The 229921-nt window shown below is 72.5% G+C and carries 202 protein-coding genes, 2 tRNA genes and 5 pseudogenes (2 of these 209 cut by a window edge); 84 read left to right on the plus strand and 125 right to left on the minus strand.

Annotation, left to right across the window (positions count from 1 at the left end; translation table 11 throughout):
• From QCD66_RS30900 to QCD66_RS30930, 7 genes are all read right to left on the minus strand, one after another.
• Window positions 1–1397 carry the 5' portion of an FG-GAP repeat domain-containing protein gene (locus QCD66_RS30900; protein WP_375735231.1) on the minus strand. It extends 496 nt beyond the left edge of the window, so the window shows 1397 of its 1893 coding nt (coding positions 1–1397); it begins with the start codon at window positions 1395–1397; its stop codon lies off the left edge, out of view.
• A 33-nt stretch (window positions 1398–1430) separates the two neighbouring features.
• Complete coding sequence (locus QCD66_RS30905; RefSeq protein WP_407566892.1) at window positions 1431–2381, minus strand: DUF1702 family protein; 951 nt, start codon at window positions 2379–2381, stop codon at window positions 1431–1433.
• A 135-nt stretch (window positions 2382–2516) separates the two neighbouring features.
• Complete coding sequence (locus tag QCD66_RS30910) at window positions 2517–3839, minus strand: aminotransferase class V-fold PLP-dependent enzyme (protein WP_375735230.1); 1323 nt, start codon at window positions 3837–3839, stop codon at window positions 2517–2519.
• Between the two features lie 35 nt (window positions 3840–3874).
• Window positions 3875–5014: an aminotransferase class I/II-fold pyridoxal phosphate-dependent enzyme gene (locus QCD66_RS30915; protein WP_364218351.1), complete on the minus strand. Its 1140-nt coding sequence runs from the start codon at window positions 5012–5014 to the stop codon at window positions 3875–3877.
• A complete protein-coding gene (locus tag QCD66_RS30920; RefSeq protein WP_364218349.1) occupies window positions 5011–5877 on the minus strand; it encodes a class I SAM-dependent methyltransferase in 867 nt (288 codons plus the stop codon). Before QCD66_RS30920 ends, QCD66_RS30915 begins: the two co-directional genes overlap by 4 nt.
• Window positions 5878–5902: 25 nt before the next feature.
• Window positions 5903–7171, minus strand: a complete 1269-nt coding sequence (locus tag QCD66_RS30925; RefSeq protein ID WP_375735240.1) for an aminotransferase class V-fold PLP-dependent enzyme — start codon at window positions 7169–7171, stop codon at window positions 5903–5905.
• A 5-nt stretch (window positions 7172–7176) separates the two neighbouring features.
• Window positions 7177–8013, minus strand: coding sequence for a crotonobetainyl-CoA--carnitine CoA-transferase (locus tag QCD66_RS30930; RefSeq protein WP_357533074.1), 837 nt, complete (start codon window positions 8011–8013; stop codon window positions 7177–7179).
• A 322-nt stretch (window positions 8014–8335) separates the two neighbouring features.
• On the opposite strand from QCD66_RS30930, the gene QCD66_RS30935 reads away from it, so the two are divergent.
• The 3 genes and pseudogenes from QCD66_RS30935 to QCD66_RS30945 all read left to right on the plus strand — a co-directional run bounded on the left by QCD66_RS30935 (window position 8336) and on the right by QCD66_RS30945 (window position 10680).
• Entirely contained in the window at window positions 8336–9019 is a 684-nt protein-coding gene (locus QCD66_RS30935; RefSeq protein WP_364218344.1) for a hypothetical protein, read from the plus strand.
• Between the two features lie 221 nt (window positions 9020–9240).
• Window positions 9241–9453: pseudogene (locus QCD66_RS30940) on the plus strand (helix-turn-helix domain-containing protein); the annotation flags it as partial.
• Window positions 9454–9468: 15 nt separating this feature from the next.
• The gene (locus tag QCD66_RS30945) at window positions 9469–10680 is read left to right on the plus strand and encodes a tetratricopeptide repeat protein (protein WP_375735241.1); all 1212 of its coding nucleotides are present in this window, start codon (window positions 9469–9471) and stop codon (window positions 10678–10680) included.
• 43 nt (window positions 10681–10723) lie between these two features.
• On the opposite strand, the gene QCD66_RS30950 is transcribed toward QCD66_RS30945, so the two are convergent.
• The 3 genes from QCD66_RS30950 to QCD66_RS30960 all read right to left on the minus strand — a co-directional run bounded on the left by QCD66_RS30950 (window position 10724) and on the right by QCD66_RS30960 (window position 13228).
• Window positions 10724–11692: an ATP-binding cassette domain-containing protein gene (locus QCD66_RS30950; RefSeq protein ID WP_375735229.1), complete on the minus strand. Its 969-nt coding sequence runs from the start codon at window positions 11690–11692 to the stop codon at window positions 10724–10726.
• Between the two features lie 123 nt (window positions 11693–11815).
• Window positions 11816–12538 carry a DUF899 family protein gene (locus tag QCD66_RS30955; RefSeq protein WP_364218341.1) on the minus strand — a complete coding sequence of 241 codons (723 nt, stop codon included), beginning with the start codon at window positions 12536–12538 and terminating at the stop codon, window positions 11816–11818.
• 141 nt (window positions 12539–12679) lie between these two features.
• Complete coding sequence (locus QCD66_RS30960; RefSeq protein WP_357533080.1) at window positions 12680–13228, minus strand: DoxX family protein; 549 nt, start codon at window positions 13226–13228, stop codon at window positions 12680–12682.
• 249 nt (window positions 13229–13477) lie between these two features.
• Between QCD66_RS30960 and QCD66_RS30965 the strand changes: the two genes are divergently transcribed.
• The gene (locus QCD66_RS30965) at window positions 13478–14263 is read left to right on the plus strand and encodes an alpha/beta hydrolase (protein WP_364218338.1); all 786 of its coding nucleotides are present in this window, start codon (window positions 13478–13480) and stop codon (window positions 14261–14263) included.
• 42 nt (window positions 14264–14305) lie between these two features.
• On the plus strand, window positions 14306–15388 hold the full coding sequence (locus QCD66_RS30970) for a carboxymuconolactone decarboxylase family protein (RefSeq protein ID WP_407566893.1): 1083 nt from the start codon (window positions 14306–14308) through the stop codon (window positions 15386–15388).
• Window positions 15389–15446: 58 nt separating this feature from the next.
• Here the strand turns inward: QCD66_RS30970 and QCD66_RS30975 are convergent, their stop codons facing one another.
• From QCD66_RS30975 to QCD66_RS30990, 4 genes are all read right to left on the minus strand, one after another.
• A complete protein-coding gene (locus QCD66_RS30975; RefSeq protein ID WP_375736288.1) occupies window positions 15447–17477 on the minus strand; it encodes a glycerophosphodiester phosphodiesterase family protein in 2031 nt (676 codons plus the stop codon).
• 224 nt (window positions 17478–17701) lie between these two features.
• A complete protein-coding gene (locus QCD66_RS30980) occupies window positions 17702–18169 on the minus strand; it encodes an SRPBCC family protein (protein ID WP_364218332.1) in 468 nt (155 codons plus the stop codon).
• Window positions 18166–18498: a metalloregulator ArsR/SmtB family transcription factor gene (locus QCD66_RS30985; RefSeq protein ID WP_364218330.1), complete on the minus strand. Its 333-nt coding sequence runs from the start codon at window positions 18496–18498 to the stop codon at window positions 18166–18168. The genes QCD66_RS30980 and QCD66_RS30985 overlap by 4 nt, the downstream gene beginning before the upstream one ends.
• Before the next feature lie 345 nt (window positions 18499–18843).
• Window positions 18844–19131 carry a siderophore-interacting protein gene (locus tag QCD66_RS30990; RefSeq protein WP_375736289.1) on the minus strand — a complete coding sequence of 96 codons (288 nt, stop codon included), beginning with the start codon at window positions 19129–19131 and terminating at the stop codon, window positions 18844–18846.
• 147 nt (window positions 19132–19278) lie between these two features.
• Between QCD66_RS30990 and QCD66_RS30995 the strand changes: the two genes are divergently transcribed.
• The gene (locus QCD66_RS30995; RefSeq protein ID WP_375736290.1) at window positions 19279–20310 is read left to right on the plus strand and encodes a poly(3-hydroxybutyrate) depolymerase; all 1032 of its coding nucleotides are present in this window, start codon (window positions 19279–19281) and stop codon (window positions 20308–20310) included.
• A gap of 46 nt (window positions 20311–20356) precedes the next feature.
• Here the strand turns inward: QCD66_RS30995 and QCD66_RS31000 are convergent, their stop codons facing one another.
• Window positions 20357–21268 (minus strand): Wzz/FepE/Etk N-terminal domain-containing protein, encoded by a 912-nt coding sequence (locus QCD66_RS31000; RefSeq protein ID WP_375736298.1) that lies wholly within the window; start codon window positions 21266–21268, stop codon window positions 20357–20359.
• Window positions 21269–21709: 441 nt separating this feature from the next.
• Between QCD66_RS31000 and QCD66_RS31005 the strand changes: the two genes are divergently transcribed.
• On the plus strand, window positions 21710–22090 hold the full coding sequence (locus tag QCD66_RS31005) for a MerR family transcriptional regulator (RefSeq protein ID WP_364218429.1): 381 nt from the start codon (window positions 21710–21712) through the stop codon (window positions 22088–22090).
• A gap of 71 nt (window positions 22091–22161) precedes the next feature.
• On the plus strand, window positions 22162–22893 hold the full coding sequence (locus QCD66_RS31010) for a lysophospholipid acyltransferase family protein (protein ID WP_357533098.1): 732 nt from the start codon (window positions 22162–22164) through the stop codon (window positions 22891–22893).
• Window positions 22894–22938: 45 nt separating this feature from the next.
• Here QCD66_RS31010 and QCD66_RS31015 read toward each other — a convergent pair whose 3' ends face one another.
• Window positions 22939–23424: a VOC family protein gene (locus QCD66_RS31015; RefSeq protein ID WP_364218324.1), complete on the minus strand. Its 486-nt coding sequence runs from the start codon at window positions 23422–23424 to the stop codon at window positions 22939–22941.
• A gap of 90 nt (window positions 23425–23514) precedes the next feature.
• Between QCD66_RS31015 and QCD66_RS31020 the strand changes: the two genes are divergently transcribed.
• Window positions 23515–24300: a helix-turn-helix domain-containing protein gene (locus QCD66_RS31020; RefSeq protein WP_375736291.1), complete on the plus strand. Its 786-nt coding sequence runs from the start codon at window positions 23515–23517 to the stop codon at window positions 24298–24300.
• A gap of 81 nt (window positions 24301–24381) precedes the next feature.
• Window positions 24382–25242, plus strand: coding sequence for an enoyl-CoA hydratase/isomerase family protein (locus tag QCD66_RS31025; RefSeq protein WP_375736292.1), 861 nt, complete (start codon window positions 24382–24384; stop codon window positions 25240–25242).
• Here the strand turns inward: QCD66_RS31025 and QCD66_RS31030 are convergent.
• Window positions 25224–26528 (minus strand): erythromycin esterase family protein, encoded by a 1305-nt coding sequence (locus tag QCD66_RS31030; protein ID WP_364218318.1) that lies wholly within the window; start codon window positions 26526–26528, stop codon window positions 25224–25226. The genes QCD66_RS31025 and QCD66_RS31030 overlap by 19 nt on opposite strands.
• Before the next feature lie 229 nt (window positions 26529–26757).
• Between QCD66_RS31030 and QCD66_RS31035 the strand changes: the two genes are divergently transcribed.
• Window positions 26758–26949, plus strand: coding sequence for a DUF2795 domain-containing protein (locus QCD66_RS31035; protein ID WP_364218316.1), 192 nt, complete (start codon window positions 26758–26760; stop codon window positions 26947–26949).
• Between the two features lie 30 nt (window positions 26950–26979).
• Here the strand turns inward: QCD66_RS31035 and QCD66_RS31040 are convergent, their stop codons facing one another.
• Together QCD66_RS31040 and QCD66_RS31045 are read right to left on the minus strand one after the other, a co-directional pair.
• Window positions 26980–27624, minus strand: coding sequence for a response regulator transcription factor (locus QCD66_RS31040; RefSeq protein WP_364218314.1), 645 nt, complete (start codon window positions 27622–27624; stop codon window positions 26980–26982).
• Entirely contained in the window at window positions 27588–29525 is a 1938-nt protein-coding gene (locus QCD66_RS31045; protein ID WP_375736293.1) for a sensor domain-containing protein, read from the minus strand. Before QCD66_RS31045 ends, QCD66_RS31040 begins: the two co-directional genes overlap by 37 nt.
• A 525-nt stretch (window positions 29526–30050) precedes the next feature.
• Here QCD66_RS31045 and QCD66_RS31050 point away from each other — a divergent pair.
• Both QCD66_RS31050 and QCD66_RS31055 read left to right on the plus strand, forming a co-directional pair.
• A complete protein-coding gene (locus QCD66_RS31050; protein WP_375736294.1) occupies window positions 30051–32126 on the plus strand; it encodes an Hsp70 family protein in 2076 nt (691 codons plus the stop codon).
• Window positions 32110–33492 (plus strand): Hsp70 family protein, encoded by a 1383-nt coding sequence (locus QCD66_RS31055; RefSeq protein ID WP_364218308.1) that lies wholly within the window; start codon window positions 32110–32112, stop codon window positions 33490–33492. The genes QCD66_RS31050 and QCD66_RS31055 overlap by 17 nt, the downstream gene beginning before the upstream one ends.
• 107 nt (window positions 33493–33599) lie before the next feature.
• On the opposite strand, the gene QCD66_RS31060 is transcribed toward QCD66_RS31055, so the two are convergent.
• The 4 genes from QCD66_RS31060 to QCD66_RS31075 all read right to left on the minus strand — a co-directional run bounded on the left by QCD66_RS31060 (window position 33600) and on the right by QCD66_RS31075 (window position 36612).
• Entirely contained in the window at window positions 33600–34139 is a 540-nt protein-coding gene (locus tag QCD66_RS31060) for an STAS domain-containing protein (RefSeq protein ID WP_375736295.1), read from the minus strand.
• Window positions 34140–34289: 150 nt separating this feature from the next.
• The gene (locus QCD66_RS31065) at window positions 34290–35204 is read right to left on the minus strand and encodes a Gfo/Idh/MocA family oxidoreductase (RefSeq protein WP_364218304.1); all 915 of its coding nucleotides are present in this window, start codon (window positions 35202–35204) and stop codon (window positions 34290–34292) included.
• Window positions 35205–35233: 29 nt separating this feature from the next.
• Window positions 35234–35902, minus strand: coding sequence for a Pr6Pr family membrane protein (locus tag QCD66_RS31070; protein ID WP_364218302.1), 669 nt, complete (start codon window positions 35900–35902; stop codon window positions 35234–35236).
• A gap of 83 nt (window positions 35903–35985) precedes the next feature.
• On the minus strand, window positions 35986–36612 hold the full coding sequence (locus QCD66_RS31075) for a hypothetical protein (protein ID WP_407566894.1): 627 nt from the start codon (window positions 36610–36612) through the stop codon (window positions 35986–35988).
• Window positions 36613–36756: 144 nt separating this feature from the next.
• Here QCD66_RS31075 and QCD66_RS31080 point away from each other — a divergent pair, with 144 nt between their 5' ends.
• Window positions 36757–37128 (plus strand): hypothetical protein, encoded by a 372-nt coding sequence (locus tag QCD66_RS31080; protein WP_407566895.1) that lies wholly within the window; start codon window positions 36757–36759, stop codon window positions 37126–37128.
• Window positions 37129–37156: 28 nt separating this feature from the next.
• A pseudogene (locus tag QCD66_RS31085) lies at window positions 37157–37580 on the plus strand (hypothetical protein).
• A gap of 4 nt (window positions 37581–37584) precedes the next feature.
• Here QCD66_RS31085 and fabG read toward each other — a convergent pair.
• The 3 genes and pseudogenes from fabG to QCD66_RS31100 all read right to left on the minus strand — a co-directional run.
• Window positions 37585–38343 carry a 3-oxoacyl-ACP reductase FabG gene (gene fabG, locus QCD66_RS31090; protein WP_375736356.1) on the minus strand — a complete coding sequence of 253 codons (759 nt, stop codon included), beginning with the start codon at window positions 38341–38343 and terminating at the stop codon, window positions 37585–37587.
• A gap of 93 nt (window positions 38344–38436) precedes the next feature.
• Window positions 38437–39009: an ATP-dependent Clp protease proteolytic subunit gene (locus QCD66_RS31095; RefSeq protein WP_357523961.1), complete on the minus strand. Its 573-nt coding sequence runs from the start codon at window positions 39007–39009 to the stop codon at window positions 38437–38439.
• Between the two features lie 125 nt (window positions 39010–39134).
• Window positions 39135–39362, minus strand: a pseudogene (locus tag QCD66_RS31100) (helix-turn-helix domain-containing protein); the annotation flags it as partial.
• A 140-nt stretch (window positions 39363–39502) separates the two neighbouring features.
• Here QCD66_RS31100 and QCD66_RS31105 point away from each other — a divergent pair.
• Window positions 39503–40156, plus strand: a complete 654-nt coding sequence (locus QCD66_RS31105) for a DedA family protein (protein ID WP_375736355.1) — start codon at window positions 39503–39505, stop codon at window positions 40154–40156.
• A gap of 56 nt (window positions 40157–40212) precedes the next feature.
• Here the strand turns inward: QCD66_RS31105 and QCD66_RS31110 are convergent, their stop codons facing one another.
• From QCD66_RS31110 to QCD66_RS31125, 4 genes are all read right to left on the minus strand, one after another.
• The gene (locus QCD66_RS31110) at window positions 40213–41556 is read right to left on the minus strand and encodes a cellulose binding domain-containing protein (protein WP_375736354.1); all 1344 of its coding nucleotides are present in this window, start codon (window positions 41554–41556) and stop codon (window positions 40213–40215) included.
• An 11-nt stretch (window positions 41557–41567) separates the two neighbouring features.
• Window positions 41568–42977, minus strand: coding sequence for a chitinase (locus QCD66_RS31115; RefSeq protein ID WP_407566896.1), 1410 nt, complete (start codon window positions 42975–42977; stop codon window positions 41568–41570).
• A 225-nt stretch (window positions 42978–43202) separates the two neighbouring features.
• Complete coding sequence (locus QCD66_RS31120; protein WP_375736353.1) at window positions 43203–43994, minus strand: YidC/Oxa1 family membrane protein insertase; 792 nt, start codon at window positions 43992–43994, stop codon at window positions 43203–43205.
• 121 nt (window positions 43995–44115) lie between these two features.
• On the minus strand, window positions 44116–44421 hold the full coding sequence (locus tag QCD66_RS31125) for a DUF6412 domain-containing protein (RefSeq protein ID WP_375736360.1): 306 nt from the start codon (window positions 44419–44421) through the stop codon (window positions 44116–44118).
• Between the two features lie 264 nt (window positions 44422–44685).
• Between QCD66_RS31125 and QCD66_RS31130 the strand changes: the two genes are divergently transcribed.
• On the plus strand, window positions 44686–45825 hold the full coding sequence (locus QCD66_RS31130; protein ID WP_375736352.1) for a glutamate--cysteine ligase: 1140 nt from the start codon (window positions 44686–44688) through the stop codon (window positions 45823–45825).
• Window position 45826: 1 nt separating this feature from the next.
• The gene (locus QCD66_RS31135; protein WP_364218287.1) at window positions 45827–47197 is read left to right on the plus strand and encodes an FAD-dependent oxidoreductase; all 1371 of its coding nucleotides are present in this window, start codon (window positions 45827–45829) and stop codon (window positions 47195–47197) included.
• A 3-nt stretch (window positions 47198–47200) separates the two neighbouring features.
• Here QCD66_RS31135 and QCD66_RS31140 read toward each other — a convergent pair whose 3' ends face one another.
• Window positions 47201–48013 carry an Fpg/Nei family DNA glycosylase gene (locus QCD66_RS31140; RefSeq protein ID WP_375736350.1) on the minus strand — a complete coding sequence of 271 codons (813 nt, stop codon included), beginning with the start codon at window positions 48011–48013 and terminating at the stop codon, window positions 47201–47203.
• 116 nt (window positions 48014–48129) lie between these two features.
• Between QCD66_RS31140 and QCD66_RS31145 the strand changes: the two genes are divergently transcribed.
• The 3 genes from QCD66_RS31145 (at window position 48130) to rocD (ending at window position 51185) form a co-directional block, all read left to right on the plus strand.
• Window positions 48130–48861: a thrombospondin gene (locus QCD66_RS31145; protein ID WP_375736349.1), complete on the plus strand. Its 732-nt coding sequence runs from the start codon at window positions 48130–48132 to the stop codon at window positions 48859–48861.
• Window positions 48862–49167: 306 nt separating this feature from the next.
• Complete coding sequence (ddaH, locus tag QCD66_RS31150; protein ID WP_375736359.1) at window positions 49168–49977, plus strand: dimethylargininase; 810 nt, start codon at window positions 49168–49170, stop codon at window positions 49975–49977.
• 11 nt (window positions 49978–49988) lie between these two features.
• Window positions 49989–51185: an ornithine--oxo-acid transaminase gene (gene rocD / locus QCD66_RS31155; protein ID WP_375736358.1), complete on the plus strand. Its 1197-nt coding sequence runs from the start codon at window positions 49989–49991 to the stop codon at window positions 51183–51185.
• 116 nt (window positions 51186–51301) lie between these two features.
• Here rocD and QCD66_RS31160 read toward each other — a convergent pair whose 3' ends face one another.
• Both QCD66_RS31160 and QCD66_RS31165 read right to left on the minus strand, forming a co-directional pair.
• A complete protein-coding gene (locus QCD66_RS31160) occupies window positions 51302–52414 on the minus strand; it encodes an FHA domain-containing protein (RefSeq protein WP_364218279.1) in 1113 nt (370 codons plus the stop codon).
• Window positions 52411–52707 carry a 4a-hydroxytetrahydrobiopterin dehydratase gene (locus tag QCD66_RS31165; RefSeq protein WP_364218277.1) on the minus strand — a complete coding sequence of 99 codons (297 nt, stop codon included), beginning with the start codon at window positions 52705–52707 and terminating at the stop codon, window positions 52411–52413. The genes QCD66_RS31160 and QCD66_RS31165 overlap by 4 nt, the downstream gene beginning before the upstream one ends.
• Window positions 52708–52866: 159 nt before the next feature.
• On the opposite strand from QCD66_RS31165, the gene QCD66_RS31170 reads away from it, so the two are divergent.
• Complete coding sequence (locus tag QCD66_RS31170; RefSeq protein ID WP_375736348.1) at window positions 52867–53640, plus strand: hypothetical protein; 774 nt, start codon at window positions 52867–52869, stop codon at window positions 53638–53640.
• Window positions 53641–53696: 56 nt separating this feature from the next.
• Here the strand turns inward: QCD66_RS31170 and QCD66_RS31175 are convergent, their stop codons facing one another.
• From QCD66_RS31175 to QCD66_RS31195, 5 genes are all read right to left on the minus strand, one after another.
• On the minus strand, window positions 53697–54734 hold the full coding sequence (locus tag QCD66_RS31175) for an acyl-CoA desaturase (RefSeq protein WP_364218273.1): 1038 nt from the start codon (window positions 54732–54734) through the stop codon (window positions 53697–53699).
• A gap of 149 nt (window positions 54735–54883) precedes the next feature.
• Window positions 54884–58822 (minus strand): SCO7613 C-terminal domain-containing membrane protein, encoded by a 3939-nt coding sequence (locus QCD66_RS31180; RefSeq protein ID WP_407566897.1) that lies wholly within the window; start codon window positions 58820–58822, stop codon window positions 54884–54886.
• Window positions 58823–58889: 67 nt separating this feature from the next.
• A complete protein-coding gene (gene cutA / locus QCD66_RS31185; protein WP_357533152.1) occupies window positions 58890–59213 on the minus strand; it encodes a divalent-cation tolerance protein CutA in 324 nt (107 codons plus the stop codon).
• Between the two features lie 9 nt (window positions 59214–59222).
• Complete coding sequence (locus QCD66_RS31190) at window positions 59223–60245, minus strand: 1-acyl-sn-glycerol-3-phosphate acyltransferase (protein WP_364218269.1); 1023 nt, start codon at window positions 60243–60245, stop codon at window positions 59223–59225.
• 28 nt (window positions 60246–60273) lie between these two features.
• A complete protein-coding gene (locus QCD66_RS31195; RefSeq protein ID WP_375736252.1) occupies window positions 60274–61110 on the minus strand; it encodes a patatin-like phospholipase family protein in 837 nt (278 codons plus the stop codon).
• A gap of 174 nt (window positions 61111–61284) precedes the next feature.
• On the opposite strand from QCD66_RS31195, the gene QCD66_RS31200 reads away from it, so the two are divergent.
• On the plus strand, window positions 61285–62739 hold the full coding sequence (locus QCD66_RS31200; protein WP_364218265.1) for a serine/threonine-protein kinase: 1455 nt from the start codon (window positions 61285–61287) through the stop codon (window positions 62737–62739).
• Between the two features lie 57 nt (window positions 62740–62796).
• Here QCD66_RS31200 and QCD66_RS31205 read toward each other — a convergent pair whose 3' ends face one another.
• The 7 genes from QCD66_RS31205 to QCD66_RS31235 all read right to left on the minus strand — a co-directional run bounded on the left by QCD66_RS31205 (window position 62797) and on the right by QCD66_RS31235 (window position 72900).
• Window positions 62797–64326 (minus strand): chitinase, encoded by a 1530-nt coding sequence (locus QCD66_RS31205; protein WP_375736253.1) that lies wholly within the window; start codon window positions 64324–64326, stop codon window positions 62797–62799.
• Between the two features lie 197 nt (window positions 64327–64523).
• The gene (locus tag QCD66_RS31210) at window positions 64524–65846 is read right to left on the minus strand and encodes an ABC transporter ATP-binding protein (protein WP_407566898.1); all 1323 of its coding nucleotides are present in this window, start codon (window positions 65844–65846) and stop codon (window positions 64524–64526) included.
• 142 nt (window positions 65847–65988) lie between these two features.
• Window positions 65989–66507, minus strand: a complete 519-nt coding sequence (locus QCD66_RS31215; protein WP_357533161.1) for a hypothetical protein — start codon at window positions 66505–66507, stop codon at window positions 65989–65991.
• A gap of 203 nt (window positions 66508–66710) precedes the next feature.
• Window positions 66711–69401, minus strand: coding sequence for a sugar-binding protein (locus QCD66_RS31220; protein ID WP_375736250.1), 2691 nt, complete (start codon window positions 69399–69401; stop codon window positions 66711–66713).
• 905 nt (window positions 69402–70306) lie between these two features.
• Entirely contained in the window at window positions 70307–70780 is a 474-nt protein-coding gene (locus QCD66_RS31225) for a hypothetical protein (RefSeq protein ID WP_357533164.1), read from the minus strand.
• Window positions 70755–71522 (minus strand): RNA polymerase sigma factor, encoded by a 768-nt coding sequence (locus tag QCD66_RS31230; protein WP_375736249.1) that lies wholly within the window; start codon window positions 71520–71522, stop codon window positions 70755–70757. Before QCD66_RS31230 ends, QCD66_RS31225 begins: the two co-directional genes overlap by 26 nt.
• A gap of 31 nt (window positions 71523–71553) precedes the next feature.
• Complete coding sequence (locus QCD66_RS31235) at window positions 71554–72900, minus strand: S8/S53 family peptidase (protein WP_364218256.1); 1347 nt, start codon at window positions 72898–72900, stop codon at window positions 71554–71556.
• A gap of 183 nt (window positions 72901–73083) precedes the next feature.
• Between QCD66_RS31235 and QCD66_RS31240 the strand changes: the two genes are divergently transcribed.
• Window positions 73084–75690, plus strand: a complete 2607-nt coding sequence (locus tag QCD66_RS31240) for a CHAT domain-containing protein (protein ID WP_375736248.1) — start codon at window positions 73084–73086, stop codon at window positions 75688–75690.
• Between the two features lie 60 nt (window positions 75691–75750).
• Here the strand turns inward: QCD66_RS31240 and QCD66_RS31245 are convergent, their stop codons facing one another.
• The 6 genes from QCD66_RS31245 to QCD66_RS31270 form a co-directional block, all read right to left on the minus strand.
• Entirely contained in the window at window positions 75751–76806 is a 1056-nt protein-coding gene (locus QCD66_RS31245; protein ID WP_357533172.1) for a glycosyltransferase family 4 protein, read from the minus strand.
• Between the two features lie 182 nt (window positions 76807–76988).
• A complete protein-coding gene (locus tag QCD66_RS31250; protein ID WP_364218252.1) occupies window positions 76989–77438 on the minus strand; it encodes an SRPBCC family protein in 450 nt (149 codons plus the stop codon).
• A gap of 160 nt (window positions 77439–77598) precedes the next feature.
• Window positions 77599–78990, minus strand: coding sequence for a trypsin-like peptidase domain-containing protein (locus tag QCD66_RS31255; RefSeq protein WP_407566899.1), 1392 nt, complete (start codon window positions 78988–78990; stop codon window positions 77599–77601).
• A 311-nt stretch (window positions 78991–79301) separates the two neighbouring features.
• Window positions 79302–80861: an ATP-binding protein gene (locus QCD66_RS31260; protein ID WP_364218248.1), complete on the minus strand. Its 1560-nt coding sequence runs from the start codon at window positions 80859–80861 to the stop codon at window positions 79302–79304.
• 13 nt (window positions 80862–80874) lie between these two features.
• On the minus strand, window positions 80875–81579 hold the full coding sequence (locus QCD66_RS31265) for a response regulator transcription factor (RefSeq protein ID WP_357533179.1): 705 nt from the start codon (window positions 81577–81579) through the stop codon (window positions 80875–80877).
• Between the two features lie 541 nt (window positions 81580–82120).
• Window positions 82121–82252 carry a hypothetical protein gene (locus tag QCD66_RS31270; RefSeq protein ID WP_375735447.1) on the minus strand — a complete coding sequence of 44 codons (132 nt, stop codon included), beginning with the start codon at window positions 82250–82252 and terminating at the stop codon, window positions 82121–82123.
• 380 nt (window positions 82253–82632) lie between these two features.
• Here QCD66_RS31270 and QCD66_RS31275 point away from each other — a divergent pair, with 380 nt between their 5' ends.
• The 7 genes from QCD66_RS31275 (at window position 82633) to QCD66_RS31305 (ending at window position 92489) form a co-directional block, all read left to right on the plus strand.
• Window positions 82633–82998, plus strand: coding sequence for a hypothetical protein (locus tag QCD66_RS31275; protein ID WP_375735446.1), 366 nt, complete (start codon window positions 82633–82635; stop codon window positions 82996–82998).
• Between the two features lie 229 nt (window positions 82999–83227).
• A complete protein-coding gene (locus QCD66_RS31280; protein ID WP_375735445.1) occupies window positions 83228–84163 on the plus strand; it encodes an ABC transporter ATP-binding protein in 936 nt (311 codons plus the stop codon).
• Window positions 84160–84987, plus strand: coding sequence for an ABC transporter permease (locus QCD66_RS31285; RefSeq protein WP_357512643.1), 828 nt, complete (start codon window positions 84160–84162; stop codon window positions 84985–84987). Before QCD66_RS31280 ends, QCD66_RS31285 begins: the two co-directional genes overlap by 4 nt.
• Before the next feature lie 211 nt (window positions 84988–85198).
• A complete protein-coding gene (locus tag QCD66_RS31290; protein WP_375735444.1) occupies window positions 85199–89008 on the plus strand; it encodes a multifunctional oxoglutarate decarboxylase/oxoglutarate dehydrogenase thiamine pyrophosphate-binding subunit/dihydrolipoyllysine-residue succinyltransferase subunit in 3810 nt (1269 codons plus the stop codon).
• Window positions 89009–89105: 97 nt separating this feature from the next.
• Window positions 89106–89285: a DUF6104 family protein gene (locus tag QCD66_RS31295; protein ID WP_357533186.1), complete on the plus strand. Its 180-nt coding sequence runs from the start codon at window positions 89106–89108 to the stop codon at window positions 89283–89285.
• A 5-nt stretch (window positions 89286–89290) separates the two neighbouring features.
• Window positions 89291–91366, plus strand: coding sequence for a phosphate acetyltransferase (gene pta, locus QCD66_RS31300; protein ID WP_375735443.1), 2076 nt, complete (start codon window positions 89291–89293; stop codon window positions 91364–91366).
• A 4-nt stretch (window positions 91367–91370) separates the two neighbouring features.
• Window positions 91371–92489, plus strand: a complete 1119-nt coding sequence (locus tag QCD66_RS31305; RefSeq protein WP_375735442.1) for an acetate/propionate family kinase — start codon at window positions 91371–91373, stop codon at window positions 92487–92489.
• A gap of 23 nt (window positions 92490–92512) precedes the next feature.
• On the opposite strand, the gene QCD66_RS31310 is transcribed toward QCD66_RS31305, so the two are convergent.
• Window positions 92513–92677, minus strand: coding sequence for a hypothetical protein (locus tag QCD66_RS31310; protein WP_357533190.1), 165 nt, complete (start codon window positions 92675–92677; stop codon window positions 92513–92515).
• Between the two features lie 208 nt (window positions 92678–92885).
• Here QCD66_RS31310 and QCD66_RS31315 point away from each other — a divergent pair, with 208 nt between their 5' ends.
• Both QCD66_RS31315 and QCD66_RS31320 read left to right on the plus strand, forming a co-directional pair.
• Window positions 92886–93809, plus strand: coding sequence for an alpha/beta hydrolase family protein (locus QCD66_RS31315; protein ID WP_375735441.1), 924 nt, complete (start codon window positions 92886–92888; stop codon window positions 93807–93809).
• 177 nt (window positions 93810–93986) lie between these two features.
• Window positions 93987–94967 carry an alpha/beta hydrolase family protein gene (locus QCD66_RS31320; protein ID WP_375735440.1) on the plus strand — a complete coding sequence of 327 codons (981 nt, stop codon included), beginning with the start codon at window positions 93987–93989 and terminating at the stop codon, window positions 94965–94967.
• Between the two features lie 164 nt (window positions 94968–95131).
• Here QCD66_RS31320 and QCD66_RS31325 read toward each other — a convergent pair whose 3' ends face one another.
• The 4 genes from QCD66_RS31325 to QCD66_RS31340 all read right to left on the minus strand — a co-directional run bounded on the left by QCD66_RS31325 (window position 95132) and on the right by QCD66_RS31340 (window position 99617).
• Window positions 95132–96382: a hypothetical protein gene (locus tag QCD66_RS31325; protein ID WP_375735439.1), complete on the minus strand. Its 1251-nt coding sequence runs from the start codon at window positions 96380–96382 to the stop codon at window positions 95132–95134.
• Window positions 96383–96797: 415 nt separating this feature from the next.
• The gene (locus tag QCD66_RS31330) at window positions 96798–97751 is read right to left on the minus strand and encodes a zinc-binding dehydrogenase (RefSeq protein WP_364218226.1); all 954 of its coding nucleotides are present in this window, start codon (window positions 97749–97751) and stop codon (window positions 96798–96800) included.
• A 197-nt stretch (window positions 97752–97948) separates the two neighbouring features.
• Window positions 97949–99154, minus strand: coding sequence for an NADP-dependent malic enzyme (locus QCD66_RS31335; RefSeq protein WP_364218224.1), 1206 nt, complete (start codon window positions 99152–99154; stop codon window positions 97949–97951).
• 139 nt (window positions 99155–99293) lie between these two features.
• Complete coding sequence (locus tag QCD66_RS31340; RefSeq protein ID WP_364218222.1) at window positions 99294–99617, minus strand: S26 family signal peptidase; 324 nt, start codon at window positions 99615–99617, stop codon at window positions 99294–99296.
• 84 nt (window positions 99618–99701) lie between these two features.
• Between QCD66_RS31340 and sodN the strand changes: the two genes are divergently transcribed.
• The 3 genes from sodN to QCD66_RS31355 all read left to right on the plus strand — a co-directional run bounded on the left by sodN (window position 99702) and on the right by QCD66_RS31355 (window position 101105).
• The gene (gene sodN, locus QCD66_RS31345; protein ID WP_357533201.1) at window positions 99702–100106 is read left to right on the plus strand and encodes a superoxide dismutase, Ni; all 405 of its coding nucleotides are present in this window, start codon (window positions 99702–99704) and stop codon (window positions 100104–100106) included.
• Between the two features lie 65 nt (window positions 100107–100171).
• Window positions 100172–100615, plus strand: a complete 444-nt coding sequence (locus QCD66_RS31350) for a GNAT family N-acetyltransferase (RefSeq protein WP_375735452.1) — start codon at window positions 100172–100174, stop codon at window positions 100613–100615.
• Window positions 100616–100721: 106 nt separating this feature from the next.
• Window positions 100722–101105, plus strand: a complete 384-nt coding sequence (locus QCD66_RS31355; RefSeq protein ID WP_357533202.1) for an ATP-binding protein — start codon at window positions 100722–100724, stop codon at window positions 101103–101105.
• 12 nt (window positions 101106–101117) lie between these two features.
• Here QCD66_RS31355 and QCD66_RS31360 read toward each other — a convergent pair whose 3' ends face one another.
• Window positions 101118–101513: a hypothetical protein gene (locus QCD66_RS31360; protein WP_364218219.1), complete on the minus strand. Its 396-nt coding sequence runs from the start codon at window positions 101511–101513 to the stop codon at window positions 101118–101120.
• A gap of 42 nt (window positions 101514–101555) precedes the next feature.
• On the opposite strand from QCD66_RS31360, the gene QCD66_RS31365 reads away from it, so the two are divergent.
• On the plus strand, window positions 101556–102506 hold the full coding sequence (locus QCD66_RS31365; RefSeq protein ID WP_357533206.1) for a diacylglycerol kinase family protein: 951 nt from the start codon (window positions 101556–101558) through the stop codon (window positions 102504–102506).
• Window positions 102507–102932: 426 nt separating this feature from the next.
• A complete protein-coding gene (locus QCD66_RS31370) occupies window positions 102933–103190 on the plus strand; it encodes a WhiB family transcriptional regulator (protein WP_212826726.1) in 258 nt (85 codons plus the stop codon).
• A 174-nt stretch (window positions 103191–103364) separates the two neighbouring features.
• On the opposite strand, the gene QCD66_RS31375 is transcribed toward QCD66_RS31370, so the two are convergent.
• From QCD66_RS31375 to QCD66_RS31390, 4 genes are all read right to left on the minus strand, one after another.
• Window positions 103365–104159: a CbiX/SirB N-terminal domain-containing protein gene (locus QCD66_RS31375; RefSeq protein ID WP_364218216.1), complete on the minus strand. Its 795-nt coding sequence runs from the start codon at window positions 104157–104159 to the stop codon at window positions 103365–103367.
• Window positions 104143–104898 (minus strand): phosphoadenylyl-sulfate reductase, encoded by a 756-nt coding sequence (locus QCD66_RS31380; RefSeq protein WP_364218214.1) that lies wholly within the window; start codon window positions 104896–104898, stop codon window positions 104143–104145. Before QCD66_RS31380 ends, QCD66_RS31375 begins: the two co-directional genes overlap by 17 nt.
• Window positions 104895–105050, minus strand: coding sequence for a hypothetical protein (locus QCD66_RS31385; RefSeq protein ID WP_364218212.1), 156 nt, complete (start codon window positions 105048–105050; stop codon window positions 104895–104897). The genes QCD66_RS31380 and QCD66_RS31385 overlap by 4 nt, the downstream gene beginning before the upstream one ends.
• A 135-nt stretch (window positions 105051–105185) precedes the next feature.
• Window positions 105186–106913, minus strand: coding sequence for a nitrite/sulfite reductase (locus QCD66_RS31390; RefSeq protein WP_364218210.1), 1728 nt, complete (start codon window positions 106911–106913; stop codon window positions 105186–105188).
• A gap of 378 nt (window positions 106914–107291) precedes the next feature.
• On the opposite strand from QCD66_RS31390, the gene QCD66_RS31395 reads away from it, so the two are divergent.
• Window positions 107292–108854 (plus strand): glycosyltransferase family 39 protein, encoded by a 1563-nt coding sequence (locus tag QCD66_RS31395; RefSeq protein WP_407567263.1) that lies wholly within the window; start codon window positions 107292–107294, stop codon window positions 108852–108854.
• 138 nt (window positions 108855–108992) lie between these two features.
• On the opposite strand, the gene QCD66_RS31400 is transcribed toward QCD66_RS31395, so the two are convergent.
• Together QCD66_RS31400 and QCD66_RS31405 are read right to left on the minus strand one after the other, a co-directional pair.
• A complete protein-coding gene (locus QCD66_RS31400; RefSeq protein ID WP_364218208.1) occupies window positions 108993–110510 on the minus strand; it encodes a histidine kinase N-terminal domain-containing protein in 1518 nt (505 codons plus the stop codon).
• A 24-nt stretch (window positions 110511–110534) separates the two neighbouring features.
• Window positions 110535–111569 carry an SIS domain-containing protein gene (locus QCD66_RS31405; protein ID WP_364218416.1) on the minus strand — a complete coding sequence of 345 codons (1035 nt, stop codon included), beginning with the start codon at window positions 111567–111569 and terminating at the stop codon, window positions 110535–110537.
• A 218-nt stretch (window positions 111570–111787) separates the two neighbouring features.
• Between QCD66_RS31405 and QCD66_RS31410 the strand changes: the two genes are divergently transcribed.
• Window positions 111788–113608, plus strand: a complete 1821-nt coding sequence (locus tag QCD66_RS31410) for a tetratricopeptide repeat protein (RefSeq protein ID WP_375735451.1) — start codon at window positions 111788–111790, stop codon at window positions 113606–113608.
• 16 nt (window positions 113609–113624) lie between these two features.
• Here QCD66_RS31410 and QCD66_RS31415 read toward each other — a convergent pair whose 3' ends face one another.
• Window positions 113625–114137 carry a GNAT family N-acetyltransferase gene (locus QCD66_RS31415; protein ID WP_364218206.1) on the minus strand — a complete coding sequence of 171 codons (513 nt, stop codon included), beginning with the start codon at window positions 114135–114137 and terminating at the stop codon, window positions 113625–113627.
• The gene (locus QCD66_RS31420) at window positions 114134–114349 is read right to left on the minus strand and encodes a biotin/lipoyl-binding carrier protein (protein ID WP_407567264.1); all 216 of its coding nucleotides are present in this window, start codon (window positions 114347–114349) and stop codon (window positions 114134–114136) included. The genes QCD66_RS31415 and QCD66_RS31420 overlap by 4 nt, the downstream gene beginning before the upstream one ends.
• 157 nt (window positions 114350–114506) lie before the next feature.
• Here QCD66_RS31420 and QCD66_RS31425 point away from each other — a divergent pair, with 157 nt between their 5' ends.
• Window positions 114507–114581 (plus strand): 50S ribosomal protein bL37, encoded by a 75-nt coding sequence (locus QCD66_RS31425; protein WP_369814844.1) that lies wholly within the window; start codon window positions 114507–114509, stop codon window positions 114579–114581.
• Between the two features lie 97 nt (window positions 114582–114678).
• On the opposite strand, the gene rsrA is transcribed toward QCD66_RS31425, so the two are convergent.
• From rsrA to QCD66_RS31450, 5 genes are all read right to left on the minus strand, one after another.
• Complete coding sequence (gene rsrA, locus QCD66_RS31430) at window positions 114679–114963, minus strand: mycothiol system anti-sigma-R factor (RefSeq protein ID WP_357533220.1); 285 nt, start codon at window positions 114961–114963, stop codon at window positions 114679–114681.
• Between the two features lie 6 nt (window positions 114964–114969).
• The gene (locus QCD66_RS31435) at window positions 114970–115779 is read right to left on the minus strand and encodes a sigma-70 family RNA polymerase sigma factor (protein ID WP_375735437.1); all 810 of its coding nucleotides are present in this window, start codon (window positions 115777–115779) and stop codon (window positions 114970–114972) included.
• A 249-nt stretch (window positions 115780–116028) separates the two neighbouring features.
• A complete protein-coding gene (locus QCD66_RS31440; RefSeq protein WP_407566900.1) occupies window positions 116029–116649 on the minus strand; it encodes an alpha/beta family hydrolase in 621 nt (206 codons plus the stop codon).
• A gap of 108 nt (window positions 116650–116757) precedes the next feature.
• Complete coding sequence (locus QCD66_RS31445) at window positions 116758–117147, minus strand: WhiB family transcriptional regulator (protein ID WP_357533226.1); 390 nt, start codon at window positions 117145–117147, stop codon at window positions 116758–116760.
• 188 nt (window positions 117148–117335) lie between these two features.
• Window positions 117336–118064 carry an SOS response-associated peptidase gene (locus QCD66_RS31450; protein WP_364218201.1) on the minus strand — a complete coding sequence of 243 codons (729 nt, stop codon included), beginning with the start codon at window positions 118062–118064 and terminating at the stop codon, window positions 117336–117338.
• A gap of 98 nt (window positions 118065–118162) precedes the next feature.
• Between QCD66_RS31450 and aroA the strand changes: the two genes are divergently transcribed.
• From aroA to QCD66_RS31470, 4 genes are all read left to right on the plus strand, one after another.
• Window positions 118163–119461, plus strand: coding sequence for a 3-phosphoshikimate 1-carboxyvinyltransferase (aroA, locus tag QCD66_RS31455; RefSeq protein WP_375735296.1), 1299 nt, complete (start codon window positions 118163–118165; stop codon window positions 119459–119461).
• Window positions 119462–119590: 129 nt separating this feature from the next.
• Window positions 119591–120490 (plus strand): ribosome small subunit-dependent GTPase A, encoded by a 900-nt coding sequence (rsgA, locus tag QCD66_RS31460; RefSeq protein WP_375735316.1) that lies wholly within the window; start codon window positions 119591–119593, stop codon window positions 120488–120490.
• Window positions 120491–120536: 46 nt separating this feature from the next.
• Window positions 120537–121331, plus strand: a complete 795-nt coding sequence (hisN, locus tag QCD66_RS31465) for a histidinol-phosphatase (RefSeq protein ID WP_364218197.1) — start codon at window positions 120537–120539, stop codon at window positions 121329–121331.
• A gap of 110 nt (window positions 121332–121441) precedes the next feature.
• A complete protein-coding gene (locus QCD66_RS31470; protein WP_375735317.1) occupies window positions 121442–122305 on the plus strand; it encodes a hypothetical protein in 864 nt (287 codons plus the stop codon).
• An 8-nt stretch (window positions 122306–122313) separates the two neighbouring features.
• On the opposite strand, the gene QCD66_RS31475 is transcribed toward QCD66_RS31470, so the two are convergent.
• Together QCD66_RS31475 and QCD66_RS31480 are read right to left on the minus strand one after the other, a co-directional pair.
• Window positions 122314–123516 (minus strand): glycosyltransferase, encoded by a 1203-nt coding sequence (locus QCD66_RS31475; RefSeq protein ID WP_364218195.1) that lies wholly within the window; start codon window positions 123514–123516, stop codon window positions 122314–122316.
• 83 nt (window positions 123517–123599) lie between these two features.
• Window positions 123600–124931, minus strand: coding sequence for an ANTAR domain-containing protein (locus QCD66_RS31480; RefSeq protein WP_375735297.1), 1332 nt, complete (start codon window positions 124929–124931; stop codon window positions 123600–123602).
• A 214-nt stretch (window positions 124932–125145) separates the two neighbouring features.
• On the opposite strand from QCD66_RS31480, the gene QCD66_RS31485 reads away from it, so the two are divergent.
• Window positions 125146–125880, plus strand: coding sequence for an ATP-binding protein (locus tag QCD66_RS31485; protein WP_375735298.1), 735 nt, complete (start codon window positions 125146–125148; stop codon window positions 125878–125880).
• A gap of 34 nt (window positions 125881–125914) precedes the next feature.
• Here the strand turns inward: QCD66_RS31485 and QCD66_RS31490 are convergent, their stop codons facing one another.
• The gene (locus tag QCD66_RS31490; protein WP_375735299.1) at window positions 125915–127066 is read right to left on the minus strand and encodes a SigB/SigF/SigG family RNA polymerase sigma factor; all 1152 of its coding nucleotides are present in this window, start codon (window positions 127064–127066) and stop codon (window positions 125915–125917) included.
• Window positions 127067–127317: 251 nt separating this feature from the next.
• Between QCD66_RS31490 and QCD66_RS31495 the strand changes: the two genes are divergently transcribed.
• Window positions 127318–127887, plus strand: a complete 570-nt coding sequence (locus tag QCD66_RS31495) for a DUF5709 domain-containing protein (protein WP_375735300.1) — start codon at window positions 127318–127320, stop codon at window positions 127885–127887.
• Window positions 127888–127908: 21 nt separating this feature from the next.
• Here QCD66_RS31495 and QCD66_RS31500 read toward each other — a convergent pair whose 3' ends face one another.
• Both QCD66_RS31500 and macS read right to left on the minus strand, forming a co-directional pair.
• The gene (locus tag QCD66_RS31500) at window positions 127909–128541 is read right to left on the minus strand and encodes a response regulator transcription factor (RefSeq protein ID WP_357533452.1); all 633 of its coding nucleotides are present in this window, start codon (window positions 128539–128541) and stop codon (window positions 127909–127911) included.
• 201 nt (window positions 128542–128742) lie between these two features.
• The gene (macS, locus tag QCD66_RS31505; RefSeq protein WP_375735301.1) at window positions 128743–129924 is read right to left on the minus strand and encodes a MacS family sensor histidine kinase; all 1182 of its coding nucleotides are present in this window, start codon (window positions 129922–129924) and stop codon (window positions 128743–128745) included.
• Between the two features lie 155 nt (window positions 129925–130079).
• Here macS and QCD66_RS31510 point away from each other — a divergent pair, with 155 nt between their 5' ends.
• A complete protein-coding gene (locus QCD66_RS31510) occupies window positions 130080–130544 on the plus strand; it encodes an ATP-binding protein (protein WP_364218187.1) in 465 nt (154 codons plus the stop codon).
• Between the two features lie 61 nt (window positions 130545–130605).
• Here the strand turns inward: QCD66_RS31510 and QCD66_RS31515 are convergent, their stop codons facing one another.
• Entirely contained in the window at window positions 130606–131439 is an 834-nt protein-coding gene (locus tag QCD66_RS31515) for a TrmH family RNA methyltransferase (RefSeq protein WP_375735318.1), read from the minus strand.
• Window positions 131440–132066: 627 nt separating this feature from the next.
• On the opposite strand from QCD66_RS31515, the gene QCD66_RS31520 reads away from it, so the two are divergent.
• Complete coding sequence (locus QCD66_RS31520) at window positions 132067–133251, plus strand: family 16 glycosylhydrolase (protein ID WP_364218403.1); 1185 nt, start codon at window positions 132067–132069, stop codon at window positions 133249–133251.
• 91 nt (window positions 133252–133342) lie between these two features.
• Here the strand turns inward: QCD66_RS31520 and QCD66_RS31525 are convergent, their stop codons facing one another.
• Entirely contained in the window at window positions 133343–134317 is a 975-nt protein-coding gene (locus QCD66_RS31525) for an acetylxylan esterase (protein ID WP_375735302.1), read from the minus strand.
• Window positions 134318–134372: 55 nt separating this feature from the next.
• Here QCD66_RS31525 and glpK point away from each other — a divergent pair, with 55 nt between their 5' ends.
• Window positions 134373–135857 carry a glycerol kinase GlpK gene (gene glpK, locus QCD66_RS31530; protein ID WP_375735303.1) on the plus strand — a complete coding sequence of 495 codons (1485 nt, stop codon included), beginning with the start codon at window positions 134373–134375 and terminating at the stop codon, window positions 135855–135857.
• A 132-nt stretch (window positions 135858–135989) separates the two neighbouring features.
• Here glpK and QCD66_RS31535 read toward each other — a convergent pair whose 3' ends face one another.
• Window positions 135990–136820, minus strand: a complete 831-nt coding sequence (locus tag QCD66_RS31535; RefSeq protein WP_375735304.1) for a phosphoribosylaminoimidazolesuccinocarboxamide synthase — start codon at window positions 136818–136820, stop codon at window positions 135990–135992.
• 390 nt (window positions 136821–137210) lie between these two features.
• Here QCD66_RS31535 and QCD66_RS31540 point away from each other — a divergent pair, with 390 nt between their 5' ends.
• Entirely contained in the window at window positions 137211–138470 is a 1260-nt protein-coding gene (locus tag QCD66_RS31540) for an ABC transporter substrate-binding protein (protein ID WP_375735305.1), read from the plus strand.
• A gap of 53 nt (window positions 138471–138523) precedes the next feature.
• Here QCD66_RS31540 and QCD66_RS31545 read toward each other — a convergent pair whose 3' ends face one another.
• The 10 genes from QCD66_RS31545 to QCD66_RS31590 all read right to left on the minus strand — a co-directional run bounded on the left by QCD66_RS31545 (window position 138524) and on the right by QCD66_RS31590 (window position 147897).
• On the minus strand, window positions 138524–138772 hold the full coding sequence (locus QCD66_RS31545; protein WP_357533249.1) for a hypothetical protein: 249 nt from the start codon (window positions 138770–138772) through the stop codon (window positions 138524–138526).
• 49 nt (window positions 138773–138821) lie between these two features.
• Window positions 138822–139844 (minus strand): DUF695 domain-containing protein, encoded by a 1023-nt coding sequence (locus QCD66_RS31550; RefSeq protein ID WP_375735306.1) that lies wholly within the window; start codon window positions 139842–139844, stop codon window positions 138822–138824.
• Window positions 139845–140004: 160 nt separating this feature from the next.
• On the minus strand, window positions 140005–141192 hold the full coding sequence (locus QCD66_RS31555) for a thiolase family protein (RefSeq protein ID WP_375735307.1): 1188 nt from the start codon (window positions 141190–141192) through the stop codon (window positions 140005–140007).
• 85 nt (window positions 141193–141277) lie between these two features.
• A complete protein-coding gene (locus QCD66_RS31560; protein ID WP_375735308.1) occupies window positions 141278–141865 on the minus strand; it encodes an SAM-dependent methyltransferase in 588 nt (195 codons plus the stop codon).
• Window positions 141862–142497, minus strand: a complete 636-nt coding sequence (locus QCD66_RS31565; RefSeq protein WP_375735309.1) for a class I SAM-dependent methyltransferase — start codon at window positions 142495–142497, stop codon at window positions 141862–141864. Before QCD66_RS31565 ends, QCD66_RS31560 begins: the two co-directional genes overlap by 4 nt.
• Before the next feature lie 83 nt (window positions 142498–142580).
• A tRNA-Met gene (locus QCD66_RS31570) sits at window positions 142581–142654 on the minus strand.
• A gap of 399 nt (window positions 142655–143053) precedes the next feature.
• Window positions 143054–143380, minus strand: coding sequence for a hypothetical protein (locus QCD66_RS31575; RefSeq protein WP_375735310.1), 327 nt, complete (start codon window positions 143378–143380; stop codon window positions 143054–143056).
• Window positions 143381–143462: 82 nt separating this feature from the next.
• A tRNA-Met gene (locus tag QCD66_RS31580) sits at window positions 143463–143539 on the minus strand.
• 254 nt (window positions 143540–143793) lie between these two features.
• The gene (locus tag QCD66_RS31585) at window positions 143794–146775 is read right to left on the minus strand and encodes a UPF0182 family protein (protein ID WP_375735311.1); all 2982 of its coding nucleotides are present in this window, start codon (window positions 146773–146775) and stop codon (window positions 143794–143796) included.
• 105 nt (window positions 146776–146880) lie between these two features.
• A complete protein-coding gene (locus QCD66_RS31590) occupies window positions 146881–147897 on the minus strand; it encodes a PDZ domain-containing protein (protein ID WP_364218165.1) in 1017 nt (338 codons plus the stop codon).
• A gap of 103 nt (window positions 147898–148000) precedes the next feature.
• Between QCD66_RS31590 and QCD66_RS31595 the strand changes: the two genes are divergently transcribed.
• Entirely contained in the window at window positions 148001–149257 is a 1257-nt protein-coding gene (locus tag QCD66_RS31595) for a zinc-dependent metalloprotease (RefSeq protein ID WP_375735312.1), read from the plus strand.
• A 9-nt stretch (window positions 149258–149266) separates the two neighbouring features.
• Here QCD66_RS31595 and QCD66_RS31600 read toward each other — a convergent pair whose 3' ends face one another.
• Both QCD66_RS31600 and QCD66_RS31605 read right to left on the minus strand, forming a co-directional pair.
• Entirely contained in the window at window positions 149267–149863 is a 597-nt protein-coding gene (locus QCD66_RS31600) for a hypothetical protein (protein ID WP_375735313.1), read from the minus strand.
• 84 nt (window positions 149864–149947) lie between these two features.
• Window positions 149948–150478 (minus strand): M48 family metallopeptidase, encoded by a 531-nt coding sequence (locus QCD66_RS31605; protein WP_364218161.1) that lies wholly within the window; start codon window positions 150476–150478, stop codon window positions 149948–149950.
• Between the two features lie 504 nt (window positions 150479–150982).
• On the opposite strand from QCD66_RS31605, the gene QCD66_RS31610 reads away from it, so the two are divergent.
• The 3 genes from QCD66_RS31610 (at window position 150983) to QCD66_RS31620 (ending at window position 153823) form a co-directional block, all read left to right on the plus strand.
• A complete protein-coding gene (locus QCD66_RS31610; RefSeq protein ID WP_212826663.1) occupies window positions 150983–151150 on the plus strand; it encodes a DUF5679 domain-containing protein in 168 nt (55 codons plus the stop codon).
• A gap of 212 nt (window positions 151151–151362) precedes the next feature.
• On the plus strand, window positions 151363–152484 hold the full coding sequence (locus QCD66_RS31615) for a hypothetical protein (protein WP_364221962.1): 1122 nt from the start codon (window positions 151363–151365) through the stop codon (window positions 152482–152484).
• Window positions 152485–152494: 10 nt separating this feature from the next.
• Window positions 152495–153823: an ABC1 kinase family protein gene (locus QCD66_RS31620; protein ID WP_407566901.1), complete on the plus strand. Its 1329-nt coding sequence runs from the start codon at window positions 152495–152497 to the stop codon at window positions 153821–153823.
• A gap of 339 nt (window positions 153824–154162) precedes the next feature.
• On the opposite strand, the gene QCD66_RS31625 is transcribed toward QCD66_RS31620, so the two are convergent.
• From QCD66_RS31625 to QCD66_RS31635, 3 genes are all read right to left on the minus strand, one after another.
• Window positions 154163–154528, minus strand: coding sequence for a WhiB family transcriptional regulator (locus QCD66_RS31625; RefSeq protein ID WP_357533273.1), 366 nt, complete (start codon window positions 154526–154528; stop codon window positions 154163–154165).
• Window positions 154529–154650: 122 nt separating this feature from the next.
• Window positions 154651–154905, minus strand: a complete 255-nt coding sequence (locus QCD66_RS31630; protein WP_364221968.1) for a hypothetical protein — start codon at window positions 154903–154905, stop codon at window positions 154651–154653.
• A 128-nt stretch (window positions 154906–155033) separates the two neighbouring features.
• Window positions 155034–157184 (minus strand): ATP-dependent DNA helicase UvrD2, encoded by a 2151-nt coding sequence (locus tag QCD66_RS31635; RefSeq protein ID WP_375735315.1) that lies wholly within the window; start codon window positions 157182–157184, stop codon window positions 155034–155036.
• 196 nt (window positions 157185–157380) lie between these two features.
• On the opposite strand from QCD66_RS31635, the gene QCD66_RS31640 reads away from it, so the two are divergent.
• The 5 genes and pseudogenes from QCD66_RS31640 (at window position 157381) to QCD66_RS31660 (ending at window position 162077) form a co-directional block, all read left to right on the plus strand.
• Complete coding sequence (locus QCD66_RS31640) at window positions 157381–157641, plus strand: mycoredoxin (RefSeq protein ID WP_357533279.1); 261 nt, start codon at window positions 157381–157383, stop codon at window positions 157639–157641.
• Window positions 157642–158057: 416 nt separating this feature from the next.
• Window positions 158058–159758 carry an IS1634 family transposase gene (locus tag QCD66_RS31645; RefSeq protein ID WP_407566753.1) on the plus strand — a complete coding sequence of 567 codons (1701 nt, stop codon included), beginning with the start codon at window positions 158058–158060 and terminating at the stop codon, window positions 159756–159758.
• Window positions 159759–160199: 441 nt separating this feature from the next.
• A pseudogene (locus tag QCD66_RS31650) lies at window positions 160200–161143 on the plus strand (helix-turn-helix domain-containing protein); the annotation flags it as partial.
• Between the two features lie 168 nt (window positions 161144–161311).
• The gene (locus tag QCD66_RS31655; protein WP_364221980.1) at window positions 161312–161539 is read left to right on the plus strand and encodes a DUF397 domain-containing protein; all 228 of its coding nucleotides are present in this window, start codon (window positions 161312–161314) and stop codon (window positions 161537–161539) included.
• Window positions 161540–161810: 271 nt separating this feature from the next.
• The gene (locus tag QCD66_RS31660; protein ID WP_364221983.1) at window positions 161811–162077 is read left to right on the plus strand and encodes a hypothetical protein; all 267 of its coding nucleotides are present in this window, start codon (window positions 161811–161813) and stop codon (window positions 162075–162077) included.
• Between the two features lie 151 nt (window positions 162078–162228).
• Here QCD66_RS31660 and QCD66_RS31665 read toward each other — a convergent pair whose 3' ends face one another.
• The 14 genes from QCD66_RS31665 to QCD66_RS31730 form a co-directional block, all read right to left on the minus strand.
• Entirely contained in the window at window positions 162229–163260 is a 1032-nt protein-coding gene (locus QCD66_RS31665; RefSeq protein ID WP_375736565.1) for a hypothetical protein, read from the minus strand.
• A 4-nt stretch (window positions 163261–163264) separates the two neighbouring features.
• Window positions 163265–163792: a hypothetical protein gene (locus tag QCD66_RS31670; protein ID WP_375736566.1), complete on the minus strand. Its 528-nt coding sequence runs from the start codon at window positions 163790–163792 to the stop codon at window positions 163265–163267.
• 105 nt (window positions 163793–163897) lie between these two features.
• Window positions 163898–164848, minus strand: coding sequence for an NAD(+) diphosphatase (nudC, locus tag QCD66_RS31675; protein WP_375736567.1), 951 nt, complete (start codon window positions 164846–164848; stop codon window positions 163898–163900).
• Window positions 164845–166167, minus strand: a complete 1323-nt coding sequence (locus QCD66_RS31680) for a M16 family metallopeptidase (protein WP_375736568.1) — start codon at window positions 166165–166167, stop codon at window positions 164845–164847. The genes nudC and QCD66_RS31680 overlap by 4 nt, the downstream gene beginning before the upstream one ends.
• Complete coding sequence (locus QCD66_RS31685) at window positions 166164–167501, minus strand: M16 family metallopeptidase (RefSeq protein ID WP_375736569.1); 1338 nt, start codon at window positions 167499–167501, stop codon at window positions 166164–166166. Before QCD66_RS31685 ends, QCD66_RS31680 begins: the two co-directional genes overlap by 4 nt.
• 17 nt (window positions 167502–167518) lie before the next feature.
• Entirely contained in the window at window positions 167519–168625 is a 1107-nt protein-coding gene (locus QCD66_RS31690) for an LLM class flavin-dependent oxidoreductase (RefSeq protein WP_375736570.1), read from the minus strand.
• A gap of 89 nt (window positions 168626–168714) precedes the next feature.
• Window positions 168715–170109 (minus strand): FAD/NAD(P)-binding protein, encoded by a 1395-nt coding sequence (locus tag QCD66_RS31695; protein WP_375736571.1) that lies wholly within the window; start codon window positions 170107–170109, stop codon window positions 168715–168717.
• Between the two features lie 96 nt (window positions 170110–170205).
• The gene (locus tag QCD66_RS31700; RefSeq protein ID WP_375736572.1) at window positions 170206–171090 is read right to left on the minus strand and encodes a hypothetical protein; all 885 of its coding nucleotides are present in this window, start codon (window positions 171088–171090) and stop codon (window positions 170206–170208) included.
• Window positions 171091–171137: 47 nt separating this feature from the next.
• Window positions 171138–171344: a hypothetical protein gene (locus tag QCD66_RS31705; RefSeq protein ID WP_357533304.1), complete on the minus strand. Its 207-nt coding sequence runs from the start codon at window positions 171342–171344 to the stop codon at window positions 171138–171140.
• 229 nt (window positions 171345–171573) lie between these two features.
• The gene (locus QCD66_RS31710; RefSeq protein WP_091595283.1) at window positions 171574–171777 is read right to left on the minus strand and encodes a cold-shock protein; all 204 of its coding nucleotides are present in this window, start codon (window positions 171775–171777) and stop codon (window positions 171574–171576) included.
• Between the two features lie 262 nt (window positions 171778–172039).
• Entirely contained in the window at window positions 172040–175465 is a 3426-nt protein-coding gene (locus QCD66_RS31715; RefSeq protein ID WP_407566902.1) for a UvrD-helicase domain-containing protein, read from the minus strand.
• 142 nt (window positions 175466–175607) lie between these two features.
• Window positions 175608–179096, minus strand: a complete 3489-nt coding sequence (locus tag QCD66_RS31720; protein ID WP_407566903.1) for an ATP-dependent helicase — start codon at window positions 179094–179096, stop codon at window positions 175608–175610.
• 72 nt (window positions 179097–179168) lie between these two features.
• Window positions 179169–179714 (minus strand): TIGR00730 family Rossman fold protein, encoded by a 546-nt coding sequence (locus tag QCD66_RS31725; RefSeq protein ID WP_357533309.1) that lies wholly within the window; start codon window positions 179712–179714, stop codon window positions 179169–179171.
• A 2-nt stretch (window positions 179715–179716) separates the two neighbouring features.
• Window positions 179717–180604, minus strand: coding sequence for a TIGR00730 family Rossman fold protein (locus QCD66_RS31730; RefSeq protein ID WP_375732871.1), 888 nt, complete (start codon window positions 180602–180604; stop codon window positions 179717–179719).
• Window positions 180605–180905: 301 nt separating this feature from the next.
• Between QCD66_RS31730 and QCD66_RS31735 the strand changes: the two genes are divergently transcribed.
• Entirely contained in the window at window positions 180906–181052 is a 147-nt protein-coding gene (locus QCD66_RS31735; RefSeq protein WP_357533312.1) for a hypothetical protein, read from the plus strand.
• Between the two features lie 35 nt (window positions 181053–181087).
• On the opposite strand, the gene dapE is transcribed toward QCD66_RS31735, so the two are convergent.
• Window positions 181088–182155 (minus strand): succinyl-diaminopimelate desuccinylase, encoded by a 1068-nt coding sequence (dapE, locus tag QCD66_RS31740; protein WP_375732872.1) that lies wholly within the window; start codon window positions 182153–182155, stop codon window positions 181088–181090.
• Window positions 182156–182179: 24 nt separating this feature from the next.
• Here dapE and dapD point away from each other — a divergent pair, with 24 nt between their 5' ends.
• Complete coding sequence (gene dapD, locus QCD66_RS31745; protein WP_375732873.1) at window positions 182180–183121, plus strand: 2,3,4,5-tetrahydropyridine-2,6-dicarboxylate N-succinyltransferase; 942 nt, start codon at window positions 182180–182182, stop codon at window positions 183119–183121.
• A gap of 104 nt (window positions 183122–183225) precedes the next feature.
• Here dapD and QCD66_RS31750 read toward each other — a convergent pair whose 3' ends face one another.
• Window positions 183226–184032 (minus strand): hypothetical protein, encoded by an 807-nt coding sequence (locus tag QCD66_RS31750; RefSeq protein ID WP_364222029.1) that lies wholly within the window; start codon window positions 184030–184032, stop codon window positions 183226–183228.
• A gap of 220 nt (window positions 184033–184252) precedes the next feature.
• On the opposite strand from QCD66_RS31750, the gene QCD66_RS31755 reads away from it, so the two are divergent.
• From QCD66_RS31755 to QCD66_RS31765, 3 genes are all read left to right on the plus strand, one after another.
• On the plus strand, window positions 184253–184777 hold the full coding sequence (locus QCD66_RS31755) for a hypothetical protein (protein WP_375732874.1): 525 nt from the start codon (window positions 184253–184255) through the stop codon (window positions 184775–184777).
• Window positions 184778–184946: 169 nt separating this feature from the next.
• Window positions 184947–185414 (plus strand): hypothetical protein, encoded by a 468-nt coding sequence (locus QCD66_RS31760; protein WP_357533321.1) that lies wholly within the window; start codon window positions 184947–184949, stop codon window positions 185412–185414.
• Window positions 185411–186490, plus strand: coding sequence for a hypothetical protein (locus QCD66_RS31765; protein WP_375732875.1), 1080 nt, complete (start codon window positions 185411–185413; stop codon window positions 186488–186490). Before QCD66_RS31760 ends, QCD66_RS31765 begins: the two co-directional genes overlap by 4 nt.
• On the opposite strand, the gene QCD66_RS31770 is transcribed toward QCD66_RS31765, so the two are convergent.
• The 5 genes and pseudogenes from QCD66_RS31770 to fdxA all read right to left on the minus strand — a co-directional run.
• Window positions 186482–189598 carry an EAL domain-containing protein gene (locus tag QCD66_RS31770; RefSeq protein WP_375732876.1) on the minus strand — a complete coding sequence of 1039 codons (3117 nt, stop codon included), beginning with the start codon at window positions 189596–189598 and terminating at the stop codon, window positions 186482–186484. The two genes, QCD66_RS31765 and QCD66_RS31770, sit on opposite strands and share 9 nt — an antisense overlap.
• A gap of 132 nt (window positions 189599–189730) precedes the next feature.
• Complete coding sequence (locus QCD66_RS31775; RefSeq protein WP_375732877.1) at window positions 189731–190360, minus strand: nucleoside/nucleotide kinase family protein; 630 nt, start codon at window positions 190358–190360, stop codon at window positions 189731–189733.
• Window positions 190361–190412: 52 nt separating this feature from the next.
• Window positions 190413–191066, minus strand: a complete 654-nt coding sequence (locus QCD66_RS31780) for an SIMPL domain-containing protein (RefSeq protein WP_364222043.1) — start codon at window positions 191064–191066, stop codon at window positions 190413–190415.
• 41 nt (window positions 191067–191107) lie between these two features.
• Complete coding sequence (gene dapC / locus QCD66_RS31785) at window positions 191108–192379, minus strand: succinyldiaminopimelate transaminase (RefSeq protein ID WP_375732929.1); 1272 nt, start codon at window positions 192377–192379, stop codon at window positions 191108–191110.
• Window positions 192313–192570 (minus strand): annotated as a pseudogene (fdxA, locus tag QCD66_RS31790) (ferredoxin); the annotation flags it as partial. The gene dapC and the pseudogene fdxA, both read right to left, overlap by 67 nt.
• 79 nt (window positions 192571–192649) lie before the next feature.
• Between fdxA and QCD66_RS31795 the strand changes: the two are divergent.
• Complete coding sequence (locus QCD66_RS31795) at window positions 192650–193606, plus strand: GNAT family N-acetyltransferase (protein WP_375732878.1); 957 nt, start codon at window positions 192650–192652, stop codon at window positions 193604–193606.
• A 13-nt stretch (window positions 193607–193619) separates the two neighbouring features.
• Here QCD66_RS31795 and QCD66_RS31800 read toward each other — a convergent pair whose 3' ends face one another.
• The 3 genes from QCD66_RS31800 to mshB form a co-directional block, all read right to left on the minus strand.
• Window positions 193620–194084 carry a hypothetical protein gene (locus QCD66_RS31800; protein ID WP_364222054.1) on the minus strand — a complete coding sequence of 155 codons (465 nt, stop codon included), beginning with the start codon at window positions 194082–194084 and terminating at the stop codon, window positions 193620–193622.
• A gap of 123 nt (window positions 194085–194207) precedes the next feature.
• On the minus strand, window positions 194208–194642 hold the full coding sequence (locus QCD66_RS31805; RefSeq protein ID WP_364222057.1) for a hypothetical protein: 435 nt from the start codon (window positions 194640–194642) through the stop codon (window positions 194208–194210).
• A gap of 23 nt (window positions 194643–194665) precedes the next feature.
• Window positions 194666–195595, minus strand: coding sequence for an N-acetyl-1-D-myo-inositol-2-amino-2-deoxy-alpha-D-glucopyranoside deacetylase (gene mshB / locus QCD66_RS31810; RefSeq protein WP_375732930.1), 930 nt, complete (start codon window positions 195593–195595; stop codon window positions 194666–194668).
• Window positions 195596–195725: 130 nt separating this feature from the next.
• Between mshB and QCD66_RS31815 the strand changes: the two genes are divergently transcribed.
• Complete coding sequence (locus tag QCD66_RS31815) at window positions 195726–197795, plus strand: prolyl oligopeptidase family serine peptidase (RefSeq protein WP_375732879.1); 2070 nt, start codon at window positions 195726–195728, stop codon at window positions 197793–197795.
• Between the two features lie 42 nt (window positions 197796–197837).
• On the opposite strand, the gene QCD66_RS31820 is transcribed toward QCD66_RS31815, so the two are convergent.
• The 3 genes from QCD66_RS31820 to QCD66_RS31830 all read right to left on the minus strand — a co-directional run bounded on the left by QCD66_RS31820 (window position 197838) and on the right by QCD66_RS31830 (window position 201744).
• Window positions 197838–199589, minus strand: coding sequence for an ABC transporter substrate-binding protein (locus QCD66_RS31820; RefSeq protein ID WP_364222063.1), 1752 nt, complete (start codon window positions 199587–199589; stop codon window positions 197838–197840).
• Window positions 199590–199717: 128 nt separating this feature from the next.
• On the minus strand, window positions 199718–200713 hold the full coding sequence (locus QCD66_RS31825; protein WP_364222066.1) for an ABC transporter permease: 996 nt from the start codon (window positions 200711–200713) through the stop codon (window positions 199718–199720).
• Between the two features lie 8 nt (window positions 200714–200721).
• Window positions 200722–201744: an ABC transporter permease gene (locus tag QCD66_RS31830; RefSeq protein WP_407566904.1), complete on the minus strand. Its 1023-nt coding sequence runs from the start codon at window positions 201742–201744 to the stop codon at window positions 200722–200724.
• 256 nt (window positions 201745–202000) lie between these two features.
• Here QCD66_RS31830 and QCD66_RS31835 point away from each other — a divergent pair, with 256 nt between their 5' ends.
• The 7 genes from QCD66_RS31835 (at window position 202001) to QCD66_RS31865 (ending at window position 210398) form a co-directional block, all read left to right on the plus strand.
• Window positions 202001–202585 carry a Uma2 family endonuclease gene (locus QCD66_RS31835; protein ID WP_375732881.1) on the plus strand — a complete coding sequence of 195 codons (585 nt, stop codon included), beginning with the start codon at window positions 202001–202003 and terminating at the stop codon, window positions 202583–202585.
• 84 nt (window positions 202586–202669) lie between these two features.
• A complete protein-coding gene (locus QCD66_RS31840; protein ID WP_375732882.1) occupies window positions 202670–204106 on the plus strand; it encodes a TldD/PmbA family protein in 1437 nt (478 codons plus the stop codon).
• Entirely contained in the window at window positions 204103–205497 is a 1395-nt protein-coding gene (locus QCD66_RS31845) for a TldD/PmbA family protein (RefSeq protein WP_375732883.1), read from the plus strand. Before QCD66_RS31840 ends, QCD66_RS31845 begins: the two co-directional genes overlap by 4 nt.
• Window positions 205498–205656: 159 nt before the next feature.
• A complete protein-coding gene (locus QCD66_RS31850; RefSeq protein ID WP_375732884.1) occupies window positions 205657–206337 on the plus strand; it encodes a hypothetical protein in 681 nt (226 codons plus the stop codon).
• A 264-nt stretch (window positions 206338–206601) separates the two neighbouring features.
• Window positions 206602–207408: a hypothetical protein gene (locus QCD66_RS31855; protein ID WP_364222084.1), complete on the plus strand. Its 807-nt coding sequence runs from the start codon at window positions 206602–206604 to the stop codon at window positions 207406–207408.
• A gap of 15 nt (window positions 207409–207423) precedes the next feature.
• Window positions 207424–209370, plus strand: a complete 1947-nt coding sequence (locus QCD66_RS31860) for a fumarate reductase/succinate dehydrogenase flavoprotein subunit (protein ID WP_364222087.1) — start codon at window positions 207424–207426, stop codon at window positions 209368–209370.
• Window positions 209370–210398: a succinate dehydrogenase/fumarate reductase iron-sulfur subunit gene (locus QCD66_RS31865; RefSeq protein WP_364222090.1), complete on the plus strand. Its 1029-nt coding sequence runs from the start codon at window positions 209370–209372 to the stop codon at window positions 210396–210398. Before QCD66_RS31860 ends, QCD66_RS31865 begins: the two co-directional genes overlap by 1 nt.
• Before the next feature lie 126 nt (window positions 210399–210524).
• Here the strand turns inward: QCD66_RS31865 and QCD66_RS31870 are convergent, their stop codons facing one another.
• Window positions 210525–210941, minus strand: coding sequence for a (deoxy)nucleoside triphosphate pyrophosphohydrolase (locus tag QCD66_RS31870; protein WP_364222093.1), 417 nt, complete (start codon window positions 210939–210941; stop codon window positions 210525–210527).
• 183 nt (window positions 210942–211124) lie between these two features.
• Between QCD66_RS31870 and QCD66_RS31875 the strand changes: the two genes are divergently transcribed.
• Window positions 211125–211436: a 4a-hydroxytetrahydrobiopterin dehydratase gene (locus QCD66_RS31875; protein ID WP_364222096.1), complete on the plus strand. Its 312-nt coding sequence runs from the start codon at window positions 211125–211127 to the stop codon at window positions 211434–211436.
• Between the two features lie 168 nt (window positions 211437–211604).
• A complete protein-coding gene (locus QCD66_RS31880) occupies window positions 211605–213557 on the plus strand; it encodes a galactose oxidase-like domain-containing protein (RefSeq protein WP_375732885.1) in 1953 nt (650 codons plus the stop codon).
• A 40-nt stretch (window positions 213558–213597) separates the two neighbouring features.
• Here QCD66_RS31880 and QCD66_RS31885 read toward each other — a convergent pair whose 3' ends face one another.
• Window positions 213598–214665: a glycoside hydrolase family 6 protein gene (locus tag QCD66_RS31885; protein WP_375732886.1), complete on the minus strand. Its 1068-nt coding sequence runs from the start codon at window positions 214663–214665 to the stop codon at window positions 213598–213600.
• A gap of 181 nt (window positions 214666–214846) precedes the next feature.
• Between QCD66_RS31885 and QCD66_RS31890 the strand changes: the two genes are divergently transcribed.
• Together QCD66_RS31890 and QCD66_RS31895 are read left to right on the plus strand one after the other, a co-directional pair.
• Complete coding sequence (locus tag QCD66_RS31890; RefSeq protein ID WP_375732887.1) at window positions 214847–216913, plus strand: glycosyltransferase family 2 protein; 2067 nt, start codon at window positions 214847–214849, stop codon at window positions 216911–216913.
• Entirely contained in the window at window positions 216894–217256 is a 363-nt protein-coding gene (locus tag QCD66_RS31895; RefSeq protein ID WP_212826561.1) for a PH domain-containing protein, read from the plus strand. Before QCD66_RS31890 ends, QCD66_RS31895 begins: the two co-directional genes overlap by 20 nt.
• Before the next feature lie 16 nt (window positions 217257–217272).
• Here the strand turns inward: QCD66_RS31895 and QCD66_RS31900 are convergent, their stop codons facing one another.
• Window positions 217273–217818, minus strand: coding sequence for a hypothetical protein (locus QCD66_RS31900; protein ID WP_375732888.1), 546 nt, complete (start codon window positions 217816–217818; stop codon window positions 217273–217275).
• Window positions 217819–217945: 127 nt separating this feature from the next.
• On the opposite strand from QCD66_RS31900, the gene QCD66_RS31905 reads away from it, so the two are divergent.
• On the plus strand, window positions 217946–218347 hold the full coding sequence (locus QCD66_RS31905; RefSeq protein WP_375732889.1) for a hypothetical protein: 402 nt from the start codon (window positions 217946–217948) through the stop codon (window positions 218345–218347).
• 222 nt (window positions 218348–218569) lie between these two features.
• Here QCD66_RS31905 and ychF read toward each other — a convergent pair whose 3' ends face one another.
• Complete coding sequence (ychF, locus tag QCD66_RS31910; protein WP_375732890.1) at window positions 218570–219655, minus strand: redox-regulated ATPase YchF; 1086 nt, start codon at window positions 219653–219655, stop codon at window positions 218570–218572.
• A gap of 126 nt (window positions 219656–219781) precedes the next feature.
• On the opposite strand from ychF, the gene QCD66_RS31915 reads away from it, so the two are divergent.
• The 3 genes from QCD66_RS31915 to valS are packed head-to-tail and all read left to right on the plus strand — an operon-like array spanning window position 219782 to window position 224330.
• A complete protein-coding gene (locus tag QCD66_RS31915; protein WP_375732891.1) occupies window positions 219782–221239 on the plus strand; it encodes an AlkA N-terminal domain-containing protein in 1458 nt (485 codons plus the stop codon).
• Window positions 221236–221730 (plus strand): methylated-DNA--[protein]-cysteine S-methyltransferase, encoded by a 495-nt coding sequence (locus QCD66_RS31920; RefSeq protein WP_364222998.1) that lies wholly within the window; start codon window positions 221236–221238, stop codon window positions 221728–221730. Before QCD66_RS31915 ends, QCD66_RS31920 begins: the two co-directional genes overlap by 4 nt.
• A gap of 41 nt (window positions 221731–221771) precedes the next feature.
• Complete coding sequence (valS, locus tag QCD66_RS31925) at window positions 221772–224330, plus strand: valine--tRNA ligase (RefSeq protein ID WP_375732892.1); 2559 nt, start codon at window positions 221772–221774, stop codon at window positions 224328–224330.
• A gap of 63 nt (window positions 224331–224393) precedes the next feature.
• On the opposite strand, the gene QCD66_RS31930 is transcribed toward valS, so the two are convergent.
• On the minus strand, window positions 224394–225107 hold the full coding sequence (locus tag QCD66_RS31930) for a hypothetical protein (protein ID WP_364222995.1): 714 nt from the start codon (window positions 225105–225107) through the stop codon (window positions 224394–224396).
• A gap of 187 nt (window positions 225108–225294) precedes the next feature.
• Between QCD66_RS31930 and QCD66_RS31935 the strand changes: the two genes are divergently transcribed.
• Window positions 225295–226485, plus strand: coding sequence for a DNA recombination protein RmuC (locus QCD66_RS31935; protein WP_375732893.1), 1191 nt, complete (start codon window positions 225295–225297; stop codon window positions 226483–226485).
• Window positions 226486–226808: 323 nt separating this feature from the next.
• Window positions 226809–229921 carry the 5' portion of a S8 family serine peptidase gene (locus tag QCD66_RS31940; protein ID WP_375732894.1) on the plus strand. Its footprint extends 142 nt past the window's final position, so the window shows 3113 of its 3255 coding nt (coding positions 1–3113); its start codon is at window positions 226809–226811; its stop codon lies beyond the right edge, outside the window.

Raw genomic sequence — 229921 nt, forward strand, 5'->3', positions numbered from 1 at the left:
AGGTCGTCGCCGGGGCCGAACACCGGCCAGGACACCGGGAAACGGGTCAGGCCGTCGTTGCCCATCGCCAGTTCCTGCAGCAGCGGCCAGCGGTTGACCTCGCCCTTGATGAAGCCGGTCGCCTGGACCAGTTCGTCGACGCCGTCGTTGTCGAAGTCGCCGGACTTGACGTCCCAGCCCCAGCCGGACCGGGACAGGCCGAGCCGTTCGCTGTCGTTGCGGAACGGCACCTTGCCGCGCAGCAGGTCCTCACCCTTGCCGTCGGGCACGAAGGCGAAGTTGCTCTCGTGCAGTCCGAAGGGGTGGGTGATGTTGCTGACGACCATCATCGGCAGTTCGCTGCCCCGGTCGTAGGTGTAGGTGATGCCCATGCCCTTGAAGGAGTCCCGGCCGAGCACCAGCGACTTCGGGGTGACCATGTCCCGGTCGCCGATCACGGCCTCGAACCGGGCCTTGCCGGGCGTGGAGTGGTTGACCAGCAGGTGGTCGGGGCCGAAGTCGTTGGCGAGGTAGGCCTCCGGCAGGTGGTCGCCGGTGAGGTCCTGGAAGCCGATCGCAAGGGTCCACGAGGTGCCGGCCCGCTCCGGGATGGCGGTGGAGGCGTCGGTCAGCACGGGCAGGGTGTCCGGCTGGCCGGTCGGCCGGGCCAGGAAAAGACGGTTCATGCCGGCGTTCGCGGCCAGCGCCATCGAGTCCTGCATCGCGATGCGGGCCTCGTTGGTGATGGCGGGGTCGAGGACCTTGCCCTCGTCCGGGAAGTAGTTGGCCACCATCACGTCGAGGTGGCCGTCCCCGTCGACGTCGGCGACGTTGAGGCCGGTGGAGTTCCAGACCTGCATCGGTACGACCATCTCGACGGCCCGGAAGGTGGCCGCGGTCGGGGTCGTGGCGGGGCCGGCCGTGTTGACGAACAGCACCGGCGTGCGGCCCCAGTAGTAGACGATGATGTCCTGGTCGCCGTCCTCGTCGAGGTCCGCCGGCACGCAGCCCATCGGCGCCATCGTGGCGTCGTACGGCAGCCCGGTCGGGAGCAGTTCGACCGGGGCGTACGCCGGCCCGCCCGCGCCGGGCACCGGCCGCACCGTGACCGAGTCGTCGCGGGGGTCGACCAGGCAGGCGTCGGTGGCCCGGCCCTGCCCGGTCAGGTCGACCAGGCCGACGGCCGCGCCGACGGCCGAGATCCAGGCCCGCAGCCCCCACAACGCGGGCGCGACCGGCCGCATGTACCGCGCGTCGGGCGGGGTGGAGTTGAGGTTCTGTACGGCGAACCCGAAGCGCTCCACCGTCCGGGCGCGTTCGGCGTCACCGAGCGCTGGTCGGCTGACCAGCAACCCGAGCGCGACGCACAGCACCACCCCCAACACCGGGGCAAGCGCAAGCCGTAGGGCTTTCGGCATGTCTGTCTACCTCCTCGAGGGCAGCACCGGATGTCAGAAGCGCGCGTCGCAGCGGCGGCGCAGCCTGGCCCGCCACTCCATGTACGCGGGCAGTTCCGTCGACGTCAGCAGGTCTTCGGCGTCGGTGTCGGTCCAGCCGGCGGCGGTCTCCGCCGAGACGCCGACCAGGCGCTGGCAGGCCAGCGTGGTGTGCGCGGGAACGATGCCGGCGCGGACCCGGGCGCCGGCGGCGAAGGTGACGCCCTGGCGCAGGTGCGCGGCGTGCACGCCGGCGTGGACCGGCAGCCGGTCCATCTCCTCTTCACTGACCCCGCCGGCGTAGCCGCAGGCCAGCCCGACGCCGCTCCACAGCGGAGCGCGGGCGGCGAACGGCTGCCGTTCGATCGCGGCGGCGATGCCGTCGACGTCGGCGGACTCGAGGAACCACAGCGCCCGCCCGCAGCCGGCGACGACGGCCTCCCAGCGCTCGCCGCTGTGGCGCGCGCAGCGCCGGGTCAGCGCCGCCGGCCCGCCGAAGAACGTCTCGGCGAAGCCGGCGCCGTCGAGCGCCAGCCAGCGCAGCAGCGGGGCCACCGGCAGCCTGGGCAGCGGCAGCCGCATCGGCGCGAAGGTCCAGCCGGCGCCGACGTGGATCAGGTGGGTGTAGCCGTCGCCGGGGCCGGCGAGCAGCCGGCTCAGGGCCTGCCGGCGGGCCGGTACGACGTCGAGCATGGAGGCGAACATCGCGGCGCCCTCGTACGCGAACCCGCGTTCCTCGGCGGTGACCGCCGCGAGCGGGCCGTGCAGATCACCGCGGTTGCGGGCGGCGAGGTTGAAGCCGGTGAGGAAGCTGCGGGCGTGCCGTTCGAGCAGCGCGCGGGATTCCGGGCGGGTGCACCGGAAGCCGCGGTGCGCGAAGTCGGCCATGCGCATCGGCAATGGCCAGGACTGCACGGGAAACGCGCCGAGATCATTGGACGCAGGCTTGTTGGCTTTCTGCAACACGTGGTCCTCCAGTGTGAGCCAACCACTGCCAATTGATTATCATCGAATATTGGCAGCAGTCAAGTTTCATTGACAGCTTCTGTCAACTCGGTCCGCACGCCGCTCCACAACTCGGCTGTGAGCAGGCATTACAGGTCAGCTCACCCGGCTGGCCAGGGCCGCCATCGCAGCCACCGCCGAATCAATTTCGTCATAAGTGTTGTAAAGGTGCGGCGAAACGCGTATTGCGAATCGCATACCTGAATTGTTCGGCGTAGCGAAACCGGTCACCGAGGTCACGATCCGGTATTCGTCGCGCAGCCGGGCGGCGAACTCGCCGTACCGCGCCATTTCCGCGGGCCCGTCAGCGGCCTCGGGAAACGGTGTGAAGGCGATCATCCCGCAGCGCAGCCGGGCGTCCTCGACCGAGTTGTAGAGCGCCGCCGTACCGAAGTGCTCGGCGACACCGGACAGCAGCCGGTCGCCGAGCGCACGGACGTACCGGCCGATCTCGGCCCGCCCGATCCGGTCCCAGAGCTGACACGACAACCGCAGGGCGGCCGCCCGCGACAGGTCGACGGTGTCGGCGCGCTGCATCAGGTCGGCCAGGTCGTACGCGGGCTCGGTTGTGGTGGTGCGCGGCGGCAGGCCACCCTGTGCCGGGTACGCCAGCGACGGCGCCGGCCAGAAGGCCGGCAGCGGAAGCGGGTTGTGCCGGGGCAGCACCCGGTTGCGGGCGTAGACGAAGGCGGTGCCCTGCGGGCCGCACTGGAACTTCGCCCCCGACCCGGTCAGGAAGTCCACCCCGAGCGCGTGCAGGTCGAGTTCGAGCTGCCCGGCCAGTTGCGCACCGTCGACCACCGACACCAGGCCGTGCCGGTGGGCGAGTTCGGCCAGCAGCCGGCTGGGGAAGACGGTCCCGGTGGTCAGGCTCACCGCCGGCCACTGGAGGACCCGGGTACGTGGCCCGATGGCGGCCGCGAAGGCGGCGACGATGTCCTCGGCCCGCTGCTCCGGCCCGACCCGCAGCGCGGCCCGGCGGACCACCACGCCACGCCGGTTGACCAGCGCGTTGAGCGGGGTACGGATGGTGAAGCACTCGTGGTCGGTGCTGACTATCTCGTCGCCCTCGGCCAGCTCCAGTCCGTTGAGGACCCTCGTGTTGGCGTCGATGGCGCTGCCGGCGACACAGATCTCGTCCGGCGCGCAGCCGTAGCCGCCGGCCAGGACGGTCCGCACGTCGACCAGGGCGCTGTCGTCGTACGGGTCGCGCGGGACGCGGGCGAGTTCCCGGTCGGCGACCCCCAGCCGGTCCAGGGCCGCCCGGGGCGGTGAGCCCACGGTGGCCGTGTCGAGGTGGACGGTCGACGGGTCGAGCAGGAACAGCTCGCGAATCCGGCGCCAGACCGTGGGGTCGTCCAGCGATCCGCCGGTCCCCTCCGGCACCCGGTGCTCCGTACCGGCCGTGTCTGTGGTCACCTCGACGTCCTCCTTCGTCCCGCCGGGACGGCCGGTCAGCCGGCCCGGATCGCGCTGAGCAGGTCCTCCAGCAGGTCCGCCGGGTCCTCGATGCCGACGGAGAGGCGGATCAGGTCGTCGGTCACGCCGGACCGCAACCGGACCTCGCGGGGAATCGGCCGGTGGGTCATCAGCGCCGGGCACTCGATCAGCGACCGCACGCCGCCGAGGCTGACCGCGCAGGCGAACAGCCCGGTACGGGTCATCAGCTTCTCCGGGTCGGCGCGGTACTCGAAACTGATCATCGAGCCGGGGCCGGCCATCTGCCGGCGGGCGACGTCGTGACCGGGGTGGTCGGAGAGCCCCGGGTAGTGCACCCGGCCGACGAGCGGCTCCCGGGTGAGCGCCTCGGCGATCACCCGCGCGGTCCGGGCCTGCCGCTCGACCCGCAGCGAGAGCGTCTTCAGGCCGCGGTGGACCAGGTAGCAGTCCAGCCCGCCGGGCACGTTCCCGGCGGTGGTGCGGTGTTCGACGAAGGCCGCGTGCAGCGCCGGGTCGGCGCAGACCAGGGCGCCGCCGATCACGTCGAGGTGGCCGGCGATGGACTTGGTGGTGCTGTAGACGCTGACGTCGGCACCGAAGCGCAGCGGCTGCTGCCCCGCCGGGCTGCACACGGTGTTGTCGACCACGACGAGCGCGTCCCGCCGGTGGGCCCGGGCCGACACGTCGGCCAGGTCGGCGATCTTCAGCAGCGGGTTGGTCGGCGACTCGACCCACACCATCGCCAGGTCGGGAAACCGGTCGGGGTCGGACAGCGCCGCCACGACCGTCGGATCGGTCAGGTCGGCGTGCTCGACGTGTATGCCGTACCGGCGCAGGGTCTGCATGAGCGACCAGGTGCCGCCGTACACGTCGTCGGAGGCGACCAGGCGCTGGCCGGGCCGCAGCAGCGAGAGCACGGTCGCGGTGGCCGCCTGGCCGGAGGAGTAGACACTGGCGTGCTCGACGTCCTCCAGCGAGGCGAGCGCCGCCTCCAGGGCCTCCCGGGTCGGGTTCTCGCCCCGCCCGTAGAAGTAGCGGGGCGTGCCCTGCGCCGACCGCTCGTACGTCGTCGCCAGGTGCAGCGGCGGGACCACGTCCCCGGTTCCGGGGGTCGGGGTCTGGCCGACGTGCACCAGCCGGGTGTCGAACCTCATCCGCCCGCCCCCGGCGCGACGGCCCGCACGCAGTACGCCGTCGACGGCAACTCGACCCGGCCGTCCCCGTTCACGAACCGCCGCGCGGCCCGCCCGACCGCCGCCCACACCGCCGGGTCGTCGACCGATCCGCGGTGCTCCTGGATCACCTGGCGCATCCGGGGCGGCAGCACGTCGCGGGTGAACCGGACGAAGTCGTCGACCGAGTCGAGCACGAACGGCACGACCTGCTCGTGCACCGTGACGTCGCGCAGCCCGGCGGCGGTGAACTCCGCCACCACCTGCTCCGGGTCGGCCATCGTGAACGGGCCGGGTCCCGGTGGTGGCGGCGCCAGCGCGAGTTCGGCGGAGACGACCGCGAAACCCAGACTGATCATGGGTACGGCCGGCGGTGGTCCCCACACGGCGGCGGCCAGTACACCACCGGGCACCAGCAGTCGCCGCACCTTGGCGAGGTTGTCGACCCGGTCGGCGGCGAACATCAGCGACCAGCGGGCCAGTACGGTGTCGAACCGCTGGTCGGCGAGTTCCGGCGCGGCGACGTCGCCGACCACGAAGTCCACCCCGAGCCCGGCGCACCGCTCCCGGGCCGCCTCGATCATCACGGGCGAGGGGTCGACGCCGACCACCCGACCGTCCGGTGCGACGAGCCCGGCGGCGGTACGCGCCGGTTCGCCCGCCCCGGTGCCCAGGTCCAGCACCCGCCGGCCGGACGCCACCCCGCCGAGCGCGACCAGCCGGTCGGTCACCACGGCGGCGCCCCGCTCGAACGGCACCGTCCAGGTCCGCCAGCCGGCGGCGACCGCGTCCCAGTTGGCCCGCTGCTGGCGCAGTACGGCCGCCGTCTCCAGTGCCGAAACCATGGCCGCTAGCTCCTCTCGTCGCGGTTCACAGGAACCGGGTGGTGGGCTGCTCGGTGGTCCAGAAGCCGGGGCGTACGGTGCCGAGCGCCTCGATCACGCGCTCGACCTCCGACCAGGTGTTGTAGGCGGCGAACGACACCCGCACCGTGCCGACCAGGCCCAGGCTGTCCAGGAAGGTGCTGGCGCAGTGCACGCCGCAGCGCACCGCGATCTCGTGCTGGTCGAGGTGGCCGCCGACGTCGTACGGGTGCAGCCCGTCCACCGCGAAGGAGACGATGCCGCTCGGGTCGAGCCCGGGGTCGCCGATGATCCGTACCCGGTCCAGCCGGCCCAGTTCGCGGACCGCGCCGCGCACCAGGTCGGCGTCGTGGGCGCGCAGCGCGTCCCAGCCGATGCCGTCGACGTAGCGCAGCGCGGCGGCGAGCCCGATCGCGCCGGCGACGTCCGGCGTGCCGGCCTCCATCCGGCTGGGCAGTGGCTGGTAGGCGACCGGCTCCTCGAACGAGACGCCCTTCACCGTGCCGCCGCCGACCTGGTACGGCCCCATCGTGGCGAACAGTTCGCGCCGGCCGTAGAGGATGCCGATACCCATCGGGCCGTAGACCTTGTGGCCGGAGAAGCAGTAGAAGTCGGCGTCGAGGTCGCGTACGTCGACCGGGCGGTGCGGGACCGCCTGCGCCCCGTCGACGACGGTCACCACGTCGTGCCGGTGGGCGGCGGCGATCATCTCCCGGACCGGGTTGACGGTGCCGAGCACGTTGGACACGTGGGAGAAGGCCGCGATCCGCACCCGCGGGCCCAGCGCCGCGGCGAAGTCGGCCGTCTCCACCACGCCAGCCGCGTTCACCGGCACGACGACGAGTTCGGCGCCGGCCTGCTCGCACAGCCGCCGCCACGGCAGCAGGTTGCTGTTGTGCTCCATCGCGGTCACCACGATCTGGTCGCCCGCGCCGACGAGCCGCCGGCCGAGCGTCTCGGCCACCAGGTTGGTGGCGGCGGTGGTGCCGCTGGTGAAGACGATCTCGTCGGGGTGCTCCGCGCCGATCCAGGCGCGTACGGTCTCCCGGGCCTGCTCGAACAGTTCGGTGGCGGCCAGGCCCAGCCGGTGGTAGCCACGGCCGACGTTGCTGTTGGCGTGGCGGTAGTAGTCGACGATCGCGTCGAGCACGGCGGTGGGCTTCTGGGTCGTGGCGGCGTTGTCCAGGTAGGCGAGCGAGCCGCCCCCTGACTGCAACAGCGGGAAGTCCTGCCTGACCGCCGCGAGCCGCCGGTCGTCCAACCTGGAATCTTGCATCTGGGTCATGCTGGCTCCCGGTAGTGGAACATGCTGACAAACTGGTCGATGTAGCCCTGGGGGAACGGAAACACCTTCTGTTGCGCGTACGGCCGGCTGGCCGGCGACCGGTAGCCGGGTTCGGTGGGTGCGGGCAGCCGCCCCCGCGGGTCGCGCAGGTGCGGGCCGTAGAAGAACCAGCAGAGCTGCCCGACGTGCTCGACGAAGAGCACCGGGTGCAGTTCGGCCGGATACATGTGCAGGTGGCAGTACGTCGCCTTGAACTCGCCGACCGGCCCGAAGCTGTTGCCGAACATGACATGACCGAAGATGTCGTGGACCGCGCGGAAGACGTCGTTGTGGCTGAGCTCGACGCCGTCGATCACCACGCCGGACGGCTCGCGCAGCGGGTGGAACCCGGTCGGCGCGGCCGGCCCGTGCCCGGAGCTGGTGAGGTAGACGTAGAGCACGCCGGTCTCGCGGACGCCGGTGATCAGTTCCCGGGAGCCGTGGTACGGCTGGCCCGGCGCCGACCACGGCCGGACCTCGATGCCGGCGTCGACGATGGCCCGGAACTGGCGCCGGTTCTCGGCCTTCAGTCCTTCGTAGAGTTCGGTCAGCCGCGGATCGAGCCCGAGCATGGGGGCGCGGTCGAAATACTCGGCCACCGCGCGGCAGTAGTCGGCGTCGAGACGTACGGCGACGTCGGCGAGCCGGGCGAGGGCGGGGCCGCCCGGGGCGCCGGGGGGCGTACGGCTGTCCACGTAGGTCTGCGCCACGACGGCCAGGTCCACCTCGGCGGGCACGCCGGCGGCGCCGCCGGCCGTGGGCAAGCGGCGTCTGGAGACGGACCCAGCAGCCATGCCCGTAAGTTATGGGACGCCTGATCAGCCGGCCAGACATCCGTTAGCGGGGCGAAAGACGTACGGCGTGGGATGTGTCGCCGGCCCGGGGCCGTACGCCCGGCGACGGTGGCGGGTCGGGTTCCGGTGGCAGAAGAAGGCGGGCAGGTTAACAACCCCGCCATCTCCGGTAGTGAAAAGAACGCTATTGCATATGTTCTGCCGACATAACGGGCACACTGTCTCTTTACTTTGGCATAGCGAACCTCCGGAGACATCGATTAACCTTGACCATGTTCCACCTGGGCCAAGATCGAGTTTTGCATTACGGTGGGGGGCGGGCATGGAAGGCCAGCAGCCGGACGAGCACTCACGATGTCGATCCACCTCGCTCGATAGCGTCGACGGACCGCCCACCGACAGCCCTCCCGCCAGCGAACCGGGGCCCCTGCCGTGGCTGCGCCGCTGCCAGGACCTTCTCGTCACCAAGGCCCGCGGAAACCAGACCAATGCCACCGATCGGCATCGCGACCTGTGCTGGTCGCATGCCAGCGACCTCGGTTCGGCGATGCTGGAATACGCCCGCCACACCGGTGACGACAAGCGTCTCGACAATGCGATCGAACTACTCGAACACGCCTGGTCGCAGACCTCGGTGGGCAGCGCCCCGCGCCAGACGGTGGCCGCCAGGCTGGGTCTGGCCTTCTATACCCGATTCCAGCGCAGCGGTCGCATCGTGGATCTGGACACGATCATCGCCCGGCTCGACGGCGCGGCCGGCGAGCCGTGGAGCGCCGTGGCCGACGCGACCGACGAGCGTCCCGCCGAGCAACTGCTCCCCACGGCGGACCTCGACCCGGCGCTGGCCGGGCAGCCGGCGGCCGGTGTGACCGGCCCGGACCGGGGCGCCGACCACCGTCACTCGATCCGCCGGATCACGCCGGTGCCGCTGCCGCGCTGGTCCGAACTCAGCGCGCAGCTCGCGTTCCGTCAGGCCGCGCCCACCGCCGGATGGCCGATCAACTGAGCACACCCGGCCCGCGACCAACGGCTACCATGCGGTTCCGCAGTGATGACTTGCTGTGATCAACTTGTCAAGTCAGTGATCCTAAGTTGACTTTGCCTGTGATTGAGTATTGAAGGGGCACCTCTGTCCACCCATTGTTCGACTACTATGGGTGCACCATCGGTCCTCTCCACTACTCGTCTCCACCCGCTGTTAACGCATCTCACAGGCTGGCAGTCATGATGGATTCAGGTTCGACCCGGACACCCGACGCGTCCTCACAGCCGCAGTCATTCGGCACCCGGCTGCGGCTGCTACGCCTCGATCGCGGCCTACGTCAGCGCGACCTCGCCGGTGAACACCTATCCGCCAGCTATATCTCTTTTCTTGAGTCCGACCGTCGCGCGCCCACCGAGCGGGTCGTCCGCCAGCTCTCCGAGCGCCTGACCTGTCGCCCTGAGGATCTGTGGATGCCACCCCAAGCCGACCAGCCCACGCCGGGAACCGCCACCGTCGAACTCAAGCTGGCCAGGGTGTCACTTCTCGCCGGAGAGCTGGACCAGGCCCGGACGGCGTACGCCGAGCTGGCCGACGCCCACCCCACCGTCCCGGCGGTGTTCGGCGAGGCGACCCTCGGGCTCGCCCAGGTCGAGGAGGCGGCCGGCCGCTCCACCGAGGCGGCCCGGCACTACGAGACCTGCCTGGCCGCGGAGACCGACACCGGCTACAGCAACCGGCTGTCGGCCGGCCTCGGGCTGTCCCGGTGCCTGGCCCAGCTCGGCCGGGCGGAGCAGGCGCTCGCGGTGGCCCGGTCCACCGCCAACCACATCGAGCAGATCGGCCTCGACCGTTCCGACGTCGGGGTCGAGATCCGCGCGATCATCGCCAGTGTCCAGTGTGAACTCGGTGAGCCCGGGCTCGCCCGCAAGCCCATCGCCGAGGCGCTGGAGATCGTTCCGGAGATCACCGACCGGCACGACCTGATGGCGGTCTACCACCGGGCCAGCGCCACGGCCGCCGAGGCCGGACACCCGGGGCGGGCCATGGAGCTTCTCGGCCGGGCCATCGACGCCAGCCTCGGCCACGACCACCAGCGGATCATCGGGATGCTCCGGGCCCTCTACGGCGGCCTCTTGCTGCGCCAGCCCCCGGTCGACCCGGAGCTGGCCCACGAGATCCTCACCCAGGCCCTGGTCGACCTCGGGTCGACCGGCAGCGTGCTGGAGATCATCCGGTGCCGCAACGACCTGCTCTCGGCACTGATCCTGCTCGACCGCCCCGACGAGGCGGTCAGCGGTGCCCGCGAACTGCTGGACAGCACGGCGGGCCGGTCGACCCCGGAACGGATCGACACGCTGCTGCTGCTGGCCGCCGCCCAGTCCATCCTCGCCGACACCGACGGCGCCCGGACCACCTGCCGGACCGCCCGCGACGAGCTCGAGGAGCTGGCCGACTCGGCACAGACGTCCCGGCTCTGGTCCCAGCTGGGCGAGGCGATGACCCAGGTCGGCGAGACCGATGCGGCGATCGTCGCCTACCGCCGCGCCATCCAGAGCCTCGGTGTCGAGATGACCCCGGCACTGCGGCCGGCCCGCCCCGCCGACGACGACCGCCCCGCTCCCCCGCGCCGGGCGACCCGCACCCCCCGCCAGGACCGTCGGCCCCGCCGGCCGGACCGCTGACGTACCGCGCGCCAGCGGCGGCGTGGGTCGGCCGGTCGGCGGATCAGCCGCCCGCCCGGTCCGCGCCGGCCCCGGCGGCCCGCTCGGTCAACCGGAAGAAGACCGCGTCCAGGCTCGGCTGACGCAGCGCCACGTCCTCCACCACCAGCCCGGCGGCGTCGAGCTGGCGTACGACCACCGGCAGGGTGATCGCACCGGTCGGCACGGCGACCCGCACCGTACGCTGATCATGGTCAATCTCCGGCTCGGCGCTGGCGAAGCCGGCCAGGATGCCGGCGGCGGCGGCCAGTTCGGTGGTTTCCCGGAGCACCACGTCGACCCGGATGCCGATGGCCGACTTCAGCTCCGCCGGGGTGCCCGCGGCGAGTTCCCGGCCCTGGTCGACCACCACGATCTGGTCGGCGAGACTGTCGGCCTCGTCGAGGTACTGCGTGGTCAACAGCACCGACGTGCCGGCCGCGACCAGGTCGGCGATGTGCCGCCACATCTGCCGCCGGCTGCCGGGGTCGAGCCCGGTGGTCGGCTCGTCGAGGAAGAGCACCGGCGGCGCGGTGATCAGGCTGGCCATCAGGTCGAGGCGGCGGCGCATGCCGCCCGAGTAACCCTTCACCGGCCGGTCGGCCTCGCCAGCGAGGTCGAAGCGCGCGAGCAGCTCGGCGGCCCGCGCCTTCGCGGTCCGGTCGTCGAGGTGGTGCAGCCGCCCGAAGACCCACAGGTTCTCCCGGCCGGTCAGGTCGTCGTCCACCGCCGCGTACTGCCCGGCGAGGCCGATGTTGCGACGTACGGTCTCGGCCTCGCGCACCACGTCGTAGCCGGCCACCCGGACCTGGCCGGCGTCCGGCCTGGTCAGCGTGGTCATCACCCGTACGGCGGTGGTCTTGCCGGCGCCGTTGCGGCCGAGGAGCGCGCAGACCGTTCCGGCCGCCACCCGCAGATCCAGCCCGCGCAACGCGTGCGTACGCCGGAATCGCTTGTGCAGCCCCTCGACCTCGATCGCACAGTCGGAGATCAACCAGATCACCCATCCCGCAGCGGGCCGCCAGGGTCGTACACCGCCGGCCGGGGTGCCCGTCACTCCACTGTGCCGCAGCGGTGGCCGGGGACCGACAGACCTGTCAGCCGGCCGAAGGTTCGCTCAGGCGTGGCATCCGCCGCCGGTCGGCTCGGGGTGGCTGGCGTACCAGTCGCCGCGCCCCTGCGGCAGCAGGTCGAGCACCGGCCAGGTCGCGCAGATCGGGTCGAGGCCGCGGGAGTCGCCGCCGTCGCCGGCGTGGTAGGGCGTCGCCTCCGGGTCGGCGGGGTCGGTCAGGTCGGCCGTCCCGTGCCAGTGCACCCGCAGGTCGGCGCCGTCGCGGCGGTAGACGGTGGCCGCCGGCACCATGTCGCCGCCGGGCAGGCGCAGGCCGAGCTGGTCGCTCAGGTCGCCGGGGCGGGTCGAGTAGACCGGCACCCGGTGCCAGCCCCGGGCGTGGGCCAGGGCGGCGAGCCGGTCCGGGGCGGCCGGGGCGAGCACGGCGACGCCGGTGTTCTCGCGCAGGTGCGGCGCCAGCGGGTCGAGCCCGTCGATCCACATCGCACACATCGGGCACGGCTCGGGCCAGTCCTGGTCGAACATCAGGTTGTAGGTGAACAGCGTCGGGTGCCCGTCGAACAGTTCACCCAGCGAGGTCACGGTGCCGTCGAGGGCGGTGAGCGGGGTGTCGGCGGCGACCACCGGACCGGGCGGCAGTGCCCGGCGCAGGGCCGCCACCCGCTCGGTCGCGTCGCGCAGCTCGCGCTCCGCGGTGAGCAGCGCCGCCCGCGCCGTACGGTAGTCCCCGGACACTGCGCGGTTGAGCTGCCCGATGGTCTCGGTCACGGTGTCTCCCCCTCAGCCGTCGGCATGGCCGGTCACCGGCGACCGGCCGGCGCAACCATCGTATAGCGGACGAACCGGCGGGTAGCGCAGCGCGCCGGGGGTGCCACCGGTCCGTCCGTGGCACCCCCGACGTCGACACACTCACTGCACGTGCGGTGGCGGCGATCCCCAGGTGACCACGACCATGACCAGCGTCATGACGATGGTGATCCCGAGTGCGATCGTCCGGACCCGGGAGACCGTACGGGACGGGATCTTCCAGGCGTCGATGGACCACTTGCCGGCGCCGGCCAGCAGGACGGCGAGCCCGCAGGCGAGCACCGCCAGTTCCCACTCGAACCCGCCCGGCATGAAGAAGCCGACCCCGAGCTTGAGCGACGCCGAGGTGGCCATCATGATCACCACGAGCGAGGCGCCGAGCGCGGTGAACACCCCGAGCAGCAGGGCGAGACCGGCGAGCGTCTCGGTCACGGCGAGGATCCAGGCGAACACCGTCGAGGCGCCGCCGAATCCCTTCGGCTCCAGGTATCCGGCCATCTTGGCGGTGTCCCATCCGGTCCACACGCCGAAGAGGTTCTGGAGGCCGTGCAGAAGGTAGGTGCTGCCCACGGCCAGCCGCAGCACGAGCAACGCCGAGGCGACCCAGTTGTCCTGGGTGGTCGCGTCGGCGGGGCCTCGCCGCGCGGTCACGGTCGCGGTTGAACCGGCACTGTCACTGTCCACTTCGCCGCCCCAGTGCCCCGGACGGACCGCATCACTAGTCATGGATTGACGCTAACGACGCCGTACGGCCCTCGGTGCACATCTGTCGGTGCGGCGAAAGCCCCTCGCCCGCCGGCACCCCCGTCGGCCCGGCGGGCGCTGTCCGTACGGCGAAAGATTCCGGTCCCGGACAACGGTTTTTCGTTATAAAGAGGACCGACCAGGGGGGTGAGCCAGATGCAGTCGCTGCACCTCGCCGACGCGGGCGGTGCCCTTCGCTACCACGACCTGCCCGGCACCGGGCCCGCCGGCGTCTACATTCCGGGGCTGGCCTGCTCGGCGTCGGCCGACTTCCCGGAGACCGCGGCGCATCCGGCGATCCGCGACCGGCGGTGGATCCTGGTCGACCCGTTCGGTGTCGGGTTCAGCGACCGGCCGGCCGACTTCTCCTACACGATCGAGGCCCACGCCGCGACCGTCGCCGCCCTGCTCGACCACCTCGGCCTGACCGGCTGCGCGGTGGTCGGCAGCAGCATGGGTGGCGCCGTCGCGATCACCCTGGCCACCGCCCGGCCCGACCTCGTCGGATACCTGCTGCTCGCCGAACCGGCGCTGGACCGGGGGCGCGGCATGCTCAGCCCCTACCTGGCCGACCTCGACGAGGCGGAGTTCGTCGAGCGCGGCCACCGGGAACTGGTCGAGATGCTGGCGAAGGCCGCGGCCGACGGGCACACCGGGGCCGGCAACTTCGCCGCCGCGGTCCGGGCCGCCGCACCGCACGCCATGCACCGCAGCGGCCGCTCGCTGCGGCAACCCCGCGACCCCGGTTTCCGGGACCAGCTCTACCGGCTGCCGATGGGTCGGGCGGTGGTGGTGGGCGCCCGCTCCGGTGTCGACGTCGGCGCCTTCGCGGCGCACGGCATCCCGGCGTACGAGGTGCCCGACGCCGGTCACTCCATGATGGATGAAAACCCGGCCGGCTTCGCCACGGCGCTCGCGGCGGGCCTCGCCGGCTGGCGGTGACCGCGCCACCGACCGATGTGCCCCCGGCGGAAGGAGAGTGCGATGTCGAAGAAGCTCCTGGTTCCGGTGCTCGGCATGCTGGGGCTCACCCAGGTCCGGCACGTGGCCCCGGTCCGCCGAGGCGCGGCGCGCGGCCTGGTCGCCGAGGTCTACCGGCAACTGGAGCGCGACTTCGGGGTGCTGGCGCCGCCGGTCGCGCTGCACGCCCCGGCACCCGAGGTGCTCGCCGCCTGCTGGCTGCTGCTGCGCGAGACCGTGATCGTCGAAGGCGCCGTCGACCGGCTGACCAAGGAGACCATCGCGGCCGCGGTGTCGCGGGCCAACACCTGCCCGTACTGCATCACCGTGCACGACGAGATGTCGCAGAGCCTGGGCCGGCAGGCGATGCTGCCCGGCGCGCGGGCCGGCCGGCCCGACCCACGCCTCGACGCCATCGCGGACTGGGTGACGACGCCGTCCCCCGGGCGGGAGTTGCCCTTCCCGCCCGCACACACGCCGGAGATCGTGGGCAGCGCGGTGCTGATGCACTACCTGAACCGGGTCGTCAACGTGCTGCTGTACTCCATTCCGCTGCCGCCCGGGGTGCCGCGCCAGGCGTTGGGGCCGGTCATGAAGGTGCTCGGCCGGCTGATCGTCGGGCAGGCCCGTCGACCGCACCCCGCCGGCCACTCGCTCGGCCTGCTGCCGGCCGCCGAGCCACCCGCCGACCTGTGGTGGACCGCGCCGAACCCGAACGTCGCCGCGGCGTTCGGCGCCGCCGTCGCCGCCGTCGAGGCCGCCGCCACCCGGTCGGTTCCCGCCCCCGTACGCGAACTCGTGCGGCGTGAACTCGACGCCTGGGACGGCACCGCCCGGCCGCTCGACCCGTCCTGGCTGGCCGGACCGGTGGCCGGGCTGGCGGAGGCCGACCGCCCCGCCGGCCGGCTGGCGATGCTGGTCGCGTTCGCCGCCTACCGGGTGGACCAGCCGGCCGTCGACGCGTTCCGGCGAACCGGTGCCACCGACGCCGACCTGGTCGCGCTCTGCGCGTGGGCGGCGCTGGCCGCCAGCCGCCGGATCGGCGCCCGGCTGGCCGGCCCCCGCGACGGTGCCGGCTTCCCCGGCGAGCCGGCCCGCCACCCCTGAACCGCCCGCCGGGTGGCCCGGCCCGGGCGGCCCGGGCGGGCCGGGCCACCCGCGCCGATCAGCGCAGGCCGTTGCGGATGGCGACCCGGATCAGCGTTTCCGGGTCGTCGGTGATGATCCCGTCGACCCCGAGATCGATCACCCGCTGCATGATCACCGGGTCGTTCACCGTGTACGGCACCACCTTCAGCCCGTCGCGCCGCTGGAGCACCGGCACGTCCGGCCCGTGGTAGTAGGCCGGGTTCTCCCGCAGGTACCAGTCGGCCGAGGCGACCGTGCCCTGCCCCGGGTCGTGCACCTGCCAGTTCGCCGAGACCGTGCCGGCCCCGGCGGCGCGGACCAGCTTGCCCAGGTCACGGTGACGCCACCAGTCCAGGCCACCGGTCCAGGGGCTCCGCACCGACGGGTCGCCGTACACCGTTCGGAGCGAGCACTCGTCGGCGAGGCCGGCGCACTCGGTGGGGCCGTACTGCCAGACCAGGGCGACCGTCTCGATCCGCGGGTTGAGCTTCTTGGCGTGCCGGATGGTCCGCCAGTCGAAGGACTGGATGGTGACCCGGTCGACGAAGCCCGCCTTCTCGACGGCCCGGACCAGCTTCGCCGTGAGGTTGCGGTACGGGGCCGTGTCCGCCACCAGCGGGCTGATCTTGGTTTCGATGTTCAGCCGTACGTCGGGCCGGTCGCTCCCCTTCACCAGCGAGAAGACCTCGTCGAGGGTGGGGATGCGGGCGCCGGGCACCGGCACCTGGGTCGGCTCGGTCGTCTTCGAGCCGCAGTCGATCGTCTTGATCTGCTTCAGCGTCAGTTCCCGGACCGGCTTGCCGACGTACGGGAACTTCGGGTCGCGGGCGCGGACCGGTGCGGTGTCGACGCAGTGCGAGCCGTTGACGGTGCGGTCGTGCGACACCACCAGGTGGCCGTCGGAGGTCACGCCGGTGTCCAGTTCCAGAGTGGAGATGTCCTTGTCGGACAGTGCGTTCGCGAACGCCGGCAGGGTGTTCTCCGGCCGGGTCGCCTTGCCGCCCCGGTGCGCCTGGATGTCGAACGGTGCCGTGTACGCCTTCGGCAGCCGGTAGCCGCGACCGGCGATCAGCCCGCGCAGCCGGTCCGGGTAGTCGGTGATGATCCCGTCCACCCCGTCGTCGATCAGCTTGGCCATCGTCGGTACGTCGTTGACCGTCCACGGCACCACCTTGATGCCGTTGCGGTGGGCGTGGTCGACCATCTCCTTCGTCACGTACGGCCGGTAGCCGGGGTCGGCGACCGAGCCGTTCTGCGGGAACCCGTGCACCGGCGAGAAGGTCTTCACCCCGAAGCTCTTGATCGCCTTGATCGGGTCGCCGCCGAAGTCGTCGATGTCGAGGCCGCCCAGCCACGGCGACCGGCCCGGCTGGCCGGTCTGCAGGAAGTCGTGGTTGGTCAGCGCGACCAGCGGCAGCCGGGGCTCGACCTGGCGCATCCGCATCAGCGCGCCCCAGTCGAAGCTCTGGATGGTGACCTGCTTGAGCAGCCCGGCCGCCCGGATCTCGGCGGCGGTGACCTGGACGAACTGCTCGCGGGGTGCGGTCTCGTGCGGCGCGCCGGCCTCGACCTTGGTCTCGACGTTGAGCGTGACGTCGTCGGCGCCGTACCGCTTGACCAGCGCGAACACGTCGCGCAGCAACGGCATCGTGGAGCCCGGCACGGCGAGCTGGCCGGGATGCTCGGGCAGGGTCCGCGTGCCGCAGTCGAGGGTCCGGACCTGCGCCAGGGTCAGCGTGTTGACGTACTTGCCGACGTAGGGGAACTCGGGGTCGCCCGGGGTGACCGGGGCGGTGTCGACGCACTTGTTGGCCGCGACCCGGCGGTCGTGGGTGACCACGGCCTGGCCGTCCTCGGTGATCTGCACGTCGAGTTCGAGCGTGCTCACCCCGAGGCGGAGCGCGTTGCCGAACGAGGCGAGGCTGCTCTCCACCCGCAGGCCGAGCCCGCCCCGGTGGGCCTGCAGGTCGAACGTCTTGCCCTTGGCGGGGGCGGCGAGGGCCGGGGTGCCGGCCAGCACCGTGGCCGCCACCAGCACCGCCGTGGTGATGCGGCGTGTCTTGCGCACGCTGGTCTCCCTCCGCGGCGGGCGGGTCCCGCCGGTCGGCGGCCAGCATGGTGAGGCCGGGCGGCGCGCAGGCGATCGACTGTCGACATCGGCGTGAACCGATGCCGACCACCTCGCATCGATCGGGCTGGTCAGGCGCCGAACCTTGATGTCCGCAATTGCGGTTCCCGGCTTTCGGTGGACGCGGCGTGGTGCCGGCACGGGGCCGGCACCACGCCCGCCGGTCAGGCGAGGGTCTTGAGGTAGCTGTCGAGGACGGCGTACGACTCGGCGGCGCCGTCCTCCATACCGGAGGCGACCATGCCGTCCCGGTCCTCCTTGTTGGCGAAGCGCGACGTGCTCGTCACCACGGTCTGGCCGCCCCGCTCCTCGAACACCACCGTCTCCTCCAGGATGTGGCCGGCCATCGGCTCGTATTCGAAGGTCTGCACGATCCGCTCGTTCGGAACGATCTCCCGGAACTCGCCACGGAACGCGTGGCTCTCGCCGTCCGGGGTGTGCTCGACGTAGCGGTACCTGCCGCCGACCCGGAAGTCGATCTCGACGTCGAGCGGATTGCCCCGGCCCCACCAGTGCTTCAGGTGCTCTGCCTGGGTGTGTGCGGCGAACACCAGGTCACGCGGGGCGTCGACGGCCCGGCTGAGGGTGATCTCGAGGTCGGACGGGTGCTCGACGCTCAGGTCGTTGGTCATCGCGGTTTCTCCTTCAGTTCACGCAGGTAGTCGTCCAACACGTCGTACCGCCCTTCCCAGTGCCGGCGGTACTGGTCGATCCACTCGGCGACGGAGCGGAGCGGGGTGGGGTCGAGTCGGCAGCGCCGCCACTGTGCCTCTCGGGTCCGCACGATCAGCCCGGCCCGCTCCAGCACGTTCAGGTGCTTGGAGACGGCCTGGAGGCTGACCGGAAACGGCTCCGCCAACTCGTTGACCGTCGCGTCGCCCTCGGCCAGCCGGGCCAGGATCGCCCGGCGGGTCGGGTCGGCGAGCGCGGCGAACACGGTGCTCACCGGATCTGCCGTCATCTCTCCTCTCAACCAATTGGTTGATTAACCAATGAGTTGAATATACAGGTCACGGCAGTGCCGTCAAGCCGAACCTGGGGTTTTCCGCACCCACGCCGGTGTGGTCCGCCCATTCGCCCCGGGCGGTGGACCTCATGGTGGCGGGTCCGACCGGTTCACAGCTTCAGATCATGCTTCAGACCGCGGCGTCATCGCCCGCCAACGACGAATCCGGTGGCCTGGTCGAGGTGATCCTGCCGCTCGCCGGGTTCACCGCGAGCAGGGCGACATGAGCCTGGCCGGCGCGATCCTCCGGACGACGCTCGGCTCGGTGGCGGGTTCGCACGAGCCGGTGTCGATCCGGGCTCAGCCGGTGGCCCGGCCCCGGATCCAGTAGAACTGCGTGAAGCGTTGCCGCCGGTCGAGCCCGAGCCGCTCGGCGAAGACCGGACGCAGCGCCTTCACCAGGTTCTTCTCGCCGGCCGCCCGGGCGTAGACGCCGGCCGGTCCGGAGACGTCGTGGAGCACGAAGTCGAGGGTGAGGGTGGCGTCCGACCTGTCGATGCCGGCGAAGGTGTAGCCGCGCTGCACGAGCGTGCCGTTCCGGTTCGGGATCCACAGTCGGAGCCACAGCGTGGGGAACGGCTCGACCACCTGGAGCTAGATCGAACTCCACCTGTGGGGTGCACCACACTCCAGGCGGCCGAAACATGTCACCCACATCGATGTACGGCCGGCTCCCGCCGCCCCTAACCTCGGCGCATGCCGCGCCCACCGGCCCGGCCCGGAACAGGAGGACCTATGAAGTTCCTCGTCCGCGCCATCACCGCGGCCGCCACGGCGGCCCTGCTCACCGTCGTACCCGCGACCGCCGCCCAGGCCGCCGACCCACCGACCAGACCGCCGGTGCCCGGCTCGCTGAACACCTACAACGTGTCGGCGGTCTACGTCGCCGGGGTCTCGGCCGGCGGCTACATGGCCACCCAACTGCACCTGGCCTACTCGGCCCGGATCAGGGGTGCGGCGATCTTCGCCGCCGGCCCCTACTACTGCGCCCAGTTCAACGCCGCCCAGGCCACGTACGGCTGCATGGACGACCTGTGGCCGACCAACCTGGCGGCGCTGAAGACGTATCCACCGCTGTGGGCCGCGTACGGGTGGATCGATCCGGTCACGAACCTGTCCGGCCGGCCCGTCTACGCCTTCCGCGGCACCGGCGACACGGTGGTGAAGAAGCCGGTCAACGACGCGCTGGTCAACTTCTACCAGCACTTCGGCGCCAGCGTGCAGTACGACACCGGCTCGCCGGCCGGGCACGGATGGGTGACGCCGTACGGGACGGTCGGCTGTTCGGCCACCGCACAGCCGTACCTGAACGACTGCGGCACCGACCCGCAGAACGCCTTCCTGCGCAAACTGCTGGGCTCGGTCAGCCCGCGCAACACCGGCGCGCTCGGCGGGCAGCTCATCAGCTTCAACCAGAGCAGCTTCGCGGTGAACGGCTACGCGCCCGGGCTGAGCATGGGCTCGACCGGGTTCGCGTACGTGCCGGCGTCGTGCGCCGCCGGCCAGTCCTGCCGGCTGCTGGTCGCGCTGCACGGTTGCAAGCAGGGGCACGCCGAGGTGGGCACGGCCTTCGTCGACCGGGCCAACCTCAACCAGTACGCCGACACCAACCGCCTGGTCGTGCTGTACCCGCAGGCGGTCCCGTCGGCGGTCAACCCGAACGGCTGCTGGGACTGGTGGGGATACCTCGGCGCGACCAACTACGCGATCAAGGGCGGAGCCCAGTTGGAGACCATCATGAACATGGTCCGCCGGCTGGACGGCTGACCCGCTTCGCCCGCCGCCCGGCGCCGGGCCGGATCGCGTAACGGCCTCAGCCGCGCCCGCCGGGCGGCGCGGGCGGCCAGGTGGCCGGCGCGGGTGGCGGCGCGGATGCCGAGGGTGGTGCCGGTCCGACGACCTTCGCCACTCCGACGCTGCCGGCCCGGCCGACGGAGGCGGCGCCGGTGGCGCGGCCGTTTCCGGGCCGCGCCGGGCGGACGTCCCGGTCGACCCGGGCGGCTTCGGGGCTCGCCGGGTCGATCCGGGACGCCCCCACGCTGGCCACTCCGACGCTGCCCGTGCCGGACCGGCTGGCCGACGCGAGTTGCTCCCGGCGGCTCCGGGACGGGCGGCGGGCGATCGCGTGGAAGGAGACCACGAACACGGTGGCGAGCACCATCCCCACGGCACCGACGATCAACTGGGTCCGCAGGATGTGGAAGCGGGAGGTGACGACGCCGGCGCCGCTGTCGAGCAACTGGGTGCCGATCGCCTCGCCCGGGCCGGGATCGTAGTCACGCTGCCGCTCGACCACCTCCTCGGCGATGAGCGCGGTGACCGTGTCGACGGTCACCGCCACCTGCTCGGGCGTCGGTGCCGCGACGTCGATGGTGAGCAGGCCGCTGCGGACGGTGTGCCCGACCTCGTAGTCCGGGACGCCACCGGCGGCCTCCACCCGCTGGCGGGCCTGCGGGGCGGTGACGGAAACCTGGACCGCCTGCGCCATGCCGACCTCGCCGAGGCTGAGCCACGGGTTGCCTTCCACGGGGGTGGCGCTCGCCGGGGTCGGCCGGCGGTCGTTGGGGTTCACGGTCGGCGGGATCAGCAGGACGGTGGCGGACGCCTTGTATTCGGGCTGCATGACGAATCCGACCGCCACCGCGGTCAGGATCGCGACGAGGACCGCCGGCACGGAGACGTACCAGCGGCGTACGGCCACCAGCAGGATCTCGAAGAGGTCGATCGCTGGCCCCCAACAATCCGTGCGCCGCCCTGGATGACGACCATCCTAAGGTCGGGAACTCTACTCTCTCGTAAGAAGACAGATGCGCCGGTCCCGACAGGCGGGCGGTGACGATCAGCACGGCACGGATCGGGGAACTCTCCTCTAACCGGAGAGTAGGGTCTGCTCGGGCTCTTCGCGTCGTTCACGATGGCCGCCGCCATCGCGATCGTCCACCCGGTACGCGGCCCACGGCACCACCGTCGAGATCACCGGACTGACCGGGTCGAGCGCCCGGACGCACGCCAATCTGGGCGGTCAACCGAAGGTCGGACACTGATGGACACTAGGTGACATGAGCGAGCGGAGTGAGGGAACCAGCCAGCTCAGTCACCGTCATGCGAACACCGAACGAAGTGAGGGGGGCGCGTGACCGAGCGGAGTGAGGGAACCAGCCAGCTCATGCAGATCGGCGAGGCCGCCGAGCGGGTCGGGTTGAGCATCCGCACCATCCGCCACTACGAGGAGGCCGGGCTGATCGTCCCGTCGGCCCGCAGCGACGGCGGGTTCCGCCTCTACACCCAGCCGGACCTCGACCGCCTCGCCGTGGTCAAGCGGATGAAGCCCCTCGGGTTCACCCTGGAGGAGATGCGCGACCTGCTCGACCTGCTCGACGCGCTGTCCGGCACCGACCCGGGCGACGAGCGGACCGCCCTGCTCGAACGGCTGGCGATGTTCCACCGGGCGGCGATGGCACGCGTGCAGGCGCTACGGGACCAGCTCGCCACCGCCGAGGGCTTCGCCCGCCAGATGCAGGACCAGCTCGACATCCACCGGCGCTGACCGGGCGTAGGTCCGGCGCCCGCCGGGCGGGCTGCCGGGCGCCTCCCAGCGAAGCCGGCTAGGTTCATCCCATGGCGGAGTTGGTGTACCCGCCCGTCATCGCCACCGCAAAGGCGATGTTCCGGGTGTTGGACCTGCGGATCAGGGTAGAGGGCGAGCAGCACATCCCCCGGCAGGGCGGGGCGGTGATCGCGAGCAACCACGTCAGCTACCTGGACTTCATCTTCTGCGGTCTCGGCGCCCAACCGGCCCGCCGGCTGGTGCGGTTCATGGCCAAGAAGTCCGTGTTCGACCACCGGATATCCGGGCCGCTGATGCGTGGCATGCGGCACATCCCGGTCGACCGCAACGCGGGGATCGCCTCCTACCGTGAGGCGCTGGCCAAGTTGAAGGACGGCGAGGTGGTCGGCGTCTTCCCGGAGGCCACGATCAGCCGGTCGTTCACCGTCAAGGAGCTGAAGACCGGGGCCGCGCGGATGGCGCACAGTGCCAAGGTCCCGCTGATCCCGATGGCGATCTGGGGCACCCAGCGGCTGTGGACGAAGGGCCGGCCCCGTACCTTCACCCGCCACGTGCCGATCACGATCCTGATCGGCGAGCCGGTGCCCACGCAGCGTGATCAGGAGGCGGTCACCGCCGAACTGCACACCGCGCTCTCCACGCTGGTCGACCGCGCCCAGCGTGACTATCCGGACCTGCCGTCCGGGCCCGAGGACGGCTGGTGGCAGCCGGCGCATCTGGGTGGCAGCGCCCCGACGCCGCAGGAGGCGGCGGCACTCGACGACGCGGCACCGGCCCGTTGACAGCCGTGGTGCCGCCGGCCGTCCGGCGGCACCACGTCCGTGCGCTCAGTCGTCGCCCTCGGCGGTCCAGGCCAGCGCGGCGGCCCGGATCTCCTCGACCGGTATGTCGCGGTCGTGCCGGGCCACACACCACCGCAGCCCGAAGGGGCAGCGGAACACTCCCATCCGGTCGCCGGAGAACGCGTCGCCGACCGCCGACAGCGGGGTCGCCCCGGCGGACACCGCGCGGGCGAAGACGGTGTCCGGGTCCTCGACCCAGTACGTCAACGTGAAAGCGTTGCCCTGCTCCGGCGGTCCGACCAGGCCGAGGTCGGGCATCGGGGCACCCAACTGGAAGACCGAGTCGCCGAGCCGCACCTCCGCGTGGATGATCTCGCCGTCCGGTCCGTCGATCCTGGTCAGCACCTCCCCGCCGAGCACGTCGCGGTAGAAGTCGACGGCCCGGGCCGAGTCGTTGACGGTGACGTACGGCATCAGGCGTTGCGTGCCGGCCGGTGCCGGCCCACGAGCAGGGGTTTTGTTGTCGGTCATATGGTGCATGCTGCTCTGGTGGACCGGCCACCGCTTGGAAAAACGCGACACCTACCGGCGCCGACCGCGAGCCGCCACGGCCTGCTCGGCGTGCGCGCCCGGGACTTCGACCTCGACCGGGCGCCCGCCTCGGCCGACCTCGCGGGCCTCGTCGAGCGGCACTGGCTGGTCCGCTGGGACCTGCCCGAGGACCGGGAGGGCTCGGTCAGCCTGCTCCCCCACCCGTGCGTCAACCTGTTCGCCACCGGTGGACCGGTCGCCGTGGCCGGGGTCGGCGACACGGTGTTCACCTATCGCTACCGGGGGCGCGGCCACGTCTTCGGGGTGAAGTTCCGACCGGGCGGGTTCGCACCGTTCCTGGCCGGCCCGGTCGCCCGGCTCACCGGCCAGACCAGACCGCTCGCCGAGCTCTGGGGCGCGGCCGACGCCGCCCGGCTGGCCCACGAACTGGCGGCCGCCGGCCCGGATCTCGACACGCTGGCGACGATCGCCGAGCGCCACCTGCGGGCCCGCCGGCCCGCCCCGGATCCCGAGGTCGAGCGGGTCGGGCGGATCGTACGCACCCTGTTGCACGACCGGTCGGTGGTCCGGGTCGACGAGGTGGCGACCCGGTTCGGGCTGTCGTCCCGGTCGTTGCAGCGGCTCTTCCAGCGCCACGTCGGAGTCAGTCCGAAGTGGATACTCCGGCGCTACCGGCTGCACGAGGCGGCCGCCCGGCTGGCGGAGGACGGGCCGGCCAACTGGAGCGAGGTCGCCGCCGACCTGGGCTACTTCGACCAGTCGCACTTCATCCGCGACTTCAGCGCGGCGGTGGGGATGACCCCGGCCGCGTACGCCGACGCCTGCCGCCGCCACGTGCAGCCGGTGAGCGCCTGACCCGCGCCGTACCGGGGCGGGTGTGGCGCCAGCTCGCGTTACCGGCCGGTAGGGTCGGTGCACGCGTGGGAGGAGTGGTCGATGGCCGACGACAGGACGCTGGGCGGGGACCGGGCGGCGGGCCGTCCGGGGCTCGGGCTCGACGTGGCCGGCGGCACCGCGACGATCCGGATCGACAACCCGGCCAAGCGCAACGCGATGACCGTACGGATGTGGCGGGAGCTGCCGGTGCTGCTCGACCGGCTCGCCGCCGACCCCCGGGTACGGGTGCTCGTGCTGACCGGGGCCGGCGACACGTTCTGTGCCGGCGCGGACATCGGCTCGCTCGACGAACTGCTCGGCGTCGGCGGCGACGGCGGGGACGGCCAGATCGCCGCGGTGGTCGCCGAAACGGCGCTGGCGGCGTTCCCGAAACCGACGATCGCCGAGATCCGTGGCCACTGCGTCGGCGGCGGCTGCCAGCTCGCCGTCGCCTGCGACCTACGGATCGCCGCCGACGGCACCCGGTTCGGGATACCACCGGCCCGGCTGGGCGTGGTCTACCCGCTGCCCACCACCCGCCGGCTGGTCGAACTGGTCGGGCCGGCCGCGGCGAAATACCTGCTCTACTCCGCCGAACTCGTCGACACCGCGCACGCGGCCCGGATCGGGCTGGTCGACGAGGTGGTGCCCGCCGACGGGCTGGCCGACCGGGTACGCGCCCTCGCCGCGACGCTGGCCGAACGGTCCCTGCTCACCCAGTCCGCCGCGAAGGAGTACGTCGCCCTGGCGTCCGCGGCCCGGCACGGCGGCGCCGACCCGGGTGTCGGGCGGGCGGCGTACTGGGAGCGGGAGATGCGGACCGCCGGTGACCTGGCCGAGGGGGTCGCGGCGTTCCACGAGCGCCGCGCACCGAGGTTCACCTGGAACCCGCCCGGCGCCGGTCAGACGCCGGCCGGATAGGTCTCCAGTTCGCCGGGCACCATCCGGGCCGACAGCGGGTGCAACGGCGTGCTCTGGTCGCACCAGACGAAGGCGTCGTAGCGGTCGCCGAGCCGGGTCGGCACGTAGTTGCCCCAGCGTTCGACCTCCGGGTCGTAGACGACGCCGACCGCCCGGTGCTCGAACTCCGCGGCAAGCCAGGCCGGCCGATCCTCGCGCGGGAAGACCAGCAGGGCGCGTTCCGGAAGCACCGTGTGCAGCCGGTCCTCCAGCGAACCCGGGCGGGCCGGCGGCAACTCCATCACCTGTGCCGGCGCACCCCACTCACTGCCGGCGATCACCTCGCCCCGATAGCTTCCGAAGCCGACCAGGACCACGTCGTCGGGGCCGTACCGCTCCCGGGCCAGCTCGCCGATGTTGACCAGCCCGGACCGGGTCATGCTGGTCGCCCGGGCGTCCCCGACATGGGTGTTGTGCGCCCACACCACGGCCTTCGCACCGGTGCCGTAGAAGGTCAGCAGCCGGTCGAGGGTGTCGGCCATGTGGGTGTCGCGGACGTTCCACGAATCCGGGCCGCCCCGGACCATCGCCCGGTAGTAGCGCTCGGCCCCGGCGACCACCTCGCCGTTCTGCCAGGCCGAGAAGCGGTCGGCGCCGTCCCGGGCGGCGCGCGTCCGCAGTTGCGTGAGCATCCGGACGACCTCGCCCTGGCACTCGTCGTCGACCATCGCGTAGACCTGCGGATCGCCACCGAACGGCTCGAAGCAGCGGTACGCCTCCTCCGCCGCGCGGCGGGCCGGCGGGTCGTCCTGCCCCAGATGGTCGAGGATCGCGTGGATCGACTCCCAGAGGCTGTAGACGTCGAGACCGTGGAACCCGACCCGCTGCTCCGGCGACCGGTCGAGGTTCCACGCCCGCAGCCACCGGCAGAAGCGGGCCACCTCCGCGTTGGCCCACATCCAGGTCGGCCACCGCTCGAACCGCTGCAACGCGACCTGCGGGTCGGGGTCGGCGCCGGGTACGCCGGTGACCGAGCGGTGCACCCGGTCGCAGTCCGGCCAGTCTCCCTCGACGGCGACGAACGAGAACCCGTACTCGGTGACGAGCCGACGGGTGAGCTGCTCGCGCAGCCGGTAGTAGTCGTACGTGCCGTGGCTCGCCTCGCCGAGTTGCACGATCCGGGCGTCGCCGATCCGGGCGAGGAGGGGGTCGAAGTCGTCCGGGCCGGCCAGCCGGTGGGCGATCCGCCCCAACGTCCCACCCCAGCCGGCGTCGTTCTCGCCGAGGTTAGCGTCATACAAGGACATACCAACTCCTACCCACCCCTACCACCACCAAACCCCCACCCCCACCCCGCCCCGCCACCCCACCGCTCGCCGCCCCGCCGCCGCCCCGCCCGCCGCTCGCCCGCCCGCCGCGTTGATCAAGGAGAAGTTGAGCGGCAATCCCGTACAAGACGGGCACGCTTTCTCCTTGATCAACGCGAAGGGGGCGGGGCGGGAGTGTGGGCGGGGGTTTGCGGGTACGGGGGTGGTCATGACCAGTCAGCAGCTTCCGTGGGAGGAACAGCTCAGCGGCCTGGACTATCCGGTGTCGAAGGAGGATCTGATCAGGCGGGCGCAGGAGAGCGGCGCGGACACCAAGACGATGCAGGCACTGCGCTCGCTGCCGGTCGACCGGTTCGGCTCCGCCGCCGAGGTCACCGGCGCGCTCGGCCCGCTCCGCTGACCCTGGCCGGCCACGGCCGGGACCGGGCCGTCAGCCGTTGAGGTACGCCAGCACGGCCAGCACCCGCCGGTTGTCGTCGTCCGACTGCGCCAGGTCGAGTTTGCCGAAGATGCTCGCGGTGTGTTTGCCGACCGCACTCTCGCTCAGGAACAGCCGCTGGGCGATGGCGCTGTTCGAGCGCCCCTCCGCCATCAGCTCCAGCACCTCGCGCTCACGTGGGGTCAGCCGGGCGAGCGGTCCGGCCCGGCCGGTGCCGGTGAGCAGCCGGGCGATGACGTCGGGATCCATCGCGGTGCCGCCGGCCGCGACCCGCCGTACGGCGTCGACGAACTGGTCGGCGTTGAAGACCCGGTCCTTGAGCAGGTAGCCGACCCCGCCCGACCCGTCGGCGAGCAACTCGCGGGCGTACAACTGCTCGACGTGCTGCGACAGCACCAGCACCGGCAGGCCCGGGATCTCCCGGCGGGCGGCCAGCGCGGCCTGTAGCCCCTCGTCGGTCTGGGTCGGCGGCAGCCGTACGTCGACGACCGCGACGTCGGGTCGCAGCCCGATCAGCGCCCGGTGCAGTTCCGGGCCGGTTTCGACGGCCGCGACGATCTCGAACCCGTGCGCGGTGAGCAGCCGCGACAACCCCTCTCTCAGCAGGTAGAGGTCCTCGGCGAGGACAACACGCACGGCAGCTCCAATACGACGGTCGTCGGACCGCCCGGCGGGCTGTCGACGGTCACGACGCCGTCGAATGTACCGAGCCGCCGTTCGATGCCGCGTAGCCCGGTGCCGCGGGTCGGGTCGGCGCCGCCGTGGCCGTCGTCGGTGACGACGATCCGCAGGGCGTCGTCGCGGTGGCCGATGTCGACGGCGATCCGGCCCGCCCCGGCGTGCCGCACCGCGTTGGTGATCAGCTCGCTGACCGCGAAGTAGGCCGCCGACTCCACCGGGGCCTCCGCGCGGCCCGGCAGGTCCACGGTCGCCTCGACGGGTAGCGGACAGTCCAGGGCCAGCGCCCGTACGGCGTCGCCGAGGCCACGTTCGGCGAGCACCGGCGGGTGGATGCCGCGTACGAGGTCGCGCAGTTCGGTCAGGGCCCGGGCGGCGTTGTCGCGGGCTTCGGCGATCAGCTCGCGGGCGACGGCCGGGTCGCGTTCGACGAGTTGTTCGGCGGCGCCGAGGGTGAGGCCGAGGGCGACCAGCCGGGCCTGCGCGCCGTCGTGCAGGTCACGCTCGATGCGGCGCAGCTCGGCGGCCTGCACCTCGGTGGCGTCGGCCCGGGTCTCGGTGAGCCGCTGCACCCGCAGGGCGAGCTTGGCCCGTACGGTCGGTCCGAGCAGCAGCGCCGTCCAGCGGCCGTGCAGGCGCAGCAGCGACGGTGCGACGACCAGGCCGGCGACGGCCAGCGCCAGCCCGACCGGTACGGCGATCGCGCCGTTCCCGGCGACGTTGCCGTGCCAGGGTCCGAGGTCGTCGCCCCGCAGGCCGATGAGAACCGTGAACCGGGGCAGCGCCAGTCCCCAGATGCCGTAGCCGATCGCACCGAGCGGCACCGCCAGCAGTGCTCCCCCGACCAGCGGGTCCAGCAGTTGCCAGATGATGTCCCGCCAGCTTGCCGGGTCTCTGACCAGCCAGTCCATCCGCTGCGCGTAGGCCGCCATCCGGGGCGTCTCGTACAGGGACTTGCCGACCTGGTACAGCCCGTCGGGGCGACGCTGCAGGGGCGGCCGGGGCCGGTACGGCTCGGGCACCTCCACGCCGGACCAGCGGGCCATCCGGCGGCGGAGGTTGGTCAGCGGACGGGAGTGCTCGACGGCCGGCGGGAAGGCGACGATGAGGCCGAACCCGAAGGTGAGCACGACGGCCAGCGCACTCAGCACGGCGACCGGTACGACGAGCAGGGTCAGGCCGAGCAGGGCGAGCATCCGGACCAGCACCAGCAGCCGCAGGAGAATCCAGCGCTTGGCCGGGGTGAGGGTCGGCTCCACCGGGCGCAGCAGCAGCCGGGTCCAGCGGGCGTGCGCCGACAGCAGCGCCGGTGCGGCGGTGACGCCGGCTGTCACGGCGAGCAGGCCGAGCGGGACCGCCCACCAGCCGGTCCCGGCCGGACCGGTGACACCGGCGTACCCGAGCCACCCGCCGCCGGCGACCAGTGCGGCGGGCAGCAGGGCGAGAGGGCCGCCGACGACCGGTTCGAGGAACGTCCAGCGCAGGTCGCGCCAGGTGGCGGTGTCGCCGAGCACCCAGTCGATCCGGTCCATGTACGCCGGGAACCACGGGCTGCGGTAGAGCTGCCGGTCCCGCTCGTACAGCCCGTCCGGACCGGGCTGCGGCGGCTGCGGGCGCGGCCGGTACGGCGAGGAGATCTCGACGCCGGACCAGCGCCCGGCCAGCCGGCGGGCCAGGTTGGGCAGCCACCTGGCGACGACCAGCGGCCGGGGCAGCAGGAAGACCATGCCGAGGATGAACCCCGGCACGAAGAGCGCCATCTGCAGCGTGAACGAGGCGGCCGCGGCGACGGCGAGCCCGCCGAGGGCGAGCCCGCGTACGACGGCCCCCGTGTGCCGCCGGACCAGCTCGCCTGTCATGCCGCCCAGTCTGGCCGACCGGTGTTCGTGCCGGCATTGACCCTGCGCGCCACCCCGGGGTGTGGCTAGCCCCACCCCGGTGACAGTCACGGCGAGCTTGGCGACCCCCATACATCGACAAGCCGTGATATGCGCCCGATTGGGTAGGTAAGAGTCTTTCCGCCCTCCCTGCGGGTCCGGTCAGGTCAGGGCGATCCCGGCCGGCTGACCTCCGTCGCCCGTCCCGGTCCCCGGACCGTCGGGTACGACCGACAGGCGCCCGGCCCGACGGGATGCTGAACCGTCACGGAGCGTCATGCCTGGCAGCCTTCCGTCACTCGCGTTCGACCGCGCGTACGGCATTCGGCGGAGCACCTCGACCGGATGGCCGGTTCTGCTCGGTTACGGCCTCATTTCACGTAACCGCACTCCGTCTGGGGTGCGGACACAGTGCCGTATCAAGGCTGGACGGAACGTGTACCCCTCGCGGACACTATGCCCGCACTACTTCGGATAGTGATGACCGACGACGTGTGGGGGATTACGGTGAGCGAACCGATCCTGGTGGTCGACCTCGGCACGTCAGGCACCCGGGCCGCGCTCGTCGACGGCAATCAGGTCACCCTCGTCAAGGAACCCGGGGGCGGGTCGAGCTGGCCGTCCGCCATCTGCCTCGACGACGCCGGGCCGGTCGTCGGCACCGCCGCCGAGTTGTGCAAGCGCACCCTGCCCCGCCGCTACATCGAGGGGCCGCGCCGGGCGCTCGACGCCCAGGCCTCGATGCGGTTGGAGGACCGGGAGATCAGGGGGGTCGACGCGCTGACCCTGTTCGTGAGTGTCCTGCGCGCCGAGGCGGCGCGGCTGCTGGGTAGCCCGCCGTCCCGCCTCTCGCTCGCCGTCCCGGCCGACTACGAGCCGGGCGACCCCCGCCGCGACCTGATGATCGGGATCGGCGAGGCAGCCGGTTTCACCGACGTCGAACTGCTGCCCGACGCGGTCGCCGCCGCACTCGACCCCGACGTCAGCGACAACCTTCCGGCCGGCGCGCTGGTGCTGGTCTGCGATCTCGGTACGAACTGGACGGTCGGCCTGGTCCAGGTCTACGGGAGCCACACCACCCTGCTGTCGCAGCGCGGCAACGCCGCCGGCCACCACATCGACGCCCAACTGATCAACGATCTGCGGGAGCGGGCCCGGGACTGGCTCGAACCGCTGCTCGCCGCGCCCGGCGACCCCGGCCTGCGGGCCTACTACGAGATGATCGATTTCATCCGGCAGCTCAAGCACCAGCTCAGCGGCGGCGGCGAGGAGGTCGTCGACCACCTGACCGCGCTCAGCCCGCCGCACCGGCTCACCCGCGACCGGCTCACCGCGATCGCCACCCCGGCGCTGCACTGGCTGGTGGAGAGCTGCCACGCGCTCGTCAGCGAGCGCGGGCTCACCCTGGCCGACGTCGCCGCCGTCGTACTCGCCGGTGGTGGCGCCCGGCTGCAAATGGTCGTACCCGGGATGCTCGACGGGCTGGGGTTCCGCGACGGCGCCACCGCCCACCCGTTACGCCGCTCCGGCGAGCCCGAACTGGCGGTGCTGCGCGGCGCGGCCCGCTACGCGGCCGGCGCGGCCGCCCGGGTCGTTCCCGCCGAGCGACCCCGCTGGCAGGTCGAACCACTCACCTGGGACATCCCCGGCGGCGTGGGACGGCTGCAGCGCTGGCTGGTCGCCGAGGGCGCGCCGTTCGCGGCCGGCGAGCCGGTCGCCCGGGTCCGCACCGCCGACGAGCGGGTATTCGACCTCACCGTGGCCCGGTCCGGCACCCTGGTCTCGCACCGGTCCGCCGCGGGCGGACCCGTCGGCTTGGTCATGGTCGCCGGTGCCGCCCGCGACCGCGGGGGCATGCCGCTCGACGCGCCCAACCGCCGCCTGCACCTGGAGTCGCGAGGTCTCTGGCAACTGCACGCCGACCGGCAGTTGCTGGTGGAGTGCACCCGGGCCCCGTCGGTACGGCTGCGTTCGCTGCTCGACGGGGCGGTGCTCGGCGACTTCCGCCCCGAGGCCGGCGTGGACGCGACCACCAGGGGCCGGGTGTTCGTCGACCCGGACGGGCGGTTCTGCCTCGTGGGCTGGGACGCCGACGGGTGGTTCTCGGTGTGGGAGGTGGAGACCGGCAAGCTCAACACCCGGTTCCGCGATCCCGGCGGGCCGTTCAAGGTCCTGGTCGACGAGACCGCGTGGCGGCTGGCCACCGAGGGCGGCAGCCGTGGGGTCGGGCTGCGCCGCCGCGCCGCGACGACGCTGTGGGACCTGCGCACCGGCAGCCGGCTCGAACGGCTGAGCGACGAGCACTGGCGCCGGCAGCATCCGGGCTTCGCCGAGCTCAGCGGCCGGGACGGTTTCGGCACGACGACCACCAGCCCCGACGGTCAGCTGAGGGCCGACGCCAGCCCCGCGCCGAACGGCGATCCGGTCGTCGCCGTACACGACACGACCACCGACCACGAACTGTTCCGCCTGCGCGGCAGCGCCGGCCACCAGGGCCGGGTCGGGTTCAGCGCCGACAGCCGCTATCTACTGGTCAACTGGGAGTCCGAGGAACGGAGCCTGGTCGATGTCTACGACGTCTGACAAGCCGGTGCTGATCATCGACATCGGCACCACCTCGTCGTCGGCCGTGGTGGTCCGCGGCGACTCGGTGTCCCTGGTGCCCGAGCCGGTGACCGGCCTGCGCAGCTGGCCCTCGGCCGTCTACTGGGACGGCGCGCAGATGCTCGTCGGCAGCCCCGCCGAGCAGCGCAAACGGTCCGATCCGACGGCCTACGCCACGGAGTTCAAGCGCGGCCTGGCGGCCGACACCCCCACCGTGCTCGGGCACCGGCGGTTCCGGCCGATCGAGCAGGTGGCGGCCGTGCTCGTGGCCCTGCGTACGGAGGCCGAACGGCTGCACGGCGGGCGGATCGAGCGGGCGGTGATCACCGTACCGGCCACCTATGCGCCGACCCCGCTCGATCCCACGGCCGCCGCCCCGGCCGACACCCGCCGGGCGCAGATGGTCGCCGCCGGTGAGGCGGCCGGCTTCGAAACCGTCGAACTGCTGCCCGAGCCGGTCGCGGCCGCCTTCGCCCCGGTCGCCGGGCCACCGCTGGGCAACGGCGACCTGGTACTCGTCTACGACCTCGGCGGCGGCACCTTCGACACCGCGCTGGTGCGGATCGACGAACGCCGGCACGAGGTGCTCGGGCACGCGGCCATCGACGACGGGGGCCGCGACATCGACGCCCTGCTGGCCGCCCAGATCCACAGCGACGGGCAGCAGTGGCTCGCTCCACTGTTGCGGGCCGCGGCGGCCAGCCCGTCGGCGCCCGCGACGCTGCGGCTGGGCATGGCGGTGACCGACTTCGCGCAGCGGATCAAGCACCGGCTCAGCGACACCGCCACGGTCGAGGACTACCTGCTGCCGGACGTGCCCGCCTACCGGCTGTCGCGCACCGAGCTGGCCACCCTGGCGGCGCCGCTGCTGAGCCGTACGACGCAGTGCTGCGCGGCCATGCTCGACCATTTGAACGTCGCGGCCCACCAGGTCGACGCGGTGTTGCTGGTCGGTGGCGGGTCGCGGATGCCGGCGGTCACCGAGACGGTACGGCGTGCCTTCGGCCGCCCGATCCGCACCGCCGACGACCCCGAACTGGCGACCGTGCTCGGTGCCGCCCGCTGGCTGGCCCGCAGCGGGCCGCGGACACTGCCGGCGTGGTCGTCACCGGAACGGATCGCACCGCTGTCGTTCGGCATCCCCGGCGGCTCGACCCGGCTGCTGCGCTGGCTGGTCCGGCCCGGCGAGGTCTATTCGGCCGGCACCCGGCTGGCCCGTACCCGGCTGCCGAGCGGTGCCATCTGGGATCTGACCGCCGCCAACCCCGGCACCCTCGAACGCCTGCTCATCCAGCCGGGGACCGACGTGACCAGCCAGGACTGGCTGGCGCTGGCCCGGTACTGAGCCCCCTGGCCGGCCCGATGGCCCGGCACTGAGCCACCTGGCCGACACGGCCCGGGCACCGGCGGGGCGGACCCGGCCGGTGCTCGCCCGGTCGGCCGGAACCCTGGTCAGGCGGCCCGGCCGCAGCGGACCGGGTGGTGGGCGTCGCGGAGCGGGCCGGGCTGCCAGACCCGCTGGCCGGCCTTGTCCGACGTCACCTTCTCCGGTCCCGGCCGCTCGACGCCCGGCCGGCTGGCGGGCCGCTCGGTTCCTCGCGATTCGCCGCCCCACTGTCCGGCGGACGGCTGATCCGCCGCCGGTCGGGCCGAGCCGACGACCGGGATGACCCGGTTCACCCGGCTGACCCGCAGTACGCGCCGTACCAGCGGGGTCGGCCGGCACAGCACGAGTTGGGTGCCCCGGGCGCGCAGCCGCAGGTGCGCGGCGATCAGCGCACGGACCCCCGCCGCGGTGAGGAACTCGAGGCCGGACAGATCCAGCCGGGCGGTCGTCGCGCCGGCCGGTAGCGACCACAGCAGCACCCGGAACTCGTCGACATTGGCGATGTCGATCTCCCCGACGACCCGCACCTCCAGCGTGTCACCGGCGGCGTCCACGGTCACGTCCAGACGGGTCGTCGACAGTGCCTGCACCCTGATCAGCTCCACGTACCGAGCCTAGGCACCCCCTCTGACATCCGCGACCTGCTGACAGCGGAGTCGGGCCTGCCCCTTCGGCGCAGACCGGGCCGTACGGAGTAGGCCCCGGGTAGGAGACCGACCCTGAGTGGCGTACGGGGGATGTCCCCCAGCCGCCGGTCAGCGGGCCGGGGCGACCGCCACCGTGCCGGCGCCGGACCGGGCCAGTTCGGCGGCGGCGAGTACGGCAACCACGTCGCGGCCGAACCGGACGTCGAGCAGCCCGCCCCGGGCCCCGGTGGCGATCTCGTCGAGCAGCAGGTCGACGGCGGTGGTGAGCGCCTCGACCGCGGTGGTCTCGCCGGGCGGCACGGTCGCCAGCCCCGCCGTCCCGTAGAAGGTGACCTCGTTCGTCCGGGCGGCGGGCGGGGCGTCGACGGTCAGTGACATGGTGCTGGCCGCGCCCCCGGCGTGCCGCAGCAGCAGGTGCACGGTGTGGTCCGGGGCGTCCATCGCGGCGACGTGGGTGACCGGCCCGAGCACCGGTACGACCACCGAGAGCAGGTGCGGCCCGACGTCCCACAGCCCGCCGTGCCGGCGCCGCCAGGTCGAGCCGAGGTGCGGACTGCCCGGCTCGAAGATCGACGCGAAGAGGATCGCCCGGGCGCCGGTCCAGCCGCCGGTGGTCACCGCCCCGTCGAGGAAGTCGACGACGGTGCCGCGGAAACGGTTGGTGAAGAAGACGACCGAGGCGACCCCGGTGCGCCGTACGGCGTCGACCACCCGGTCGGCCTCGGCGAGGTCGAGCGCGAGCGGCTTGTCGAGGAGCAGGTGCCTGCCGGCCTGCGCGGCCCGTACGGCGATCGGGGCCTGCACGTCGGGCGGCAGCGCGACGGCGACCGCGTCGACGTCGGCGATGAGTTCGTCGGCGTCGTGGTAGGGGCGGGCGCCGTAGCGGTCGGCGAGGTCGGCGGCCTTGGCCGGGTCGCGGCCGAAGACGCCGACGAGTTCGGCCCCCGGGTGCCCGACGATCGCGGGGGCGTGCGCGTTCGCCGCCCAGTTGCCGGTGCCGAACAGCCCGAACCGCAGTCCCATCCCGCCCCCTCCGGTCGCCTCGTCGCCGGTCAGTCTGCCCGACCGGCGGCCGGGGCCGTTCCGCGCCCCCGGCGCGGTCCCGTCACCGCCCGGTTGGCGGCCACGACGGCCAGCCCGATGAGATAGAAGGCGCCGCCGAACACCAGGGTGTTGACGGCGATCCCGCCGTAGCCCAGCTCGGTCACGTCGACGAACGGGTACGGGTAGGTCCCGACGACCAGGCCGCGGACCAGCGCGAAGGCCAGGTAGGCCAGCGGGTACGCCAGCCAGAGCAGCGCGTACCGGAAGCGGGCCCGGGACCGGTCGAGCAGCAGCCAGTCGAGGACCGCGAGGATCGGGGTCAGGGTGTGGGTGAGCTGGTTGCCGAGCTGGAGCAGCGCCGACGCGGCGGCGGCCTCGTCGGCCATGGAGAACTCGCCGGAGCCGTTCATCAGCACGAGGTGGTAGACCAGCCCGGTGATGACCATGTAGGTGGTGACCGCGCCCTTGACCACCGCCGGCGGCTGCCCGTCGCCCCCGGCGAGCAGGGCGGCGTACGCGGCGAAGCAGCCGAGCAGCAGGTTGCTCTGGATGGTGAAGTAGGGCAGCAGTCCGGGCAGGGTGTCGGCGCCGACCGCGGTCACCCCGACCCCGACCAGCACCGCCAGCACGGTCACGATCCGCAGGGCGACGGCCACCCGGCGACCACCATCGATCATGAGCGGAAGCTATCAGTCCCGACCGCCGCCACCCCGGACGACACTTGCCACTTTTGTCGGAATTCTCCCGCCCGTACGTGACGTCAGCGCAACCGGGACCGGCTCGCCCGCCACTCGACCGCGAGCATCGCCTCGTGTGCCTCGGTCGCCGCCACCACGGCCTCGTCGAGCAGCGCCCGCGCCGCACACTCGGCGATCCCGGCCGCCTCGTCGGCCCGGCGCAGCGCCAGGTTGGCCCGGTCGTGGACCCGCCGCGCCCCCAGCTCCCGCATCCGCCACCGTTCGGCGGCCCGCTCGCGATCGGCCAGCACCGGGTCGGCCCCGTCCGCGCCGGACCACACCCGGCGCAGCTCGTCGATCGAGATGTCGCCCCGCCGGTACGCCGACAGCGCCGCCCGGGTCACCGTCCGGTCCCGGCCGCCGGTGACGTCGACCGCCCCCGCCGTCTCCCGCGCCGCCAGCACCTCCTGCCAGGCCAGGTGGTAGCCCTTCGCGGCCCGCTCCTGGGCGGTCCACGCCTCGTCGCGGGCCCGCCGCGCGGCCAGCGCCGCCGAGCGGGCCTCGACCGCGGCCGCACCGGCCCGGCCGGCCCGCTCCTGGGCGGCGACCGCGTGCGCGGCCAGCCCGGTGGCCTCGGCCCGGAGCTGCCCGAGGTCGGGGCGGGGCCCACGCGGACGGTCGAGGATCAACGCGAGGACGACCATGGCCAACAGGACACATCCGCCTACGACCGGCAAAGCCCACATGCCCGTCCCGCCCATGCCCGAGAACTATAGCCGCATATTGATCTGTTTCACATGATCGATTCCAGAAGCGCCATCCGCGGATCGCCTTACTACAGGCGTTAGTAGAGTGTGGCCGTGAACGGCGCTCTCGAAACCCTGACGATCGTGCTCGCCCTCGCGCTGGCGGCGTGGGGGCTGGTCGCGACCGTGCGCGACCGGGCCCCCGACCGGTCCCACCTGATCGGCCTCGCCGTGGTCGAGGTCGCGATCCTCGCCCTCGGCGTCGCGGCCCTGGTGGCGATCGCCGGCGGGGAAAGTCCCGCCGAGCCCGGCACCTTCTGGGGCTACCTCGCCACGATCGTCTGCCTGCCGCCGATCGCCGCCGTGCTCGCCCGGATGGAACCGACCCGGTGGGGCTCCATCATCGTCACCGTCGTCTGCCTGGTCATCCCGGTGCTGGTCGTACGGCTGCAGCAGACCTGGGAGGTGGCCGGTGCCTGAACCGCGTACGGACACCCGGGTGTCGCGGATGCTCAACGGCGGCCCCGGCCGGGTGCTGATCGCCGTCTACCTGCTCTTCGCGATCGCGGCGACCGCCCGCGCCGGCCTGCAGATCGCGACCCGCTTCGGCGAGGCGCCGCTGGCCTACCTGCTGTCGGCGTTCGCCGCGGTGGTCTACATCATCGCCACCTACGGCCTGGCCCGGGCCGGCGAACTCGGCCGGCGGATCGCGCTGGTGTGCTGCACGATCGAACTCGTCGGGGTGCTCGTCGTCGGCACCGCGAGCCTGCTCGTCCCGTCCGCGTTCCCCGACGACACGGTGTGGTCGGGCTTCGGCGAGGGGTACGGCTACATTCCGCTCCTGCTGCCCGTGCTCGGCCTGCTCTGGCTCTGGCGGACCCGGTCCGCCCGGGCCTGAGCCGGATCAGTCGCGCGGCCCGCCGGCAACCTAGATCATCAGTCGCGCGGCCCGCCGGCGACGTAGATCACCTGCCCCGACACGAACGAGGCACCTTCGCTGACCAGGAAGGCGATGGTGTGCGCGACGTCCTCGGGCCGCCCGACCCGACGTACCGGGGTCTCGGCCGCGGCCTGCTTCTGCAACTGCTCGAAGTCGACGCCGAGCCGGGCCGCGGTGGCCGCCGTCATGTCGGTCGCGATGAAGCCGGGGGCCACCGCGTTGGCGGTGATCCCGAACGGTCCCAGTTCGATGGCCAGCGTCTTGGTGAAGCCCTGCATGCCGGCCTTTGCCGCGGCGTAGTTGGCCTGCCCGCGGTTGCCCAGGGCCGAGGTGCTGGACAGGTTGACGATGCGGCCGTACCGCTGGTCGACCATGTGCTTCTGCACCGCCCGGGTGACCAGGAAGGCACCCTTGAGGTGCACGCCGAGCACGGTGTCCCAGTCCGCCCCGGTCATCTTGAAGAGCAGGTTGTCGCGCAGCACGCCGGCGTTGTTGACCAGGACGGTGGGCGGGCCCAGTTCGGCCGCCACCCGGTCGACGGCGGCCCCGACCTGGGTCTCGTCGGCCACGTCCGCCCCGACGGCCAGCGCCCGGCCGCCGTCGCGCGTGATCTGCGCGACCGTGTCGGCGCAGGCCGCCTCGTCGAGGTCGAGAACGGCCACCGTGAACCCGTCGACCGCGAGCCGCCGGGCGGTGGCGGCACCGATGCCACGGGCGGCACCGGTGACAAGGGCGACGCGGGACTCCTCGAACATGCTGCGACCTTTCGCCGGTGACGGGCCTGGGGCCGCAGCCTAACCCGGTGACCGTCCGAGCGCCCGCGCGCCGGACCGCCGGCCACCGGTCGGCTACCCGGGCACCTCGGTGGTCGCGCTGATGACGGCGTCGATGAGGCCGTACTCGCGGGCCTGCTCGGCGGTGAACCACCGGTCCCGGTCGGCGTCGCGTTCGATCTGCTCGACCGGCTGTCCGGTGTGGAACGCGATCCGCTCCTGCACGGTCCGTTTGACGAAGAGCATGTTCTCCGCCTGGATCCTGATGTCGGCGACCGTGCCGCCGAAGCCGCCCGACGGCTGGTGCATCATGATCCGCGTGTGCGGCAGGGCGAACCGCTTGCCGGCGGTGCCGGCACAGAGCAGGAACTGCCCCATCGAGCCGGCCAGGCCCATCGCGATCGTGGCCACGTCGTTGCCGATGAACCGCATCGTGTCGTAGATCGCGAGACCGGCGCTCACCGAGCCGCCGGGAGAGTTGATGTAGAGGTGGATGTCGCGCTTCGGGTCGGCCGCGGCCAGCAGGAGCAACTGGGCACAGACCGCGTTGGCCGTCTGGTCGGTCACCTCGCTGCCGAGCAGGACGATGCGTTCCTTCAGGAGCTGGTCGAAAAGCTGGGCGTCGTACGACGTCGGGGGCTGCTGCATGTGACCAGCGTGCGGGACCGCCGGACCCGGACGCCCGTGGTTCTGCCCGAGGCGGATCTGCCCACGGCAGATCCATGGCCGGCGGCCAGGAGCCGGACCCGCGGCCCGGCCGCCCCCCGGCCGCCCCGCAGCAACTCGGCGCGGACCTCCTCGAGCAGGTCGACCAGTGGCAGGTCCAGGGCCCGGCAGATGCCGGCGAGGATCTCGGACGAGGCCTCCTTACGACCGCGTTCGACCTCGGAGAGGTACTGCACGGAGACACCGGCCGCCGCCGCGACCTCGCGCAGGATCCGCCCCTGCGCGTGCCGGGTACGCCGCAACACCGTACCGATCGCCCACCGCAACAGCGCCATTCCGACCACCTCCGTGTCCATCACGCCATTCTGCCCGCCCGGTGACCGCGAGGTATGCCGGCGCCCCACCGGGTGTGATTCGGTGATCACCGGGGTAGAGAGCGGAATCAGGCAAGATTCCAGGTGAGGGAGCATGCCCCATGGCCGTTGCCGCCGAGCCGACCGAGATCGGCGGGTTGACCGGCTGGGTCGCCGGTGTCATCGAGTCGATGGGCGAGGTCGGCGTCGGCCTCCTGGTCGCGCTGGAGAACCTCATCCCGCCCATCCCGAGCGAGATCGTGCTGGCGATGGCCGGTTACCTGGCCGGCGAGGGCCGGGTCGACGTCGTCCTGGTGACGATCGCCGCGACCGCCGGCTCGGTGCTCGGCGCGCTGCTGCTCTACTGGCTCGGCGCGGCGGTCGGCGAGGACCGGCTGAAGCGCTGGCTCGACAAGGTGCCGCTGGTGGATCTCGAAGACCTGGAGAAGGCCGACCGCTGGTTCGAGCGGCACGGCCGGTGGGCGGTGCTGTTCGGCCGGATGGTGCCGGTCGTACGCAGCCTGGTGTCGATCCCGGCCGGCGCCGACCGGATGCCGCTGGTGCAGTTCACCGCGTTGACCACGCTGGGCAGCGGGATCTGGAACTCGATCTTCATCGGGCTGGGCTTCGCGCTGGGCTCACGCTGGCAGCAGGTCGACCGCTACTACAACTACTTCGACTACGCGATCATCGGGCTGTTCGTGGTGCTGATCGCCTGGTGGGTGGTGAAGAAGCTCCGCAAGCGGCGGGCGAAGGCCCGCGCCTCCGCCGGATGACGCGGAGCTGACCGCGACGGGTTGCCGCCCGCCGCGGTCAGCCTTCCACCATCCGATCAGAATCCCGCGGTGATCGCGGTGAACTCCCAGTTCTGCTGCGCGATGCTGCTGCACTCCGAACTCAGCCCGCCGCCCGGGCACGGCCGGTCCCGGTTGACCGACCAGAACGCCAGCCGGGCCAGGTTCTTCGACTTCGCCCAGTCGCGGATCTGCGTCCACTGCTGTGGTGTGGTGATCTCGTTCTGGTCGGACCGGCCGTTCATCCCGGAGATGCCCATCCGGCCGTACGCCGTCGCGTCGGACCAGCCGAACGCGGTCTTCAGCGTGTTCTTCAGCCCTTCGGCGGCGCTGACCGTCGAGGTGTACATGTCCGCCCCGCCGCCGAAGTTGAACGGCATGATCGTCCAGACGTCGACGTTGGCCTGCAACTCCGCCGCCCGGTTGATCATCCGGGTGCCCCAGTACGTCGGACCGGTGGTCGCCGTACCGATGGTCACGATGGTCTTCAGGTTCGGGTTGTTCTGCTTGAGGATCTTCAGCGCGTTCAGGATCCGGTCCTGCACGACCTCGCTCTCGAACTCGTCGGTGTTCTCCACGTCGAGGTCGATCGCCTTGAGGTTGTGCGCGGTCACGACCTGCTGGAGCGCGCCGGCCAGGGCCTGCGGCGTCGAGCAGTTCGGGCCGAGCTTGTTGCCGCTCCAGCCGCCGACCGACGGGATCACGTCGCCGCCGGCCGCCCGGATCTGGGCGATCTGCGCGGCGTCGGTGCCGCCGAGCAGCGGCCGGCTGCCGTCCCAGGCCGGGGTGCAGCCACCACCGGACAGGATGAACGCCTTGGTGAACCAGCGGATGCCGGTCGTCTGCATGATCGTGCTGATCGGCGGCACGCTGCCCCACGAGTAGATGTACGGCGCCGCCCGCATCGCCCCGTTCGGGGGCGGGTCGGTCGGCGGGGGCGTGGTCGGTGGCGGGGTGGTCACCGGGGGCGTGGTCGGGACCGGTCCGCCGCCGCACGAGGTGCCGTTGACGGTGCAGTTGGTCGGGTCGCCGGAGCCGGCGACGATGAACCCGAACGAGGCGGTGGCCCCCGCCCCGAGGGCGCCGTTCCACGACTTGTTCCGGGCCGTCACCCGCTGCCCTGCGGTGGTCAGGTCGGCGTCCCAGAAGGAACTGACCCGCGAGCCGGTCGGCAGGTCGAACGCGACCGTCCAGGAGCTGATCGCCGAGGACGTGTTGTTGGTGACGGTGAACTTGGCCTCGTACCCGCTGCCCCAGCTCGAGGTGCGGACGTAGGTGGCGGTGGCCGCGGCGGCCGAGGGGGCCAGGACCAGGGTGGTCGCCGCGACGGCGGCGGCCAGGCCGGCGGCGATCGCCGCCGTGCGTAGCGGTCTGATCTTCATGCGTACTCCCGTCATGGCAGCGTCGCCAGGTGCGGCTTGACGGTGCGGGCGAAGTTGTTGCCGTTGGAGACGTCCCAGTTGATCGACCAGGTCATCGCGCCCCGGATGCCGGGGTAGGTGCGCGGCGGGCGGAAGCTGCCGCAGTTGGTCGCCCGGGCCAGGCAGTTGAGCGCCTGGTTGACCATCGCGGGGGCGACGATCCCGCCGCCGGCCGCGCCCGGTCCGGCCGGCAGGCCGAGGGCCACCTGGTCGGGCCGCAGACCGGCCTCCAGCTGGATGCAGGCGAGCGCGGTCATGAAGTTCACCGATCCCTGCGAGTACGCCTGCATCTGGTCGCAGCCGAGCATCGAGCCCGAGTTGTAGAACTGCGTGTGCACGACGGTCAGGATGTCCTTGATGTCGAGCGCGAGCTTGAAGTACGACACCGTCGGGTTCTGCATGTCGATGGTCTGCGGCGCCATCGTGATGATCAGGCTGGCCCCGATCCGGCTACGCAGCGCACGCATCGCCTGCGCCATGTAGGTCGGGTTGAGGCCGTTCTCCAGGTCGATGTCGACGCCGTCGAAGCCGTACTCCTGCATGATCGAGTAGAGGCTGTTGGCCAGCGCGGTCGCCGAGGCGGAGTCGTTGACCTGGACCCGGCCGGTCTCGCCGCCGATCGAGATGATGACCTTCTTGCCGCGCTGGTGCAGGGTCGCGACGTCGGCCTTGAACTGGGCGTTGGTGTATCCGCCGAGCGACGCCGACAGGCCGGGGTCGATGCCGAAGGTGACCTGGCCGGGGGTGCTGGTCGCCTCGGCGAACGCGACGGCGATCAGGTCGTACTCGTTCGGTACGTCACGTAGCCGCAGCTCGACTGCGGGGTTGTCGAAGTTGTGCCAGTAGCCGGTGAGGAAGTGCTTGGGCAGGCCGTCGTTGGGGTTCGGCGGCGGGGTGGTCGGTGGCGGCGTCGTCGGCGGTGGGGTGGTGGGCGGTGGCGTGGTCGGCGGCGGGGTGGTGGGTGGCGGCGTGGTGGGCGGGGTGCCGCCGCCGCAGGCCGCGCCGTTCAGGGTGCAGTCCGTCGGCGAACCGGAGCCGGTGCCGATGAAGCCGAACGACACCGACGCGCCCGGCGCGAGGCTGCCGTTCCAGGATTTGTTGCGGAACGTGAACCGCTGGCCCGACCGGGTCATGTCGGCGTCCCAGAACGAACTGACCGACGAACCGGACGGCAGGGTGAAGGCCACCGCCCACGACGACAGGGCGGTCGCGCCACCGTTGGTGACCGTGTACTTCCCCTCCCAGCCGGAGCCCCAGTCCGACGTCTTGACGAACGTCGCGGTGGGCCCCGCCGCCAGCGCCGGGCCGGCGACCCAGACCGCACCCACACCTGCGGCGAGTGCGGACACCACCGCGAGCAACAAGGATCTCGAGCGTCTCATCACCAGTCCTCCCAACCCGGCACGGCATCGGCCGCCGTCGAACAGTTGGCCAATTATTAGGACTGTTAACTGTTAATGTCCAGAGCGCTCCCCGACCCCGTCCCTGAAATTTGCCTAAAGTCCCACCCCAAGATCCCCGTGATCAGGGACCAAATCGCGCGGGTCGTCGGCGCGTCGCCGACCACCGCCCCTGATCACGCGGATGTTGGCGGGCGGGCCGGCGACTCACCGGCCGGGCACCGGAACGGCCAGTGGAGCCGGTTGCGGCCGGCGCAGCACCGCGTGCTCCAGCGCCGTCCACGCCGTCGTCGCCACCAGGTAGAGCACCGCCGCCAGCGGGACGACCGCCGCGACGATCAGGGTCCCGTACGGCAGCAGCGGCATGATCCGGCCGAGCAGCGCCGCCACATCGGGCTGCGGCTCCCCCGCCCGGCCCACCGCCTTCGCGGGCGCGGCGGCCCCGGCGCCGGCCGCCGCGGCCAGGGCGGCCGTACGGCGCATCCGCCGCGACGACCACCAGGCCAGCGCCAGCAGGGCGGCGAAGAGTACGGCGAACAGCGGCCCCGCCGCCCCGCCGAGTCCGTCGGCGACGTGGTGCCCGAGCGGCACCCCGGCGAGCCGTTCGGCGAGCAGCCCGGAATCCGGGTCCGCGGTGGTGAAGAGGCGGTACATGACGAGGAAGAACGGTGCCTGGAGCAGTGCCGGCAGGCAGCCGGCGAGCGGCGAGGCACCCGCCGACCGGTAGAGGCCGACGACTTCGGCCTGCATCCTGGCCGGGTCGTCGGCGTACTTGCGCTGGATCTCCCGCAGTTGCGGGGCGAGCGCGGCACGGCTCCGCTCGCCGCGTACCTGCGCCCAGCTCAGCGGCGAGATCAGCAGTCGTACGGCGAAGGTGAACAGGACGATGGCGGCGGCGGTCGCGGCGCCGCCGGCGAGCGGGGCGACGAGGTCGGCCAGGGCGGTGACGGCGGTCGACGCGGCGGTGACCGCGGCGTCGAGGGGCGCGAAGGCGAGCATGGGTGATCCCTCTGGGTTCGATTCCGTGTCCGGGCGGCATGCGGCGGCCCGGCTTGACAGTCCGATGTGGACGGTTTAGGTGCGGTGGAATCGACCGCGCAGCGGCGGAGGAAAAGTGGTGCTACACGGCCGGGACGGGATGGACCCGGCCCGGTGCGGGTGCTCGCGGCCGTGGCCGGCCGGCGGCGTCGGGATCGAGCAGGCGGGGCAAAGATCGACGACGGGCCCGCTCACGCAGCGTCGCGCCGGTGCGGGTGCTCTCATCCGCGCCCCGCGGGCCGGCGACCACCAGGTGGACCGCGACGGCGACCGCGAGCAGCGCCGCGACGGCGACGGTCGCCCCGGCCAGCAACTCGGCGGGGTGTGCGGAGTGCGCGGCGAACTGGGCCAGGGCGAAGGCCCACAGGCCCATCAGGCTCATCAGCATCCCCGGCACGCAGCCCAGCTTACGGCTCCGCCGCCAGTTCCGACACCGCCCCGCGTCGACTGACGCGGCCGGACCGGACCGACGCGCGGCCGAACGGACGCAGCCGGGCCAGACCGACGCGCGGCCCTAACGGACGCGGCCGAAGCGGACCGACGCGCGGCCGGATGAGAAGGGATGCGTTTTCCCGACCGGCGACGGTGGGTAGTCAGGACGGCAGGCGCGGGCATCCGCCCGGGCACGGGGTGAAGAACGGCGGTGGCGGCGATGGCCGGTGGGGTGGCCGAGCAGGTGAGACCCGCGACGGCGGGCACGTCGGAGTTACTGACCGTGGGGGTCGAGGAGGAATTCCTTCTCGTCGACGCCGCGACCGGGATCGCCGCGTCGGCGGTCGACGCGGTCCTGGCGAACGTACCGCCCGAGCTGCGCGGTCAGGTGCAGTTCGAGTTCCAGACCAGCCAGATCGAGATCGGCAGTCCGCCGGGGCTCTGCCTCGACGCGCTGCGGCACTCGCTCGGGCTGCTGCGTACCGGCGTCTCCGACGCCGCCGAACAGGCCGGCGTACGGCTGCTCGCGGTCGGCACCGGCCCGGTCGACGGCCCGGTGCCGCCGCTGGTCGACAATCCGCGGTTCCACCGGATGATCGAGCGGTACGGGATGCTGGTGCCGGGGCCGGGCCTCAACGGGATGCACGTCCACGTCGGCGTACCCGACCCGGAAACCGGTGTCCGGGTGCTCGACCACCTGCGCCCGTGGCTGCCGGTCCTGCACGCCGCGACGGCCAACTCGCCGTTCTACGCCGGCCGCGACACCGGCTACGCGAGCTGGCGCTCGATGCTGTGGAACCGCTGGCCGTCGGTCGGCCCGATGCCCTGGCTCGACTCGCACGAACACTACGAGCGGCTGCTGCGGGAGCTGATCGAGTCCGGGGTGATCCTCGACGAGGGGATGCTCTACTGGTATTCGCGGCTGTCCGCCCGCTATCCGACCGTCGAGATCCGCATCGGCGACGTCTGCGCCAGCCTCGACGACACGATCCTGGTCGCCGCCCTCGTACGCGGTCTGGTCGGCGCCGCCCTCGACGACATCGCCGCCGGCCGGCCGGCGCCCCGGATCGACCACGACCTGCTGGTGTCGGCGCACTGGCGGGCGGCACACGACGGGCTGGAGGGGCTGGCCGTCGACCTGCTCGGCGGCGGCCTGCGGCCGGCCTGGGAACTGCTGCTCCGGCTCGTCGACCGGGTCGGCCCGCAACTGGCCCGGCACGGCGACCTCGACACCGTCACCCCGCTGCTGGAGAAGCTGCGCCGTCAGGGCTCCGGGGCGGCCCGCCAGCGCGCCGTGCACGACCGTACGGGTGATCTGGGCAGCGTGGTCGACCACCTGGCCACGGCGACGAGGAGCTGAGTTGACCCGGCTGGTTGTCGTCGGCGCCGACGCGGCGGGCATGTCGGCGGCGTCCCAGGCCCGCCGCGGGCTGGGTCCGGACGAGTTGGAGATCGTCGCCTTCGAACGGGGCCACTTCACGTCGTACTCGGCGTGCGGGATCCCGTACTGGATCGGGGGCCTGGTCGACAGCCGCGACGACCTGGTCGCGCGGGCGCCGGAGGTGTTCCGCGACAAGTACCGGATCGACGTCCGGCTCCGGCACGAGGTCACCGCCATCGATCTGGACCGCCGGGTGGTGGTGGCCCGCGACCTCGACGGCGGGGGCGAGGTCCACGAGCACTTCGACCAGCTGGTGTACGCCGCCGGCGCGGTGCCGGTCGACCCGCCGTGGGCGCGGACGGCGGCGGCCGGGGTGTTCGGGGTGCAGACCCTCGACGACGGCTCGGCGCTGCGGGCCTGGCTCGACGGCGACCCGAGGCCGCGTACGGCGGTCGTGGTCGGCGGCGGCTACATCGGCGTGGAGATGGCCGAGGCGCTGATCCGGCGCGGGCTGTCGGTGACGCTGGTCGAGCGGGGTCCGCAGCCGATGTCGACCGTCGACCCCGACATGGCGGCCCTGGTCCGCGACGCGCTGGTCGGGATCGGGATCGACGTACGCAGCGGGGTCGCCGTCACCGGGCTCACCGAGCGCGCCGGCCGGGTGGCGGCGGTGGTCACCGACGCCGGCGAGTTGCCGGCCGACGTGGTCGTGCTCGGCCTGGGCGTACGCCCCAACACCGCGCTCGCGCGGCGGGCCGGCCTGCCGGTCGGGACGACCGGCGGAATCCAGGTCGACCTGCGCATGCGGGTGATGGGGGTGGACGGGGTGTGGGCGGCCGGCGACTGCGTGCAGACCGTGCACCGGCTCACCGGGCAGGCGGTGCACCTGCCGCTCGGCACCCACGCGAACAAGCAGGGCCGGGTGGCCGGCATCAACATCGGCGGCGGCTACGCGACGTTCCCCGGCGTCATCGGTACGTCGGTCACCAAGGTGTGCGAGCTGGAGGTGGCGCGTACGGGGCTGCGGGAACAGGACGCGTCGGCGGCCGGCTACGAGTTCGTCACCGTGAAGGTCGAGTCGACGAACCGGGCCGGATACTTCCCCGGCGCCGACCCGATGACGGTCAAGCTGCTCGCCGAGCGGCGCAGCGGGCTGCTGCTCGGCGCCCAGATCGTCGGCCGGTCCGAGGCGGCGAAGCGGATCGACCCGCTGGCCGTCGCGCTGTGGAACCAGATGACGGTGGAGGAGATGACCGGCCTCGACCTGGGGTATGCCCCGCCGTACGCACCGGTCTGGGATCCGGTGCTGATCGCCGCCCGGCGGGCGGTCGAGGCGCTGGCCGGCGGCTGAGCGTCAGCCGGCCGGTTGGCAGGTCGGGCACCAGTAGGAGTTGCGGCCGCCCAGCGTGCCGCGCCGGACCTCGGTCCCGCAGACGTGACAGGGCAGGTCGGCCCGGCGGTAGACGTAGACCTCGCCGCCGTGCCGGTCGACCCGGGGCGCCCGCCCCATCGCCTCCGGCAGGTGCTCGGGCCGGACGGTGTCGATGACGCCCGTCCCGGCCGCCGTGGCCATCAGCTCGCGCAGGTCGGTCCAGATCTTCTCCCAGGCGGCCGGGGTCAGCCGGTGGCCGGGGGTGGTCGGCGCGATCCCGGCCCGGAAGAGCACCTCGGTCACGAAGATCAGACCGGTGCCGGCCACCACCGACTGGTCCAGCAGGAGGGCGGCCAGCGCGGTCGAGCCGCGCCGGATGCGCGCGTACGCGGCGCCCGGGTCGGCGTCGTCACGCAGCGGGTCGGCGCCGAGGCGGTCCCGCAACGTCTGGGTCTCGGGCGGGCCGAGCACCTCGCAGGCGGTCGGTCCGCGCAGGTCGAGCCAGTACGCGTCGGAGGCGACCCGCATCCGTACCTCGCCGACCGGCGGTGGCGGTTCCCCCGCGCCGTCGGTGAACTTGCCGTACAGCCCGAGGTGCACGTGCAGGACGAGGTCGTTCTCGTAGTGGTGCAGCAGGTGCTTGCCGTACGCCTCGGTGTCGCGCAGGACCGTGCCGGACAGCAGCGCGGCGCCGGTCTCGAACCGGCCCTGCGGGCTGGCGACGGTGACCTTGTCACCGGCGAATAGCTCGCGGTGGCGGCGGGCGAGGCGGTGGATGGTGTGACCTTCAGGCACAGCGAAACCCTATCCCCGCGGCCCGGGCATGGTTCGTCGGCCATCGGGGTACTCCGATGGTGTTCCCCGCGTAGGCGCCATCACCGAGGCACCACGCACTGACCAGGAGGTGTGCTGTGGTAAGGATCCCTTCGTTCGCGCGCCGGGAGGAGACGGCGCCGACGCGGGACGACGAGCGTCCCGCCGGCTCGGAAGCGCCGACCCCGACCGCCACCATGGCCCGGCCCGCTCCCGCCGATGCCGCCCCGGCCGCCGGCCGCCCGGGTGACGAGGCGACGACCTACCGCAGCCGGTCGGCGACCGGGGCCGCCCCGACGAGGCCGCGGACCGAGACCCGCAAGCCGGAGCCGGTGCTGCCGCCGGCACCTGACCGCAGGTCAGACCAGGATGAAATGGCACGTACCGACCGGATCGTCACCGAGGACCTGAGCGCCGACCGCCGGGACACGGGCGGTGCCGGTGCGGCGGTCGTCGACCGTACGCCGGAGACCGAGGAGGAGCGGCCGGTCGCGCCGACCGGCCCGCGTCCCCGGACCAGCCTGCTGGCCACGATCAGCCTGATCCTCGGTGTCGCCGGCATCCTCTTCGTGCTCACCGGCGCGCTGGCCGGCTACGGCATCGGGATCGGCGCGGTCGGCGCCCTGCTCGGGGTGGCGGGCATCTCGGCCACCGCCCGGCGCCACATCTCGGGCAAGACGGAGGCCCTGCTGGGCCTGGCGCTGGGGCTCGCGGCGGTCGTCATCGGCATCCTGGCGATGACCGGCCAGTTCGCCTGGCCGACCACGGACGGTGACACCGTCGTGCGGTTCCGAGAGTGGCTTGACACACAGTTTATCGAGCGCTTCTGACGGGTATCTGAGCTGGCACGGAAGCGGTGGTTCACCGGTTCCGCAGTCTCGCCCGAAGTGGTTCACCTCTGGCAGAGCACATATTGAGGGGCGGCGGTTCGCCGCCCCTCAACGCTGTCCGGGGTCACTCGCGGGGCGACGCAACGATTCGACGGTTGCTGCCCCGATCCACGCAACGATCCGCGACAGAACGCAACCCTGAACGGTAGATGCCGCCGAAGCCGGCCGCATAGCGTTGGCGGCAAGCGCCAGCCCAGTGGCCGAACCCGGCCGGGCGCGCCGATCACGGGAGCAGGACAGATGTCGTTGGACGCCACCAGCCGGCGCTACCTGATGTGCCGGCCGACGTACTTCGCCGTGGAATACAAGATCAATCCGTGGATGGACCCCACCGCGCCGACCGACGCCGACCTGGCGATCGCGCAGTGGACCACGCTGCGGCAGGTCTACCTGGACCTCGGCCACACCGTCGAGGAGATCCCGGCCGTGCCGGGCCTGCCCGACATGGTCTTCGCGGCCAACGGTGCCACCGTCGTCGACGGGCAGGCCCTCGCCGTGCAGTTCCGCGACCCGCAGCGCGCCGACGAGGCACCCGCGTACGCCTCCTGGCTGTCGCGGGCCGGGTTCGAGGTGCACGAGGCCAAGCACGTCAACGAGGGCGAGGGCGATCTGCTGCTCGTCGGTGACCTGCTGCTCGCCGGCACCGGCTTCCGCACCACGCACGCCGCGCACGCCCGGGCGCAGGAACTCTTCGGGCGACCGACGGTGACCCTGCAACTGGTCGACCCGCGCTACTACCACCTCGACACCGCGCTCTTCGTGCTCGACGAGCACAGCGTGGCCTACCTGCCCGAGGCGTTCTCGCCGGGCAGCCAGGCGGTGCTGCGCCGGCTCTTTCCGGACGCGGTGATCGCCACGCCCGAGGACGCCGCGGTGTTCGGGCTGAACTCGGTCAGCGACGGCCGCAACGTGGTCCTGCCGGTGCAGGCGACCGGACTGGCCGCCGCGCTGCGTGAGCGGGGCTACCACACCATCGGCGTCGACATGTCCGAACTGCGCAAGGCCGGCGGCGGCCCGAAGTGCTGCACCCTCGAACTGCGGGAGGCGAACCGGTGATCGTCGAACGGATGCGTACCCCGGCGGCGGTCGGCGACGCCGAGCGCTGGACCGCGCACAACTACCACCCGCTGCCGGTCGTCATCGCGCAGGCCGAGGGCGCCTGGGTGACCGACGTAGACGGCCGGCGCTACCTGGACTGCCTGGCCGGCTACTCGGCGCTCAACTTCGGCCACCGGCACCCGACCCTGATCGCCGCCGCCCACGCCCAGCTCGACCGGCTCACGCTGACCAGCCGGGCGTTCGTCCACGACCAGTTCGCCACCTTCTGCCGGGAGCTGGCCGAACTGTGCGGCAAGGACCTGGTGCTGCCGATGAACACCGGCGCCGAGGCGGTCGAGACCGCGATCAAGGTGGCCCGTAAGTGGGGCTACCAGGTCAAGGGCGTGCCCGACGGGCAGGCGACGATCATCGTGGCCGACGGCAACTTCCACGGCCGCACCACCACGATCGTCAGCTTCTCCACCGACCCGGACGCCCGCGACGACTTCGGGCCGTACACCCCCGGGTTCAGGATCGTCCCGTACGGCGACCTCGCCGCGCTCGCCGACGCGATCGACGACACCACGGTCGCCGTACTGATCGAGCCGATCCAGGGCGAGCAGGGCGTGGTCGTCCCGCCGGCGGGCTACCTGCCCGGCGTACGCGACCTGTGCACGCAACGCGACGTGCTCTTCATCGCCGACGAGATCCAGTCCGGTCTGGGCCGGACCGGTGAGACGTTCGCCTGCGACCACGAAGGGGTCCGGCCGGACATGTACGTGCTCGGCAAGGCGCTCGGCGGCGGCATCGTGCCCGTCTCCGCGGTCGCCGCCGACCGGAACGTGCTCGGCGTGCTGCGTCCCGGCCAGCACGGCTCGACGTTCGGCGGCAACCCGCTCGCCTGCGCGGTCGCCACCGAGGTCGTACGGCTGCTGCGCACCGGCGAGTTCCAGCGCCGCTCGACCGAACTCGGCGTACGGCTGCACGCCGGCCTGCGCTCGCTGGTCGGCGAGGGCCTGGTCGCCGTACGCGGCCGGGGGCTGTGGGCCGGCGTCGACATCGACCCGGCGCTGATGACCGGCCGGCAGGCGTGCGAACGACTGGCCGAGCGGGGCGTGCTCGCCAAGGACACCCACGGCTCGACGATCCGGCTCGCCCCGCCGCTGGTCGTCGAGGCGGCCGAGATCGACCACGCGATCGCCCAGCTCGCCGCCGTACTGCACTGATCCGGGACCGCCCGGCCCGCGGTTCGCGGGCCGGGCGGTCCGCCTCTCCTCAGCCGACCGCCCCGTGCCCCGGTCGACCGCCGGTCCGGCCGACGGCGGGCCGGACGGCCGGCGGCTCAGCGGTCGGCGATCCGGATCGCCATCGTCGGTGCCTCGGCCATCACCGACGTCGGGTTGGCCACCCCGCCGGTCTGCCACAGCCGGGACCGGCCGATCTGCACCCCCGCGTAGAGTTCGACCACGTCCGTCGGGCCGAGCGGGCGGGCCTGCCGCTTGAGCGTCTCCCGCTGGTCGTCGTCGGTCGAGCCGCCCGGCCGCACCCCGGTCCCGTTGGTGCTGACGTCGTGCGCGACCAGCTCGCTGCCCTGCAACTCGAAGCGGACGTGGCTGCGGCTGATCCAGCGCCGGGCCTCGTCGGTCAGCCACTGGCCGAGAATGATCCCGCCACCCTCCGGAGCCCGGCCGACCACGACCGGGTCGTCGGCGGCGACCACGAACCGCCGCCGGACCATCCCGTCGATGCGTACCGACAACAGCTCCGCCCGGGGCCGGTGCCCCGCGTCGGTGAGCCGCTCGTCGTGCCGGGGACAGGTCGGCATGCCGGTCCGCAACGTCGGCGGCGGCTGCCCGCCGGGCCGGCCGACCCGCATCGAGCCGAAGCTGGAGCACTCCGGGTCGGGGCAGCGCCACATCCGGCCGAGCAACTGCACACCGACCGGCGACGGTGCCGCCGAGGTCGGTTCGTGCCCGCCGCCGACCTGGGCGACCAGCGCCGGGCCGCCGGCCGCGGGCACCGGCGCGAGCAGCCGGCCCGGCTGGTCGGCCAGCCACGGGTAGCGGCCGACGGCGTTGTCGAAGCGGGACCGGCTCAGCACCGGCAGCCCGAGCAGGTCGGCGACCTCCAGCACCCGCTCACCGGGATTGGGCAGGACCTCGACGACGCCGTCGTCGGCCCAGCGGCGGACCACCATCCGCTCGTTGGAGGTCAGGTCGGCGTCCGACAGCAGCGCCCGGTGCACCACGACGTAGACCGGGACGTTCTCCTCGGCGAGCTGCCGGCCGAGCGCGTCGACCACCATGCCGAGCCGCAGCAGGGTGGCCGGCCGGCCACCGTCGAAGTCGACGTAGCGCACCACCTCGGCCAGGTCGAGCACGGCCCGGGCCAGCTTCGGGTCGGTGGTCAGGCGGCCCTCGATCGCGTCGAGGACCTTGCTGATCTCGAACCTCATGTCGCCGCTCCGATGATCTCGTCGATTCGCCGGGCCAGCTCGATGTCACGCTCCGTCACGCCACCCTCGGAGTGGGTGGCGCACCGGAAGGTCAGCGTGCGCCACCGGATGTCGATGTCGGGATGGTGGTCGAGTTCCTCGGCGACCACGGCGATCCGGTCGACCACCGCGATCGCCTCGACGAAACCGGGCAGCTCCGCCGTGCGGGTGATCGCCGTGGAGTCGCCGGCCCAGTCGCCTTCGAGCCCCGCCAGCTCGCCACGCAACGCGTCCGTGTCCAGCACCTTTGCCATGCGCAGACTGTACCGCCGGCGGTCTCGTCCGCCCGCCGCGCGCCCGCCACCGCCGGCTGTCCGCGATCCGGGCGCCGCGTACCCCACCGACATGCGGTGATCGATGTTTACCGTTCCGCGCGAACGGTTACCCCTGTGCCAATGAGGCAGATTCCACGCATGGCGACCACGGGGCTCGGCCTCGTCACCGTACTCACGCTCGGCGTGGCCGGCTGCGCCGCGCCCGCCGACCAGAACGGCACCGGGGCGTCCCCGGCACCGACCGGATCCGCGACCTCCGCCCCCTCGGCCGACCCGGCCGCGGTCGAGGCGCTGAGCACCGCGGCGAAGCGACTCAACGACGACAGCCTCCGGGTCACCATGGAGGCGACCGGCCTGAGCAGCCGGGGCCAGCTCGACCCGCAGGGTGACCGGGGCACGATGACGATGGCGCTGGACACCGGCCAGGGCCAGGCGGTGCAGATCGAGGTCGTGGCGGTCGACAAGACCGTCTACCTCAAGGTCCCCGGGCTGCCCGACGTCGGCGAGAAATGGGTACGCGTCGACGTCGCCCGGCTCGCCGGCACCGACTTCGACATCCTGCCCGAGGGCGATCCGGCCGGCGCCGACCGGATGATCAAGTCGGTCGTCGAGGCGCGGCGCGACGGCCCGACCAACTTCTCCGGCACCCTCGACCTGAGCCAGACGCCGGCCGGCAGCTTCGGGATCCAGCAGGCGCTGGGCGACAACGCGAAGGCGCTGCCGTTCACCGCGACGACCGACGCGCAGGGCCGGCTCACCGGGCTCGACATCGACCTCACATCGGTCGAGCCGACGCTCGGCACGCTCAAGATGACGTACTCCGACTTCGGTGCCCCGGTCCACGTCACCGCACCGCCGGCGGGCCAGACCGTGGAGGCACCCGACTCGCTGATGCAGTTCCTCGGCCGCTGAGCGAAGGCAAAAGAATGGGCGACGCCGGTCGGCGTCGCCCATTTTCGCGTACGGCGTCAGCGGCGCTCGGCCCGCAGGAGCGCACCGGCCTCGTGCAGGTGCGCCAGCCCCTGCCGGTAGGAGTCGACCAGGCTGGTCTCCTCGTACGGGATGCCGTTCTCGGCGCAGTAGGCGGCGACGATCGGCTGCGCCCGGCGCAGGTTCGACCTCGGCATGCTCGGGAAGAGGTGGTGCTCGATCTGGTAGTTCAGGCCGCCGAGCGCGAAGTCGACGAAGACGCCGCCGCGTACGTTGCGGGAGGTGAGCACCTGCTTGCGCAGGAAGTCGAGGTCGTCCTCGTCGGTCGGCATCAGCATGCCCTTGTGGTTCGGGGCGAACGAGCAGCCCATGTAGACCCCGAAGAGGCCCTGGTGGATGACGATGAACGCGATCGCCTTGAGCGGCGACAGCACGGCGAAGACCGCGGCGAAGTAGCCGACGGTGTGCACGGCCAGCAGCAGCAGCTCGGTGCGCCGGTGCCGGATCGGGGTGCTGCCCAGCAGCGCCTTCACGCTCGCCACGTGCAGGGCCAGCCCTTCGAGGGTGAGCAGCGGGAAGAAGAGGTACGCCTGCCGCTCGACGATCCACCGGCCGAACCCGCTGGTCTGCGCCGCCTGCTCCTGGGTCCACACCAGCACGCCGGCCTCGACGTCCGGGTCGTGCTCCTCGTGGTTGGGGTTGGCGTGGTGCCGGTTGTGCTTGTCGATCCACCAGCCGTAGCTGAGCCCGACCGCGAGGTTGCCGGCGATCAGACCGGAGATCTCGCTGATCCGGCGCTTGCGGAACATCTGCCGGTGCCCGGCGTCGTGGCCGAGGAAGGCGACCTGCGTGGTGGCGAAGGCGAGGAACACCGCGACGAGCAGTTGCAGCCAGCTGTCACCGACGAGGAAGAAGGCGGCCCAGCCGCCCAGGAAGAGCCCCACGGTCAGCGCGATCTTCGCGGCGTACCAGCCCGGCCGGCGACGCATCAGCCCGGCCTCGTTGATCCGGCGGGAAAGCCGCGCGAAGTCACTTCCCCGTTGCAGCGTGCGTTCCGCCACCGCGCCGACAGTCATGGATCTCCCTGTTCACTCAGTCGCCGCTCCGTGGTCGAGCCGCGCGCTGCCGTCCAGCATCCTTTTAGTCCGGCTTTTCGGTAATCCTGGCCACCCCCGTATGGGGGGTAGGGCTAACCCCACCCCCCCATACGTCCCCTCCTACCGGGTCAGGTCATCCGGCCGACGGCGGCGCGCAGCCGGGCCAGGTCACGCCGCCGGCGCTCGTACGTCACGGCCAGGGCGATCAACGCGAGACCGCCGATCGCGAGGAAGATCCACCGGGGCAGCAGGTCCCAGACGGCGACCAGCTCGTGCAGGGCCAGCAGGACGACGGTGGCCCCGCCGAGCACCACCGGCGCCTGCCGGCGGGCCGCACCACCGGCGAGGACGACCAGCACCGCGCCGGTGCCCAGCAGCAGCCGGCGCATCGGCTGGTCGTCACCGACCAGCACCGAGGCCAGGCTCGGCAGCAGGCCGGCAGCCAGCCCCGGACCGTACGCGGACCAGCTCCCCAGCCCGGACCGGGCGGCCAGCCAGCCGGCGACGAGGGCGAGGGCCGCCGCCGGCAGACTGTACGCCTCCAGGACCGCCACCCGGTCGGCGACCAGCAGCAGCCACCAGGCGACCAGCTCACTGCCGAGAGCCGCCCAGACCAGCACCCGGCGGCGGTGCAGGAACGCCGCGCCCGGCACCGGTCCGGCCCACAGCGCCCGGACCCCGACGGCGACGCCCCACAGCGTGAACACCGCGGCGACGTACCGGATCCCGCCGAGACTGAGCAGCAGCGCGACCAGGGCCCCGGCGTGGGCGAGCGCCTCGACGGCCACCGACTCGGCGGGCCGCCGGATCCGCAGCACGGTGCCGGTGGCCAGCGCCACCGCCGCGCCGCCGAGGACCGCCAGCGCGACCAGCCGCAGCGGCAGGTCGGCCGCGAGCGCCACGGTCGCCGCCAGCGTCAACCCGGCCACGACCGCCACCAGCCAGCCGGCGATCCGGCCGCCCCGGCCCCGGCCGGCGACGCCGACCGTGGCGGCGCCGGCGACGACCAGGCCGAGGGCGGCGATCGTCGAGGCCTCGGTCGGCAACGCACCGGCCAGGCCGGCCCCGGTCAGGGCGACCCCCACCGGTACGGCGACCAGGACCGCCCCGGTCCGCACCGGCACCAGGGCGGCGGTGAGCAGGTACGCCAGCCCGGCGGCCAGCGACACCGCCGGTACGACCGGCCACGGTGTGCCGGCGACGGTCAGCGCGACCAGGACGGCGGCCACCCCGACCGGCAGCGCCGCGGTGGTGGCAAGCCGGACCCGCACCTGCCACCACCCGATCCCCCGGCCGGCGGTGGCCGGCTCGACAGCGGCCGGCTTGCCGATGCCCGGGCCGGCGGTGGCCGGTCCGGCGATGGCCGGCCCACCCGCGGCCGGTCCGGCGGTGGCCGGGCGGAGCAGATGGGCGGCGAGCCAGATCGCGACCGTGAGCACGCCGAGCGCCAGGGCGGGCGCGGCGGAGTCGAGCCCGGACTCGACCAACCACCGCCGCGACGGGGTCGGCACTCCGCCGCTCGGCCAACCCGACCAGATCGCTCCGAGCCACGCGTACGGCGCCAGCAGCACCCCGACGACCGCCGGCACGACGGTGACAACGGCGATCGCCAGCAGTGGCAGGGTCGCCGCGGCGGCGAGGATCCGCCCCGGCGTCCAGGCGACCAGCAGCGCGGTGGTGACGAGCAGCAGGATGCCGACGGCGGCGTACACCGCCGGTGGCTCGTCGTACGGCCCGCCGCCGGCCGCCGTGGCGGTGGCGACCACGGCGACCGCGACCGCCGCGGTGGCGTACGGCAGCAGTGCCGGCCGCAGCCGCCGGACCAGGACCGGCACCGGCAGCAGCAGCGCGACGGCGAGCAGCGCGGCCCTCGCCTGCCACCAGCCGGCGATCGTGGCGGCGGCCAGCCCGGCGACGACCAGCGCCGGCCAGGTGACCAGTGCGGCGGCGAAGGCGAGCCCGCCGATCGGCCGCCGGTGGGCGGGGCGCCCGGGCAGGCCGGTGACGTTCGCGCCGCCGGCCGGCCCGGCCACGGCGCCGGGGTGCGGGCCGGCGGCGTCGGCACCGTCCGCGGCGCCCGGTCCGGCGGGCCGGCCGCCGCCGGGTCCGGCGGCCAGCCGGTCGGCGACGGCGGCCACCGCGAGCCCGAGCAGCAGTACGACGGCCAGCGTGCCGGTCGCCGTGGACGGCCGGGCGAGACCGACCCCGACCGCGTGGAGCGTCAGGACGGCGCCGGTGCCGGCCCGGACCACGCCCCCGACGACGGCCCGGTGCCACAGCGCGGCGAACAGCAGCGCCGCCATCGCGGCGAGGTCCACCGCCGCGACCGGCCAGCCGGCCATCGGCACGGCGGCCGGCAGGGCGAGCACCGCCAGGCCCGCGCCGACGGCGGCGGTGGCGTCGCGGCCGGCCCGCGGCAGCAGCACCCCGAGCGCGCCGGTCACCACCAGCACCGCCACCGGCACCTGCCAGTCGAACGGGACCCTGGTGTCGTCGCCCGGCAGCGCGGTGGCCATCGTGGCCACCGCGACGACAGCGGTCGCGATCACGGTGACCAGCGCGGTGACCCCGGTGACGAGCAGCGCGCCGACCCGGTGGCCGGTACGCACGGCGGCGGGCAGCGGCCGGGCGGTCACCGTGACGACGGCGGCCAGCCCGAGCGCGACCACGGCGGCGGCCACCAGCAGCAGCGACGGGCGTACCTCGGCGACCGGGCGCAGGGCCGCGACCGCGAGCACGACCACCAGGACGGTGCCGGCCAGTCCACGAAGGACCGCGCTGCCGGCCACGGCACCGGCGGCGACCAGCAGCAGGGCCGTGGCCACGAGCGGCAGCCCGACGACGGCGACCGGTCCGGCCACGTCGGCGACGACCAGCGCGATCAGGGAGCTGATCGTCGCGGCGGCCAGCATGACGGCGTACCCGACCCAGCCGACGACCCGGAACGCGACCCGTCGGCCGCCGCCCGGCGCGGCATTGGCCGGCACCGGACCGGCGCCGGGCACGACGGCGCCCGGCAATACGGCACCCCGCGTCACGGCTCCGGGCGTGACAGCTCCGGGCACGACGGCTACGGGCACGACGGATATGGGCACGGCGGCGTGCCGGGCCAGCCGGAGGACGAGCAGGTTGCCGGCGGCGACCGCCGCGTAGACCAGTGCCCACCCGAGTGGGTCCGGCCGGTGGTCGTACGCCAGCAGCTGCAGGACCGGCTGGGCGACCAGCAGTGCGACGTAGCGTGGCGCCCACAGCCGGGTCAGCGCGGCGTAGCCGGCGGCGACCAGGGCGGTGACCGCGCAGACCAGCCCGGTGTACCGGGTACCCGCCGATCCGGCGAGGCCGAAGAGGTCGACGTACCAGGCGGCGTACCCGTCGAGCAGGACCAGGAGCAGGCCGATGGTCGCGAACGTCTCGGCGGTGGCGGTGAGACCGCGCCACCTGGCCAGCGGCGGTACGGCGAGCGCGAGCCCGGTGACGACGGCCAGGATCGCGGCCCGGCCGGCGACGCCGTAGGTGGCCCAGGCGACGGAGGTGAAGACGATCGCGGCGGTGCCGAAGAGCAGGCCGCCGAGGATGAACAGGATGTTCTGCACCGTCCGGGTGGAGGCTTCCGGCCGGGCCGGCACGGCCGGGCCGCCCGGCACGCCGTACCCGGGGGCGGCCGGCCACCCCGCCGCTCCCCCGGCCGCGCCGTGGCCCACCGGCCCGGTAGGGGCGTCCGGTGTGCCTATCCCGGCCGGGACCGGCGCCCCCGGACGCGGCGCGACGGTGCCCGGCGGCAGTACGGGTGCCGGCCGGGTCGCCGGCCGGGCGGCGAGGGTCGCGGCGCGTACCCGGGCGGCGAGGGCCTGGCGCCGCTGCTGGGCGTCGCGCAGCGCGGCGGCCAGCGACAGGTGGTGCTGGCGGGCCTGTTCGACCTGGGGTGCGAGCACGCGGATCTGGTAGTCGAGCCGGATCACCTCGGCGGCGACGGGGTCGGGCGCCCGGCCGCACCGGCGGCAGCCGACCGCCAGGTTGGCGGTGCCGCCGCAGGCCGGGCAGGGGTAGACGGGCGCGGGTTCGGTCACAGTCGCATGATTTCCGTCGCCGGCGGGGCGGTCACAGAGTGTGCGTACTCAGCCGGGGTCCGACTACTCAGGCCGGTCGGGTGTGCTCGTGTACCCAGGCCGTGTAGGCCGGGTTGGCGCTGCCGACGGCGGCCACCAGGATCTCCGGTACGTCGTACGGGTGGGCGCCGCGGATGTGCTCGACCAGCGCGTCGACCCGGTCGGGCGCGGTCTTGAACCGCACCGTCCACTCCCGGGTGCTCTCCATCCGGCCGTCCCACCAGTAGGTGCTGTCGAGTGGCCCGCTCACCTGGGCGCAGGCGGCGAGCCGGCCGGCCACGGCCGCGGCGGAGAGCACCTCGGCCACCGAGCGGGCGTCGACGACGGTCGTCACGACGTGAATCTGGTCCACCCGCCGACCCTACGCCCCACCGGGCTCGGGACGGTGCTCGTCGATCCATTCGTCGATCCGCTTCCACCAGTCGTACAGCCACTCGATCCGTTCCGCCTCGCCGGTCGGTACGTCTTCGGGTGGCACCGACCAGAACCGCATGATGATGCGCTTGTCCATGGGCAGCTCGCGCCACACGTCGGCGACGGTGAGCATCCGGTCGAGGCCGGTGTGCGCGACGAAGATGACGCCGGCGTCGGGTGCGGCGTCCAGCGCCGCGATCAGCCCGCCGGGTTTGGGGGCGAGCACGTTGCGCATCCCCTCGGCCCGCTTCGCCATCCGTTCCAGGCCCAACGCCCGCAGCCGGGCGATGGCGCGCAGCCGGCGGCGGGGGGTGAAGTTGCCGCCCTCCGGAAAGATCACGAAGGCGTCGTTGTCGTCGAGCCCGGTCGCCAGGTGCGCGATCTGTTGCTCGATCGTCTCGCCGGGCTGGTGTCCGGGTGCGACGAACCGGTTGGGCAGCCGGTTGAGCATGACGTCGATCGCCGGGTCCCACTGGAGGGTGTCCTTGAGGACGATGCGCGGCTCACGGGCGTACCAGTTGACCAGCGCGTGGATGAGGATGAACGAGTCGCCGGGCCCGGCGTGCCGGCTCACGACGATCTCCGGCCGGCCGGGCAGGGCGGTGTCCGGGTCGGTGCCGACCACCTCGATACCCAGCCGCAGCGTCCACTTCACCTGCCAGAAGAGTGCGGTGAGGAACCAGCCGGTGAGCACGTAGTGGGCCCGCTGGAACGCCGGTGACCGTTTCTTCCAGCCGAACCCGGACGCGAGCCACAGGACGAAGAGGGCGATCAGCGCGGCAGCGTCCCAGACCAGGTAGAAGGTCAGCATCCACAGCACACGCAGCGGCCGCAGGTAGCCGGGGACCAGCGGCGAGGCGGCCGCGGCGACCAGCAGCCAGATCGGCAGGGTGGTCACGAACAGGAAGGTGAGCAGGACGACGGCCGGGCCGAGCAGGATCCGGCGCAGCCAGCGGGGCGGGATCCGCATCAGCGGCGCCCGGTGCGTGTCGCCGTGGTCATCGGCCCGCCACGTTGGTCGACAGGTAGCGGCGGGAGGCGGTGTAGGCGCGGCTGATCCGCCGCCCGACGGCGGCCATGTCCCGGTAGGCCCAGGGGGTGTCGTCGCGGGACTCCCCGCCGCCGGTCGGCAGGACGTGCACCTCGACGCCGTCGGGCAGGGCGGCCATCTCGCGGGCGAAGCGGTGCCGCCGGGCGATCTCGAAGGCGACCTGCGCCACCTCCCAGGGCCGCCGCGGCGGGGTCAGTGGCCGCTCGACCCGACCGACCTGGAGTACGAAGATCAGTTTCGCGCCGGCGTCGACGGCCGCGCCGATCGGGATGGAGTTGACGATGCCGCCGTCGACGAAGTGCTCGCCGTCGATCTCGGCCGGCGGCAGCAGCCCCGGCACGCTCGCCGAGGCCAGTACGGCGTCGACCAGCCGGCCGCGGTCGAACCAGTGCTCGGCGGCGCGTTCGATGCTCGCCGCGCAGCACCGGAACGGCACCTTCAGCTCCTCGATCGTGGTTTCCGCGCCGAGTGCGCTCTCCAGCAGCTTGCGCAGCGGCCGGGGCGAGTGCAGGTGGGTACGGGCGGCGAACCGGCGCAGTTGCCGGGCGACCGAGTCGCCGTACACCTCGCTCGCCTCGGGGCTGGCCCACAGGCGTACGAGCCGTTCGGTGACCGCCTCGGTCGGGTCGGCCGCGACCAGGGCGCCGTTGACGGCGCCGATCGAGGTGCCGACCACGATGTCGGGGCGGTAGCCGGCGCGGAACAGGGCGCGCAGCATGCCCACCTCGACGGCGCCGAGCACACCGCCGCCGCCGAGCACGAACCCCACCGGACCGTTGACCATGGCCTCATCCTGGCACGACCGGCTTCGGGTCCGTCCCGCCCCGCCGGCCACTTACCCGGAGTTGCCCGAGAGCGACATGTTTCAAACGATTCGCACCCATGCGTTACAAGCCGTTGACAGAGTGTTTTCCGTCCCGCAGCCTGATACCGCCCCCCACCCCGGACAGGTGCCCACATGTCTTCGCTCCACCCCGGTGGTCTGCTCGCCCGCCGATACCGCCTCATCGACCGCATCGGTGCGGGCGGGATGTCCGTCATCTGGCGCGCCCGCGACGAACTGCTCGACCGGGTCGTCGCGCTCAAGGTGCTCGCGGAGGAACTGGCCGCCGACGCCCGGTTCCGCGGCATGGTCCGTGAGGAGGCCCGGGCCGCCGCGCAACTCGTACACCCACACGTCACGTCGGTCCACGACTACGGCGAGACGGTCGCGCCCGACGGCACCGTCACCGCCTTCGTCGTGATGGAACTGCTCTCCGGCGAGGAACTGGAGTCCCGGCTCACCGAGGGCCCGCTGCCGTGGCCCGAGGCGGTCGAGGTCTGCGCCCAGGTCGCCGAGGCGCTGGCCGCCGCGCACCGGCTCGGCATCGTCCACCGCGACGTCACCCCGGCCAACATCATGATGACCGGGACCGGTGCGAAGGTGCTCGACTTCGGCATCGCCACGCACGTCGGCGCTCCCGACGAGGACGCCGACGGCGAGACGTTCGGCACGCCGGCGTACGTCGCGCCGGAGCGGCTCGACGGCACCCCGGCCCAGCCGGCCACCGACACCTACTCGCTGGGGGTCCTGCTCTACGAGACGTTGACCGGCCGGGTGCCGTTCCCGGCCAACACCTGGGAGGACCTGGCCCGCAGCAGGCCGGACGCCGAACCACCGACCCTGTCCGGTGTGGAGGGACTGCCTCCGGCGGTGGCCGACGTCTGCCTGAGCTGCCTGGCCCGCGACCCGCGCGACCGGCCCACCGCCCACCAGGTGGGGCTCGTGCTGCGCGCGCAGCTCACGCCCGAACCCCCCGTCGCGGAGTCGGCCGCGCCGCCCGCACGCGCCGTGCCGCTGCGGCTCGCCGTGCTGGCCGCCGCGTCGGTCGCGGCGCTCGCGGCGGTCGTACTGGCGTTCACCTGGCCCCGGGACGACCACCGGCCGCCGGCGGCCGACGGCCTACCGGGCACCGCCCGGCCGACGTCGCTGTTCTCGCCGGACGCCGTGCCCCCCGACGGTCCGGCGACCGGTGGACCGTCGCCCGGTCCGGGGCCGACCGGCCGCCCCACTCCCGGCGGGACACCGACCGGGGCGCCGCCGACCGGGCTACCACCAAGCGGTACGCCCGGGCCGGGCGGAACCGCCGGCCCGAGCGTGCCGGAGGCGGTGGCCGATCTCGACCAGATCGTCACCGCCGGGCTGGCGGCCGGCGCGATCCGCGACGACGCCGGGCTCGACCTGCAGAACCTCCTGCGCAACCTGCGGAACGCGGCGGCCCGGGGACCGGTCGACGTCGGCGGGCCGGTCGAGCACATGCGCAGCAAGATCGCGCTACGGGTCGACGAGGGGGCGATCACCCCCGAGTACGCCAGCGCGCTGCGCGCCGGGCTCGACCGGCTCGCCGCCGCCGGATCGGCATCGCCGGCCTGACCCGGCAGACGGCGAAGGGGGCGCGGAATCCGCGCCCCCTTGCGTCCCGTACGGGTGTTACGACAGCCCGTTGAGGAATGGCCGGTGCGAGTTCTGGAACTCCCAGCCGTAGTAGCGGTCCCAGTTGATCGACCAGGTCATCAGGCCCCGGAAGTTGGGGTTGGTGCCGCTGCGCGGCGTGTAACCGGCGCAGTTGGTGCCCCGTACCAGGCAGGTGACGGCCTGCTGGACGGCCGCCGGGGCGGTGTAGCCGTTGCCGGCCGAGGTCGACGACGGGGTGCCGAACGCCACCTGGTCCTCACGCAGCGGCGGGAAGACGTTGTTGGTGTTGCCGGCCACCGGGAACCCGGCGAGCAGCATGTCGGTCATGGCGATGTGGAAGAGCGCGCCGCCCATTGTGTGGTACTGGTTGTCCAGCCCCATGATCGGACCGGAGTTGTAGTCCTGCACGTGCAGGACGGTGATGTCGTTGCGCAGCGCGTGGATCACCGGCAGGTAGGCGCCGGCCCGCGGGTCCTGGCCGCCCCACGGCCCCGATCCGTAGTACTGGTAGCCGAGCTGCACGAAGAACGTCTCCGGCGCCATGGTGAGGATGAAGCGGCTGCCGTACCGCTGCTTGAGCGACCGGACCGCGGAGATCAGGTTGACGATGACCGGGGTGGTCGGGTTCTTGAAGTCGGTGTCGCCGGTGTTCAGCGACAGCGAGTGGCCCTCGAAGTCGATGTCGAGGCCGTCGAGGCCGTACCGGTCGATGATCGCGGCGACCGAGCTGACGAACCGGTCCCGGGCGGCGGTGGTGGTGAGCTGCACCTGCCCGTTCTGGCCGCCGATCGAGATCAGCACCTTCTTGCCCTGCTGCTGCTTGGCCCGGATCGCGGCGATGAACTGCGCCTCGGTCTCGACGTTCGGGCACTCGGCGACCGGGCAGAGCTGGAACCGGATGTCACCGGAGGTGACCGAGGTCGGCTCGCCGAACGCCAGGTTGATGATGTCCCAGGAGGCCGGTACGTCGGACATCCGCACGTAGCCGGAGCCGTTGGCGAAGCTGCTGTGCAGGTAGCCGATGAGCGCCCGCTTCGGCAGCCCGGAGTTCGGCGGCGGGGTGGTCGGCGGCGGCGTGGTCGGAGGTGGCGTGGTGGGCGGCGGCGTGGTCGGAGGTGGCGTCGTGGGTGGCGGGGTCGTGGGTGGCGGCGTGGTGGGCGGGGTGCCGCCGCCGCAGGCCGCGCCGTTCAGCGTGCAGTCCGCCGGTGATCCCGAACCGGTGGCGATGAACCCGAACGACACCGACGCCCCCGGCGCCAGGCTGCCGTTCCACGAGCGGTTGCGGAACGTGAACCGCTGACCCGACCGGGTCATGTCGGCGTCCCAGAACGAACCGACCGAGGAACCCGAGGGCAGGGTGAAGGCCACCGCCCACGACGACAGGGCGGTCGCCCCGCCGTTCGTGACCGTGTACTTCCCCTCCCAGCCGGAACCCCAGTCCGACGTCTTGACGAACGTCGCGGACGGGCCGGCGGCGAGGGCCGGCCCCGCCACCCACACCGCCCCCGCACTCACGGCCAACGCCGACACCACGGCGAGCAACAACGACCTGGAGCGTCTCATCACCAGTCCCTCCCAACCCGGCGCGGCATCGGCCGCTGTCGAACAGTTGGCCAATTATTAGGACTGTTAACTGTTTATGTCCAGGGCGGAGCCCGACGACGTCCCTGAAATTTGCCTGAAGTGCGCCGTACCGGCAGGGCGGTCCGCTCGTCGCCGGGGTCGGTGCCGGCCAGCGGCGGTCAGAGCCGGATACGGTCGCCGGCGCGGTCGAAGAGCAGCAGCCGGTCCAGGTCGACCGACACCGTCATCCGCTCACCGGTCCGGGGCGTCGCCGGCACCGGCACCCGGACCACCAGGTCACCGGCGGCCGACTCGTCGTCGGGCAACTCCGGGTCGTAGACGGGATAGAACCCGTAGCGGGTCCGCGCCGTCGGCCGCCCGCCGTCGCGCTGGCGCGGGATGAGACGCCCCAGCCCCGGCCACCGCCCGCCCCGCGCCGGCCGCTCCGGCTCGGCCAGCAGCCCGGACAGCGGCCGTACGGAATCCGGCAGTTCCAGCCTCGACTCGGCCGCCGAGGTCGGCACGCCACCGGTCTCCAGGTGCACCAGCGCCTCGTGCCCCAGGTTCTCCACCACCCGTACGACGCCGTGCAGCACCGGCCCTTCGGCGTCGGCCGGTGCCGGGCGCAGGGCGTCCGCCCGCAGGGCCACCGTCGCCCGCTCGGTGTGCCGGGCGGCGAGGACCGCGCCGCGCGGATCGTCGGACGGAAAGTCGATCACCTGCGTACCCAGGTCGAGGACGACCCGACCGTCGCCGGCGTACACGGCGCACTGGAAGAGGTTGGGGCGCGGGCTGCCGAGGAAGGCGGCGACGAAGACGGTCGCCGGGTCGCCGTACACCTGCGACGGCGGGCCGACCTGCTGCAGCACCCCCCGGCGCAGCACCGCGACGCGGTCCGCCATCGACATCGCCTCGACCTGGTCGTGGGTCACGTAGATCGTGGTCGTCCCGTTGCGGCGGGCCAGCGCGGTCAGGTCGGCACGCAGGTCGGCGCGCATTCCGGCGTCCAGGTGGGACAGCGGCTCGTCGAGCAGGAACGCCGCCGGGCGACGGGCCAGCGCCCGGGCGATCGCGACCCGCTGCCGCTGGCCGCCCGACAGGTTCCCGGGCAGCCGGTGCAGCACGTCGGTGATGCTTAACTGCCCGGCCAGCTCGGCGATCCGGCCGGTCACCTCCGGACCGGCGTCGCTGCCCGAGCGCAGCGGGAAGCCGATGTTCTGCGCCACCGTCAGGTGCGGGTAGAGGGCGTGGTCCTGACGTACCAGGGCGACGCCCCGGTCGCCGGCCTCGATGTCGTCGACCACCCGGCCGTCGAACCGGACCTCGCCCGAGGTGGGCCGCTCCAGGCCGGCCACCAGCCGGAGCACCGTCGACTTGCCGCACCCGGTCGGTCCGAGCAGGACCACGAACTCCCCGGACCGCACGTCGATGGTCACGTCGTCGACGGCGACGGTGCCGTCGTCGAAGATCTTCGTCAACCGGTCGGTGGCGATGGCGACCAAGGCGATCACCTCCCGCCCCAATCGTCAGCGCTGGGACGGGCGTACGCCAGGGTCTGGCTGGCAAAACCTCGGAACGTACGACGGTGGGCCGGCACCGGGCCGACCCACCGTCATCGACAAACCACCGTCGGTACGCCCCGGGTCAGTTCGACAGCAGCGGGTTGACGTTCGGGTACTGGACCGGGTCGACGTACTCGGTCACGTTCGGGTGCTGCACCACCGCGTCGGTGTTGCCGTCCTCGTTGAAGTCGAAGCCGATGGTGTCCTGGCGGCCGTCGAGGTCGGTGTCCTGGACGAAGGTGTCGATCAGCCCGTTGAAGTCGTTGTCGAGGACGACGTTCTCCAGCGTCCCGTCCTCGTTGTAGTCGGTGCCGGCGAGGTCGACGGCGCCGTCGCCGTTGCGGTCGGCGATCTCCTCGTCCTGCCAGCCGTCACCGTCGGTGTCGCGCATCTGGGTCTCGAAGACGCCGTCGTGGTTGCGGTCGTACTCGCTGGCGTCGACCAGGCCGTCGGCGTCGTAGTCGTGGCCGATGAAGTCGACCCGGCCGTCACCGTTCATGTCCGCGTGCAGCTCCACGCTGCCGTCGGCCTGCTCGTGGACGGTGTGCTCGTCCCAGGTGCCGTCGCCGTCAACATCGATGCTGGTCGAGTAGTCGCTCATCGTCGTTCCCTCCGTGACGCCTCAATGGCTTGTCTGCCGAACACGCTACGGCTCGCCACCTCGGCCTTGATCCCCGGATCGTGCCACCCCGCATCCGGTGATCCGGCCGAAGTCCACCACCGACGGGTCACGGTTCCGTCGTCGCGGACCGGTCCGGACGCCCTGATGGGCCGGACATCGTCCGGCCCATCAGGTTTCCGCGGTCAGCTCAGGACGTAGGCGACACCGGTGGTGGCGCCGTCCCGTTCGTAGGAGACGAGCAGTTTCGAACCGTCCGGCAGCGGCGCGGTCAGCGGCAGGACCAGGTCCAGGTTGTTGCCGGTCACCTCGACCGTCTTCTGGGCCAGGACCTTGCTGCCGTCCCACACGTACACGTTGGCGGTACCGGCGGCCTTCGCCCGCAGCCGCAACGTGACCGCGTCGTCCGACGCGAACAGCTTCGGCACCGTGATCGTGTTCTTGGGCAGGGCCGGCCAGCCACCCGGCGCGACCTTGTCCGAACTCGACTGCAGGATGGTCTGCGGCGAGTTGACGCTCATCGCGGCGGTGTCGGGCATGATCGGGGCCTTCGGCGCCGACGGCTGGTTCGCCAGTCCGTCCAGCGTCGCCACGCCCCAGCGCCACGGGTCGGCGCGTACCCCGCTCCAGGTCGACCAACCCACCCGGGTCTGCGCCGTCAGGTCCTGCGTGTCGGAGTCGTTGACCAGGATGTTCATGCCCATCCGGGCCGGGTCGATCGCGTCCGGCAGCACGCTGAACGGGATCTTCGCCTCGATCCGGTAACCGACGTACGGGTTGCTGGTGACGACGGACGCCACCTCCATGCCCGGGGCGGTCTCCGGGCCGGGGCCCTGGTGGTTGTCCCGTTCCCGGGCGAAGCACGGCGGGTTGCCGTTGGCCGGGTCGTTGGTGATCGGGAAGAGCGCGACGTTGAACACCGTGGAGGTGTTGGCCGAGTCGCCGCGCGGGTCGATACCGAACTCCACGTTGTCGTTGCGCCGCGGACGCTTGCAGTCCTCCGCGGGCAGGACGGTGCCGAGTACGTCGTCGGTGATGGAGAGCATCACGTACAGGGCGTCGTGGGTGAAGGTCAGTTGTGCGGTGCCGGAGATGTCCTCCGCCGGCGCCGCCGTACCCTCCCAGCGCGTCGAGATGTCGATGACCTCGCCGGTGTACTCACCCGGGCCGGCCGTGCCGTCGACCACCGGGGCGCTGCTCGCCTTCGGAATGGCGGTGACGGGCACGAGGTTGAGGACGCCCGGCTCGGTGGCGCTGCCGCCGTTGTGGGTCGTCTCGATCTGCACCGGGTAGGCGCCGTTGTTCGGTGCCCGGTTGGAGGTGGGCAGCGACGCGTCGGAGTTCGTCACCGAGAACGTCACCGCCCCCTTGGCGCCGGGCTGCAGGTCGCTGTAGGGAAGGTCCTGCTGGGCCACCGTGAATCCGGCCGGTACGTGCAGCTTGACCGTGCCGGACTGGGCCTCGTGGCTGTGGTTGTGGAGGTCGACCCGGACGTCGCGGGTGCCGCCGCTGGGGATGCTCAGCATCGACTCGATGAGCGCGTCGAGCGACTGCACCTGGTGGCGCTGGGTCCACTCCCGGAAGTTGCCGATCTCGGGCAGCGGCTCGAGGGTGCCGCGCACCGGCGCCGTCGCCTGCACGAGGGCGCTGCTGCTTCCGGAACCGTCGTTCTTGCTGGTCAACGTGGCGTTCAGCCGGAACCGGGTGCCCGCCGTGAGGTCCTGGGGCGGGGTGACGGTGAAGGTCGCGACGATGTCCTTACGCGGGCCGATCCAGCCGATGTTGCCGCTGCCGCTGACGGTCCAGCCCTCCGGCGCGTCGACGGAGACCTTGCCGCCCGCGATCGCCTGCTCGGCGCGGACCACCGTCTTGACCTTGAACGGTTGGCCGGCGAGCACCTCCCACTGCTCGGGCTGGACGTGCACCTCGGTGCCGAGCGGCAGCCCGCCCGGGGCCCGGAGGGTGGCGCCCTGCAGCGCCGCCGTGCCGGCGCCGACGTTCGGGTCCGGGTACGGCGTACGGCTGTCGATGAGGGTCAGCCGGTTGCAGTTGATGTTGGCGGGGTTCGAGGACGGGTCGGCGCTGCCGCCCCAGCCCTGGGAGACGTACTCGCGGCGGGCCCAGGTGGTGACCTGGTTCCACCGGGTGCCGTCGTGCCGCGCCGACTCGTAGCCCTGCCAGGTGCCGAAGATGACGTTGTCGGACCGGGCCGGGGTGAAGGTCGTCTCGCAGGCGGGGCCGGTGCTGCTCGAGCCGCTACCGCCGGACTGGAAGATCCGGGAGACCCGCCACGGCTTGAGCTTCTCCTCGGTGATCTGCTCCGGGAAGGCCGCCGGGTCGGCGGCGGCGTAGAAGGCCTCCACGGCGAGCATCGCGGCTTGCTGGTGGTTGCCGTGGTTGCCCTGGGTGGCCGAGGGGTTCATCGTGATGATGACCTCGGGACGGGTCATCCGCAGGACCCGCACGATCCGGGACAGGCTGCTCTCGTAGTTCCAGACCTGCTCGGTGAGCGGTGCGCTCGCGGTGTAGTAGAAGTCGAGCGCGTCCAGGTTGTAGATGTGTTCGATGCCGGCCCAGCCGACGGCGCGACGCTCCTCGGCCTCGCGCAGGATGCCGAGTTCCGGCCCCTCCTCCAGGCCGGTGGCGTTGCCACCGCCCTCGCCGCGGGTTGTGGTGATGACACCGGCTTTCATGTCGTGGTACTCGTTCCAGTACCCCAACATGCCGAGCTGGCCGGCTTCGTCGTCGGGGTGCGCGCCGATGAACATGACGTCCAGGTCGACGGCATCCTTGCTTGGGTTCGCCTGAACCGGCTGGGCCAGGCTCAGTGTGAGCAGACCGCACATGGCGATCACGGCGGTGGTGCGCCACCTCATGGGCATACCTCTTATCTGGAACAGGGTGCTGCGTCCGGGGGGACGTCGGGGGTCCGGGCCGGGGCTCTCGGATGCTTCTTTCGCGCCCAGCCATGCTGGATGGTTAGCAACCGGCAGAAGACCGACATCCGGTCTCACTGACGGTTACGGGTCGGCCGCGCCGCGGCGACGGCACGACGACGCGCGCTCAGCGGGGATGACCGAGCGGGTACGGAGCGGTGGCAGGGGAGGTTCCTTACCACCGGAAGGCCTTCGGTCGGTAACGCTAAGGATCTTGTCGCTTCCTCGTCAATAGTTCTCGGGGACTTTCTTACCTCCCCGAAGAAACAAAGTGCCCCGACCGCAGGGCATACCAGCCGGACGCGAGCGGCGCGGCAGCAACGCGCGCACCCCCCGTGGACTGTCCAATGGGACCGCGAGCACTGCCGTGAGCTGGGAGAACATTCAAACTCATCGGCACCCGCCCGGCTCGAACGGCACGACCCCACACACCGAGACCATCTCGTTACTTGACGACTCTTTTTCTTCGCCGTAAGAAGAAATGGTGCCATCCACCCGCCCACCGAGCCGCGAGGTCGAGCAACCTCCCGATGACCCCGGCCGTCCCACTGCTGTCCAAAGTGGATATAGCCGGACCGCCCGCCACGCGTTGACCTGAACGCCCGGCGCGGCCGGCGAGGGCGGGGAATCACCTGCCCGACGGTTACGCCCCGTTCGCCGCTGCTTTCGCCATCTGACGATGCCCGGCCACGGCCGAGGTATCCCGCCGCCTCGATCGCCCTCCGTACTGATATCCACCCGCCGACATCGGTGGGGAGACGCCGGGTGGCCGGTGTACGGAGCAGGCCGTGACGGGACCCACGGCCTGCTCCACCACGGACGGATCGACGCAGGCCGGTACGGCCTCAGCGCAGACTGACCCAGGCGGTCGCGAGCGTACGGCCGCCGGTGCGCGCCCAGAGCTGGACCGGTCCGGCCGGCGGCGGTCCCAGCGAGAAGAAGCCGACCTGGTCGATCGGGCTCTCGTCGTAGCGACCGTCCGGGGTGCGAGCGGTGATCAGGCCGCCGCTGGCCGGGGTGAGCTGACCGACGATCCCGGCACCGGTGACCTCGAGTTCGACGCTGACCGGCCCGGTGCGGAAGGCCAGGGTACGGGCGGAGCGGGCGGTTCCCGCCGACCGGACCGGGCCGGCCGGCGCCGGATCGCACGCCGAGTCGAAGGTGAGTTCGGCGATCGCCAGGTCGGTGTCGACGGTCCGCCAGGCGAACGCCGCCAGGGCGGCGGTCAGGAACTCCTCGGGCACCGGCCCGGGATCGCGCAGTGCCGCACCAAGCTCCGCGAGCAGGCTGTCGTCAGCATTCGGCAGCCACGGCTGCATCGCGCTCACCTCCGGTCGGCTCGGTGTCGGGGCCCGTCGCGAGGAACGACACGAGGGCCGGGCAACTCCGCAGTTTGCGCAGGCATCGGCCCTGGGTCGGGCCGACGCTGCCGATCGGCATGCCGAGCCGTTCGCCGACCTGCCGGTAGCTGGCCGGCGGGTCGGCGGCGAGCAGCGACAGCAGTTTCTGACACCGTGGCGGAAGTTGAGCGAACGCCTCCCGCAGCGCCTGGTGCCGTTCGGCGCGCAGCAGGTCCTCGTCCGGGCTCGCCACGTCGACCAGCAGCGAACCGGGTGCGTGCCCGGCGTCGTCGTACGGGTCGAAGGGCTGGGTGCGCCGGCCGATGCGGACCAGCCGGTAGCACTCGCGTCGGCAGGTCGTCGCCAACCAGGCGGCCAGAGCCCTCGGCTCCCGCAGCCGGTCGAGTTGCTCCACCAGGCGAAGCCACACGGTCTGGTTCACGTCGGCCGCGTCGGTACGGTTCAGCCCGTAGGAGCGGATCACCGACAGCACCAGCGGGGTGTAGCGCCGGACCAGTTCGGCCCAGGCCAGTTCGTCGCCGGTGGACGCCGCCGCGATCAGCCCGGCCGGACCGGCCGGCGCGTCCGACGCCCCGTGGCCGGCCGCCGCCGCGAAGCCCGTCGGGGCGGTCGCCGCGTCGGGGGCCGGACCGGTCGGTGCGCCCTGCTGGCGGCACGGTCCGCCGCCGGTCTCCGGACCGGGCGGCGCACCGCCGGTCACCGGCACACCGCGCAACGCGTGGCGGAACGGCTCATCCGACCAGCACGCCGTAGTCGGGGTGCCAGCGCGGGCCGGACAGCAGCAGCGTGCGGGCCGCTTCGGCGTCCAGTCCGGTGGCGGTCATCAGGGCGGTGAGTCGCCCGGACACGTGGGCGGCGGCGAAGGAGGTGCCGGCCCAGGCCGCGAAGCCGTGGAACCAGCGGGTCGGCTGGCCCGGCATCTGCAGCCGGCCGTCGACGTACGTGCTGGTGTGCTCGCCCACCGCGCACGCGTCGACCCACGGACCGAAGCCGCTGTACGGCGCGGGCAGGTGTCCGGTCCCGGTCACGTCGACCGCGCTCACGGCCACCACCCGGTCGAACGCCGCCGGCCAGGACCGCCGGGCGGTGCCGGCGTTGCCGGCCGCCGCCACGACGGCGGTGCGGGACGGCAACGCGGCGAGCGCGTTGGCGAGCGGGAGCGGGGCGAGGTCGTCCTGTGTGTAGTAGCCGAGCGACAGGTTGACGACCGAGGTCGCCGGGTCGAGCCGGCCCAGCGCGCCGACCAGCATCTCCTCGTCGCCGACCCCGGTGGCGTTCAGCGCGGCCTCCGGGTCGAACCGCACACCGGGCGCGGCCTGCCGGATCACCCCGGCCACGAAGGTGCCGTGGCCGCCCTGCGGCGCGAGCACGTCGAGGTGGCTGTAGAGCTGGTCCTCGTCGTCGGTCTCGGGCAGGTAGCGGCCGCCGAGCCACTGTGGATGGCGGCTGCCGGCGAGTCGCCAGATGCCGGTGTCGCAGACGCCCACCGTCACTCCGGCGCCCTCACCGAGGCGGGCCGGGTCCGGGACCGGCAGGGCGCCGGTGGCGCGGGGCGGCCCGCCGGGGTTGCCCATGATGTTGCCGAATCCGACCGCGACGTGGTGCGGTTGCACGCGCGGGACCGGCTGCCCCGGCCACTGCTGCTGGTCCCGCAGTCTGGTCACCAGCGACGGGATGTCGGCGGTGGACTCGACCAGCAGCCGGGCCACCCCGGCGAATCCGGCGTTCTCGGTGACGTTGTGACCGTACGTCCGCAGCCTGGCGACCACCCGCGCCTTGTCGGCGGGGGCGACGAGCAGTTGCCGGGGCCGGTAGCTGAACTCCCGGCCGGGGACGGTGTGCAGCCGTACGGCCGGATCAGCGGCGACGGCCGTCCGGAACAGTTGCTGGTATGCCTGGTCGGCCTGGTCGGCGGCGAGTCCCGCGCCCGACCGGGGGCCGGCACCGGGGGACGGCCCGGCGACGGCGGGTGCGGCGCCGAGCGGCACCGCGGCGGCGGCCAGGACGGGAATGCCGAGCAGTCGGCGCCGCGACATCCGGCTGCCCGGGCGCGGCACGGCGGGATTGTCAGGCGGCACCGGTCCTCCTGAGGGTGGGAAAGAGCGCAGGCCGGCAGCGGTCGAGGGGACGCTCGCCAGTCCTGGACTCTATTCAGACCAATAGTTTCCAGTCAATAGAGCAATCCTCCACCGAACGATAAACAGCATTCTTCAGACATTGAAGATATTGACTGTAGATCAATCTTCGGCGATTCTCTTGGCATGGCCGAATTCACCGGCACCGGTGCGGTTACGGCCCAGCGCGCACTCGACGCCGTGCAGCGCTACCCCCGCGAGGCGATCACCATCGCGAACCGGGTGCTCACCACCGGCGCCCCGACCGGCGACGAGCGTTCGACGGCCGAACGGGCCATCGGCCTGGCCCTGCGGGAACTCAACGACCTGCCCGGCGCACTGCGCCACCTACGCCGCGCGGTACGGGCCACCGGCTCGCCGCGCACCCGCGCGCTGGCCCGGATGAGCCTCGGCTACGTGCTGGCCAACGCCGGCCACACCGCCGCCGCCCTGCGCGAGGTGACCGCCGCACTCCCCCGGCTGACCGGCGCCGACGCCGGCCGGGCCCGGATGCAGCGCGGCGTGGTCCTGCACTACCGGGGCCGGTTCGACGAGGCGGTCCGCGACTACGGCCTCGCGGTCGACATCGCCCAGCACGAGGGCGACCTGCTGCTGGAGGCCCGGGCCCGCAACAACCGCGGACTGCTCAACTCGCACCGGGGCACCAGCCGGGGCGCCGACGACGACCTCGACCGGTCCGCCACGATCTTCCAGCGGCTCGGCCTCGACCTGGCCGCCGCCGACGCCCGCTGGAACAGCGGCATCGCCGCCGGCCAGCGCGGCGACGTGGCCGGTGCCCTACGCTGTTTCGCCGCCGTCGAACAGGAATACCACCGGCTCGCCGTACCCCGCCCGGCCCTGCTGCTCGACCGCTTCGAGTTGCTGCTGTCGGTGCCGCTGGTCGACGAGGCGGTCGAGGTGGCCGGCGCCGCCGTCGACCAGCTCCGCCGCCGGGGCATGTCCTCCGACCTCGCCGAGGCACTGCTCGCCCGGGCCCGGGCCGCCCTGCTCGCCGGCGACCTGGACACCGCCACCGCGACCGCCGGCCAGGCCAGAACCCGGTTCCAGCGCCAGGGCCGCCGCACCTGGGCAGCCTTCGCCCGGCATGTCGAACTGCGGGCCGAGTTCTCCCGCGGCACCCGCTCGCCGGCGCTGCTCGGCGCGATGGTGCGTACGGCCGGCCGGCTCGACGCGACCGGCTGGCCCGATCCGGCCCTGACCACCCGGATCGAGGCCGCCCGGCTGGCCACCGAACTCGGTCGCACCGGGCGGGCCGCCGAACTGCTGGCGGTAGCCGCCCGGGCGCGCCACCGCGGCACCGCCTCGCACCGGGCCCAGGGCTGGTACGCGCTCGCCCTGGCGCGCCGGATCGCCGACGACGTACGGGGCGCCGGCCGGGCGCTGCGTCGCGGGCTGGCGGTGCTCGACGGCTACCGGGCGTCGCTCGGCACCACCGAACTGCGGGCGCACAGCGGCACGTACGGGCGGGAACTGGCCGCCGAAGGACTCGACATCGCGGTCCGCTCCGGTGCGCCGGCCCAGGTGCTGGCCTGGGCGGAACGCTGGCGGGCCAACGCACTGCGGATGCGTCCCGTGCTGCCGCCGCAGGACCCCGAACTGGCCGCCACCCTGGCCGAACTGCGGCTGGTCAGCACCGCCCTGGAGGACGCCCTGCTCGCCGACCGTCCGGTGCACGGCCTGCGCCGCCACCAGGCCCGGCTCGAACAGCGCATCCGCGAGCTGGCCCGGGGCGCGGGCGGCGGCGGCACCCTGGTGACCCCGCCCGGGATCCGCCGGCTGGCCGGGGTGCTCGGCACCGCCGTACTGCTCGAACTGGTCGCCCACGGCGACCGGCTGCGGGCGGTGCTGCTCCGCGACGGCCGGGCCACCCTGCACGATCTCGGCCCGCTCGCCGACGCGCTGCGGCACGCCGCCGCCCACCGGTTCGGGCTGCGCCGGCTGGTCACCACCGGTGACTCGGCCGCCGCCCGCACCGGCGCCGGGCACGCCGCCCACGCCCTCGACGAGCAGCTCTTCGGCCCGCTGCGCCCGTACCTCCGCGACCGCCCACTGGTGATCGCACCGGTCGGCGGGCTGCACGCCGTACCGTGGTCGGGTTTGCCCACCTGCGCCGGCCGGCCGGTGACCGTCACCCCCTCGGCCACCGCCTGGTTGCGCGCCGCCGAACGGCCGGCCCCCGACGGCCCGACCGTCCTGGCCGCCGGGCCGCGGCTGCCCGCGGCCCGGACCGAGGTACGTCACCTCGCGCGGGTCCGGCCCGGCGCCCGGCTGTTCGCCGGTACGGCCGCCACCGCGGAGGCGATCACCGCCGCGCTGAACGGTGCCGGGCTGGCCCACATCGCCGCCCACGGCCGGTTCCGGGCCGACAACCCGCTGTTCTCCACATTGGAACTGGCCGACGGCCCGCTCACCGCCTACGAGTTGGAACGGCTGGTCAGCCCGCCCGGCTGCGTCGTGCTCTCGGCCTGCGACGCCGGGCTGTCCGCGGTCCGGCCCGGTGACGAGGTGATGGGCTTCAGCTCGGTGCTGCTGGCGCTGGGCACCCGTACGCTGATCGCCGCCGTGCTACCCGTACCGGCGGATCTCACCACCGCGCTGATGCTCGACCTGCACCGGCGGATGCGGGCCGGCGCACCGCCGGCCGGCGCGCTCGCCGGTGCCCAGGCGGCGTTCGGACCGGCGGGTGCGGAGCACGCCACCGCCGCCGCCTTCGTCTGCTTCGGCGCCGGCTGACGGCGCGGCCGGCGCGTAGGGCGACGCGCTGGCGCGTAGGGCGGCGCGGCCGGCGGTCGGTCAGGTCGTCGAGTACGCCGCCATCTCCCGTTCCGCCGGAGCCGAGCGGTCGTTGGAGACCCAGCGCCGGTAGACGCGCTCGTAGGCGCGGGCCATCCGGTCGGCGCCGAACTCGGTCCGGACGTGCTCCACGCACGCGGCCGGGTCGAGTGCGAGAACATCCCGCAGCGACTGCGGCAGTTCGGCCGGATCGTCGTGCACGAAACCGGTCTCACCGTGCCGGATCAGCTCCGGTACGGCCCCCCGGTTCAGCGCGACCACCGGCGTACCGGCCGACATCGCCTCCAGCATGACCATCCCGAACGGCTCCGACCAGCGGATCGGCATGATCAGGCAACGGGCCTCGAGCAGCAGCGACGCGCACGTCTCCCGGTCCGGGTTGCGCAGCAGCGTCACGTCGGGGCCGAGCATCGGCTCGATCACCTCGGCGAGGTACTGCACCTCGCCCGGCTCGGTGCACTTGCCGGCGAGCACCAGCGGCAGGCCGACCTCCCGGGCCGCCTCGATCGCCAGGTCGGGCCCCTTGTCGGCGGAGAACCGGGCCAGCCAGACCACCGGCCCGTCGCTGGGTGCCGGCTTGCTGACGCCGCTGCCGGCCATCGCGTTGTGCACGGTCGCCACCCAGGGCAGGTTGGCGCTGATCCGGCGCTGCGAGTGCGAGATCGCGACCAGGGCGACCTGCGGGTCGACGCCCTTGAGGATGTCGGCGAGTTCGCCGACGGGTGCCCCGTGCACCGTCGCCACCGTCGGTGTCTCCCGGCGGGACGCCGCCAGCGGGCCGATGGTCGTGTGGTCGTGCACGATGTCGAAGTCGCCGTCGGCGATCATCCGGTTGGTCCGGGCGACATGGGCCAACTCGGGCAGGGCCTGGCCGAGCCGGGAGTTCTGCAACTGGTCGGTGCCGACGAACTCGGCGGCCGTACCGGTCCCGCTTCCGGCACCGAAGAGCGTCACGTCGTGTCCCAGGGCGGCCAGGCCGTCGACCAGCGCCGAGACCACCTGTTCCAGGCCGCCGTAGCCGGGCGGCGGCAGTTCGTACCACGGTGGCACCACCATCGCGATCCGTAGCGGCCGCTGCCCTACCGCCGATGTGACTGGAATCTGGGTCACCGTCCGCAGCCCCCTCGTGGCCGGAAATGACGCGCCGGTATTGACGAGATGAGCGGCGGTTTCCCGGCCGCCCGGCGGGTAAACCGGTGCCGGCGGCGTCACCCGGACCGGGTGGGCGGGACCGGGTCTCAGGCGGCCATCCGCCGGGCCAGTTCGCGGGCCCGATATTCCTGGACCCGCCGGGCGGTACGCAGCACGTAGGCCCGCAGCGGCGCCGGCATCCTCAGGGTCACCGTCACGGTCACCTCGGTGCCGCCGTCGTCCAGCGGTGCGAGGTCCATCACGAACCGCACCGTGACCCGCGCCGGGCTGAGGACGTCGAGCACCAGTTGCCGGTCCGGCACGGTCGCCGTCTGGGTCACCCGGAGGATGTTGTCGTAGCGCAGCGGGCCGGCGATCCGGAACCTCTCCACGGCCACGAACCGCACGACCGCTCCGCCGGCTTCCCGCCGTACGTCCCGTACGGCCACGATCAGCGGTGAGAGACCGACCGAGTTGGTGGGCTCGGCGAGGTGGGCGAAGACCCGGTCGGGTGGCGCCGCGACCGGGAACCGGTCGACGAACGTCTCGGTCCGCATGGCCGCCGACCGTACCAGTCCACTGCGGAGCACGGGTCCCGCGAAGGGCGAGCGGCGGGCGACGTGACCAACCCCCTTGGTCACATCACCCGCCGCTCTGGGGAGGAGGCGGACTCCGTTGCGAAAGGGTTCCGCCCTACAAAGCTCGGTCTGCTACTACCTACGACGCTTCGGTCAGCGTCACGGTTGCCTTGACTTCCGTTCCATTTCGCTCGTACGTGATCTCGACCCGGTCACCGACCTTGCGGGCCTGCACCGCGTTGATCAGGTCGTCGGAGTCGTTCACCGGCTTGCCGTCGAACTCCTTGATGACGTCGCCCTGCTGAAGGCCGATCTGGGCCGCGGCGCCGTTCGGCACGACCTGGGCGACCAGTGCGCCGCCGCCGTCGGCGGGGCCGACGGAGACGCCGAGGGCCGGGTGCGACACCTTCTCGCCCCGCTGCAGCGCCTCGGCCACCGACTTGGCCTTGTTGCTCGGGATGGCGAAGCCGACGCCGATGTTGCCCTGGCTCTGGCCGGCGGTGAGGATCGCGGTGTTGATGCCGATCACCTCGCCGTTGGTGTTGACCAGTGCCCCGCCGGAGTTGCCGGGGTTGATCGGGGCGTCGGTCTGCAACAGGCCGGAGATCGACGTGGCGCCCGCCCCCTGCTGTTGCTGGTCGCCGCCGGCCCGGATGGTGCGGTCCTTGGCGCTGATGATGCCGGCCGTCACCGACCCCTCCAGGCCGAGCGGGCTGCCGAGGGCGAGCACGGTGTTGCCGACCTGCATCGCGTCGCTGTCCCCGAACGTCGCCGGGGACAGGTCGCCCACCCCTTCGGCCTTGAGCACCGCGAGGTCGCTCTTCGGGTCGGTGCCGATGATCCTCGCCTGGGCCCGGCGGCCGTTGGCGAAGGCGAGAGTGACGCTGTCGGCGCCGGCCACCACGTGGTTGTTGGTGAGCACGAAGCCGTCGGCGGACAGCACCACGCCGGAGCCGCCGCCGCTACCGGTGGTGACCGAGACGACGCTGTCCTGTACGGACGCGGCGATGGCCGGCAGGTCGGCGCTGTTGATGATCGGCGCGGCCGTGTAGGTGCGGTTGCCGCCCGGCCGCTCGTCGCTGAGGCCGAGCGCGAGCGCACCGCCGGCCAGGCCGGAGCCGAGCATCAGCACCAGGGCGACCGCCCCGGCCGCGAAGGCCCGGCCGACCCGGCTGCCGCCGGACTGGCCGGCGCCGGGCTGCTGCGCCCACGGGCTGCCACCCGGGTACGGCTGGTGCGGGTATCCGGGCTGGCCCACGTTGACCGCCCACGGCGGCTGGCTCGGCTGCTGCCCGGGGTAGGGCGGCGCGGTGTGCGGCTGGTGCGGCGGTCCGGAGTGCGGTACGCCCGACTGCGGCGCCGCATGCGGTACGCCCGGATGCGCCGGGGCGTGCGGGACGCCCGACTGCGGGGCGCCCGCCGGTACGGCGTGGGACTGCGTGGCGTCGGGTCGCGGAGCCTGCCACGGGCTCGGCGCGTACGCCGGCGCGGCGGCCTGGGGCTGCTCGCCGGAGGGCCGGGGGACTGCCACGGATTCGCCGGATGACCCGGTGCGGCCGGCGGGGTCGGGCCGGCCGGCGGGGCGGGTGCCGCCGGCGGTGCCGGTGTGGGTGGTGTGGGTGGCGCCGGCGGTGGTGGGGCGGCGGCCTGCGGAGCGGGGGTGGCTGGGGTGGCGGCGGAGTCGGACGGCGCCGGGCCGGCACCGGACAGCTCGGGGCGGGTCACCTCGTCGCCGGGCCAGACCGGCTTGTGCTGCGGATTGGTCTCCTGCTCGCTCATGTCCTACACCTTCCCCCCTCGCACTGCGATCCACCTGTAACCGGACTGTACGTTGACTGTGAGTCAGGACTCCTCGTACGGAATCGCCGACCCGGGCGCCAGCGGTAGCCGTACCCGGAACGTCGCCCCTTCACCCGGCGAGCTGTCGACCTCGACCTGGCCGTTGTGGGCCGCCACCAGGGCGGCAACGATCGCGAGACCGAGCCCGGTGCCGGCGGCGCCGTCCCGGCGGGTCCGGGCCGCGTCCGCCCGGTAGAACCGTTCGAACACCCGCTCGGCCTGCTCCGCCGTCAATCCGGGCCCGGTGTCGACGACCTCGACCACCGCGAACCCGGACTCGGCCCGCAGCCGCAGCCGCACCGACGCGTCGGCCGGCGTGTGCCTGATCGCGTTGGTCATGAGGTTGCCCAGGACCTGACGCAGCCGGGCGTCGTCGGCGAGCACGACCAGGTCGCCGGCGTCGGGCGCCACCTCCATCCGGATGTCCCGCTCCGGGGCCACCGCGCGGGTCGCCTGCGTCGTCTCGGTGGCCAGCACCCGCAGCTCGACCGGGGCGAGCACCAGCGGGCGTTCCCGGTCCAGCCGGGCCAGCAGCAGCAGGTCCTCCACCAGCAGGCCCATCCGGGCCGCCTCGTCCTCGATCCGGCGCAGCAGCCGGGCGGTGTCCTCCGGCCCGGCGGCGGCACCCTGCCGGTGCAGTTCGGCGAAGCCGCGGATGGTGGTCAGCGGCGTACGCAGCTCGTGCGACGCGTCGGCGACGAACTGCCGCATCCGCTCCTCGGACCGACGGGCCCGGGTCTCCGACGTCTGCGCGGAGACCAGCGCGTCGCGGGCCGCCGCCTCGGCCGCCCGGGCCGCCCACTCCGACGCCTCGCGGGCGTAGAACGCGGCCTCGATCTGGGTCAGCATCGTGTTCAGCGCCCGCGACAGCCGGCCGAGTTCGGTCTGCGGCACCACCAGCCCGTGCTCGGGATCGGGCACCCGGCGGGACAGGTCGCCGGCGGCGATGGCCGCCGCCGTCCGCTCGATCTCGTCGAGCGGTTTCAGGCTGGTGCGTACGATCGCCGCGCCCAGCGACGCGAGGATGATCAGTACGGCCCCGCCGACCAGCACGTCGATCCAGATCAGCCGCTGCACGGCGAGGTCGACGTCGGAGAGGCTCTGGCCGACCGCGATGTACTGGCCGCTCGGCAGCCGGGCGTGGTACATCCGCCAGCGGGGGTTGCCGTCCCGGGCCTTCACCGTGACGATCTCGTCCCGGTGCTCCTCGAAGCCCGCGGCGTTGTCCGGCCAGGCGGGCAGGTCCTCCCAGGCGATCCGCTCACGGTCGTAGAGGACGTCGCGGGCGGGTTCGACGTGGCCGGAGTCGTCGGCGAGCACCGCCAGGTAGTCGGTGGGCAGCCCGACCCAGACGGACTCGCCGGGACGGGGCAGCGACGACGCCGACTTCAGGTCGCCGACGTAGTCGCGCAGCTCACTGTCGATCTGCCCGACGAGGTAGCTGCGCAGGAAGAACGTCGTCGAGACACTGATCACCAGCAGTGCGGCGGCAACCAGGACCAGCACCGCAGCCACGAGCTTGACGCGCAGCGGCGTGGTGCGCAGCGGGGCGCGGGTGATCATAGGCAGTCCACCGTCAGGCCGCCGGCTTACGCAGGACGTACCCGACCCCCCGGAGCGTGTGGATCAGCCGCGGCTGGGTGTTGTCGACCTTGCGTCGCAGGTAGGAGATGTAGGACTCGACGATGTTGTCGTCGCCCCGGAAGTCGTAGTTCCACACGTGGTCGAGGATCTGCGCCTTCGACAGCACCCGGTTGGCGTTGAGCATCAGGTAGCGCAGCAGCTTGAACTCGGTCGGCGAGAGCTGCACCCGCTGCCCGGCCCGGTAGACCTCGTGCGTCTCCTCGTCGAGTTCGAGGTCGGCGAAGGTGAGCCGCGCGGTCACCGGCTCACCACTGGTCGTACGCCGCAGCACCGCCCGGATCCGCGCGGTCAACTCTTCGAGGCTGAACGGCTTGGTGACGTAGTCGTCGCCGCCCAGCGTCAGCCCGCGGATCTTGTCGTCGGTCGCGTCGCGGGCGGTCAGGAAGACCACCGGCGTACGGGTGCCGCCCTCACGCATCAGGCGGATGACCTCGAACCCGTCGAAGTCGGGCAGCATCACGTCGAGCACCACAAGATCCGGCCGGCGGTCCTTGGCCGCCGCGACCGCCGCGCTGCCGCTGGTGGCGGTCGCCACGTCGAAGCCGGCGAAGCGCAGGCTGGCGGAGAGCAGCTCCAGGATGTTGGGGTCGTCCTCGACGACGAGCAGTCTTGCCTCGGTCTGCGATGCGGCGGCCATGGGGCCATCATCTGTCGCGCCGCTGGGTCATCGCTGGGCGAATACTGAAAGATCCCTGAGAGATCTCTCAGTCAACGGTCGTCCGCGTCCTACCAGTATCCGCATCTCCCGGACGAAAGCGTCGACGGGGCGGCCAAGCCCGTCGCGCGTGTCGGCGTGGCGGATTCCGCGCCGGTTTCGCGCCGGTTCCGCGCCGGACGGGACGCGTCACCGGCCCGCGGGAGCGCGGAGCGCCGTCGCACCGCACGGATCTGGAACGTTTGTGGCTGCCGGGACGACCACAAACGTTCTAGATCGGCAGGGCAGTTGCCGGGCAGCGGGCGGCGGTCACCGCTCGACGGGGACGGGGCTGCGTGGGCAGCGGCGGCTGCGGTTGCATCGCCGGATGCGGATCCCCCACGACGACGCAGACCCGCTCGACTGGCTGCTGTTCACCCAGTCCGGCGTACTGACCTGGCAGCAGGCGGTCGCCCTGCGGTCCCCGGCAAAGGTGCGGCATCTGGTGGCCGGCGGACGGTGGCAGCGGATCTGCCGGGGCGTACTACTCGCTCATTCCGGCGAGATCACCCGCGAGCAGCACCATTGGATCGCCGTACTCGCGGCGGGGCCCGGTGCGGTGCTGGCCGGCCTCGCGGCCGCCCGGGCTGGTGGCCTTCGGCTCGACCCACGCCACGACGTGGTCGACGTGCTGGTGCCGGCCGGTCGACGACGGGCCGACCTGCTCCGCCGGCTCCCGCTGGGACTGCCCGCCGTACGGGTCCGCCGTACCGGGGCCCTGCCCGCCGGTGACCGGCAGCGGGCCCGCCCCGACCGCACCTCGATGGCACGGTCGGTCGTCGACGCGGCGCAGTGGGCGTCGACCGACGACGACGCCCGGACGGTGGTGGCCGCCGCCTGCCAGCAGCGCCGGACCACACCGGGCGAGATACTCACCGTGCTCGGAAGAATGCCCCGGGTACGTCGGCGTGCCTTGCTGCTCCGGACCGCGAACGATGTCGCCGGCGGGCGCAGGCGCTCAGCGAGATCGACTTCGTACGACTCTGCCGGCAGCACGTGCTCCCCCGCCCCGACCCGCAGGAACGGCGTACCGACGCGGCGGGGCGCAACCGTTACCTGGACGCGTACTGGCGGGACTGGAGACTGCATGTCGAGGTCGACGGCGCCCACCACATGGACGTACGGGAGTGGGCGGCGGACATGCGGCGGCAGAACGAGGTGTGGATCGGGGGCGACCGCATCCTGCGCTTCCCCGCCTGGGTCGTCCGGCAGCGCCCGGCCGAGGTCGCCGGGCAGGTACGGGCGGCACTGCGCGCCGCCGGTTGGCGGCCGCCACCGGACCACCCGGACCAGGCCGGCACGGCGCGCGGCGGTCACGACGCGTGGCGGGTCCGGGTGTGGCGGTCCGCCACCCCGGCATGATCTCCGTCGTACGATCCGTACGGCGGGCAACCCCCGGTCGGACTCCGGGGCGCTCTCCTGCCTACGTATGACCATCTCCTGCCTGCGGAGGAGACACGCCTCGATACTCGCGCGGATTGACCTTCGCACCACCAACCGTCACGCTGAGCGACGACGCGCGAGATGTTCGGGCGGCGGTTCCACGCCGGATCCGCCCGACGAGTGCACACGGCACACAGTGAGGAGAGAAATGTCCGACGGGCATACAGGCCCCACAGCCGGAGGCGAGATCATCGTCGCCGGCCTGACGAAGCAGTATCGCAACGTCAAAGCGGTCGACAACCTGTCATTCCGGGTCCAGCCGGGCCGGGTCACCGGCTTCCTCGGCCCGAACGGCGCGGGCAAGACGACCACGCTGCGCATGCTCCTCAACCTGGTCACGCCGACCTCGGGCACGGCGACCATCGACGGCCGGCGCTACCCGGACCTCAAGGAACCGCTGCGGACCGTGGGCGCGCTGCTGGAGGCATCGAGCGCGCACAAGGGACGTACCGGGATCAACCACCTGAGGGTGATCTGTGCCGCCTCGGGCCTGCCGAAGCGGCGTGCCGACGAGACGCTGGCGATGGTCGGGCTGTCCCCGGCGGCGAAGCGCAAGTTCAAGGGCTACTCGCTGGGCATGAAGCAGCGGCTCGGCATCGCCGCGGCGATGCTGGGTGACCCCAAGGTGCTGGTGCTGGACGAGCCGGCAAACGGCCTGGACCCGGAGGGCATCCGCTGGATGCGCGGGTTCCTCAAGGGGCTCGCGTCCGAGGGGCGCACCGTTCTGGTCTCCAGCCACCTGCTGTCCGAGATGCAACTGCTCGCCGACGACGTGGTGATCATCGCCGCCGGCAAGCTGGTCCGGCAGGGCACCGTCGACGAGGTGCTGGGTTCGATGACGACCGGCGCCCGGATCCGGGTCCGTACGCCACACGCGGATCAGCTCGCCAAGGCGCTCGCCGAGCAGAACGCCAAGGTGCAGCGGGGCGAGGACGGCCTGCTGCTGGTCGAGGGCAGCGACGCCGCCTTCGTGGGCCGGGTCGCGCTGGCCGCCCAGGCCGAACTGCACGAACTGACTCCCGAGCGGCCCGACCTCGAACGGGTCTTCCTGGAGCTCACGTCCGGGAAGGCGGTCATCCGATGAAGCTGATCGGTGCCGAACTGCTGAAGCTGCGCACCACCAACACCTGGTGGGTCTTCGCGCTCATCGCCGTGCCGCTGTGGGCGATCACGCTGTTCTTCAACTACTTCCAGACCTCGTTCCTGCTCGACCCCGAGCAGTTCGGCGGGACCGTGCCGGAGAACGACCCGGCGCTCGAGGCGGTGTCCGACGTCGTCTACCTGGCGGCGAACCTCTACACCAACGGCCAGCTCTTCGGGTTGCTGATCGTGATGCTGCTGGGCGTCATCGTGGTGACCAACGAGTTCTTCCACCAGACGGCGACGACGACGTTCCTGACCTCGCCCCACCGCACCGCGGTGATCGTCGCCAAGCTGGTCGCGGCGTCGATCATCGGCGTGCTGTTCTGGGTGATCACGACCGCGGCGAACCTGGTGGTCACCCCGCTGATCCTCAACGGGCTCGACACGGGCGCGCAGCTGGACCAGTCCGGTGTGTGGGAGGCGATCGGCCTCAACGGGCTCGCGTACCTGCTCTGGGCGATCTTCGGCGTCGGCTTCGGCGTGCTGATCCGCAGCCAGATGGGCGCGACGGTGGCGGCCATCATCTTCTACTTCGCCGGGTTCATCGGCGCGGCGCTGTTCTTCAGCACGTTCGCCAACCGCTTCGGCGACTGGATCAACAACCTGCAGGTGCTGGTGCCGTCGCTGGCCTCGCAGCTCATGGTCTCCGGCACCACCCTGCCCGGCAACCCGCCGCAGTGGGTGGGCGCGGTGGTTTTGATCGGCTACGCCGTGGTGACCGGCGTGGTCGGCACGCTCATCGTCCGCAAGCGGGACATCTCCTGACCTTACGGCGGGTGGCGCGGGCCGGGAGCCGGCGCCATCCGCCGTGGTCGTCAGCCATGATCACCTTGTGAAACACGACACGGGCCGGATGGGGCAATGCCCCCGCTCGGGGCACAGCGTAGCCTTGTACGCGACTTTGTGACCCGAGCCCCCGAGTGGTGGCGGCATCCCGCGAGCACCACACCCCGCGTGAAAGAGGCGATTACCGGCCGTGTCGACGCAGCAGACTTCGCAAGACAACCCACTGGCGGGCTTCGGCCCGAACGAGTGGATCGTCGAGGAGATGTACCAGCGTTACCTCGCCGATCCCAGCAGCGTCGACTCGGCCTGGCACGACTTCTTCGCCGACTACCGGCCGTCCGGCGACGGTGCCGGCGCGGCCACCCCGACCGAGGCCACCGCCACGGCCGGGGCGTCGACCGCGGAGCGGGCGGGCACCTCGGCCCCGGCCGCGCCGACCTCCCCCCAGCCGAAGGCCGCCGAGGCCCCGGCCAAGCCGGCCCCGGCCGGGAAGCCCGCCGCCGCGAAGCCGGTCGCGAAGCCCGCCCCCAAGGCTGCCCCCCAGCCGAAGGCCACCCTCCAGCCGAAGGCCACGCCGCAGCCGAAGGCCACGCCGCAACCCACCGGCGCGCCGGCCGCGAAGAGCGCCCCGGCGTCGAAGTCCACCGACGAGGGCCCGAAGACCACCACGCTGCGCGGCGTCGCCGCCAAGATCGTTCAGAACATGGACGCCTCGCTGTCGGTGCCGACCGCGACCAGCGTCCGGGCGGTGCCGGCCAAGCTGCTGGTCGACAACCGCATCGTGATCAACAACCACCTCGCGCGGGGCCGTGGTGGCAAGGTCAGCTTCACCCACCTGATCGGATACGCGCTGGTCCGGGCGCTGGCCGAGCACCCCGAGATGAACAACTCGTTCACCGAGGTCGACGGCAAGCCGGCGGTGGTCCGGCCGGAGCACGTCAACCTGGGCATCGCGATCGACCTGGTCAAGCCCGACGGCACCCGCAACCTCGTGGTGCCGTCGATCAAGGGCTGCGAGCAGATGGACTTCCGGCAGTTCTGGCAGGCGTACGAGGACGTCGTCCGGCGGGCCCGGCGCAACGAGCTGACCATGGAGGACTACTCCGGCACCACGGTCTCGCTGACCAACCCGGGCGGCATCGGCACGGTCCACTCGCAGCCGCGGCTGATGGTCGGCCAGGGCACGATCATCGGCGTCGGCGCGATGGAATACCCCGCGCCGTACGCGGGCATGTCCGAGGAGACCCTGGCCGAGCTGGCCGTCAGCAAGATCATCACGCTGACCAGCACGTACGACCACCGGATCATCCAGGGCGCGCAGTCCGGCGAGTTTCTCAAGGTCATGCACGAGCTGATCCTGGGCGAGCACAACTTCTACGACCAGATCTTCACCGCGCTGCAGATCCCGTACGAGCCGGTGCGCTGGATGCGGGACGTGGCGGTCAGCTCCGAGGGGCAGATCGACAAGACCGCCCGGGTCATCGAGATCATCCACGCCTACCGGGTCCGTGGCCACCTGATGGCCGACACCGACCCGCTGGAGTTCAAGATCCGCAAGCACCCGGATCTCGACGTACTCCAGCACGGCCTGACCCTGTGGGACCTCGACCGCAGCTTCCCGGTCGGCGGCTTCGCCGGCAAGCAGAAGATGAAGCTGCGCGACATCCTCGGCGTGCTGCGCGACACCTACTGCCGCCGGGTCGGCATCGAGTACATGCACATCCAGGACCCGGAGGAGCGCCGCTGGATCCAGGACCGGATCGAGCGCAAGTACACCAAGCCCACCCCGGACGAGCAGAAGCACATCCTCAACCGGCTCAACACCGCCGAGGCGTTCGAGACGTTCCTCCAGACCAAGTACGTCGGGCAGAAGCGATTCTCGCTCGAGGGCGGCGAGTCGCTGATCCCGCTGCTCGACGAGGTGCTCCAGGCGTCCGCCGAGGCGGACCTGGACGAGGTCGTCATCGGCATGGCGCACCGGGGCCGGCTCAACGTGCTGGCCAACATCGTCGGCAAGCCGTACGAGAAGATCTTCTCGGAGTTCGAGGGGCACATCGACCCGCGCTCCACCCAGGGCTCCGGTGACGTGAAATACCACCTCGGCCAGACCGGGAAGTTCACCACGCCCGAGGGCGACCACTCGATCACGGTGTCGCTGGTGGCCAACCCGTCGCACCTGGAGGCCGTCGACCCGGTCCTGGAGGGCATCGTCCGGGCCAAGCAGGACCGCATCGACCTCAAGCTGGAGGGCTACACGGTCCTGCCGCTGGCGGTGCACGGCGACGCCGCGTTCGCCGGTCAGGGTGTGGTCGCCGAGACGCTCAACCTGTCCCAGCTGCGCGGCTACCGCACCGGCGGCACCGTGCACGTCGTGGTCAACAACCAGGTCGGCTTCACCACCGCGCCGGAATACTCGCGGTCCAGCCTCTACAGCACCGACGTCGCGCGGATGATCCAGGCGCCGATCTTCCACGTCAACGGCGACGACCCCGAGGCGGTCGTCCGGGTCGCCCGGCTGGCGTTCGAATACCGGCAGGCGTTCAACAAGGACGTCGTGATCGACCTGGTCTGCTACCGGCGCCGGGGGCACAACGAGGGCGACGACCCCTCGATGACCAACCCGCTGATGTACCAGATCATCGACAGCAAGCGCAGCGTCCGCAAGCTGTTCACCGAGGAGCTGATCGGGCGCGGCGACATCACCGTCGAGGACGCCGAGGAGTTGCTGCGCGACTTCCACGCCCAACTGGAGAAGGTCTTCAAGGCCACCCGGGACGCGGCCGGACCGGCGGCTCCCCGCGTGACCCGCAACCGGCAGGAGGAGCCGGAGCCGGCGGTGGAGACCGCGGTCGACGCCTCCGTCATCCGGGCGATCGGCGAGGCGCACGTGGGCCTGCCGGAGGGCTTCACCCCGCACAAGCGGATCCAGCAGCTGCTCGACCGGCGGGCCAAGATGGCGGCCGAGGGCAACATCGACTGGGGCTTCGGCGAGATCCTCGCGTTCGGCTCGCTGCTCGACAACGGGGTGACCGTACGGCTCGCCGGGCAGGACTCCCGCCGGGGCACGTTCGTGCAGCGGCACGCCTCGATCGTCGACGCGAACAGCGGTGACGACTACCTGCCGCTGTCGCGGCTGACCAGGGACCGCGCCCGGTTCTTCGTGCACGACTCGCTGCTCAGCGAATACGCGGCGATGGGCTTCGAGTACGGCTACTCGGTGGAGAACACCGAGGCGCTGGTGCTGTGGGAGGCGCAGTTCGGCGACTTCGCCAACGGCGCGCAGTCGGTGGCCGACGAGTTCATCTCGTCCGGCGAGGTCAAGTGGGGGCAGCCGTCAGCGGTGACGCTGCTGCTGCCGCACGGCCACGAGGGCCAGGGCCCCGACCACACGTCCGGCCGTCCGGAACGCTGGCTGCAGATGTGCGCCGAGGACAACATGCGGGTGTCGATCCCGACCACCCCGGCCAACTACTTCCACCTGCTGCGCCGGCAGGCACTGTCGCCCAAGCGCAAGCCGCTGATCGTCTTCACGCCGAAGTCGCTGCTGCGGCACAAGCTGTGCGTCTCCTCGGTGGAAGACTTCACCAGCGGCACGTTCCAGCCGGTCCTGCGCGACGACGCCGGTCTGAAGGCCGAGTCGGTCAAGCGGGTGCTGCTGTGCAGCGGCAAGGTCTACTACGACCTCGTCCAGGCCCGGAAGGAGCGCGGCATCACCGACACCGCGATCATCCGGGTCGAGCAGCTCTACCCGCTGCCGGTCGACGAGGTCCGGGCCGCGCTGGCCGAATTCCCGAACGCCGAGGACTTCGCCTGGGTGCAGGAGGAGCCGGCCAACCAGGGCGCTTGGTCGTTCGTCGCGCTCAACCTGCTGGAGCACCTGGAGGGCGTACGGCTCCAGCGGATCTCGCGCCCGGCGGCCGCCGCGCCGTCGGTCGGGTCCGCGAAGCTGCACGACGCCGAGCAGGCCGCGCTGCTCGAGGCGGCCCTCCCCCGCCGGTAGCCCGGCGGCACATCCGCGCCCGACCGGCGGGCCGGTGGTGTGGTCGACGACCCGCCACCGGCCCGCCGGCGACGCGCCCGGAATCGAGGAGCAGGCCATGTACTTCACCGACCGCGGCATCGAGGAACTGGTGCAGCGCCGGGGCGAAGAGAGCGTCACCATCGAATGGCTCGGTGAGCGGCTGCGCGACTTCGTCGACATCAACCCGGAGTTCGAGACGCCGGTCGAGCGGTTCGCCACCTGGCTGGCGCGCCTCGACGACGAGGACGACGAGTAACCGACGTGAACCGCCGCAGCGTCTACATCGCCAGCATCGGCTCCGGCGGCGGCAAGTCGGCCGTCGCGCTCGGCCTCGCCGAGCTGCTGTCCCGGCAGGTCGAGCGGATCGGCGCGTTCCGGCCGCTGGTCACCGGCGACGACGACCCGATCCTCACGCTGCTGCGCGACCGCTACCGGATCGAGCTGCCGTACGCCGACCTGTACGGCACCACCTATGCCGAGGCGGCCGTCCTGGTCGCCGACGGCCGGCGCGAGGAACTGATCTCGCGGATCGTCGAGCGCTACCGGGCGGCGGAGCGGCGCTGCGCGGCGATGGTGGTGGTCGGCAGCGACTTCGACGACGACGGCGGTGACACCCCCGGCGGGCTGCCCCGCGAACTGGCGTTCAACGCCCGGCTGGCGACCGAGTTCGGCAGTGTGGTCGTACCGGTGGTCGACGGGTTGGGGAAGGACGGCGAAGCGATCGCGGCGGCGGCCCGCAGCGCGTACCACGACCTGGAGGACCTGGACGCGACCGTGCTGGCCGTGGTGGCCAACCGGGTCCGGCCCGGGACCGAGCCGCCCGGGCTGCCGGTGCCGGCGTACGCGATCCCCGAGGTGCCGGCGGTGTCGGCGCCGACGGTGGCCGAGGTGGCGGCGGCGCTGGGCGCCGACCGGCTGGCCGGCACCGACGCGGCGTACTCCCGGGACGTGCTGGACTTCGTCGTCGGTGCCGCGCACGTGCCGACCCTGCTCGACCACCTGACCGACGGCTGCCTGGTCATCACCCCCGGCGACCGGGCCGATCTGCTGGTCGCCGCGCACGCCGCGCACGCCGCCGGCCAGGTGTCGGTGGCCGGCGTGGTGCTGACGCTGGGCGAACGGCCCGACCCGCGGGCGATGCGCCTGGTCGAAGGGCTCGACACCGGGCTCGCCGTGCTGCTGGCACACACCGACAGCTTCGACACGGTGGCCGCCTCGGCCCGGATCGAGGGCCGGCCGACCGCCACCAACCCGCGCAAGGTCGAGGCGGCACTCGGCGCGTTCGAGTCCCATGTGGACACCGAGGAGCTGTCCCGGCGGCTGCGGGTCACCCGCTCCGGCCGGGTCACCCCGCTGATGTTCGAGTACGACCTGGTCGACCGGGCCCGGGCCGACCGCCGCCGGATCGTGCTGCCGGAGGGCACCGAGGGGCGGATCCTGCGCGCCGCCGAACTGCTGCTCCGCCGCGGTGTCGCCGACCTCACCCTGCTCGGCGATCCGGACGAGATCGCCCGCAAGGCCCGCGAGCTGGGCGTCGACGTCGACGGGATCGAGACGGTCGACCCGACGACCAGCGCCTGGCGGGAGGAGTTCGCGGCCAGCTACGCCGACCTGCGCCGGCACAAGGGCGTCACCCTCGACCTGGCCCGCGACGTGGTCACCGACCCCAACTACTTCGGCACGATGATGGTCGCCGCCGGCCACGCCGACGGCATGGTCTCCGGCGCGACACACACCACCGCGGCGACGATCCGGCCGGCGTTCGAGGTGATCAAGACGGTGCCCGGCGTATCGGTCGCGTCCAGCGTCTTCTTCATGCTGCTCGCCGACCGGGTGCTGGTCTACGGCGACTGCGCGGTCAACCCCGACCCCGACGTCGTCCAGCTCGCCGACATCGCGTTGTCGAGTGCGGTGACCGCCGAGCAGTTCGGCATCACGCCGCGGGTGGCGATGCTGTCCTACTCGACGGGCACCTCCGGCTCCGGCGCCGACGTCGAGAAGGTGGCGGCGGCGACCGCGCTGGTCCGGCAGCGCCGGCCCGACCTGCCGGTCGAGGGCCCGATCCAGTACGACGCCGCGATCGACCCGGCCGTCGCCGCGACCAAGTTGCCGGGCAGTTCGGTCGCCGGCCAGGCCACCGTGTTCGTCTTCCCCGACCTGAACACCGGCAACAACACCTACAAGGCGGTGCAGCGCTCGGCCAACGCGGTCGCGGTCGGGCCGGTGATGCAGGGTCTGCGCCGGCCGGTCAACGACCTGTCCCGGGGCGCCACGGTGAAGGACATCGTCAACACGGTCGTCATCACCGCGATCCAGGCCGCCGGACACAAGGGGTAGGACCATGCGAATCCTGGTCTTGAACTCCGGGTCGTCGTCGGTCAAGTTCCGGTTGTACGACGGCGACCGGGTCGTGGACCGGGGCATCGTCGAACGGATCGGCGAGCCGGGCGACGCCCCGGAGGATCACGAAGCCGCCCTCGCGCAGATCATGGGCGGGCTCGACCTGGGCGGGCTGGCGGCGATCGGGCACCGGGTCGTGCACGGCGGACTGCGGTTCGCCGAGCCGACGCTGATCGACGACGAGGTCGTGGCCGGGATCCGGGAACTTGTCCCGCTCGCCCCGCTGCACAATCCGGGCAACCTGGCCGGGATCGAGGTGGCCCGGCGACTGCTGCCGGACGTACCGCAGGTGGCGGTCTTCGACACCGCCTTCCACCGCACCCTGCCGCCGGAGGCGGCGACGTACGCCATCGACGCCGAGGTGGCCCGTGCGAACAGCATCTACCGGTTCGGCTTCCACGGCACGTCGCACGCGTACGTCTCCCGGCGGACCGCGCGGCTGCTCGGCCGCGACCCGGCCGACACCAACACGATCACCCTGCACCTGGGCAACGGCGCCAGCGCGTGCGCGGTCGAGGGCGGGCGCAGTGTCGCCACCTCGATGGGCCTGTCCCCGCTGGAGGGGCTGGTGATGGGTACCCGCAGCGGGGACATCGATCCCGCGGTCGTCTTCCATCTGCGCCGCACCGCGGGGATGAGCGTCGACGAGATCGACGACCTGCTCAACCAGCGCAGCGGGCTGGTCGGGTTGTGCGGCGTCAACGACATGCGTGAGGTGCTGGCCCGGCGGGCCGCCGGTGACGGGGCCGCCGCGCTCGCCTTCGCCGTCTACTGCCGGCGGATCCGGTCGTACGTCGGCTCCTACTACGCCCTGCTGGGCCGGCTCGACGCGATCACCTTCACGGCCGGGGTCGGCGAGAACGCCGCCGAGGTGCGGGCGGCGGCACTGGACGGGCTGGAGCGGCTGGGGATCGCCGTGGACGCCGGGCGCAACACGGCCGGGTCCGGGGAACGGGTCGTCTCGCCCGACGGTTCGCCGGTGGCGGTCTGCGTCGTGCCCACCGACGAGGAGGGCGAGATCGCCGAGCAGACCCGGAGCGTCGTGGCCGCGCGCGGCTGACCGCGCTCCCCTGGGACCTGGGGTCAGCCCAGCGCCAGCCAGCCGACCAGGGCGAGCAGCACGACCGCCGCGACGGCCGCACCGATGATCAGGGGCAGCTTCGACGACGATTCGGCCGGTTCCGCCGTCTGTGTGAAGGCCTGGAAGGCCTCCGTGTTCCCGCTCGGATCCACGTACTCGTCAGACATGGGCACGACCCTAGCGAAGTCGGGTCCGGTTGTGGGTCCGCTCCCGTCGGCGTGGCGTACCCCCTTTCCGACCGGCGACTTCCCGACACCGCAATTGATCACGATCAGCGCCGGCCGGCCGATGATCGGGACAACACCATCCGGCCGGCCGGCGCAGGGGAACCGGAAAGCTGGCCTCGCCGCGCCGGCCCGCCCTTACCTTCTAGGCGTGGGCACCAAACGGCTGGTCACAGCACTGATCATCGGTCTTGTGCCGGTGCTGCTCGCTGGCTGCGCCCCGGCGGTCGGGAAACCGGCGCAGGCCGGAACACCCCGTGCCGCCGCCGGGCCGCAGGTGAGCTATCCGGTCGGGGTGCGGACCCTGGACCTGCGCCGGGGTGCGGCCCGGCCGCTGCCCACCACTGTCTGGTATCCGTCGGCCGGCCCGACCGGCCCGACGCCCCGGGTCGACGCCGAGGTCGCCGCCGGGCGTTTCCCGATCGTGCTCTACAGCCACGGGTTGGACAGCCTGCCCGATCTGCACCGGGCGGTGACGACCCGGCTGGCGGCCGCCGGGTTCGTGGTCGTGGCGCCGGCATACCCGTACACCAAGCGCGGCAGCCGGCGGTTCGACCGGGACGACGTACGGCACCAGCCGGCCGATGCCCGTCACGTGATCCGTCAGCTCAGCCGGCTCGACCGGGTGCCGGGCGACCTGTTCGCCGGCCGGTTGGACACCGCGAACATCGCCGCCGCCGGGCACTCGGCGGGCGGCTTCACCACCGCCGGGCTCTTCACCGACGGCCACGCCGAGCAGTGGCGGGGCGGGATCGTGATCGCCGGCGGTTCCCGGGTGGCGTTCGGCGGCACCGCCGCGCCGATGCTTTTCGTGCACGGGAGCGCCGACCCGATCGTCAAGGCGGCACGGGGCCGGGCGGCGTACGACCGGGTGCCGTGGCCGAAGGCGTTCCTGACCCTGGTCGGGCAGGACCACGGCACCTACCTGACGCCGGGGCGGCCGGGCTTCGCCCAGACGATGGCCGCGACGACCCACTTCCTGCGCTGGATCCTCCAGGGCGACCAGGCCGCCCGGCAGAAGATCGCGGACGCGGCCCACCTGACCGGCGTAACCGAATTCGAGAACCGCCTCTGACACCCCGCCGGCCGCGCCGGACGCCGCGTCGATCATGGGGATACTTCGGGCATCTCGCCCCGCCGAAGCCACAACTTCTCCTTGATCGGCGCGCAAGGGCGCCTCGGGGCGGGTAGCCGGCTGCCGGCGTGGCCGTTGGCCGGACGGGACGGGTGGGTGGCGAGGCACAATCGAGCGATGCCCCGACGCTCCCGCCGTATCCCGATCCTGGTCACCGCGCTGCTGGCGGTGACGGTCGCCGGCTGCTCGCCGCAGCCCACGCCGAACTCGGGCGGCACGACGGACGCCCCGTCCGCGCCGGCACCGGCCACCGCGAGCGCCGCACCGGTCACGCCCGGGGCCGCGCCGGCCGAGCCGTTCGCGGTCGGCGTACGGCAGCTCGACCTCGCCCGTGACGGCCGGGCCCTGCCGGTGACGGTGTGGTATCCGGCGGCCGGCGAACCCGGCGGTACGCCCCGCAGCGGCGCGCGGGCGGCGACCGGCCGCTTCCCGGTGGTCGCGTTCAGTCACGGCCTCACCGGCACGCCCCAGGAGTACGCCGCGGTACTCACCCGCTGGGCCGCGGCCGGCTTCGTGGTGGCGGCGCCCCGCTTCCCGAAGACCAGTGGTACGGCCACCCAGCCGGACGTCTTCGACGTGCTGAACCAGCCGGCCGACGTGTCGTACGTGGTGACCGAGGTGCTGGCGCTCGGCGGGCGCGACGGCGATCCGCTCGCCGGCCGGCTGGCAACCGACCGGGTGGCCGCCGCCGGGCACTCCGCCGGTGGCATCACCACGCTGGGGCTCTTCACCCTGGCCCGGGACGAGCGGCTGGACGCCGGGATCGTGCTCGCCGGCAGTGCGCTGGGGGTCGGTACGACGTTCAGCGGACCTGCCGCTCCGCAGCTTTTCGTGCACGGGGAGTTGGACGAGGTGGTGTCGTACGCCTCCGGCAAGGCCGCGTACGACCAGGTGCCCTGGCCGAAGGCGATGCTGAGCCTGCCCGACGGCGACCACGGCCGCTCGCTGCTGCGCACCGGCGATCCGGCGTTCGAGGTGGTGGTCGAGACGACGACGGACTTCCTGCGCTGGACGCTCTACGGCGATCCGGACGCCCGCCACCGGCTGCCGGACGGGGCCGGCCGCAACGGGGTCGCCGCCTTCGACGACCGGCTCTGACCGGCACGGCTCGCGCGGTCGCGTACCCGGCCCTGGGACGGCGACCCGCTGGGACGGCGGGCGCCCGGCCGACCGGGAGGTGTGCGTGGACGAGCCGCGGGGCCGTACGGATCGCACGGCCCCGCGGTCCACCGGGGAGGGCGTCGAACTGCTTGTCGGTCCCGCTACTTGACGGGTTTGCGGTTGTCGGCGAACACGTTGGTGGCCGACTCCCAGGTGATGCCGGACTGCTGCGGCCGGGCGATGACGCCGTAGCGGTAGTCACGGCCGTAGACGTTGTTGCGGATGACGATGTTGGCGGCGTTGAGATCCTCGCGGACCCCGATGGAGTAGTTGCCGCCGTTGCAGTAGTTTCGCTCGAAGGTCAGGTTCGACACGATCGGCCCGGTCGTCGAACCGATCATCAGGCAGGCGTTGAACGGATCCCGCGTCGTCGGGTTGTACGCCTCCAGCGTGTTGCCGCGCACCACGATGTTGGACGCCCCGGTGGTCTGGAGTACGTCGTTGTGCGAGCCGGAGACCCGGGTCAGGTGGTGGATCCAGGAGTCCTCGATCCGGACGTTGCTGCCGAGCCGTGGCCCGTCGATGACGTTGGTGATCTCGACCCGGCGCAGGGTGTAGTCGCCGCAGCAGACGGCGGCCGAGTTCTTGCCCTGCCCGTTGATCTCGACATCCTCGACGACCAGGTTCTTCGCCCCGTTGGTCCGGATCGAGTACGTCCCGCCGCAACTGATCCGCGAGTTGCGGATGACCACGTTCTTCGCGGTGACGGTGACGCAGCCGTTGATGTTGAGGCCGCTGATGACCTGGCCGTCGCGGGAGGCGGTGATGCCGCCGGAGTTCTTCAACGTCACGCCGGCCGGCACGCCGGTGTTGTGCGGTCCGGGGAAGGACGCCGGGATGCCGCCGCCGGCCGGGGGTGGCGGGGCGGACGTCGTGGTACGGGTCGGCTTCGGGGCCGGCGCGGTCGACGTCGTGGCGCTCGGCGTCGGGGACGGGGACGGGCTCGGCGCGGTCGACCTGGTCGGTGACGGGGCCGGCGCGGGCCGGCCGCCGGAGTCCGAGCCGACCGAGACGGGCTTGCCGTTCCATGTCGAGTCCACGATGACGGCCGGCGCCGAGTCGGAATACATGAATCCGTTCTTGCAGCCGAAAAGGTCGACCCGGCGGGCGGTGTAGTTGCCGAACACGACACCGTTGGTCTTCGCCGCCTCGCAATAGATCTTGGTGTCCTCGATGACGGTTCCAGTGAAGCCACTGAATACGCGCAGCGTATGATTGCCGGCGTAACGCAGAGTGGCGTTCCTGATTGTCACATTGTTCGCTTTGATGTGCAGATAACCATTGATCTTCTCGCCGTCGATGACGGTGCCGGCGCGGGTCACCGTCACGGAGTCGCCGCGACTACCGGCCACGGCAACCCCGATACCCGTCACAGCAAGGCCGACCGTGGTCAGGACAACCAGCAGTGTGCGGGTCGGACGACGGAGCACCCGGGGCTCTGTCGGGCGCCGGTGGGTGGCTCGCCCGGTGCTCCTGTGCGCTGCCGAGAACTTCAAGATCTGACTCCTTCGAACACAATCGTTCGCGATGATCAGAGTTACGAACGGACCGACTCTACCCGGCCCGGGAAGTTCATCAGTTGCACAGCGGCAAGGACGCCCGTCGAACCTTTAGTTTTCTTTAGGTCACCCTTTACTGAAGCTTATTTGTTCTTTTCCAGCCTCTTATGCTCCCTTAGTGTCCGTTTTGAAACGCCGCATAGGTCCGGATTACAGATTGCGGAACGAGCGTGGTCCACACCGGTCCGCCCAGGGGTCGGTGGACCGGTCAGCGGGTGTGGTCGAGCACGACCTTGCCGAAGACGTTTCCGGAGTGCAGCCGGGCGAACGCCTCCCCCACCGCGGAGAACCCATGCACGCTGTCGACCACCGGTCGCACCGACCGGTCCCGACACAGGGCGAGCAGGTCACGCAGCTCGGCCGGGGTGCCCATCGACGTGCCCAGGATCTCCAACTGCATGGCGAAGACCCGCCGCAGGTTGACCTTCGGCTCGTGTCCGGCGGTCGCACCGGAGACGACGATGCGGCCGCCCGTCGCGGCGGACTTCAGCGAGTGGTCGAACGTCGCCGCCCCGACGGTCTCGATCACCACGCCGACCCGTTCCGGCAGGCGGGCGCCGGGTTCCAGCGCCGTCGCCCCCAGTCCGGCGATCCGGTCCCGCTTGGCGGCATCGCGGCTGGTCGCGTAGACCCGCTTGCCGAGCGCGAGGGCGAGCACCACGGCGGCGGTGGCGACCCCACCGCCGGCCCCCTGCACGAGTACCGCCTCGGCCTCGTCGACCCGCCCCTTCGTGGTGAGCATCCGGTAGGCCGTAAGCCAGGCCGTCGGCAGGCAGGCCGCGTCGGTGAACGACAGCTCCGCGGGCTTGGGCACCAGGTTGGCGCGCGGCACCGCCACCCGCTCCGCGAAGGTGCCCTGGTGGTGCTCGGACAGGATGGACATGCCCCGGGGATCCGCCGGGGTCGGCACCACCGGGTAGACGACCACTTCGTTGCCCCGGTCGTCGATCCCGGCCGCGTCGCAGCCGAGGATCATCGGCAACTGCGCGGCGCCGAGGCCGACGCCGCGCAGTGACCACAGGTCGTGGTGGTTGAGCGAGCTGGCCCGCACCTCGACGGTCACCCAGTCGTCGTCGGGCAGCACCGGTTCGGGCCGGTCGCCGACGGCAAGGGCCGCGAGCGGGTTGTCATCGTCGAACTTCGAGGCGTAGGCGGCGCGCATGTCCGGACGCTAGCAGCGCCCCCGACCCCCTTCAAGATCATGCACTCTCGATCACGGTGATCAGGGACCAAGCCGGGCGTGTCCTCGGTGTGTCGTGCGACGTACTCCCTGATCACCCGGATCTTGACGGCCCGAACGGACCGGGCCCCGACGAAACTGGGGCCGGCCCGTTCGGGCCGGCCCCAGTTCGGAAACCGTCAGGCGCGGGCGACGCCGTCGCGACGGGCGGCGGCGGCCACGGCGGCGGCGACCGCCGGAGCCACCCGGGGGTCGAGCGGCGAGGGCACGATCGCGTCGGCGCTCAGCGCCTCGGCGACCACGCCTGCGATCGCGTCCGCCGCGGCGACCTTCATCCCGTCGGTGATCGCGGTCGCCCGGGCGTCGAGCGCCCCCCGGAAGATGCCCGGGAAGGCGAGCACGTTGTTGATCTGGTTGGGGAAGTCGCTGCGGCCGGTGGCGACCACGGCGGCGTGCCGGGCGGCCACGTCGGGGTGCACCTCGGGGGTCGGGTTGGCCAGGGCGAACACGATGCCACCCGGCGCCATGCCGGCGACCGCCTCCTCGGCGATCTGGCCGCCGGACACCCCGATCAGCACGTCCGCGCCAGCCAGCGCGTCGGCGATGCCGCCGGTACGGCCCGCGGAGTTGGTGAGTTCGGCGAGTTCGGCCTTCGTCGGGCCGAGGTCGGCGCGGTCGCGGTGGATGATCCCGCGGGAGTCGCAGACGACGGTGTCACCGGCGCTGACCCCGCCGGCGAACAGCATCTTCGCCACCGCCACCCCGGCCGCGCCGGCGCCGCTGATCACCACCCGCAGGTCGCCGAGCTTGCGGTCGAGCAGGGCGGCGGCGTTGCGCAGCGCGGCGAGTACGACGATCGCGGTGCCGTGCTGGTCGTCGTGGAAGATCGGGATCGGCAGCGCCTCGTCGAGCCGGCGCTCGATCTCGAAGCAGCGGGGCGCGCTGATGTCCTCCAGGTTGATGCCCCCGAACGACGGTGCGAGCGCGGTGACCACCGAGACGATCTCGTCGACGTCCTGGGTGTCGAGGCAGATCGGCACCGCGTCGACGCCGCCGAACTGCTTGAACAGGACCGCCTTGCCCTCCATGACCGGCATCGCCGCGCGGGGGCCGATGTTGCCCAGCCCGAGTACGGCGGAGCCGTCGGTGACCACCGCGACCGTGTGCGAAACCCACGTGTAGTCGTCGACGAGCGACTCGTCGGCGGCGATCGCCTCACACACGCGGGCGACGCCGGGGGTGTAGGCGAGTGAGAGATCCTCCCGGCTGGTGAGCGGCACGGTCGAGGCGACGACCATCTTGCCGCCCCGGTGCAACTCGAAGACCGGGTCGCCGTCCAGCGAGGGAGCGACGGTATCGGAAGGGTCCACAATAGACGAAGACATGGTGACTCCTGGAGCGTCGAGCGTACGGTCCGACCGGCTCGGGTGCTAGGTCTGCGCTGGCCGGCGGTGCGGCGCGGGGGTCACCCGGTTCACGGCAACCGAGCATAGTGTCGGCCCCGGAAGGCGCCTGTGACCAGGGTCATACCGGTCGGTAACGCGGCCGTCCGGGCCTCGGCCAGTAGCGCAACAGGACCCGACCGCGTACGTCGGCTACGCCGTACGCACGGGAGTCGTCGGTCACCAGCTCGTTGTCACCGCGTACCCACCAACCGCCGTCGTCGGCACGGACGGCGCGCTTGACGACCAGCAGGTCCGGCCGGGTCCGGAAGGTCGCCACCACGATGTCGCCAGGTCGGACCGCGCGCCCCCCGCGCCGGACCAGCAGGAGGTCGCCGTGCCGCAGCGTCGGCGCCATCGACGGTCCCCTGACCAGTACGGCGAACAGCCCGAACGGGTTCGGCACAGGTTTCACCTCCGTCCCGCGGGGCACGGGTCTCAGGAGTAGTGTCGGCTCGGATCATCGCAAACATCTCATGGAGGCGTCCTGATGCGACTTCCACGCATTCTTACCCCGCGCACCGTCGTGAGCGCGCACTGCGACCTGCCGTGCGGTGTCTACGACCCGGCCCAGGCCCGCATCGAGGCCGAGTCGATCAAGGGCATCATCGAGAAGTACCAGGCGAACGAGGACCCGGAGTTCCGCACCCGGGCGCTCATCATCAAGGAGCAGCGCGCCGAGCTGGTCAAGCACCACCTGTGGGTGCTGTGGACCGACTACTTCAAGGCCCCGCACTTCGAGAAGTACCCGCACCTGCACCAGCTCTTCAACGAGACCACCAAGCTGGCCGGCGCGTCCGGCGCCAAGGGCTCGACCGACCTGGCCAAGGCGGACGAGCTGCTCCAGAAGATCGACGAGATCGCGAAGATCTTCTGGGAGACCAAGCAGGCGTGACCGGAGCCCCACCCGGCCCGACCGTACGGCCGGCACGTCCCGCTGACGTGCCGGCCGTCGTCGCGATGGTGCACGAACTCGCCGAATACGAGCGGGCGCCGGAACTGTGCCACCTGACCGAGGCGCAACTGTCGGCCGCGCTCTTCGGCCCCCGACCCGCGCTGTTCGGTCACGTGGCGGTCGACGCCGCCGACACGCCGGTCGGCTATGCCCTGTGGTTCCTCAACTTCTCCACCTGGGAAGGCGTGCACGGCATCTACCTGGAGGACCTCTACGTACGGCCGGCGGCCCGGGGCACCGGCGCGGGCCGGCTGCTGCTGTCGACGCTGGCCGGCATCTGCGTGGCGCGCGGTTACGCCCGGCTGGAGTGGTGGGTGCTCAACTGGAATCCGGCCCGCGACTTCTACCACGCCATCGGCGCGGGGCCGATGGACGAGTGGGTGCCCTACCGCCTGACGGGCCCGGCGCTCGTCACCCTCGCCGCGGCGGTCACCCCGCCGGTGGGGTAGCCCGTCCCCCTTTCGGCACCGCCGCGCACGAGGGGTGCTCCGGGGCGGTAGAGTCCGCCATCGGGGGGAGGGCATGGTGGGCCAGCTCGCGACAGACTTCCAGCCGATGGTCGATGACGACATCGTGCTGTTGACCGTGCCCGCCGACGGTGGTTACCTCGGCGTGCTCCGTACGGCTACCGCCGGGCTCGCCGCCCGGCTCCAGTTCGCCCTCGACGAGATCGAGGATCTGCGGATCGCGGTCGACGAGGCGTGCGCCATGCTGCTCGCCATCGCCCCCCGGGGCACCGAGCTGCGGTGCCGCTTCGCGGTGACCGACGACGCGCTCACCGTCGAGGTCACGGTCCCGACGGTGCCGGAGGCCCGGCTGCCGTCGGAGTCGTCGTTCGCCTGGAAGGTGCTGACCGCCCTGACCACGTCGGCCTCGGCGACCGCGTCGGGCAGCGAGGCGACGATCAGGCTGCTCAGCCGCCGCGCCACCGCACACTGACGGCCGGCCCGGCTACCCCAGCCCGAGCGCCCTGGTGGTCGGCGGGCTCACCAGCAGCGCGGTCACCAGCAGACCGAGCACGATCAACGGCAGCCCCAACCAGGCCAGGCCGCCCTGGATCATGTAGTAGCCGACCGGCAGCAGCATGAGCTGGAGCACGATCGCCGGCGCCCGTGCGCCGGCCCGGCGCCGTCGCAGCGCCACCGCGAGCGCCCAGAGGGCCAGCGCCCCGGCGACCGCGAACGCGGTCAGCAGCAGCGCGGTCGCGAGATCGTTGGCGGTGGCGGTCAGGTCCTGCCAGACGAGGTAGGCCGCGACCAGGCCGAGCGCGACCGCCTCACCGATCAGCAGCCGTACGGCCCAGCGCAGTGGCGGCGGTGGTGGGGCCGCCTGGTCCGAGGTCGTCACGGCGCCACGATACCCGCGCCGGTGCGCGGTACAGTCCCGGGAATGCGGGCCCTCCTGGTGGTCAATCCGAAAGCCACCACGACCAGCGAACGCGGCCGTGACGTGCTCGTCCGGGCGCTCAGCACCGAGGTCGACCTCACGGTGCGCTACACCCGTCGGCGCGGCCACGCGGTGGCGCTCGCCCGGGAGGCGGCCGAGCAGGGCATCGACCTGGTGGTGGCGCTGGGCGGCGACGGCACGGTCAACGAGACCGTGAACGGTCTGATGACCGCGGCGCCGCCCACCGTCGACCCGGCGCAGCCGCCGGCGACCCGGTTGCCGGCCCTGGCGGTGGTGCCCGGCGGGTCGACGAACGTCTTCGCCCGTGCCCTCGGCCTGCCGAAGGGGTGGGCGGAGGGCACCAGCGTGATCCTGGAGGGACTGCGGCTGGGCCGCTACCGCACGATCGGGCTGGGGCTGGCCGACGACCGCTACTTCACGTTCTGCGCGGGGTTCGGGCTGGACGCCGAGGTGATCCGGCGGGTCGAGGGCGCCCGCCGGCGCGGTCGGGTGTCGACGCCGGGGCTCTACATGCGTTCGATCCTCAACCGCTACTTCCTGGCGTCGGACCGCCGGCATCCGGCGATGACGCTGGAGCGGCCGGGCGAGGAGGACGTGCCGGAGCTGGCGACGGCGATCATCCAGAACACCGCGCCGTGGACCTACCTCGGTGACCGGCCGGTGAACCCCAACCCGAACGCCTCCTTCGACCTGGGGCTCGACGTGCTGGCGCTGCGCCGGCTGCGGGTGCCGACCACGGCGTTGACGATGGCGCAGTTCATCACCCGCGACGCCGGCCCGCAGGGTCGGCACGTGCTGCGGCTGCACGACCTGGCGGAGTTCACCCTCGTGTCGGACCGCCCGCAGGCGTTCCAGCTCGACGGCGACTACCTCGGCGAGCGGGAGAAGGTCCGGTTCACAGCTGTGACGGACGCGTTAAGAGTAATCTGCTGAGACGTGGGTAAGCGGTGTTGCGACCGGTCGCACAAGAGCGCCGCGAGACACCTGCCTGATATGCCTGCAATGTCGGGCGGACTGTACTACATTGACTAGTGGCTGTGGCACACCGGTTGCCGGCAAGCGCTGGAAATCGGACAAAGGGGTCGTGAGCTTGCTCACCCGTTCAGATTTTTTCTGAGCGCCACCCTTGACATCGCCAGAGTTCGTGAAAGCATTCACAAGCGAACTGAGTTACCGGGATGTTGCGCGGACGTGCCCATTGCGGCACGCGCCGATCGATCTCCCAAGGTTTTCAAAGCTTGCTCACGCACTGCTGATCCGACGGCTGCACTCCGTCGCGCACCAGCCGTGCGGATGCATATAGGAAATAAAGATCAGCGTGTTTATCACCACCGATCAAGAATGAGGAGTGTTGCCGCCATGGACTGGCGCCACCATGCTGCCTGCCGCGATGAGGACCCGGAGCTGTTCTTCCCGATCGGGACGTCCGGCCCCGCTCTGCTGCAGGTGGAGCAGGCCAAAGCCGTCTGTCGGCGCTGCCCCGCGACCGACGAGTGCCTCAAGTGGGCGCTCGAATCCGGTCAGGACGCCGGCGTCTGGGGCGGAATGAGCGAGGAAGAGCGGCGCGCCGTTAAGCGCCGCGGTGGCCTTCGGGTCCTGCGCGCTCACTCCGCCTGACCAACGAGCTTCACAGCGAAACGCCCCGGGTACTCCCGGGGCGTTTCGCTGTATCTGAGTTCTGTACACCTTTAGCTACGCAGCGGGTGCGTCCCGGCGAATGCGAACCGCCGAAGGATCGGCACCCCATCGAACGCCGACTATTCACTCGGTAACGGTGAGGAATACGGGCAGTCAGGCCGCGAGGAGTGGTATCGGAGATCTGCCGGCCAATTCCACCCGCGCGAGGACCAGCCGGGCGATTTCCGGAGCGCCCTCCAGTGGCCCGGCGACGCCGACCGCACCCGCCGACCGCGCCGCCGCGGCCGCCTCGGCGTACAACCGTCCGGGGGCGAGGAAATACGCCGCCATCCCGACCCGATGGGCGCCACGGGCCCGGAGCCGGGCGACCGCCGTACCGACGGCCGGCGGCGCGGCGGACGCGTACGCGGCCACACAGGGCACTCCCAGGGCCGTGCCGAGCGCGGCCGCCGCCAGGTCGACCGTGGCCCGCGCCGCCGCGTCCCGGGTGCCCGCGGCGGCGAGCACCACGGCGTCGAACCCCGTGCCGGCCGCGGCCAGCCGCCGCACCAGCCCGGCCAGCAGCCACCGGTCGACGATCCCACCGGCCGGCCCGAGCACCTCGGTGACCCGTACCGGGATCCGCAGCCCGGCCGCGTAGGCGTCGGCAACCGCCGCCGGCACGTCGACCCGGCCGTGATAGGCGGCGGTGAGCAGCAGCGGCACCAGCGTGGCCCCGGGGTGCCCGGCGGCGGCCAGGGCGTGCAGCACGTCGGCGGGGCGCGGCGTGGTGTGGTCCAGGTAGGCGGGATGGACCGCGACGGCCGGGTCGGCGGCCTCGACCGCACGCGCCAGCGCGCGGGTGGCGGCGGCCGCCCGGGGATCGCGGCTGCCGTGGGCGACCAGGACGACCGGCGACGCCGTCAGCCGGCCGCTGCGACCACCGGAACGGTCAGGTGTGGAGGCCACACTCGGTCTTCTCGAACATCGCCCAGCGGCCCGCCCGGGGGTCCTCGCCGGCCTTCGTACGCCGCGTGCACGGCCAGCAGCCGATCGAGGTGTAGCCCTGCCGGAACAACTCGTTCACCGGCACGTTCCACCGCGAGATGTACGCGTCGACGTCGCCCTGGGTCCACGCCGCGATCGGGTTGACCTTCACCCGGCCCCGGCGGGCGTCGAACGTCACCACCGGCGTGTTGGCGCGGGTCGGCGACTCGTCGCGGCGCAACCCGGCCGCCCACGCGTCGTAGTCGCCGAGCGCCCGCTCCAGCGGTTCCACCTTGCGCAGCGCGCAGCACTCGTCGGGCGCCTTCGAGAACAGCCGCGGGCCGTACTCGCCATCCTGCTGGCCGACGGTCATCCGGGCCCGGATCGACCGGACGTTGACCGGCAGCGTGCGGGCGACCGTGTCGCGCACCTTCAGCGTCTCCGGGAAATGCAGCCCGGTGTCGAGGAAGACCACGTCGACGCCGGGCGCGACCCGCGACACCAGGTGGGCCAGCACCGCGTCGGCCATCGAACTGGTGACACAGAACCGGTCACCGAACTCCTCCGCCGCCCAGCGGGCGATCTCCTCGGCCGGGGCGCCCTCGAGTTCGCGGGCCGCCTCCTCGGCGAGCGACTTCAACTCCTCGGGACGCCGGCGCGCCGGTGCGACCGGTCCGGCGAGACTGACCAGGCCGAGGTCCGTGGCGGAAACCGGGATCATCGGGTCACCCCCTTCGTGAGCAGGCCGTTGAACTTCACGGTGAAGACCCGGGCGCAGGCGTGGCACTCCCAGGCGCCGTGCGACTCCTCGTTGGGCCGCAGGTTCTCCTCGCCGCAGTAAGGGCAGTACAGCGGCGCCGCCCGCTCGCTCACGACGTCACCTCGCTGCGCTCGGCGCCGCCGTGTCCGCCACTGAGCCCCATGGCTCGCTCGCTACGCTCACTCACGACGTCACCTCGCTGCGCTCGGCGCCGCCGTGTCCGACGCGGAGCCCGATGGTTCGCTCGCTCACCGCAGTTCCTCCTCGTCGACGCGGACGACCCAGTCGGCGAACGACTCGCCGTCGGTCCGGCCGGCCAGGTAGCGGCGGGCCAGCCGCTCGACGTACTCCGGAAGCTCCTCGGCGGTGGTCTTGAGACCGCGCAGCTTGCGGCCGAACCCGGCGGTCTGGCCCTGGGCCATGCCGAGGCCGCCGCCCAGGTGCACCTGGTAGCCCTCGACCTGGCGACCGTCCGGGCCGACCACGAGCTGGCCCTTCAGGCCGATGTCGGCGACCTGGGTGCGGGCGCAGGCGTTCGGGCAGCCGTTGATGTGGATCGAGATGTCGGCGTCGAACTCGCGCAGCCGTTCCTCCAGCCGGGCGACCAACTCCATGCCGCGGGCCTTGGTCTCGACGATCGCGAGCTTGCAGTACTCGATGCCGGTGCAGGCCATCGTGCCGCGCCGCCACGCCGACGGCCGGGCCTCCAGCCCGATCTCCCGTAGCGCGGTCACCAGCGGCTCGACCCGGTCCGACTCAAGATCAAGAACCAGGAGCTTCTGGTACGGCGTCAGCCGTACCCGGTCGCTGCCGGCGGCTTCCACCACGTCGGCGAGCCGGGCGAGCTGCGATCCGGAGACCCGGCCGACGACCGGGGCGGCGCCGACGTAGGACCGGCCGTCCTTCTGCTCGTGCACCCCGATGTGGTCGATCGGCTTGCCGGGCAGTTCGGGCGCCGGCCCGTCGAGCATGGTCCGGCCGAGGTACTCCTTCTCCAGGATCTCCCGGAACTTCTCCACGCCCCAGTCGGCGACCAGGAACTTCAGCCGGGCCCGGTGCCGCAGCCGACGGTATCCGTAGTCGCGGAAGATCGACACCACGCCGACCCAGACGTCGGGCACCTCGCTGAGCGGCACCCAGACGCCGAGCCGCTGGGCGAGCATCGGGTTGGTGCTCAGCCCGCCGCCGACCCAGAGGTCGAAGCCGGGGCCGTGCTCGGGGTGGTCGACGCCGACGAACGAGACGTCGTTGACCTCGTACGGCGTGTCGGCCAGCCAGGAGATCGACGACTTGAACTTGCGCGGCAGGTTGGAGAAGGCGGGGTCGCCGACGTAGCGGGCCACGATCTCGTCGATGGCCGACGTGGGGTCGAGCAGTTCGTCGGCGGCCACCCCGGCGACCGGGCTGCCGAGCACGATGCGCGGGCAGTCGCCGCACGCCTCGGTGGTCTCCAGGCCGACGGCCTCCAGCCGGCGCCAGATCTCCGGCATGTCCTCGACCCGGATCCAGTGCAGCTGGATGTTCTGCCGGTCGGTGATGTCGGCGGTGTCCCGGGCGAACTCCTGCGAGATGTCCGCGATGACCCGCAACTGGGCCAGGTTGAGCTGTCCGCCGTCGATGCGGACCCGGAGCATGAAGTATTCGTCTTCCAGTTCGTGCGGCTCCAGCACGGCGGTGCGTCCGCCGTCGATGCCGGCCTTGCGCTGGGTGTAGAGGCCCCACCAGCGGAACCGGCCGCGCAGGTCCTGCGGGTCGATCGAGGCGAAGCCGCCCCGGGCGTAGATGTTCTCGATCCGGGCCCGTACGTTGAGCGGGTTGTCGTCCTTCTTCGTCCGCTCGTTGGGGTTGAGCGGCTCGCGGTGGCCGACCGCCCACTGCCCCTCGCCACGAGGTTTACGGGCCGCCCGGGCGGCCGGGCGCGGGGCTGCCGTGCCGCCGGACGCGCCGGCGCGGGTCGGGGTGTCGCTGACCGCCATCGCGGCGTCCTCCTGCTTGGGGATTGCTCTGCGGTGGACACGCGGTGTGCGAGCGGCCGCCCCGCCTGTGATGCGGGGCCTGACGACGTCGGTGTCGGGAGCCGGCGCGGTGCGCGCCCGAGAGAGAGTTTCGGGCGGGGTCAGTGGGCCGGACAGATGGCGCTGCGGACGCGGCCGTAGTCCACGTGGCGGCGTGCCACGAGACGGCGGTCGACAGCGTCGGTCATGCCGACCATGCTGCCACACCCGGGTCCCACCAGCCAGAGTGTGCGGTTTCGATCCCACATGACGGTCCGGCTGTGGGAGGCTTCACAACAGGCGGGAAATAGCCGACCAATCAGAGCCAATGCCTTCTAGAGGGGCATTTTGCCACTTCGGATCGCGTCACGCGGCGACCCTCGACCGGGCCGTACGGCATGGTGGTGGCCGGCCCTGGCGACACTGGCGGTGACCCTGGTCCAACTCGGCCGGCCGCAGCCCTGGCGGGACGAGCTGGCCACCTGGAGCGCCGCCACCCGCGACCTGCCCGACCTGCTCCGGATGGCCCGGACCGTCGACGCCAGCGCGACGCCGTACTACCTGTTCATGCACGGCTGGACCGGCCTCTTCGGTGACTCCCCCACCGCGCTGCGGCTGCCGTCCGCCCTGGCGATGACCGCCGCCGCCGCGCTGGCCGCGGTCCTCGGCGGTCGCCTCCTCGGTCCCGGCACCGGGCTGCTCGCCGGGCTGCTCTTCGCCGTCGTGCCCAGCACCTCCCGGTACGGGCAGGAGGCCCGGCCGTACGCGCTCGTCACGATGCTGGCCGTGCTGGCCACCCTGCTGCTGGTCCGGGCGATCGACCGGCCCGGGTGGTGGCGCTGGCTCGCGTACGGGCTCGCGGTGGCCGGGCTCGGCCTCGGTCACCTCGTCGCGGCGACGCTGCTCGCCGGCCATGCCGTCGCCGTCCTGCTCGCCCTGCGGCGGACCCGGGACCGGCGCCTGCTGCGCTGGCCGGTGGCCCTGCTGCCGGCGGTGGCGGCGGTCACCCCGCTGGTGCTGCTCGGCGGCGGGCAGCACCAGCGGCAGCTCGACTGGGTGGGCCGGCCCGGCCTCGGCGAACTGGTGCGGTTTCCCGGCGGGGTGACCGGCGCGGCGGCGGTCGGCGGGGCGCTGGCCGTGCTGGCCGCCCTCGGGCTCGCCACGCTGCTCCAGCGGGCCGGTACGGCCGACGGAGCCGCCCGGCCCGATCCGGCCGGTGCGGACAGCGACGCCGGCACGGGTGACCCGGGCGGCCCGGCCGCCGCCCACCCAGGCCGCATCGGGCGGCGGGGGTGGGCGGTGGTGCTCGGGGCGTGCGTGCTGCTGCCGGTTGCCGTGCTGTTCGTCGCGGGGCTGGTGACCCCGCTGTGGGTGCCCCGCTACCTGGTCTTCACCGTGCCGTTCGCCGGCCTGCTCGCGGGTGCCGCCCTGGCCGCCGTCGACGTGCGCGCCGCGCTGCCGGTGGTCGCCGTGGTCGCCGTACTCGGTGGGCCGGAACAGGCCGGCATGCGCCGGACCCACGAGTGGCCGCGGACGCGGCCGGTCGACTACGCCGCCGCGGCGCGGATCATCGACGCGGGCGACCGGTCCGGCGACGCCGTCGTCTACTCGCCCCGCGACGGCTGGCGGTTCCTGGACCTCGCGCTCGCCTACCACCTGCGCGACGGACGGCCGGACGACCTGCTCGCGGTCCGGGACCCGGTACGCGCCGGCAGCCTGTGGGCCGACGAGTGCGCCGATCCGGCCCCCTGTCTGGCGCCGGCCGGCCGGGTATGGCTGCTGCTCTCCGGCGAGCACGGCGCCGATCCGCTGGCGGCGGTGCCGGAGCCGAAGGCGGGCGCGCTGCGGGCGGGCTTCACCGTGGACCACACCTGGACCGTCGACGGCCTGACCGTCGCCCTGCTGTCACCCACCCCCCGCTGACCCCGCCCCGGGTCCTCGCCGCAGATCCGCAAGATCGTCGTGATCAGGGAGTTTGCACCCCGCCGCGCCGACGACACGCCCGACCTGGTCCCTGATCACGCGGATCATGGGGGGAAGAGAAGAGAAGAGGAGAGGGCGTCAGCGTTTGGTCAGCGGGACTACCAGGATCGCCTCGGTGCCGCCCTCGGCGCGGTTGCGCAACTCGATGGTGCCGCGCAGCTCGCCGGTGGCCAGGGCGCGGACGATCTGCAGGCCGAGCCGGCCACCCCGCTCGGCGTCGAAGTCGGCCGGCAGGCCACGACCGCTGTCGGCCACCGTCGCGTGCAACTGCTTGCGGAACCGGTAGGCCGAGACCACGACCTCGGCCGGCGCGGCGGCCGCCGATTCCTCGCCGGGTGGCGGAAACCCGTGCTCGACCGCGTTGAGCAGCAACTCGTTGAGCACCATCGCGAGCGAGGTGGCGATCTCGGCCGGCAGGACCCCGAAGGTGCCCTCCCGGCGCATCCGGATCGGGGTCTCGGTGCTCGCCACCTCGGCCGCCGCGACCGCGATCCGGTCGATGATCTGGTCGAACTCCACCTCTTCGTCGGTCGACATCGACAGCGTCTCGTGGACGATCGCGATCGACGCGACCCGGCGTACGGACTCCTCCAGCGCCGCCTTCGCCGCCGGGATGCCGACCCGCCGGGCCTGGAGGCGCAGCAGGGCGGCGACCGTCTGCAGGTTGTTCTTGACCCGGTGGTGGATCTCCCGGATGGTGGCGTCCTTGGTGATCAGCGCCCGGTCGCGCCGGCGTACCTCGGTGATGTCACGGACCAGGACCAGCGCGCCGATCGGCACCCCGGCGGGCATCAGCGGCAGGGCACGGGTGAGCACGGTGGCGCCCCGTGCGTCGATCTCCTGCCGGCTCGGCGCCTCGCCGCCCAGCGCGGCGAGCACCCGGTTGGCGGCCTCGGTGCCCTCCAGCGGGTCGTCGGCGAGCCGGCCGCTGAGCGCCGCCAAGTCCTCGCCGACCAGGTGCGACGCGAACCCCAGCCGCCGGTAGGCGGACTGGGCGTTGGGGCTGGCGTAGGTGACCTTGCCGCTGGCGTCGAGGCGGACCAGGCCGTCGCCGACGCGCGGCGCCGACGTGGTCTCTCCCGGCCGGCGCGGTGGCGGGAAGGTGCCGTCGGCGACCATCTGGGCGAGGTCGTCGGCGGTGGTGAGGTAGTTCAGTTCGAGCTGGCTCGGGGTGCGGGCGGTGGACAGGTTGGTGTCCCGGCCGATGACCGCGATCACCTCGCCGGACTCGCCGTCGGCGGCCCGCAGCCGGACCGGGATCGCCTCGTGCCGGGCCGGGGTGTCGCCGTACCAGACGGGGTCGCCCTCCCGCCAGATCCGGCCCTGTCGGTAGGCGATGGTCAGGTGGGCGACCTCGGGCCCACCGACGATCCGGCCGACCTGGTCGTCGAGGTACGCCGTCGGCGCGGTCGTCGGGCGCACCTGGGCGACGCACAGGAACGACTCGGCGTCCTCGTCGATCGGCACCCAGAGCAGCAGGTCGGCGAAGGACAGGTCGGAGAGGAGCTGCCAGTCGCCGGCGATGCGGTGCAGGTGGTCGATGTCGACCGGGCGCAGCCCGGTGTGCTCCTCGACGAGGTCACGCAGCGTGGACACCGGGACAGCCTCCCACGGGTGGCGTCAGAGCGTCGACGTGACCTTCTTCAGGCCGCGTGGCGCGTCCGGGTCCTCGCCGCGGGCCAGCGCCAGGGCCAGCGCGAGCTGCTGCACCGGCAGGATGTCGAGCAGCGGGGCGTACCTCTCGTCCACCGGCGGCACGGCGATCCGGCTGGCGGACCCGGCGACGTCGCCGGGTCCGATCGCGACGACATCGGCCCGGCGTTCGCCGAGCTTGGCCAGCACCTCGCGCATCGACTCCCCGCCGGGACCGGCACCGACGACGGCCAGCACCGGCACGTCCGGGTCGGCCATCGCGAGCGGCCCGTGCAGCAGGTCGGCGCCGGAGAACGCGAGTGCGGGCAGGTAGGACGTCTCCATCAGTTTCAGCGCGGCCTCGCGGGCGGTCGGGTAGGCGTACCCCCGGCCGGTGGTGACCATCCGGGCGGCGAACCGGTAGCGCGGCGCGAGACCGCGGGCGGTCGGGTCGTCGAGCAGCCGGGCGGCGAGGTCGGGCAGCGCGGCCAGGGCGTCGCGTTCCTCGGCGGGCAGTACGCCGTCGCCGGCGCGTACGCCTTCGACGAGCATGAGCAGGGCGAACAGTTCGGCCGTGTACGTCTTGGTGGCGGCGACCGCGCGCTCGTGCCCGGCGGCGACGTCGATGGCGAGTTCGGCGGTCTCGGCCAGCGGCGACGACGGGTTGTTGGTGACGGCGAGGGTGAGCGCGCCGGAGGCCCGCGCCACCCGGAGCACCTCGGTCAGGTCGGGTGAGCCGCCGCTCTGGCTGACCCCGACGACGAGGGCGTCGGACAGGTCGGGGCGGGCGCCGAAGACGGTGACGGCGCTCGGCGAGGCGAGGCCGGCGGGCAGGCCGAGGCGGATCTCGGTGAGGTACGCGGCGTAGAGCGCGGCGTGGTCGGAGGTGCCCCGGGCGGTGAAGACGACGTGCCGGGGGCGGCGGGCGGCGACGGCGGCGGCCACCTCGGCGATCGGGTCGGCGTGGACCGGCTCCAGCAGGCGGGCGTAGCCGGCCGGCTGTTCGGCGATGTCGGCGGCCATGCCCGCGCCGGGCTGTGGGACCGGATTCTCCCCCATGTCGACCTCCCCGCTCATGCGCGCTTCCCGCGCGTTTCATGCGCAGCTTTGCACGGTACAGCCAAATCTCGCAACTATTCGCGCAGCAATGCGCAGTGGATCACGCTCTTCGCCGGCATGGCCTAGGCTGCGCAAGCCCGGAGCCCGATCGGAGAACGAGGAACCACGACGTGTCCGAGGGAATGAACGACCCCCGCCTGTCGGCGGAAGGGGAGCTGGCACTCGCCCGGCTGGCACTCGACGAAGGCGACCTGTCGCACGCCGCCGACCACGTCGCCGGAGCGGTCGCCCACGCCCCCACCATGCCCGAGGTGCACGAGGTACTCGCCCAGTTCGCCGTACTCCCCGGGGGCGGGGTCCCCCTCTTCCCCGTCGACGACCACGTCTTCATCGGCACCGCCGTCGCCCGCGCCCACCTGCTCGCCGCCGCCGGGCGGCCCGGCGAAGGGCTCGAACTGCTCGCCGCGGCCACCGGCCACGCCCCCGGCGGCGACTGGGCCGGGGTGCCCTGGGTCGCCGCGCCCGAACTGCCGGCCCGCCTCGAACCCGACCTGCTGGCCCGGATCATGATGCAGGTCTGCGCCGGCATCGGCGACCCGGTGCCGGAAGCCGACCGGGCGCCGCTGCTGCCGTACCTGGCACTGGCCCGGCACTCGGTCGACGAGTATCCGGGCCACGGGCTGCTGCTCGGCGCGGCGTCCGCGCTGGCCCGCCGGCTCGGCGAGGTCACCCTCGCCGTCGAGTGGGCGAGCCGGGGCGTGGCCGCCCTGCCGTCGAAGCTCTCCGAGGTCTGGCTCGGCTACGCCTACCGCAGCGCGGGCCGCACCACCGAGGCGATCGAGGCGCTGCGCCGGGCCGTCGAACACGACCCCGACGACCTGTCCGTGTACGCCGACATCGCCGGCACCCTCGCCGACCACGGCCGGCTCGACGAGGCCATCGGCTGGACGGACCGGGCACTGGCCAAGGACCCGACGTTCGACTGCGCCGTACACACCGCACACCGGCTGCGCTACCGGCGTGACGGCGACCTCGCCCACCTGGTGGCCCTGGCTGACTTCCAGCGCGACCACCCCGACAACTCCCACGAGCACAACGACCTCGCCGAGTGCTGCCAGGACCGGCCGTGGCTGGGCCACCTGCCGACCGCCGCCGAGGCGGTCGCCAACGTGCTGCGGCAGGCACTCGCCGAACAGGCGACCCCGCACCGGCTGACCGTCAGCGGCCTCGAGCCGCCGAGCGCGATGCGTACGGTCGCCACCGCCCTGCCCGACGCCGAGGTGGTGGTGACCGGGATCGGCGAACCCGACATCCGGCGGCCGCGCCGCGCCGGCACCCGCCAGCTGTGGCGCTACGAGGGCACCACCGCCAGCCCGGCACTGCCCCCGCCTTCGGCGGCTGCCGGTGAACGCGTACGTCATCTCGCCTACCCGGCGTGGCCACACCCGCCGGCCGCGTACGACCGCGCCGTCACCCTCGCCGCCGTCGACATCGACGACCTGCTGGGCCTGCTGGTGCACCCGCCGCCCGTACCCGACACCGAACTCGGGGCGGCGCTGGCGAAACACGACCCGGCACTGTGGGTACGGTGCGTGCAGGTCTGGGCCTGCCTCGGCCTGCTGCACCACCGCACCGACGAGCCGTGGCCGGAGTCGACCCGCCGCCGGGTGCTGGTCGACCTGCTCTGGGGCGTCGAGGACTGGACCACCGAGGCCGCCCTGTTCGCCCTGGTCACCGCGGCCTGGGTCGACCCGTCCGTACGCGCCGACGTGGCCGGCGTGGTGGCCGAGCGGCTGGCCGACGGGGTGACGGTGGCGAACACCCGGCCGGTGACGATCAACTGGTCGCTGGCGCAACTCGCCCTGGCGACCCCCGGGCTCGACAACGCCGCCGCGGCGACCGCCGCCCGGCTGATCGTCGAGGAGACGTCGGCCATGGAATCGGCGACGGCCCGGGGCGGGCCGTTGCGCCGCCTGCGCCGCTGGCTGACCGGACGCGGCTGAGCCGCGCAGCCGCGTTCTACGGCCCGGCGGTGGTGAGGTCGTACCGCCAGGCGATCAGGTCGACCCCGGGCACCGGCGACCAGTCGGCACCGGGCGTACGCACGAAGCCCACCCGGTGGTAGAGCCGGTGCGCCGGCTCGGTGAACGTCCGGGTGGAGATCACCACGGCGTGGCAGCCCAGCTCGGCGGCCCGGGCCAGGCAGGCCCGGGTGAGGGCCTCGCCGACCCCCCGGCCCTGGGCGGCGGGATCGACGGACAGCATCCGGAACTCGGCCTCGCCGGTGCCGGCCAGCTCGGCGTACCTGGAACCGGGAAGCACGAAGGTGACCGAGCCGAGCAGCCGGCCGGTCACCTCGTCGACCGCGACGAGCAGCTCACCCGTGGCGGCCCGGCCCGCCACGTCGGCGAGCGTCGGCGCGTAGCCGCGGTCCTCCTTGAGCTGGCCGTCCGCCTCGTACGCGGCGAGGGTCAGCCGGGCGACCGTGTCGAACTCGGCCGGCTCGGCCGGCCGTACGACCACCGGGCTCATTCGATGACGGCGATCAGGTCGCCCTCCTGGACCACGTCACCCTCGTTGACGGCGAGCCGGGCGAGTACCCCGGCGGACTCGGCGACGACCGGAATCTCCATCTTCATCGATTCCAGGATCACCAGCGTGTCGCCGTCGGCGACGGAGTCGCCGACGGCCGCGACGACCTTCCAGACGTTCGCCACCATTTCGGCGCGGATCTCCTCGGCCATCGGGTCGCCCTCCTCGTCGGTGAGTGTGCGTGCGAACGGTATCCAATCATGCGACGGCATGCGGCAGGGTGAAAGGTGGGAAGGGTGGCGGGCCGGACTAGCATCATCGGGTCCGCTCCCGCCAAACGGGAGAGCCGTTCCGTTCAGGGAGGCCAGCATGGCGAAGAAGTCCCGGAAGAAGAAGGCCCGGAAGAAGAGCGCCGCCAACCACGGCAAGCGCCCCAACTCCTGAGCGCCGACGACGATCGCCGCCGGCGTACCGGAGTCCGGTACGCCGGCGGCGATCGTCGTTTCGTGGATCCGGCGGGCCGGCGCGGCCGGCCGGTCCCCTAGTCGGGCAGGTATTCGCGGGTCTCGGCCTCGACGACCAGTTCGCCGAGGCGGGCCCGCAGCCGGGCGCGCAGCTCCACCGGCGCGGTCTCGTTGCCGCAGCAGCGCGCCACCAGCGCCTTGACCTCCTGCTCGATGCCGTACTGCCGAAGGCAGGGCGAGCACTCGTCGAGGTGGTCGCGGATCAGGTCGCGCCGTTCGTCGCCGCACTCGAGGTCGAGATAGAGGTAGACCTCGGCGAGGACGTCGGTGCAGTCGGTCTCGTGTGGTTCACCGCAGCTCACGGTCGCTCACACCTCCTGACCGGCTGATCCGGTCCCGGACGTCGACGGGACCCCGTTGAAGCCCCGCTCGGCAGCGTAGCGCTCCAGCATCTTGCGCAGATTCCGGCGTCCGCGGTGCAACCGGGACATGACGGTGCCGATCGGGGTGCCCATGATTTCGGCGATCTCCTTGTAGGAGAACCCCTCGACGTCGGCGAGGTAGACCGCGAGCCGGAACTCCTCGGGCAACTGCTGGAGGGCGTTCTTGATGTCGCTGTCGGGCAGCCGCTCGAGCGCCTCGGTCTCGGCCGATTTCAGCCCGCTCGACGTGTGCGACTCGGCCTCGGCGAGCTGCCAGTCGGTGATCTCCTCGGTCGGCGCCTGGATCGGCTGGCGCTGCCGGCGCCGGTAGGAGTTGATGTAGGTGTTGGTCAGGATCCGGTAGAGCCAGGCCTTGAGGTTGGTGCCCTCTTCGAACTGGTGGAAGGCGGAGTATGCCTTCAGGTAGGTCTCCTGGACCAGGTCTTCGGCGTCAGCCGGATTGCGGGTCATCCGCAGCCCGGCGGCGTACAACTGGTCGACGAACGGCAACGCGTCGCGTTCGAACCGTGTCCGGCGTTCGTCCGTCTTCTCTGAAGTCAACCGCACGTCTCCTCGCGTGACCCGTCCCGCCGAGGATACGCGCTCGACAGCGCCGGCAGTTCGGGTTCGGGCGGGAGTGCCGACGGTCACGCCGTCAGGCTCGGGCGTCGCCGGCCACTCGGGAGCCGTGAGCAGCCGCTGGACGCGCGTCGCCTCCCGGTCGCTCTGCTCCCGGTCGCGTGTCTCGGTTCGCACCGGATCAAACCCCCCTCGCTAGCGAAGCTTCCGGGGGTTGTAACGCACAGCTACCGCCCCGACATTCCGTCCGGGTGGCCACCCACCCTGGTCCCGGCAGTGGCGTGGGCCACCACTGGGACCAGGAAGGGCCTGGGAGAGTCGGACCCGGCCGGTGTCGGCCGGACGGTCCGGGGAGCCTGCCGGCTCACCCGGTGCAACGACGGCCGGGCGGGCCAGGACACGGTCCGTGCCCGGACCACGCGCCGGTCAGCCGGCGAAGCCGTGGGCGCGCAGCCAGTCGACCACCACCGTGGCCGTGGTGGCGGGACCGCGCCGCAGGTCGTGCCCCTCGCCGGGACGGACGAAGACCTCGACCCCGGGCGACGCGGACGGCACCCCGAAGGCGTCCCGGTCACCGTTCACGACCACGGTCGGCACCCCGCTCGCCAGTTCGGCGGCCCGGGACCGTTCCGGCCGGCCGGGCGGGTGCAGCGGGAACGCCAGCGCCACGACCGCCGCCGCGTCGAGCGCGGCGGCGGTGCGGCAGGCGACCCGCGCTCCGCTGGACCGGCCGCCGACCAGCAGCGGCAGGCCGGCGGCGACCGCGCCGTCGGCCCGCAGTGCGGCGACGGCGGCCGTCCACGCCTCGTCGAGGTGGGCGGCCGGTGCCGGCGCCCGGCGGCCGGCGACCCGGTAGGGCTGGGTCATCCGGACGACGGTCAGTCCGGCCGCGACCGCCCGCTCCCGCACGGCGACCAGGTCGGGCGCGTCGACGTCACCACCCGCCCCGTGGCCGAGCACGAGCAGGCCACGCGCCGGACCGGCCGCGGGATCGAGGGCGAGCCGCGCGGGTCCGCGCGGCGTCGGAACTTCCCAGGTACGCCCCATCCGGCCATTGTGCGTCGCGTAGACCCGACGGCCCGGCAGATCGCCCCGTGGTGTCGCCGGCGTGGCGGTCGCCTCCGGCGTGCGCCCGGGACGGCCCGGGCGCACGGGTCAGCGGGTCGGCACCAGGTCGAGCAGTTGGCGTAGGTCGGGCCCCGGCTCGTCGGCCCCGTCCGGGTCCGGCCCGAGCTGGCTGCGCCAGGCCACCAGCATCGCCCGCCGTTCGCGTGGGGTCGTCGCGCCCCACACCCCGTGACAGTCACCGACGTCCAGCGCCCAGGCGAGGCAGGCACCCTGCACGTCGCAGGTGCGGCACAACGCGATGGCCGCGTCCGCCGGCTCGCTCGGCGCCGGAAAGAACGTCTCTGGGTCCACGCTCTGGCATACACCCCTGGTCCGCCAGGCATCGTCGAGTTGTCGCTCGTCGAGGGCCCGGATCAGTCTCGGGTCCCTTCGTGCCGCGGCAACCTCGTGCGGGCGTGGCATCCGCGCCCGTGTCATCCACCCACCTCCCCCGTGGGACCGGCAAAGCATCCATGGACGCCATTCGCCCGGTGCGAATCGACACCCACTGCCGGCGCTGTGTTGTATCGCACAAACAGCAGTGGAGACAAGGGTTTGCCGCCCAACAGGGGAAAATACAAGGCGACATATCGCCCTTAAAAGCGATGAACAGGATGGGCTTCTGTTCAGAACAATGTCAATTCCACCGGCGCTTCGGCAGGCGCTCCGAGTGGCCCCGCCGGCACCCGGGAAACCAGTTCCGGTCCGTCATTGCGGACGTCGCCGACAGCCGGTCCGACCGGACGGATCTCGATTCCGGAGAGCACCTCGTCGCCGGGTGGCACCAACAGTTCCGCCGGCTCGCCACCACCGGCCAGCCAGCCGTCCCAGCGGTCGGCGGTGAGCAGCAACGGCATCCGGTCGTGGACCAGCGCCAGGTCACCGGCCGCGGCCATGGTCAGCACGCTGCAGGTCAGCAGCGGCTCCGCCCCGTCACCCCAGACCGACCAGATGCCGGCGAGGGCGAGCACGCCGCCGTCGCGCGGGGTCATGAAATACGCCTGCTTTCGCGCACCCCCGGTGCCCCGCACCCACTCGTACCAGCCGTCGGCCGGGACCAGGCAACGCCGGCGGGCGAACGGACGGGCGTACGCGGCCGTGGTGGCGACCGTCTCGGCCCGGGCGTTGATCATGCGGGCGGCGCCCCGGGCGTCCTTGGCCCACGACGGCACGAGCCCCCACCGGGCCACCGAGAGCGTCCGGCCCGCATGGGTCGTCGACATCCGCACGATCGGCACCGGGTCGGTCGGCGCGACGTTGTAGTCGGCCCCGACCCGCCCGCCCGTGTCGTCGTACGACTCGAAGAGCGCGCTGAGATCCGTCGCGCTCCGGGTCGTCGCGTACCGCCCACACATGCGACACACGCTAATCCACCGGGACCACCCGTCCCGATCAGCGGGAGCCGGCCCGGCGCCGGTCCCGCCCGGTCGGCGCGGCACGGCAGACTGTAGGCGTGGCCAACCCGACCGCGACCCGCCCGCCCCAGCCGTGGACCGCACCGACCGCGACCGATCCGGTCGACCTGGGCGTGCACCTGCCCGGCTCCAAGTCGATCACGGCCCGGGCCCTCGTGCTCAGCGCGCTCGCCGACGGGCCGTCGACCCTGCACCTGCCGCTACGCGCCCGCGACACCGAACTGATGGCCGCCGGGCTGCGCAACCTCGGCATCGGCGTCTCCACCAACGACGACAACCGCTGGGTGGTCCGGCCGCAGCCGCTGCGCGGTCCCGCGCACGTCGACGTCGGGCTGGCCGGCACCGTCATGCGGTTCGGGCCTCCGGTCGCCGGCCTCACCGACGGGCCGGTCACCTTCGACGGCGACCCGGTGGCCCGCACCCGGCCACTCGGCCCGCTGCTCGGGGCGCTGCGCACGCTGGGTGTACGCCTCGACGTCGCGCCCACCGGCGGGCTGCCGCTGACCGTCCACGGCACCGGCCGGGTGGCCGGTGGCGAGGTCACCATCGACGCCTCCGCCTCCAGCCAGTTCGTCTCCGGCCTGCTGCTGGCCGCGCCCCGCTTCGACCGCGGCGTGGTGGTGCGCCACCAGGGCCCGCCGGTCCCGTCCGCGCCACACCTGCGGATGACGACCCGGATGCTGCGGGCCGCCGGTGCCGCCGTCGACGACGGCACCCCGGACGTGTGGACCGTGGAACCCGGACGGCTCTCCGGGCGCGAGTGGGACATCGAACCCGACCTGTCCGGCGCCGTGCCCTACTTCGCCGCCGCCCTGGTCACCGGCGGCCGGGTGACCCTGCGCGGCTGGCCGCGCAACAGCGCGCAACCGGTCGACCAGCTCCGTACGCTGCTGCACCAGCTCGGCGGTCAGGTGACCCTCGACGCCGAGGGGCTGACCGTACGCGGCACCGGGACGGTCCACGGCATCGACGCCGACCTGTCCGAGGTGGCGGAGCTGACCCCGGCGGTCGCCGCGCTGGCCGCGCTCGCCGACTCGCCGTCGAAGCTGCGCGGCGTCGCCCACATCCGCGGCCACGAGACCGACCGGCTCGCCGCCCTCGCCCGCGAGCTGACCGGGCTCGGCGCCGATGTCACCGAGACCTCCGACGGCCTCGACATCCGGCCGCGTCCGCTGCACGGCGGTGGCTTCGAGACCTACCACGACCACCGGATGGCGCACGCCGCGGCGATCGTCGGGCTGGCGGTGCCCGGGGTCGAACTCAGCGACGTGACGTGCACCGCGAAGACACAGCCCGAGTTTCCGGCACTATGGTCGGCAATGGTGGCCGGAGACTGAGGGGGCGGACCGCTGGCGGGTCGGAAGCGGGAATACGACGAGGACGACGTACGGGTCCGTCCGGGTAGATCGTCGCGGCCCCGCACCCGGACCCGGCCCCGGCACGCCGCCGCCGTCGACGGCTTCGTCATCGCCGTCGACCGGGGCCGCTACACCTGCGTGCTCGACGAGTCGGCCACCCGGGTCACCGCGATGCGCGCCCGCGAACTGGGCCGCAAGTCGGTCGTCGTCGGTGACCGCGTCTCGCTGGTCGGCGACACCTCGGGAGCGCCCGGCGCGCTGGCCCGGATCGTACGGATCGCCGAGCGCAGTTCGGTGCTGCGGCGCACCGCCGACGACGACGAGACCACCGCCGAGGGCCGGCTCGAACGGGTCGTGGTCGCCAACGCCGACCAGCTCGTCATCGTGACCGCCCTGGCCGACCCGCCGCCGCGGACCGGGTTCGTCGACCGCTGCCTGGTCGCCGCGTACGACGCCGACATCGAGCCGCTGCTCTGCCTCACCAAGGCCGACCTCGCCGGCCCGGAGGCGGTCCTGGACTACTACACCGAACTCGACCTGCCGTACGTGCTGGTGCGGCCGGACTCCGACCTGGGCGGGTTGCGCGAGCGGCTCGCCGGCCGGATCTCGGTCCTCGTCGGCCACTCCGGGGTGGGCAAGTCGACGCTGGTCAACCGGCTGGTTCCGGACGCCGACCGGGCGGTCGGCACGGTCAGCGCCATCGGTCGCGGCCGGCACACGTCGACCAGCGCGGTCGCGCTGCCGCTGCCCGGCGCCACCGACCCGGGATGGATCGTCGACACCCCCGGCGTACGCAGCTTCGGGCTGGCCCACGTGTCGGCCGAGAGCCTGCTGCACGGCTTCCCCGACCTGGTCGAGGGCACCGTCGACTGCCCGCCCAACTGCGAGCACACCGCCGGCGAGACGGAGTGTGCCCTCGACGCCTGGGTGGCGGCCGGCAACGCCGACCCGCGCCGGCTGCAGTCCTACCGCCGCCTGCTGGCATCCCGGGCCGGCGAGATCGAATAGCGGTCCGCGCGCGGGCCGCTCGCCGCCATCGGCTACGTTTCCCGCCATGGCCCGGTACGCCGACGACCTCTCCCTTGCCCATCTGCTCGCCGACACCGCGGACTCGATCTCGATGGCCCGGTTCCGCGCCCTGGACCTGCACGTCGAGTCCAAGCCCGACCTGACCCCGGTCTCCGACGCGGACACCGCCGTGGAGAAGGCCGTCCGCGCCACGCTGGCGCGTACCCGGCCGCGCGACGGGGTGCTGGGCGAGGAGTTCGGCGCGTCCGAGGCCGCCGCCGGCCCGAGCACCCGCCAGTGGGTCGTCGACCCGATCGACGGCACCAAGAACTTCGTGCGTGGCGTGCCGATCTGGGCCACCCTGATCGCCCTGATGGAGGGCGACCAGCCGGTCGTCGGGCTGGTGTCCGCACCGGCGCTGGGCCGGCGCTGGTGGGCGGCGGTCGGGCACGGGGCGTACGCCGGCCGGCACACCGCCGCCGCCACCCCGATCCGGACCTCCGCCGTACGCCGGCTCGGCGACGCCAGCTTCTGCTACTCGTCGCTGTCCGGCTGGGAGGAGAACGGCCGGCTCGACGCGATGCTCGGCATCATGCGGCAGAGCTGGCGCACCCGCGCGTACGGCGACTTCTACGGCTACATGCTCCTCGCCGAGGGCGCGGTGGACGTGATGGTGGAGCCGGAACTGTCGCTGTGGGACCTCGCCGCGCTGATCCCGATCGTCACCGAGGCCGGTGGCCGGTTCAGCGACCTCGCCGGCCGGCCGGGCCCCGGCGGCGGCAGCGCGGTGGCGACCAACGGCCCGCTGCACGAGGACATCCTGCTCCGGCTGACCCGCTGACCGGTCGGCCCGCGCGGGCGCGGGTGCCGTGAGCACCACGAGATGAAGCGGGGCGCCGAAGCATCTATCCTCGCCCAGTGATCTCGACGGGTTGGTGCTTCCTGGCGGCGATGGTCGCCGCGTACGGCCTCGCCAACCTCCTCCAGTCGATCGCCGCGACCCGGACCGGCGTGCACCGCCGGATCGACCCGGGGCTGCTGGTCCGGCTCGCCGGCCAGCCGGTCTACCTCTTCGGGCTGGGCTTCCAGACCCTCGGTTTCGGGCTGGCCTTCCTGGCCCGTCGGGATCTGCCGCTGTTCCTCGTGCAGTCCAGCGTCGCCGCCGGGCTGGGGGTGACCGCGGTGCTCGGCGTACTGGTGCTGAGATGGCGCCTGCCGCGCGCGGAGATCGCGTTGCTGGTGCTGCTGTTCGTCGGGATCGGGGCGCTGGTCCTGTCGGCCCGGCCGGCGCCCGCCAAGCCGATCGGGATCGCCCTGGTCGTCGGGCTGGTGGTGGCCCTGGGCGTGGTCGCGCTGCTCGGGGTGTTCGCCGTACGCCTGCACGGGGTGCCCGGCTCGGTGGCGCTGGGTTCCCTCGCCGGGCTGGCGTTCTCCGCCGCCGCGGTGGCGGCCCGCCCGCTGGCGTCGGTCGACTCGTGGGGCGCCTGCGTCCGCAGCCCGCTGTTCCACCTGCTGATCGCCCACTCGGTCGTCGGGCAACTGCTGCTCGCGCTGGCCATGCAGCGCGGTTCGACGACGGCGGCGGTGGCCGCGATGGACGCGGCGGGCGCGCTGCCGGCGGCGGTCGTCGGCCTGGCCCTGCTCAACGACAAGATCTGGCCGGGCCGGGAGTGGCTGGCCGCGCTCGGTTTCCTGGTCACCCTGGTTTCGGTGATCGGCCTGACCCGGTACGCCGAACCGCAGCACCACCACGCGGTGGCCGGCCAGCCGGCCGGCACGGATGCCCGGTCGGCCGCCCCTGTCGGCCGGCGCTGATCCGTCGGTCAGTTCTCCGCCGGGCGGCGACGGCGTACCACCCGCTCGTAGAGGCGCTCCAGCGCCCCGGCCGTACGGTCCCAGGTGTAGCTGCACCGGACCCGGTCCACCGCCGCGTGCCCGTACGCGAACCGGCCCGCGTCGTCGGCGAGCAGCCGGCGCAGGGTGATACCGAGCCCGCGTACGTCGCCGGTCTGGACGAGCCGGCCGGTGACCTCGTCGAGGACCGTGTCGGTGATCCCGCCGAACGCGTAGCCGACGACCGGCACGCCGCAGGCCATCGCCTCCAGCGGGACCCGGCCGGCCGACGCGTAGCGGGGGGTGCAGGCGACCACGTCCGCGGAGCGGTACCAGGCCGGCATCTGCTCGTGCGGCACCGCACCGACCAGGCGTACCCGTTCGCCGACCCCGTGGCGCCGGGCGAGTTCGCCCAGCCGGCGGGCCTCGGCGTGGTTGGCCAGTTCGCCGGCCGGCGGGCCGCCGGCGATGACGAGTTCGACGTCACCGACGAGCCGCATCGCCCGGATCAGGTCGTCGTGTCCGTGCCGCGGCCCGAGACCGCCGACGGACAGGATGCGCGGCTTGCGGTCCCGGGGTACGGCCTCGCCGTCGGGGTGGAACCGGGTGGTGTCGACCCCGGCCGGCACCACGGTCACCGCGGCCCGTTGCAGTCCCATCCGGGTGAGTTCGTCGACCTCGTCGGTGGACTGCGCGACGGCCATGTCGACGGCCCGGGTGAGGGCGAGTTCGAGCGGGATCCGCTCCCCCGGCCCGTCGTAGTCACGGCCGAGATGACGCAACTGCTCGGCGCCGAGCGAGTGGAACGTCTGCACGACCGGGATGTCGGTGGCGCGGACGGCGTTGGCCGCGGCGAGCCCGCCCAGCCAGAAGTGCCCGTGGACGATTTCCGGCTCCCAGTCACCGCCGGACCAGCGTTCGCTGAGCCAGCGGCCGTACTCGGGCACGTACGGCACCAGCGGTGCGGTGGGCGTGCGGCTGGACGGGCCGACCGGGACCCGCTCGATCCGGTAGCCGTCGACCGTGACGGTGGCCTCGGCGGCGGGATCCTCGCGCCGTTCGTAGACCCGTACCTCGTGCCCGAGGCCGGTCAGTTCGGCGGCGACCCGGGCGACGTGCTCGTGGGTGCTGGCGGATGTCGTCCGGTCCGTACCCACCGGTCCGGCATGGGCGCACACGAGTCCGACACGCATAGGCTCACCTCCGCGACGGTCAGGGTTGTCGGAGCCTCTGGTCAGAGGCTCCCATTAACCACTGGGCGGGGAGACGAAACGTGTCAACTCGGTCGGCCGGGCGCGGGGCGGCCGCCGGGTGGCCGTCCGTCGGCCCCGAACCGGCCGGTGCCGCCCCGGTCGCCGGTACGCCGTCCGGTGGCCGGACCGCCCGGGTCGGCGGCGACCGGTCGCCAGCTCATCAACACCAGGTCGCCGAGCCGCGCCGCCCGTACCTCGTACCCGCCGCCCGGCTGCCCCTCTTGGGCCGTCGGCGGCCGGACCCCGGCGAGGGACCGGGGCAGCCCGTCGGTGAGGACGTCGCGACAGAACGGGAACAGCTCGCCGGGGCCGACACCGGGCAGGGCGGTCAGCAGGGTCGTGCCGGCCAGCCGTACGCCGTGCCGGTCCGCGCACCGCGCGGCCAGGTCGTTGAACTGCGCGAACTCGAAGTCGGCCGGTTCGGCGCCGGCCCGACGCGCCCGCAGTGCGGCGGCCGGCACCACGCTCGCGTCGAGCACGGCCCGGATCCAGTCCGGCGGTGCGGCGCCGGCACCGCCGGTCAGCCGCACCACGCCACGGGCGACCACGTCGGCGGCCGCCATCAGGTAGGTCTGCCGGGTGTGGTCGAGGTCGACCGGCACCCGCCAGGTCAGGCCGACGACCCCGAGCAGCCGGCCGCGGTGGGTGAGCGGCAGCGCCGCGCAGGCGGCCAGCCGGGCGTTCAGCTCCAGAAGCCGTGGGTACGTCCGCCGTACCGCGTCCCGGTCGGGCAGCAGGACGGGGCTCCGGTCGCGGGCGGCGTCGGTCAGCGGGGTGTCGATCTGGGGCGGTATCCGGGCCCACTGGCTGGCCAGCTCGGCCGGTATCCCACGGGCGGCGACGACCCGCAGTGCCCCGTCGGGTTCGGTCAGCGCCAGCACCACCGAGCCGGGGCCGGGCCAGTCCGGTCCGGTCTCCGCCAGCGCCTCCACCAGGTCGTCGTACGCTTCCGCCGCGTCCACCCGGGTGACCATCAGCAGGTGCCGGCTGTGCGCCACGAGCCGGTCGGTCCCGGCCCGTCCGTCGTCCCGGTCCGGGGTCGCGGGCGCGGTCGTACCGTCGTCCTCGGCCGGAACCGACGGCCGGGCGGCGGCGGCCCGGAGCCGGCCGACGGTCGGGGGCGGGGCGACCCGGGCGACGGTACGCGCCGCCACCTCGACCAGCCGGACGTTGGTCCGTTGCGACACCCGGCGGAGCCGGTCGAACGCCTCCTCGGCGGTGATCCGCTCACGGGCCATCAGCACGCCCTTGGCCTGTTCGATGATCGCCCGGCCGCGCATCGCGGTACGCAGACCGTCGCGTTCGGCCCGGAGTTGCTCGACGACGGCGGCGAGCGGATCCGGCCCCTCCGTCACGACAGGTCCCGGGCGGTGGGCCACCATGATCTGTTCCGGCACATGGCCGGGCCGGTACCCGGAAGATCGCCCCGGGGAAACGCCCGGCCGCATGTCCCGGTGTGGCACGGGGTACCGGAAACACGGAACCCGGCCGGGTGCGTGGCGGCCTGCGACCATCGGTGCGGAATCATCCGCTGCGCGCCGGTGGACCGACATGCACAATGGAGCGATCATGCCGACCGACGTGCGATGCCTGGTGAAGAGTGACGACCCGAGCGGGCTCGTCGAACTCGTCGGCGTCCTCGACCTGTCCGCCGCCGGATCGCTGCGGGGCGCGCTGCTGAGATGTCTCGCCGACCGGGGTGACACCGTGGTCGTCGACGTGTCCGGGCTGCGGGTCGACGAGCCGGCGGCGCTAACCGTGTTCCGGGCGGTCGCCGCCGAGGCCGAGCAGTGGCCGGCCGGCCGGTTCGTGCTCTACGTGCCGCCCGGCATGCCGGACACCTCCTGGGGCGAGGCCGGGGTGCCGGTGGCGCGCGACCTGCCCGAGGCGTTCACCCGGCTGGCCGCCCCGGGACCGGTGACCACGCTCCGGGACGACCTGGAGCCGGTCGTGGGAGCCGCCCGCCGGGTCCGCGACCTGGTGACCGAGGGGTGCGGGCGGTGGGACCTGCCGGAGGTCGCCGGCTCGGCGTGCATCGCGGCGACCGAGATGGTCAACAACGTGGTCGCCCACGCCCACACCCCGATGACCATACGGTTGGCGGCCCGCGACGGCGCCCTGCACCTGTCGGTACGGGACTGGTCGACGGTGCTGCCGCGCTTCGGCGGGCCGGTCGCGCCGTCGTCGACCGGCGGCCGGGGCCTGCTTCTGATCGACACGGTCGCCCGCCGCTGGGGGACCACCGCCCTCGACGACGGCAAGGTCGTGTGGGCGATGCTGCACCCCGACGACGAGCCGACCTAGCCACATCCCGCCCGTCGCCGGGCGACCGCCGGCGTCAGCCGGCGGACTTCGGGGACGATTCGAGCAGCGGTTGCAGCCCGGCGGCCTGGAGCGTACGCAGCACCTGCGGCCGGGGCGCGGTGATCCGCAGCCGGACCCCGGCGCCGCGCCCGGCCTCGAAGCCGACCAGGATCGCGGAGATGCCCGCCGCGTCGATGAACGGTACGCCGCCCAGGTCGACGGCGACCTCCGGAACGCCCCGGCGGACCGCTTCGAGCAACCGGTCCCGCAGCAGGCCGGCGTTGTCGCGGTCGACCTCGCCGGCGACCGCGACCACCGCGACCGCCCCGGTGAGCCGGATCCGCACCGACAGGTCCCGCGCGTCGGTCGGCACCACCCCGGCCTGCCAGCGCAGCGGCGCGTCGCTGAACATCGCCTCCCGCAGCCAGGCCAGCGCCCGGCCCAGCAGCCGGGACACGTGCATCTGCGAGATGCCCAGTTCGGCGGCGATCTCGGCCTGGGTGTGGTTGCCGTAGAACCGCAGGGCGAGGATCCGCCGCTCACGGGCCGGCAGCCGGCACAGCAGGGCGCTGACGGTCAGCCGGTCGTCGACCGAGTCGAGGTTGCCGTCCGCGTCGCCGAGCTGGTCGGCCAGCTCGCCGGTCGCGTCGGCGTGGGCCGGCGCGTTCAGCGACATCGCGCTGTAGGCGGCCGACGTCTCCTGCGCGGTCCGGATGTCCTCGGTGCCGGTGCCCATCCGGTCGGCCAGTTCGGCCGTGGTCGGTGCCCGGTGCAGCTCGGTGGTCAGCTCCGCGGTGACCCGGCTGACCTCCATGCTGCGTTCCTGCATCCGGCGCGGGACGTGCACGCCCCAGGTGCGGTCGCGGAAGTGCCGGCGCAGTTCGCCGGCCATGGTGATGGCGGCGAAGCCGGTGAAGGCGCCGCGCCCGGGGTCGTAGCGGTCGACGGCTTTGAGTAGCCCGAGGCGGGCCACCTGCTCCAGGTCCTCCAGCGGCTCTCCCCGCCCCTGGTAACGACGGGCGAGCCGGGCGGCCAGCGGCAGCGCGGCGTGGACGAGCCGCTCCCGGAGCCGGCACCGCTCGGCGGCGTCCGGTGCCAGTCCGGTGACCCGAGCCGCGTAGGACTCGGCCAGTTCGTCGAGCATGCCGGGATCGGTCGGTACGGTCGCGACGGACGTAGGGACCATGGGCAGCCTCCAGGGGGCCGCCACCGCACCGGGCGGTTGGCGGAGGATCGCGGCACAGCGCCGCTGTGCTGACTGATGCCCGCGTCTTGAGCACCCCGTGAAGTCCGGTTCATGGGACTTCTTGCCGGCGACCCTACTGGCCGTTGATCGCGCGGGGCAATGATCGACGGATCATTTTCAGCAGACTTCCAGGAAGCCGGACGCGGCGAAGATCCGGTTACCGCTGTGGCCCGCTGGGTAGTCCGGATGGCATGCGTGCTGACGAGTATCCGAAGCCGGTCTCCGACCCGGAGGCCGACGGCATACCCCGGGTCGCCGACGACGACTCCGCCGCCAAGGACGGCGTCGACACCGGCCGGGAAGCCGACGGCCCCAACCCGGCCACCCTGCCGGCCGACGAGCCGATGGCGGTCGACAGCTTCGGCACCACGGCCGAGGAGCAGCTGCACGGCGAGTCGCTGGACGCCAAGATCGCCCGCGAGCGGCTCGACCCCCCGGTCGAGGAACCCCTCGGTACCCCGGCCGATCCCAGGCTGGCCGACGAGGCGACCAGCGAGGAGGCCGCCGCGCAGGCGCAGTTCGACTCCGACGTGCTCAACCCGGGTCCGACGTCCGACCCGTCGTCCCAGGTGTCGATCTACGACAACGGGAGCCTGGACAGTTCCATCGGCGGGACGGTCGGCCGGCTGGTCGAATCCGACGAGGGCCTGGAGACCGACCGCGAAACCGACTCGATCGCCCACGACGCGGGCGCGGCCGGTGGCGGCGCGACCGAGGAGGAACTGGCGATCCACGAGACCGAGCCACCGCCGCTGCACTGAACCGGACCGGGTGGCCGGGGTTCAGTCCAGGCCGCGCTCGATGGCATACCGGGTCAGTTCCACCCGGTTGTGCAACTGGAGCTTGCCCAGCGTGTTCTGCACGTGGTTCTGCACGGTGCGATGCGACAGGCCGAGCCGCTGCGCGATCTGCTTGTACGACATCCCCTTCGCCACCAGCCGCAGCACCTCGGTCTCCCGGTCGGTGAGCCGGGGCGTACCGGCGTCGTCGGTCGTCTCCGGCTCGGTGGCCAGCCGCCGGTACTCCCCCAGCACCAGCCCGGCGAGCCCCGGGGTGAAGACGGCGTCCCCGGCGGCCGTCCGCCGTACCGCCTCGATGAACTCGTGCGGCGCAGCCGACTTCACCAGATAGCCGGTCGCGCCGGCCTTCACCGCGTCGAGCACACTCTGCTGCTCACCGCTGGCCGACAGCATCAGCACCCGCACGCCGGGTACGGCCGCGACCAGGCCGTGGATGACCTCGACGCCGGAGATGTCGGGCAGTTGGAGGTCCAGCACCACGACGTCGGGGCGGGTGGCCCCGGCGATGCGGACCGCCTGGCGCCCCTCACCGGTGGTCGCGACCACCTCGCAGCCGGCCTCGTCGAGATCGCGCGCCACGCCCTGACGCCACATCGGATGGTCGTCGACCACCATCACCCGGATCGGCTGCTCGCTCACGGCGTCCCCTCGCTTCGCTCACGGCCGCCGTGAGTCAACCCGAGCCAACCGACTCGCTCGCTCCGCTCGCTCACCGCGTCCCCTCGCTCCGCTCACGGCCGCCGTGAGTCAACCCGAGCCAACCGACTCGCTCGCTCCGCTCGCTCACCGCGTCCCCTCGCTCTGGTGTGCCTTCGCTCATGGGTCCAGCCTAGGGACGGTGAGTTCGACCTCGGTGCCCTCACCGGCCACCGAGGTGATGGTGACCGTGCCGCCGAGGTCGCCGATGCGGCCCCGGATCGACTGGGCGACGCCGAGACGTCCCTGGCCGGCCGCCTCGTCCAGCCGGCCGGGGGGCAGACCGGGCCCCTCGTCGCGGACCGAGACGATCACCGCGCCGCCCTCGTCCTCGACCAGCACCCAGGCCCGGGCCTGTGGACCGCAGTGCCGTTCGACGTTGTCGAGTGCCGCGCCGACCGCCGCGCCGATCTCCCGGGCCGTCCCGGCCGGCAGGCGTACGGGAGTGGCCGGCGTGGCGACCGACACCAGCGGGGAGGTGTAACGGCCGATCAACGTACGAAGGTCCAGCAGCTGACCGTCGTCATCAGCCGGCTCCCGCGCGATCAACGCGCGGAGCGCCTCCTCCTGCTCACCGGCCAGTCGGGCCAGTTCACCGGCCTCGCCGTCGAGATGCGCGCCCCGCCGCTGTACGAGCGCGAGCACCTGCAGCACCGAGTCGTGGATGCCCCGGGCCAGCCGTTCCCGCTCCCGGGTGGCGGCTTCCCGCTCCCGGGTCGCCGCCTCCAGCGCCACCGCCCGCTGCCACCGCTCCTCGGCGGCGCTGGTCAACCGCACCACGTGCCCGACCGCGAGCGCGGCGAGCAGCATCAACGCGGTGCCGGTCAGCGACGACCGGGTCAGCCGTTCCCGGACTGCCAGGTCGGCACCACCGACCACCAGCGCGGCGACCACGCCACGTCGCCGGCCACCGGACACCGCCCAGGTCAGCACCGGCCCGGCCTGCCAGGCCACCCCGAGCGTGGGTGCGCCCGCGTTCAACGCCGTACGGCCGACCACCCACGGCGTGACCACCAGGACCGCGACGGACATCAGCAGATCGGCACCGAGCAGCGGCCACCGGCGCCAGACCGGCCGGGCGTACGCGTACGCGGTCGCGACCGTCCATCCGAGCAGCACGACGAGCACCGGCAGCGCGGCCAGCGGCCGGGTGTAGTCGCGCACGTCCCGGGCGACGATGACCAGCACGTACGCCAGCGCGGCGAACCGGAACACCGCGATGGCCCGCCACATCGGCTGCTGGAGGCTGCCCGGCCCCATCGTCGTCACCGGCCCGCCCGGCGGACCGAACCGGCGGGCCACCGCCCACCCCCGCAATCCATCACGTCCCGACGATGTCATATGCCTGACTGATAAACGATCGTGAGGCTTCTCCGCGCAGGTCAGGGATGCGTGGCGCCGTCGTCCGACGTAGCGTGGTGTGGCCGGGGACCCGACTATCGGTGGCTGGACAACACATGACCGACGCAGAGCAGCATCCACCGCGTACGGTTATGCCCATCGAACCTCCGCCGCTGCTCACCGAGACCTTCGACCGTGACCAGGTGACCAACCTGCGTCACGTCGTCGCGTCGTGCGCGACGGCCGCCGGGCTCACCGGCCAACGGCTCGACGACTTCGTGCTCGCCGTCAACGAGCTGATCACCAACGCCGTACGGCACGGCGGCGGCCGGGGCCGGCTGCGGTTGTGGAGCCAGGAGGACACCGTCCTGTGCGAGGTCTCCGACGCCGGTGGCGGAATCGGCGCCGAGCGGCTCGGCAACCGGGACCGGCCCGCCCCGCACACCGCCGGCGGCTGGGGGCTGTGGCTCGCCGACCAGCTCAGCGACGAGATGGTGGTGCGGAGCAGCCCGACCGGCACCACCGTACGCATCAGCGCGGCACTCGGCCCCGACCCGGTCGCAGCCGATTCCGGCGACTGACCGGCGCCGACGGTCCGGTTCGTGCCGCGACCGCTGAGGTGGCGGCCCGGGGTAACGCCGCTCAACCGGCCGGGTGACCCGCCGACCGCTGCCGGGCCGCCTCGTACAGCACGATCGACGCGGCGGTGGCGGCATTGAGCGAGCTGGCCGAACCACCCATCGGAATCCGGACCGCCCGGTCGGCACGCTCCCGCCACGCGGCGCTGAGGCCGGTGGTCTCGTTGCCGACGAGCAGCAACGTCGGGCCGGTCAGGTCGGCGTCCGGCAGGTCGACCTCGGCGCGCTCGTCGGTGGCGACCACGTCGACCTCGATCCCGGCGGCCCACAGGGCGTCCAACCAGTCCAGCACGGGCTCGGCCGAGGACAACCGGACCGCCGGTACGGCGAACAGCGAACCGGTGCTGGCCCGTACCGCGCGGGGGTCGTAGACGTCGGCGGCGTGACCCGTGACGATGACACCGGAGGCGCCGAACGCGTCCGCCGAGCGCAACAGGGTGCCGATGTTGCCCGGGTTGGTGGGGCGGTCGAAGACCACCGCGAGGAGATCCGGGCCGGTCGGGATGCGCTCCAGGTCGTCGGCGGGCAGCCCGACGACGGCAACGAGTTCCGGCGACTCCTCGGCCTTCTCCCCCAGTTCGGCGAGCAGTTCGGGGGCCATCGCGACCCGGGTGGCCGGCGTCGCGTCGAGGATCTCCCGGGCCCAGCGGGACAGCGGGCCACTGCGGTCGTGGAGCAGGGCACGGATCTCCCAGCCGTGGCGGACGGCCATGGTGATCGGCCGTACGCCCTGCACCAGGAACTCGCCGGCGCGGTGCCGGCGGTTCCGGTTCTCCAACAGGGCGGACCACTGCTGGAAGCGGGCATTGCGGGTGGTTACCCGCAGCTCCGTCGCCATGTCACGCACGCCGCCATGCTAGGCCAGCCCCGTACACCCCCGGCCTCCCCGCCCGACCTCCGCCGCCCGCCCATGCGCCGTGCGGCCGCACCGTGCGGTCGCGCCGCGGGGCCCGCGAGGCCGCGCCGAGGGGCCGCGCCGAGGGGCCGCGCCGATCAAGGGGATGTCTCCGGCAATTCGCCCCGCACAGGCCACGACTACTCCTCGATCAGCATGGCCGAGCACGGGCCGGCGCGGCTCCCCCACCCCACGACACCGATCAGGGGAATGTATCCGGCATTCCGCCCCGCACAGACCACGATTGCTCCTTGATCAGCCCGGACCCCACGCGACCACGCGACCACGGACCCCACGGGACCACGGACCCCACGGGACCACGGGACCACCGGCCCAGCGCGACGTGACCAGGCCAACCGCAGCCGCACAGCCCTCGCACGGCCGGACCCACGGCAACGCGAGAGCGCTCTCTTGACACTGTGGTCAACCGCACATAAATTCTGATTTACATCAATCTATAAAGTTTGCTTACTGATTGATGGACATCAGCCACAGGGAGTGTGCATCGTGTCCAGAACCAGACCCCGCACCCTGCTCGCGCTGGCCGTCGCCGGCGCCAGCCTGGCCGCCATGCTGGTGGCACCACAGACGTCCGGCACCGCGTTGGCCGCACCCGGCCCGCTGACCTGGTCCGACGAGTTCAACGGGCCGGCCGGCGGCGCACCGGACCCGAGCAAGTGGTCCTACGACATCGGCGGCGGCGGCTGGGGCAACAACGAGCAGCAGTACTACACGAACAGCCGCAGCAACTCCGCGCTCGACGGCAACGGCAACATGGTGATCACCGCCCGCCGGGAGAACCCCGCCAACTACAACTGCCACTACGGCCGCTGCCAGTACACCTCGGCCCGGCTGCTGACCAACGGCAAGTTCACCCAGGCGTACGGGCGCTTCGAGGCCCGGATCAAGGTGCCGCGCGGCCAGGGCATCTGGCCGGCGTTCTGGATGCTCGGCAACGACCTCGGCAGCGTCGGGTGGCCCAACTCGGGCGAGATCGACATCATGGAGAACATCGGCCGCGAGCCGAGCACCGTACACGGCACGCTGCACGGTCCCGGCTACTCCGGCGGCGCCGGCATCACCAGCAGCTACACCCTGCCCGGCGGCCGGCGGCTCGCCGACGACTTCCACGTCTACACCGTCGACTGGGCACCGGACTCGATCACCTGGTACATCGACGGCATCCAGTACGGCCGCAAGACCCCCGCCGACCTCCGGGGCAACCGCTGGGTCTTCGACCACCCGTTCTTCATGATCCTCAACGTGGCGGTGGGCGGCCACTGGCCCGGCTACCCCGACGGCACCACCCAGTTCCCGCAGCAGATGACGATCGACTACGTACGTGTCTACGCCCACCAGAACAACGGCGGGGGCGGCGGCAACGCCATCGTCGGCTACGCCAACAAGTGCATCGACGTACCCGGCGGCAACTCCGTCGACGGCGCCCGGCTCCAGCTCTGGACCTGCAACGGCACCGCCGCGCAGCAGTGGACCGCTCCCGGCGACGGCACGCTGCGCGCGCTGGGCAAGTGCATGGACGTGGCGTGGGGCTCGTCCGCCAACGGCGCGGCGATCCAGCTCGCCAACTGCAGCGGCAATCCGGCCCAGCAGTTCGTGCTGAGCGCGGCCGGCGACCTGGTCAATCCACAGGCCAACAAGTGTGTGGACGTCTCCGCCTGGAACTCCGCCGACGGCACCCCGCTCCAGCTTTGGGAGTGCAACGGCGGCGCCAACCAGAAGTGGCGTCGCGCCTGACCTTCCCACTCCCCGCGATCTTGCAGTTGTCGCCCGGCAAACCCGACAAGGGGGAGAGACAACTGCAAGATCGCGGGGAAGGAGAGGGCGGTCAGGGCAGATGTGCCGCGACGAACTCCAGGCTGCGGGCGGCGAAGTGCGCCCGGCCGCCCTCGTGCCCGTCCCACTCGTAGACCTCGATCTCCTTCGGCCCCGCGTACGCGTGGTAGGCCGCGAACACCGTCGACGGTGGACACGTCTGGTCCATCAGCGCCGCACTGAACAGCGCCGGCGCGGTCGCCCGGGGCACCAGGTGCAGCAGGTCCACGTGGTCCACCGTGGACAGTGCGGCGGCCGCCCGCTCCGGGTGCACCCGGCAGAAGCGCACAAGCTCGGCGTACGGATCGGCGTCGGTGATCGTCACCGCCCGCCGTACGTGGCACAGGAACGGAACCTGCGACACGACCGCCCGCACCGGGCCGCCCGACAGCGACGCCGCCGCCAGCGCCAGCCCGCCGCCCTGGCTGCCGCCCACCACGGCCAGCCGGGACGCGTCGACGCCGGGCAGTTCCGGGGCGATGTCGACGGCCCGCACCGCGTCGGTCAGCAGCCGCCGGTAGTAGTAGCCGGCCGGGTCGAGCACGCCGCGGGTCAGGAACCCCGGCACCGACGGCCCGGCGCCGTCCGGCCCCGGGTCGGGGGTGTCCCCGCCCCGCCACATCCCGCCCTGGCCACGGGTGTCCATCACCAGGTGCGCGTAGCCGGCCGCCGACCACAGCAACCACTCGTGCGGGCGACCCCGGCCGCCGCCGTACCCGATGAACTCGACGACGAGCGGCAGCGGCCCGGACGCGGCCGCCGGCAGGTTGAGCCAGGCCCGCACCGGCTGACCGGCGAAGCCGGTGAACGTCACGTCGTACGTCGTCACGCCGCGCAGCGCGGTCTCGAACCGGCGCACCTCGACGGGTGCGGCCCCGGCCCGCGCCTCGGCGAGCGTCGTGGCCCAGAATCCGTCCAGATCGGCCGGTGCGGCAACCTCCGGCCGGTAGGTCCACAGCCGGTCCAGCGGAAGATCGAACAACGCCATCCCGGCACGCTACCAGCGGCTCGCGAAGGCCCGGCCCCGGCGTTACGGTGCTCGGGTGACCGACTCGTACGTCGCCGCCATCGACCAGGGCACCACGTCTTCGCGGTGCATCGTCTTCGACTCCACCGGTGCCATTGTCACCGTGGCCCAGCGCGAGCACCGGCAGATCTTCCCCCGGCCCGGCTGGGTCGAGCACGACGCCGAGGAGATCTGGGCCAACGTCGAGACCGTCGTACGCGAGGCACTCGCCTCCGCGTCGATCGTCCCGGAGCGCCTCGCCGCCATCGGCATCACCAACCAGCGCGAGACGACGGTGGTCTGGGACCGCGACACCGGCCGGCCGGTGCACAACGCGATCGTCTGGCAGGACACCCGGACCGGCGGGCAACTGCGGCGGCTCGACGAGGCGTACGGCGAACAGCAATTCCGGGCCCGGACCGGGCTGCCGCTGGCCACCTACTTCGCCGGGCCGAAGCTGATGTGGCTGCTGGAGCACGTCGACGGGCTGCGGGAGCGGGCCGAGCGCGGTGAGGTGCTCTTCGGCACCATGGACAGTTGGCTGATCTGGAAGCTCACCGGGCGGCACGTCACCGACGTCACCAATGCCAGCCGGACCCTGCTCATGGACCTGCGCACGCTCGACTGGGACGAGGAGATCCTCGCCGCCGCCGGTATCCCGGCCGCGATGCTGCCGCAGATCCGGTCGTCGGCCGAGGTGTACGGCGAGGCGCGCGGCACGCTGGCCGGGGTGCCGGTGGCCAGCGCCCTCGGCGACCAGCAGGCCGCCCTGTTCGGCCAGACCTGCTTCCAGCCCGGCGAGGCCAAGTGCACGTACGGCACCGGCAGCTTCCTGCTGCTGAACACCGGTGCCACCCCGGTCGTGTCCGGCCACGGGCTGCTGACCACGGTCGCCTACCGGATCGGTGACGGGCCGGCGACGTACGCCCTGGAGGGCGCGATCGCGGTGACCGGGTCGCTCGTGCAGTGGCTGCGCGACAACCTGGGCCTGATCTCCACCGCCGCCGAGGTCGAGACGCTGGCCCGCACCGTCGACGACAACGGCGGCTGCTACATCGTGCCGGCGTTCGCCGGGCTGTTCGCCCCGCACTGGCGCACCGACGCCCGGGGCGTCATCGCCGGGCTGACCGGCTACATCACCAAGGGGCACCTGGCCCGGGCGGTGCTGGAGGCGTCCGCGTGGCAGACCCGAGAGGTCGTCGACGCGATGAACGCCGACTCCGACGTGGCACTGCGCCGGCTGCGGGTCGACGGCGGCATGACCGCCAACGAGTTGCTGATGCAGTTCCTCGCCGACGTGCTGGACGTGCCGGTGGTGCGGCCGACGGTCGCCGAGACGACCTGCCTCGGCGCCGCGTACGCCGCCGGGCTGGCCGTCGGCTACTGGCCTGACCTGGACACGCTACGGGCCCAGTGGCGCGAGGACGCCCGGTGGCGGCCGGCGATGGACTCGGCGCACCGCGACCGCGAACTCGCCCAGTGGCGAAAGGCGGTCGCCCGCACCCTCGACTGGGTCGACTGACCACCCCCACCTTCCCGCGATCTTGCGGTTGTCTCCCCCATTCGCCCGGATCGGGCGGCGACAAGTGCAAGATCGCGGGTACGGGGTCACGGGTCGCGGCGCGGGGAGCGGGTCAGATCGCGGGGTACGGGGTCACCAGGTGCGGCCGGTCAGGCGCTCGTAGACCTCGACGTAGCGGGCCCGGGTCATCTCGACCACCTCGGCCGGCACCTCCGGCGCGGGCGCCTGCTTGTCCCATCCGGTGCCGGCCGCCCAGTTCCGCAGGTACTGCTTGTCGAACGAGAACTGGGGCCGGCCCGGTTCGTAGGAGTCCGCCGGCCAGAAGCGCGACGAATCCGAGGTGAGCACCTCGTCGCCAAGCACCAGGGTGCCGTCCGGCGCCCAGCCCAGTTCGATCTTCGTGTCGGCGACGATGATCCCCCGCTCGGCCGCCAGTTCGGCGCCCCGCCGGTAGACCCGTACGGTGATGTCCCGCAGCTGCTCCGCCGTCTCCGCGCCGACCGTGTCGACGACCTCGGCGTACGTCATGAACTCGTCGTGCTCGCCGACCGGCGCCTTGGTCGTCGGGGTGAAGATCGGCTCGGGCAGCTTCGACGCCTCGACCAGGCCGGGGCCGAGCTGGAGGCCGGAGACCGACCCGCTCCGCTCGTACTCCTTCAGGCCGAGACCGGTCAGGTAGCCCCGGGCGATGCACTCGACCGGAACCATCTCCAGCCGGCGGCAACGGATCGCCCGGCCGGCGAACTCCGCCGGTACGTCAGTGGCGGAGACGACGTGGTTGGGCACCAGGTCGGCGAGCTGCTCGAACCACCACAGCGAAAGCTGGGTGAGCAGTCTGCCCTTGTCCGGGATCGGGGTCGGCAGCACGACGTCGTAGACCGAAACCCGGTCGGAGGCGACCAGGATGAGATCGTCGCCGTCGGCGTATACGTCGCGGACCTTGCCCGAGTGCAGCAGTTTCACCCGGTCAGTACATCACGCGGCCCCGTTCGCCCCGCCCCGGCACCGGGCCGGCCCGCCACCCGGACACGCCACCTGATCCGGCTACCATCCGGCGCTTTCAGCCGTCCTGTCCGGCCAGCCTGACCGGCAGTCCGTTGACACCCCGCCGGCCCACCTGTGTAAATGATCCGGATCGCCGTGCACCGGCGGCGCCCATCTGGAGATGCCGTGCTACCTGCCGTACCCGCCCCGCCCCCGCCCCCGGGGCAGCCGCGCCGCCGGCTCTCCCCCGCTCCAGGCCGGCTGAGCCGCCTCACCCCCGCCCCGGGCCGGCTGAGCCGCCACGCCCCCACTCCAGGCCGGCTGAGCCGGCTCTCCCCCGCCCCAGGCCGGCTACGCCGACTCTCCCCGATGCTGGCGCTCGTCCTGTTCGCCACCATCGGCCTCACCGGGTGCACCGACGACCGTACGGTCGACAGCGGGGACCGCGTCGAGTTGTCCGTCTTCTGGTGGGGCGGCGAACGCCGCGCCGAACTGACCGAGCGGGCGCTGAAGCTCTACTCGTCCCGGCACCCCGAGGTCACGTTCCGGGTCACCTGGCAGGGCGAGACCGGCTACTACGAGCGCCTGGCCACCCAGGCCGCGGCCGGCAACGTCGCCGACCTGTTCCAGATCGACGACGACTACCTGACCGAGTACGTCGACAGCCGCATCGTGCTGGACCTGAGCGGTCACGTCGCCTCCGGCGCGCTCGACCTCAGCCAGTTCCCCCGTGGCCTGGCCCAGTACGGGCAGGTCGGCGGGCGTACCGTCGCGGTCGCCGCCGCCGCGAACACGCCCGCGATGGTCTACAACAGGTCGCTGCTCGACCGGCTCGGACTGGACGAGCCGCGGATCGGCATGACGTACGACGAGTTCTTCCGGTGGGCGTCGGAGGTGACCCGCGCGAGCGGCGGGCAGACGGCCGGCACGATGGACGCCTCCGCCGACCACCGGGCGCTGTGGCTGTGGCTGCGGACCCAGGGCAAGGAGTTCTACCAGGGCCGCGAGATCGGCTTCAGCGAGTCGGACGTGACCCGCTGGTTCGAACTGTGGCAGCGTGCGCGGGCCTCCCGGGCCACCCCGTCGGCGGCGGTGACCCAGCAGGCCAACGGCGGTGAGGCTGCCCGGCAACTCGTCGTCAACCGCCGGGCCGCCACGTCGTTCGCGTGGTCGAACGAGCTCACCGAGTTGCAGCGGTACACCAAGGATGATCTCCGGGTCGTCTCCTACCCGGGTTCGCCGAAGGGGCAGTGGACGCAGGCGTCGATGTACTGGGCGGCTTTCCGGGGCACCCGGCACGCCGACACCGTGGTCGACGTGATCAACTTTCTGGTGAACGATCCGGAGGCTGGCGCCATCCTCGGCACCGAGCGTGGGCTGAGCCCGAACGCCCGGGTCCGGGACGCGGTGAACGCGAACCTGACCGACGAGAAGATGAAGCGCACGGTGACGTTCGAGGCCCGGATGGCGGAGCACTTCGGCCCCGCGCCGGCACCGCCGCCGAAGGGCCACGCCCGGATCCGTGCCCTGCTGGTCGCCCACGCCGAGGACGTGCAGTTCGGCCGGGCCACCCCGCGCACGGCCGCCTACGAGTTCGTCGCCGAGGCCCGCGCCGCCCTGGCCACCTGAACGCGCGGCGCGGCCCCGACGTCGTACGCCGGCACCACGCGGGCCGGGGCGGGTCAGCGCCGGCCGCCACCCCTCCTGCGCATCACCAGCACGAGCGCGACCACGATGATCCCGACCACGAACAGACAGCACAGCCCGATGAGGAAGCCACCGAAGCCACGCCCGCGACCACGGGCGAGTTCACCGGCCACCCCGTCGACGCCGGTCTGGGCGGCCCAGGCCGCCGCCGGCACGAACACCGCCAGAGTCAGGGTGCTGACCAGCGCGCCGAGCCGCACCCACCACTTTCCGAGTGAAGACATGGGTCCATCCTGACGGCCGGGAGCAAGTCGCGTACCCCAACAGCCCGGATCAGCCCAGGTGACGGATACCCTCCCAGCCGGGATCGGGCCGGCAGCGGACCCTGGTCCGGCCCCGTGCCCAGCCGCCGATCACCGCCGCCGCGGGCGCCTCGGTCGGCCGATCGGCCTCGGCGTAGCAGTGGAAGATCCGCCGCCCGGCGCGCGTCTCGTGCGCGACGAGTACGGCGTCGGCACCGAGCGCCGCCATCAGCCGGGCCTCCAGCGCCCGCAGGTCGGCCAGGGTGGTGTCGTCGGGCATCCCGCTGTCACCGACGCCCGGGAAGCCGACCTCGACCCGCAGGTGGGTGTCGAGATGCGGCCACCGGACCGGTTTGAGCGGATGCCGGAGCGAGGCGATGTAGGTCCGTCGGCCGTCCCGCAACTCCCGCAGTTCCCAGGTCTGGTCGTCGACCTGGGCGGCCACGTGCGCCACCGCCGCCACCAGCGCCTCGCCGCCGCGCATGTCGGGGGTCGGCTCGACGGCGGTCTCGACCGTGCCGATCCACAGTTCGGCGGCGACCTCGCCGAGCAGCCAGTCCAGGGCCAGGAACACCACCCGGAGTCGTTCCAGGACCGGCATCTGCCCGAACATCGGGTGGTAGACCACGATGTCGACCTCGTGGCGACCGCTGTCGACGGCGAACCCGTACGCCAGGTCGGGCAGTTTGACCTCGAAGCCGGCGACCGTGAGGGCAGCGCTCAGCGCGTCGGGGTCGGGCTGGCGGGTGGACTGGAATTCCCAGTGCCGGTCCGGAGGTGGGGCGGCCCGCCGCCACCGTTCGGCGATCGACCGCAACCGGGCGTCACCGGCCGCGGAGACGACGAGCAGATGACTCGACCGGTTGCCCCGCGAGAACTCCCACTCCAGACCTTTGTGGATGGCCTTGACCCGGCCGGCGATCTCGGCGACGAGCGCCGGCGACCAGTCGCCGTCGGCGATGGCGGCTTCCACGCACGGGCGGCCCTGTGGCCACCACCGCCAGAACTCGGCGATGGCCGGGCCGGTGTCTTTCCGGCGATGGGATAACAACATGGCATCGGAGCCTAGGTCGAGTCCCGGGCTGACGGCTTCAGCCGATCAGCCAACACATTTACCAACCCGTAGCCGTCACCCCACGCGCGGGTCGTGACTCGGAGCCGGGCCGACACTACACAGTGGCCGGACCCGCCACCGCGCCGGCACCGGGCCGGATCTACAACCGCTCGACCAGCAGCGCCGCGCCCTGGCCGACACCGACACACATCGTCGCCAGGCCGCGCCGGCCACCGTCGCGTTCCAGCCGGCCGAGAAGGGTGACCACCAGCCGGGTGCCGGAGCCGCCCAGCGGGTGGCCGAGCGCGATCGCCCCGCCGTCGGCGTTGAGCCGCTCCCCGTCGACGCCGAGCCGGCCGGCACAGGCCAGCACCTGGGCGGCGAACGCCTCGTTGAGTTCGACCGCGTCGAGGTCGCCGATGGACAGTCCGGCCCGGGCGAGCGCCTTCTCGGTCGCGGGCACCGGCCCGAGGCCCATCAGGTGCGGCGGCACCCCGGCGGACGTACCGGCCAGGATCCGGGCGCGGGGGGTGAGCCCGTACCGGCGTACGGCCTCGGCGCTGGCGACCACGATGGCCGCGGCGCCGTCGGACAGCGGGCTGGACGAGCCGGCGGTGACGATGCCGTCCGCCCGGAACACCGGCTTGAGGCCGGCCAGCCGGTCGAGCGAGGTCTGCCGCGGGCACTCGTCGGTGTCGACAGGTCCGGTCCGGGTCGGCACCGGCACGATCTCGGCGGCGAACCGGCCGGCCGCGATCGCCGCCGCCGCCCGCTCCTGGCTGCGCAGGGCGTACGCGTCGCTGGCCGACCGGCTGATTCCGTCGAGCTTCGCGACCTCCTCGGCGGTCTCGCCCATCGAAATCGTGGCCTTGCCCCCGTCGAGCCCGGTCATCCGCTGGTTGACCAGGCGCCAGCCGAGCGCGGTGTCGAAGGTCGCGCCCGGCTTCGCCCAGGCGGTCGCCGGCTTCTCGGTCACCCACGGCGCCCTGGTCATCGACTCGACGCCGCCGGCGACGACGATGTCCGCGTCGCCGGCCCGGACCGCCTGGGCGGCGTTCGCGACCGCGGTCAGGCCGCTCGCGCACAACCGGTTCACCGTGTACGCGGGCACCTCGTCCGGCAGGCCGGCGAGCAGCACCGCCATCCGGGCCACGTTCCGGTTGTCCTCGCCCGCCTGGTTGGCCGCGCCGAGGATCACCTCGTCCACCGCCGCCGGTTCGACGCCGGCGCGCTCCACGGCGGCACCGACCACCAGGGCGGCGAGGTCGTCCGGCCGTACGCCGGCGAGCACGCCGCCGTACCGGCCGATCGGGGTGCGGACCCCGCCGACGAGGAAAGCCTCTGACATCGGACCACCAACTTCTGGAGCGGCGACTTTCCCCGAACGATAGCCAAACGATCGTTTGGGAGGTAGTCGGAGTGTGGCGGTCCGGTCAGGCCGGCGGCCGGTACGCCGTCAGCACCAGGTCGGCCGCGTCGGCCGAGCCGAGCTGCGGCACCGCCTCGGCCCGCCGCACCCGCAGCCCGGCGACCGCCCGGGTCAGTTCCGCGGCGTCGTAGAGCAGATCGGCCGGGCGCGGGCCCCCGGTCCCCGCGACGGCGTTGCTCCGGTCCCAGCCGAGCACGAACAAGGTGCCGCCCGGCGCCAGCGCGGCCGCGGCCCGGCGCAGTACCGTCGCGATCTCCGCGCTGCCGATGTGCAGGTAGAGCACCACGGCAAGGTCGATCGGACCGGCCGGCTCGTACGCCTGTACGTCGGCGACCTGCCAGTCGACCTCGACCCCGTGCCGTTCCGCCACCTGCCGGCCGCGGTCGACGGCCACCTGCGAGAAGTCGACGGCGGTGACCCGCCAGCCCCGGGTGGCCAACCAGATCGCCGGACGTCCCTCCCCGCAGCCGAACTCCACGGCCCGCCCGGGCGGCAGGTCACCGACGGCCCGCGCCAACTCGGGATGTGGCTCCACATCGAACGCCAGGCCGGCGGCCGCGTACGCCCGGTCCCACTCGTCGGGGTTCTTCACCGCTCCTCCTCGCGCCGACGCGCCGTGATCCAGAGGTAGCTGACCGGGTGGCCGCCCTCCAACTGCTCCTCGACCTCGGCGTCGACGATCTCGAAGCCGGCCTCGGCGACCAGTCGCCGGCTGGTCTCCGCGTCGTACGAACTGAAGAACATCGGCTCGCCCAGCCACTTCGCGACCGTGTCGACCTGCTCCTCGGCCTCGACCGTGAACAGCGCCCAGCCGCCGTCGGCGAGCCAGCCGCGCATCAGGTCGAGCATCTCCGGCAGGCGCTCGCGCGGGATGTGGTCGAAGGTGTAGAAGGCGACGATCGCGTCGAACGATCCGGGCTCGTAGCGCAGCTCCAGGACGTCGCCGACGGACAGCGTCGCGTCCGGGACGTTCTGCCGGGCGAGTTCGATCTGGCGGGGCGACACGTCGACACCGAACGCGACGTGCCGTTTAGCAATCTCGGCGGTGGCCGGAACCCCGTTGCCGCAACCGAGGTCGAGCACCCGGGACCCCTGCGGCAGCCGGGCCAGCAGTTCCCGCAGCCGGCGCAGTCGGGGCCACTCGACACCGTCCTCGAGCCCGGCGTACGCCTGCGCCAACCGGTCGTAGCCCCTGGCCACCACGTCGGCTACCGGCTCACTCATTTCGCCCCCTCGAGGCGGGTGCTGCCCGGACACGGCTGAAACGAAACGGCCCCGGAGATCTCTCTCCGGGGCCGTTCATCTCGTAGCGGGGACAGGATTTGAACCTGCGACCTCTGGGTTATGAGCCCAGCGAGCTACCGAGCTGCTCCACCCCGCGTAGCCTGAGCGATGGCTTGTGTTTGGCTGTCCAGCCTCACACTTGCCGTGCTCGTTCGTGCCTGGACAACACTAGCGCACCCATCGTCACACCCGCAAAACAGCCCCGGCCCCGGGCGCGGCTGGCGCACCCACGGGCCGGGGCTCCGCCGGTGGATCAGACGGTTTCCCGAGTTCAGCGCACGCGTCTGGGCACCGTCGTGATCCGGGATCCGCTGACCCGCCGGATCCGGTGCCCGGGCGGTCACCACGCCGCCGGGCGCGAGCCTGCGGTCGAGGACGAGAGCCCGGCCGGAGTCCAGCGCCGCCAGTTCCGCGCCGGTGGCGGGCCGGCCGAGCAGCACGTCGACGTCGACAGCGTCGATCACCATGACCGGCGTGTGCTGCGCCGGGAATCCGGTCATCGCCTGACAGTCGTCGGCGTTGCGCGGCGGACCCGCCGAGGCAGGCCCCGACCGGGTTGTCCGCGTCGAACTGGCCCCAGAAGGTCAGCGGCCCACTGCCCGCGGGCACGGCCGGGGGGCGGCGGGCTGGCGAGGCCGAGCGCGCTGACCCGCTCGGTGCCGAACGCCTCGCGCAGAGCCGCCACGGTGGCCGGACGCGGCACCTTCGTGGTCACGATGATCGCGGATCCGTCCGGTGAGCCCGCGACATAGGTGTCCTGGACCCGCTTCGTCGGACCGCCCATCCCGGCGAGGATCAGGCCGGCCAGGACCATCGAGATCACTGCCTGAGAATCGGGTCGGGCGGACAGATCGCATCGGGCGCAGCGAAACGGCCCCGAAGATCTCTCTTCGGGGCCGTTTCCGTGGTAGCGGGGACAGGATTTGAACCTGCGACCTCTGGGTTATGAGCCCAGCGAGCTACCGAGCTGCTCCACCCCGCGCTGCCTGACGCCGCGCTGACTTTGCACCGCGTCGCCTCACGCCGCTGACTCGCGCCGTACCCGTTTCGGGGTTTGGCCGTGGTCTCGCTCGTTCGTGCCGGGATAACACTAGCGCACCGCCGTCCACTCCCGCAGCCGAGCCCCGGGCAATGCCGCCGACCAGGAGAAGTCCCGCCGTCCGTCGACACATCGCAGCGACGGCCGGGCAGAACGAGAGGGGCCCGCCATGGCGCGCCCCTCTCGCATGCTGCCGGTTACCCCGACGGCGTCGGTGACGGTGGCAGCGGTTCCGACGCGCCCGGCGACGGAGACGCCGGTGGCGGGTTGGCCGGGGCGCCACCGCCGGCCGCCTGCTGGGCCTGCTGGAACGCCGTCATCGCCTGGTCGAGCGCGGCCAGGGCGCGGCCGTACCGCTCGAAGTCGCCCGACGTCTGCGCCGCCTTGACCTCGGCGATGGCGGTCTGTACCTGGGCCGCGGCCTCGGCGAGCGGACCGGTCATCGGCGGCGGCTCGTTGCCGGTCGGCGGTGGCTCGTTACCGGTCGGTGGCGGCTGTCCGGTACCCGCCTGGCGACCCTGCTCGATGAGCTGCTCGATGCCTTCCTTGATGTTGTTGGCCAGTACGACGTACGAGCCGCCGTCGCCGTACGAGAGCAGCACCCGCTGCAGCAGCGGATAGGCGTTCTGCTGGTTGCTCTTCACGTAGACCGGCTCGACGTAGAGCATGCCGTTGCCGAACGGCAGCGACAGCAGGTTGCCGTACTGGACCTGGGCCTGGTTGGACGAGAGCAGGTTGAGCTGCTGCCGGATCGTGGCGTTGTTGGTCATCCGCTGGTGCACCTGGACCGGGCCGGAGACCGCCGTCTGGTCGGGCAGCTCCCACATCGCCAACTGCGGCTTACCGTCCACGTAGGAGCCCGAGATCAGCGCCGCGAGGTTCTGCCGGCCGGCCGGGGTCACCGCCGAGGTGAGCTGGAAGCGCGGCCCCTCCTGCCCCGGGAACTGGGTGTAGAGGTAGTACGGCGGCTGCTTCTTGTTGCTGTCCGGCGCGTCCGGGACGTTCGGCACCTCCCAGAAGTCCTGCCCGGAGAAGAACTCCGACGGGTCGGTGACGTGGAACTTCGCCAGCAGGTTGCGCTGCACCTTGAACAGGTCGGCGGGGTAGCGGAAGTGCTGGTTCAGTTCGGCCGGGATCTCCGCCTTCGGAGTGATGAGGTCACCGCCGAACGCCTTGTTCCACGCCTTGAGCACCGGGTCGGACTCGTCGAACTCGTAGAGCCGGACCGTGCCGTCGTAGGCGTCGACGGTGGCCTTGACCGAGTTGCGGATGTAGTTGACGTTCTCCCGGGCGAGCGCGAAGGTGCCCAGCCCGGTCAGCTCGTCCGCGGTCTCGGTCTGCAGGTTGATCCGCTCCGCGTACGGGTAGGTCGCGGCGGTGGTGTAGCCGTCGACGATCCACTGGACCCGGCCGTCGATCAGGGCCGGGTAGGGGTCGCCGTCCACGGTCAGGAACGGCGCCACCTTCTCCACCCGGTCGCGCGGGTTACGGACGTAGAGCAGCTTGGAGTTCTCGTTGACCGCGTCGGAAAGCAGGAAGTTCGTCTCCTGCTCCTTGATCGAGTAGAGCAGCTTGCGGGCGAACGAGCCGATCGCGACGCCGCCCTCGCCGGTGTAGGTGTAGTAGTCCTCGCCGCCGCCGCTGGTCGGCCGGTCGAACTCGACGTTGCGGCCCTCGTCGACCTGGCCGACGATCGCGTAGTCGGTGGCGTCCATCTGCTCGCCGTAGTAGATCCGCGGCTGCTGCGCCGGGATCTGCTCGGTCGACGAGGAGCACTGTTCCTGGGCCTGGTCGCCGAGGAAGCCGGAGACGAAGAACGGCTGCCCGCCGCAGACCACCTGGTTGGCCGGCGCGCCCACCAGACCGTAGCCGTGGGTGAAGACGGTGTGGCGGTTGATCCAGTTGCTCTGCTGCTCGCTCAGGCCACGGTAGTTGATCTCGCGAACGCCGACGACGTAGTCCTGGGTCCTGCCGTTCACGTTGTAGCGGTCGATGTCGAGCTTCGGACCGAAGTCGTAGAAGCCACGGACCTGCTGCAACTGCGTGTAGGTCTCGGAGACCAGTTGCGGGTCGAGCAGCCGGATGTTCGGCACGACGTTGGTGTCGGTGGCCAGCGACTCGGGCGGGGTCAGGTTGTTGGCCCCGTACGGTGTGGTCGTGGCGTCGGCCAGCCCGAACGCCTGGCGGGTGGCCTCGATGCTGCGTCCGATGTATTCCGACTCCTTGTCCCGCAGGCTCGGGTTGACCTCGAAGGTCTGCACCGCCCACGGGTAGATGCCGCCGATCGCCACCGCCGAGATGCCCAGCAGGGCGAGCGAGACACCGGGCCAGACGAGGTTGCGCATCACCGCGTTGGAGAAGACGATGATCGCGATGGCGACCACGATCGAGATGTAGGCCAGGATCTCCTTGGCCGGCAGCAACGCGTTGATGTCGGCGTAGCCGGCGCCGTAGATCTTCGCCTCCTCGTTGTACTCCAGCAGCAGGGCACGCCGGTCGAGCACGTACGCCACGGCCTTGAGCAGCACGAAGACGGCGACCAGGCTGGTCAGGTGGGCCCGCGCGCCGTTGGTCATCCGGTCGCCCACGCCCTGCAGCCGCACCCCGCCGAAGATGTAGTGCACGGCCAGCGCGCCGATCACCGAGAGGACCACGGCGGTGAAGCCGACACCGATCAGATAGCGCCAGAACGGGAACTCGAAGATGTAGAAGCCGATGTCGGCGTTGAACTCGGGGTCGGTGACGCCGAACTCCTGCGAGTTGCGGAAGAGCAGCCACTCGCTCCACCGGCTCTGCGCCGACAGGCCGGCGAAGAGGCCGACGACGATCGAGATGACTGCGATCCAGGTGCCGATCCGAGGGCTCAGCAACATCCGGTAGCGGTCCAGCGTGGCCTGCTCCGGCGAGTGCGGGCGCAGCAGCGGCCGGAGCCGGTAGGCCAGCCACAGGTTGCCGCCGATGAGCACCGCCATCGCCAGGCCGATCGCCAGGAAGAGCAGGATGCGGGTGGTAAGCACCCCGGTGAAGACCTGCGTGTAGTCGACCTCGTCGAACCAGAGCCAATCGGTCCACGCCTGCACGCCCCACCCGAGCAGGGTGAAGAGCAGGAATACGCCGATCAGCACGCTGACGGTCACCCGCCCGCGTCGGCTCATTCTCGGCATGGGACTGCTACGCATGACCACGTTTGGCTCCGCACTTCGAGTTCGACCCGCTCCGACCAGTGACCAAGACTACGGGGTGTTTCCATCTGTGATTTGTCAAGCCTCGGGTCGCCGTCGGTCTCAGCACCTGGGAGCCTCCCGTCCGGCCCGTACCGCCTCCAGCGCGGCGAGGGCCTCGTCGAGGTTTCCGACCTTCAACAGCGGCAGGTCGGGCTGGGCGTTGCGGACGGCTTCCTCGCAGTTGTCGGCCGGTACGAGGAAGACCTTGGCGCCGGCCGCCTTGGCGCCGACGAGCTTCTGCGGGATGCCGCCGATGGCGCCGACGTTGCCCACGTCGTCGATGGTCCCGGTGCCGGCGATGACGTGCCCGCCGGTCAGGTCCTCCGGATCGATCTTGTCGATGATGCCGAGGGCGAACATCAGGCCGGCGCTCGGACCGCCGATCTCGTCCAGGTCGATCTTGAGTTCGAACGGGTGCGGCTGCTCCTGGCTGATCTCCACGCCGACGCGGGGCGGCTGGCCGCTCTCCGCCCGGGTGGTCAGCGGCACGGTCGCCGCGGCCCCGTTCCGCGTGTAGCCGACGGTCACCGTGCTGCCGGCGGGTTTGCCGCGGATCACCCCGGTCAGCCCGGCCGCGGTCGTCACCGGCTGCCCGTCGATCGAGGTGATCACGTCACCGACCTGGAGTTGGCCATCGGCCGGCCCACCCGGGCTCACCACCTTGACCACCACCTGCACCGGATAACCCAGCTTGCGCAGCGCCGCCGTCTCCGCGCTGGTCTGCGAGGCGGCGAAGTCCTCGGCGTTGCGCTGGTCGACCTGTTCCCTGGTCTCGTTCGGCGGGTAGATCAGCTCACGGGGTACGACCGCCTCGTCGTCGGAGAACCAGCCGATGATCGCCGCGAGCAGCTTCACGTCGGGCTGCACACCGACCGTGGTCAGCCGTAGCTGGCCCTGCGACGTCGACGTCGGCGTGCCGGAGATCTGTATGACCTCCTTGTCGTCCTCGGTGCCCAGCGTGTCGACCGTCGGACCGGGGCCGAGAACGACGTACGGGATCGGCGCGGCGAGCACGCCGATGCTGAGCAACGCGGTGAAGAGCGCACCGATCAGAACCGTGACCCCGCGACGTCTCATGCGCGGAAGAGTACCTATCGTCCCTGACGGTGCCGCCCGGAGTTCTCCCTGAGCAGAAGCCGGGGGCGGGCATCACGGCCGCCGACGCGCGTACGGTTGACGGGTGCCTGATATTCCGTTCGGCTTCGCGCTCCCGGGTGGCCAGCCGCCCGACCCCAACGACCCGCAGCAGATGCAGCAGTTCATGGCCCAGTTGCAGCAGTTGCTCGCGGCGCCCGGCAACGGGCCCGTCAACTGGGACCTGGCGCGCCAGGTAGCGGCCGGTCAACTGGCCGCGGCCGGCGATCCGGCGGTGAACGTCTATGAGCGCCACACCGTCGAGGGGGCACTGCGCCTCGCCGACCTGTGGCTCGAACCGGCCAGTTCCCTGCCGTCAGGGATCAAGAAATCGGTGGCGTGGAACCGCAACGAGTGGATCTTCAAAACGCTCGACGTGTGGCAGAAGCTCTGCGACCCGGTCGCCGGACGCATGGTCGGCGCGATGGGCGACCTGGTGCCGCCGGAGGCCCGCGCCCAGCTCGGACCGATGCAGTCGATGGTGGCCGCGCTCGGTGGCGCGCTCTTCGGCGGCCAGCTCGGTCAGGCGCTCGGCTCGCTGGCCGCGGAGGTGCTGTCGGCCGGCGACATCGGGCTGCCGCTCGGCCCGGCCGGCACCGCCGCGCTGATCCCGGCCAACATCAAGGCGTACGGCGAGGGCCTGGAGCTGCCCGAGGACGAGGTACGGCTCTACGTGGCGCTGCGCGAGGCGGCGCACCAGCGGCTCTTCGGCCACGTGCCGTGGCTGCGCGGGCACGTGCTGACGGCGGTCGAGGCGTACGCGTCCGGCATCACCGTCGACCGCGAGGCGATCGAGGAGGCGATGACCCGGGTCGACCCGATGAACCCGGAGTCGATGCAGGCGATCGCGCTCGAAGGCATCTTCACGCCCGAGGACACGCCCGCCCAGAAGGCCGCCCTGGCCCGCCTGGAGACCGCGTTGGCCCTGGTCGAGGGCTGGGTGTGCCACGTCGTCGACAGCGCGGCCGGCGAGCGGCTGCCGAACGTCGTACGCCTCGGTGAGGCGTTCCGGCGGCGCCGGGCGGCGGGCGGACCCGCCGAGCAGACCTTCGTGGCCCTGGTCGGGCTGGAACTGCGCCCGCGCCGGCTGCGCGAGGCGGCGGCGGTGTGGGCGGCGCTGACCGAGCACCGGGGCATCTCCGGCCGGGACGCGTTGTGGGGGCACCCCGACCTGCTGCCGTCCGGCGACGACTTCGCCGACCCGGACGCGTATGCCCGCACCCAACTCGATCTCGGCGATCTCGACGATTTCGACTTCGGCCCGGACACCGACCTCGGGGGCGACAAGCCGGACCAGCGCTGACGCCGCGGGTCAGGGGCTGAGCAGGAGACGAGTGCTGTCCCAGCCCTCGACCGCCGGATCCAGGGCGGCCAGGTCGGCCGGACCACGCAGCCGCCGCCACGCCGGCGTCACCACGACGTCGGCGGGGCGGGGCGCCGCCGCCCGCACCGCGGCCGGGTCGGCGGTGTCGAGGTCGACCGGCGGCAGCCAGTCCGGCACCGGCAGCCGGCTCGCCACGCCGAGCAGGCCCCCGCCGCCCTCGGCCGGGGCGACGGCCAGTGGCCGGGTGGTCAGTGGGCGGAGCAGCTTGCCGAGGATCAGCCCCGGCACGTCCGGTGCGTCGGTGGTGACCACGGCGGCCTGCTCGAAGCCGTCCCGGGCGGCGGCGGCGAGGGCGGCGTTGACGTCACGCGTCGGCAGGTCGTAGATCGGCATCCCGGGCCAGGCGACCGCGTCGGCGAGCGGCCGGTCGGCGGCGACCGCGGCGATGGCCGGTTCGACCTCGTGCATGGTGGCCAGCAGGTCGACCACGTCCTCGGCGAGCGCCGCCCGCCAGGCGGCCGGTTCGATGCCGGGGGGAGCCCAGCGCACCGGGCCGATCAGCGCCACCACCACTCGTCGTGCCACCCGCAAGACCCTAGTCCGCCGTCGGCGCGACAGGGTGGCGGGCCCTCGGCCGGCGCGGCGGGACGGCAGGCCCTCGGCCGGCCCTCAGTCGGCGAGTACGACCCCGGTGGCGGCGGCCACCCCTTCAAGGTAGCCACGGGCACGTTCGGTCTTCGGGTAGCGCCCCACCAGCTCCCAGAACCGGGCGTTGTGGCTGGGCACGACGAGGTGGGCCAACTCGTGCAGGAGCACGTAGTCGATGACCCACTCGGGCATCTCCTGGATTCGGTGGGAGATGCGGATGGTGCGGTCGGCGGGGGTGCAGGAGCCCCACCGGCCGTTCTGGTTGGTGACCCACCGCACGCTGGCGGGTACGGCGATCCGGGCGTGTTCGCTGAGATAGCGGGTGATCAAGCGCTGGGCGCGGACCAGCAACTCGGCGTCGGAGCGGCAGAGGCGCTCCTCGCGGGCGGCGAGCCGGGCGAGCATCCGGTCGACCCACTCGGTCTCCTCGGCGCGGGAGAACTGGTCGGGGATCAGGACGACGACCCGCTCGCCCTCCCGGTAGGCGGACACCGTCCGGCGCCGGCGCTGGCTGCGCCGTACCTCGACGACCGGCTTCCGCGCCCCAGCCATTACCGGCCCGCGTCGCCCCGGGTTTGGTTCACGATGGCACGCTAATGCCTGATGGCCTGGTCACCGCAAGTGTCAACGTGCCGAGTTGCGCCAGGAAAGTAACGGTTAGCGACCAGTCGTCCGAAAAAATTCTTTGACGGCATGCGCCAGTTGACCGCGAGACGCGGTCCTTCTGGCGCGTTCTCGAGCGGTCCATCCCACGTTAGGGGATCATCCACGGGGGAGTCCAACCGCCCCCCGAGGTGACTTCTGAGGGCCTTCACCCGGCGTGTCCCAGCGAACCTGACTTATGCGATCTATTCCGGCATGCACACTCTCGTCGTCGGCTTGCTCACAGGTCGACGCGTCGCTGACATGAACCCGACCACACCTGGGTAGGGTCCGCCGGACCGGTGGTCACATCAGGTGGCCCACAGGTTCCCCCAGCGCCGGAGCCCGGATGGCTCTCACCGCGGGGTGCACGTCGGGAGTCAACCGCCCGACAAAACGGACGAGGAGGACATCGTGGCCGATCAGGCCCAGACCTACAACGGTTACTGCGTCAAATGCAAGGAGAAGCGCGACTTCGAAGGCACGGTCACCGTGTCGAAGACCGGGATGAACATGGCCAAGGGCAAGTGCCCGGTCTGCGGCACAACAGTCAACCGGATCCTGGGGAAGGCGAAGGTCTGACCGAGGATCCGGAGGAACGATCGCGGGAGGGTGGCCGGTGGCCACCCCCTCCCGCGCGCCAGGTGCCGACGCAGCGTGTCGGAGGCACGACACTAGCTACCCGCGGGTTGTGGATAACCCCGGTTTCGCTGTGGATAACGCCGGATACGGCGGCGGCCGACTGTGGATAACGAACGACAGAGCGCTCGGCAACGGTGACAGCGTGTCATCTCATGACGAGAACGTCGCTTCCCCGCCCGACCCTGCTCCCCGGTCTGGTCCGGCTCTGGCGTGACCGGCACACCCTCCAGCTCGGGCTGGATCCCGCCCACGCCGTCGTGGTCGAGGTCGCCCACCCGGGAGCGGCACGCCTGCTCGACCTGCTCGACGGCTCGCACAGCGAACGCGCCGTACTCGACCGGGCGGCCCGCATCGGCGTACCGCGCGACGACGTCCGCACCCTGATCGACGCGCTGCGGGCCGCCGGACTGGTCCTGGGCGCCCACGCCCTGCTGCCCGGCAACCTGCCGGAGCCCGCCCGGCGCCGGCTGGCGGCCGAGGCCAACGCCATCGCCCTGCGCGGCGCCGACGCCCCCGGCAGCCCGGCCCAGGTCCTGCGACGCCGGGCCGCCGCCCGGGTGGTGGTCACCGGACGCGGCCGGCTCGCCGCCCCCGTCGCGGTGGCCCTGGCCCAGTCCGGCGTCGGTCACGTCAGCCCGGAACTCGACGGAGAGGTGGGCCCGACCGAGACGGTCGGTGGCGGTTTCGGCCCGGGAGACGTACGCCGGCCCCGGGCCGAGGCACTCGCCGCCGCGATCACCCGGGCGGCACCAGGCACCGACACCCGTCCGGTACGCCGGGGCCGGGCCGGGCTCGTCGTGCAGGTCGGCATGGACCGGCCGGCGCAACTGCTCGCCGCCGGCTTCGCCGCCCGCCGGCAGGCGCACCTGCTGCTGGGTGTACGCGACGGCACACCGGTCGTCGGGCCACTCGTCCCGGCCGACGGCTCCCCCTGCCTGCACTGTCTCGACCTGCACCGGCTGGACCGCGATCCGGCCTGGCCGGCACTGGCCGCCCAACTGGCGGCGAGCAGTTTCGAGGAGCCGTGCAGCACCGCGACCCTGATCGCCGCGGTGGGATTCGCCACCGCGGAGATCCTTGCCCACCTCGACGGCGCCACCCCGGAGACGGTGGGGGCGGCCGTGGAAATCTGCGCACCCGGGCGGATTCGGCGCCGGGCCTGGCCACCCCACCCACGCTGCGACTGCATCCGGCGCGGTCGGCGCCGGTACGGCGAGGGCACCAATGGCCCCGGCGACCGCCGCATGGCGGCCAACGACGGGCCGAGTCGGTAACAATGATCTGGTGACCGATATCCCGCGTCGGGCCGTGGCCCGCACCGCCAAGCTCGCCGCTCTGCCCCTCGGCTTCGCGGGGCGGACCGTTCTCGGCCTGGGCAAGAGGGTCACCGGGCTGGCCTCCGACGTCGTGTCGGCCGAGATCCAGCAACGTACGGCCGAACAGCTCTTCAGCGTCCTCGGGCAGCTCAAGGGTGGCGCGATGAAGTTCGGTCAGGCGCTGTCGGTGTTCGAGGCGGCACTCCCGGAAGAGATCGCGGCCCCCTACCGGCAGGCGCTGACAAAATTGCAGGAAGCCGCGCCCCCGCTTCCGGCGGCCACCGTGCACAAGGTGCTCGCCGAGCAGCTGGGCGAGGACTGGCGGGCGAAGTTCGTCGAGTTCGACGATTCACCGGCCGCGGCGGCGAGCATCGGCCAGGTGCACCGGGCGGTCTGGAAGACCCGCGCCAAGGCGGGACTGCCCGTCGCCGTCAAAATCCAATACCCGGGTGCCGGCGACGCCCTGCTGGCCGACCTCAAGCAACTTTCCCGCCTCGGCGGGATGTTCCGCGCCATCCAGCCGGGTCTGGACATCAAGCCGCTGCTCGCCGAACTGCGGGAACGGATCACCGAGGAACTCGACTACGAACTGGAGGCGACGTCCCAACGGGCGTTCCACAAGGCGTACGCCGGCGACGAGGAGATCTTCGTACCGAAGGTGGTCGCCTCCGCCCCCCGCGTGCTGGTGACCGAGTGGGTCGAGGGCACCCCGCTGTCGCAGATCATCAACGAAGGCACCGAGGAACAGCGTGACCGGGCCGGCCGGCTGATGGCCGTCCTGCACTTCTCGGCACCGGCCCGCGCCGGGCTCCTGCACGCCGACCCGCACCCGGGCAACTTCCGGCTGCTGCCGGACGGGCGCCTGGGCGTCATCGACTTCGGGGCGGTGGCCCGGCTGCCCGGCGGCCACCCGGAGCCGATCGGCCGGCTGGTCCGGCTCGCGCTGGCCGGTGACGCGCAGGCGGTCATCGACGGCCTCCGCGAGGAGGGCTTCGTCAAGCAGACCGACGACATCGACGCGCAGGCGCTGCTCGACTTCATCCTGCCGATGCTGGAACCGGTGGCCCTCGACGAGTTCCGGTTCACCCGCGCCTGGCTGCGCTCCGAGGCGACCCGGCTGGGCAACCCCAGGTCACCGGCCTACCAGCTCAACCGGCACCTCAACCTGCCACCCTCCTACCTGCTGATCCACCGGGTGACGCTCGGCTCGATCGGGGTGCTGTCCCAACTGGAGGCGAAGGCGCCCTACCGCTCGATCCTGGAACGCTGGCTGCCCGGTTTCGCCCCGATCCCCTGACCCGCCGACCGGCGCGGCGCTCGCCCCGGCCGGTCGAGGACGGTTCGGAAAACGGTCAGGGCTCGACGGGATACCCCGCCGAGCCCCTGACCGGTCATCTATCAGTAGCCGCCTATGTCCCGGGCCGCCTGCCGGCGGGCCTGCATCGAGATGGTACGGGCGGATCGGGTTGCCTCAGTGCGCGTGGTCTTGCCGGCCTGAGGCCGGCGCATTCGCGCTCGGGACAACGCTTCTTGGATGAGATACATGGTGTCGGCCCCACTCGGAGTCGCAGTGACGATGGTCATTTCGTTCTTCATTGCCGGTACGACACCGGCGGACTTACGGATCGGGTTCATGTCAGGCCGCCAGCCGGACGCTGCTGCGCGACTCGGCGAGGCCGTTGGCCGCCATCCGCGCTTCGACCTCGACCCGGAGGACCTGGTCGCGGGCGACGTCCTCCTTGCGCGGACGGCCACGGGGCCGCTTGCGCGGGACGACCGCGCCACGCTCGAAGATCTCGCCACCCCAGACCCCCCACGGCTCGGCGCGGTCGACCGCACCGGCCAGGCACGCGGCCCGGAGCGGGCAGTCGCCGCACAGCGACTTGGCCAGTTCCAGCTCGGCGGGGGCGTCGGAGAACCACAGGTCGGGGTCGAACTTCCGGCAGGGCAGGTTCGCCTCCAGTTCGACGTTGACGTCGACGGGGGCCAGCGCCAGACTCATCGCCCGGTCACCTCTCTCTCGCTTCGATCTTGTGGATCGTCGTTGCTGGGTGAGACAAAAAACTAAGGCCGCGGATCCCGGTTACGGGTTCCGCGGCCTCGAGGTGAGCCGGTGGTCTATTCCTAGACCGGCCTTCCTCGAGGTGGAACTCCGCGGACGTCCATACGCTTCGGAGCGTTCGGGACATCGCCGCCGGCGAAGCCACTGATCCCCTTGCCCTGGACGGATTTCGGCGCCAGGATCAGCTCGGCCTGGGTCGGCGCCGGGTGCGTCACGGGCAGCAGGGCAGCGTCAGCGGCCGGCAGCAGTCTGACGACTGGCACCGACACGAGGGCAGCAGACAGCCCCGCCGAACGCTGGTTGACATAGAACTCCATGGGTGCCGCCTCCTCACGCTTCCCTCGTCACTGACACGGTCTCGTACACCCTTTGAGCAGCCGCAACGCCGCCGCTCGCGAGGTGTGCCATGAGGCTATGCCTGCATCGGGGGCGAGGGCAAACGGTTTTACGGCTCTTCCGGAGAACTTTTTTCCGGCGTCACTTCGGCCACCGACGCACCGCCCACCAGCGCGATCGCCGCGGCGCCGTAGAGGGCGAGCTTTCGCGGGCCGATACCGGCGATCGCCAGCAACTCCTCGGACCGGGTCGGACGGCGCTCCGCCAGGGCCATCAACGTGGCGTCGGTGAACACCACGTACGCAGGGACTTTCTGCGTCGAGGCGACCGTGCCGCGCCACTCGCGCAGCCGGTCGAGCAACTCCTCGTCGAGGTCGGACGGGCAGTCGGGGCAGCGGCCCAGTTTGCGGTCGACGCCGGCCAGCAGGGTGTCGCCGCAGACCCGGCAGGAAACCACCTGGTTTCGTCGAACGTCGGGTTTCCGACTGCCACCGGCAGCGGCTCGGCCGCGATCGCCACCCGGCCGGTCGAACTGGGGCAGGAACCGGCACGGCCGGCGCGCCCGGCCACCGGGCGAGCGCGCCACGGCGTACGACAGCCAGAGCGATTCCCGCGCCCTGGTCACCCCGACGTAGAGCAGGCGCCGCTCCTCTTCGATCTGCTCGGCGGTCTTGGCATACGTCGTCGGCAGCGTGCCGTCGGAGAGGCCCACCAGGAAGACCGCGTCCCACTCGAGGCCCTTCGCCGAATGCAGCGAGGCGAGGGTGACCCCCTCGACGGTGGGGGCGTGCTGCTGGGCGGCCCGCCGCTGCAGTTCCTCGCAGAAGTCGGCGAGGGTGACCGGACGCTCGACGGCCGCGGCCTCGCCGATCGGCAGCACCGGCTGCCGGGCCGCGTGCTCCTCGGCGAGCTGCACGAGCGCGGCCAGCGCCTCCCACCGCTCCCGCGCCGCACCGCCGGGTGGCGGCTGGTCGGGTGCCCACCCGACGGCGGTGAGCGCGTCGACGACGGCCGTGACCAGCGGCGTCTCACCCGGTGTCGACCGGACCGCCGACCGCAGCGCGATCACCGCCTGGCGCACCTCGGGGCGCTCGAAGAACCGCTCCGCGCCCTGTACGACGTATGGCACCTCGGCTTCGGCCAGCGCCTTCTCGTACGCCTCGGACTGGGCGTTGGTGCGGAACAGTACGGCGATCTCGCGGGTCGGGGTGCCCGCGTCGACCAGTTGCCGGCAGCGGGCGGCGACGGCGGCGGCCTCGGCCGGCTCGTCGGCGAAGATCCGCACATCGGGTTCCGGCCCCGGTGGGCGCTGGCCGACCAGTTCGAGCCGCAACTTGGCCTCGGTGCCCCGGGCCTGCCGGATCACCGCGTTGGCGAGCCCGACGACCTGCGGCGTCGACCGGTAGTCGCGGACGAGCCGGACCACGACCGCGGCGCGGTGCCGGCGCGGGAAATCGATCAGGTAGCCGGAGGTGGCCCCGGTGAACGAGTAGATGGTCTGACTGGCGTCGCCGACCACGGTCAGGTCGTCGCGGCCGCCCAGCCAGGCGTCGAGCAGCCGCTGTTGCAGCGGGTTGACGTCCTGGTACTCGTCGACGACGAAATGCCGGTACTGCGCGTGGACCTGATCGGCGACGTCGCGGTGCTCCTCGATCCCCCAGACCGCGGCCCGCAGCATGTCCTCGAAGTCGATCACACCGTTGCCGCGCTTGATCTTCTCGTAGGCGGCGAAGACCTCGGCGACCTTGGCCGGCTCGTGCGGTGTCTCCCGCATCGCCTTGGCCGCGGCGACCGGATAGTCGCCCGGCTCGACCAGCGACGACTTCGCCCACTCGATCTCACCGGCCAGGTCGCGGGCGGCGGCGCGGTCGGTGCGCAGCCCGGCCCGGGCGGCGGCGAGGGTGACCAGCCGGACCTTGCTGTCGAGAAGCTCGGGCATCTCCCGACCGGCGAGCAGCCGGGGGGCGAAGTAGCGGACCTGCCGCAGTGCGGCGGCGTGGAAGGTGCGGGCCTGCACCCCTCCGACGCCGAGGGACGCCAGCCGGGCCCTCATCTCCGCCGCCGCCCGGGCGGTGAAGGTCACCGCGAGCACGTGCCGGCCGGCGATCGCACCGGACAGGGCCCGATAGGCGATGCGGTGTGTGATCGCCCTCGTCTTGCCGGTGCCGGCACCGGCCAGGATGCAGACCGGGCCGGCCGGGGCGGTCACCGCCGACCGCTGCTCCGGGTCGAGCCCGGCCAGGACGTGGTCGGCCGTCACCCGTCCCGCCCCCGGACCGTGCGATCCAGGGTCCGCCCCCGGACCGTGCGACCTAGGGTCCGCCCCCGGACCGTGCAACCCGGAACGCCTCCCCGCATCAACCCCCACAGGTAGGAATCATGGCAGCTTCTCCGTACGTTGAAGTTCCTGGTGGGTCCGATCAAGGACACATCTCTCATCCCCAGGAGGATTGACCATGCTGACGATGTACTCCACGCCGTGGTGCGGCTACTGCCACCGGCTGAAGTCGCAACTCGACCGCGAAGGCATCGGTTACGAAGTGGTCGACATCGAGCAGGACCCGGCGGCGGCGAAGTTCGTGGAGAGCGTCAACGGTGGCAACCAGACCGTACCCACGGTCCGCATAGTTTCCCCCAACGGCGGCGAGTCGGTCCTGACCAACCCCACGATCGTCCAGGTGAAGAACACGTTGGCCGAACTGGGCGTGACCGCCTGACCGCACCGCGCGGCGACCCTCAACGCGGAAGACCCCGGCCGCGAGCCGGGGTCTGTGCGTTTCTCCAGAGCCTTGCGGGTCGTCCGCGATCCGTCAGTCGCACCGGTCGGTGAGGTGCGCGCGGGCCGCCCGCCAGATGGTCGACGGTTCGCCTCCCTCGGCCGCCCAGGTGGTCGATGTCAGCCGGCCCCGCCGCCGGTAGCGCTTCATGATCACAACATGGTCGGGCCACGCCACGAACCGCCGTAGCGCCCGAGTTCCGCAGTTCGTAGGAACACAAGCATGATCGGGTCGGGGTCGATGCTGGTCACGGGCTCGCAGATGCCTCGGACTGGGCCGGCGGATCCGAAAGTGTAGTAACACGACCTGAGATTCACATCTTGTTCTGCCAGTGGTGATGTGGTTTCTTCGTAGTCATGTATCTGCGGTTCACCTCGCGGACCAACGCCGACGGCAGCGTGGTGCGCTACGTCGCGTTGGCACACAACCGGCGCGTGGACGGCAAGATCAAGCCTGATGTGCTTATGAATCTGGGCCGCGTCGACCGGGTCGACGTCGAAGGGCTGCGCCGGCTCGCCGCGTCGATCGACAAGCACTTCGGCGAAGACGGCGCGGGTGCGGAAGCGGGCCTGGCGGCCGGAGCGGGACCTCTCGACGTCGTCGACGCACGGTCGATCGGGTCGACATGGCTGCTCGACGGGTTGTGGCGGCGCCTCGACGTCGGCGCGGCGGTGCGGGCGGCTGCGGACGCGCGTAGGTTCACCACGAACATGGAACGGGTGCTGTTCGCGCTGGTCGCCAACCGAGCTGTGGCGCCGATGAGCAAGCTGTCGGCCGCCGAGTGGGCCGGGCAGGACACGGTCATCCCGGGCCTGACCGGTATGGACGACGACCACGCGTACCGGGCGATGGACCTGCTCATCGACGCCGATACCTGCGGCCGGGTGCAGGAGGCGGTGTTCTTCGCCGTGGCCAACCTGTTCAACCTTGAAGTCGACCTGTTGTTCTTCGACACCACCAGCACCTACTTCGAACGCGACACCGAAGACGACGGCGACGATGCGTTTCGCCGGTTCGGGCACTCCAAGGACCACCGCTCGGATCTGCCGCAGATCGTCATCGGCCTGGCCGTGACCAAGGAAGGCATCCCGGTGCGGTGCTGGTGCTGGCCCGGCAACAGCAATGACCAGGCCGTGCTGGCCGAGGTTCGCGACGACATGCGCGACTGGAAGCTCGGACGCGTGATCACCGTGGTCGACCGCGGGTTCTCCAGCGCGGACAACCTGGCCTACCTGCGCCGCGCCGGCGGGCACTACATCGCCGGGATGCGCATGCGTGACGGCAACCCCCTCGTCGAGCGGGTCCTGGCCCGCCAGGGCCGCTACCAGCAGGTCAAGGACAACCTGCGCGTCAAGGAAGTACGCATCGACGGATCCGACGTGCGGTTCGTCATCTGCCACAACCCCGACCAGGCGATGCGTGACAAGCAGCACCGCGACGACGCGATCGCCCGCGTCGAAGCCGAACTCGAACGCATCCGTGACCAGCGCGAACGCGACGCCAGACGACCCGTCGCAGACAAGGCCCGTAAGAAGAACGAGGCGGCGCACGCCCGCGCCGAGTGCGCCCTGCGCGACCACCCGACCCTGGGCCGGTGGCTCGTCCAGCAGCCCAACGGACGACTGAAGGTCAACAAGGCCAAGGTCAAGGCCGAGGAACGCCTCGATGGCAAGTACCTCATCGCCACCTCCGACCCGCACATCAGCGCCGAGGACGTCGCGCTGGGCTACAAGAACCTCCTCGAGGCCGAGCGCGGGTTCCGCGACCTGAAGTCGCAACTGCTGCTGCGGCCGGTGTTCCACCGCCTCGAGCACCGCATCCGCGCCCACGTCCTCATCTGCTGGCTGGCCCTGCTGCTGATCCGCGTCGCCGAACGCGCCACCGGCCAGACCTGGCGAAACATCAACCGGCAACTCGGACGAATCAGCCAGGTCACCCTCGCCGGGCCCGCCGGCACCGTCGTGCAGACCACCCCGCTGAGACCCGAACACAAGGCCATCTACCAGGCACTTTCCGTCCAGCCGCCGGCCCGGGTCACCGCCTTCGACCCCCAGTAGCCAAGATCAGATCCTGGCAAGAGGGCGTAGACACACGCCTCTTGTTCGACGCACGTCAATCTTCGCTGCTCCACATCCAGATTCCGATGATCGTTGAACTACAAACTGCGGAACCCGGGTAGCGCCTCCTGGTCTCGCCAGACCGACACCGAACCGCACCGACGCCTCAGCGCCTACCGGCGCGCCCGGACGGCCATCCACGCGCGACTGGAGTCGGCCGCCGCCGTGCCGCCGCCGGAGAGTAACGAGCGACGCCGATGTCCGCCGGCAGCGGAGGGCTCGATCTCACCGCGCCCGGGCCGGACCGCTCCGGTCCACGGCATGACACGCCTGGTAAACCGCCCGACAAAACAAGGACATGCGGGCCATACTGGTGCGGGCCGCCACCCGAAAGATCGCCGACGAGCCGGCCTCGTCGGAACCGATTCGGACGAGGGAGTGGTGTCGGTGTCACCAGTGTCGATCCCGACCGCGCGGCGCCGGCTCGGAGCCGAGTTGCGCCGGCTGCGCGAGGCCGCGGGGCTGACCGGGGAGCAGGTGATCGCCCGGGTCGGCTGGGCCTCGGCCTCCAAACTGTCCCGGCTGGAAAACGGTCGCAGCCGCCCCGACCTGGGTGACGTGCTCGACCTGCTGGACGCGTACTCGGTCGACGGGTCGCTGCGCGACGATCTGGTCGCGGTCACCCGGGCCGCCGGCGACGCCCGCGCCTGGCTGCGTTCGTACCCGGTGATGACCGCCCGCCAGCGCGGCTACGCCGAACTGGAGGCCGGCTGCGCCGAGATCCGCGAGTGGGCGCCGGTGCTGGTCCCGGGCCTGTTGCAGACCCCCGAGTACGCCCGCGTGCGCTTTCTCTCGTCGCGGCCGCTCGCCGCCGGCGCGGCGGAGAGCACCGACGCCGAGACCGAGGTGGCCGCCCGGCTGGCCCGCCAGTCGCTGCTGACCCGCGACGACACGTCGCTGCGGTACGAGGCCGTGGTCGACGAGGCCGCGCTCGGCAGCCGGGGTGGACCGCCGGACGTCGTACGCGGTCAGCTGATCCGCCTGCACGAGCTGGCGGCCCGGCCCAACGTGACCCTGCGGGTGCTGCCACGGGCGGCCACCATCGGCGACTGGTACCTGCCGCACACCGGCTTCTCGCTCTACGGGTTCGACCACCCGCAGGACCCGGAGACCCTGGCGATCGAAGGGCTCTCCATCCACCTGGTGCTCACCGACCGCGCCGAGATCGACCGCTACACGGCCGTGTTCGGCTGGCTCCGCGAGGCCGCGTTGTCGGCCGCGGATTCGCTCGCCTGGCTCGCCGACGCCGCCGCACCCCGGCCGGTGCCGCCACCGCGCCCGGGACATCCGCACCGCCGCAGGACCACGGCCGCGCCGGAGGGCGCCGGGCCAGGAACCGCCACCCCGAGTGCCCCCGCCGCGTCGAACGCCACCGCCGGACCGGGCGCCCTGGTCGGGCCACCGGCGTGACGCACCCGCGAAGTCCAACCTCACCCGGGGCGCTGAGCGCCACCGCGCCGTGTGCCGGGCCGTCGAACACCAGGAGTTGATCGATGACGAACCGTCGACCCACCATGCCGACCGGCGACACACCCGCCTGGCGGACGAGTTCCCGTAGTCAGACCGCGAACTGCGTCGAGGTCGCGCTGGGCGCCGGCTCCTGCGCGCCGGTCGCCGTACGCGACAGCAAGGACCGTGGCGGCCCCGTGCTGACCTTCGACGCCGAACGCTGGTCGGGTTTCATCCGCGCGGCGAAGGCGGGTGAGTTCGACCGCGGTTGACCCGGACAAGGGCTGGCTGGCCGCTGGTGGAACACCCACCGGCGGCCGGCAGCGATCAAGCAACGAACTGCATCAATGTAATTTGTCCCCCGAATGGACGGGCCTCACAGCCGATCATCGGGTTTGTCTTGCCGGCCCGAAACACCTGGGCGAACATAACCAAGGGTGTTCCGTGGAAGTTCCACAGATGAATGTTCACAGCTCGGACCCGCCCGGGACCGGGCAACACCACTGACTATCCGTAACGGTTCAACCCGAGCCGGGAGACACCATGCGGTTTCTCATCGTACGGACCGACATCCGCGCCGTCGCTGACGACGACCTCGCCGCCGCCTGGGCCGAGGGCCAGCGGCTCCGCGACGAGAAGACCACGCCGGAACCGCGCCGCCAGACCGTACGCGCCGACGACCGGGACGCCGCGCTGCTGCTGGCCCGGGCCCTGTCGTCCTCGGTGGGCGCGGTGCGGTCGGGCCGCCAGCGGGTCAAGGTCGTACGCCTCGCCGAGCCCGTTCCGGGCCGACGGCACCGCCGCACGTAGCAACCGACCCGATCGACAGCGGAACACCCCCGAGACACCGTCGTCGCCGGCGCGGCTCCCCCGCCGTGCAAGAACGCCCGACCGGCAACGACGGGACCGGATCTTGGTCCGTGGCCGTCGCGGCAACGATGGTCACGGGCCAAGACCATGTTCAGGGGCGGGTACGCCCCGCCGGCCGTACCCCGGCGCTCGCCCGTCTGGCGCGGGGCCGCCGTGCCGCGATCCGGTCCCGGTGCAGTCCGGCCGCGACCAGCGCGACCACCGCCACCCCGACCAGCGTCCACCCGAGGAACGGACGCCCGTCGCCGGCCGTGGCGCGGGTGGACGCGCCCGGCGGCGGCAGGGTCAACGTCACGGTCGACGTCTCCTTCAGCAGGCCGCTGGCGAGGGTCAGTTCGGCCGTCCACGGGCCGTCGGGCAGCCGGGCGTCGAGTTCGACCACCACCTGGCCGGCGGTGCCGGGCGCGAGCGTGGTGCCCAGGGTCACCGGGTACGGGCCGGCCCGCATCGCCCCCGGACCGTCCACCAGGTTCAGCGACCCGCTCAGGTCGAGGGCCCGCTCGCCGGTGTTGCGTACGTCGGCCGTGATCGTCGGTACGCCGTCCGGCCGCCGGCTCGCGGTCAGGTCGCCGATCTCGAAGCTCGACGGGGGCTCGCCACCGGGACCCACGTCCAGATAGACCCGGATGCCGACCCGGTGCACGACGCCGACGTTTCCCGCGCCCGGGCTCCCGGTCGGCGCGCTGGCCTGGGCCCACACGACGGCGTACCGCTCGCCCCTGGCCGCGGCGGCCGGCACGTCGACGGTGGCCAGCACGGTCGTCCGGCTGTACGGGTCGAGGTCGACCGAGGGGCGGTCGAGCGAGATCCATTCCGACAGCTCGTTGGCCGTCCGGTCCTCGGCGATGGTGAACGCGTCGTCCTCGATCGCCGCGCCGGCCGGGTAGAGCTCGATCGTGCGCGGGGTGGGCGCGTTGTTGGCCACCTCGATCCGGCGCTCGATCTTCGTGCCGGGGTTGAGGTGGTCGATGACGTACACCCGGGCCCGTGGGTCGTCGCGCCGGTCGACGGGTGCCTCCAGGAGCCGGATGCCGATACGTCCGTCGTCGGCCGAGGCCGGGACGGCGGCTGCCGTGGCCCCGGCGATGAGGATCGCCAGGACCACGGCAGCCCGCGACGGCAACCGGTCACGCCACCGAATGCGTCACCGTTCCGGTGTAGGTACCGGCGACGAGGGCGTCCGGCAGGGTGATCGTGAGGGTGGGGTTCCAGCTGACGGCGTTGCTGCCGACTGCGGTGACCGCCAGTACCTCCAGGGGCTCGTCCAGCGGCCCGGGGGCGCCGGGCGTCGCGGTCGGCTCACCGCTGACGACCGTCGTCGACCCGGTCGTGTAGACCACGGAGCTGGCCGGCACCGTTTCGGAAGCGGTACCGCCGCCGGTCGTGAAGTCGGTGGCGGAGGCGGTCGCGGCCCAGGCCGCGGACAGTTCGCCACGGCCGTCGGTCACGGTCACCGTGCCCAGGGCACCGGTGATCGTGCCGTCCACGACGGTCGGGTCGATCGTCGCGGTCGCCGGTACGACGACGTCGAGGGTTCCGGCCTCGATGGTGAACGTGGCGGTGGTGTCGCCGGTGGGTGCCGCGGCGGCCGGTGATCCGGTGGCCAGGACGGCGACGGCGAGTGCGGTCGCGGCCGCGAGGATTCTGGTACGCATAGGGGCTTCTCCTTGCCTGCGGACGCCTGGCGGCGGCGTCTCGTCAGTCCATTCGAGAACGACCATATGCAACTATTCGACTACTTTGAGTGAAAACCCGGAAAATCAGCCTTCCAACCACCGGCTGACCAGGAAGAACGCGATCGACGACTCCATCGGCAGGGTGACCGCCCGACCGTCGCCCGCGTCGACCCGCTCCCCGGCCAGCACCGCCGCGATTTCCCGCCGGGTGAACCAGCGGGCCACCGCGATCTCCGCCGGGTCGAGCCGCAGCGGCTGGCCCGGGTCGGCCGTGGCCAGGAAGCCGAGCATCAGCGAACCCGGGAAGGGCCACGCCTGGCTGCCGGCGTAGTCGATCCGGTCGAGGGTCACGCCGACCTCCTCGGCGACCTCGCGCAGCACCGCCGCCTCCGCCGACTCGCCCGGCTCGACGTAGCCGGCCAGGCAGGAGAACCGCAGCTCGCCGTCGCGGTCCGGCCATGCCGCGTTGTTGCCGAGCAGGCAGCGGCCGTCCGGCCCGGGCACCCCGTCGTGCACCGCCACGATCATCGCCGGGTCGGTGCGCGGCCAGAGTTGCCCGCCGTCCCCGTCGACCCGGGACCAGCCGGCCCCGGCCACCGCGGTCGGCTGCCCCGACGCCGGCGAGTAAGGCTGTGCGGCGTGCCAGTTGGCCAGCGCCGTGGCGCTGGTGAACGCCCCGGCGTCCCGGTCGCCGAGCAGGTGCCCGACATCACGCAGGTTCACCGCCCGGGCGTCGGGCCGAACCGGTAGGGGCGCGTCGACCGCGAAGAGCGGCGTGCCGTCCGGCTCGACACCGAGGAAGAGCCGCCCCGCCGGGTCGACCCGCGGTGCCGCGTCGGCGTCGAGGAGCACCAGCACCGGTGCCGTCGACGGCCCCTCGACCAGGGCCCGGCCACCGCCCGCCACGTCGACGACCAGCACCCGGGCCCGCTTCCAGGCGTCGGTGAGCCAGGCCGGGTCGGTACGCCGGTGGGCGGCCCGGTCGAGGGTCGACCGGGCCAGCGGCGGCACCGGGCCGTCCGGCCATCCCGTCACGGTTGCGCGACCCCGCGCTCGACCGGGGTCAGCGCCGCCACCGCGGCCCCGACCTTGTCCGCGTCACCGAGTACGACGGTGACCGCACCGGCCGGCGCGAGGTATTTCGCGGCGGCGGCGGCGACATCCTCGCGGGTCGCCTTCGCCAGCCGCGCCGAGTGCTCGGTCAGGTAGTCCAGGCGCAGCCCGAACCCGGCATAGGTGCTGGCCAGGCTCGCCAGTCCGGCCTGTGTCGACATTCCGAGCTGCAGCGTCCCCAGCGCGTACTGCCGGGCCTGTTCCAGCTCGTCCTCCTTCGGCGGCAACGAGGCGAGCCGGCCGAGTTCGTAGAGCGTCTCCAGCAGTGCCGGGCCGGTCACCTCGGTCGCGACCTCCGCGGCCAGCACCAGCGACGAGCCCGCCTCGCTGTGCTCGATCAACGAGTGCGGGCCGTAGGTGTAGCCCTTGTCCTCGCGGATGTTCTCCACCCAGCGGGACGAGAAGTAGCCGCCGAAGACCAGGTTGGCCAGTTGCAGCGCGGCATGGTCGGGATGGGTCCGCCCGACCGCCGGCAGCGCCATCCGCAGCGACGACTGGACCGCACCCGGCCGGTCCACCAGCAGCAGCGGGGCGGGGGCCAGCGGCGGGGCCGGCGGCAGCGTCACGTTCGCGCCGGCACCGGTCCAGCCGGCCAGCGCCCGCTCGGCCGAGTCGAGCGCCTTGCCGGGCGAGAAGTCGCCGACCAGCACCAGGGTGGCGCCGGCCGGGTGGATCCGGGCCGCGTGCAGCGCCCGCAGCTGGCCGGGCCGGACCGCCTCGACCTGGTCGACCTCCGGCGTCTGCACCGCGTACGGGTGGCTGCCGTACATCCGGCGCAGCAGCGCCGCGCGGGCCAGGTGGCTCGGCTGGCTCTGCGCGACCTGGATCCGGTCGACGAGCCGGTCCCGTTCGACGGCGACCTCGGTCTTGGGGTAGGCGGCACCGGTGAGCACCTCGGCGAGGACGTCGAGGATCCGGTCGAGCCCGGTCACCAGGCCGTTGCCGGAGACGACCAGCCGGTCGGGGTCCAGCCCCGCCGACAGCGCGCCGCCGACGGTCTGCAACTCGGCGGCAACGTCCACCGTGGACATCGTGGCGGTGCCGGACAGCAGCGTCTGGGAGAGCAGGGCGGACCGGGCCAGGTGGGCGCGGGCGAACGGCACCCGCAGCCGTACCTCGACCAGCGGCACGGCCGGGCGCCGGATGGCCAGTACGGTCAGCCCGTTCGGCAGGGTCCGCTCGGTCTCCTTCGGCGGCTTGAGCTTGCGGCTGGGCCCGAGCGGCGGGAGCGTGTGCGTCACTGGTTCGCCTTTCCCTTCCCGGCCGGGGCCGCGGCACCGGCGATGACCTCGACCGTCGCCCGGCGCTCCGGCCGCAACGTGGCGGCGGCGGCCCGCACCTGCTCCTCGGTCACCGCACCGACCAGCCTCGGCAACTCGTTGATCAGCTCGGGGGCGCCGCGTTGCTGCTCCAGCACCGCCACGCCGAGGGCCCGCCCGAGCACCGCGTCGTTGTCGCGCAACAGGTGCGTCGCCATCCGGGCCTGGGTACGCGCCAGCTCGCCCGGGGCCAGCCCGTCGGTGGCCAGCCGGTCCAGTTCCTCGTCGACCGTACGCAGCACCTTGTCGACGTCGCCGCTCGGCGGCAGGTGCGCCTGGAGCAGCAACGCGGTGGGGTCGCGTACCTCGAACGCCTCGCCCATGAAGCCGAGGTAGCTGCCGACGCTGGTGACCGAGCGGTCCCGCTGTACCAGCCGCTCGACCAGCCGGGACGCCTCGCCGTCGGTCAGCACCTCGGCCAGCACCACGTACGGCAGGTAGGCGTCGAAGTCGCCGATCGGGTCCGGCACCCGCCACGCCGACGCGAACGCCGGCAGCGGCGCCAGCGGGTCGGTGTAGGACTGCCGGCGCTCGGCGGTCAGGTCGGGCTCGGCGAAGCTCGGCCGCTCCGGCGCCGGCCGGGCCGGTACGTCACCGAAGTGCCGCTCGACCAGCGCGGTCGCCTCGGCGACCTCGAAGTCGCCGGCCACCGCGAGCACCGCGTTGCCGCAGGCGTAGTAGCGCTCGAAGAAGTCGGCCGCGTCGGCGACGGTGGCGCCTTCGAGGTCGGTGAACGAGCCGTAGCCGTCGTGCGCGTTCGGGAACGTGTCGAACAGCACCGGCGGCAGCTTCAGCCAGGGGAAGCCGCCGTACGGGCGGTTGAGGACGTTGACCCGGATCTCCTCCTTGACCACGTCGACCTGGTTGCGCAGGTTCTCCTCGGTCAGCCGGGGGCCGCGCATCCGGTCGGCCTCGAGGAAGAGGGTGCGTTCGAGGGCGTTGCTCGGCAACGTCTCGAAATAGTCGGTGTAGTCGAAGTGGGTGGAGCCGTTGAAGGTGCCACCGGCACCCTGCACGTGCCGGAAGTGCGCCAGCTTCTCCAGGTTGGCCGACCCCTGGAACATCAGGTGCTCGAAAAGGTGGGCGAAGCCGGTGCGGCCCTCGGGCTCGGACCGGATGCCGACGTCGTAGACGACGGCGACGCCGACCACCGGCGCGGTTCGGTCGGGTGCCAGCACCACCCGCAGGCCGTTGTCGAGCGTCAGCCGCTCGACGGGGTATTTCGTTGCCGGGATCCTTGCTCTGCGGGCAGCCACAAGGCGACCCTAGCGCGTCATGTCGCGGCCGAGACCGCGACTCGGGTCGCGGCGGCCCGACCGGCGGCGGTGCGCGGCAGCACGTGCCGGCCGACCCGTACGGCCTCCTCCAGGTGCGGCCAGGCGGACAGGACGAACTCGTCCACCCCGAGCGCGGCGTACTCGTCGATCCGGGCGGCGACCTCGTCGTAGCTGCCCACGAGCGCGGTGCCCGCGCCCTCGCGGACCAGGCCGACGCCGGCCCAGAGGTTCGGCGCGATGGTCAGCCCGGTGGTCGTGCCCTCGTTGAGGGCCGTCATCCGGGCCTGACCGACCGAGTCCATCCGGGCGAACCGGGCCTGCGCGGCGGCGATCCGGTCGGCGTCCATGCCGGCCAGCAGCCGGTCCGCCTCGGCCCACGCCTCCGCCGCGGTCTCCCGGGCGATGACGTGCAGCCGGATGCCGGTGCGCAGGGTACGTCCGTGTCCGGCGGCCAGCCGCCGGATCCGCTCCACCCGGTGGGCGATGGCCGCCGGTGGCTCGCCCCACATCAGCTGCACGTCGGCGAACCGGGCCGCCACCGCCTCGGCCGCCGGGGACGCGCCGCCGAAGTAGATCGGCGGCGGGTCGGTGAGCGGCACCGCCAGCCCGCCGGCCTCCACCCGGTAGTGCTCACCGCTGTGGTCGAACGGTCGCCCGGCCCAGGCCAGGCGTAACACCTGGAGAAACTCGGCGGTACGCGCGTAGCGGGCCGAATGGTCCAGGAAGTCGCCGTACGCCCGCTGCTCGGCCGGGTCGCCGCCGGTCACGATGTTGATCGCCAGCCGGCCGCCGGAGATCGCCTGGAACGCCTGGGCCTGTTGCGCGACGAGGGTCGGCAGGGCGAACCCGGCCCGTACGGCGACCAGCATCCGCAGCGTCGTCGTGTGCTGGGCGACCGCGCTGCACACGATCCACGGGTCGGGGCAGCCGGAGCCGACCGGCGTCAACGCGGCGGCGAAGCCGGCCTGCTCGGCGGCCCGGGCGACCGCGCCGAGGTATTCGACCGTCGCCGTCCGGTCGTGCCGGGCGGCTCCGGTGGTGACCGTCGCCGCGCCGACCTGGTCGCTGTCACCGGACGTGGGAAGGAACCAGTGGAAGGTCATCGCGCCGCCTCTCGCCGCCGGTGCCTCGCTGACGACCGCCAGCCGATCATGTCTACCAGTTAAATAGGGATATCCGGTAGCGCCGGATCTCACGCCGGCACGGCCACCTGGCCGGTGGTCCGCCCGGCGCCGGCACCGGCGGCCAGCCGCACCGCCAGCTCGCGGGCCTGGGCCCGGATCTCGGGTACGGCCGTGGTCTCGAAGAACCGGCCCCGCCTCGGCGGACCCAACGTCCATAGTGGAAGTACCGGACGCCCGTCGCGGCCCACCACCGCACCGTCGTCGTCGACGTCCAGCCCGAGACCGTACGGCCCCGGTCGGGCCACCCCGTCGGCGATCAGCGCGCCGACCAACCGGTCGGTCGAGCCGGGCAGCGCCCCCGGTCCGGTGCAGTTGACCACCGCGCCGAAGGGGACGCGGTCGTAGCCGGGATCGAGGGCGACCAGCAGGCCACCGTCGGGATGCGCGGCCACCCCGCGCACGGCGGCGGACCGCACCTCAAGCCGGCCCGCGACGCGTAGCCGGGCCACCTCGTCGGCGACGGCCGGCGCCATCCGGTGCCGGTGCACCTCCCAGTGCCGGGCCAGGTGGCGCAGGAACCGGTCGCGGTCGTCGGCCGGCAGGTCCGCCCACAGGGCGTCGAGCCGCGGCCGCAGCCCGTCGACCACCGCCCGCCAGTCGGCGCCGCCGGCGACCTGCGCGCGCAACTGGCGGACCAGGCCACGCAGCGACGGAGCGGTCTCGGGCAGCGTCGCGGGCGGGCGGAACGGCATGCCGCGCCGGCGGTGCATCCGGGGCAGCAGACCGTGCCGGGACACCGCGACGATCGGTCCGCGATGCCCGGCCCGGATCAGGCTGAGCGTCACGTCGATCGCGGTCAGCCCGGTGCCGACGAGTAGCACCGGCCGGTCGACGGGTACCCCGGCGAGCGCCGCCGGACGCCAGGGGTCGGCGATGTAGCCCGGGTGGTCCCGGACGGCGGGGTCGATCCGGCACGGGTCGGCCGGCGCGGCATGCCCGATGGCGAGCACGACCCGGTCGGCGTGCAGCCGACCGCCGTCGTCGAGTTCCAGCCCGACCCTCGACACCCGCGCGGTGTCCGGTGGGCCGTCGCCCGTGGTGATGCGGGTGACCCTGGCCCGGTGCACCCGCAGCCGGCCGCCGCTCACCGTGGTGGCGTCCCGCAGCGTCTCCTGCAGATAGTCGCCGAACCACTCCCGGGGCACGAAGTCGTCGGGGCCGACGGCCGGGTGCCGGCGCCGGCACCAGTCGAGGAAGTCGGTGCCGGAGTCAGGGTCGGCACTCATCGCCCCGACCCGGGAGTTCAGCAGATGCCAGGGGTGGGCGGGGCCGTACGCCAGCCCGCGGCCGGGTGCGTCGGCCGGGTCGACCAGCAGCACCCTGCCGGTGGTACATCGCAACAGTTCCCGGGTGACCAGCACGCCGCTGCAACCACCGCCGACGACCGCCACCGTCTCCGCCATCGTGTCCCCCCTCGCCGGGAGCCCACCCGAACTCCTACAAGCACGATAGGAAATGAGGGCCTTGAACGCCAGCCTCCACCGGGACAGGGCAGGGCGTCAGAGCGGGCGGACCGAGGCGAGCGCGTCGTCGACCACGTAGTCGTACTGCCGGTGGGTGCCGGGGATCGAGATGTAGAGGATCGCGGCGGTCGGCCGGCCGACGTCGATCAGGGCCACCGCGGCCAACTCGTTCGTGGCCCGCAGGCCGGGCTGGGTGAAGTGCAGCCGGAACACCGTCACCCACGCCGGCCGGCCACCGACGACGGCCCGCTCGTCGCGGATCATCTCCATCCGGTTGGGCTGCGGGTAGTACTCCGCCCGGACGTCGGCGGCCACCTGCCGGCCGACACACTCGATGTTGACCGACAGGGCGTCGTTGTCGGCCGCAGGCACCGCCGCCGACAGGATCGAGGCGTGGTAGTCGCTGAACCCGTTGTACTGCCGCTCGGTGACGAAGTGCTGACCGACCTTGTACGGCACCTCCAGCGAGCCGGCGCTCCACACCGTGTTCCACGGCTGCCACGGCGCGTCGTAGGCCCGATAGGAGATACCGGCCTCGGTGTCGACGGTCCGGTTCCCGATCACCGGCGGAAGCGGTTCGGCGGGAGCCGGATCGGCCGGCGGCGATCCGGTCGGCGCCGGACAGAGCTTGGCCAGCGGCGGCCGGGCATCGACAACCGGACCGGGGTCCGGGCGGAACGGATCCGGGTTGCCCGACAGCGCCATCACCAGGACCACGACGAGGCCGACGACCAGCACCGCGGCGGCTGCACCACCGAAGAGCCACAGCCGGCGCCGATCAGCCCCGCTGCGGTCGGCCGGTGGTGGTGGCGGCGACGGCGGCGCCTGCGCCGGGACGGTCAGCCGGGTGACCGCACCCGCCGACCAGTCCGGCCCCGACGAGGATCGGGGCTGCTGCGGCGGCGGGGGCTCTGCGGACATCTCCACTAGTGAAACACCCGGCCGCGAACCCCACCCGCCGGGTCGCCTCAGCCGGCGTCGGGCGAGGTGGCCAGATCGCCGACGACGCGCCCGGCCGGCGCGCGCATCTCGACGACCTCCGTCTCGCCGGGACCGGCCGACACGTTGTACCAGGGCGCGAACGCTGCGACTACGGCGAGTAGCAGACCTCCCACCGCAACCCCCACGACCACCAGGATTTCCCGCACCGCACCGGTGCCGACACCCGCCTCCACACGTCCTCCCCCACCGCCTGTCCCGGTCATCGGCACCCCCCGGTCGCCGATGAATCCCCCAGTTCACAGCATTACGTACCGGAGTGCCGGATGCAGTCGCCGATCAGACGCGATTCGGTGAATTCCTTAGAAAGACGCGGCACGGACGCCACCCGGCGGTCACGCTGCGTAATCGACTCCAATACACGACCGGCCCGCGCCGATGGCGCGGGCCGGTCGACAGAGCCACTCAGAGCGGGCGGATGTTCTCCGCCTGCGGGCCCTTCTGACCCTGGGTCACGTCGAACTCGACGCGCTGGTTCTCGTCGAGGCTGCGGTAGCCCGAGCTCTGGATCGCCGAGAAGTGGGCGAAGACGTCGGCGCCGCCGCCGTCGGGGGTGATGAACCCGAAGCCCTTGTCGGCGTTGAACCACTTGACAGTGCCAATTGCCATTTGTGTCTCGTCTCCTTTGACGGAACGGTCGGCCCCGCACGGTTGCGGGATCCGATGTGTTTGTCCGCGCCGGACGCGCGGATTGTCGTCGCGGTCGTGATCGCCCCGCCGGAAACTCCGGACACAACAAATGGCGCCCGCGGTCGCAATCCCACGGGCGCGCACAGAGCTGGGACCAATCAACATGGTCATGGGAACCAAAGCAGCAACGTCCGCAGCCTAACACGCAACAAACGGCAATGCTGGCAGATCCCGGCGAAGGTCACGATGTGGCCTCGGGCACGGAGGCGACGAGTTCGGTCAGCCCCGCCGCGTCGAGCAGGTCCGCCGGCCGCACCGTCACCCCGTCGCGTACATAGTGGAACGCCGCGCGGACGTGCTCGACCGGCACTCCGGCGAGTTCCGCCCAGGCCAGCCGGTAGGCCGCCAACTGCACCGCCGCGGCGGCTGCCTCGGCACCCGTCGGCTGGCGGCCGGTCTTCCAGTCGACCACGTCGTAGCGGCCGCCCGGGTCGGCGTAGACGGCGTCCATCCGGCCGCGTACGACCACCCCGGCGACGACCGTGGCGAACGGCACCTCGACCTCGTACGGCACCCGGTCGGCCCACCCGCTCTCCAGGAACCGCTGCCGCAACAACTCCAGCGCCTCGTCGGGGGCGGCGTCCTCGTCGGCCGCACCGGGCAGGTCGTCGACGTCGAACAGCCGGCCGGCCCCGAACCGCTGCTCCAGCCAGGCATGGAAGGCGGTGCCCCGGCGGGCGTACGGGTCGGGTCGGGCCGGCATCGGCCGGCGCAGCCGGCGGGCCAGCGCCTGCGGGTCGCGCCGCAGCGCCACCAGTTGCGACACCGACAGGTGGCCGGGCAGTGCCACCTCCCGCGAGCCGGCGCCGGACAGCCGCTCCCGCTCGGCCAGCAGCATGCCGACCTCCCGCCGCCACCGCCGCACGACGGGGTCGCCCCCACCGTCGGGTTCACCCGCACCCGGTACGCCCGGCGGACCGGGCTCCTCGACCCCGGCAGCATCCGGCCCGGGCGCCGCCGGCACGTCCCCGGCGGGGGCCTCCTCGATCATCAGCCGCCGGACCAGTGCGGCGGCCTCCGCCATCGCCGGCCGGCGGGCACCCAGCGGATCGGCCGGCCACTCGGCCCGCAGCACCATCTCCGTGGTCGGGTTGACCGCGTCCCCCGCCGGCTCCGGCGCCCACTCGTCGACCACGCCGTCACCGGCCCGGCAGCGCTCCTGGATCTCGTCGAGGAACACCGAGGGACCACGTGCCCTGCGCACCCCGTCCCCCCACCAGAAACCGGAACAGAGCAGCAGCCGCCGGGGCCGGGTGACGGCGACGTACGCCAGCCGCCGCTCCTCCCGCTCGTCGTGCTCCTGCCAGCTCCGCTGGAACTCGCCGAACGCCGCGTGCACCGCCCGCTGGTCCCGCACGCCGTCGAGATCGAGCCGGGGCAGCCCGTCGGCGTCGCCACGCAGCGGGAACGGCAGCACGCCGAGCCCGGCGAGATGGTGGTCGGAGGCGCGGACCTGGCCCGGCCACACCCCCCGGGTCAGCCCGGCCACCGAGACCACGTCCCACTCCAGCCCCTTGGCGGCGTGGGCGGTCAGGATCTGCACCGCCCCCTCGACCACCTCGACCTCACCGGGAGCCAGCCCGCGCTCCTCGTCCTCGGCCGCCGCGACGAACGCCAGGAAGCCGGGCAGCGCCGCGCCGTCGGTGTCGCTGGTGAACCGGGCCGCGACGTCGCCCAACGCGTCGAGATGGCCACGGGCCAGCCCGGCGTCACCGCCCCGGCCGGCACCGGCGCGTACGGCCACCTCGACGTCGAGCCCGATGGTCCGCTCGACGTCGGCGATCAGGTCGGGCAACGGCTGGTCGAGCCGCTGGCGCAGCAGGGCGAGTTCCCGGCCGTACGCCCGCAGCCGGGCATACCCCTCCGCCGAGTAGGTCTGCGCCGGCCCGAGGTCGGCCACCGCCTCGACCAGGGTCGCGTCGTCGAGGCGGTCGGTCACGATCTCCGGCTCGCCGTCGGCCCGGGAAAGCTCGCGGCGGGCGGCCGAGATCACCTTGGCCCGCCGGTGCAGCGCCACCAGGTCGCGCGGACCGATCCGCCAGCGGGCACCGGTGAGCAGCCGCAACAGGGCCGGGCCGTCGGTCGGATCGGCCAGCACCCGCAGCGTGCAGACGACGTCGCGTACCTCGGGGGTGTCCAGCAGGCCGCCGAGACCGACCACCTCGACCGGCAGGCCACGCGCGCGCAGCGCCGCCTCGATCGGCGGGATCTGGCTGCGCAGCCGCACCAGTACGGCGCTCGTCGGCCGGCGGTCGAGCGGAATGTGCTCGGGCAACGCGTCCGGCATCCCGGCCGCGCCCCGCCAGGCGGCCAGCATGCCGTCGGCGATCCAGGCCGCCTCGTCGACGTAGGTCTCGGTCAGCGCACAGTGGACGGTGCGGCCCGGCCGGCCCCGGGCGGTCCTGCCCACGATCGGCTCGTCGACCCGGAACGCGGGCGCCAGCTCGGCGACCCGGGCCCCGGCGACCCGCAGCGGGGCGGACAGCGAGTTGGCCACGCCGAGGATCTCGGGCCGGTTGCGCCAGCTCGTGGTCAGCGTCAACGTACGCGCCGGACGGCCGTCGGCGGTCGCGAAGTCACCGGGGAACCGGTCGAGGGTGCCCGCGCTCGCCCCCCGCCAACCGTAGATCGACTGGCACGGGTCGCCGACCGCGGTGACCGGATGACCACCGCCGAACAGCGACCGCAGCAGCACCACCTGGGCATGGCTGGTGTCCTGGTACTCGTCGAGCAGCACCACCCGGAACCGCTCCCGCTCGATCGCGCCGACCTCCGGGTGGTCGCGGGCGACCCGGGCGGCCCGCGCCATCTGGTCGCCGAAGTCCATCGCCTCGAAGTCCTGCTTGCGTTGCTCGTAGGCGCGGACCAGCGGAAGCAGGCGGAGCCGCAACTGCTGGACGGCCAGCGACCTGCGTACGTCGGCGTAGACCTTGCCCGGCGGATCCTGCACGTCGGCGAAGAAGCGCCCGGTCCAGGCGGCCAGCTCGTCCGGGGTGACCAGATGCTCGGCCAGCTCGCCGGCGAGCGCGAGTACGGCGTCGGTGACCGTGCTCGGCATCCTGTCCACATCGGACATGTCGCCGTCGTGGTTGCGGACCACCATGTCCACGATCTGCCAGCGGGACGCCTCGGTGAGCAGCCGCGTCGACGGCTCGTAGCCGGCCCGCAGCCCGTGCTCGCCGACCACCCGCGCCGCGTACGAGTGGTAGGTGGCCACCGTCGGCTCGCCGCCGAGCAGATCCCGGGCCGGATCCCGCCCCTCCCGGCCGAGCCGGCGGACCAACTGCCCCAACCTGGTACGCACCCGGTGGGCCAGCTCACCCGCGGCCTTCCGGGTGAAGGTGAGGCCGAGGATCTGCTCCGGCCGCACGTAGTCGTTGGCCACCAGCCAGACCACCCGGGCCGCCATCGTCTCCGTCTTGCCCGACCCCGCACCGGCGACGACCAGCAGCGGCTCGACCGGCGCGGCGATGATCTCCGACTGTTCCAGGGTCGGGGCGTGCCGCTGCCCGAGCAGCCGGGCCAGTTCGAGCGGGGTGTAACGGGGGCCGGCGTCGGGCGCCCGCCGGGGCGCCGGCGCCGCCGCGAACAACGAAGGCTGGGTCACGGCATCACCTCGCTCCGCTCGGCGCCACCGTGTATGAACCTGCGCCTGATGGCTCCCTCGCTCCGCTCGGTCACGGCCCCCTCGCTCCGCTCGGCACCACCGCGTACGAACCTGCGCCTGATGGCTCCCTCGCTCCGCTCGGTCACGGGTTGGTCTCCGGCTTGCGTGGGGTCGGGGGCTCGACCACCTGGCGGCCCTTGCCGGAGACCGGGCAGCTCGTCCGCACCGGGCAGACCCGGCACTTCGAGTTGGCCACCGCGGAGAACGTCGAGGCCGCCATCGTCTCGGCCGTACGGCGCACCATCGCCCGCGCCCAGCCGGCGTCCTCGGCCTCGCCGACCGCCTCCTGGCCCTGCTCCCGGGCATCCTTCGTGGACGTACCGAGCTGGACCAGGGCGGCTCCCCCGGCCTCGTCGCCGAACTCGGCGAACGCGCCCGCCTCGACCGCCGCCTGGTAGGCGCCGAGCTGCGGATGCTCGGCCAACTCGGCGGCGGTCACCGAGGTCGACTTGCCGGTCTTCAGGTCGATGACGACCAGCCGCCCGTCGGCGTCGACCTCCAGCCGGTCGACCCGGCCGGTCAGGTCCACCGGACGGGTCGGGTCGTCGAGGCGTACGGCGAACTCGTGCTCGATCGCCAGCAGCCGCCGGGGGTTGCCGGCGAGCCAGCGCAGCAGCTTGTCGACCATCGCCTCGGCACGGGTCAGCTCCGGGCCGGCCATCCACCGGGCGGCCAGGTCGATGGCGTCGAACCGGGCGGCGACGTACTCCAGGAGCTGCGCCCGGTCGGCGGTGGCGTCCTCGGCGAGCATCGCCGCGGCGTGCACCAGGTTGCCGACGCCCTGCGCGGCCCCGGCCGGCGCGCTTCCGCCGTGCTTCTCCAGCAGCCAGCGCAGGCTGCACCGCAGCGCACTCTCCATGGAGGACGGGGTGACCTTCACCGGTTCGCCCTCGTCGACGAGTGGCCGGTCGTCGGAGAGCGCGCGCAGCCCCCACCAGTCGTCCGGATGCGCGCCGCGCACGCCGGCGGCGGCGAGCCGGGCCAGTTCGGCGGCGGCGGCCCGCCGCCGGTCCGGCGCCGTCGAAGGATCGGTGACCGCGGTACGCAGCTCGGCGACCAGCGCCGCCAGGGTGAGCGCCCGGGGCGGCCGGCTGACCGGCAGCTCCACCGGATCGTCGTCCGCCCCGCCGGCACCGGCCCCGTCCGGCCCGTCGCCGGGCAGCCCGTCGCCGTCCGGCCCGGGTCCGCCCGCACCGTCCCCGCCCGGCCCCGGCCCGCCCGGACCGTCCCCGGCCGCGCCGGACCCGGCCGACCCGTCGTCGTCCGGCCCGTCGCCACGCGGGCCGGCACCGCCAGAACCGTCGCCGGTCGGCGGGTCCACGGTGCCGGCGCCCAGCTCGTAGAGGAAACGGCTCGGCTGTTCCTCGTAGTCCGCGCCGCCGCCGGCCCCGGCGGAGGCGACCGCGGTGACCAGCAGCCGCCGCCGGGCCCGGGTCGCCGCGACGTGGAAGAGGCGGCGCTCCTCGGCGAGCATGGCCGCCGACTGCCCGGCCATCGCGGCCGCGGTGCCGGCTCCGGCGGCCCGGCCGGCGAGCACGTCGACCAGCCGCTCCGAGCCGAGCAGGCTGCCGCGCAACCGCAGGTCGGGCCAGACCCCCTCCTGCACCCCGGCGACGACCACGAGGTCCCACTCCAGTCCCTTGGCCGCGTGGGCGGTCAGCAGGCGTACGGCCTCGCCGCGGTCGGCGCTCGGGGCGAGCGTGTCGGCCGGCAGCTGCTGGCCGAGCACGTGGTCGAGGAAGACCTCGATGCGGGCCCCGGGCAGCCGGTCGACGAACCGGGCCGCGGTGTCGAACAGCACCACGACCGCGTCGAGGTCGCGGTCGGCGGCCGCGGCCCGCATCCGGGGTACGGTGTCCGGCTCGCCGGGCGTCACCGGGCCGCGCGAGGTGAGCCCGTGCCACCGCTCGGCGAGCCCGGTGGCCCGCCACACCGCCCACAGCACGTCCTCGGCGGTCGCCCCGGGTGCGGCGGCGGCCTCGCGCGCGGTGCCGAGCAGGGCGGCGACCGTCTGTGCCGGCGCCGCCCAGCGGCGCTCGACCGCGACCAGCTCGGTCGGGTCGCGCAGCGCCTCGACCAGCAGCTCGCCGGAGGGCCGCCGGTCGCCGGCGGCCAGCGCGAGGGCCCGCAGCCCCTGGCGCAGCCGCCGCTCGGCGAGCGGGTCCGCGCCGCCCAGCGGCGAGTGCAGCAGCGCCACCGCCGCCTCCTCGTCGAGCCGGTCCGGTTCCAGCGCGCAGCGCAGCAACAGCAGCAGCGGGGCCACCGCCGGTTGCAGGTGCAGCGGCAGGTCCTCGGAGTGCACGACGGTGGGAACGGCGGCGGCGTGCAGGGCCCGGTGGAGCGACGGCAGTTGGCGGGCGGTGGAGCGGACGATCACCGCCATCCGCGACCACGGCACGCCGTCGACCAGGTGTGCCTCGCGCAGCGCGTGGGCGACGTACGTCGACTCGCTGGTCGCGGACCGGAAGGTGCGCACCTCGACCGAGCCGGGCGGGATGCCGGGCAGCGGGCGCAGCTCCCGGTGGCCGGCGGGGCCGCGCAGCCGGCGGGCGAGCCGGTTGGTGGCGGCGAGCAGCCGGCCACCGGCCCGGTAGGAGGTGTGCAGGGTGACCGTGGCGGCGGGGGCGCCGGACACGGTGCGGAACCGCTGCGGAAACGTGGCCACGATGGTCGGGTCGGCGCCCCGGAACGAGTACGTCGACGAGTCGGGGTCGGCGAAGGCCACCAGCGACCGGCCGCCGTCGGCGATCCTCGCCAGCAGCTCGACCTGGGCCGGGTCGGTGTCGGCCAGCTCGTCGACGTAGACGTGGGCGAGCCGGCGGCGTTCCGCGGCGAGCAGTTCGGGATCGTCGGCGAGCAGGCCGGTGGCGGCCCGGACCAGTTCGGCGGGGTCGTAGGCGACCGAACCGCGGGTGGTCGCGTCGCGCAGGGCCAGCACGGCGACGTATTCGCGCAGGAACCGGGCGGCCGCCGGCCAGTCGGCGCGGTCGAGCTGCTCGCCCAGGCGGGCCAGTTGCGCCGGCCCGACGCCGCGCTCCGCCGCCCGCATCAGCAGGTCGCGCAACTGCCCGGCGAAGGCCCGGGTGCGCAGCGCCGGCCGCAGGTCCAGCGGCCAGCCGTACGGATCGTCGCCGTCCTCGTCGGGGCCGACCACGTCGAGCAGTTCCCGGATGATCAGGTCCTGCTCCGGGCCGGTCAGCAGCCGGGGCGACGGTTCGCCCCGGCTGGCGGCGGCCCGGCGCAGCAGCCCGAACGCGTACGCGGGAAAGGTGCGGACGAGGGGTTCGTGCACCACCCGGCCGGCGGCACCGACGATGCGGGCCTCGATCCGGTGCCGCAGCGCGGTGGCGGTCCGCCGGCCGAAGGTGAGCACCAGGACGCGTTCCGGGTCGGTGCCCTCCGCGACCCGGGCGGCGACCGCCTCGACCAGGGTGCTGGTCTTGCCGGTGCCCGGCCCGCCGACCACCAGCAGCGGCCCGTCGACGTGGGCGACGGCCGTCTCGTGGCCGGGGTCACGGACAGTCGCCGGCGCGGCCTCGGCCGGCCGACGGACCAGCCGGTACGCCTGCATCCGCTCATCTCACCATGACGCACCGACACCACGACGGCCCAGGACCCGTGGCGCGGCGGGCCGCCGGCCGGCTCAGCCGAGACGCTCCTCGATGGCGTCGAGGGCGGCGGGCACCGAGTCGACGACGAGCAGCAGGTCGATCGCGGCCTCCTTGGCGAACCGCAGGTCCGGCAGGCCGGCCAGCCAGTCGACCAGTCCGGCGTAGAAGCCGTCGGAGTCGACCAGGACGATCGGCTTGCGGTGCATGGCCAGGGTCGCGGTGGTCCACACCTCGAAGAGTTCGTCGAGTGTGCCGAGGCCGCCGGGCAGGGTCAGGAACGCGTCCGATTTGTCGATCATGACGGTCTTGCGGCTCGCCATGTCGGCCGTGATCACCAGCTCGTCGGAGTGCGTGTCGGCGACCTCCAGGTCGACCAGCGCCTGCGGGATCACCCCGACCGTACGGCCACCGCCGGCCCGGGCGCCGTCGGCGACCGCGCCCATCATGCCGACACAGCCGCCGCCGGAGACCAGCGTGTGCCCCCGGCGGGCGATCTCCCGCCCGGCCTGGTCGGCCAGGTCGAGGAAACGGCGGTCCAGGGTGCGCGACGAGGCGCAGAAGACGCAGATGGCGGCCATGGTCAGCGGCCCGCCGGGCGCTCGGTCGCCGACGGCTGCCCCGCCGACCCCCGCTCGACCGCCTCGGCAATCGCCTTCGCCTCGGCCCGCGCCGCCTCGACCTGGGCGGCCGCGGTCTCCTGGATCGCCTCCTGCTCGGCGGCGAGCGCCGCGTCGGCGTCGACGATGTGCCGTACGGCCGTCGCCACGTCGTCGGTCACGCAGATCAGGTCGAGGTCGGCCGGCCCGATCTTGCCGTCGGCGGCCAGCGTGTCGCGCAGCCAGTCCAGCAGCCCCCGCCAGTACGCCTCGCCCATCAGCACGACCGGGAAGCGGGTCACCTTGCCGGTCTGCACCAGGGTGAGCGCCTCGAACATCTCGTCGAGGGTGCCGAACCCGCCCGGCAGGACCACGAACGCCTGCGCGTACTTGACGAACATGGTCTTGCGGGCGAAGAAGTAGCGGAAGTTGATGCCCAGGTCGACCCACTCGTTGATGCCCTGCTCGAACGGCAGCTCGATGCCGAGCCCGACCGACTGGCCGCCGGCCTCGGTCGCGCCCCGGTTGGCCGCCGCCATCACGCCCGGCCCGCCGCCGGTGATGACCGCGTAGCCGGCCTGCGCCAGGGCCGCGCCGAGCCGCTCCGCGAGCTGGCACTCGGGGCTGTCGGGCTTGCTGCGGGCCGAGCCGAAGACGCTGACCGCGGGCGGCAGGTCGGCGAGGCTGTCGAAGCCCTCGACGAACTCCGACAGGATGCGCAGCGCCCGCCAGGCGTCCCGGGTCTTCCAGTCGCCCCGGCCACGTGAGTCGAGCAGCCCCTGGTCGGCGGTGGCCCGCGGGATCGCGTCACGGCGCAGGGTCACCGGGCCCCGGTGCCACTCCGGCCCGCCGGGAAGGATTCGCTCGCTCATGCCGTCCACTCGCTCCGCTCGCGGCCGCCATGAGCCGACCTGGGCCAACCGATTCGCTCGCTCCGCTCGCTCATGACGCCCACGGTAGTTGGCGGCGCCGGGCGGCATGAACGCGCCCACCAGCGGTGGAGAGAAAAAGATCCGCACCGGGTGCAACCAAATCGGTGGTGGCGGCGTCTCTTATTCCACATACTGCGTATGCGCGGCGCCCCGGCACCGCCGCCGGGGCCTTCGGGGGGAGGAACGCCATGAGCGAATACCGCACGCAGGGCGAGCGCGGCGTACCGGACGGGGTGTCTCCATGACCCGGTCGGAGATCATCCGGCAGCGCCGGGAGATGCAGCGCCGAATCCGTGAGGTGGTGGCCCAGCGCCGGGTGGAGGTCGCCCGGCCGCCGCGCCGGACCGACGGCGCCGACGATCCGGAGCCCGGCCCGGCCACGACCTGACCGGGCGCCGGCGCGGGCCGGCCGCCGGCCGGTGTTCAGGCCAGCCAGCGGCGCAGCGTGGCGGCTCCCTCGCGGATCAGACCGATCTCGACGTGCTCGTCGGGTGCGTGGGCCACGTTCGGGTCGCCCGGGCCGAAGTTGAGCGCCGGGATGCCCAGCGCCGCGAACCGGGCCACGTCGGTCCAGCCGAGCTTGCCGACCGGGGCCGCGCCGACCGCGGCCAGGAACTCCACCGCCGGGGCGGCGGTGAGACCGGGCAGCGCGCCGGCCGCCGAGTCGGTCAGCGTCACCTCGAAACCGTCGAAGACCTCCTGTACGTGCGCGTGCGCCTCGTCGGGCGTCCGGTCGGGGGCGAACCGGTAGTTGACCTCGACCTCGCACAGGTCCGGCACCACGTTGCCGGCCACACCGCCGTGGATGCGGACCGCGTTGAGCCCTTCGCGGTAGGTGCAGCCGTCGATCTCGACGGTGCGGGCCTCGTAGGCGGCCAGCCGGTCGAGCACCGCCCCGGCGGCGTGGATCGCGTTGACCCCCTTCCAGGAGCGGGCCGAGTGGGCCCGCCGGCCGCGGGTCCGTACGGTCGCCCGCATGGTGCCCTGGCAGCCGGCCTCCACCACCCCGTACGTCGGTTCGAGCAGCACCGCGAAGTCCGCCTCCAGCCAGTGCGGGTACGCCTGCGCGACGAGGTTGAGCCCGTTGTAGCGGGACTCGATCTCCTCGGCCTCGTAGAAGAAGTAGGTCACGTCGTAGCGCGGCTCGGGCAGGGTGACGGCCAGGTTGAGCGCGAACGCGACCCCGGACTTCATGTCGCTGGTCCCGCAGCCGTAGATCCGGTCGCCCTCGACCGTGGACGGGAAGTTGTCGTTGAGCGGCACGGTGTCGAGGTGGCCGGCCAGCACGACCCGCTGCGCCCGGCCCAGGTCCGTACGCGCCATCAGCGTGTTCCCGTGCCGGTGGGTGGTCAGGTGGGGCAGCGACCGCAGCACCTCCTCGACCCGGTCGGCGATCTCCTTCTCGTCGAGCGAGACGGACTCGATGTCGACCAGGGCGCGGGTCAGCGCGACCGGGTCGGCCAGTACCTCGGGGGTCAGCGGGTTCACCATGCCCCGCACGGTACCTTCGAGGCCGTGACGAACACGCAGCCCGCCTGGGGCATCGGCCTGGCCACGACCACCGCCGACGGACAGGTGCTCGACACCTGGTATCCGGCCGGCCTACTCGGGCTCGGCGCCCGGCCGGCAGACACCGACGAGAGCCGGCTCGCCGGCGCGACCGGCGACCGGGCGCTGCCCGGCCTGCGTACGGTCGTGGTGGTCACCGAGATCGGCTCACTGGCCGACCCGATCAAGGACGCCGCCGACGCTTACCTGCGGTTGCACCTGCTCTCGCACCGCCTGGTGCGGCCGAACGAACTGAACCTGGACGGCATCTTCGGGGCGCTGGCCAACGTCGCCTGGACGTCGGCCGGGCCGTGCCCGCCGGACCGGGTCGACGAACTGCGGCTGGTCGAGCGGGCCGCCGGCCGCCACCTGGCCGTGTACGGGGTGGACAAGTTCCCCCGGATGACCGACTACGTGGTGCCGTCCGGGGTGCGGATCGCCGACGCCGACCGGGTGCGGCTCGGCGCCCACCTGGCGTCCGGCACGACGGTGATGCATGAGGGCTTCTGCAACTTCAACGCCGGCACGCTGGGCGCCTCGATGGTCGAGGGCCGGATCGTGGCCGGGGTGGTCGTCGGTGACGGCTCCGACATCGGCGGCGGCGCCTCGATCATGGGCACGCTGTCCGGCGGTGGCAAGGACCGGGTCAGCATCGGCGAGCGCAGCCTGATCGGCGCGAACGCCGGCGTCGGGATCTCGCTCGGCGACGACTGCGTGGTCGAGGCCGGCTGCTACATCACCGCGGCCTCGAAGCTGCTCCTGCCCGACGGCCGGGTGGTCAAGGCCCGCGAGCTGTCCGGTGTGGACGGTCTGCTGTTCTGGCGCAACTCGGTCACCGGCGCGCTGGAGGCGAAGCCGCGCACCGGCACCGGCATCGAGCTCAACGCCGCGCTGCACGCCAACGACTGAGCCGCCGGGCCGGCGACGAACGGGCCGGCGGAGCGACGAACGGGATCAGGGGTCGGCCCCCGCCCCGCCGAGGCAGTGGCGGGACGGGGGCCGACGGCTTTCGCTCACTCCGGCGACTTGACGCTGCCGGTCGCGGCCGGTGAGAAGCGGCCGTCCTGCACGGTGTTCACGATGACGTTGAAGAACGTGTTCGCCGGCAGGCCGGTGGCGTCGAAGTACACCCGCCCGCTGCCCGGGTTGGCCGCCACGGAGAAGTCGCGGCGTTCCGGGATCCGCTCCGGCGGGCCGGACGCCTTGTAGACGGTGCGGATCCAGTTGACGCTGACCTGGTAGCGCTGCTCGTTCCAGGAGTTGTCGAGCCAGCTCATCCGGACCGTGCTCTGGGTGTAGTGGGTCGACGCCGACAGGGTCAGGTCGGTCGGCGCGGGCGGCTCGACCTTGTAGGTGTGGCAGCCGAGGAGGCGGTCCGCCGCGACCGGCGTCGTCCAGTCGCGGTAGTTCTCGACGTAGGCGCAGAACTCGTGCGTGCCATACGTGCCGGGGATCGGGACCGTGGTCGAGAAGCCGACCCAGCCGCCCCGGCCGGCGTGGTACTGGTCGGCGTAGAACAGGCCGTAGTCGTAGTTGTACGCCCGGATCCGGACCCGTACCGGGCCGCCGTTGGCGTCCGACGCCCAGCCGGACACGCGCAGTTGCGCGCCGCCGAGGTACTGGTACGACTCCAGCGCCCCGACCGGACTCTTGTCCGACGGCGGCGGGGGTGGAGGTGGCGGGTCGCCGGGATCCTCGTTGCAGATGGGCGGCGGGTTCGGCCGGTCGCAGTAGGGCGCCGCGTTGGCCGGGACCGCGGGCAGGACGACGGCGGTGGCGGCGGCCAGCAGGCCCACGACGAAGGCACGGGTACGTCTCATCGGATCATTACGGCACCCGCCGTTGGGAATCAGGTGGCAATCGACTGGAACCCGACCGCCCCGCCGTCCCCGGCCAGCGCCTCTAGCAGTGCGATCAGGCTTCCCGGGCAGAGCTGGGCAAACTGGTGCACATCATGTAAATAACCCAGCATCCGCCGTAGGGCGTTCCCACTCCCGGGCATGATGGGCCTGCCCCCCTAACCACCAGGGAAGGCTGTCCGTGCCAGGTCACCGGTTGCTCGCCACCGCACTACTGATGCTGGTGCTGCCGTTGGCCGCCTGCGGCGCCGGTCGCCCCGCCACCGGCACGGCCGGCCCGACCCCCGGATACATCCTGGAGATCCCGCTGACCGTCGCGCCGGGGACCGCCTGGATGGGGGGTGAGCCCTTCACCCTCGCGTCGGAGATCACCGTCGCCACCGGCGAACCGGTGGTCGTCCTGCCCGGAACGGCGGGGGCGGGCCACACCACCGCCGTACGCTTCGCGGTCACCATAACCAACCGCCGGCCGGAACCGCTCGACGTGTCGGACGCGGTCGTACGCGCGAACGTCGGCGCGGCCCGCACCCCGGCGACCCTGGCCGACGGCGCCGGCCCGGGCTTCCGGGGCGTCGTCGAGCCGGGCCGGCAGCAGACGGTCGACCTGACGTTCAGCGTCCCGACCGGCGACCTGTCACTCATCGAGGTCCGGGTGACCCCGGCGGCCCGGATGGGGACGGCGCTCTTCCAGGGTTCGGTCGACTGACCGTCCCGACGGACTGTCGGCCAGCCGACAGCGACCCGACCATCACCATCTCGAGATTCGTCCGGTTGAGCCCGAAAAGAGACTACCGGCGGCTGCCGGCGACCGTCGCGCCGCGCCGACTCCCCCACGCGCCCACCGCCCGGCGCCGCACCCATCCGGAGGATCCACCGTGATCAGACTGTCCAAGCGCGGTGCCATCGTCATGCTCGCCTCGGTCGTCACCCTCGGCGTGGCCAGCGTCGCCTGGGCCGCGTGGTCGGTCACCGGCTCGGGTACGGCCACCGCCCGGGCCCAGTCCGTGCAGGCACTGACCGCCACCGCCGAGCCGGTGACCCAGCTCTACCCCGGCGCGGTCGCCGACGTACGGCTTCGGGTCACCAACCCCAACCGGTTCAAGGTCGCGGTGACCAGCCTGGCCCTCGGGCAGCTCACCACCGACAAGCCGGGCTGCACCGCCGACAACAGCGGCATCCTGCTCAAGCCGCAGACCCGGCCGGTGCTGGTCGACGCCCAGGCCCGACCGCAGGACGTCGTGCTGCCCGGCGCGATCCGGATGACCAACGAGTCCGCCGCCGCCTGCGCCGGCGCCACCTTCACCCTCGGCTTCACCTTCGCCGGCGTCAGCGCCGCCGAATGAGGCGCCTGCTCACCGCGTCTCCCGCCGTGGTGGCGATCGGAACCGGGGTGGCCGTGCTCGCCGGTGGCGCGACCGCCCTGGCCGCCTGGGTCGTGACCAGCGAACCGACCACGATGTCGACCACGGCGGTGACGCTCTCCCCCGGCAACCGGCCGGAGGTCGGCGCGGCCGGCGGCACGGTCACCGTGCGGTGGGCACCCAGCCAGATCGTCGCCGGGCACGACGTGTCGGGCTACCGGATCACCCGGTACGACCGCGCCGGCGGGGCACAGCCCGCCCGGGGCGTGTGCGAGGAGATCGTGACCGGCTCGAACTGCACCGACGCCGCCGTACCACCGGGCACCTGGACCTACACCGTGCGGCCGGTGCAGGCCAACTGGACCGGCCCGGAGAGCGAACGCAGCCACCCGGTCACCATCACCGCCCCCGGCCCGGCCGCCGGTGCGTCGCCCGCACCGGTCCCGGCGCCGTCCGGGCCGCCGGCACCGCCTTTGGCCCGCTACGGCACGGTACGCGTCGACGGGCGTGACGTGCCGGCGACCGGCCCGAACGCCCCGTCGTGGACCGTGGAGTGGCCGGCCAGCCCGGACGCGGCGACCACCCTGGTGGTGGTCTATCCCGGCCCGCCGGAGCCCGGCTCGGTCTTCGCCGGCTGGGACGGCCGGCCCCGGCCGGTCACCGTCGACACCGACCCGGCCGGCCCCACCCTGACCGTGTACGCCGCCGGCCGGGCCGACCGGCGTACCCCGGCGCTGGGGCCGTTCGCCGTCGGTGCCGCCGGGCGATCCACCACACCGGGCAGCTCCGCCGGCACCATCGAACTCTCCGGCGACCGGTATCTGATCACGCTCGGCGGCCCGGCGGCCACCGCCCGGCCGACCCCGCCGGCCCCGACCGGCAGCGCCACGCCGACCGCCCGGGCCACGCCGACGGTGCCGGCCCGACCCCCGGCACCGGTCCCGGACCTGCCGGCCACCCCGGTGCCGACCCGGGCGGACGGCCCCGACGACCGGCCCACGGAGGCGGCGCCGGTGCCGTCGGACCGCCCGACGGAGTCCGCCCCACGGTCACCCTGAGCGGTCGGGCAGCGTCGAGCGGGCCGGCGGTACGACCGCGGTCGGGCCGCTCAGCAGCGCCGTCGCCGCCGCCGCGGCCAGCGGCCGGGAGAAGAGATACCCCTGTCCGTACGGGCAGCCCAGATCGCCGAGCAGGTCGCGTTCGACCCGCGACTCGACGCCCTCGGCGATGACCTCGAGCCCGAGCGTGCCGGCGAGCCCGACGATCGCCTCCACCAGTGCCCGCTGCCGGGGCGAGCCGGAGATGGTCGAGGTGAAGGACCGGTCGATCTTCAGCACGTCGACCGGCATCCGCTGGAGATAGCTCAGCGACGAGAACCCGGTGCCGAAGTCGTCGATGGCGACCCGTACGCCGATCCGCCGCAGGGCGGCCAGTTCGGCCCAGGCCCGGTCGTCGTCGCGCAGCAGCGACGACTCGGTGATCTCCAGCATCACGCCGGACGGGTCGACCCCGGCGGCGGTGAGTGCCGCGCTCACCTTGTCGACGAAGGCCGGGGCCCGCAGCTGGTGCGCCGAGACGTTGACGCTGACGTACGGCGTGGCGCGCCCGGCGCGGACCTGCCGCCACCCGGCCACCGCCCGGACCGCCTCGTGCAGCACCCAGTCGCCGATCGCCTCGATGAGCCCGGTCTCCTCGGCGATGGCGACGAACTCCGCGGGCGGCACGAAGCCCAGCGTGGGGTGCCGCCACCGGACCAGTGCCTCGAAGCCGAGGATCGCACCGCTGCCCATCACCACGATCGGCTGGTAGTCGAGGGTGAACGTACGCTCGCTGACCGCCCGGGCGAGCGCGGCCCGCAGTTCGAGCCGTTCGACGATCGCGGTGTGTACGGATGCCTCGTACCGGCGCCACCGGCGCTTGCCGTCGCCCTTGGCCACGAAGAGCGCGAGGTCGGCGTGCCGGAGCAGTTCGCCGGCGTCGGCGGCGTCGGCCGTGGTCGCGATACCGATGCTCACCGAGCCCCGGACCTCCGCGCCGTCGATGGTGAACGGTTCGGCGAGCGCCGCGATCACCTGCTCCGCGACCAGTTCCGCCTCGGCCGGGCTGCCCAGGTCGTCGACGAGGGCGGCGAACTCGTCGCCGCCGTTGCGGGCCACCGTGCCGAGCCCGCCGACCGCCGTGGTCAACCTCCGGGCGACGGCGATCAGCAGCTCGTCGCCGGCGGTGTGGCCGAGGGTCTCGTTGACGGCGGTGAGATCGTCGAAGTCGATGATCAGGGCGGCGACGATCCGCCCGGTCTCGCTGGCCCGCCCCACCGCCTCGCTGACCCGGTCGTGGAAGAGCGTGCGGTTGGCCAGCCCGGTCAGGGCGTCGTGGCGGGTGCCGTGGGTCAGCTCGTGTTCGAGCCGGCGCCGGTCGGTGACGTCGCGCAGGGTGATGACCAGTCCCCGTACGGTCCGGTCCCGGCGCAGGTCGCGATAGCTCGCCTCGACCTGGACCGGGGTGTCGTCCGGCCGGACCAGCCGCCAGTCGGCCCACTGCCCCGGCCGCCCGCCGGACGCCCGCGCCTGGGCCAGCAGCTCGGTGACCGGCACCCCGGTCTCCGCCGCGACGATCTCACCGAGCGGGGTGCCGGGCGCCGGTTCGACCCCCAGGACGGTGGCGACCGCCGGGCTGGCGTAGCGCAGCCGGTGGTCGTCGTCGACGATCAGGATGACGTCGGTCGTGGTCTGCACGATGGTCCGGAAGTACGCCTCGCTGTTGCGCCGGTTGATCTCCTCGCTGAGGCTGATCCGTTGCAGCGCCAGGGCGGCCTGGGCGGCCAGTGCCTCCAGCGCGTCGCGCAGGGTGACCAGCACCTCGGCCTCGGCGGCGACGAGCAGGGCACCGACCCGGGGAATCCCGGCGGCGCCCTCGTCGAGGACCATCGGGCACAGCAGCGTCTGCTCGTAGTCGCGCAACTGGTTGGCCAGGCCCGGGTGCAGGGTGCCGGTACGCAGCACCCGGGTGCGGCGCAGCGCCGCCGCCCCGGACATCGGGTAGGGCTGCGGCGCCCCGTGCCCCCACACGCTGAACGCGGCGGCGGGCACCCCGTCGGAACGGTTGACGGAGAAGACCATGCGGTGCGTCGCGCCGCGCGGCATCAGGCGGGCGACCGTCGTCCGGACCGCCTCGGCCACCTCGTCGGCGCCGGCGGCGGACACCAGGGCGGCACCGGCGACCCGCAGCCCCCGCTCCCGGCCGACGGCGCTGCGGTGTGCGTCGGCGACGTCGGCGAAGCGGCTGAGTACGAGCACGAACATCACCCCGGACACCACCGAGATGACGACGTCGTCGTGCGGCTGCCCGGCCAGCGCCCGCAGGAGCAGCACCGCCGGCCCGACCAGCGCGAGCGTTCCGAGCAGGACGAGCCAGAGCCGGCTGATCTGCGCGGCCCGGGGCTGGGCCGGCTCGGTGAGCGCGGTCATCGACGGGTGCAGCGCGGCCGCGCTCCACGCGGTGTAGAAGACCAACCAGCCGATCTCACCCGGGTTGCCGTCCGGCCAGCCACCGTCGCGCAACGCGAGCACGTAGAGCACATCGGACACCAGCAGCCCGGTGGCCCCGATCAGCAGCAGCCGCACCGCCGTGTTGCGCCGGGCGATGAACGCCAACCGGACCGTGGTGGCGAAGACCAGCAGGGCGCCGAAGATGTACGCCGCGGCCGCCGACCGGTCGACGGCCCGCGTCCCGCCGTTGAACAGCGGGCCGATCACGAACACCCAGCCGAGGAAGATCGCGGCGGTGGTGAAGATCAGCAGGTCGAGGAAGCGGGCCCGGTCGCGCATCGTCGAACTGATCCGGGTCAGGCCGAGCAGCCCGGTGGCCAGCAGCGGAAACATCGCCAGGTAGAAGATGTCGGCGAGCACCGACGCCGAGCCCCGCGAGTCGGCGGTGAGGCTGTAGCTCATGTCGCCGGCGGCGAAGACGGCCAGCCCGGCCCCGATCAGATACCAGGCGTAGCGCCGGCGCGGGCGGTGCCGGCGCACCCCGAGCAGGACCGCGGCGAGGCTGGCCAGCCCGACCAGGGCCCAGGCGACCGGACGCAGCGGGGGTACGGCGAACACGGCGACGCCGAGCACCGCCATGACCGAGCAATAGCCGACGACGGCCTTCCGCGTGGACACGCGCCTCCCCTGCCGGCACCGGAATCGTCACAGTGGACACGGCGTGGACGCGTCCGCCGCTTTGGTTTACCAGCCCGGCCCACGCTCCGCCATCACCCCGCCGGACACTGATTGTGACCGATATCTGGCAGATCATCGATCCACGGAGGACCCCGGCCTGAGCACCAGGTCGGCCCGACCGGCGGTGGCGGCGATCCGTTCCGCGTTCACCTGGTCGGGCCCGTACGCGCGGGCGGTGGCTTCGGCGAGGTCACGGCCGTACCGCACGTGCCGCTCGGTCAGCCGGCGCAGCCGTACGTCCTCGCCGGGATCGAGGAACCACACCTCGTCGAGCAGCGGCCGTACGCCGTCCCACGGGTGCTCGGGCACGAGCAGGTAGTTGCCCTCGGTGACGACCAGCCGTACCGACGGCGGCACCGGGACGGCCCCGGCGACGGGCTCCTCGATCTCGCGGCGGAACTCCGGCGCGTAGACCGTGGCGTCGTCGGGAAACCGCAGCCGACGTAGCAGTGCGACATAACCCGCGCCGTCGAAGGTGTCGATCGCGCCCTTGCGGGCCTGCCGGCCGAGCCGGTGCAGTTCGGCCCCGGCGAGATGGAAACCGTCCATCGGCACCAGAGCGGCCATGTCTCCCAGGGCGGCGACGATCCCGGCGGCCAGGGTGGACTTGCCGGCGCCGGGCGCACCGGCGATGCCGAGCAGCTGGCGTGGGCCCGCGTCGGCGAGGGCACGGGCGCGGGCGATCAGGCTGGGATCGGTCACCGGCCGACTATCCCACCCGGCCACCGCCGTCGGCGCGGGCCGCCGCGCCGGGTCAGTCGGCCAGCACCGTCGGTTCGCTGATCGAGAACCTGGCCTCCACACTGGCCTGCACCGTCTGCACCTGCGGGTCGAGGTCGAGTTCGGGTGCCCCGCCCTTCCCCATCGCGTCGAGATGGAACGCGGCCCGGGTCATCATCGGCTGGTTGGTCATGCCGGTGTCGGCGAGTTCGAGCAGGGCGGTGACCCGGGCACCGAGCGCCCCGGCGTACTCCCGCGCCCGGGCGAGCGCCTCGTCGATCGCCGCCCGGCGGGCGTCGCGGTAGGCCGGGCTGGTCGGGCGCAGCTCCCACCAGGGGCCGGCGACACTGGTCTGCTCCTGATCGGCGAGACGCAACATCAGTTCGCCGAGAACGGTGAAGTCGGTGACGGTCACCGTGGTGGTGACCGAGCCCTGGTAGGCGACCACCCGCTCGCCGGAGCGCTTCAGCTCCGGGCGCACCTGCAGGGTGCCGGTCTCCCGGCGTTCGATCGCGTCGCCGTAGCCGTCGATCAGGGCGCGGACCGCGGCGGCCCGCTCGCCGAGCCGGGTCAGGGTCGCCTGCCGGTCACGGTCCCGGGCCGCCACCGTCACCGCGAACCGGGCCACCTCCGGTGGGACCTCCCGGGTCGCCTCGCCGCGTACCGCCAGAACCGGACCATCGACCATGACCTCAGCCTAGCCACCCGGGGCGGCGGGCGCCGGGAAGGTCAGCGGGCGAGCCGCTCGACCGCCGCGGCGACCCGCTCGTCGGTGGCCGTCAGCGCGACCCGGACGTGCCGCTCCCCCGCCGGGCCGTAGAACGCGCCCGGCGCGGCCAGGATGCCCCGCTCGGCCAGCCAGGTGACCGTCGCCCAGCACTCCTCACCCCGGGTCGCCCAGAGGTAGAGCCCGGCCTCGGAATGCGACAGCTCGAAACCGGCACCGGTGAGCGCGGCCCGCAGCAGTTCACGCCGGGCGGCGTAGCGCCCGCGCTGTTCCTGGACGTGCGTCTCGTCGTCGAGCGCGGCGATCATGGCCGCCTGCACCGGTGCCGGCATGATCATTCCGGCGTGCTTGCGTACGGCCAGCAGCTCGGCGACCAGGGCCGGGTCACCGCCCAGGAAGCCGGCCCGGTAGCCGGCCAGGTTGGAGCGCTTGGACAGCGAGTGGACGGCCAGGAGCCCGTCGTACGAGCCGTCGCAGACCCGCGGATCGAGGATCGAGACCGGCTCGTCCTCCCAGCCCAGCGACAGGTAGCACTCGTCGCTGGCGACGACCGCGCCGCGCTCCCGCGCCCAGTCGACGACCTTGCGCAGGTGGGCCGCGGGCAGCACCCGGCCGGTCGGGTTGGACGGCGAGTTGACCCAGACGAGGCGCACCCGCGGCGTCGGGCCGAGCGCGGTCAGCGAGTCGGTACGCACCACGGTCGCCCCGGCCAGCCGCGCCCCGACCTCGTACGTCGGGTAGCCGACCTGCGGCAGGACGACGACGTCACCGGCGCGTACGCCGAGCAGGGTGGGCAGCCACGCGACCAGTTCCTTGGACCCGATCAGCGGCAGCACACCCAGCCCGTCGGCGGCGGCACCACAGGACCGGCCGAGCCACCGGGTGATCGCCGCCCGCAGTGCCGGCGTGCCGGCGGTGAGCGGGTAGCCCGGCGCGTCCGAGGCCGCGTCGAGGGCAGCCCGGATCAGCGCCGGAACCGGGTCGACGGGCGTGCCGATCGACAGGTCGACGATGCCGTCCGGGTGCCCGGCGGCGAGCCGCTTGGCCGGCTCGAGCAGATCCCACGGGAAGTCGGGCAGCCCCGCCGAGACGGCGGTGACCGGTGGGCCCGCCGCCGGTGTGTCGGCCGGCACGCCGCTCAGTGGCCCTCGCCGCGAGGCGGCTGCGCCGCGACGAACGTCGCGTCCTTCTCCACCTTGCCGACCTTCGACGCACCACCGGGCGAGCCGAGGTCCTCGAAGAACTCGTAGTTGGCGGTGGTGTAGTCCTTCCAGTTCTCCGGGACGTCGTCCTCGTAGAAGATCGCCTCGACCGGGCAGACCGGCTCGCACGCCCCGCAGTCGACACACTCGTCGGGGTGGATGTAGAGCATCCGGTTGCCCTCGTAGATGCAGTCGACCGGGCACTCCTCGATGCACGCCTTGTCGAGCACATCCACGCACGGCTCGGCGATGATGTACGTCACGGGTCATCTCCTCCGCAAGCTACGCCGCGATCATCCGCGGCGGTAAGAGCCTAGTATCTCGCCGGGGAGGGGGTCGATCGTGCTCAGGCAGCAGGATGTGGGACATCGGGTCGTGGTCCGGCGAATTGTCGGGGTCCGAAACGATAGAGCCCTGTATTCCGACGCGCTCGGCGAACTCGTCGATCTCACCGAGACGCATCTCACCATCGCCACCTCCACTGGCCCGCTGAGCGTACCGCTGACCGAGGTGCACCGGGCCAAGCGCGTACCCGCCTCGCGGCGCCCGACCGCCGCGGACGTCGTGGCCCTCGAACTCGCGGCCAACGAGGCGTGGCCGGCACCGGATCAGGACCGGCTCGGCGACTGGCTGCTACGCAGCGCGCAGGGCTGGACCGGGCGGGGCAACTCGGCGCTGCCGGTCGGCGACCCCGACCGGCCCCTGGACGCGGCCGTCGACGCCGTCCAGGACTGGTACGCCACCCGTGGCCAGCCCGCGATGATCAACGTGCCGCTCCCGCTGGCCGGACCGGTCGGCGTGGCGCTCGACGAGCGGGGCTGGGACGCGCGGCCGTTGACGCTGGTCCGCACCACCGGCCTGACCGACCTGCTGGCGGTCCTGCCGCCCCGCGACGACCTGCCGGAAGCACGGCTGGAGCCGGCACCGTCCGCGGACTGGCTGGCCGTCGCCGCCGGCCGCAAGGGTGGTCTGCCGGACGCCGCGCACCACCTGCTGACCGCTGTCGACCGGGTCTGTTTCGTCCACCTGCACGACGACGGCGAACTGGCCGGCACCGCCCGCGGCACGATCACCGGCGGCGGACGCTGGCTGGGCATCGGGCTGGTCGAGGTGGTTTCCACCGCCCGTCGGCGCGGCCTGGCCGCACACATGATCGGGGCGCTCGCCCGGTGGGCGGCCGGGGCGGGGGCGACCGACGCCTTCCTGCAGGTCGAGGAGCGCAACACGCCGGCGGTCACGCTCTACGGGCGGCTCGGCTTCACCACCCACCACACGTATCTGACCCGCGTAGCGCCGTGACGACCGGCGCGGGTCAGCGCCGGACGACCCGCCGGGGCTTGGCCAGCTTGGCCTCGCTGTACTGCTGCAGCGACCGGGAGCGGTAGTCGCGACCGAGCGCGATCAGCACGAGGTAGCCGACCACGGTGCCGCCGAAGGTGAACGCGGCGTAGAGCCAGATCTGCGAGAAGAACGAGCCGGCCCCGTTGGCGAACGGGTACGAGCCGCTGACGAACGGACCGACGAAGACCGTCAGAAGCATGGCGACGAGCACCGCGCCGGCCACGTCGGCGGCCCACCTCGACAGCGGGTGCCGCTGCCCCCAGAGGAACGCGAGCACCGCCAGGATCACCGCGATGACGGCGAACATGCCGAGCGAGACCCGGTCCTCGACCTCGGGATTGGCGTCGAACCCGAACCGGGTGACCAACCGGGCGACGACGTTCACCAGGAACAGCGCCCCTGCGAGCACCCCGATCGGCACCCAACGGTCCTTCATTGCACGCCCTCCCGACATCCAGGTGAACTTCCCGCTAGAACTCTTACCGTTCCCGTGGATGATCCGCCAGGTGGTACGGATAACCGCTTGGACACCATTGGTGGCCGGCGGCGGGTGGCGCGGTCAGCGCGCCGGCGACAGGATCAACCGGAAGCCCATGATGGCAAACGCCATCGAGCCGGTGACGATGGTCGCCAGCCCCACCCAGTTGTCGCCGGTCAGCAGCAGGTCGCCCTCGTCGGTGCGGCCGGCCGCCACGACCATGATCGCGAACCAGGTGAGGGCCGGCAGGGCGACCGCCCACCGCTTGCCGACCGCGCGGTAGGCGAACCAGCTCAGGGCCAGGTTGGCGACGAGTGCGATCAGCGCGGACACCCCGATCAGGTGACCACCGACGCGCACGGTCGCGAAGAGCAGTTCGAGCACGGCGGTCAGCAGGGCCGCCACCACGGCGAGGACGCCACCCACCACCCGCAGGGCGAGGTCGACCGCCGCGGCGTACGCCGGGGGCTTTTCCGGTTCGGGCGGCTGAGCCCCGGACGGCGCCTCGGGTGTCATCAGCGGTGCCGGGCCGGGGCCGGTCACCGTGCCCCGGCGCGCAGTGGCGCGCCGGCCTCGGCCGGGGGCGGTGTGCTGCCGGCCTGGGTCGGCGGGGTGACGTCGGCGGGATCCGGCAGCCCGGCGAACAGGTCGCTCTCCCAGCCGTGCGGCCCGCTGCCCGGCCCCTTCTCGCCGACCGCGAGCGTGTAGTACTCCACACCCATGAACTCGCTGCCGAAGTTGCCGGCGATCGAGTAGAGCCAGGAGGTGTCCGGGATCTGGGTCGCGTGGGCCCGCATCGCCGCCTCCTTCGCGGCGTGCCAGTCGGTGCCGTCGATCCGGGCCGCGATCTGCTCGTCGGGGGTGCCGAACGGGAAGCCGTCGACGTCGTCGATGCCGGCGAACGGGTTGTCGGTCGACGCCCCGAACGCGGCCAGGCCGGCCTCGAGCACGCTGCGCGGCATCGCCGTCCAGTAGATCTTGGCCGGGCCGAAGCCCTCGACCGTCGCGATCTCGGCCGCCCGCATCGCCACCCGGTGTGCCTGGATGTGGTCGGGGTGGCCGTAGAAGCCGTCGGGGTCGTAGGTGACCAGCACCTGCGGGCGGGTCTCCCGCATGATCTCGACCAGGTGCCCGGCGGCCTCGTCGAGATCGGCCCGCCAGAACGCGCGCGGGTTGTCGTTGGTGGGCAGCCCCATCATCCCGGAGTCGCGGTAGCGCCCGGCGCCGCCGAGGAACCGGTGGTCGGCGACCCCCAGGGCCCGGCACGCCGCGTCCAGTTCGGCGATCCGGTAGCCGCCGAGCTGGTCGGCCTCGGCGGCGGCGAGGCCGGCCAGCGCCGGCACGTGGATCTCGCCTTCTTCACCGAGCGTGCAGGTCACCAGGGTCACCTGGGCGCCACCCGCCGCATAGAGGGCCATCGTCGCCCCGGTCCCGATCGCCTCGTCGTCGGGGTGGGCGTGGACCAGCATCAGTCGTCGTGCCACCCGCGTCACTCTACGCGCCGTCCAGTCGCGGCCGGCCGCAGCGCCCGTACGCCGACCCGCGCGTCGACTGCCGCGACCGGCCCCACGGGCAAACACACGGGCCTACGATCCGGGTGTGGACTTTCCCGAGCTGGCGGCGCAGACCAGGCGGTTCACCAGCGGTGCGCCGCGGGCGGTGACCGCCGCCGGGGACGGCGCCCGGGTGCTCTTCCTGCGGTCCACCGGGCCGCGGGACCCGGCCGACGCCCTCTGGCGGCTCGACGTGGTGACGGCGACCGAGCACCTGGTCGCGGCCCCGGGCGTGCTGCTCGACGACGCGGCGACCGTCGAGGGCATCGCCGGCTACGCGACCGACCCGGCGGCGCGGGTCGCCGCGTTCGCGCTCGCCGGCCGCCTCTTCCGCGCCGACCTGGTCGACGGCGGGGTGGTCGAGGTCCCGGCGCCGGGGCCGGTGGCCGATCCCCGGCCCGACCCGACCGGCACCCGCATCGCCTACGTCACCGACGGCACGCTGCGGGTCGTCGGGCCGGACGGCGACGACACGCTGCTCGCCGGTGAGGACAACGGGACACGCTGGGGGGTGGCCGAGCAGGTCGCGGCGGCGGACTTCGGCCGCGACCGCGGCTACTGGTGGGCGCCGGACGGCCGGTCGATCCTCGCCGCCCGCGTCGACGACTCGCGCCTGGCCCGCTGGCACCGGCACGATCCGGCCCACCCCGACGAGCCGCCGCGGACGTACGTCCATCCGCAGGCCGGTGGCCCGAACGCCCAGGTCAGCCTGCACCTGCTCGACCTGGACGGCGGGTGGGTCGACGTGCACTGGGACCGGGAGACCTACCCCTACCTGGTCTCGGTGCACTGGGTCGAGGGCGGGCCGCTGATCACCGTGCTGCGCCGGTTGCAGCAGCACGGGCTGGTGCTCGCCGTGGATCCCCGCACCGGCGAGACGCAGGTGCACGCCGAACTCGCCGACCCGCGCTGGGTCGAGCCGGTCGCCGGCACCCCGGTGCACCTGCCCGACGGTCGGGTGCTGGTCGGCGGCGAGCTGGCCCACGACGGCTACGACGCGCGGTGCCTCTTCGCCGACGGCACCCTGCTGACCCCGCCGTCCCTCTACGTACGGCGGGTCGTCGGCCGGCTGTCCGGCGGCGGCGGGGCACCCGACCTGCTGGTCGAGGCGAGCGACGGCGAACCGAGCCAGCAGCACCTCTTCCGGGTGCGTACGACGGTCGGCGCGGGCGGGATCGAGATCCGCCGGCTGACCCCGGAGCCGGGCTGGCACGTCGGGGCGGTCGGCGGCACGACGGTGGTGGTCGGGGCAGGGTCGCTGGACCGGGCGGGCACCCGCTGGACGGTGTGGCACGACGACGTCGAGGTGACCGAGATCAGGTCGCTCGCCGCGTCCGCGCCGTACGCGCCGCGACCGGTCCTGGAACGGGTCACCGACCGGCGGCTGCCGGCGGCGGTGCTCTATCCGCGCAGCCACGTCGCCGGGCGGCGGCTGCCGGTGCTGGTCGACGTCAACGGCGCTCCGGGCCGGCAGGAGGTGCGGGCCGAGCGGTCGGCCTGGCTGGAGCGGCAGTGGTGGGCCGACGCCGGGTTCGCGGTGGTCACCGTCGACAACCGGGGTACGCCCGGCGTGGCTCCGTCGTTCGAGAAGGCGGTGCACCGGCGGCTGGCGGACGTGATGCTCACCGACCAGGTCGAGGGGCTGACCACGCTGGCCGGCAAGCATCCCGACCTGGACCTGGCGCGGGTGGCGATCCGCGGCTTCTCGTTCGGCGGCTGGCTCGCCGGTCTGGCGCTGCTACGCCGGCCGGACCTCTTCCGGTGCGGGATCGCCGGGACGCCGGTGACCGACTGGACCCTCCACGACACCGCCTACAGCGAGCGCTACCTGGGGCTGCCGGCCGACGCGACCGAGGTCTACGCCCACCACAGCCTGGTCGAGCTGGCCCAGGAACCGGTCGTGGTGCCCGACGACGCCCGCCCGCTGTTGCTGATCCACGGTCTCGCCGACCGGCACGTGGTGCCGGCGCACACGCTGCGCCTGTCGGCGGCGCTGCTGTCGACCGGGCGGCCGCACTCGGTGCTCCCGCTGCCGGCGACCGGGTCCGCCGCCGCGGACGGCACGACCGGCCGCCTGCTGCGGCTGGAACTGGACTTCGTCCGCCGGTCGCTGTGAGCGCGGCGGGGCGCCGCCCGAACGGGCGGCACCCCGGTCCGGCTACTTCGCGTACGCGTTGTAGAGGATGTGGGTTCCGATGTTGTCGGAGAGGAAGACCCCGCCGACCTTCGAGCCGTAGACGCCGGTGAACTTGCTCTGGAAGAGCGGCACGACCGGCACGTACTTCTCCATGATCAGCTGGTCGATCTCGGCCCAGCGCGGACCGGCCTCACCGGCCGGCAGCGCCGCCGCCTCGTCGATCTTGGTGTTGACCTCGTCGGAGTTGAAGTACGACACGTTCGAGTTGCCCTGCGGGCCGAGCCCTCGACCGTCCCACAGCACCGGGATCGTCGACGCGGCGCTCGGCCAGTCGGCGGCCCAGTTGGAGATGTAGATGTCGTACTCGTTGCCCCGGGTCCGGGCGATCGGGTTGTGCTGCGGCGTCTCGACGGTCTTGACGGTGACCTTGAAGCCGGCCTTCTCCAGGCTCTCCTTGACCACCGGGTGGGTGCTCTGGCCGAAGGCGCTGGACCGGGCCATCATCACCAACTCCGGCTGCTTGCCGGCGAGCAGTTCCTTCGCCTTCTCCGGGTTGCCGTTCGGGCCGCCGTCGTACGGGTTCGGGTATTCCGTCCAGCCGATCGTGGTGTCGGCCAGCAGCGTGTGCGTCACCTTGCCACCGGCGTCGCCACCCTGGGTCAGCACGATGCCCTGCTTGTCGATGGCGTACGCGATGGCCTTGCGGACGTTGATGTCGGTGATCCGCTCGTTGTTGATGCTCAGGTAGTAGACGAACGGCTGCGACGTGGAGATCGTGCGCTCCTTGAGCGCCGCGTTGTTCAGCACCTGGTTGACCAGGGCCTGCGGGGCGCCGTTGCTGCTGATCGAGTAGGCGTCGTCACCGGCGTCGGCGATGATCCGCTCGGTCTGCGCGGTGTTGTCCGGGCCGATCTCCCAGACGTAGCTGTCCGGGTAGTCGTGCCGCAGCGGGTCGGTGGCGGCGTCCCAGTGCTCGTTGCGCTCCAGCACCAGGCGGGTGTCCTTGATGTACTCCTTGATCTTGTACGGTCCGGACGAGAAGATCCGCCGGTCGTACTCGGTCTTGGTGTCCTTGGCCGGCGGCACCGGCGCGGTGGTCGGGAGTGACACCGCGAACGGCAGGTCGCAGTGCGGCTGGTTGAAGGTGAAGACCAGGGTGTGGTCGTCGCGGACCTCGAGGCCCGGGACGTCGGTGTTGCCGGAGGTGTACGGACCCTTGTAGGTCTCGTTGTAGGCCGGGCTGTCGGCCAGCCACTCCTGGATGTAGGTGGCGCCGCCGTCGATGGTCTCCTCGAAGGAGCGGGCGATGCCGTACGCGACGTCGGCGGCCTTGACCTCGGTGCCGTCCTCGTACTTGATGCCCTTCTTGAGCTTGTATTCCCAGACCTTGCAGTCGTTGTTGACGTCGGTGCCGGGGGTCTCGGCCAGGTCGCCGATCAGGGTGAGCTTGCCCTCGCCGTCCTCGCGGAACTGGGTCAGCGTCCGCACGATCATGTGCTGCGCCGCCATCGCGTTGACGGTGTAGGTCCGCTGCGGGTCGAGGTGCTCGAAGTCGCTCTGCTGGATCACCCGGATGGTGCCGCCGCGCTTGGCGCCGGGCACCTCGGGCGCCGGCCCCTGCGACTCCTTCGGATCGGTGGCGATGGCGCTGGTCTTCTGCTGGACCTTCTCGTCCTCGGTACCGGACTCGCCGGTGTTCTCCGAGCACGCGGCCAACGCCGACGCCAGGACCAGGGCCACGCCCGTCGCGGCAACCGCACGTCTTGGTCGCATCAGTCGTCCCTCCCGATACTGGAAGACGAAGAAATCCTCCGCCTAGATGATGATGAATGTATATTTCTTTCGGATAACGCGTGGACAACGAGTCCGATCGATGATCGGAGCGTCGCCGGCGCGGCCGGTCAGCCCAGCCGCACCCTCGGATCGATCACCGCGTAGAGGGCGTCGACGACGACGTTGGCGACGACGATGAAGACCGCGGCCAGCAGCACGGTGGCCATCACGACCGGCATGTCGAGGTTGATCGCGGCGTTCAGCGACGCCTTGCCCAGCCCGGTGAACCCGAAGATCGTCTCGGTGATCACCGTGCCGCCCAGGTAGGTGCCGAGGTCGAGGCCGGCGATGGTGACGATCGGCGTGATCGCCGCCCGCAGCGCGTGCCGCACGTGCACCCGGCCTTTGGACAGGCCCTTCGCCCGGGCCGTACGGACGAAGTCCTCCGACAGCGTCTCCACCATCTGCGCCCGCGACAGCCGGGCGTACGACGCGGAGTTGAGGAAGCCGAGCGCGATCCAGGGCAGGATCATCGCGCTCGCCCAGGCCAACGGGTTGTCGGTGATCGGCACATAGGTCGGGTAGCCGAGCAGGCCGGACTCGTAGACGAACACGATCAGCAGCAGCGGACCGAAGAGCAGGATCGGCATCGAGGCACCGATCAGCGAGACGCCGACCGCGCCCCGGTCGAACACCGTCCCCCGGCGCAGCGCGGACACCATGCCGACGGTGATGCCGATGAGCAGCCACACCACGGCCGCGCCCGAGACGATGCTCAGCGTCACCGGCAGGGTCCGGCCGACGATCTCCGAGACCGGCTCGTCGTTGCGGAACGAGAAGCCGAGACAGGGCGCCGGGCACTCCCGGGCCGCGTCGCCCTCGCCGAACGTACGCCCGACGAAGATTCCCTTCATGAACTCGCCGTACTGCTGCGGCACCGGGGCGTCCAGCCCCATCCGGGACTCGATCATGGCGAGCCGGTCCGGGCTGCACACCTTCTGGTTGCCACACATCAGCTCGGCCGGGTTGTTCGGTACGGCGAAGAACAGCCCGAACGTCAGCACGCTCACCGCGAGCAGGGTGCTGACCGCGAGCAGCAGCTTCTTGATGACGAACCGCAGCACGCCGCCCCCTACCGGTCCGACTTCGGGTCGAGCGCGTCGCGCAGCGCGTCGCCGAAGAGGTTGAAGGAGAGCACCAGCAGGAAGAGGGTGGTGCCGCCGACCAGGGTGAAGGTCGGCACCTCGCGGACGAACCGGACGCTCTCGCTGATCAGCCGGCCGAGGTCGGGCGTCGGCTCGAGAATGCCGATGCCGAGGAACGACAGGGCCGCCTCGGCGGTGATCAGCGCCGGCACGTTGAGTGAGAAGGTGACCAGGATCGGCGCCCACAGGTTGGGCAGCAACTGGCGGAACATGATGTGCCCGAGACCCGCCCCGGACGCCCGCGCCGCCTCGACGAAGTCCCGCTCCCGCAGCGACAGCACCTGGCCGCGGACCAACCGCGCGGTGTAGGTCCAGTTGAACATCACGAAGATCATGATCAGCAGTACGGGCCGGAACCAGGTCGGCTCGGCGTCACGCACCCCGTAGAACTGGTTCACCGCCACCGGGATGAACGCGAAACAGAAGATGTAGAACGGGAACGCCATCGTCAGGTCGACGAACCAGGTCACGACCGCGTCGAACCGGCCGCCGACGTAGCCGGCGAAGATGCCGATCAGGATGCCGAGCGCGATGGTCAGCACCGCCGCGGTGAACGCCACCATCAGCGAGGTACGCAGCCCGTAGACGAGCTGGATGAAGACGTCACGGCCGATGTTCGGCTGGATGCCCAGCCAGTGGTCGGCGTCCACACCGGCGTAGCCGAGCGGGAAGCCGTTGCGGTCCAGCCGCGCCGGGAAGCGGTCGAGCGGCCCCTTGCCGTAGAGCCGCTCGATCAGCGGCGCGGCCACCGCCACCAGGACGAAGAACACCAGCATCCCGCCGCTGACCATGGCGACCTTGTCGCGGCGCAGCCGCCGCCAGGCGAGCTGGCCGGGCGACCGGCCGACGATGTCGATCCGATCCGCCGCCTTTCCTACCGGGGCATCCGGCGGCGGGCTCTCGTCCGGCTCCGCAGCGGCCTTGACAAGGCCGACCGGCTGCTCGCTCATGCCGCCTCCCCTCGTCGGCTCCCCCGTCCCCCCGGACGCGGGCGGCATCGACGACGACCGCGAAAGGAACCTGCAATGAGCCTCTGCCCGCGAAAATAATCTACGAAGGGTCGGCGGGGCCACCCCGCCCGGCGTAACGACTGTGCATCAGGCATGAACGCAGGTCAATAACCCGGGCCCGGGCCGCACCGAAGCGGATCCGCCCGGTAATTCACCTGTTCCGTCACCCTTCCCGCACACGGGGCATGATGAGACCGTGGCCGCGACCACGATGCGGCCGGAAGGGGCGACGACGACCGTGGCGATGATCGATCGGGCCGGGCCGTGGACCGAGGAGGAGTACCTCGCCCTCGACCAGACCTCCGAACGCGTCGAACTCTTCGACGGAAGCCTCCACATGACCCCCGCACCCACCCTTCGGCATCAGAACATGTCCGCCGAGTTGTGGTTGACGCTTCGCTCAGCGGCACGCGCAGTCGGCCTCCGCGCTCTCGAAGCGATCAATGTCCGCCTGAGGGACGCCCGACTGGTTATCCCCGATGTCGTCGTCATCGACGACATCGGCCTGGACAGGCTGGTGGTGGACGCCCCTTCGGTGCATCTGATCGCGGAGATCACCTCGGCGAGCAACGCGGCCGCCGACAAGGTGTTCAAGATGCACTGCTACGCCGCCGCGAAGATCGGCCGGTACCTGATCGTCGAGCAGGACACGAAGAACCTGCGCCTCTACCGGCTGCGCGGGGTGTCCTACGTGGAGCACGCGGTCGTGCGGCCCGGCGAGGTGCTGCGACTGACCGAGCCGGTCGCCGTCGACATCCGCCCCGAGGATCTGCACACCTGACGCAGGGCGACACCTCGCCTACAGTGGCTTCACTGTGACCCGGCTCGACCGGCCGGGACCCGGCGACGACCGGCGAGGAGACGCATGACGCATTTCGACGCGGCCACCGCGGCCGTACAGGCGGCACTCGACGCGGGGGCGCGCTACGCCGACGCCCGGCTCATGCACCGCCGCCACGAGTCGATGTCGGCCCGCAACGGCGAGGTCGAGCAGCTCGGCCAGAGCGAGGACGCCGGCATCGGCGTACGGGCACTGGTGGGCTCGAGCTGGGGCTTCTACGCCGTACCCGAGCTTTCCGACGCCGCCGCCCGCGCGGCCGGCGCCCGGGCCGCGGAGATCGCCGCGGCGAGTGCGACGGTGCCCGGCCGGGACAGCGGCCTGATCCCGGTCGACGGCCGCAGCGGCTCGTGGGCGTCGCCGTGCGAGATCGACCCGCTGACGATCGCGCTGAGCGACAAGGGCGACCTGCTGGTCCGGGCGACCGAGACGATGCGCGCGAACGGTGCCGACCTGGCCGAGGCCGACTACCAGGTCTGGGACACCACGAAGTGGTTCGTCTCCAGCGAGGGGCACCGGGTCGACCAGCGGGTCCGGGAGTGCGGCGGAGGCATCCGGGCGACCGCGATCGGGGCCGGCGAGACGCAGCGCCGCTCGTACCCGAGCAGTTCGGGCCACTACGGCACCCAGGGCTGGGAGCTGATCGGGGCGATGGACTTCGACGCCCACGCGGCGCGGATCGCCCAGGAGGCGCGCGAGCTGCTGACCGCGCCGCAGTGCCCGGCCGGCGAGACGACGCTCATCCTCGGCGGCGAGCAGATGGCGTTGCAGATCCACGAGTCGGTCGGCCACGCCATCGAACTCGACCGGATCCTGGGCTGGGAGGCGGCCTTCGCCGGCACCTCCTGGCTCGACCTCGGCCAGCTCGGCAGCCTCCGCTACGGCTCGGAACTGATGAACGTGACGATCGACCCGACGATCCCCGGGGCGCTGGGCAGCTTCGGCTTCGACGACGAGGGCACTCCGGCGAGCCGCCGCGACGCCGTACGCGAGGGGCGCTGGGTGGGCGTGCTGGCCGGGCGGGACTCGGCGGCGGCCGCCGGCCTCGACTACGCCGGCAGCGTGCGCGCCGACGGCTGGTCCCGGCTGCCGATGGTGCGGATGACCAACGTCGGGCTCGAACCCGGCCCGCACACGCTGGAGGAGATGATCGCCGCCACCGACGACGGGGTGCTGATGGACGTCAACCGGTCCTGGTCGATCGACGACCAGCGGCTCAACTTCCAGTTCGGCTGCGAGATCGGCTGGGAGATCAAGAACGGCCGGCGGGGCCGGATGCTGCGCAACCCGACCTACACCGGGATCGGGCCGCTGTTCTGGCGCTCGATGGACATGCTGTCGTCGGAGACGTTCGCGTGGGGCACGCCGGACTGCGGCAAGGGGCAGCCCGGCCAGGTCGGCCACACCGGCCATCCGGCGGCGCCCGCCCGGTTCACCGGCGTACGGATCGGGGTGCGCGGATGAGCGCCGACTTCTCGGGCCGGGCCGAACTGGATCTCGCCGCCCGGACGGTCGAACTCGTCCGGCGGGCCGCCGGGCCGGCCGCCCAGGCGGAGGTCTTCACCGACCGGGTGGCGCAGGCTCTGACCCGGTTCGCCAACTCGGCGATCCACCAGAACGTCGCCGACACCGCGGTCACCGTACGGCTACGGCTGCACCTGGACGGGCGTACGGTCACCGGCTCCACGACCATGGTCGACGAGCCCGGGTTGCGGGCCCTGGTCGACCGGGTGATCGCCGCCGTCCGGGTCTGCCCGCCGGATCCGGGCTGGCCGGGGCTGACCCCGCCGGCCCCGGTCGTCGATCCGGGGCGGTTCGACGAGGCGACCGCCAACGCGTCCGCCGACGACCGGGCCGCCCGCGTACGCGCGTTCGTCGACGCCGCCGCCGGCCTGGAGGCGGCCGGCTACTGCCTGACCCGGAACTGGTCGGCGGCCTTCGTCAACAGCGCGGGCCAGGCGGTGACCGGCCGGACCGTGGCGACCGCGATGGCCGGTGTCGCCCGCGGCGGCGCCGACGGGGTGGCCCGGCTCGCGTCCGGCCGGCTCGCCGATCTCGACGGTGCCGTGCTCGGGGCGCGGGCGGCGGCGAAGGCACGGGCCGGTGCCGATCCGGTGGAGTTGTCGCCGGACCGCTACGAGGTGGTGCTGGAGCCGACGGCCGTCGCCGACCTGCTGCAGAGCCTGGCGCTGTGGGGGTTCAACGGCAAGGTGGTGGGTGAGCGCCGTTCGTTCGCCGAGCCGGGCAAGCCGCAGTTCGATCCGGCGATCACGCTGCGCGACGACGCGCCGAACGGGCTCGGCCTGCCGTTCGACTACGAGGGCACCCCGCGGGCGCCGCTGACGCTGGTCGATGCCGGACGGACCACCGCAGTCACCCACGACCGGCGCACGGCGGCCGCGGCCGGGACGGCGTCGACCGGGCACGCGCCGCCGACCGACAACCCGTGGGGCCCGGCAGCGGGCAACCTGGGGCTCGTTCCGGCGTCCGGCGGTCCCGCACCGACCGAGGTGGCCGGTCCGGCGGTCGACTCCGACAGCGCCGACCTGGTGTCCGGGGTGGAGCGGGGCCTGTTGATCACCGACTTCTGGTATACGCGGGTGCTCGACCCGCGCAGTCTGGTGATGACCGGCCTGACCCGTAACGGGGTCTGGCTGATCGAGGACGGGGTGGTCACCAGGCCGGTCCGCAACCTGCGCTTCACCCAGTCCTATCCACAGGCGCTGGCACCGGGTGCGGTCCTCGCCCTGGGCCGGCGGGCCACGCTGCTGCCGGACGAGTGGCACCCGTCGACCTGGTCGGCGCCGGCCATGCGGCTGGCCTCCTGGAACTTCACCGGCGGCGCCTCGGGCTGACGTTGACGCAGCCATCAGGTCGTCGTAGCTTAGGTAAGCCTTACCGCACGAGTAGGGCCAACCGGTTGCGGGTGGCACGGACATGGTCGGCCGTGCCACCCGACGGACCGGGCGACGCGGGGGATGCCACGGTCGCCCATCAATGCTTGACTGTCGGGCGTGACAGACGACGCCCCCGCGAGCGGACGAGCCGACCCCACTCCCGGCGGTCCCGGCGGCCGGGCCGCCGACCCGTCAGCCGCGAAGACCGTGCCCACCGGGCCGGACGAGCCGGGCGAGCGGCCCCATCGCCGCCGCCGGCTCTGGATCGCCATCGCCGCCGGCGTGTTCGGCACGCTGGTCCTGGTGGGGTGCGTCGGGGCGGCGGGGCTGGCCGTCGTGCTCGGCCGGACGGCCGACGAGGTCGAGCGGGTCACCCACGGGCGCGACCGCGTGCAGACGGCCTGCCTCGAACTGGAGACCAGGCTCAACCGGCTGTCCCCACCCGGGGCCGCGCCGACCCCGCAACGCCGGGCGACCGCGATCCGCGACGAGAACGCGGCGGTCCGGCCGTTCCTGGTCGAACTCGACGAACTGCGTCAGCGGCACGACGGCGGAGACCTCGACGACCTCGACGATGACGACGATGACGACCGGTCCGGCTGGGAGCAGGGCTGGCTGCGCCTGGTCGACGCCCGGGTGGCGTACGCCGACGCCCTCGACCGGCAGGCGGCGAGCGGCGACCCCGCGTTCTTCATCGCCCCCCGCACGGGCGAGGGCCGGCCGGTGGTCGACCGGCTGGTGGAGGGGCCGCCGTCGTGCGCCGGCACGGTCCGGCGGCTGGCCGCCCCCGACCTGTGACGAACAGTGATATTGATGGATATACCCACATCCACACTAGAATTACGCCAGATTCTTTCGTAACCTGCGGGACACACGCGGGCTGCTGTTATGGGTGCGGCCGGCCGCGTGCGGCGTAACGTGTGCACCGGACTGCGCCGTTATGCGGTGGGCGCAGTAAGGCAGCGCCCGGTGGCGAGGTCGTGGATGTGCCCCCCGTGTCCACGGACCCCGCCTTGATTTCCGTGCCCGGCGCACAGACCGGGCCCCGTCAGGGAGACAGTAATGACGACTACGGCAACGAGGCCGGGCGGACCGCGGCGGCGCGCCGCGATCTCGGCGAAGACGTTGCGTACGGACCGCTGGTGGCTTCCCCCACTTATCACGGTCATCGGCCTCGGCGCCTGGGTCGCCTACGCCACCATCCGAGTTTTCATGCACAAGTGGTACTGGGTCGAGGACTTCCATTACCTGACCCCGTTCTACTCGCCCTGCGTCACCGAACGGTGCGTGCCTGAGGCGGCCCACTTCGGTCGCTTCCTGCCGGGCTGGTGGATCATCCCGGACGCGGCGATGACCCTGCCGTTCCTGCTGCTGTTCCGGCTCACCTGCTACTACTACCGCAAGGCCTACTACCGGGCGTTCTGGCTCTCCCCGCCGGCCTGCGCGGTCCCCGACGGCCACAAGACCTACTCCGGCGAGACCCGCTTCCCGCTGGTCGGGCAGAACCTGCACCGCTACGCGTTCTACGCCGCCGTCATCATCTCGCTGATCAACACCTGGGACGCCGTCCTCGCCTTCCGCAGCCCCGAGGGCTTCGGGTTCGGGCTCGGCAACGTCATCCTGGTCGGCAACGTGGTGATGCTGTGGGCATACACGCTGTCCTGCCACTCCTGCCGGCACATCGCCGGCGGCCGGCTCAAACACTTCTCGAAGCACCCGGTGCGCTACGCGTTCTGGACGTTCATCTCCAAGCTCAACGTCCGGCACATGCAGCTCGCCTGGATCACGCTCGGCACGCTGGCCTTGACCGACTTCTACGTGATGGCGCTGTCCGCCGGCTGGATCAACGACCTGCGGTTCATCAACTGAGGGCCCTGACAAAAAATGACTACGCGAATCGAACGACACCACTTTGACGTCGTCGTCATCGGTGCCGGTGGCGCCGGGCTGCGCGCGGCGATCGAGGCCCGGCAGGCCGGCAAGCGTACGGCGATCATCTCCAAGTCGCTGTTCGGCAAGGCCCACACGGTCATGGCCGAGGGCGGCGCCGCCGCCGCGATGGGCAACGTCAACAGCAACGACAACTGGATGGTGCACTTCCGGGACACCATGCGGGGCGGCAAGTTCCTGAACAACTTCCGGATGGCCGAACTGCACGCCAAGGAGGCGCCGGAGCGGATCTGGGAGCTGGAGACGTACGGCGCGCTCTTCGACCGGACCAAGGACGGCCGGATCTCGCAGCGCAACTTCGGCGGCCACGAATACCCGCGGCTCGCGCACGTCGGTGACCGCACCGGCCTGGAGCTGATCCGTACCCTGCAGCAGAAGATCGTGTCGCTCCAGCAGGAGGACAAGAAGGAGTTCGGCGACTACGACGCCCGGATCCGGGTGTTCGCCGAGACCACGATCACCGAGCTGCTGCTCGACGGCGACCGGGTCGCCGGCGCGTTCGGCTACTACCGGGAGTCCGGCGAGTTCGTCCTCTTCGAGGCGCCGGCGATCGTGCTGGCCACCGGCGGCGTCGGCAAGTCCTACAAGGTCACTTCCAACTCGTGGGAGTACACCGGCGACGGGCACGCCCTGGCGTTGCGAGCCGGCGCGACCCTGATCAACATGGAGTTCCTCCAGTTCCATCCGACGGGCATGGTCTGGCCGCCGTCGGTGAAGGGCATCCTGGTCACCGAGTCGGTCCGCGGTGACGGCGGGATCCTGAAGAACTCCGAGGGCAAGCGGTTCATGTTCGACTACGTCCCCGACGTCTTCCGCAAGCAGTACGCGGAGACCGAGGAGGAGGCGGACCGCTGGTACACCGACCCGGACAACAACCGGCGCCCGCCGGAACTGCTGCCCCGCGACGAGGTCGCCCGGGCGATCAACAGCGAGGTCAAGGCCGGCCGGGGTACGCCGGCCGGCGGCGTCTACCTCGACATCGCCAGCCGGCTGCCGGCCGAGGAGATCCGGCGCCGCCTGCCGTCGATGTATCACCAGTTCAAGGAACTGGCCGATGTGGACATCACGAAGCAGCCGATGGACGTCGGGCCGACCTGCCACTACGTGATGGGTGGCGTGGAGGTCGACCCGGACACCGCGGCGGCGTCCGGCACCGTACGCGGGCTGTTCGCGGCCGGTGAGGTCTCCGGCGGTATGCACGGCTCCAACCGGCTCGGCGGCAACTCGCTGTCCGACCTGCTGGTCTTCGGCAAGCGGGCGGGCGAGTTCGCCGCCGCGTACGTCGACGGGCTGGCCAGGCGCCCGAAGGTCGGCGAGTCGGCCGCCGCCGACGCGGTCGAGCACGCTCTCGCCCCGCTGAACCGCACCGAGGGCGAGAACCCCTACCACCTCCAGCAGGACCTTCAGGCCGTGATGGGCGACCTGGTCGGCATCATCCGGCGCAAGGGCGAACTGGAGGACGCGCTGGTCAGGCTGGCCGAGCTGCGCCAGCGGCTGCGCAACGTCCGGGCGACCGGCGGCCGGCGCTACAACCCGGGCTGGCACCTCGCCCTCGACCTGCGCAACATGCTGGTCGTGTCGGAGTGCACGGCGCTGGCGGCGCTGGAGCGGGAGGAGTCGCGCGGCGGCCACACCCGCGAGGACTTCCCGGCCATGCAGGCCCAGTGGCGGACCGTCAACCTGGTGTGCTCGCTCGACGGCGACAAGGTACGGCTGGAGCACAAGCCGCTGCCGACGATGCGTTCCGACCTGGTCCAGCTCTTCGATCGCGCCGAGCTGGCGAAGTACCTGACCGAGGACGAGCTCGCGGCGTTCGACGCCGGCAAGGCGAGCGGACAGATCGCGGACTCGGCCGAGACCGCGCTGAAGGGTGAGGCGTGATGGGCAAGCGGCACTTCAAGGTCTGGCGCGGTGACGAGGACGGCGGCGACCTCCAGGACTACCAGGTGGAGGTCAACGAGGGCGAGGTCGTCCTCGACATCATCCACCGGTTGCAGGCCACCGAGGCGCCCGATCTGGCCTGCCGGTGGAACTGCAAGGCGGGCAAGTGCGGGTCGTGCTCGATGGAGATCAACGGCATGCCCCGGCTGAGCTGTATGACCCGGATGTCCACCTTCGAGGAGACCGAGACCGTCACCGTCACCCCGCTGCGGACGTTCCCGGTCATCCGGGACCTGGTCACCGACGTCTCCTTCAACTACGAGAAGGCCCGGGAGACCCCGGCGTTCGCCCCGCCCGCCGACCTGGCGCCCGGCGAATACCGGATGAAGCAGGTCGACGTCGAGCGGTCGCAGGAGTTCCGCAAGTGCATCGAGTGCTTCCTGTGCCAGAACACCTGCCACGTGGTGCGTGACCACGAGGAGAACAAGAAGGCGTTCGCCGGGCCGCGCTACTTCATCCGGGCCGCCGAACTGGACATGCACCCGCTCGACGACCGGAGCGACCGCAAGGAGTACGCGCAGCAGGCGCAGGGACTGGGCTACTGCAACATCACCAAGTGCTGCACCGAGGTGTGTCCCGAGCACATCAAGATCACCGACAACGGGATCATCCCGATGAAGGAGCGGGTCGTCGACCGGCGTTACGACCCGCTGGTCTGGCTGGGCAGCAAGATCTTCCGGCGTGGCCAGAGCGAGCGCGAGCTCGATCAGGTCGGCGCCACCGGCCTGCCGGCGTCGGAACTGCCCGCCCGGGGCGACCACAGCCCGGAGGCGGAGGCCGAACGCGGCGTCAACTGGCACCGGCAGGTGCCCCGGCCGCAGACCTCGGCGGTGGACCAGAACGGGCGGCTGCCGCTGACCGAGTTGACGTCGGAGAACGCCGCCGCGCCGTCGCCGTTCGGTGACGACGTACGGTTCCCGCTGCCGAGCGAGAGGCTCAACTACCACCATCCGCGGCAGGGCGACTGAGGACGCGGGCAACGGGGGTCGCGGGGCTGTGCCCCCACGGCCCCCGTTGCCATATGTCGGTTTTATTGCATAAGTCCCGGCGTGTCAGCCAGAGATGGCGTGCCGGACGGAGCAGGGTGGACCAGGTCAGCGCGAGTAGCTGGCCAGGATCGGACGGAGGGCGGCGACGATGGGCACGTCTGCGGGCAACCACGTCACGGTGTCGAGTTCGTCGGGGGCGAGCCAACGCAGTTCGGCGTGTTCCAGCGGCCTGGGCCGCACCTCGTCCCGCAGCCGGGCCAGATAGACCCCGAGCACCGCGTCGCCGCGTCCGAGCGGCACGTCGTGCCCGACCCGGTCGCCGACCTCGATCCGGACGCCCAGTTCCTCCTCGCATTCGCGGATCAGCGCCGCGACGTCGGATTCTCCGGTCTCGACCTTGCCGCCGGGAAACTCCCACTTCCCGGCCGCCTCGGGCGGACTCGACCGGGCACAGGCAAGCACGCGACCGGCCTCGACGATCGCCGCCCCCACGACCCGGCGGGTCGATCCCTGGTTCCCCACGGGCAATCAGGGTGCCAGATCAATCGGTAAATCGGGTAATGCAGCCGTCCTGTAGGACACCAGAAGACGGAAATGTGGGCGTGGACACCCAGCCGCCCAGCGGCAAGACTGGGAGCACCGACCATGACACGAGAAGGCGACGATTTGGCCACAAGCCGGCAACGACGCCTGGGAGGTGTGGCGATGCGTGCCCTGTGGAGCGGTCGACCCCGCCGCGACTACCTCAGCGACGCCCTCACCCAGTTGAGCGGCTGGACCCGTGAGGGCTGTCAGATCAAACGCACCCTGACGATCGACGACAGCCAGCACGCTGCCCTCACCGAGCGCATCAAGGTCGTCTCGGACGCCCTGCATCTGCAGCCCGAGATCCGGCGCCTCGACGGGCACACCCAGATCAGGGTGGGTTGCCGCAACGAAGGTCCGATCACGGAGGGCGAGATCGCACTCGCCGCGCGTATCGAGGATGCGTATCGCACGGTTACCGCCATCTCGTGACTCAAACCCCGATACAGGGTGATTTTCGTCTCGGCTTTTCTCAGCAATTCGTCGGATTCGGGCTGATCAGCCGCCGATAGTCCGCGTCACCCCCGTCACCGGGACGCGTGACCGGCATTGAACCGGGACGAGCGGGCCTCTACCGTGCTTCAGTCGGATGGAGGCTCGATGACCACTGAGAAGCGCCGCCGCAGGCTCTTCCCCCGGCGAATCGCGCTCCAGGCGCTCGCCGTGGCCGTACTGATCACCGCCAACGCTCCACCGATCTACAACTTCGTCTCGGCGTACGCCCACGAACGTGAGATCAACAGCGACGCATACAAGGCCCGGCACGGGCAGTGGCAGGTCATCGAACTGCCGTCCGACGTACGGATCAACGCCATCCACGCCGCCCTGCTCGACACCGGAAAGCTGCTGCTGATCGCCGGCTCCGGCAACAACCGGGCCGAGTTCGAGGCGGGATCGTTCCGCACCCTGGTCTACGACCCGGTCAGCGGCTACACCAAGGACGTACGCACCCCGACCGACCTCTTCTGCGCCGGGCACGCGTTCCTGCCGAACGGCAACCTGCTCGTCGCCGGCGGCACGCTGCGCTACGAGGTGCTCGCCCCGGACGTCACCCGCGCCGGCGGGACCATGATCGTCAAGAACGAGTCCCCCGACGACGACGTCCGCACCTTCCCCAAGGGCACCGAGTTCGTCGCCCCGGACGGCCGGCGCTACGTGGCCGCCGCCGAGTTCATCGTCGAGCCCGCCACCAAGACCGAGTTCCGCGGCGGCCGGGTGACCGTAACGGCCAGCGAGACGAGCCTCTGGGTGGACGCCGTGGAGGAGGGCAGCGGCTCGGTCAGCGCCACCCCCACCCAGTACGCGATCACCGGGCTGACCGGCGTCGACCGGCAGAACCTCTACGGCCTCGCCGACAAGATGACCCTGGACAAGCAGGACTACCAGGGAACCAGGGAGACCTACGAGTTCAACCCGCGCACCGAGGAATACGAGCGGGTCGGCGACATGGCCGAGAAGCGCTGGTATCCGACGCTGACCGGGCTGCCCGACGGGCAGGTGCTCTCCGTCGCCGGGCTCGACGGTGCCGGCCAGGTCCTCGACGGCTCGGTGAACGAGATCTACGACCCGAAGACGAAGAAGTGGACCGTACAGCCGGACCTGGACAAGTACTTCCCGACGTATCCGGCGCTCTTCCAGACCAGCACCCCCGGCCGGCTCTTCTACACCGGCTCCAGCACGGGCTACGGTCCCGAGGACGACGGCCGGCAGCCCGGCTTCTGGAACCTCGACGACAACACCTTCGAGCCGGTACCCGGCCTGCGTGACGCCGACCTGATGGAGACCAGCGGTTCGGGGTGGGTCGGCCCGGTGCAGGACCAGACGATCATGGTGGTCGGCGGCGGCGGCATCGGCGAGTCACCCCGCTCCAGCGCCCGGATCGACCTGATCAAGCTCGACGACGCCGCCCCACGCTTCGTACCCGGCCCCGACCTGCCGGAGGGCACCCGCTACCCCAACCTGGTCCAGTTGCCCGACGACACCACGCTGATCACCAACGGGTCCCGCGACTACCGGGGCAAGGGCAACAGCGACAACCACAACGCCCGGATCTACCACCCGGACACCAACACCCTGACGCTCGCCGCCGACCCCAACATCGGCCGCAACTACCACGGCTCGGCGATCCTCCTGCCCGACGGCCGCGTCCTCACCGCCGGCTCCGACCCGCTCTTCCGGGACAAGGACAACCTGATCCCGGGCGAGTTCGAGCAGCGGCTGGAGATCTACAGCCCGCCCTACCTCTTCCAGGGCGCGCGGCCGGTGATCAGCGCCGGTCCGGCCAGCGTCGGGTACGGCGACGAGGCCACCCTCACCGTGCCGGCGAACTACGCCGGCATCGAGAAGGCCCGGCTGGTCCGGCCCAGCGCCGTCACCCACAGCACGAACGTCGAGCAGCGGTCGATCGCGCTGGACTTCACCGAGCGGGGCGACCAGGTGACGGTGACGATCCCGACCGAGGCCGCGGTCGTACCACCGGGGTACTACATGCTCTTCCTGACCAACCGGATGGGCGTGCCGTCGGCCGCCCACTGGGTCCAGGTTGTCGACTGACGTGTCGGCCCGGCCGACCCCGGGCCGATACGTCCCGACCTCACGACCGGGTGGCCAGGCCCAGGGCGTAGTCCGGCCACCACTCGCCGGCCACCGGCTCGCCCGGCCGGCAGGCACCGTCGGAGTCACCGGGGCGCTTGATCCACAGCAGCGCGTCCACCCCGGGCAGATCGGTGTCGCTGGTCGGCTCGGCGCCGAGCGCCCGCCCGGGTGGGTTGCACCAGCTCGGCCCGCCGTCGACCTCCCCGCCGGGCCACGGGCCGGCGCCGTTGCGGCTGGTGTCGATCACGAACCGGGCACCGCCCAGAGCCTGCGCGAGACGCCCGCCGTACTCGACGTTGTCGGGCGTCGAGACGAAGTTGGAGACGTTCAGCGCGAACCCGTCGGCCCGCTCCACCCCGGCCCTGCGCAGCGCGTCGGCCAGCGCCCCGGTGTCGCGGATCCAGGTCGGGTTACCGGCGTCCAGGTAGACCCGGGTCGACGGCCCCTGCTTGAGCACCGTGACCGCGTCGTCGAGCAGGGCGAACCGCTCGCTGGCCGACGCCTTGCAGCCGTCGAGGGCGTGCGCGACCGCGTCCGGCTCGACCACCACGGTCGCGGCCTGCGAGCCGATGCCCGCCGCCACCGCCCGGATCCAGGCCCGGTATTCCTCGGCGCTGTCCGCGCCACCGGCCGAATAGCTGCCGCAATCGCGCTGCGGAACGTGATAGGCGACCAGCACGGGCATCTGCCCGGCGGCACCGGCCCGGCGGACGACCGAGTCGACCTCGGCGGTGATCTCGGCCGGGTCGGTGGCGGTCAGCCAGTACGCGATCGGCCGGCTGGCGATCTTGTCGATCTGCGCCGCGTCGTCGGTCCGGCCCGCCGCCGCCCAGCGCGACTTCTGCCCCGCCGCGGGCGTGTCCGGATCGACGAAGAAGGTCATCCCGGCGAGCGGGTTGTCGCCCGGTGGCACGGCCAGCCCGGGTGCCGGCCCGTCGGCCCGGAGCGTCGACGGCGGCGGGTCGGGTTCGTCGGGCGCACCGGAACAGCCGGCCACCAGCGCCACGAGGGCCGCGCCGGTGCCCGCGAGCAGCCGGCCACGAAACCCGAACCTACTGACGATCATCGATGCCATCCGTTCCTCGTCGTCTGGAAAGCGTAGTGCAGCCGCCCGGCCACCCTCCCCGCCCGTCGATCCCGCCCCGGACACCACGGACACGGCGCGAAGCAGACAAACGTCTGTCGATCAAGACCACCGCACACATATGCTCGCCACCGCGACAGCTCGGACCGAACCTGAGGACACCGTGAGCCCATCGTCAAACCCGTCAGCCGAAGCGGGCTCCTGGGAACGGCTCGAAGCCTTCAGCCGGCTGGCCGGCCCGCTGCGGGAAGTGCCGACCGACCGGCCCTACCGGGTCCGCTACCGCGACATGCGCAAGACGGACGGCCTCGGCCGGCTCAGCAAGGCGGTGTTCATCGCCGTACTCAACCTGACCTTCGAGGGCCTCTTCGTCTTCTGGCTGTTGCGGCCGGGCCACTTCGCCGAACCGAACCCGGGCCGGTGGGAGGCCGTCGCCAACGTCTTCGTGATCTGCTCGATCGGTCTGGTCGAACTGCTCCGACTGATCAATGTGGTGTCGCTGTCGCTGGCCTCACTGGCCGCCCGCGACCCCGTACCGGTCGCGCCCGACAGCACGATACGGGTCGCCTTCCTGACCACGATCGTGCCGAGCAAGGAGCCGCTGTCGGTCGTACGCGACACCCTGCGGGCCGCCCTGCGCATCCGGCACCGCGGGGTCTTCGACGTGTGGCTGCTCGACGAGGGCAACGACCCGGCCGTCATCGCGCTGTGCAAGCAACTCGGCGTACGGCACTTCTCCCGCAACGGGATCGAGCACTACAACCAGCGCAAGGGCGCGTTCCGGGCCAAGACCAAGCACGGCAACTACAACGCCTGGGTCGACCGGCACGGCGACGAGTACGACGTCTTCCTCTCCGTCGACCCCGACCACGTGCCGCTGGCCAACTTCGCCGAACGCATCCTCGGCTACTTCCGCGACCCCGACGTGGCGTACGTCGTCGGCCCGCAGTGCTACAAGAACAGCGAGACCTTCGTCACCCGGGCCGCCGAATCACAGCAGTTCCCGTTCCACAGTGTCATCCAGCGGGCGGCCAACCGATACAACGCGGCGATGCTCGTCGGCACCAACAACGCCATCCGGATCTCCGCGCTGCGCAGCATCGGCGGCCTCAGCGACTCGATCACCGAGGACATGGCCACCGGGCTGAAGCTGCACACCACCCGCAACCCGCAGACCCGGCGGCGCTGGAAGTCCGTCTACACCCCCGACGTGCTCGCCGCCGGTGAGGGGCCGTCAAGCTGGTCCGACTACTTCAGCCAGCAGCGCCGCTGGTCGCGGGGCACCTTCGAGATCCTGCACGGCGAGTTCTGGAAGCGGGTCTTCCGGCTCTCCCCCGGCCGGCTGCTGCACTACGGGCTGATCACCACCTTCTATCCCTCGATGGCCGTCGGCTGGCTACTCGGCGCGGTCAACGCGATCCTGTTCCTGGCGCTGGGGGTCAGCGGCATCATCGTCGCCCCCACCATCTGGTTCGCCCTGTACGTCGACGCCACCGCCTTCTCACTGTGGCTCTACCTGAGCAACCGGCGCTACAACGTCAGCCCGTACGAGGCGGAGGGCTCCGCCGGCCTCAAGGGCATGCTGATGTCGGTCATCTCCGCACCGATCTACGCGGCGATGCTGGTGAGCACGTTCCTGCGCCGGCCGGCCCGGTTCGTCGTCACCCCCAAGGGCGAGTCGTCGAGCAGCGACGGCCTACGGACGTTCCGCAACCACATCGGCTGGATGGCGGTCTTCGCCGGGGCGCTGGGCGTCGCGTTCGCCCTCGGCCACGCCGCACCGGCCGCCCTGCTGTGGCCGACCGTCGCACTGCTCGTGTCGATCACGCCGATCGTGCTGTGGCGCCGCGAGGTGTGGCAGTCGAAGCGGGCCGGCCAGGCTCGACCCGCCCGGCCGGGTACGCCCGACCACGCCGGCGACATCACGATGGAGATCCCGAAGATCGTCCTTCAGGACGAGTTGGCCCGGCAGCCGCGTACCCCCGCCCAGCGGGGGCCGGCCGCCGACCGGCCGCGCCCGGCCAGCCGGATCGAGCCGCCGATCGAGACCGTACGGATCCCGACCCAGACGGCGACGGCCACGCCGATCCAGCTGGCCCCGAGTGCCACCCCGGCCGTACCCGCGGCCACCGGCCCGTCCGCCGGTTCGCCGCCGGCGCCGGCACCCGACCCGGCGGGCCCGGTGGCGCTGTCTATCTACCCTCGGACGCATGGCGAACGTGACCTATGACCGGCGGGAACAACTCCAGCAGATCGAGTCCGGCCTGCTCCAGAACGAGCAGATCATCGCGGTCTACGACGCGATCGGCGTCGGCACCGGCTTCATCGGCCTCACCAACCGGCGGGTGATCCTCCAGGACAAGTCGTTCGTCGGCAAGAAGATCGCGATCACCAGCATCCCCTACTCGAAGATCACCAGCGTCAGCGTGGTGAGCAACCGGTCATGGACCGGCAACTTCTTCTCCACCGGGGCGATCGCGATCCACGTCGGCACCCACACCTACGAGATCGAGTTCCGGGGCGACCAGAAGAGCCACCACGTGCACAACGTGATCCTCCACTACATCTCCTAGACGTGCCGCCGCGCTCTCAGCCCGCCCGGCGCTGGAGCGTGTAGACCCCGGCCCCGGCAGCGACGACCGCCGCCCGCTCCACCACCCCCGACCGCTCCGGGGTCGCCTCGATCCGTAGCTGGACCGACCCGACCGCGACCGTGATCGCGGTGCCGGGTACGACGACCAGCCGCAGCGCCGTCGGGTCCCGGTCCGGATCAGCCGCCCCACCCGACGGGCCGTCGACCGGCACCGGCGGCCGGACGGCCGCGGGCAGCCGGCCCGGTGGCCGACGGTTCACGTAGAAGCCGAGGTCGGCGTCGCTGGCCGCGCCGAGCACGGCGCGGAAGGCCGCCCGGTAGTCGGCGCCCGGCCACCGGTATTCGCCGCGTTCGAGCTTGCCGACGTAGTTGCCGTCCAGGCCACCCACCCGTCCGGTCACGGCGAACATCCGGGCATTGACCGCCTCGGCCAGTTCCTGACGGGACAACGCCCGGCCCGAGCCCGACGTGGACGGCCGGTTCAGCCGGGCATTCCGCAACAGGTCGTTCGCCTGCCCCATGTAGATCTCGCTCTCTCCCACCGGTCCGACCGGCGGCGCGACCGTCGAGGATCGACGGACGCACCGTCGGTGCGTAGTCAACCGATCACGGAAGCGACCCGCAAGGGTTCAAACCGTGACCGTCGGACCCCGCCGCTAAGCTCCTCGGATGCCGACGAGACCGACCGACGAGTGGCGCAGACGGGTCGACGAAGAAGCGACCGCCATGGCCGACGGATCACTGCCGGCCGAGAAGGCGTACGCCCACCGGCTCTGGCCGGAACAGCTCATCACCGACACCGAGGTGGTGCTCACCGCCTTCGAGGCCGACGTCCGCGCCCTGGCCGCCCCCGACGACAAGCAGGTCTTCGAGGTCGTGCAACGTGTCGTCGAGGCACTGAACGAGGTCAACTACCGACAGACCGGGACCGGTATCGAGACCGGCGAGCGCGAGGAGTTGTGCCTGTACATCGACGACTCGCTGACCGAGGCCGGAGTCGATGTGGCGGCACTGACCGCCCGACACGGCATGTCCCGCCACGAACTCACCGACGAGTGGCGCGACTGGTGACCGCCGACCGCACACGTTGAAGCGGGCCAGGGGATTGCTGGTTTCGGCCACGTCCGGTCGACCGGCCACCGGCCCTACCATCAGCCACCGACTCATTCTTCAGCCCGCCAGGCCCGAACGAGCAGAAAAACGCAAAGTGCCGCTCTCGATCGACGAACTCATCAAGCCGGACCTGTCACCCACGTCCCGAGACCGGTTCCTGACCTCGGGAACGGGCCGGATTCAGACGTTGAAGCGGAACTCGACGACGTCGCCGTCCTGCATGACGTAGTCCTTGCCCTCGATCCGGACCTTGCCCGCCGCCTTGGCGGCCGACATCGAGCCGGCGGCGACCAGGTCGTCGAAGGAGACGACCTCGGCCTTGATGAAGCCGCGCTGGAAGTCGGAGTGGATGACGCCGGCGGCCTCCGGCGCGGTCGCGCCGATCGGGATCGTCCAGGCCCGGGCCTCCTTCGGCCCGGCGGTCAGGTAGGTCTGCAGGCCCAGCGTCCGGAAGCCGACCCGGATGAGCTGGTGCAGGCCGGGCTCGGCCTGGCCGATCGACTCCAGCAGTTCGCGGGCCTCCTCCTCGGGCAGGTCGATCAGCTCCGACTCGACCTTGGCGTCCATGAAGACCGCCTCGGCCGGGGCGACCAGCGCCCGCAGCTCGTCGAGGAAGGCCGCGTTGCCGAGTTCGGCCTCGTCGACGTTGAAGACGTAGAGGAAGGGCTTGGTGGTGAGCAGGTGCAGCTCGCGCAGCTCGGCGAGGTCGATGCCGGCCTTGGCCGCGCCGGCGTAGAGCGTGGTGCCGCCGTCGAGGAGTTCGGCGGCCTGCTTGGCGGCGGCGGCGATCCCGGCCCGCTCCTTGCGTACCCTGGCCTCCTTCTCCAGCCTCGGCAGCGCCTTCTCGATGGTCTGGAGGTCGGCGAGGATCAGCTCGGTGTTGATCGTCTCGATGTCGTCGGCCGGCGACACCTTGCCGTCGACGTGCACGACGTTCGGGTCGGAGAAGGCGCGTACGACCTGGCAGATCGCCGAGGCGTCGCGGATGTTGGCGAGGAAGGCGTTGCCCCGCCCCTGCCCCTTCGAGGCCCCGCGCACCAGGCCGGCGATGTCGACGAACGAGACCGGCGCCGGGATGATCTTCTGCGATCCGTGGATCTCGGCGAGCTTCTCCAGCCTGGGGTCGGGCAGCCCGACGACACCGACGTTGGGCTCGATGGTGGCGAACGGGTAGTTCGCGGCGAGCACGTCGTTCTTGGTCAGGGCGTTGAACAGGGTGCTCTTGCCGACGTTGGGCAGGCCGACGATGCCAAGCGAGAGGGTCACGTCGTCCGATCCTACGGAAGCCCGCGCGGCACCCGCGCAGGCAGCACCGGGTGGCCGCCGGGACCGGCACGATCAGGTCCGATTTCCGCGAGTCACCCGGCCCACCGGCGAGGCAGGATCGATGGCGTGGACCTGGACTTCGAACGGTGTTACCGGGCGGTCGACAGCCGTGACCAGCGGTTCGACGGCCGGTTCTACACCGGTGTCACCTCGACCGGCATCTACTGCCGGCCGTCCTGCCCGGCGGTCACCCCGAAGCGGGAGAACGTCGGCTTCTACCCGTCGGCGGCGGCGGCCCAGCGCGCCGGCCTGCGGGCCTGCAAGCGTTGCCGGCCGGACGCCTCCCCCGGCTCGCCGGACTGGGACGTCCGCGCCGACCTGGTCGGCCGGGCGATGCGGCTGATCGGCGACGGGGTGGTCGACCGCGACGGGGTGCCGGGCCTGGCCCGCCGGCTCGGCTACACCGAACGGCACCTGGGCCGGATGCTCACCGAGCAGTTGGGCGCCGGCCCGCTGGCGCTGGCCCGGGCCCAGCGCGCCCAGACCGCCCGGATCCTGGTCGAGACGACCGACCTGGGCCTCGCCGAGATCGCGTTCGCGGCCGGATTCGGCAGCGTACGGCAGTTCAACGACACGATCCGTGAGGTGTACGGGACGGCACCGTCCGGCCTGCGGGACAGCGCCCGGCGCCGGCCCGGCCCGGAACCGGCCGGCGGGGCGATCGCGCTGCGGCTGGCGTACCGGTCGCCGCTGCACGCCGGGGCGTTGCTGGACTTCCTGCGGCTGCGGGCGCTGCCCGGCGTGGAGGAGATGGAAGGCGACACGTACCGGCGCGGGCTGCGGCTGCCGCACGGACTCGCCACGGTCGAACTGACGCCGCGCCGCGGGCACGTGGCGGCGACGCTGCGGCTCGCCGACGTACGCGATCTCGCCCCGGCGGTGGCCCGCTGCCGCCGGCTGCTCGACCTCGACGCCGACCCGGAGGCGGTCGACGGCACGCTCGCCGCCGACCCGGCGCTGGCCGGGGCGGTCGCGGCCGAACCCGGCGTACGCGTGCCACGCTCCGTCGACGGCTTCGAGATGGCGGTACGCGCGATCGTCGGCCAGCAGGTTTCGGTCTCCGGTGCCCGTACGGTGCTGACCCGCCTGGTACGGGCGGCCACGCCGGACGGGGCCGGCGACGGGTTGGTGCCGTTCCCGTCCCCGGATCGGCTGCTCGACCTGCCCGACGAGGTGTACGCGATGCCGGTGGCCCGGCGGGAGACGATCCGGACCCTCGCGGCGGCCGTCGCCGGCGGCACCGTCGACCTCGATCCGGGTGCCGACCGGGCGGAGACCGTACGCCGGCTGACCGAACTGCCCGGGATCGGCCCGTGGACCGCCGGGTACGTCGCGATGCGCGCGATCGGCGACCCGGACACGTTCCTTCCCACCGACCTCGCCGTACGCCGGGGAGCCGTCGCACTCGGCCTGCCCGGTGAGGCGAAGGCGCTCGACGCGTACGCGGCCCGGTTCCGGCCGTGGCGGTCGTATGCCGTGATCAGACTGTGGCGCGCCGCGCCGGACAAGGGAGTCACCTCATGAACAGCAGCACCATCGACACGCCGGCCGGGCCGCTGACCATCCTCGCGAGCCCGGACGGGGCGGTCCGCGCGGCCGGGTTCACCACCGACGTCCCGGCCCTGCTGGCGCTGGTGCACCCGGACCTGCGGGCCGAACCACGGCCGCGACCGGACCTCGGGCCGGTGACCGCGGCGGTCCGGGCCTACCTGGACGGCGACCTGACCGCGATCGACGCGGTGCCGGTCGAGCAGCGCACCGGCGGCGCCTTCATGGCCCACGCGTGGGAGACGCTGCGTCAGGTGAAGCCGGGCGGGCCGGTCACCTACACCAATTACGCGGAGTTGTCTGGGCGGCCGGCCGCCGTACGGGCCGCGGCGGCGGCCTGCGCCCGTAACGCCGCCGCCTTGTTCGTGCCGTGCCACCGGGTGCTACGCACCGACGGCACGCTCGGCGGCTACCGCTGGGGCCTGCCGGTCAAGCGCTGGCTGCTGGACCACGAGGCCGCCGGATAACGAGGTCGCTGCCATCCGGGGGCGAACGTAGCATCGGGCGCATGACTGATACGGGTACGCCCGAGCGCGCCGGGATTCCCGAACGTCCGACCCTGGACGGCATCGAGGAGACCTGGTCGCGGCGTTGGCAGGAGGCGGGCACGTATGCGTTCGACCGGTCGAAGGACCGCTCGGACGTATACGCGATCGACACACCTCCGCCCACCGTATCGGGCGAACTGCACATGGGGCACGTCTTCTCCTACACGCACACCGACACCGTCGCCCGCTACCAGCGGATGCGGGGCCGCACCGTCTTCTACCCGATGGGCTGGGACGACAACGGCCTGCCGACCGAGCGCCGGGTGCAGAACGTGTACGGGGTGCGCTGCGACCCGTCGCTGCCGTACGACCCGGCGTGGCAGCCGCCGGCCGCCCCGGTCGACGACCGGGCCCGGAAGAACCCGGTGTCGATCTCGCGGCGCAACTTCGTGGAGCTGTGCGAGCGGCTGACCGTCGAGGACGAGAAGGTGTTCGAGACGCTGTGGCGGCGGCTCGGGCTGAGCGTCGACTGGTCGCTGACGTACACGACCATCGGGCCGGTGGCCCGGGCCACCTCGCAGCGGGCGTTCCTGCGCAACCTGGCGCGCGGCGAGGCGTACTCGGCGCAGGCACCGACGCTGTGGGACGTCGGCTTCGGCACCGCGGTCGCCCAGGCCGAGTTGGAGGACCGGGAGCGGCCGGGCGCCTACCACCGGCTGCGGTTCCACGGCCCGGCCGGGCCGGTCGAGATCGACACCACCCGGCCGGAACTGCTGCCGGCCTGCGTGGCGCTGGTCTGCCACCCCTCCGACGGGCGCTACGCGGACCTGGTCGGCCGCACGGTGCGTACGCCGTTGTTCGACGTCGAGGTGCCGGTGCACGCCCATCCGCTCGCCGACCCGGAGAAGGGCACCGGTCTGGTGATGGTGTGCACCTTCGGTGACCTGACCGACGTAACCTGGTGGCGGGAACTGCGCCTGGACACCCGGGTCGTGATCGGGCGGGACGGCCGGCTGCTGCCGCAGGCCCCGCCCGGGGTGCCGGCCGGGCCGTACGCGCCGATCGCCGGCTCGTCGGTCAACGCCGCCCGGCGGGAGATCGTCGCCCGGCTGGCCGCCTCCGGCGACCTGATCGGCGAGCCACGGCCGATCACCCATCCGGTGAAGTTCTACGAGCGCGGCGACTCGCCGCTGGAGATCGTGTCGACCCGGCAGTGGTACATCCGCAACGGCGGCCGGGACGCGGATCTGCGGGAGGAGTTGCTGGCCCGGGGCCGGGAGCTGAACTGGGTGCCGGCGCACATGTGGCACCGCTACGAGCACTGGGTGGGCGGCCTCACCGGCGACTGGCTGGTCAGCCGGCAGCGGTTCTTCGGCGTGCCGGTGCCGGTCTGGTACCGGCTCGACGACGCTGGCGAGCCGGACCTGGCCCACCCTCTCACGCCCGACGAGTCGCTGCTACCGATCGACCCGACCTCGGACGTGCCGGCCGGATACACCGAGGCGCAGCGTGGGCGGCCGGGCGGGTTCGCCGCCGACCCGGACGTCATGGACACCTGGGCCACCTCGTCGCTCTCGCCGCAGATCGTCGGCGGCTGGGAGACCGATCCGGACCTGTTCGCCCGGGTGTTCCCGATGGATCTGCGTCCGCAGGGGCAGGAGATCATCCGTACCTGGTTGTTCTCCTCGGTCGTGCGGTCCCACCTGGAGCACGGCGTGCTGCCGTGGCGGGACGCGGTGCTGTCCGGCTGGATCCTCGATCCGGACCGCAAGAAGATGTCGAAGAGCAAGGGCAACGTGGTCACCCCGATGGCGCTGCTGGAGCAGCACGGGTCGGACGCGGTGCGCTACTGGGCGGCGAACGGCCGGCCCGGAACGGACCTGGCGTTCGACCCCGGCCAGATCAAGGTCGGCCGGCGACTGGCGACGAAACTGCTCAACGCGTCGAAGTTCGCCCTCGGGCTCGGCGCCGCCGACGCGCTGCGCGCCGAGGTGACACAGCCGCTGGACCGGTCGATGCTGGCCGGGTTGTCCGAGGTCGTGGCCGCCGCGAGCGCGGCGTTCGACGCGTACGACCACACCGCCGCACTGCAGGCCACCGAGGCGTTCTTCTGGACGTTCTGCGACGACTACATCGAGTTGGTCAAGGAACGTGCCTACGGCTCGGGGCCGGCGGCCGACTCGGCGCGGGCGGCGCTGGCCACCGCCCTGTCGGTGCAGCTACGGCTGTTCGCGCCGGTGCTGCCGTACGTGACCGAGGAGGTGTGGTCCTGGTGGCGGTACGGGTCGGTGCACCGGTCGCCGTGGCCGACGACGTACGAGGTGCGCCGGGCCGCGCAGGACGGTGACGCCGACCTGTTGCGGCTCGCCGGTGCGGCGCTGACCCAGGTCCGGCGGGCCAAGTCGGAGCGCAAGCTGTCGATGCGTACGGACGTGCCGCTGGCGGAGGTGCTCGGCCCGGCGGCGATGCTGGAGCGGTTGGCGCTGGTCGGGGACGACCTGCGGGCGGCGGGCCGGATCGGCAAGCTGGACTTCCTGCCGGACCGCACCACCGAACTCGTGGTGGCCTGCGCGTTCTGACGACCGGGTGTGGGCCGCGCCGGACCGGTTTCCGGCGCGGCCCGCCTCGACGACCCGCGCGGGTCACCAGCCGCGCACGAAGCGCAGCCCGAGCAGGAAGGTGACCACGGCCGGTCCGACGAGCAGGGCGATCGCCTGTAGGCGGTACTGCATGCGGTGCCGGACGAGTTCCAGCGCGTTGAAGAAGACGATGACGGCGGCGAGCATCATGAACCCGCCCCACCAGTGGACCCCGGTCAGCTCCACCCAGTCCAGGACGATCAGTTGGAGGGTGATGCCGACCGCCGCCCCGGTCGACGCCAGCATCGCGACCACCCGGTGCAGTCCGCGGGCCAGCGGATGCTCCAACTGCCAGCCGTACGTGCCGGCGACGGCCAGGCAGGGCAGCACGACCATCAGCGGCCAGCCCCGGCTCATCACGCCGAACATCAGCAGCGCGCCGACGGCGAAGACGAGGCCGCCGACGCAGGCGATGACGTAGCCGGCGAAGGCCCGGTTGCCGCCCCGGACGACCAGGGGACCGCCGGTGGCGGCGATCAGCGCGCCGGGTACCAGCACGAAGCCGGCCCACCAGTGGAACTGGCCGAGGGCCTGGGACGCCGAGTTGACCGCTATCACGGCGAGGGCGGCGACGACCGCCCCGCCGATCCAGCCGGCGGCGGTCCGCCGGGACCGTCCGGGCCGCTGGCCGGACGCGGGCCGGCGGCCGGTCGGGGTACGGGTGCCGGGCCGCTCCGGGCCGGTGGGCGACTGGTCGGCCGACGGTCGGGTCTCCACACTCACACCTGCGAACTCTGCCTCTTCCGGCCCGGGGGCGCCATCCGGCTAGCCCTACCCGACGGTTCGGGTTGTCCGGTCCGGGCGAACCCGGATTCGGGCCGATACCGCAGAACCGACGGTACGGGTCACCGGCTCCCGGCGCTGCGACTTCCGGCGGTACGGGTCCGTTTGGCATGCTCCACCGGTGGAGCCCTCGACACTGGCCGTGATCGTCGTCTGTCTGGCCGCCGGCGCCGCGCTGGGGTGGTTCGCCGCCCGGGCCCGGTCGGCGACCGAGATCGCCCGGCTCGACGCCACGCTGCGGGCGACCCGCGACGGCGAGGGCCGGCTGGAGCAGTCGATGCGGGCGCTGTCGTACGAGGCGACCGCGCAGTCGCAGGAGGCGGTGGCGCGGGCGGTCGCGCCGCTGCACGACACGTTGCGCCGGTACGAGCAGCGGGTCACCGAGCTGGAGCACGACCGCGTCGACGCGTACGCCGAACTGCGTGAGCAGGTCCGCTCGATGAGTCAGGTCTCCGGCGAATTGCGGACCGAGACCAAGCAGCTGGTGGCGGCGCTGCGGGCGCCGCAGGTACGCGGCCGGTGGGGCGAGCACCAGTTGCGGCGGATCGTCGAGGCGGCCGGGATGCTGGAGCATTGCGACTTCTCGGAGCAGGTGACCGGCACCACCGACGAGCGGCTGGTCCGCCCCGACCTGGTCGTGCGTCTCCACGGTGGACGGTCGGTGGTGGTCGACGCGAAGGCGCCGTTCGACGCGTACCTGTCGGCGATGGAGGCGCGCGACGAGCGGGGTCGTGACACGCACCTCGACGCGCACGCCCGGCACCTGCGGGCGCACGTCGACGCGTTGGCGGCGAAGTCGTACTGGGCGGCGTTCGACCAGGCGCCGGAGTTCGTGGTGCTTTTCGTGCCCGCCGACCCGTTCCTCGACGTGGCGTTGCAGCGTGATCCGGCGCTGCTGGAGCACGCGTTCGCCCGCGACGTCGTGCTGGCGACCCCGGCGACGCTGGTGGCCCTGCTGCGGACGGTCGCCTACTCGTGGCGGCAGGAGGCGCTGGCCCGCAACGCGGTGGCGGTGCACTCGCTGGCCCGGGAGTTGTACGGCCGACTGTCCACGTTGGGTGACCACGTGTCGAAACTGGGTGCGTCACTCGGCTCGGCGGTGACCGCCTACAACCGGGCGGTGGGTTCGCTGGAGGCGCGGGTGCTGGTGAGCGCACGCAAGCTGGCCGATCTCGGGGTGTCCGGCGACGAGTTGCCGGCACCGGCGCAGGTCGAGGTGACACCCCGGCAGGCGCAGGCTCCGGAACTGGTCGATCAGCCGATGGCGGTACGCCTGCCCGAGCCGGCCCGCGGGCCCGACCGATCACACTGACCAGTCGCTCAGGACAGTTTTCCACGGTGGACTGTCGCGTTTCCGACGGTGGCCGGTGGCCGGCCGGGTGCAACCACTCTGACCTGCGGCGGAGCAGAAGCTAATCCAAAAAGTCCACTTTCTACCCAAAGTCCACACTGACACCAATTCACCCACTTCATTACGGACAAATTAGCGGTAATTACGGACATCAATGCGCTAATTCATGTCACGGGCTGGTCACAACGCCCGGCGAGATAGTGACAATCATCGTGGCTAACGCGAAGGATGCGGTCACACGTGCCCTGCACCCCAGGGCCTTTGTTCTCCGGAGGATAGAGAACGTGACAAAACCCCGCATCTGGAGTAGGCGTACCTCCGCCGCGCTCCTCGCGTCAGTCATGGCTGCCGGCGCCATGACCGTGGTGGGTGGTGGCATCGCTTACGCCAACCCGACCACCGGACCGGACGTTCTCAAGGGCGGCCCCGGCGACAAGCTGGGCGCCCACGACCGGGCACTGCTCGCCGAGGCCCGCGGCAAGGGCGAACAGACCGTCGTCGTGATCGTCACGACCGAGAAGGGCGAGACGAAGGACGTCGCCGCCGGGCTCACCAAGCTCGGCGGCAAGATCGCCAAGCAGGTCGACGAGGTCGGCTACGTCCGCGCGCAGCTCCCCACCTCGGCCGTGCTGCGCGCCGCCGAACTCCCCGGCGTCACGGCGGTCGACCTCAACGAGACGGTCCCGCTGCCGGCACCGGATCCGGTGACGGACGGCACCGCCGCCCGCGCCGCCAGGTCCGCCGTCGTGGCTCCCGGCGCCGACACCCCCGCCGCCAACGCTTTCATGCCGACCCACGAGATCGGCTCGGTCGCGTTCAAGGAGGCCAACCCGACCTGGGACGGTCGTGGCATCACGATCGGCATCATGGACTCCGGGATCGACCTGGACCACCCGGCGCTGCAGACCACCACGACCGGTGAGCGGAAGATCGTCGACTGGTTCACCGCCACCGACCCGGTCTTCGAGGGTGACCGCACCTGGCGGCCGATGCTGACCTCGGTCACCGGCCCCACCTTCACCGCCGCCGGTGCCACCTGGACCGCGCCCGCCGGCACCTACCTGTTCAACACCTTCGCCGAGTCGGCCGCGGCCGGCGGCGAGGTCGCCGGTGACGTCAACCGCGACGGTGACACCAGCGACATCTGGGGCATCCTCTACAACCCCGTCACCAACGACATCTGGGTCGACGTCAACCAGAACCGCAACTTCACCGACGACGCGCTGATGCGGCCGTACGCCGAGCGCTTCGACGTCGGGTACTTCGGCACCGACAACCCGGCCACCCCGGTCCAGGAGAAGATGCCGTTCGTCGTCGAGTTCCGCGAGGACGTCGACACCACCGCCGCCGGCGGCCCCGGCCTGGTCGACTACGTCAACATCGGCATCCCCTCGAGTTCGCACGGCTCGCACGTCGCCGGCATCACCGCCGCCAACGACATGTTCGGCAACGCCGTGTTCGACGGCGCCGCCCCCGGTGCCAAGCTGGTGTCGGCCCGCGCCTGCACCTTCGCCGGTGGCTGCACCGCGGCCGCCCTCTACGAGGGCATGATCGACCTCGTCGTCAACCGTGGCGTGGACGTCGTCAACATGTCGATCGGTGGCCTGCCGGGCCTCAACGACGGCAACAACGCCCGTACGCACCTCTACAACACCCTGATCAACGACTACGGGGTGCAGCTCTTCCTCTCCGGCGGCAACAACGGCCCGGGTGTCAACACCTCCGGTGACCCGTCGGTCGCCAGCGACGCCGTCGCGGTGGCCGCCAGCATCAGCCAGGCGACCTGGCTGGCCAACTACGGCTCGGTGACCCGTACGCCGGAGCAGCTGTTCAACTTCTCCTCGCGCGGCCCGCGGGAGGACGGCGGCCTCAAGCCGAACATCACCGCCCCGGGTTCGGCGATCTCCACCACGCCGCTGTGGCTGCCGGGCGGCCCGGTCGCCGAGGCCGGCTACCCGCTGCCGCCGGGCTACCAGATGAGCAACGGAACGTCGATGGCCGCCCCGCAGGCCGCCGGTGCCGCCGCGCTGCTGCTGTCGGCCGCCAAGGCCACCAGCCGCGACGTCACGCCGGCCCAGCTGCGTCGGGCGATCTACTCCACGGGTGACTGGATCCCCGGTGTGACCGCGAACGGCCAGGGCAACGGCAAGTTCAACGTGCCCAACGCCTGGAACCTGCTCGCCGCCGGCGTCCAGCCCGGTGGGTACACGGTCGACGCCCCGGTCTGCACCCCGCTCTCCGGTTTCCTGGCCACCCCGCACCGCGGGACCGGCCTCTACAACCGGTGCGCCGCCACCGATGGCGGGCACAGCCGCAACGTGCCCAAGCAGTACGAGATGACGATCACCCGGACCACCGGCCCGGACCGCAACATCAAGCACAACGTCCAGTGGCTGGGCAACGACGGCACGTTCCGTAACGGGCCGAAGAACATCATCCTGCCGCTGAACAAGCCGGTGAAGATCCACCTGGAGGCGCGTGGCGACTACGGCGACCACAGCGCCATCATGCGGGTCGACGACCCGGCGACCCCGTGGGTCGACTTCGAGTTCATGAACACCGTCGTGGTCGCCAAGACCACCACCGCGCCCGACTTCTCGTACGAGGTGAGCGGCACCGTCGACCGCAACCTGTTCAAGACCTACTTCGTCAACGTGCCGCAGGGCGCGAAGTCGCTGCAGGTCAACCTGTCCGGGCTCGCGGAGGGGTCGCAGACCCGGTTCGTCGCGTTCAACCCGCAGGGCATCCCGGTCGACAGCACCCAGAGCACGCAGTGCTTCACCAACTACCCCAGCCCCTGCAAGCCGGACGAGCGGTCGTACGACAACCCGCAGCCGGGCATCTGGGAGATCGAGGTCGAGTCGCGGCGGACGTCGCCGCAGCTGGAGAACCCGTACCAGCTGCGGGCCCGCATCCAGGGCGTCACCGTGGACCCGGAGGTCGTCGAACTGCCCAACGTCACCGCCGGTGAGCCGACCCCGGTCAGCCTGTCGGTGACCAACGACTACGGTCCGATCAGCGTCACCGCCGTCGGTGGTCAGCTCGGCAGCGCCCTCAGCCAGCGGCCCACCATCGCGCACCTCGCCGTCTCGACGTACCAGGTCGTGGTGCCGGCCGGGGCGAGCCGTCTCGTGGTGCGGATCGGCAACCCGGCCGACCCCGCCGCCGACCTCGACCTGTTCATCTACCGCAACGGTGCCGAGGTCGGCCGCAGCGCCGGCGGCAGCTCCGAGGAGGCCGTCACGCTGAACAACCCGCCGGCCGGGACGTACACCATCGAGATCGACGGGTACTCGGTTCCGGCCGGGACGACCGAGTACGACTACCTCGACGTGTTCTACAGCACGGCGCTCGGCGCGGTCACCGCGCCGACCACGCCGCTGGTGTTGGCACACGG

This window comes from Polymorphospora sp. A560 (assembly GCF_045781765.1).
GTDB lineage: Bacteria > Actinomycetota > Actinomycetes > Mycobacteriales > Micromonosporaceae > Polymorphospora > Polymorphospora lycopeni.

Coding starts and splice junctions, on each gene's coding strand:
- QCD66_RS31615 (WP_364221962.1), top strand. CDS start 151,363: ATGACGAGAACGTCGCTTCCCCGCCCGACCCTGCTCCCCGGTCTGGTC.
- QCD66_RS31260 (WP_364218248.1), bottom strand. CDS start 80,861: ATGATCACCCGCGCCCCGCTGCGCACCACGCCGCTGCGCGTCAAGCTC.
- QCD66_RS31690 (WP_375736570.1), bottom strand. CDS start 168,625: ATGACCTTCCACTGGTTCCTTCCCACGTCCGGTGACAGCGACCAGGTC.
- QCD66_RS31390 (WP_364218210.1), bottom strand. CDS start 106,913: ATGGCGGTCAGCGACACCCCGACCCGCGCCGGCGCGTCCGGCGGCACG.
- QCD66_RS31010 (WP_357533098.1), top strand. CDS start 22,162: ATGGCGGAGTTGGTGTACCCGCCCGTCATCGCCACCGCAAAGGCGATG.
- QCD66_RS30945 (WP_375735241.1), top strand. CDS start 9,469: ATGCCACCCCAAGCCGACCAGCCCACGCCGGGAACCGCCACCGTCGAA.
- QCD66_RS31645 (WP_407566753.1), top strand. CDS start 158,058: ATGTATCTGCGGTTCACCTCGCGGACCAACGCCGACGGCAGCGTGGTG.
- QCD66_RS31005 (WP_364218429.1), top strand. CDS start 21,710: ATGCAGATCGGCGAGGCCGCCGAGCGGGTCGGGTTGAGCATCCGCACC.
- QCD66_RS31730 (WP_375732871.1), bottom strand. CDS start 180,604: ATGAGCGAGCGAATCCTTCCCGGCGGGCCGGAGTGGCACCGGGGCCCG.
- QCD66_RS31515 (WP_375735318.1), bottom strand. CDS start 131,439: ATGGCGACGGAGCTGCGGGTAACCACCCGCAATGCCCGCTTCCAGCAG.
- QCD66_RS31330 (WP_364218226.1), bottom strand. CDS start 97,751: ATGCGCGCCGCCTACGCCTCGAAGTTCGACGATGACAACCCGCTCGCG.
- QCD66_RS31420 (WP_407567264.1), bottom strand. CDS start 114,349: ATGGCCGAGGAGATCCGCGCCGAAATGGTGGCGAACGTCTGGAAGGTC.
- QCD66_RS31905 (WP_375732889.1), top strand. CDS start 217,946: ATGCCGACGAGACCGACCGACGAGTGGCGCAGACGGGTCGACGAAGAA.
- QCD66_RS31820 (WP_364222063.1), bottom strand. CDS start 199,589: ATGCGACCAAGACGTGCGGTTGCCGCGACGGGCGTGGCCCTGGTCCTG.
- QCD66_RS30920 (WP_364218349.1), bottom strand. CDS start 5,877: ATGGTTTCGGCACTGGAGACGGCGGCCGTACTGCGCCAGCAGCGGGCC.
- QCD66_RS31630 (WP_364221968.1), bottom strand. CDS start 154,905: ATGGAGTTCTATGTCAACCAGCGTTCGGCGGGGCTGTCTGCTGCCCTC.
- QCD66_RS31500 (WP_357533452.1), bottom strand. CDS start 128,541: ATGGTGGTCGACGACCATCCGATGTGGCGTCAGGGCGTGGCGCGCGAT.
- QCD66_RS31590 (WP_364218165.1), bottom strand. CDS start 147,897: ATGAGACGTCGCGGGGTCACGGTTCTGATCGGTGCGCTCTTCACCGCG.
- QCD66_RS31720 (WP_407566903.1), bottom strand. CDS start 179,096: ATGCAGGCGTACCGGCTGGTCCGTCGGCCGGCCGAGGCCGCGCCGGCG.
- QCD66_RS31765 (WP_375732875.1), top strand. CDS start 185,411: ATGAGGCGCCTGCTCACCGCGTCTCCCGCCGTGGTGGCGATCGGAACC.
- dapE (WP_375732872.1), bottom strand. CDS start 182,155: ATGGTGAACCCGCTGACCCCCGAGGTACTGGCCGACCCGGTCGCGCTG.
- QCD66_RS31885 (WP_375732886.1), bottom strand. CDS start 214,665: ATGATCGTCAGTAGGTTCGGGTTTCGTGGCCGGCTGCTCGCGGGCACC.
- QCD66_RS31250 (WP_364218252.1), bottom strand. CDS start 77,438: ATGCGGACCGAGACGTTCGTCGACCGGTTCCCGGTCGCGGCGCCACCC.
- QCD66_RS31285 (WP_357512643.1), top strand. CDS start 84,160: ATGAAGCTGATCGGTGCCGAACTGCTGAAGCTGCGCACCACCAACACC.
- QCD66_RS31485 (WP_375735298.1), top strand. CDS start 125,146: ATGCCGACCGACGTGCGATGCCTGGTGAAGAGTGACGACCCGAGCGGG.
- QCD66_RS31160 (WP_364218279.1), bottom strand. CDS start 52,414: ATGAGGTTCGAGATCAGCAAGGTCCTCGACGCGATCGAGGGCCGCCTG.
- QCD66_RS31175 (WP_364218273.1), bottom strand. CDS start 54,734: ATGACTGTCGGCGCGGTGGCGGAACGCACGCTGCAACGGGGAAGTGAC.
- QCD66_RS31585 (WP_375735311.1), bottom strand. CDS start 146,775: ATGCGTAGCAGTCCCATGCCGAGAATGAGCCGACGCGGGCGGGTGACC.
- QCD66_RS31545 (WP_357533249.1), bottom strand. CDS start 138,772: ATGTCTTCACTCGGAAAGTGGTGGGTGCGGCTCGGCGCGCTGGTCAGC.
- QCD66_RS31555 (WP_375735307.1), bottom strand. CDS start 141,192: ATGTCAGAGGCTTTCCTCGTCGGCGGGGTCCGCACCCCGATCGGCCGG.
- QCD66_RS31045 (WP_375736293.1), bottom strand. CDS start 29,525: ATGACAGGCGAGCTGGTCCGGCGGCACACGGGGGCCGTCGTACGCGGG.
- QCD66_RS31335 (WP_364218224.1), bottom strand. CDS start 99,154: ATGTCTTCGTCTATTGTGGACCCTTCCGATACCGTCGCTCCCTCGCTG.
- QCD66_RS31170 (WP_375736348.1), top strand. CDS start 52,867: ATGGCGACCACGGGGCTCGGCCTCGTCACCGTACTCACGCTCGGCGTG.
- QCD66_RS31660 (WP_364221983.1), top strand. CDS start 161,811: ATGCGGTTTCTCATCGTACGGACCGACATCCGCGCCGTCGCTGACGAC.
- QCD66_RS30930 (WP_357533074.1), bottom strand. CDS start 8,013: ATGGCTGCTGGGTCCGTCTCCAGACGCCGCTTGCCCACGGCCGGCGGC.
- QCD66_RS30985 (WP_364218330.1), bottom strand. CDS start 18,498: ATGACGGCAGATCCGGTGAGCACCGTGTTCGCCGCGCTCGCCGACCCG.
- QCD66_RS31840 (WP_375732882.1), top strand. CDS start 202,670: ATGACGCATTTCGACGCGGCCACCGCGGCCGTACAGGCGGCACTCGAC.
- QCD66_RS31105 (WP_375736355.1), top strand. CDS start 39,503: ATGGCCGTTGCCGCCGAGCCGACCGAGATCGGCGGGTTGACCGGCTGG.
- QCD66_RS31320 (WP_375735440.1), top strand. CDS start 93,987: ATGCCCCGACGCTCCCGCCGTATCCCGATCCTGGTCACCGCGCTGCTG.
- QCD66_RS31070 (WP_364218302.1), bottom strand. CDS start 35,902: ATGATCGATGGTGGTCGCCGGGTGGCCGTCGCCCTGCGGATCGTGACC.
- QCD66_RS31565 (WP_375735309.1), bottom strand. CDS start 142,497: ATGAGTGAGCCGGTAGCCGACGTGGTGGCCAGGGGCTACGACCGGTTG.
- QCD66_RS31470 (WP_375735317.1), top strand. CDS start 121,442: ATGGTCGCCGCGTACGGCCTCGCCAACCTCCTCCAGTCGATCGCCGCG.
- QCD66_RS31520 (WP_364218403.1), top strand. CDS start 132,067: ATGCTGGTGGCACCACAGACGTCCGGCACCGCGTTGGCCGCACCCGGC.
- QCD66_RS31195 (WP_375736252.1), bottom strand. CDS start 61,110: ATGGTCAACGGTCCGGTGGGGTTCGTGCTCGGCGGCGGCGGTGTGCTC.
- valS (WP_375732892.1), top strand. CDS start 221,772: ATGACTGATACGGGTACGCCCGAGCGCGCCGGGATTCCCGAACGTCCG.
- QCD66_RS31055 (WP_364218308.1), top strand. CDS start 32,110: ATGTCTACGACGTCTGACAAGCCGGTGCTGATCATCGACATCGGCACC.
- QCD66_RS31295 (WP_357533186.1), top strand. CDS start 89,106: ATGTACTTCACCGACCGCGGCATCGAGGAACTGGTGCAGCGCCGGGGC.
- QCD66_RS31845 (WP_375732883.1), top strand. CDS start 204,103: ATGAGCGCCGACTTCTCGGGCCGGGCCGAACTGGATCTCGCCGCCCGG.
- QCD66_RS31750 (WP_364222029.1), bottom strand. CDS start 184,032: ATGAGACGTACCCGTGCCTTCGTCGTGGGCCTGCTGGCCGCCGCCACC.
- QCD66_RS31780 (WP_364222043.1), bottom strand. CDS start 191,066: ATGGTCGATGGTCCGGTTCTGGCGGTACGCGGCGAGGCGACCCGGGAG.
- QCD66_RS31310 (WP_357533190.1), bottom strand. CDS start 92,677: ATGTCTGACGAGTACGTGGATCCGAGCGGGAACACGGAGGCCTTCCAG.
- QCD66_RS30980 (WP_364218332.1), bottom strand. CDS start 18,169: ATGACCAACGACCTGAGCGTCGAGCACCCGTCCGACCTCGAGATCACC.
- QCD66_RS31725 (WP_357533309.1), bottom strand. CDS start 179,714: ATGGCCGCCATCTGCGTCTTCTGCGCCTCGTCGCGCACCCTGGACCGC.
- QCD66_RS31115 (WP_407566896.1), bottom strand. CDS start 42,977: ATGAGACGCTCGAGATCCTTGTTGCTCGCGGTGGTGTCCGCACTCGCC.
- QCD66_RS31805 (WP_364222057.1), bottom strand. CDS start 194,642: ATGACACCCGAGGCGCCGTCCGGGGCTCAGCCGCCCGAACCGGAAAAG.
- QCD66_RS31225 (WP_357533164.1), bottom strand. CDS start 70,780: ATGCAGCCGTGGCTGCCGAATGCTGACGACAGCCTGCTCGCGGAGCTT.
- QCD66_RS31440 (WP_407566900.1), bottom strand. CDS start 116,649: ATGGGGCGTACCTGGGAAGTTCCGACGCCGCGCGGACCCGCGCGGCTC.
- QCD66_RS31355 (WP_357533202.1), top strand. CDS start 100,722: ATGGTCGATGACGACATCGTGCTGTTGACCGTGCCCGCCGACGGTGGT.
- QCD66_RS31655 (WP_364221980.1), top strand. CDS start 161,312: ATGACGAACCGTCGACCCACCATGCCGACCGGCGACACACCCGCCTGG.
- QCD66_RS31490 (WP_375735299.1), bottom strand. CDS start 127,066: ATGGTCCCTACGTCCGTCGCGACCGTACCGACCGATCCCGGCATGCTC.
- QCD66_RS31710 (WP_091595283.1), bottom strand. CDS start 171,777: ATGGCAATTGGCACTGTCAAGTGGTTCAACGCCGACAAGGGCTTCGGG.
- QCD66_RS31120 (WP_375736353.1), bottom strand. CDS start 43,994: ATGCTCGCCTTCGCGCCCCTCGACGCCGCGGTCACCGCCGCGTCGACC.
- QCD66_RS31920 (WP_364222998.1), top strand. CDS start 221,236: ATGAACAGCAGCACCATCGACACGCCGGCCGGGCCGCTGACCATCCTC.
- QCD66_RS31860 (WP_364222087.1), top strand. CDS start 207,424: ATGACTACGCGAATCGAACGACACCACTTTGACGTCGTCGTCATCGGT.
- QCD66_RS31450 (WP_364218201.1), bottom strand. CDS start 118,064: ATGTGTGGGCGGTACGCGACGACCCGGAGCGCGACGGATCTCAGCGCG.
- QCD66_RS31445 (WP_357533226.1), bottom strand. CDS start 117,147: ATGACACGGGCGCGGATGCCACGCCCGCACGAGGTTGCCGCGGCACGA.
- QCD66_RS31015 (WP_364218324.1), bottom strand. CDS start 23,424: ATGACCGACAACAAAACCCCTGCTCGTGGGCCGGCACCGGCCGGCACG.
- QCD66_RS30935 (WP_364218344.1), top strand. CDS start 8,336: ATGGAAGGCCAGCAGCCGGACGAGCACTCACGATGTCGATCCACCTCG.
- QCD66_RS31125 (WP_375736360.1), bottom strand. CDS start 44,421: ATGCTGATGAGCCTGATGGGCCTGTGGGCCTTCGCCCTGGCCCAGTTC.
- QCD66_RS31495 (WP_375735300.1), top strand. CDS start 127,318: ATGCGTGCTGACGAGTATCCGAAGCCGGTCTCCGACCCGGAGGCCGAC.
- QCD66_RS30995 (WP_375736290.1), top strand. CDS start 19,279: ATGAAGTTCCTCGTCCGCGCCATCACCGCGGCCGCCACGGCGGCCCTG.
- QCD66_RS31510 (WP_364218187.1), top strand. CDS start 130,080: ATGACCGACGCAGAGCAGCATCCACCGCGTACGGTTATGCCCATCGAA.
- QCD66_RS31165 (WP_364218277.1), bottom strand. CDS start 52,707: ATGGCAAAGGTGCTGGACACGGACGCGTTGCGTGGCGAGCTGGCGGGG.
- QCD66_RS31895 (WP_212826561.1), top strand. CDS start 216,894: ATGGCGAACGTGACCTATGACCGGCGGGAACAACTCCAGCAGATCGAG.
- QCD66_RS31670 (WP_375736566.1), bottom strand. CDS start 163,792: ATGCGTACCAGAATCCTCGCGGCCGCGACCGCACTCGCCGTCGCCGTC.
- QCD66_RS31415 (WP_364218206.1), bottom strand. CDS start 114,137: ATGAGCCCGGTGGTCGTACGGCCGGCCGAGCCGGCCGAGTTCGACACG.
- QCD66_RS31550 (WP_375735306.1), bottom strand. CDS start 139,844: ATGTTGTTATCCCATCGCCGGAAAGACACCGGCCCGGCCATCGCCGAG.
- QCD66_RS31130 (WP_375736352.1), top strand. CDS start 44,686: ATGGCCGGTGGGGTGGCCGAGCAGGTGAGACCCGCGACGGCGGGCACG.
- QCD66_RS31280 (WP_375735445.1), top strand. CDS start 83,228: ATGTCCGACGGGCATACAGGCCCCACAGCCGGAGGCGAGATCATCGTC.
- QCD66_RS30925 (WP_375735240.1), bottom strand. CDS start 7,171: ATGCAAGATTCCAGGTTGGACGACCGGCGGCTCGCGGCGGTCAGGCAG.
- QCD66_RS31880 (WP_375732885.1), top strand. CDS start 211,605: ATGACCACTGAGAAGCGCCGCCGCAGGCTCTTCCCCCGGCGAATCGCG.
- QCD66_RS31855 (WP_364222084.1), top strand. CDS start 206,602: ATGACGACTACGGCAACGAGGCCGGGCGGACCGCGGCGGCGCGCCGCG.
- QCD66_RS31605 (WP_364218161.1), bottom strand. CDS start 150,478: ATGGCTGGGGCGCGGAAGCCGGTCGTCGAGGTACGGCGCAGCCAGCGC.
- QCD66_RS31700 (WP_375736572.1), bottom strand. CDS start 171,090: ATGTCCGCAGAGCCCCCGCCGCCGCAGCAGCCCCGATCCTCGTCGGGG.
- QCD66_RS31830 (WP_407566904.1), bottom strand. CDS start 201,744: ATGAGCGAGCAGCCGGTCGGCCTTGTCAAGGCCGCTGCGGAGCCGGAC.
- QCD66_RS30965 (WP_364218338.1), top strand. CDS start 13,478: ATGCAGTCGCTGCACCTCGCCGACGCGGGCGGTGCCCTTCGCTACCAC.
- QCD66_RS31800 (WP_364222054.1), bottom strand. CDS start 194,084: ATGAAGGACCGTTGGGTGCCGATCGGGGTGCTCGCAGGGGCGCTGTTC.
- QCD66_RS31025 (WP_375736292.1), top strand. CDS start 24,382: ATGGCCGACGACAGGACGCTGGGCGGGGACCGGGCGGCGGGCCGTCCG.
- QCD66_RS30970 (WP_407566893.1), top strand. CDS start 14,306: ATGTCGAAGAAGCTCCTGGTTCCGGTGCTCGGCATGCTGGGGCTCACC.
- mshB (WP_375732930.1), bottom strand. CDS start 195,595: ATGCTGGTCCACGCCCACCCCGACGACGAGGCGATCGGGACCGGGGCG.
- QCD66_RS31525 (WP_375735302.1), bottom strand. CDS start 134,317: ATGGCGTTGTTCGATCTTCCGCTGGACCGGCTGTGGACCTACCGGCCG.
- QCD66_RS31245 (WP_357533172.1), bottom strand. CDS start 76,806: ATGGTGGTGCCACCGTGGTACGAACTGCCGCCGCCCGGCTACGGCGGC.
- QCD66_RS31110 (WP_375736354.1), bottom strand. CDS start 41,556: ATGAAGATCAGACCGCTACGCACGGCGGCGATCGCCGCCGGCCTGGCC.
- QCD66_RS31625 (WP_357533273.1), bottom strand. CDS start 154,528: ATGAGTCTGGCGCTGGCCCCCGTCGACGTCAACGTCGAACTGGAGGCG.
- QCD66_RS31035 (WP_364218316.1), top strand. CDS start 26,758: ATGACCAGTCAGCAGCTTCCGTGGGAGGAACAGCTCAGCGGCCTGGAC.
- QCD66_RS31030 (WP_364218318.1), bottom strand. CDS start 26,528: ATGTCCTTGTATGACGCTAACCTCGGCGAGAACGACGCCGGCTGGGGT.
- QCD66_RS31215 (WP_357533161.1), bottom strand. CDS start 66,507: ATGAGCGACTACTCGACCAGCATCGATGTTGACGGCGACGGCACCTGG.
- QCD66_RS31865 (WP_364222090.1), top strand. CDS start 209,370: ATGGGCAAGCGGCACTTCAAGGTCTGGCGCGGTGACGAGGACGGCGGC.
- QCD66_RS30915 (WP_364218351.1), bottom strand. CDS start 5,014: ATGAGGTTCGACACCCGGCTGGTGCACGTCGGCCAGACCCCGACCCCC.
- QCD66_RS31410 (WP_375735451.1), top strand. CDS start 111,788: ATGAACGACCCCCGCCTGTCGGCGGAAGGGGAGCTGGCACTCGCCCGG.
- QCD66_RS31370 (WP_212826726.1), top strand. CDS start 102,933: ATGGACTGGCGCCACCATGCTGCCTGCCGCGATGAGGACCCGGAGCTG.
- QCD66_RS31200 (WP_364218265.1), top strand. CDS start 61,285: ATGTCTTCGCTCCACCCCGGTGGTCTGCTCGCCCGCCGATACCGCCTC.
- QCD66_RS31540 (WP_375735305.1), top strand. CDS start 137,211: ATGCTGGCGCTCGTCCTGTTCGCCACCATCGGCCTCACCGGGTGCACC.
- sodN (WP_357533201.1), top strand. CDS start 99,702: ATGCGACTTCCACGCATTCTTACCCCGCGCACCGTCGTGAGCGCGCAC.
- QCD66_RS31695 (WP_375736571.1), bottom strand. CDS start 170,109: ATGGCGGAGACGGTGGCGGTCGTCGGCGGTGGTTGCAGCGGCGTGCTG.
- QCD66_RS31475 (WP_364218195.1), bottom strand. CDS start 123,516: ATGCGTGTCGGACTCGTGTGCGCCCATGCCGGACCGGTGGGTACGGAC.
- QCD66_RS31220 (WP_375736250.1), bottom strand. CDS start 69,401: ATGAGGTGGCGCACCACCGCCGTGATCGCCATGTGCGGTCTGCTCACA.
- hisN (WP_364218197.1), top strand. CDS start 120,537: ATGGCCCGGTACGCCGACGACCTCTCCCTTGCCCATCTGCTCGCCGAC.
- QCD66_RS31350 (WP_375735452.1), top strand. CDS start 100,172: ATGGTGCACGAACTCGCCGAATACGAGCGGGCGCCGGAACTGTGCCAC.
- QCD66_RS31265 (WP_357533179.1), bottom strand. CDS start 81,579: ATGGCCGCCGCATCGCAGACCGAGGCAAGACTGCTCGTCGTCGAGGAC.
- rocD (WP_375736358.1), top strand. CDS start 49,989: ATGCGTACCCCGGCGGCGGTCGGCGACGCCGAGCGCTGGACCGCGCAC.
- QCD66_RS31305 (WP_375735442.1), top strand. CDS start 91,371: ATGCGAATCCTGGTCTTGAACTCCGGGTCGTCGTCGGTCAAGTTCCGG.
- QCD66_RS31875 (WP_364222096.1), top strand. CDS start 211,125: ATGCGTGCCCTGTGGAGCGGTCGACCCCGCCGCGACTACCTCAGCGAC.
- QCD66_RS31405 (WP_364218416.1), bottom strand. CDS start 111,569: ATGGCCGCCGACATCGCCGAACAGCCGGCCGGCTACGCCCGCCTGCTG.
- QCD66_RS31190 (WP_364218269.1), bottom strand. CDS start 60,245: ATGCGGATCCCGCCCCGCTGGCTGCGCCGGATCCTGCTCGGCCCGGCC.
- QCD66_RS31640 (WP_357533279.1), top strand. CDS start 157,381: ATGCTGACGATGTACTCCACGCCGTGGTGCGGCTACTGCCACCGGCTG.
- QCD66_RS31365 (WP_357533206.1), top strand. CDS start 101,556: ATGCGGGCCCTCCTGGTGGTCAATCCGAAAGCCACCACGACCAGCGAA.
- QCD66_RS31380 (WP_364218214.1), bottom strand. CDS start 104,898: ATGATCCCGGTTTCCGCCACGGACCTCGGCCTGGTCAGTCTCGCCGGA.
- QCD66_RS31065 (WP_364218304.1), bottom strand. CDS start 35,204: ATGGGACTGCGGTTCGGGCTGTTCGGCACCGGCAACTGGGCGGCGAAC.
- QCD66_RS31095 (WP_357523961.1), bottom strand. CDS start 39,009: ATGCAGCAGCCCCCGACGTCGTACGACGCCCAGCTTTTCGACCAGCTC.
- QCD66_RS31735 (WP_357533312.1), top strand. CDS start 180,906: ATGACCCGGTCGGAGATCATCCGGCAGCGCCGGGAGATGCAGCGCCGA.
- fabG (WP_375736356.1), bottom strand. CDS start 38,343: ATGTTCGAGGAGTCCCGCGTCGCCCTTGTCACCGGTGCCGCCCGTGGC.
- QCD66_RS31240 (WP_375736248.1), top strand. CDS start 73,084: ATGGCCGAATTCACCGGCACCGGTGCGGTTACGGCCCAGCGCGCACTC.